Raw genomic sequence first — 230,686 nt, 5'->3', positions numbered from 1 at the left:
TCTGCTCGGCGGCTGGTCGTTCGGGGCGATGGTGGCCCACGAGATGACGCGTCAACTCCTCGACGAAGGGGAGGAGGTGAGGCTGCTGCTGGCGATCGACGGCTATCTGCCGGACACCGGCGGCCGCCCGGTCGCCACCCGCCCCCGCTGGCTGGGACAGGCGCTGTCCTTCCAGGCCGAGGCGCTGCTCAAGCGCGGCCGTTCGAAGCTGATCGGCGCCGGTCCCGGCCGCGGCGCCGGGGCGCAGGGCGGACTGAACCGGATCGGCGACCTCGCCGGGGCCGCCGGCGCGACCGACTTCGTCCGGGTGCACAACGCGAACCTCACCGCGATGCTGCGGCACCGTCCGCGGCCGGCGCCCTGCGACCTGGTGCTGTTCAAGGCGGCGGCCGACGAGACCCGGTGCGCCGAGCTCGCCCGGCACCTGGCCCCGCTCTACCGGGGCGAGGTGCGGGTCGAGCCGGTGCCGGGCGACCACTGGTCGGCCCTGGGCCCGGAGCACGCCGCCACCCTCGCCGGCCGGCTGCGGCCGTACCTCGAACCGCTGGACTGACCGCCCTCCCATCCGCACGACGGATCCCGGCGCACACCCGCGCGGCCGGGCTCCGGGCGCAGCCCTGCCTGCGGGCCCGGCCGCGCGCACCCCAGCTCTCCCCCTGCCGCTCCTGCGCGCCGAAGCGCCGAGCGGGGCCGGCCGAGAGCGGCCGAGACCGAGCGAGACCGACCGAACCCCACCGTGCCATGTCCGGACCGACCGTCCGGCGGACAAAGGATTCCCGTGCCAGAGACCGACCAGGCGAGCTGCCCGTACCTCGCGGGCGCAGCCGACACCGTCCACCACCTCGACGCCGAGTTCACCCAGAACCCCTTCCCCGACCTGGAGCGCCTGCGCGAGGCCGGCCCGGTCCACCGGGTGCGGCTGCCGAACGGCACCGAGCGGTGGCTGATCACCCGTTACGACGAGGTGATGGCGGCGCTGGCCGACCCTCGGTTGAGCAACGAACTGGCCCGCGGCCTGCAGAAGGTGCTGCCGCCCGAGCCGCTTCCGCCGAGCTGGCAGGTGGCGCTGCGGACCAGCAGCCTGCTCGGCCGGGCGATGGCCAACCTCGACCCGCCGGACCACGACCGGCTGCGCAAGCTGGTCGTCAGGACCTTCAGTGCCAAGCGGATCGAGGGTATGCGCCCGCGGATCCAGGAGATCACCGACGAACTCTTCGACGCGCTCGCCGGGCGCACGGAGTTCGACCTGGTGGAGGCCGTCTCCAACCAGCTGCCGATCACGGTCATCTGCGAGCTGCTGGGGGTGCCGTCCTCGGACGCGGACCTGTTCCGTACCGCGGCCAGTGTCCTCGGCGGCTTCGTGCCGGACGACGAGGCCGCCCGCCGGACGATCGCGGCCCTGGACGCCTTCGACACCTATGTGCGCTCCCTCGTCACGGCGCGGCGCGCCGAGCCCGGCCCCGACCTGTTCAGCGAGCTGACCAGGGTCACCACCGGTGGCCAGGGCCTGACCGACGACGAACTGGTCAGCATGGCCGGCCTGTTGCTGTTCGGCGGCTACGAGACCTCGGCGCAGCTGATCAGCAGCGCGGTGCTCTCCCTGCTCCAGCACCCCGAGCAGCTGGCCGCGGTGCGGGCCGAGCCCGGCCTGCTGCCGGGTGTCGTCGACGAGGTGCTGCGCTTCGAGGGCCCGGTCAACCCGGGTCTGAACCGGTACGCGCTGGAGGACGTCGAGATCGGCGGGGTGACGATCCCGCAGGGCTCCTACGTGGTTCTCGGCGTGGCCGCCGCCAACCGCGATCCCCGTCACTGGGCGGAGCCCGACCGCTTCGACGTCACCCGGACCGCCACCGCCAAGCAGCTCGGCTTCGGCTACGGCCTGCACTACTGCATCGGCGCCCGGCTGGCCCAGCTGGAGGTGGAGATCACCCTCGGCACCGCGCTGCGCCGCTACCCGAACCTGCGGCTCGCGGTGCCCGCCGACCGGCTTCGCTGGCGGGCCGGTTCGGTCCGCGGGGTGCGCGAACTGCCGCTGCTCGTCGACTGACGCGGCCGCCCGCGCCCACCGGCGCCCGCCTTCCACTCCTTCCTTCCTCCGAGAGGTACTGCTATGTCCGGGATCGCCGGCTGGGTCGACCGTGGCCGCGACCTGACCCGTGAGGGTCTGGCCGCGGCCGTGATGACGGCCCGGCTCGCCGCACGCGGCCGCCACGGCGAGCGGCTGTGGTCCAGCCGCTCCGCCGTCCTCGGCCATCGCGCCGACGCCCTGGACACGGTGGGCGCGCAGCCCGCCGTGGTCCGGGAGCACGGTGGCCCGATCGCCGTGATCACCTTCGACGGGGTGCTGTACAACGCCTCCGAGCTCCGCTCGCAGCTGGCCTCGGACGGCCGCCGGGGCCCGCTGGCGACCGATGCCGACGTGGTGCTGCGCGGGTACCTGCGCTGGGGTTGCGCGGTCGCCGAGAAGCTGGAGGGACTGTTCGCGTTCGCCGTCTGGGACGTCCGGAGCTCCGAACTGCTGCTCTGCCGTGACCGGTTCGGGGTCAAGCCGCTGAGCTACCTGCCGCTGCCCGACGGGGTGCTGTTCGCCTCCGAGGTGGCGGCGCTGGCCGCGCACCCGCTGGTGGGCACCGAACTGGACGCCGAGGGCCTGTGCTCGGTGCTGGCCCAGGTCCGCAGGCCCGGGCACGCGGTGCTGCGCGGTCTGCGCGAGGTCAGGCCCGCCCACCTGGTGCGGTTCCGCGCCGACGGGGTCGTCGAGCAGCGTTACTGGTCGCTGGAGGCCCGTCCGCACACCCAGGACCTCGCGCAGACCGTCGAGACCGCCCGCGGGCTGCTCGACGAGGCGATCTCGCGGGAGGCGGGGGCCGGGACACCGTCGGTGCTGCTGTCCGGCGGCCTGGACTCCAGCGCCCTGACCGGCCTGGTCTCCGAGGTCGCCGGCGGCGCGCCGCGCACCTTCACGGTCTCCTTCGGGGACAGCGCCGCCGCGGTGCCCGACCGGCCGTTCGCCCAGGCCGTGGTGGACCGGCTGGGCTGCGACCACCGGGAGGTCCTGGTCGATCCGGCGCGGTTGACCGATCCGCTGGCCCTGGAGGCCGTCCTCGCGGCCAAGGACTTCCCCTCGCCGTTCGGCGACAAGAACCTCACCCCCTACCTGTTCTACCGTCAGGTCGCGGAGCACACGCCGACGGCGCTCAGCGGCGAGGCCGCCGACGCGGTGTTCGGCGGCCTGATCAGCGGGCAGGAACGGGCCTCCTCCGAGCACCGCACCTTCCCGTGGATCGAACGGGCCCGCACCTTCGGCATGATGCACGGCATCGGCAACGGCCTCTTCGACGAGGAGCTGCTGCACGAGCTGGACTACCCCGCCTTCTGCGCCGAGCGCTACCAGGAGGCGAGGGAGGAGGTACCGCACCTGGACGGTGCGCAGGGCGACGACCGGCGGGCCCGCGAGATCGACTACCTGCACATGACCAGGCTGTACGAGCAGGCGGTCAACCACTCGGAGCGGCTGGGCGCCGCGGCCGGGCTCCAGGTCCGCTTCCCGTTCTCCGACCACCGGTTGTTCGGCTACCTCTACAACGTCCCCTGGCGGATGAAGTCCTTCGACGGCCGGGACAAGAGCCTGCTGCGGACGATCGCCAGGGACCTGCTGCCCGCCTCGGTGCTGGACCGGCCGAAGGTGCCGTTCCCGATCACCTACCACGCCGGGTACAAGCAGTCGCTGGCCACCAGGCTGCGTCAGGTGCTGGAGGACCCGGGCGCGCCGGTGCTGCCGCTGCTGGACCTGCCGGCCGCCTGGAAGGTGGTGGACGACCCCAGGCTCCTGGACCGCGGCGGCTGGCTGGGGCGGGCCGACACCGAGATGGTGCTCCAGCTGGACGGCTGGCTGCGCGGCCGCCGGATCAGGTTGGCGCTGTGAACGCCGTCGGCGCGACCCCGGCACCCGCGAATCCCGCCACCTCAGCGAAGGCCCCGTCCATGACCGACCTCCTCCGCACCGACCTCCTCCGCTCCGACCTCCCGGCCGACTCCCCGGCCGGCCCGCTGCTCCACGAGCTCTTCCGCGAGCAGGCCGCCCGCCACCCCGACCGGATCGCGGTGCGCGACACCCGCCAGTCGCTCACCTACGCCCAGGTCGACCGCCGTTCGGACTGGCTGGCGGCCCAGTTGCACAGCCGCTGCCCGCAGCCCGGGGTGCTGGTGGGGCTGCACCTGGAGCGCGGGGCCGACGTGGTCGTGGCCATGCTCGCGGTGCTCAAGAGCGGGCACACGTACGTGCCGCTCGACCCCGGCTACCCGGTGGAGCGCCTGCTGTTCACCGCGCGGGACGCCCGCCTCGGCCTGGTCCTCTCCGACCAGGCCGTGCCGGCCGGGCTCGCGGAGCTGCCGGTCCTGCGGCTCGACGAGCTCACCCAGCCCGACGGCGCGGTACCGGCTCCCCCGGTGCCCGGCACGGCCGACGCGCCCGCGTACGTCATCTACACCTCGGGCTCCACCGGACGCCCCAAGGGCGTCCGGGTGCCGCACCGCAACGTGGCGGCCCTGGTCCGCGCCTGCGGCCGCCGCTACGAGCTGCGCCACGACGACGTCTGGACCCTCTTCCACTCGTACTCCTTCGACTTCTCGGTCTGGGAGATCTGGGGCGCGCTGCTCAGCGGCGGCACGCTGATCGTGGTGCCGCACCCGACCGCGGCCTCCGCGCAGGCGACGCTGCGGCTGCTGACCGACGAGGGGGTCACGGTCTTCAACGTGGTGCCGTCGGTCTTCCGCCATCTGACGCGGGCGGCCCGGCGCACCGGTCTGGTGCCGTCGGCCCTGCGGTACGTGATCTTCGGCGGCGAGTCGGTGGACATCCGCGACGTACGGGCGTGGCGGGCGGTGGCGGGCCGGGAGACCCGGTTCGTCAACACCTACGGCATCACCGAGACCACCGTCTTCGTCACCTACCGGCTCTTCACGGACGAGGAGCTGGACCGGGAGCCGGACGCCCCCGACGGCTCCGCGTTCGCGCTGGACATCGGCGAGCCGCTGGACGGCTGGGAGCTGCGGGTGGTCGGCGAGGACGGTGCACCCGTCGCCCCCGGCGAGACCGGCGAGATCCTGGTCGCGGGCTCCGGCGTCGCGCTGGGATACCTGCACCGGCCCGAGCTGACCGCGGAGCGCTTCCCGCTGCTGCCCGTCCCCGGAGGCGGGACCCGGCGGCACTACCGCAGCGGCGACCTGGCCCGGCTGCTGCCGGACGGCATGTTCTGCTACGCCGGACGGGCCGACGACCAGGTGAAGGTCAACGGCTTCCGGATCGAGCTCGGTGAGGTCGAGGCCCGGCTCCAGGACGCGCCGGGCGTCCGCGAGCTGGTGGTGGTCAGGACGGTCAGCCGGATCGGCGAGCCGATGCTCACCGCCTTCTACACGACACCCGACACCGCACCGCCGACAGCCGGCCTCCAGGGGGAGCGGGAACACCAGGAGCGCCTGACCGCCCACGCGCGCAGGGCCCTGCCCGCGCACATGGTCCCCGGGCTGTGGGTGCACCTGGCCGGGCTGCCGGTCAACCCGTCCGGCAAGACCGACCGCAAGGCGCTCTCCGCATGGCCCGGGCAGCCGCCCCGGCCGCCGTCCGCCGGCTGACCCCCCGCCAGCTGACCCTCCGCCGGCGCACACGTTCCGTTACCCCGAAGGACTGTGATGGCTCCACGCACCCGTAACCTCGCCAGCGACCCGGACCGGCCCAGCTTCCTGGAGGAGCTGTACCAGGGCCGGTTCCGCTGGGATCTGATCCACCCGTTCCCCGAGCAGCGGCCCGAGGACCACGAGCGCGGCGACGCCGCGGTGGCCGCCGTCGGCGCGTTCCTGCGCGAGCGGATCGACCCCACCGAGGTCGACGTCCGGGGCAGCCTGCCCGACGGCTTCCTGGCGGAGCTGGGCGGCCACGGCTACCTCAGGCTGCAGGCCGGCCCCGAGGTCGGCGGGCACGGCCTGTCCTCGTTCAACACCTTCCGGGTGATCGAGGAGGCCGCGTCCTGGTGCCTGCCGGTGGCGGTGCTGCTGGGCATCGAGAACGCCCTGGGGGCCGGCGCCTTCCTGCCGGTGCTGCCGCCCGGCCCGCTGGCCGACCGGGTCAGGGACCACGTGCGGGCGGGAGGGCTGTCCGGCAGCGCCGACACGGAGCCCGAGGGCGCCGCCAACCAGGGACGCACCACCACCGCCGAGCCGGTCGAGGACGGCGCCGCCTACCTGCTCAACGGGCGGAAGGTCCAGGTCGTCAACGCGCCGGGCGGAGGCCTGTTCAGCGTCACCGCCTCGGTACGGGCAGCGGACGGCACCGAGCGCAACCGGCTCTTCTTCGTCGACGCCGACACCCCGGGGGTCCGGCGCAGCGGCGCGCAGGAGCTGATGGGCATGCGCGGTCTGCCGTTCGGCGGGCTCGACCTGGAGAACGTCCGGGTCCCCGCGGAGCTGGCACTGGCCGAACCGGACCCCGAGCACACCTCCCGGCTCACCCCGGCGGTCTCGCTGCTGGTGGTCCGCGGCCGGCTCTACATCATCGCCGCGCCCTCGCTGGCCACCGCGAAGCACTGCCTGGCCTGGGCGCACGACTTCGTGGCGCGCCGCTCGGTGGACGGCCGGGGCCTCGGGGAGTACGAGGAGATCCGGCGCCGGCTGGCCGAGTCGAAGGCCGACGCCTTCGCGCTGGAGAGCACGGCCCGGTGGAGTCTGCTCGGCGAGGACCACGGCACGGCCGTCAACCTCAAGTTCGAGCAGAACGCCTCGAAGAACATCTGCTCGGTGCTCGGCTGGCGGATCGCCGAACGGACCCTGTCGATGCTGGGCGGCGAGGGCTACGAGACGGCGCAGAGCAAGCACCGGCGGCAGGTGCCCGCACTTCCGCTGGAGCGGGCCTTCCGTGACGTCCGCGGTCTGCGGATCACCGGCGGGGTCGACTTCCTCCTCGACAACTGGAGCGCCGGCCGGACGCTGCTGTCCTACTACTACCCCGAGCCCGACCACGCGGCCGAGCTCGCGCAGGAGCAGGCCCCGCCGGCGGAGTTCGGCGACGACCACGCGCTCTCGGCCGACAACCTCGCGCACCTGCACTTCGTCCGCGAGCAGGTGCACCGCTTCGGGCGCGACTGCCTCCGACTCACCCGCAGGTACCCGGAGCGCGCCGAACTCGCCTCCAGGCAGCGCCTGTTGATTCTGCTCAACCGCACCGCGACGGAACTGCTGACGATGTCGCTCACGCTGGCCCGGGCCGCGAGCGCGACCACCGCCGGGCAGCTGGACGTGCAGGACCTCGCGGACGTGTACTGCACCACCGCCCGGGCCCGGCTGGCCTCGCTGCTCCACCGGCGCGCCCAGGAGGAGGGCCTCGGCTCCGCCGGCGCCGCCGCAGCACGGCTGGGCACCGTCCCGCCGCCGGCCGCGGTTCCACCGACCCACGACGTGACCTTCGCCGACGCCTCCGGGGCCGGCCGATGAGTGAGGAACCGACGATGACCGACACCCCCGAGCCGACCGGGCCGCGCGCCGTGCCGGCCCACCCCGGCGTCCCCGCGGGGACGGGCGCCGCGACGGTCCGCGAACTCCCCCTGTCGGTCGGCCAGGAGGCCATGTGGATCTCCTGGCGGCTCGACCCCGGACAGTGGACACACATCATCCCGACGCCGTACCGGATCGAGGGCACGCTCGACCCCGACCGGCTGCGACAGGCCGTCGCCGCCCTCGGCGCCGCCTACCCGCAGCTGCGCGCCCGGGTACTGGACGGGCCGGCGGGCCTGCGGCTCGGCTGGGCCGACGCGCCGCCGATCCCGGTGGCCGAGCACACCGTGACGGGCGACCTCGCGGAGGCGGTCCGGCGGACCTGGCAGCGGCCGTTCGACCTGACCGCGGGTCCGCTGGCCCGGGTCGACGTCCTGCACGGCGACGAGGGCAGCGTCCTGCTGATCGCCGTACACCACCTCGTCCATGACGGAGCGTCGATCCTGCTGCTGCTGGACGCGCTGCGCAGCGCCTACGCCGGGCGGCCGCTGACCCCCGCCGACCACATCGGGCCGCTGACCGCCTTCGCCCGGCGCTCACGCGAACTGACCGACACGCCCGCCGGTGACGCCCAACGTGCCCACTGGCGCGGCGCCCTGGGCACCGGCACGACCTTCGAGCTGCCCGCCACGGTGGACGAGCCCGGCTACACGGTCCTCAGCACCGAGGTGCCCACCGCGCTGGTGCCGCGACTGCGGGAGCGGGCCGACGAACTCGGCGTGTCCTACTTCACCCTGCTCCTCGGCGCGTACTTCGCCCTGCTGCGGCGCTTCGCCGGCGAGGACGACCTGCTGGCCTCGATCCCGTTCCACGGTCGCTCCGCGGAGGAACTCCGCGACAAGGTCGGCTACTTCGTCAACGCCCTGCCGATCCGCCGGCAGGTCCGGGGGACGGACAGCTACGCGGACCTGATCCGGGCCCTGCGGGGTGAGCTGCGGGCCGCGATGACGCACGGCGACCTGCCGCTGCCGGCGATCCTGCGCGAGGTCGGCCTCACCGGGTGGCAGGCGCACGCGCGCAGCCACCAGACGGTCTTCCAGTACTGGCACGCCGGGCTGCGCCAGGACGTCGACGTGCAGCGGCTCGAACTACGCGCGGACGGGGCCCCGGGCGGGTCCTCGTGCGTGCTGAGCCTGCTCGACATGGAGAGCAGCGCCGACTACACCCTCGCGGTGATGGTCCGGGAGGACAGCGGCGGCACCCACGTGCTGTGGAAGGACCCCGCCGGCGCGGTCGGCCGCACGCTGCTGGCGGTGATGGCGGAGCACTACACCGAGGTGCTCACCGCCGTGGCGAAGGACCCGTACGCCCTGGTGGGCGTGCTCGGCGAGCGGGTCGGCACACCCGCGGGCACCGTGAACGCCCGCGAGGTGGCCAGGCTGATCGAGAGCCACCCGGCCGTCCGGCAGGCCCTGGTGACGCCGACCGGCGGTGACGCCGACCTCGCGGCCCGGCTGACCCTCGACCCGGCCGTGGACGCCCCCGGCCTGCCCGCCTCGGCTCTGGCCCTGGTACGCGAGCGGCTCGGCGACCGGACACCCCGGATCCGCTTCACCACGCACGGCGCCGACGGAACCGACGGAACCGGCCCCGACCGGACGTCCCCGACGGACACCGCGACCACCGCCGTCCTGATCGAACTGTGGCAGGACGTCCTCGGCATCGACACCGTCACCCCCGACGACTCCTTCTTCGAACTCGGCGGCCACTCCCTGCTCGCCGCCGAACTCGCCGACACCATCTCCCGACGCCTCCACCTCGACACCCCCGTACGCGCCCTCTTCGAACACCCCCGCCTCAACGACCTCGCCACCCACCTCGACCGACTCCGCACACCCACACCCACACCCACACCCACCAGCGCCGACACCGCGACCACCGCCGTCCTGATCGAGCTCTGGCAGGACGTCCTCGGCATCGACACCGTCACCCCCGACGACTCCTTCTTCGAACTCGGCGGCCACTCCCTGCTCGCCGCCGAACTCGCCGACACCATCTCCCGACGCCTCCACCTCGACACCCCCGTACGCGCCCTCTTCGAACACCCCCGCCTCAACGACCTCGCCACCCACCTCGACCGACTCCGCACACCCACACCCACACCCACCAGCGCCGACGACGGGCCCGAGGCGGAGCCCCGGTCGTTCCCCGCCTCCGGCTTCCAGGACCGGATCTGGCTGGCCGAACGGCTGGAGCCGGGCACCGGGGCCTACAACGTGCCGCTCGCCTGGCGGATACCCGGCGGGCTGGAGGCCGGGGCACTCGGGCGCGCGCTGGCCCTGCTGGTGTCCCGGCACGAGATCCTGCGTACCTCCTTCGTCGAGCGCGACGGGCGGCTGCGGCAGGTGGTCGGCGAACCCTGGTTCCCGCAGCCGGACTTCCTCGACCTGCGCGACCGTGACGACCGGGACGAGGTGCTGCAGGAGCGGCTGAACCGACTCGCGCACCACGAGTTCGACCCCGCGTCCGGGCGGCTGCTGACGGCGGCCCTGTTCCAGCTGGGGGAGGACGACCAGGTGCTCTTCGTCTGCCTGCACCACCTGGTGTGGGACGGCGAGTCGGCCGGGGTGTTCCTGCGGGAACTCGCCGACTGCCATGCCTCCGTGAGCCCGCCCGACCCGGCCCTGCCGGCCCCGCAGGCCATACCGGCCGGGGACGGCGTGCCCGCCGCGGAGCCGGTCCACCCGGCCTCCGCGCACCAGGGACGGATGGGCTTCATCGACCACTTCGAGCGCGGGGTGGTCTACGAGGGAGCGCCGGTCTACCACAACCTGCCGCTGTACCTCAGGCTCGACCGGGCACCCGACCCCGCACTGCTGCGCGAGGCCGTGACCCGGGTGGAGCTGGCCCACGAGGCGCTGCGGACCAACCTGGTCCTCGTCGACGGCCGGATCGCCCAGCGCGTCACCGCCGGGGCCCGGATGGCGCCCCGGTGGTTCGAACCCGTCCCCTGCCGCGGTGACTCGGTGCCCCCGAGCCTGGGCGAGTGGGCGGCCGAGCCCTTCGACCTGGCCGGCGGGCCGCTGCTGCGCCTGGCCGTCCAGCCGTCCGCCGACGGTGGGGCGTGGCTCGCGCTGGTCGGCCACCAGGCGGTGGTCGACCGGATCTCACTGACGGTCGTCGCCGAACAGCTGCTGGCCGCGCCCGACACCGCCCCCACCGTGCCCCGCAGCTACCGGGAGTGGCTGGACGCCGTTCCGCAGGAGCGCAAGCAGCTCGACCTCGCGGTGCGCGCCCGGGAGCTGAGCGGTGAGATCGATCCGCTGCGGCTGCCCGAGCGCCGCCCCCGCGAGGCCGTGCACGTCTACCAGGAGCAGTCCGTACCCCTGCGGCTGCCGGCCGCCCTGCCACTCGCCCGGTTCGCCCGGGAGCGGGGCCTGAGCCAGGAGGACGTGCTGCTGGCCGCCTTCACCGTCCTGCTGGGCTGGTACTCCGGCCAGGAGGAGATGGTGCTCGGCGTCGCCGACACCGGGCGCCGGGACGCGGACCGGGACGGCGACGGCGACGCCACGATCGTCGGGCCGCTGGCGAACCTGCTGCCGCTGCGCCTGAGCGCCGCGGTCTCGGCCTCCTTCCACGCGGTGGCCGCCGAGACCGGCCGGGCGCTCGGTCTCGCCCGCCGCCACCCGCTGGCACCCTTCGACGAGCTCGTGGCGCTGGTCGACCCCGACAAGGACATGAGCCGGACCGCCCTGTTCGACGTGTTCTTCTGCTATGCGGCCGGACCGCGCACGCTGACCTGCGCCGACGGTGGCCACGCGGTGCTGGTCGAGGAGGGCGGCGGCTACGGGAAGTACGACCTGACGCTCTTCCTGCGTCCGGACGGAGCCGCACTGGACGGGCGGCTGGTCTTCAACGGCCTGTACTTCGACGAGTCGCAGATCCGGCTGATGGCCGAGCACTACGTGCGGCTGCTGGAGCAGCTGCTGGCCGCGCCGGACCGGCCGGTCGGGGAGGCCGATCCGCTGACCGAGCAGGAGACGCACACCCAGCTGGCGGTCTGGAACGCCACCGAGGCCGACTATCCCCGGACCACGCTGCACGCCCTGGTCCGCGAGCAGGCCGAGGCACGGCCGCGGGCGGTGGCCCTGTCCTGCGCGGGGGAGCGCCGCAGCTACGCCGAACTGCAGGCGGGCGCCGAGCTGTCGGCCCGCGCCCTGGTGGCGCGCGGGGTGCGGCCGGGCGAGCTGGTGGCCCTGTCGCTGCCGCGGGGGCCGGCACAGGCCGAGGCGATGCTGGCGGTGCTGCTGGCCGGGGCCGCGTACCTGCCGATCGACCCGGCGACGCCGCCCGAGCGCCAGGCGTTCATCCTCGCCGACTCGCGCACCCGCTGGGTGGTGACCGACGACGCGCAGGCGGTGGGCCGGCTCGGCTTCGAGGGCTGCGCGGTGACACCCGAGCAGCTCGCCGCCTCCCCCGGGGCCGAGGGCACGGTGCTACCGGAGACCGGCCCCGACTCTCCCGCCTACTGCATCTACACCTCCGGCACCACCGGCCGGCCCAAGGGCGTCGTGGTCAGCCACCGCAACGCCGTACGGCTGATCCGAAACGACCGCTTCCCGTTCGCCTTCGGCCCCGCCGACGTCTGGACGATGTTCCACTCGTACGCCTTCGACTTCTCGGTCTGGGAGCTGTTCTGCGGGCTGGCCCACGGTGGCCGGGTCGTCATCGTCCCCGAGGACGAGGCCCGCGACGCCCGGCAGTTCTGGCAGCTGCTCCAGCGCGAGCGGGTCACCGTGCTCAACCAGACCCCCAGCGCCTTCCGGCAGCTGCTCGCGGCGGAGGAGGAGGCCCCCGCCCCGCTGGACCACCTGCGCTACGTGATCTTCGGCGGGGAGCAGCTCCAGCCGGCCATGCTCGACGGATGGCTGGAGCGCCGCCCGCAGGTCCGCCTGGTCAACATGTACGGGATCACCGAGACCACCGTGCACGTGACCGTACGGACCGTCACCCGGGCGGACGCCGACGCCGACCGCAGCGTGATCGGCACGCCGATCCCGACCAGCACCGTCCACCTGGTCGACCCGCGCACCGGCGGGCGGCTACTGCCGGTGGGGGCGGTCGGCGAGATCATGGTCGGCGGCGCGGGCGTCACCGACGGCTATCTGGAGCGCCCCGGGCTGACCGCCGAACGCTTCGTCCCCAACCCGTTCGGCGAGGGCACCCTGTTCCGCAGCGGCGACCTGGCCCGCTACCGCGTCGACGGCTCCCTGGAGTACCTGGGCCGCAGCGACTCCCAGGTGCAGCTGCGCGGGTACCGGATCGAGCTCGGCGAGATCCAGTCCTGTCTGCGCGAGCACCCGGCGGTCGCGGACGCCACGGTCCTGGTCGAGGACGACCGGCTGGTCGCCTACCTGCAGCCCGTGGGCGAGCCGCCGACCGGGGCGCAGCTTCGGCTGCACCTGGGCGCCAAGCTGCCCCAGTACATGATCCCCGCCGGCTTCCGCACGGTGGCGGCGATCCGGCTGACCGCCAACGGCAAGCTGGACACGGCGGCCCTGCGGGCGGCCGGGGTGCCGCTGGAGAACACCGCTACCGGCGAGCCGCGGACACCGACCGCACGGGCCCTGGCCGCGGTGTGGGCCGAGCTGCTGGCCGTCCCGTCGGTCGGCGCGGAGGACTCCTTCTTCGCCCTCGGCGGGCACTCGTTGCTGGCCGTGCGCCTGCTGAGCCGGGTCGCCCGTGAGTTCGGCCCGACCCTGCCGCTGCGCACCCTCTTCGAGTGCCCCCGTCTGCAGGACTTCGCCGATCTGGTCGACACCCGGGGCGGGCGGGCCCCGGAGTCCGCCGATGCCGGCGCGACCGCCGGCGCCGACGGGCCGGCCGGCGACCTGCTGCCGGCCTCCGGCTTCCAGGAGCGCATCTGGCTGGCGGAGCGCGCCGCGCCCGACGACGCCCGCTACAACGTGGTACTCGCCTGGCGCGCCCGCGACGGTCTCGACGCCGGGCTGCTCCGCAGGGCGCTGGACGATCTGATCCGACGTCAGGAGATCCTGCGCACGCGCTTCGTGGAGCGCGAGGACCGGCTGTGCCAGCTGGTCGGCGAGGCGTGGAGCCCCGAGATCGAGCCGCTCGACCTGCGCGCCGCAGCCGCGCCCGACGCCGGGCTGCGGAGCTGGCTCGACCGGGCGGCGCGCCGGCCGTTCGACCCGGCTTCGGGCCGGCTGCTGCGGGTGGCGCTGGCCGACACCGGCGGTACCGAGCGCGTCCTGCTGCTCTGCCTGCACCACCTGGTGGTCGACGGCGAGTCGGTGCCGGTGCTGCTGCGCGAGCTGGAGCGCTCCTGGAACGCGGCGGCGCGGGGCGGGGAGGCCGAGCCGGCCGCCGTCCAGTACCGCGACTTCGTGGCGGACCAGGAGGCCGCGCGCGGCAGCGCCCGACGGGCCGCCGACCTCGCCCGCGGGACGGACCGGCTCGCCGGCGCCCCCGCCTACGCGCGGCTCCCCGAGCCCGCCGCGGCCGGGCCCGACGGCGCGGTGGCCGTCCCGCTGCCCGCCGACACGATGGCCCGGCTGCGCAGGCTGCAGGCCGAGCAGGGCGTGTCCTGGTTCATGGCGGCCTCGACGGCGCTGGCCGCCCTCCTGCACCGCTGGACGGGCGACCCGGACGTCACCTTCGGCGTGCCCGTCTCCACCCGCGACCGCGGCCGCTTCACCGACCTGCTCGGCCCGTGCCTGGACCTGACCGTGCTGCGCTCGCGGCCCGCCCGGGACGCCACCGTGCGAGACCTGTTGCAGGCGATGCGGACCGAGGTGCTGGACGCCTTCGAGCACCGCGGTGCCCCGTTCGACGAGCTGGTCGAGCGGCTGCAGCCCGAGCGCCGCCCGGGCCGTACGCCCTACGCGGACGTCGCCCTCAACATGAACCTGCTGAACGGTCGTCGAACCGCGCTCGGCGGCAGCGAGTTGAGCCCCCTGTTCTTCGACTCCTTCTGGGAGCGGGAGACCAAGTTCGCCCTGACCGTGACCCTGTCCGAGCAGGACGGCCTGCTCTCCGGCGCGTTCTCCTACCGGGGAGAACGGCTCGCGGCCGAGGACGTCCACGCGCTGGCCGAGGCGTTCGGCCGGCTGCTCGCCGGCCTGCCGGAGCTGCTGGACCGGCCGCTGGACGGCCTCGGGCTGCCGGCCCCTGCCGACAGCGAGGCGGTCCGGCCCCGGCCGGCGGCCGCTGCCGACCTGCCACTGCCCGCTGCGGACGCCACGGCCGGGCGGATCCAGTACCGGCACTTCGTCGCGGCCCAGGAGGCCCGGCGGGACAGTGCCGACCGGGCGGCCGACCTCGACTACTGGGCCGACCACCTGGCCGGGGCCCCGCCCTACCTGGACTTCCCCGCCCCCCGGGAGAGCGGGCCCAACGGCGCCGTGGCGATCCCGCTGGCCGACGGTCTGCTGGAGCGCTGGCGCCCGCTGCAGCAGGAGCACGGCTTCACCCCGTACCTGACGGCCGCCACCGCGCTGGCCGCCCTGCTGCACCGCTGGACGGGCCAGGACGACGTGGTGTTCGCGGGGCCGCTCGCCCACCGGGACGACCCGGAGTTCGCCGACCTGCTGGGCCCGTGCCTGGACACCGTGGCACTGCGCTCGCGTCCCGCCGAGGACGCGACCGTGCTCGACCTGCTGCACGCGATGCGCACCGAGCTGCTGGGTGCCTTCGAGCACCGCGGCGCGCCCTTCGAGGACATCGTCGACCGGCTCAACCCGGTCCGCCGGCCGGGCCGGACCCCCTTCGCCGACGTCCAGTTGAGCCTGGAGACGGCGCCGGGCCGGCCGCCCACCCTCGCGGGCCGGCCGCTGACCCCGTTCGCCTTCGACCGGCAGGGCGCGGGCTTCCTCGGCAAGCTCGGTCTGACGGTGGTCCTGACCGTTCGCCACGGCGCGATGAGCGGGGTGCTGACCTACCGCGGCGACCGCTACCGCCCGGCCGACGTGGCCCGGTTCGCCACGCTGCTCGGACGCGTGATGAGCACGCTGCCCGATCGGCTGCACGTCCCGGTCGGCGAGCTGGACCTGGTCGGCTCCGATCTCGCGGACCTGCGCGAGGCCGAGCGCGGCCCGGCCGCGGCCCCCGCCACCACGGTGCCCGAGCTGGTGGCCCGCTGGTGCGAGGAGCACCCCGACGCGCCCGCGGTGGAGACGGCCGGCGGCGTGACCAGCTACCGCCGGCTGGCGCAGCGGGCCACCGCGCTCGCCGAGCGGATCCGCCCGCACCTGCGCGGCGCCGATCCGGTGGTCGCGCTGGTGCTGGGACGCGGCGCGGACCTGCCCGTCGCGATGCTGGCCTCCTGGCAGGCGGGGGCCGCGTTCTGCCCGATCGAGCCGGGGCACCCGTCGGCCCGCGTCGACTTCGTCCTGGACGACCTGGACGCCTGCGCCGTCCTGACCGACGACCCGTCACTGCGCGAGCGGCTCGGCGGTACGGGCCGGGCGGTCCTCGACGTCACCGCGGACGAAGCCGGGGACCCGGCCGCCCCGGTGCCGCCGCTGCGCGTCCCGGCGCCCGGCTCCACGGCCTACGTCATCCACACCTCCGGCACCACCGGCGAGCCCAAGGGGGTGGCGGTCCGCCACGGCGGCCTCGGCCAACTTGTGCTGTGGGGACGCGAGTCCTTCGACCTGCGGCCGGGCGACCGGATCGCCCAGGTCCTCAGCCCCGGCTTCGACGCCTCGCAGTGGGACATCTGGTCGGCGCTCGGTTCGGGAGCCTGCCTGGTACCGCTGGAGGGCCCGATGGTCGTCCCCGGGCTTGCGGGCTGGCTGGACGAACGGCGGATCTCGCACTGCCTGGTGATGACCCCGCTCGCCGAGGCGATGTGGAGTGCCGGCACCCCCGCTCCCCGTCACCTGCGGCACCTGCTCGTGGGCGGAGCGGCCTTCACCCAGTGGCCGCCGGACGGGCTCCCGTACCGGGTGCGCAACGTCTACGGCCCGACCGAGAACACCGTGTTCGCGCTGCACCACGAACTCGACGGCGAGGGCCCGCTGAACCGGCTGGGCCGCCCGCTCACGGGCGTCGAGGCCCTGGTGCTGGATGCCGGGGGCCGGCGCTGCCCGGCCGGCGTGGTGGGCGAGATCTGCCTCGGCGGCGCCCTGGTGGCCGCGGGCTACTGGCGCCGGCCCGAGCTCACCGCCGAGCGGTTCGCCGCCGGACCGGACGGCGGCGCCGGGACGGTCTACCGCACCGGCGACCTCGGCCGGCGGCTGGCCGACGGGACGCTGGAGTACCTCGGCCGCGCCGACCGGCAGGTGAAGATCCGCGGCTACCGGATCGAGCCGGGCGAGATCGAGGCCGCCCTGCTGGCGCAGCCCGAGGTCGCCCAGGCCCTGGTCCGGGCGGACCCGCGGCGCTCCCCCGCGCTGGCGGCCTATCTGGTGGCGCACGCCGAACCGCGCCCGTCCACCGCGGAGCTGGCCCGGCGGCTGCGGTCCGTGCTGCCCGCCTTCATGCTCCCCGAGGCCGTGGTGTGGCTCGACGCGCTGCCGCTGAAGCCCAACGGCAAGGTCGACGAGGCCCGGCTGCCCCGGCCCCGGCGGGATGACCTGGCCGCTCCCGCGGCCTGGGTCGCGCCGGGCGCGGGTCTGGCGCAGCGGATCGCCGGGGTGTGGTCGGAGGTGCTCGGCCTGGCCGAGGTCGGCGCCCACGACAACTTCTACGACCTCGGCGGCAACTCGCTGCTGCTGGCCAGGCTGCACAGCCGACTGACCGCCGCACTGGACCTGGACCTGCCGATCTCCCGGCTGTTCGAGCACCCGACGGTCGCGGCGCTGGCGGACGCCCTCGCCGACGGCCGGCCGACCGGCGCCCGGGTGGGGCCGGACGGTTCCGGCGGCGGTACCCGGGTCGACCTGCGCGACCGGGCGGCCCGCTCCAGGACCGCCGCCCTCCAGGCTCGGCGTCCCCGGCGATGACGGCCGCCCCGCCCGGCCCGTGCCACGCCCCGGCGCCCGTCGGGCCGAACGGCACGGGCCGGGCGGGGCCCCGGCATCGGCACTCCACCAACCGAAAGGGATGACATGGGATCGACGACTCCCGCCGCTCCACCGGCCGGGGCGACCGAAGCCCGCCGCCCGGGCACGCTACGAATCCTGCTGTGCGCGGAAGTCCTGTCGATGACGGGGTCCCAGCTGAGCGCCGTCGCGCTGCCGTGGTTCGCCCTGCAGAGCACCGGATCGCCGGCCGCGATGAGCAGGGTGATGGCGGCTCAGATGGTGGCCGTCGCGGTGTTCGGGCTGCTGGGCGCGAGCCTGGCGGGCCGGCTCGGTCCGCGCAAGGTGCTGCTGTTCTCCGACGCGGCCCGCGCACCGCTGATCGCCCTGGTGCCCCTGCTGCACGCGGCCGGGCTGCTCGGCATGCCGGTGTTCATGGTGCTGCTCTTCGCGGTCGGCTCGTTCTTCGCCCCCTACGTGGCCAGTCAGCAGGCCATCCTGCCCGCTCTGGTCGGGGACGACCAGACGCTGCTCAGCAAGGCCAACGCCCGTCTGCAGGGCGCCACCCGCCTCACCATCCTGCTCGGGCCGCCGACCGCCGGACTGCTGATCGCGGTGATGGGAGCCCCGGCCGTGCTGTTCCTGGACGCGCTCAGCTTCCTCGCCTCCGCACTCCTCATCCGCTGGGGGCTGCCGCGCGACCTCGCCGTCCCGGTGGCACCGCGGCACGGCCGGCTCCGCGACAGCCTGGCCGTCCTGGTCAGGGACAGGATGCTCGGCCGCTGGACGCTGGCCCAGATCCTCGGCGAGGGTGCCTGGCAGGCCCTGTTCGCCCTGATCCCGGTCTTCGTGCTGCTCCGGCACGGTTCGTCGGCGCTGTCCGGTGTCCTGCTGGGCGCCTTCGGCGGCGGTGCGCTGCTGGGCACCTTCCTGGTCGGTCCCGCCCTGCGCAGGCTGTCCAACCTGCGGCTGGCCGTCCTCGGCCGGGTCGGTCAGGGCGTCGTCTTCCTGGCTCTGCTGTTCCCGCTCGGGCCGCTCTCGCTGGCGGTCTTCCTGGCCGTGGTGGGGCTGTTGAACGGCCTGTCGAACGCGCCGATGGTCGCGGTGCGCACCGCCGCGATCCCGGCGCCGCTGCGCTCCGCCACCCTCACCGTGATCGCCGCCGCCGCGCTCTCCGGCGGCACGCTGGGGCTCGCGGCGGTCGGCACCGTCGTGGAGTCCGCGGGCATCTCGCGGACGTTCACGGCACTGGCGGTCGTCCAGGCCTGCGGCGCGGCGCTCTTCCTGCTGGGGGCCTCGGTGGCGTCCCGGCCGAGCAGGGCGACCGGCTGACCCGGCCGCGGGCGGGCGCCGCGACGACCGCCCCGACGCTCCCGCCCGCGGCGTGGTGAGGCCCCGTCAGCGCTCCTGGTCCAGACCGACGGGTTGCCAGCGGTAGGCCTCGTCCTCCTGCCAGCACTGCAGCTCGTCCTCGACCACGGCGGCCAGCGACAGCCGCCAGTCCTCGCCGACGGACAGCGCGACCCGGGTGGCGGGACGCAGTGTCGGGCGCCACCAGCGGGCGCGGCGGGCTCCCCCGGCGGCGGGCAGCCGGACGCGGACGCCGCCCGCGCCGGCCAGCGCGATGGTCGGGCCGCCGCGGTGGCCGGCCATGGCCACGCCGAGGACGGACTCCGCCTCGCCGATCTCGCTCGGGCCGGCGGCCGCCTCCGCGAGCCGGTGCAGCTGGACGGAGCTGTCCGGCCGCAGGACGGCGGCCTGCGGCCCCGCCGAGGAGCGGGCCAGCGCCGCCCCGCGGACGGCACCGGGGGCGCCCAGCTGCTCGGGATGGTCCTGGGCGCCCACCCGCCAGCACAGCAGCCGGCCGCGCTGCTCCACCAGCACCGACCACGTCCCGGCCCGTTCCTCGACGGCCGCGAGCACCCGTTCGGCCGGGCAGCGGGGCAGTTCCTGGCCGGTGAGGGTGACGCCCGGGGCCCAGCGGAACGAGTGCAGCGCGCCGGCCCGGGCCGTCCACACGACGAGCTCGCCCGAGCCGTTCACGGCCCCGGCCACGCCGCTGACCCCGCGGGCCGCCTCCCACCAGCCGGAGGCGTTGCCGACCCAGAGCGTGCCCGCGCGGTCCTCGGCGAACACCGCGAGCTCGGCCCGCCGGCCGGCCCGGCCCGCCACCAGGTCGGCGACGGCGTCCGGCCCCCGGTCGGAGGGGAGTTCGTGGGCGGCCCGGCCGGGGCCGGCGAAGGCCACCCCGGCCGCGCCGCCGGAGACCACCAGGGGCCGGCCGGCGGTGTCGGACAGCACCGTCAGGCAGGAGGTGCGCGGCAGGGCCCGGTGGGCACGCAGCAGTTCGCGTCCGCGGGCCGCCCAGGGGCCGAGCGGCGCGGGCCGCCGGGCCGGGTCGTGGTGCAGCGGCTCGCAGGCCCACTGCGCCAGTTCCTCCCCGAAGCCGGCCGCCGTCAGCTCGCGCCGGGCCTGGTCGGCGGCCGGCCGGTGGTCCAGGCGTCCGTGCTCGGGCAGCAGCAGGCTGCGGGCGAGGGTGCCGACGGCGAAGAGGTCCTTGGCGACGGCCGGGAAGCCGCCGACCTGCTCGGCCTCGGGCGGCACGTGGCCGGGGGTGAAGACGGCGACGGTCAGGGTGTGGTCGAGCGGGGCGAGGAAGGTCAGGTCGATCAGCTTGACCCGGCCCTCGGCGTCCACCAGGACGTTGGCCGGGGAGATGTCCCGGTGCACCCAGCGTCTGCGGTGCAGCTCGTCGACGATGCGGCAGAGCCGGACCAGCACCTCGGCGGCGGCCGGGAGCCCGCCGCGGTTGGCCCGGGCCCAGGTGTGCAGCGGCACGCCCTCGACCCAGGGGGAGATCTGGTAGCCGAGCAGTCCGGTGCCCGGCGGGCTGCCCGGCCGGTGTGGCGAGGGCCCGAGCAGGAAGGAGGGCACCACCAGGTCGGTGATGCCGAGGCGGTGGGCGTTGTGCGAGACGTCGTCCCAGCGGCCGAGCCAGCGGCGGACCTCGGACGGATCGCGCTCCAGCATGATCTTCGCGGCGACCAGTTCCTTGAGCCCGCTGTGGCCGGTGCGTACCGCCCGCCACACCTCGGCCTCGCCGCCGCGGTGGTGGAACTCCAGCAGTTCGTACTGCTCGGGGTCGAACTCCGGCCCGAACCGGAGCCCGGGCACCCAACGCGACTCGGACACTCCACCCCCGACTGAAACGACCCGGCCCCAGCGTTCCGCAGCCTCAGGATAGTGCTCTTTTCCGTCCCGACGCCCCCCGAAAGCCCTATCCTGAGCCTACTGGGGAAAATCTTGACGAGGCGTCAATCTCCTTGATCGACATCATGGTTGGGTGGCGCCGGCGGATCCGAAACTGCAGGGGGACGGGGCATGGCGCTGCTCGCGCTGGTGCTTGTGCTGGCGGCACTGGTCGGTTGGGGCGGATTCGCGCTGGTCCGGCGCGGACGGGCGCTCGACCCCGAGTCGGTGGCCAGGGCGCTGACCGCCGCGGCGGCCAAGGCCACGGCCGGACAGCAGGAGCAGGCCCGCCGCCGGTACGCCGCGCTGGCCGGCCGGCTGGCGGCCGCGCCCGAGGCGCTGCGGCCGCACCGCGGCCTCGCCCTGCTCGGCCAGGCCGGGGCGACCGCCGCGCTGGGCAACGCCCCCGGCGCGCTCCCGCTCTACCGCGAGGCCTTCCCGCTGCTGGCCGAGCCGGCCAGGCAGCTGCCCCGCTGGAGTCTGCGCCAGCTCGCCGAGGAGCGGATGCAGGCCCCGGACGGCGACCTCGCGCCGGTCCTCGCCTTCCTGCGGGCGACGGCCCCGGGCGCGGAGCCCGGTGTCGAGGCCGAGTCGGCCTCCCGATCCCTGGACTGGCTGCAGCGTCTGTGCCGGGAGGGCGCCACCGACCGGCGGGAGAGCGTGACGGCGGCGGCCCGCGCCACGCTGCCGGAGCGGGACTGGCCGGTCCTGGCCCGGGTGGCACTGCTGCGCGAGAGCGGGCGGGCGGCCGAGGCCGAGGCGCTGCTGGCCACCGCGGCGCCCGCGGGCGGCAGCGAGCTCTGGTTCCGCCTGGGCGCGCTGCTCAGCACGCCGGGCCGGCACGCCCAGGCGGTGGAGGCCTTCGACGAGGCGCTGCGGCGGGGCCCGGGCGAGGCGTCCCCGTGGGCCCGGGGCCCGGCCCTGCGGGCGGAGTCGCTGCTCTTCCGGGGGCTGGCCCGGCAGTTCCTGCTGGACATCGAGGGGGCGGCGGCCGATCTCCGGGCGGCGGCCGCCGAGGCCCCGGCGGACCCTCGCCCCCGCTATGCGCTCGGGCGGCTCGCCCTGCTGCGCAGCGCGGACGAGGAGGCCACCGGGCAGTTCACCGCGGCCCTGGCCGCGGCACCCTCGTACGCACCCGCCCGGCTGGGCCTGGCCCTGCTGCACGAGCGCGCCGGGCGGCCGGCCGAGGCGGCGGCGCAGTACCGGGCCGGGCTGGAGGGGCTGCCGCAGTGGCGCCCGGCCCGGGTCAGGCTGGGCGCGGCGCTGCTGGCGGCCGGCTGGCCCGAGGAGGCGGAGCCGCTGCTGCGCGCGCAGGCCGGTACCGGCTCGCACTGGGAGCGCAGCGCCGCCTTCCACCACGGCCTGGCCCTGGCCCGGGCGGACGACCCGGCGGGCGCGCTGGAGCGGTGGGAGCCGCTGCGCGACGCGGACCTGACGGGCCGGCTGGCCCTGCTGCGGGACCGGCTGGCCCGGCGCCGGCTGGCGGCCGACCCGGCGGCGGCCCGCGCACTGTGGCAGCAGGCCGTCACCGACGCGCCGGACGCGCCGGGCTACCGCCTGGCCCTGCGCGAGGCGGCGCTGCGCGAGGCCGCGCACCTGCTGATCACCGCCCGCGACCTCCCGGACGGCCGGGCCGCAGCCGCCGAGGCGCTCGCGCTGGCCGGCTCGGCCGCCGGCTCGCCGGACGGGTCGGAGCCCGCAGGACCGCCGCTGCGGGAGCGGCGGCTGCGGGCCGGGATCGCCCTGGCGGCCGGCTCGGCCGAGGGCCTGGGCGGCCTGCTGGACCAGGCCGACGGCCCGCGGGACCGCTACCACCTGGCGGCCGGTGCGCTGCTGACCGGCCGTGCGGTGCAGACCGTGACCCTGCTCGCGCCGGTGGAACCGGATCCGGCGGGCGACCCGGCGGTGTCCCGGCTCCGGGCGCTGCTCGCCGAACGGGCCGGGAACTGGCCGGCGGCGCTGGAGTGGCACCGGAGCTTCCTCGACGCGCCCGGCGCCGGGCGAGCGGTCACCGACGGCGCACGGTGCGGGGCCGAAGCCGGCGTCGCCTGTGCCGAGCCGGCCGTCGACGCCTGCGCCGGCTGCGGCCGGGAGGGCTGCGCCGCGCACCTGTACCGGCCGGCGACCGCCGGCTCCGCCCGCTGCGCCGGCTGCGCCGGGCCCGCCCTGCGGGCCGTCCTGGGCTGCGCCCGCCGGGCCGGGCTTGTCCCGGAGGCCGAGCGGATCCTCACCGCGTGGGCCGACGTCCTCGGTGACGGCGCCGCTTCCGTGCCCGTCCGGCGCGACCTCGCACTGCTGCGGGCCGAGGCGGGTGAGCTGGACGCCGCGCTGGCCCTGCTGCCCACCGCGGCCCCCCGGGCCCGCATCGCCGTCCTGATCCGCCGCGCGGCGGCCGCCCTGGACGCGCAGGACGCCGTCCGGGCCGCCGCCGACCTGCGCGAGGCCGTACGGCTGGCACCGGACCACCCGCACGCCGGCCCCGCACTCGGCACGCTGGCGGAGCACGAGGCCCTGCACCACGCCGGCGAGGGCCGGCACCGGGAGGCCTGGGACGGCTACCACGCGCTGCTGCTCACGGATCCGGGCCACCCCCGGCTGCTGCACTCGCTCGGCCTGGTCAGCTACCGCCTGGCCGTCGCCTGCGAGGCGGCGGGTCCGGCGGGGGCCGAGGACGCCGCGCGGTACTGGCCGTGGGCGATCGGCTGTCTGATGTCCGCGCTGCACCTGCCCGACCTGTGGTCCCGGACGGCGAGCGTGACCGGACGCCCGACCGAACCGCAGCGGATCGCCGCCGCCCGGACGGCACTCACCGACCGGCTCCGCGGGGACCTGCGCGAGCTGGACCAGGCACGCGGACTCAGCGCGGACGACGTCGACGCCTGGACCGTCCGGCTCGGGATGGAGGCCCGCAGCGCCGAGGCCTTCGCGCAGGAGGAGCTGCACGTCGCCCCGGACGGCGGCGTCGGCCGCCGGCTCGTCCTCGGCCCGGCGCTCGGCCGGCTGCTGCACGAGGAGTCGCAGGCGGGCGCGCTCGTCGCCTGGGCGGGTCAATTCGACTACGCGGTCCGCCCGTGGCGCCGGTCCGGGCCGTTCGGTGTCCATCCGCTGACCGAGGCGCTCGGCCTGTTCGACGCGCTCGGGCCGCACCGCTACCTGCTGCTGCAGGGCCGCCACGCGGCGGCGGTCGCCGCGCTGGACGCGATCCCCGCGGCCGAGCGCGACGAGGCCTGGCAGGCCCTCCTGCGGGAGGCCCTGACCAGCCAGGCCAGGGAGCGCCACCGGCACCAGGACTGGCGCGAGGCGCTGGCCGGCCTGGACCGTCTCCGGGCGCTGCCGGGTGGGGAGATACCGGCCGAACTGGCCGCGCTCGCCGCCGACTCCGGGCTGCGGGCCGCCCGCGCGCTGCTCAAGGAGAGCGACGACGACCAGTCGGGCGCGGTGGAACTGCTGGAGCAGGCGCTGGCCATGGCCCCGGACCACACCGAGGTGCGCAGCAACCTCGGGGCCGCCTACGCCCAACTGGCCCGGAAGATCAACAACGAGAGCACGGACTACTCCAGCGCGCTGGTCCTGCTGCGCAAGGCGCTCACGCTGGCACCCGACGACCCGACGGCCCGCCACTTCCTGCAGGCCGCCCTGGGCAACCGCGCCAACGAGCTCACCCGGCCGGGCCCGGAGAAGGACCTCTGGGAGGCGGCGGGTCTCTGGCAGGAGCTCATCGACCTCGACGCCGACCCGGACAACCGGCTCGGCCTCGCCTACGCGATGCGCCTGCTGGCGCGCTCCGCCGCGCTGGCCGACCACCGCACCGAGGCGGTCGACCGGATGACCGCAGCCCTGCGGGCCGATCCCGAGTGGACCGGCGACACCGCCCGGGAGGCGCCGCGCCGGGTCTCGGTCCTGCTGGCCAACCACGTGCTCGACGAGCTCCAGGACCGCCCCTTCGCCGAGCGCGCCGCACTGCTCCGGCAGGCCCAGACCTACGACGACTCCGGCGACCTGCGCCGGGTGATGGTCAGCGTCTGGCGCAGCGAGGCGGCGCGCGACTACAACGAGCGCCGCTACGACGACTCCGTCTCGCTGCTGGAGCAGGCGCTGCGGATGTGCGACACCGCGGAGGACACCGCCGCGGTCCGCAACGAGCTGGGCATCGTGCACAGCTCGCAGGCCGTGGCCCATGCGAACGCGCGCCAGTTCCGACAGGCCCGGGAGCTGATCGCCAAGGCCGTCGAGTACAGCCCGGGCGACCAGGAGCTGCGCGCGCTCCAACGGCGGATCAACAGCCTGCGCTGACCGCACCGCAACCGGAACGCACCGCGCCACACCGCCCAACCAGACACTGCCGAGGGAGAGGAGACCGCCGTCGTGCCGCTGCACGAACCGTCGCCGTACGAGGTCCTGGGCATTCCGCTCACGGCCGGGGTGCGCGAGATCAACCTCGCCGTGGGCCCGGCGATGCGAGCGGGCCGCCACAGCCGTCAGCAGATCCAGGAGGCCGCGGCGCTGCTGCGCAACCCGGACCGGCGGCTGGAGCTGGACGTCCAGCAGCAGTTGCCGCCGGACCCGGTGGAGGGGGTGGCGGAGCTGCTGGCCCCGGCCCTGGCCGAGCCGCTGCTGGTGGTCGGACCGTCCGAACCGCCGTCCGCCGAGCGGCTTCTGGTGCTGCACCGCGGGGAGTTGGCGGCGGACTTCGCCGACCCGGCGCCGGCGGGTGTGGACCCCGAGCCGCCCGTCCCCGAGCGCTTCGCCGCCGACCTGTCCGTGCTGCCGCCGATCGAGATCCCGGAGTGAGCGCCATGACCACGCAGGAGTTGGGCGAACCGCTGGAGGTGCCGCAGCGGGCCCTGGAGGTCGATCTGGCCCAGGCGTTCAGCCAGCTGCTCTACCGGGCCTCGCTGCTGCAGCGGCTCAGGGGCGAGGAGGCGCGGTCGGCCGCGGCCGCCCAGCGGGAGCTGCTCGGGCTGCTGGTGGAGGTGGACGACGCGCTCGCCGCGCTCGGCCTGGACCCGGAGTTGGTCCTGCTGGGCCGGGGGGCGGGGATCGAGGCCACCCGCCGCCGGCTGCTGGGCAAGCTGGCCAAGGCGGGGGTACGGCCGATGCGGCTGGAGGGGCTGGCGGCGGATCCGGCGCTGTCCGAGATCGTCGGCGGCGAGGTGCGGCCCGGTCTGGAGCCGGAGACGGTCGTGCAGACCGTGGTCACCGGCTTCTTCTGGAACGACGAGGTGCTGCGCCGGGCCCAGGTCGTGGTCGCCACCGCGCCGCCGCCCGAAGCGGCGGGGGCGGAGCCCACGCCACCCGAGCCCACGTCACCGGAGCCCACGTCACCGGAGCCCGCCGAGACCAGTGAGCCCAGCGAGCCCGGTGAGCCCGCCGAGCCCGCCGAGCCGCCGGCGCCGGCATCCGCGCCGGCATCCGGTGGCCCCCGGAAGGCCGCGGCGTGGAACGGCCGGCGCAGGCGACGGAAGCGTTAGGAACAGAGGGGAAGACATGTACCGCACACTCGGTATCGATCTGGGCACCACCAACTCCGTCGTGGCGCACCTTCGCCGGGGCGAACCGGAGATCATCTTCAACCGGCAGAACCAGGAGGCCACGCCCTCGGTCGTCGGCCGGGGCCGGCGCGGCGAGCTGCTGGTCGGCTCCACCGCGCGGGGCCGCCTGGCCCTCGACGGCGAGAACGTGATCCGCTCGGTGAAGCGCTTCGTGGGCCGCAGGTTCCGCGACCCCCAGGTGCAGGCCGCCCTCGACGAGCTGGACTACAAGGTCACCGCGGGCACCGACGGCGACGTCAACGTCTGGTTCGACGGACGCTCCTACACGCCGGTCGAGATCTCCGCGATCATCCTGCACCGGCTCAAGGAGGACGCCGAGCAGCGCTTCGGCGAGCCCTTCCAGCGGGCCGTCATCACCGTCCCCGCCTACTTCGGTGAACGCCAGGTCGCGGCCACCCAGGAGGCCGGCCGGATGGCGGGCCTGCACGTGCTGCGGGTGATCAACGAGCCGACCGCGGCGGCCCTCGCGTACGGGATGACCAACGAGGCCGGGGACGAGGGCCGTACCGTCCTGGTCTACGACCTCGGCGGCGGCACCTTCGACATCTCGATCCTGCTGCTGGTGCCCGGCTCGGTCTCGGTGCTCGGCATCGAGGGCGACAACCTGCTCGGCGGCGACGACTTCGACCGGGCCATCACCACCGCGCTGCTGGAGGACATCCGCGAGGAGTACGGCTCGGACTACCAGCCCGACCGCCGCGACCGGCCCCGGATCGCCTCCGCCGCCGAGGTCGTCAAGATCGAGCTGTCCAACCAGGAGGCCTCGGACGTCGTCCTGGCCGGGCTCGGCGCCGGCCAGCTGGTGCTGGAGACGGTCTTCGAGCGGCCCCGCTTCGAGGAGCTGATCGAGGCCCGGATCGAGCGCACCATCGAGCTCACCCACAAGGCCATCATGCAGGCCAACCTCACCGTCGGGGACATCGACGAGGTGCTGCTGGTCGGCGGCTCCACCTCGATCCCGCTGGTGGCACGGCGGTTGGGCGAGGTGTTCGGGCCCAAGCGGATCCGCCGCGGCGTCAACCCGATGCAGTGCGTGGCGCTGGGCGCGGCCGTGCAGTCCGCGCTGGTCTCCGAGGTGGAGTGCCCGGAGTGCCGGGCGCCCGGCGACCTCGCCGCCTCGGCCTGCTCGAACTGCGCCGCCTCCCTGCTGGGCGGCCCGCGGGTGTCCTGCCCGGGCTGCCACCTGCCGGTCGACCCGGCCGCGGACGCCTGCCCCAAGTGCGAGCACGTCCTGGAGGCCGCCGGGGCCGCCCCGGTCGCGGCCGCCCAGGCCGCCCCCGCCGCACAGACCCGCGGCTGCCCTCGGTGCGGCACCCCGGCCGCCGCCGGCGCCACCGCCTGCGAGCTCTGCGGGGAGACCCTCGGCGGCCAGGCCGGCGCGGCGGCCGGGGCCACCTCGACCGCGGCCGAGGACGTGGGTCTGCGCTGCGCCGGCTGCGGCGTGGTCAACCCGCCCGGCACCGAGGTCTGTGCCTCGTGCGGTGAGCTGATGCAGGTGACCAACCCGTTCGACATCACCCCGAAGAACCTGGGCATCGAGCTCAACGACGGCCGGCTGGCCGTCATCATCCCCAAGAACACCAGCTATCCGACCTCCGCGCCGGTCAGCCGGGAGTTCGTGGTCTCGGGCAGCGGGCGCCAGCGGCTGGAGGTCGCGGTCTACGAGGGCGAGCACGAGATCGCCCAGCAGAACGAGCTGATCGGCCACCTCACCCTGCGGCTGCCGGCCGGGCTCGGTGGCCGCACCCCGGTGGACGTCTCCTTCGGCCTCGACCGGGACCGCACCATCACCCTCTCGGTGCGGATCCAGGGCGGCGACGAGAAGACCGTCAAGCTGGAGCGGGTCACCCTCGATCCGGAACTCAAGGTCCAGGTGGAGGACCAGCAGCGGCAGATCGAGAGCTTCACCGACCGCTGGGGCGCCGAGCTCACCGAGGCCGAGCTGCGCGAGGCGCAGCAGCTGATGGACACCCTGGACGACATGGCCGCCGGCCAGACCAAGGGGCAGTCGGTGGACGCGGCCCTGGAGCGAGCCCAGTTCCAGCTGAAGGCACAGCGCTGGGTGCGCGGCTCGGAGGCGTACCTGAGCCTGTTCCTCCACTACTGCGAGAAGCACCTCGACCCGAGCGACCTGCGCCGCCTGCGTGCGGTGGCGTCGGAGCTCCGGCTGCGCCGGGAGGCGGCGGACTGGGAGGGCGCGATGGCCGCCGCGGCCCACGCGGACGAGCTGTGCGACTCGCTGGGGCACACCTTCCGGATGCTGACGATGTGCAACGTCTACGTCAACCAGAGCCTGGTCTCCCCCGCGCTGGCCCAGCGGATCATGGCGGAGCTGCGCGGGCTGGACAGGGCCGTGGAGTCGGCCAACATGGAGGCCGCCAACCGGCACAACTCGGCGCTGCTGCTGCTGTACGCGGAGGCGCAGCGGGAGCTCGGCGACGATCCGCTGCCGGAGCAGGTCGGCCCGGTGCGCCCGGAGGAGGCTGGTCCCCGATGAGCGAGGTGCCCCCGATCGAGGTGCCGTGCCCGCAGTGCGGGGTGCCGGCGGAGCCGGAGAGCCTGCGCTGCCCGTCCTGCCGGGAGGATCTGGCGGCGCTGGTCCGGCTGCGGTACGCCGGGCGGATCGACTACAACGAGGCGCTCGCCCGGGCCCGCGCCGGTGACGACGCGTCGGCGCTGGTGCTGCTTCGGCGTGCGGTGGCGGCGGAGCCGGAGCTGCGCCCGGCGTGGGCGCTGCTCGCGGACGTGTCCGCGCGGGTGGGCGCGGAGGAGGAGGCCAGCGCCGCGGCGGCGGTGCTGCGGATCTGAGGCGGTGGGCCGGGCCGCCGCACGGGCGGCCCGGCCGGCTCCGCCGGGGGCGGGGCGCTGCGGGGGGCCGACTCGGCGCCGGCGTGGAAAGCTGGAACGAAAGGCCGCCGGTCGGCCGGGGGCCGGCCCGGTGGCTTCGTCGGCCAAGGAGGCCCGAGATGGCCAGTAACGTCAACGATCCGCGAGCGGGAAGTGCGGCTTCCACGAACTCGGGGCATCCCTTCCGGTCCGGCTGGACCGTGCTCGCCGCAGTACTGATGATCTTCGGTGGGGCGATGGCGATCTTCCAGGGCATCGCCGCCATCGCCAAGGACGACCTGATCGTGAAGACCCCGAACTACGCGTTCCAGTTCAGCGTGAACGGCTGGGGCTGGGTCCATCTGATCCTGGGCATCGTCATCGTCCTGGCCGGCTGCGCGCTGTTCACCGGGGCGGTGTGGGCCCGCGCGGTCGGCGTCGGACTCGCGGGCCTGTCGGCGATCGCCAACTTCCTGTGGTTGCCGTACTACCCGTTCTGGGCTGTCATCCTGATCGCCATCGACATCTTCATCATCTGGGCGCTCTGCGCGGGTTCGCTGCGGGAGAAGGTCTAGCCCGCCGTCCCCCAGGCCTGCAGCCCCCAGCGGAGGGTGTGCCGGGCGCCGGGGGCGAGCTCCACCAGGGCGGTGCCACTGCGGAAGGCGTCCGGCGGGCAGCTCATCGGCTCGACCGCGACGCCCCGGCGGCGGGCCGCCTCGGGGAGGGTGTCACCCGTGTACACCTGGACGTAGTCGACGCCCTCGCCCAGCCGCAGGTCGACCCCGTGCGAGCCCGACGGGTGGGCGAGGCGCACCACGGCCAGGCCGGCGGAGTCCCGTTCCAGCTCGGTGAACGCGGTGTCCAGGCGCTGGGTGCCGATGGTGCGCGGGGCGCGGAAGTCGTACGGCGTGCCGGCCACCGGTTCGGTGCCGGTGGGCATGCCCTGCGCGTCGGTCGGCAGCCAGCGCCGGGCCGGCAGGCCGAGCACCGCCTCGTCCACCAGGTCGGTGCCCACCGTCAGGTAGGGGTGCTGGCCGGTGCCGTAGGGCGCGGTCTCCTCGCCGAGGTTGTGGGCCGTGACGGCGACCTCCAGCCCGTCCGCGCCGAGCACGTACTCGGCGCGGACGTCGAGGTGGAACGGGTAACCGGGCTGCGGCCAGACGGTGGCGGCGAGCAGGATCCGGTGCGGATCGCGTTCCAGCACCTGCCAGGAGGTCCAGCGGAGCAGGCCGTGGATGGCGTTTCCGTGCTCCGGCTCGGTGAGCGGCAGCTGGAGGTCCTGCCCCCGCCAGTGGTAGCGGCCGCCGCCGATCCGGTTGGGCCACGGCACCAGCAGCTGTCCGCGGGCGCCGGCGATCCGCCGGTCGGCGGCGAAGCCGTCCAGTACCGGCCGCCCGCCGACGGTGTACTCACGCAGCGCGCCGCCGAGCTCGACCACGGTGGCGGTCTGCTCGTCGTGGCGCAGCGTCAGCTGCTGCCCGGTCGGGCTGTCGGACATGGCGGACCTCCTAGGCGGGTTCGGCGGCCGGTACGGGTTCGGCGGCCGGGACGGGGGTGAGGCGCAGGGACACCACGTACGCCACCACGACCGCGACGATCACCAGCGGCATGACGGTGAGGCCGTCGGCGCCCAGCAGCAGGGTGGCCAGCAGCACCGCCGTCATGGGGAGTCCGAGCATGGCCACGCACATCGCGCCGATGCCCATGGCGAAGGCGGCCGCGGTCGGCAGCCCGGGGAGGTGGGAGAGCGCGAGCCCGCCCGCCGCGCCCACGAACATCGACGGGAAGATCGGTCCGCCGCGGAAGCAGCTGAGCGAGACGCCGTACGCCAGCGACTTGCAGACGACGAGCACCACCAGCGCGCCCACGGAGTACTGCGCCCGGTCGTCGAGCAGGGGGCTCAGCGCGTCCTGGCCGGAGTAGAGGATCTCGGAGGCGGACTTCCCGGTGAGCTCGGCGTAGGCCAGGGCCAACAGGCCGACCACGACGCCGGCCAGCACGGTGGCGGGGATCATGCGCCGTTCCACCCGTGGCTGCAGGAACAGCGCGGACCGCCGGATCCCCACCCCGACGACGCCGGCGGCCACCCCGATGACGAGGGCCCAGCCGAACCCGGCGATGTCGGGCGCGGAGGCGTGCGGGATGCCCTGCAGGGTGAGTGAGTACGTCCCGAGGCCGGTCCAGGAGCCCAGCCCGGTGAAGATCAGCGAGCCGATGCCGGCCGCGAGCAGTCCCGGCACCAGGACCATCCCGAGCCTCGCCCCGGCGAGACCGGAGGCCTCCATCAGCAGGAACGCCCCGAGCAGTGGCGAGCCGAGCAGCGTGCTGATGGCGGCGAAGCTCCCCGAGACGCCCACCACGGCGGCCGCGTCCGGGGCGAGGTCCCGCTTCGCCAGGCGGGCGGCGGCCACGGCCAGCCCGCCGCCGAGCGCGATCAGCGGCGCCTCGGGGCCGAGGACGGCGCCGAGCCCGAGGGTGGCCAGGGCGGCGATCAGGACGCCCGGCAGCTCGACCGCCGACGGCACCCCTGAGGTGTTCAGCCCCTCGGCCGGCTTGTGACCGCCGATGCCGGGCAGGTAGCGGATGGTCAGCGCGACCAGCAGGCCGCACAGGGCGAGCAGCGGAAGCGGCCACCAGTCGGGCGTGCCGTCGAACCCGAGCGCCTCGGGCAGGTCGGTGTAGGTCAGCGACTGGAGTTCGGAGACCAGGGCGAGGAAGCCGAACGCCATCGCCGAGATCGGGACGCCGAGCACGGCGGTCATCGCCAGCAGGACGAGATAGCCGCGGGTGCGCACCAGGGCGAACGGGTCGGCCGGGGCCGTCGCGGGTGCTCCGGCGGGCCTGGCCGACATGGTCACCGTCTCCTCAGCGCCGGAAGTCCTCGGGGGTCCGCCCTCCCCGGGGCGTCCATGCCGTGATACCACGCCGCGGCGGCCGCCCCGGGCAGGGCCGACCGCCGCGGCGCCGAGGCCGCACGACTGTCATTCCCCCGGCCCAACGGCGGGCCGTCGGGGTCAGGACGAGGGCGTCACCTCCTCGGCGGCGACCCGGCTGGTGCGGACGGCGTCCACCAGGGCCTGGTGGTCGCGTTCGTTCTGGTCGGCGTAGAGCTCGGCGAAGGTGGCCACCGCCAGGTCGAAGCTGTCGCCGCCGCCCAGGTACGCCGCGATGGCGATCCGGTCTCCGGAACGGGCGTGGGCACGGGCCAGGATGCCGCCGCAGAGTTCACCGAAGGCCCGCAATCCGCTCGGCACCATCAGCTCGGGCTCGGCGATGCCCTTCCAGTCGCGCAGTTGGCGGATGTAGAAGTCGCGCCGACGGCCGTCGATCCCGTCGACCCGCTCCCAGCCGAGGAAGATGTCGCTGGCGGCCTGCATCAGCCGCTGGCCGGCGACCGCCCGCTCGCCCTGGTTCTGGTACTCGCTCGCACCGGCGAAGGGGGCCAGTACCGAGGTGTCGGCCTCCTTGGCCTGGAGGAACAGCGGGTCCCGGCCGTCCCGGCCGAGCAGCAGGAAGATCCAGCAGCGGGTGCCGACGCTGCCGACGCCGACCACCTTGCGGGCGATGTCCACCAGTCTGAACTGGCCGAGCAGGTGGCGGCGGTCGGCGGCGAGGGTGCTCCCGTAGCGCCGGACCAGCTCGTGGAACTGGCCCATCAGGGCGTCCCGTTCAACGTCCGGGAGCAGATCGGCGAGCGGGACGAGCAGGGGCGGGTCGGCCGCGATCCTGGGCCGGCCGTCCACCGTCTCGGTCAGCTTGTCGAAGGCCTGAAGGCTGTCGCGGCCGCGGGCCTTGGCCGCCTCCTTGGCCAGCCTCTTGCGGCCGCGCTTCTCCAGCCGGCCCTCGGCCAGCTGCTGGACGAGGGCCAGGTCCGCCTGGGCGTACCAGACGTCCAGCGTCCGCATCTCCGCGAACCGCCGCATGGCCTCGCGGTACGAGCGCACGGTGGCCAGCACGATGTCGGCCCGTTCCGCGTCGTCGTAGCCGTTGGCCCGGCTCGCGATGACCATGCTGGTGGCGAGCCGTTTGACGTCCCACTCCCACGGGCCGGGCAGTGTCTCGTCGAAGTCGTTGAGGTCGAACAGCAGGTGCCGTTCCGGCGAGGCCAGCATCCGGAAGTTCAACAGGTGGGCGTCGCCGCACAGTTGGGTCCTGATTCCGGACTTCGGGGTGTCGGCGAGGTCGCTGGCCATGATCGCGGCGGCGCCCCGGTAGAACCGGAACGGCGACTCGATCATCCGGCCGTAGCGGACGGGCACGAGCTCCGGCAGCCTGGCCGCGGACTGGGCCTCCAGCAGGTCCACCGGGTCCGGCCGCTTCTTCTTCGGCTCGTACTCGGCGTGGCTCGAACGCGGTACGCGGCGGCGGGCGGCCTTGCCGCGGTCGGCCCGTTCCTCGGGCGTCCGGTACGCGGCGCCGTCGGCCGCCGTGGTCTGCTTCTTCGGCATGCGGGCCTCCTGGCTCGTGGGCGGCTGCCGGGGTCCCGGCGGCCGGACCTGGTCCCAGCCCCGACTTCCAGTGTCGGCGGTGCCGCGGCGGCTGTCGCCCGGACGCCGCGGGCAGGCCAGCCGGGCCGACCGCGCCGGGCAAGCGGCTACGGCTTCTGCGCCGGGCCGTTGCGCAGCCCGATCCGCCGCCAGATCGCTCGTTGGGCGCGGAGGGTGAGCGTGCCGACCACGACCAGGACCACGATGTTGACCAGCAGCTGGACGAGCGACCCGCCGGCCTCGTTCCAGCTGCCGAACGCGATCGAGACGCTGATGTCCGCGGCCGCCGGGATGGTGGTGACCGAGATGAACACCCCGAGCAGGGCGCTGGTCCTCGCCTCCGTCAGCGAGACGATCCCGACGATCCCCGCCAGGGCCGCCACCGCGAAGGAGAAGAAGTTGGGCGAGTTGATCAGGTTGGACACCGGCCGCAGCCCGAGCCGGAACGCCTCCGACTCCAGTTCGAACCCGCGGATCATCAGGGCGAACAGCAGGGTGACGGCGATGGCCAGCAGGAATCCGAGGACCAGGGCCCGCAGCCCCCGCCGGACCCGCAGCCGGTCGCGCCGGTCGACGCCCAGCGCGATGCCGACGATGGCACCGTACTCGGGGCCGACGACCATGGCCGCGACGATCAGGATCTGGGAGTTGGTGACGATCCCCACCGCGCCGATCATCCCGGCGATGACGAGGTAGAGGAAGAAGCTCGGCGCGTACCGGCCCTCGGCCCGGATCCGGGCCTCGACCTGCTCCCAGACGGGTGCGCCGCCGGCCGAACCCAGGTGGCGCGCCCCGGCCTCGGCGGCCGGGCCGGAGAAGTGGACGTCCACGGGTTCGATGGCGATCGAACCACGGCGGTCGATCGCCAGGTCGCGCAGGCCGCGCAGGACCTCGTTGGCCGCCCCGGTCAGGACGTCGAAGGCGATGGCGTCGCCCTGCGGATGGCGGACGACGCCGGGCTGCACGACCAGGTTGAGGACGCACGGGTCGGCGGTCAGGATGCCGACGGCCCGCTCGGTGAGGTCCGGCGGGCTCACCACCCGGATGTGCAGCAGGTCCACCATCTGCGAACCTCCGTGGCTGCGGTGGCCGATACCCACCTCAAGTAACGCCGTGGACAAGGGGTTCGGCAATCCCGCGCCGTCCGGGCACGCCACCACGGGAGGCGCAGGTGTCCAGGCTGTCGGATAGTGGCCGTGTAGGGATCAGTCTGAGATTGGACGGCCCCATGGACCGCTATCCCCCCATCGCCGACCACGGTCTGGTGGGCGATCTGCAGACCGCCGCCCTGGTCTCGTCCCAGGGCGCCGTCGACTGGTTCTGCTCGCCCCGCTTCGACTCCCCCAGCATCTTCGCCGCGCTGCTCGACCACGACCGCGGCGGCTACTTCCTGCTGGCGCCCGACAGCTCCGACTCGACCTGCAAACAGCTCTACTACCCGGACACCGGCGTGCTGGTCACCCGCTTCATGTCGCCGGAAGGGGTCGGCGAGGTCGTCGACTGGATGACCGCGAACACCAGCCACACCCCCACCGACCGGCACACCCTGTTACGGGTCGTCCGGGCCGTGCGCGGCACCGTACGGTTCGTCCTGGAGTGCCGGCCGCGGTTCGACTACGGCCGCGCCGCGCACGAGCTCGATCTGCGGCCCGAAGGCGCCGTCTTCCGCGGCCCGGGGATCACCGGCCACCTCCAGGCCAGCTTCCCGCTGGAGCGGGACGGCGACGACGTCCGGGGGACGGTCACGCTCGGTGTCGGCGAGTCCGCGATGGCGGCGTTCACCGCCTGCGACGCCGACGGGCCCGCACCGGCGCCGCGCACCGTCGAGGAGACCACCGCCCAGCTCTGGGAGGCCGTCGACTTCTGGCAGCAATGGCTGCACACCTCCCGCTACCGCGGCCGCTGGGCCGAGATGGTGAACCGCTCCGCGATCACCCTCAAACTCCTCACCTTCGCGCCCACCGGCGCACCGGTCGCCGCCGCCACCATGGGCCTGCCCGAACAGGTCGGCGGCGAGCGCAACTGGGACTACCGGTACACCTGGGTCCGGGACGGCTCGCTGTCCGTGCGCGCCCTGCTCGACCTCGGATTCATCGAGGAGGCCACGCAGTTCACCCACTGGCTCGGCGACCGGATGCGCGACCGGGCGGAGATCCCCGGCGAGCGGCTCCAGATCATGTACCGGGTCGACGGCGACCCGTATCTCACCGAGGAGATCCTGGAGCACCTGGAGGGCTACCGGGGCTCCCGCCCGGTCCGGGCCGGCAACGCCGCCGCCGACCAACTCCAGCTCGACATCTACGGCGAGGCCATGTACGCCCTCACCGAGAGCCTCGAAGTCGGGGTGCAGACCGGCTACCACGGCTGGAAGGGCCTCGCCCGCGCCATGGACTGGCTGGCCGACAACTGGGACCGGCCGGACGAGGGGATCTGGGAGACCCGCGGCGGACGCAAGGACTTCACCTACAGCCGGGTGATGTGCTGGGTCGCGTTCGACCGCGCCCTGCGGCTGGCCTTCGACCTGAGCCGGCCCGCCAACACCGAGCTCTGGACCACCGCCCGGGACACCATTCTCGACGAGGTCATGGACAAGGGCTGGAGCCAGCGCGAACAGGCCCTGGTGCAGCACTACGGCGGCGACGTGCTGGACGCCTCGCTGCTGCTGATCCCCCGGGTCAGGTTCCTGTCGCCGAAGAGCCCGGGCTGGCTGTCCACCCTGGACGCGATGGAGCGCAAGCTGGTCTCGGACAGCCTCGTCTACCGGTACGACCCCGCGGCCTCGCCGGACGGACTGCGCGGCTCGGAGGGCACCTTCAGCCTCTGCACCTACCTCTACGTCGACGCCCTGGCCCGCGCCGGGCGGCTGCGCACGGCGCGCTACACCTTCGAGAAGATGCACACCTACGCCAACCACGTCGGCCTGTTCGCCGAGGAGATCGGCCCGAGCGGTGAGCAACTGGGCAACTTCCCACAGGCGTTCACCCACCTGTCGCTGATCATGGCGGCCAGCACCCTGGACGAGGCGCTGGAGAAGCAGCGCGGTTGACCCCCCGTGAGGACTGCCACCCCATGACCGCACAGACCGCGGCCGGCCGTGCGCCGCGCCAGAGCCGGGACGAGTTCCGCGCGCTGTACCGGAGCCTGCGTGAGTCGGCCGCGGGCCGCACCGGCGGCCGGGGCGCCCTGGAGACCATCACCGCCGCCACCGTCCGGGCCGCGGCGGGCGAAGTCCGGCTGGGCCGCACCGTGACCATGGCCGCGCCGGTCGAGACCCGGCCCGGCCCCGACAACCCGCAGCCCGCCGGCCACCGGCTCACCGGCCCGCCCGAGGACGAGGCCCACGCGCACGGACTGCACTTCGCCACCGACCACTTCGGCATGAACGTGCACGGCGACGCCGACAGCCACCTGGACGCGCTGTGCCACGTCGTCTACGACGGCACGCTGCACGGCGGCGTCCCCGCCACCACCGTGACCCCGACGGGGGCCACCGCACTCTCCGTCGAACTGGCCCGCGACGGGATCGTCGGACGCGGCGTCCTGCTCGACATCCCCCGGCTGCGGGGCGTGCCCTGGCTCGAACCGGGCGACCACGTCACCGCGGACGAGCTGCGCGCCGCCGAACGCGCCCAGCAGGTCCGGGTCGGCGAGGGCGACCTGCTGTTCGTCCGGGTCGGCCACCGGCGCCGGCGCACCGAGTCCGGCCCGTGGGACGCCGCCCACGCCAGGGCCGGGCTGCACCCCGACGCCGTGCGGTTCGCCGCCGAGCGGCGCATCGCGGCCCTCGGCGGCGACGGCAACAACGACACCGCGCCCAGCCCGACCGAGGGCGTCGCCTTCCCGGTCCACGTGCTCGCGGTGCACGCCCTCGGGCTGCACCTGCTCGACTACCTCCAGTTCGAGGATCTGGTACCGATCTGCGCACAGCACGGCCGCTGGTCCTTCCTCTGCGTGGTCGCCCCGCTGCGGCTGCCCCAGGCCACCGGCTCCCCCGTCAACCCGATCGCGATCCTGTGATCACGGCACCGACACGTACGCCGTCCGACCCCGGCCGGCGACCCGAAGGACGGTGGTCCGCATGACCGACAGCCAGCACTACGACGTCATCGTGATCGGCACCGGCGCGGGCGGCGGCACCCTCGCCCACCGCCTCGCCCCCTCGGGCCGACGCGTGCTGATCCTGGAACGCGGCGACTACCTCCCCCGGGAGCGCGACAACTGGGAGTCCACCGCGGTCTTCGTCAAGGGCAAGTACCGCGCCCCCGAGTTCTGGTACGACAAGCACGGCGAGCAGTTCCCGCCGGAGGTCAACTACTACGTCGGCGGCAACACCAAGTTCTACGGCGCCGCGCTGTTCCGGCTGCGCCCGGAGGACTTCGGCGAGCTGCGCCACCACGGCGGTGTCTCGCCCGCCTGGCCGATCCGCTACGAGGACCTGGAGCCCTACTACACCCAGGCCGAGCACCTGTACCTGGTGCACGGCCGGCACGGCGAGGACCCGGGCGAGGGCCCGGTCAGCGCCCAGTACGCGCACCCGCCGGTGCGGCACGAGCCGCGGATCCAGCAGCTCAGCGACGACCTGGAGAAGCAGGGCCTGCACCCCTTCCACCTGCCGATCGGGGTCAACCTCACCCAGGACGCCGAGGGCGGCGCGACCCACGGGAGTGTGTGCATCCGCTGCAACCGGGTCGACGGCTTCCCCTGCCTGGTCCGGGGAAAGGCCGATGCCGAGGTGATCTGCGTCGAGCCGGCGCTGGAGCACGACAACGTCACGATGGTCACCGGCGCCAACGTCCGGAAGCTGGAGACGGACGACAGCGGACGCACCGTCACCGCCGTGGTCGCGGAGCTGGCGGACGGCTCCACGGCCCGCTTCCGGGGCGACCTCGTGGTGGTCGCCTGCGGGGCCGTCAACTCCGCCGCCCTGCTGCTGCGTTCGGCGAACGAACGCCATCCGCGCGGCCTGGCCAACAGCTCCGACACCGTCGGCCGCCACTACATGCGGCACAACAACCTCGCCCTGATGGCGGTCTCCCGGGAGCCGAACGACACCCGGTTCCAGAAGACCCTCGCCCTGAACGACTGGTACCTGGGCGCGGACGACTGGGACTACCCGCTCGGCGGCGTGCAGATGCTCGGCAAGTCGGACGCCGACCAGATCAAGGGCGAGGCGCCGCGCTGGGCCGGGATGGCCTCACCGGACATGCCGTTCGAGGTGCTGGCCCACCACGCGGTGGACTTCTGGCTGTGCGGCGAGGATCTCCCGCACCCGGACAACCGGGTCACCCTGGACGACGACGGCGACATCCACCTCGCGCTGGACGAGAAGAACAACATCGAGGGGCTGAAGCGGCTGCGGCACAAGCTGCACGGCATGCTGGAGCACCTGGGCATGCACCCGCACCACCTGCTCCCGCACAGCCTCTACCTGCACAAGGGGATGCCGATCGGGGCCACCGCACACCAGGCGGGCACCGTCCGCTTCGGCGCCGACCCGGCGAGCTCCGCCCTCGACGTCACCTGCAAGGCGCACGACCTCGACAACCTCTACGTGGTGGACACCAGCTTCTTCCCGAGCATCGGCGCGGTGAACCCGTCGCTGACCGCCATCGCCAACGCCCTGCGGGTGGGCGACCACCTCACGGAGCGGCTGGGCTGACGTCCCCGGCCGGCGTGGGGCCGAGCAGGACGGCGATGTCCCCGGGGCTCGGCTCGGGCTTCTGCGACTCGGTGACCGCCACCAGCCGCCCGTCCGGGCGCACCAGGAACAGCATCTGGTGCCCGTCCGGGAGCGTGCCGTCGACGCGGTGCGTCACGATCCGGGCGCCTTCCCGGTAGCGCCGGGTCACCTCCGGCCGGTTGAGCCCGGCGGGGAACAGCGCCTCGCCGCCGGCGTACGGGGCGACCACGCCGTGGCTGTCGGTGGGCGGCCCGAGGCGGTGGACGCGGCCCTCGACGACCTCCTGGAGGGTCGTCGAGGCGAGCGCGTTGAAGTCGTCCTCGTCGGTGAGCAGCAGCACGCCGGTGATGCCCTCCAACTCGGCGCCGGCGCCGGTGGCCGACGCGAGCAGTTCGCCGGGGGCCAGCTCCAGGCCGGCCGCCCGGATGCTGCGGCGCTCCGGTTCGAGACCGGCCCACATCAGCACGTCCAGCCCGGCCGTGCGCAGGGCCAGGCCGAGGTCGATCACCCAGGGGGCGCCGCCGACCAGCAGCGGCCGCGAGCGCGCGGAGCGCAGGGCGCCCAGCCGGCGGGCCACCGGGAGGGCGGTCAGACCGTAGACCGTGACGGTGGCCACGATCACCACGAAGGTGGCGGGGAGGATCTTCTGCGCGCCGGCGACGCCCGCCTGGACCAGCGGGGCCGAGAAGGTGGAGACGGTGGCCGCGGCGACGATGCCCCGGGGGGCCATCCAGCCGATGAACCACCGCTCCCCGCGCGGCACGTCGGTACGGGCGGTGGCGAGCAGCGCCACCAGCGGCCGGACCACCAGGACGAGCAGGGCGACCAGGCCGAGGGCGGGCAGCGCCACGTGCACCAGCGAGTGCGGGGTGACGGTGGCCGAGATGGAGACGAAGAGCAGGCCGATGGTCAGCGAGACCAGGGTCTCCAGGAACGGACGCCGGACCGGGATGTCCAGCCCCGGCAGGTTGGCCAGCGCCATCCCCATCACGACGGCGGAGATCAGGCCGGTGTCGTCCCGGACGACGTCGCAGGCGGCGGACACCCCGACCACGGCGGCCAGCTGCACGGTGGTGCCGAGGACCTCCCCGAGCGCCAGGTGCCGCAGGAGCAGCCAGAGCACGGCCGCACCGGCCGCACCGGCCGCCAGTCCGACCGCCGCGCTGCCGAAGAACCTGATGAGCTGCTCGACCCGGCCGTCCTCCCCGCTGGCGAGGACGCCGTGGAAGACCAGCGCGCCCAGGATTCCGCCGAGCGGGTCGATCAGGGCGCCCTCCCAGACCAGGATCCGCTGCAGCCGCTCGGTCGGCCGGACGTACGCGAGCAGCGGTCCGACGACGGTGGGGCCGCTGACGACGAGGATGGCCCCGAGCATCACCGCGGCGGTCATCGACATGGCGATCAGCGGCACCGCGAGCAGCGCGGCCGACACCCAGGTGACGAGCGCGCCGAGCCAGAGCAGCCGGACCACCACCCGGCGGGTGTGGCCCCTGAGCCGGAACAGGTCGAGCCCGAGGCCGGCGTCGTAGAGGATCACCGCGACCGCCAGCGACACCAGCGGGGAGAAGGCGTCGCCCAGCAGACGCTCGGGGTTGACGTCGTCCGTCAGCGCGCCGGCGGTGAAGCCGACCGGCAGCAGCACGAGGATCGCGGGGATGCGCAGCAGGCTCGCCAGCAGCTGGGAGCCGACGGCCAGCACCGTGATCAGGCCGAGACCGATCGTGATCTCGTCCGTGGTCACGGTGCCCCTCCGCGGGGTCCGTCGGTGGCCGCTGCGGCCGGCCGGAGGTCAGACACCGTCCGTGGGCCCGTCCCCGGCGAGGTCCTCGTCGGTCAGGGGCTGCAGGACCCCGTGCGTGTCGAGGCGGTAGAGCACGACGAGGGCCGGTCCGATCAGGACCAGCGCGATCAGCGTGACGAACATCAGCCACCGCAGCGGCTCGGTCGCGCCGGCCGCCTGCTGCACGGTGAGGGAGGTCGGGATGAGGTAGGGCCGCTGGGCCACGCCCCAGGCGGCGACCACCAGCGCCACGCAGCCGACGGAGGAGTACCGGGCCCAGCCCAGCGCCGGTCCGGCGACCAGCCAGGCGGTGACGGCGGCGGCAGCCGCGGCGACGATCACCAGGAGGAGCCCGAGGCCGTGGGTGAGGCCGTGGTAGACGTACGAGGTGTGCTGGTGGGTGACCGCGAGGCCGATCAGCGCCAGGACGGCGAGGACGCCGACGCTGATCCAGACCCGCAGCCGGAAGTACCGGACCAGGTCGGGGGCCGCGAACCGGCGGGCGTCCGCGGTGAGGAACACCGCCCCCAGGAAGGCGGTCGCGGCGACGGTGAGCAGTCCGGCCATGATGGAGGTGGTGTTGGCCCAGGCGTCGGCCGAGGCGGTGGTCCCGGGGGCGACCCGGCCGGAGGCGACCCCGCCGACGGCGGCACCCAGGAAGAACGGGGTGAGCACCGAGGAGACGGCGAACAGGGCGCCGTAGACGCGGCGTTCGGCCAGCCGCCGGGTGGGCTTGCGCAGCGCGAACCCGGCGCCGCGCAGCACCATGCCGACGGCCGCCAGGGCCAGTGGCAGCCACATGGCGCTGAAGACCGTCTGGAAGAAGACCGGGAAGCCGGTCCACATGATGATCAGGATGAAGATCAGCCAGACGTTGTTGACCTCCCAGACCGGCGCCATGGCGTGGTCGATCAGCCACCGCGGCCGCTTCCCGCGCTCCGCGCCGCCGGCCAGCAGGTCCCAGAACCCGGCGCCGTAGTCGACGCCGCCGCCGCAGGCGTAGGCGGCCACGGCCGCGAGCAGGATCCAGGCGACGACGTCCGCGGTCATCCGGTGCTCCCGGGCGATCGTCCGGCGCCCGGGCCGGCGGGGGCCGGCTCGGGGCGCGGTCCGTACGGGGTGTCGGTCTCCGGATCGTCGGCGCCCGCGCCGGTGCCGGTGAGCCGCCAGCGGTCGCGCATCTTCAGCAGGACCACGAGGAAGGCGCCGAACAGCAGCACGTAGACCGTGGCGACGATGCCGAACATGGTCCACAGCGAGGGCGCGCCGGTCGGGGTGACGGCCTCCGAGACCCGCATGTTCTGGTAGACGATCCAGGGTTGGCGCCCGACCTCGGTGGTGATCCAGCCGCACTCCACGGTCACCACGCTGGCGACCCCCGCGACGGCGGCGCACCGGAAGAACCACTTCGACCTGGGCAGGTCCCGGCGGCGCCACCAGCACCAGGCGTACCAGAGGGCGAGCAGGATCAGCACGCTGCCGATGGTCGCCATGATGTCGAAGGCCCAGTGCACGATGGTCGCCTGGGTGGCGGTGGGGCGGTCGGATGCGGGCACCGAGCTCAGCCCGGTCACCTGGGTGTCCGGGCTGAACCCGGCCAGGATGGAGTCCAGTTGGGGGATCTTCAGGCCGCCCTTGACGCTGCCGTCGGACTGCAGCCGGCCGAACAGGTACTCGGGGACGTGGGTGTCGGTGTCCCAGACCAGTTCGGCGGCGGCGAACTTGATCGGCTGCTTGTGGTAGATCTGCCGGGCGATGTTGTCCCCGAGGAAGAACTGCACGGGGGTGAGGATCGCCGCGACGGTGAACGGCACGGTGAAGCCGAGCCGGTGGTAGCGGTCCCGCCGGCCGCGCAGCCAGCCCACCGCGTAGACGCCGGCCACCACGTAGCCGGCGGTGAGGAACATCGCGACCACGAAGTGCCAGTACTGCGGGCCGAACATCGGCGTGAAGACGGCCTGTTGGACGCTGACGTCCACCGGGTTGCCGGCGGAGTCGAGGGTGAAGCCCTGCGGGGTGTTCATCCACGAGTTCGCCGCGATGATGCCGAACGCACCCATCATCGCCGCCAGCGGCAGCGGCACGCCGAGCCAGAAGTGCGTCCACGGCTTCAGCCGGCGCCAGCCGTACAGGTAGATCGCGATCAGGATGGCCTCGAGGAAGAACGCCCAGGCCTCCACGCCGAAGCCGAGGCCGAAGACGTCGCCCCAGCGGCCCATCATGCCCGGCCACAGCAGGCCGAACTCGAACGACAGGACCGTCCCGGTGACGATGCCGACGGCGAACTGGACGGCCATCACGGCGGACCAGCGCCGGGCCAGCAGCAGGGCGACCGGGTCGGACCTCCGCAGCCCCCGGTGGTGCATCAGCAGGGTGACGAACGGCAGCGCCACCCCCAGCGGCACCAGGATGATGTGCGAGGCCAGGGTGAACGCCATCATCTCCCGGGCGGGCAGCAGTTGGGCGGGGGTGCTCGCCAGCAGGTCGGTCGCGGTGGTCACCGGCGGATCAGCCTCCGGTGGCGAAGCCGGGGAAGAGGGTCATCCCGCCGTCGACGTAGATCGTGGCACCGACGACGTAGTCCATCAGGTCGGAGGCGAGGGTGGTGACGGCGTCGGCGATGTCCTCCGGGTCGCCCACCCGGCGGTACGGGACCAGCTTGAGCAGCTCCGCCTCGGCCTCGGGGGTGGCCCAGGCGTCGTGGTTGATGGGGGTGCGGATGGCGCCGGGGGCGACCGCGTTCACCCGGATCCCCTGCGGGGCGAGCTCCTGGGCGAGGGTCTGCATCAGCATCAGCACGCCGCCCTTGGAGGCGGCGTAGTTGGCGTGGCCCGCCCAGGGGATGATCTGGTGGACCGAGCTCATACAGATGATCTTCCCCGCCGCGCGGGACACCTCCGGGACCACGCCCCGGCGGACGAACTCCTTGGCCGCCTCCCGGGCGCACAGGAACTGGCCGGTGAGGTTGACGTCCAGCACCTTCTGCCACTGCGCCAGCGTCATGTCGACGCTGGCGGCGTCCCGCTGCAGGCCCGCGTTGGCGACCAGGATGTCGATCGTGCCGAACCGCTCGACCATGTCGGCGAACATCCCGACCACCTGGTCCTCGTTGGAGACGTCCGCCTCGTACGCGTACGCCCGCACGCCGAAGGACTCGATCTCCTGGACCACCTCGTCGGCCGCCTCCTTGCCGGCGACGTAGTTGACCACCACGTCGGCGCCGGCCCTGCCTAGGCCGATCGCGGTCGCCTTGCCGATGCCGGAGTTCGCCCCCGTCACCAGGGCCTTCTGGCCCCGCAGCAGCGGCAGCGCCGCCGGCCGCCGGTTCTCGTCCACTGGTGAGGTCACCGCTGTTCTCCCGTCGTCGGCCGCATGTCGTCACCGAGGCACCACCATTCCCGGCGGCGGCCCACCGGTCCGGGACGGCTCGCGCCGCTCGCCCGTTGGGCGCAGCGATGTCCCCCCGACGGAGCAGTGGGCCGCGGGCCGTTCAGGCGCCGGGCGCGACGACCACGTTGTCCAGCCGCTCGCCGGCGAGCCAGTGGCCCAGCTGGGTCCGGATCAGGCGGTGGGCGCGGGGCAGGAAGGCCGAGCTGTTGCCGCCCGCGTGCGGGGTGATCAGCGTGTTCGGTGCGTGCCAGAGCGGATGTCCGGGTGGCAGCGGCTCCGGGTCGGTGACGTCGAGGGCGGCGGCCAGCCGCCCGCGGTCCAGCTCGACCAGCAGGGCCGCGGTGTCGACGACGGCGCCGCGTGCCACGTTCACCAGCAGGGCGCCGTCCTTCATGGCGGCCAGGAAGCCCTCGTCGACGAGGCCGCGGGTCGCCTCGGTGAGCGGCACCGTCAGCACCACCACGTCGGCCCGGGGCAGCAGCCCCGGCAGGTCCGCCAGGGCGTGCACCGGCCCGCGCGGCCCGGTCCTGGCGGTGCGGGCCACCCGCCGGACGGTGCACTCGAAGGCCGTCAGGCGGTCCTCGACGGCCGCGCCGATCGCGCCGTAACCGACGACCAGGACCGTGCGGTCGGCGAGCGAGTGGACCGGCCGGCCCTGCCAGCTCCCGGCGTCCTGCGCCCGGACGAAGCCGGGCAGACCGCGCAGCGAGGCGAGGACCAGCGCCACCGCCAGCTCGGCGGTGCTCGCGTCGTGGACGCCCCGCGCGTTGCACAGGGTCACCCCCGGCGGCAGGAACGGCAGGACGCTCTCGACGCCCGCCGACAGGCTCTGCACCACCCGCAGCCGCGCCATCCGGGCGAGCAGCGGCAGCGCCGCCGAGGTGTGCAGGTACGGGAGGACGAAGAACTCCACCTCGTCCAGCACCCGCTGGGGCGGCGGCTCGCCGCCGCCGTCCCACAGCTCGGCCGCCGTCTGCGGCGGGCCGCCGAGCTGCTCGACCGGGTACGGGAGCAGGATCCGGCCCGGCGGGCGGCCGGGTGCGGCGTCGGTAGGGCTCATGGGGGGATCTCAGCAGCCCCCGGCCGGGTCGGCATCCCGGACCGCGCGGCCGTGCGTCAGGATCGGCCGCGAGGGGCGACCCGTGCGAGACCCCGGGAGTGGCATGGCGAGTGAAGCGGCACCGACGGTCGTGATGGTCATGGGTGTGTCCGGGTCGGGCAAGACCACCGTGGGGACGGCGCTGGCCCGGCGCCGGGGCGTGCCGTTCGTCGAGGGCGACAGCCTGCACCCGCCCGCGAACATCGCCAAGATGAGCTCGGGCCGGCCGCTCGACGACCGGGACCGCGCGCCGTGGCTGCGCAGCGTGGCCGGCCTGATCCGGGCGGCCACCCGGACCGGCACGGGTGCCGTGATCTCCTGCTCGGCGCTGAAGCGCGAGTACCGGGACCTGTTCCTGGCGGCCGGCCCGGGGGTCTGGTTCCTGTACCTCGCGCTGGACCGGGAGGTCGCGCACGAGCGGGTGGCGCACCGGGTCGGCCACTTCATGCCCGCGCAGCTGATCGGTTCCCAGTACGCCACGCTGGAGCCGCTGGCACCGGACGAGCCCGGGCTGACCGTCGACGCCCGCGCCGAGCCGCGGGCCCTGCTCGCGCTGGCGCAGGCGGCGATCGCCCGGTCCGAGGCCGCGCGCGGGGTCTGACCGGCCGGCGACCGAGATGCGCCCCGATCCGCCCGCTGCTGGAATGGCTGAGGCGGCTGCCCGCCGCCGCCGTGACCCGGTCGGACGCACGGCCGACCGGACTCACCGGCCCGATCAGACGAGGAGCTGACGTGAGCGACGATCCGAACGAGATGGGGCCGATCGACTACCTGGTGGTCGAGTTCCCCGGCAGCCGGATGACCGGTGAAGGGCTGCCCCTGCTCGTCGACCTGGTCGACCGGGGCATCATCCGGATCCTGGACCTGGTGTTCGTCAAGAAGGAGGACGACGGCTCGGTCTCGGGCGTCGAACTCGCCGACCTGACCGGGGACGGCAGGCTCGATCTCACCGTCTTCGAGGGCGTCTCCTCCGGCCTGCTCGGCCAGGACGACATCGACGAGGCGAGCGCCGTGCTCGAACCCGGCAGTTCCGCGGGCATCCTGGTCTACGAGAACACCTGGGCCGGACCGTTCGCGGCGGCCCTGCGACGCGGCGGGGGCCGGCTCGTCGCCGGCGGGCGCATCCCGGTCCAGGCGCTCCTGGACTCGCTGGAGGCCGCCGAGGCCGAGGCCGGGGCCTGAGCCGCTCGGCCGCCCGCCGTACTCGCCGACTCGCCCCTACCCGCCGCACCCGCCACACCAGCAAGGAGAGAGACCATGCCAGGCCTACTTCGCGGGGTCGCCCGCACCGCCGTCGTCGCCGGGACGGCCACCGCCGTCTCCAACCGGGTCTCCCGGCGCCAGGCCGGCCGCTGGGCCCAGCAGGAGCCCGCCTACGCCGAGCCCGCCGCGCCCCCGCCCGCCGCGCCCGCGCCCCCGCCGGCCGCGCCGGAGGACGACATGAGCGCCCGGATCGCCCAGCTCAAGGAACTCGGCGAGCTGAAGACCCAAGGGGTGCTCAGCGAGGCCGAGTTCGAGACCCAGAAGGCCCGGATCCTCAGTTCCTGACCGGCCCGCGTCGCCGGGCGGCGTCACCGGCTGGGGACGCCGCCGAGGACGTCCTTGAGGCGGTCCCAGACCGTGCGCCGGCCCGGCGGGAAGCGGCGCAGGGCCTTGCGGCGCTTGGCCGAGTCCTCCGGGTAGCGCCACCGGGCCCAGGGCGAGTCCGGTTTGGCGACCCGGCAGGCGGCGACCACCGCGATCAGCGGGACCAGCACGCCGAACAGGCCCATGGCGATCTTGCCCTTGAGCAGCGCCCAGACCGAGAAGGCCAGGTTGACCACCAGGACGGCGGCGACCACCGGGGCGCTGTCGCCGCTGCCGGTGTCGAACGGGTTCGCGCCGAGCAGGACCAGCAGACCCATGGTGGCGGCGATCAGTACGGCGTCCACCGACTTGCGGCCCTCGGCGGCCCAGTACACGTCGTCCAGGTGGAACCAGAGGGCGAACTCGTCGAGGGTGAGGGCCGCGCCGGCGCCGAACAGCGCCGCGAGGACGGCCCGCCAGACCGAGCCGGGCTGGTAGGCGAACTCGGCGGCGCCCGCGAGCAGCATCAGGAAGATGCCGTAGACCTGGTGGTGGATGTGCAGGCCGCCGACCGAGACGTCCCCGAAGGGTCCCCTGCCGGCCCGGATCATCCTGGTGATCATGCGGGTGAGCAGGAAGGTCAGCACGAAGGCGCCGACCATCCAGCCGATGCCGTTGCGCAGCGGGGCGCTGGTGGTGTCGACGGTGGTCCCGGCCAGCCGGGCCCAGCCGCCCGCGCGGTCAGCCATCGGACGCCGCCGGGGTGGCCGGGCCGGGCAGATGGCGCCGGTTGAGGAGGGCGGGCAGGCTGGGGGTCTCCAGGAACCCCTCCGCGCGGGCCGAGGCCAGGCCGATCCGCGGCAGCTCGCTGCCCTTGCGGAAGCACAGGTAGCGCGGCTCCCAGATCGGCCGGTACTTGGCGTTGGCCCGGTACAGCGACTCGATCTGCCACCAGCGGGAGAAGAACGACAGCACCGCCTTCCACAGCCGCAGCACCGGCCCCGCTCCGAGTCTGGAGCCGCGCTCGAAGACCGCGCGGAACATCGCGAAGTTCAGCGAGATCCGGACGATGCCGAGCCCGTCCGCGCCCTCGATCAGGTCGAGGACCATGAACTCCAGCAGGCCGTTGTCGGCGTCGCGGTCACGCCGCATCAGGTCCAGCGACAGCCCGTCCCGGCCCCAGGGGGCGAAGCTGAGCAGCGCCCGGAGGGTGCCGTCGCCGTCCGTGCACTCGATCATGAGGCACTGGCCGTCGTCCGGGTCGCCGAGCCGCCCGAGCGCCATCGAGAACCCGCGCTCGGTCGCCCCGTCACGCCAGTGGTCGGCCAGCCGGACCAGGGCGACCATCTCCTCGTCGGGGATGTCCGCGTGGCGCCGGATCCGGGTGGCGTAGCCGGCCCGCTTGACGCGGTTGTACGCCTGGCGCAGCCCGCGCATCGCGCGGCCCTCCAGGCTGAACTCGGCCACTTCGACGATCGCCTCGTCGCCCAGCTCCAGGGCGTCCAGGCCGTGCCGGGCGTAGACCGTGCCGGCCTCCTGGCTCGCGCCGATGACGGCGGGGACCCAGGCGTTGGCGCGGGCCTGCTCCAGCCACGGCTCGATCGCGCCGGGCCACGCCTCCGGGTCGCCGATCGGATCGCCGGAGGCCAGTGAGACCCCGCCGACCACGCGGTAGGCGATCGCCGCCTTGCCGGACGGGGACCACGCCACGGACTTGTCCCGGCGCAGCGCGAAGTAGCCCAGCGAGTCGCGCTCGCCCCACCGGGCGAGCAGCTCGCGCAGCCGGCTCTCGTCCTCGGCGGTCAGCCGTTCGCGGTTCCTGGGCGCGCGGAAGAGGACGTACAGGACGAGCAGGAACAGCAGCACGCCGGCCACGTTGACGACCACGTCCACCCAGCGCGGCACGGAGACGCCCGCCACGTCGACGTCGCCGGACAGGGTGAGCACGCGGGCGACGGCGTAGACCAGGTTCTCGCCCCAGCCGGCGCTCGGGTCCTCGTCGGTCGCCTCGACCAGCACGGCGCCGCCCGCGACCACGACCAGCAGGCCGGCCACCGCGGTGGCGGCGGCGAGGCGGGCGTTGCCCCGCTCGCCCCGGCCCTGGAACTCGGACCGGCCCAGGAAGAGCGCCACCGTCACCGCGCAGGTGATGGCGGTGGAGAACCAGTTGAGGACCCGCGAGCGGAACTCCGGGTCGGTCAGTGCCGCGACGAACACGATCGAGACCAGCACGAACAGGATGACGGCGAACCACCAGGCGGCCCGCTTGCCCCGGCCGAGCATCACGGCGAGGAAGGTCGCCAGCGCGAGCGAGGTGAAGCCGGTGGTCAGCGGGAACGGCGGGTAGAGGTTGCCGGTGTTGACCCGGTCGAACTGCGCCCGCAGCGGTGCCAGCACCACGGCGAGCAGGATGAGCAGGGCGACGACCCGCAGGTACCAGACGACGAAGCGCGCCGCGATCCGGGCGACCCTGCTGTCGCGGGCCCGGTCCTCCGCCTGTGACATGCGCAGCGCACCGCCCTCTCGGCTCTCCGGCGCCCTGGCGGATGGTCACGGGGTGTCCACGGGGACTGGGCAGATCCCTGATCCAGGATCGGATCCGCGAACCGCCGCGGCGACCGCTGTGGCCCGGACGGGCGAGCGGCGGCCGCCGGAAAACCGGATGCCCCGCGGCAGCCGAACCGCCACCATGCCTCCTGGCACACCCGCCGCCACCGAAACCCAGGAGGTACCCCCATCGGAACCGCCCAGCAGCGCCCCGGGCACGCGAACACCGCCGCGGACGGGCTCAAACTGCACCGCAGGGTGATGCGGCTCGACGGGCGCCCGTACACCGTGCTGGGGCTGCGGCCCGGGACGGCGGCCGGCTTCGCCACCAACCACTACCACCAGACCTGGCACATCCTGTCCGACCGCCACGGGGCGCAGGTGCTGGCGCGGCTGCTGTGGGGGCTGTCGTACGAGCGGCATCCCGGCACCCTGATCGTCGTCGACCGGCCGTTCCTCGACCCGACGCCGTTCGAGGGCGAGGCGAGCGACCCGATCGTGCTGGTGCCGCGCGACCTGACGCCGTTGGGCGAGCGGGCCGCCCGCGCGCTGCGCCGGGCGCTGCCGCTGGGCTCGCCGCCGGACGGGACGGTGCGGTGGCGCACCACCGGGCTGGACCGGGCACTCGCCGACCCCGACGGCTGGCGCGAGGCCGTCCGGGGCGAGCACCGGCGCGGCGGTGACTTCCGGAGCCTGGTGACCCGCCGGGGCGGGCTGATCGTCGTGTCCGCCGCGCCGTGGGAGCTGCGCGCGTGGGCGGTGGAGTCGGCCCGGCTGGGCGAGCGCGGCCCGTACGAGTCGGACCACATGTTCCTCGGCGACGGGTGTTTCGCCCCCGGCGAGGTGCAGACGTTCCGGCGCTACCGGGCGATGGTGTCCAGCGCGGTCGTCGCCCGCCGGGAGGTGCTGGCCGAGGACACCTCGGGCCGGCCGCCGCAGGCCGTGCACGAGCGGATCTGGCGCCGGTCGGCCGCGGTGCGGCGCCGGACCGCCCCCGCACCGGGGGCGCGGGGGCGGGGGCGGCGTACGGGTGTCGGTCAGCCGGCGAGGCGGTACTTGGTGGACGGCACGCCGGAGGGGTAGCTGCAGTCGAAGGTGCTGGTCGTCGCGGTGTAGCTCCAGCCGGACGGCGCCCAGCAGGCCCAGAGGCCGTTCACCGGCTGCTTGATGCGGTAGCTCGTGGCCGGGACGCCGGGGTTCTGGCTGCAGGCGCTGCCGTAGGTGATCAGGTCGTAGGTCCAGCCCGGCTTCACTGTGCAGGCGGTCATGCCGTCGACCGCGGTGCGCAGGCGGTAGCTCGCGGCCTGCGGCGCCACCTGGGCGCAGGCGCTGCCCAGTTGGACGTAGTCGTGGACGAAGCCGTCGACGGGCGTACAGGACATCACGCCGTCGGCGGGCGTCCGCAGGTGGAAGACGGTGGAGTTCCAGCTGGAGCCGCCGCTGCAGGTGCGGTTCTGCTGGACCTGGTCGTAGGTGTAGCCGGCCGGGACGCTGCACGCCCAGGTCCCGTCGAGGCCGGCGGCGCGGGCCGAATCGGCGGGCGCGACGGCGAGGTTGGCGAGGAGCAGGGCGGCGGCCGCCGCGAGTGCGAAGGTGACGCGCGCGGCGAGACGGCCGATCCGGCGGAGCGGGCTCATGGCAGACATGGGTGTCCCCCCAGAGGACGCGATCGGTGTGGTGGCGATCGCGGGGATCGATCATGCGGTCACATGATCGCCGCAGTTATAGCACGAACCCTTCACCTGCTGACAGATCGTCATGAACGGTCGATCGCACGCCTGTCCGGATTCAGTCGGTGCGCCGCCGCGGCCGGGCGGGGTTGCCACAAGGGGCTCCTGACCGGCGGGCCGTCACCGGATCTGGCCGAAACCCGACCGGCCCGGCGCGAGCGGGTCGGCCACCCGGGGCCGGCTGCCCGGGATCAGATACCCAGGATGCGGGCCTTGGCGGCGGCGAGTTCCTGGTCGGAGAGGATGCCCTGTTCGTGCAGTTTGGCCAGGCGCTCCAGGCTGCTGACGTCCTCGTCGGTGAGACCGCCGGCCGCGGGTGGCGCGGCGGCGGGCGGAGGCGGTGGCGGGGCCTGCTGCGCCGCCGCGCGCTCCTCCTGGCGGCGGCCGACCCGTCCGGAGACGGCGGTCGCGGTGCCCGCGACCACGGCGGTACGGGCCGCCACGCCGAGCACACCCGGCCGGCCCGCACGGCGTACGGAACGTCCCAACATCGTGGTTCTCCTCTCGATCGGTCCGGATCCGGGAGCGGTCGGGTCAGTCGGCGGCCGCCAGGGCCTGTTCGACGACGGCCGCGGGGATCCGCTCGTGCTCGACGAGCTGTCCGCCGGCCCGCCGGATGGCCCCGGCGATGGTGGCGGCCCAGGTGTTCTCCCAGATGAGCAGGGCGGCCGAGGAGTCGGGGACGAGTTCCTCGGCGATCTGGGCGAGGTCCTCCTCGTTGAACAGGCCGCCGACCTCGCCGTCGACGTCCCGGAAGACCAGCGCCTCCTCGGGGTCCAGGGCTTCCAACTCCAGGTAGCTGACGGCGCCGTCGGCGTCCTTCTTGATGAAGGTGAGGTCGAGGATCCGGACCGTGCCGTTCTGGACCAGCCGTTGCAGCTCGGGGGCGATCTCGCCGTTGAAGTGGTTGCCGGGGAAGGCGATCACGACGTACTCCACCGGTCCCATGTCCATGGTGCTGTGCTCCTCTCGGCCGCTCAGGCCAGGACCTTGGCCTTGGCCTGCTGGTACTCCTCCTCCGTGATGTCGCCACGCTTCCTCAGGTCGGCGAGTTTGGCGAGTTCGTCGGCGTGGCTGCCCGAGTCGCCGCCGCCGGTGGCGGTCTCCCGGACGTACTTCTGGAAGTCCTGCTCGTTCTTCTGGGCCCGCTTGAGGCTGCGCTCGCCCATGCCGCTGCCGCGGGCGATCAGGTAGACGAACACGCCGAGGAACGGGATCAGGACGACCGTGATCGCCCAGGCCGACTTGGCGCCGCCGCCCATCGAGTCGTCGTGGAAGACGTCGTCGAGGACACGGATCAGCAGGAAGATCCACAGGACCCAGAGGAAGATCTCAGCGATGGTCCAGAACAGGTTGAGCAGCGGGTAGTCGCCTGCCAGTGACGTAGCGAGCATGGTGTTCCTCCTTCGGGCGGCGGTGGGCCATCGGTTGCCTTCGCTCCGCCCCGCGGCTCTGCGCGGGTGGGCCGTCGGGCGCGGATCACCGCCCTGGCTCCACCGTGCGGCACCCGGCCCACTGCCGCGTCACCCGGAGCGGGTGACCGCGACTGGCGGGGGCACCCCGTCGGCGGTTCAGTGGTAGGTGGCGCCCGACCGCTCGCCGTACCCTCGTCGATCCCGGTGACCCCATGCAGAACCCCGCCCGCACCGGCTCGTCCGCCGCCGGCCCCGGCCCCGCGCGGACAGCCGCCCGGGCGCCCTCCGGCGACCCGATCCTCGCGGCCAGGTTCGCCGTCCCCACCCTGCCGGGCAGCCTGGTCCGCCGGCCGGGCCTGCTGGCCCGGCTGACGGCCGGCGTCCAGGGGCCGCTGACCTTCGTCAACGGCCCGGCCGGGGCCGGCAAGACCCTGCTCGCCGCCCACTGGCTGGCCGAGGGCGAGCGGCCGCCGGCCACCGCCTGGCTGACCGTCGAACCCGGCGACGCACCCGGCACCTTCTGGGCGTACCTGCTGGCGGCACTGCACGGTCACGGCATCCGGCTGCCGGACGGACCGGGCACCCCGGTGCCGGCCGACGGCGCGGACCGGCTGCTGCTAGCCCGGCTGGCCGAGGGGCTCGCGCAGGCGCCCGAGCCGGTGGTGCTGGTACTGGACCAGTTCGACGCGATCCCGTCGCGTGCGGTGGCGGACGGGCTGGCCTTCGTCCTGCGGCACTCCGCCGGAGGCCTGCGGCTGGTCCTGCTCGGCCGCAGCGAACCGCTGCTCCCCCTGCACCGTTACCGGGCGGCCGGCGAGATCACCGAGATCCGCAACGCCGACCTGCGGTTCTCCCCCTCGGACGCGCGGGCGCTGCTGCGCGACCACGGCCTGGCGGTGTCCGCGGCGGCCGTGCGGACCCTGACCGGGCGCACCGACGGCTGGGCCGCGGGCATCCGCCTGTGCGCCCTGGCCATGCAGCGGGCCGGTGACCCGGAGGCGTTCGTCCGCGAGTTCGCCGCCGACCGGGCCGCCGTCGCCGACTACCTGCTCGCCGAGGTCCTGGAGGCCCAGCCGCCCGCCACCCAGGACCTGCTGCTGCGGGTCAGCGTCGCCGGGCTGGTCCACCCCGACCTGGCGGACGCCCTGACCGGCCGTCGGGACGGCGAGTGGACGCTCGCCCGACTCGCCCGCTGCAACGCCTTCGTGGAACCGGTGGACGGCTCCGCCTGGTACCGGATGCACCCGCTGTTCGCCGAGGTCCTGCGGGCCCATCTGCGGCACCGGCACCCGGGGTTGGAGCCCCGGCTGCACCACCGCGCGGCCCGCTGGCTGGCTGCGGAGGGACGGTTCACCGAGGCCGTGGCGCAGGCCGCGGGTGCCGGCGACTGGCGGTTCGCGGCGGAGCAGCTGGTCGCCAACCTGGCGGTCGGACGGCTGGTCACCGGACCCGACGCGGAGCCGCTCGGCCGGCTGCTCGCCGCCATGCCGGCCGGCCTGGACGGCCCGGCCCCGGCGCTGGTCGAGGCCGCCCGCCGGCTCGCCGCACACGACCTGGACGGCTTCGCCGCCCACCTGCGGCACGCCGACGAGCAGCTCGCGACGGCGGGCCCGGCCGCCCGGCTCGGCGCGGCCGTGCTCGCCGTCCTGGGCGGACGGGCCGCCGGCGATCCGCAGGCCACGGCACGGGCGGTGGCGGACGCCGACCGGCTGATGCGCGAGGTGCCGCCGCCGCTCCTGGAACGCCATCCGGAGATCCCGGCGACCGTCCTGACCGGCCACGGCACGGCCGAGCTCGACGCCGGCCACCTGGCGGCCGCCGCCGCCCGGCTCACCGCCGCCCTGGAGGCCTGCGGACCGGCCGGGACCCAGGCGCCGCACTGCGAGTGCCTGGGCGCGCTGGCCCTGGTCGAGCTGCTGCGCGGACGGCTGCGGCAGGCCGGGGCGCACGCGCGGGACTCGTTGGCCGTGGCCGAGCGGTCCCTGCTGTCACCGCGGGGCCTGGCCGGGGTCGGCCACCTGGTGCTCGCGGGCGTCGCGACCGAGCACGACGACCTCGCCACCGCACGGAGCCGGCTCGACCTGGTCGCCGACCCGCTCGCGGAGCCCGTCGCCGCGGTGCAGGCCGCCGTGATCGGCGCCAGGCTGGCGACGGCCGCCGGCGACCCCGACGGCGCCCTCGTCGCGTTGCGGGCGGCCGGAGCCCGCCTACGGGCCCGGGGGCTGCCCGCCTGGACGGCGGACGAGCTGACCGTCGCCGAGTCCGCCGTGCACCTGGCCCGGCGCGACCCCGCCGCGGCCCTGGCCGTCCTGGACACCGCCGACCGGGACCGACCCGCGGTCGCGGTGGCCCGGGCCCGCTCGCTGCTGGCCGCGGGGCGCCCCGACGCGGCGCTGGCGGCGCTCGCCGAGCTGCCGCCCGACGGGCCCGACGGCGCGGCGGACCAGGTGCAGGTGTGCCTGCTCCGGGCCCAGGCCGCGGAGCGGGCCGGCGACCTCGACGGCGCCCGCCGCCAGCTGGGCCGGGCGCTCGCACTGGCCCGGCCCGAGGAGCTGCGGCGCCGCTTCGTCGAGGCCGGCCCCTGGGTGGGGCGGGTGCTCGGCCGCCACCCTCAGCTGGCCCGGGAGCACGGCTGGCTGCCCGCGCGCCTGCTCCGGCCCCCGTCCGCCGCCGCGGCCGGCTCCGCGCCCGCCGTGGTCGAGGCGCTCAGCGCCCGGGAGCTGGAGGTGCTGGGCCAGGCCGCGCAACTGCTCTCCACCGAGGAGATCGCGGCCGAGCTGTACGTGTCCGTCAACACCGTCAAGACGCACCTGAAGAGCATCTACCGCAAGCTCGGCGCCGCCCGCCGCAGCGAGGCCGTGCACCGGGCCCGGGAGCTCGGGCTGCTGTGAGCCCCGCCGGGCCGGATCGCCCGGTTCGGGCGATGCCCCCGGCGTCCGGGGCGCCGAGCATGGTGGGGAACCACCGGACCCAGGCTTCGAGGGAAGGCCCGCATGCGCTACGAATTCCGCGTCGCCGGCATCGTCTCCCCGGCCCTGGCCGAGGCCTTCCCCGAGCTGGAGCACGCCCCCGTGCCCGACCAGACCCTGTTCCTCGGGCCGGTCACCGACGAGGCCCACCTGTACGGGCTGCTGATGCGCTTCCAGTCCGTGGGCCTGCAGGTGGTGGAGATGCGGCAGCTGCCCGAGCGGGGCACCGGGCTCACCCGCGAGGGGTGAGCCCGCCGAAAACCGGGTGGCGGGGCCACCGTCCGTACCGGGATGATTCGGGGCATGGCGCGGACGTTCGAGGATCTGGTGGCGGAGGCCGACTCCGTGTCGGTGGAGGGCTGGGACTTCTCCTGGCTGGCGGGTCGGGCGACCGAGCAGCGGCCGTCCTGGGGATACCAGCGGATGATCGGCGAGCGGCTGGCGCAGGTGTCGGCCGCGCTGGACGTCCAGACCGGTGGCGGGGAGGTGCTGGCCGGGGCGGCCACGCCGCTGCCGAAGGTGATGGCGGCCACCGAGTCCTGGCCGCCGAACGTCGCCAAGGCCACCGCGCTGCTGCACCCGCTCGGGGCCGTGGTGGTCGCCGACCCGGACGAGCCGCCGCTGCCCTTCGCCGACCGGGCCTTCGACCTGGTGACCAGCCGTCATCCGGTGACCGTCTGGTGGGAGGAGATCGCCCGGGTGCTGCGCCCCGGCGGCAGCTACCTGGCCCAGCACGTCGGCCCCGCCAGCGTCTTCGAGCTGGTCGAGTACTTCCTCGGCCCGCAGCCCGAGGAGGTCCGCCGCGGCCGCCACCCCGACGACGCCCGCCGGGGCGCCGAGGCCGCCGGACTGGACGTGGTCGACCTGCGGTTCGAGTCGCTGCGCACCGAGTTCCTGGACATCGGCGCGGTGGTCTACTTCCTGCGCAAGGTCATCTGGATGGTCCCGGGCTTCACCGTCGACGCGTACCGCGACCGGCTGGCGGAGCTGCACCGGCAGATCGAGCGCGAGGGCCCGTTCGTCGCGCACTCGACCCGCTACCTGATCGAGGCCCGCAGACCGGCCTGACGGCCGGCGCCTCCCGCTCCTCCACCGGCGACTTCGGCCGACGCCGAGCGGGCCCGGCCGGGCGGTGACCGCGCGGGCGTTCTACCATCGGGCCACGGCCGGTCCACGGACGGCCGGCCCGCTGTCGATCGGTCAGGAGTGCTTCGGATGAACCCCGGTGACTCGCCGCTGTCCCTGTGGTCCAAGGACTCCGTGCTGTCGATCGGCTCGGTCGGGTCGGTGCTGTCCGTCGGGTCGGTCGGCTCGGTGCTGTCGATCGGGTCGGTGGGCAGCGCCCTGTCGCTCGGCTCGATCGGCTCCGCGCTGTCGCTGATCTCGGCCGGGTCCTGGCTGAGCACCGGCTCGCTGCTGTCCGCACAGTCGCGCTGGTCGGTGCTGTCCTGGCGCTCCGACCGCGGCTTCCTGGCGGCCGGGGCGGCGGTCGCGGCGGCGACCGCCGGTGTCGTCCTGCTCTCCGACCGGCGGCGCCGGACCCGGTAGCCCGGCGCGGCGGCGGGGGCCCCCGCAGTCGCGGTCGTACGCTGCGCACAAGCGTCCGCACCCGACAGGGAGGCACTCCGCATGGCCGACGAGCAGATCCCGGGGATCGACCCGACGGTGGCACCGAGCGGGGAGGGGTGCGTGGAGTGCCTGGCGGGCGAGGGGCCCGGCTGGTGGCTGCACCTGCGCCGCTGCGCGGCCTGCGGACACATCGGCTGCTGCGACTCCTCGCCCTCGCAGCACGGCACGCGGCACGCCAGGGCGGCCGGCCACCCCTTCCTGGCCAGCTTCGAGCCGGGCGAGAGCTGGCTGTGGAACATCGAGACCGAGCAGTACTACGAGGGGCCGGAGCTGGCCGGTCCTCCCTGCCACCCGGCGGCCCAGCCGACCCCGGGTCCGCAGGGGAGGGTGCCCGCGGACTGGCGGCAGCACCTGCACTGAGCACCGCGGCTGCGGCGGTGGGTGCGCGAGCCGGTGGGTGCGCGAGCCTTGTGCGTCGGCCGGGTGCGTCGGCCGGGTGCGTCGGCCGGGTGGCGCCGGATTTCGTGGCATGAACATTGCACAACACAGGGATGGGACACCCCCCGCCGGGACAGGGATCAGACCTGTCGTCCGACAGGTACCCGTCACAGCGACCCCGGAGGACCCCTTGCGCACGAGGCTGACCGTCTCTGCCACCGCCGCTGCCGCCGCCCTCTTCCTCGCCGTCCCCGCCTCCGCCGCCCCGATCGGGCAGCCCGGCGCGCCCGGCATCGGAGACCGCTACTACCCGACCTACGGGAACGGCGGCTACGACGTCTCGCACTACGACATCCGGCTCAAGTACGACCCGGCCACCGACCGCCTGGAGGGCACCGCGACCCTGCTCGCCACCGCCACCCAGAACCTCTCCCGGTTCGACCTCGACTTCGCCCTCGACGTCGGCGAGGTGCTCGTCAACGGGCGGCCGGCCGCGTTCGCCGCCACCGGCGAGCAGGAACTGGAGATCACCCCGGCCGTGCCGCTCGCCAAGGGCGCCCCCGCCACCGTGGTGGTGCGCTACTCCGGCACCCCGTCCAAGGTCTCCCGGTACGGCTTCACCGGCTGGCTGCGCACCCCGGACGGCGGCATCGCCGCCAACGAGCCGGAGTCGGCCTGGTGGTGGTTCCCCAGCAACGACCACCCCTCGGACAAGGCCACCTTCGACGTCTCCGTCCTGGTGCCCGACGGCACCCAGGCGATCAGCAACGGCGTGCTCACCTCGCAGGTGTCCCGGCTCGGCTGGACCAGGTACAGCTACCGGGAGAACAAGCCCCAGGCCACCTACCTGGCCACCCTCGCCGTCGGCCGCTTCGACGTGGTCTCCGACACCACCGCCGGCGGTCTGCCCGTCCTCACCGCGTACAGCAGGGACCTCGGCGACAACGCCGGCGCCGCCCGCGCCAGCGTCGAGCGCACCGGCGAACTCGTCGACTGGCTGAGCGGCTACTTCGGGCCCTACCCGTTCAGCTCCGTCGGCGGCTACGTGCCCAACGTGACCACCGGCTACGCGCTGGAGACCCAGAGCCAGATCTTCTACAGCCCACGGCAGTTCGCCCGCGGCGCCAACACCGGCGTCGTCGTCCACGAACTCGCCCACCAGTGGTACGGCGACAGCGTCTCGCTCACCCGCTGGAGCGACATCTGGCTCAACGAGGGCTTCGCCCGCTACGCGCAGTGGCTCTGGTCCGAGCACGAGGGCGAGGGCACCGCGCAGGAACTGGCCGACTACACCTACGCCGCCTACCCCGCCGACGACCCCTTCTGGACGGTGCGGCCCGGCGACCCGGGCCCGGACCGGCAGTTCGACACCGCCGTGTACGAGCGCGGCGCACTCACCGTCCAGGCGCTGCGCAACACCGTCGGCGACGAGGCGTTCTTCCGGATCCTCAAGGGCTGGCCCACCGAGCACCGGTACGGCAACGCCACCATCGGGCAGTTCCAGGCCTACGCCGAACGGGTCTCCGGCAAGCCGCTCGGCGCCCTGCTGGACACCTGGCTGTTCACCCCGGCCAAGCCGGCCGCCCCCACCCTCCCGGCGGCTGCCGCCGGGGTGCGGCCCGCCGCCCCGGCCGCAGCCGGGGAACTCCGGGAGCCGCGCTCCTGGAAGAAGCTCCAGGAGAGCAACTCCGTGCACGAGCACCGGCCTTCGGCCGGCTGACCCGGACACCGGGGCGGGACGTCCGGCCGGACACCCCGCCCCGGGCACCGCCGGCACCGTCCCCGGCGGGGAGGGCGCGCCGACGCCCCGGCGGTCCGGGCCCGGGACCGGCACGGCACAATCGCTGCCATGCAGCACATCCTCGTCATCGGCATCGGGGCGGGCGACCCCGACCACCTGACCCTGCAGGCGGCCAAGGCCCTCGCCCGCACCGACGTCTTCTTCATCCTCGACAAGAACGAGGAACGGCAGGACATGATCCGGCTGCGCCGGCAGATCCTCACCGAGCACGGGCGGCCCGGCCACCGCGTCGTCGGCGTCCCGGACGCCGAACGGGACCGCACCACCCCCGCGTACGCCGCGGCCGTCGACGACTGGCGCAGCCGCCGGGCCGACCTGGTCGAGCAGCTGATCGCCGAGCACCTCGGCCCGGACGAGACCGGCGCCTTCCTGGTCTGGGGCGACCCGAGCCTGTACGACAGTGTGATCGCCGTCGTGGACGAGGTGCTGGCGCGCGGCGCCGCCGCGTTCGCGTACGAGGTGATCCCGGGCATCAGCAGCATCTCGGCGCTCGCCGCCCGGCACCGCACCACGCTGACCCGGGTCGGGCGCCCGGTCCAGGTCACCACCGGCCGCCGGCTCGCCCGGGGCTTCCCCGAGGACGTGGACGACGTGGTGGTGATGCTGGACGGGCGCGCCGCCTTCACCGAGATCGACCCCGAGGGGCTGGAGATCTTCTACGGCGCGTACCTCGGCACGCCCGACGAGATCCTGGCCGCCGGGCCGCTAGAGGAGACCGCGCCGCGGATCCGTGAACTGCGGGAGGAGGCGCGGGCGCGGAAGGGCTGGATCATGGACAGTTATCTGCTGCGGCGCTCGGAGAGCGGGAGCACCGAGCACTGAGCACCGAGCACCGAGCACCGAGGCGGCCTTCACATCGTCCCGCCGAGCTCCGCGCCGGGTTCAGGACCGTGTGAAGGCCGCTCCGGCAGCGCTCAGGTGACGCCGAGCGGGAACCAGCCCGACCAGCCGCCGGAGGCGTCCCACCAGGCGCTGGTGACGACCCCGTCCGCGCCGACCGCGAACAGGTCCAGGTGCTCGGTGACCCTGGTCAGGGCGGCGATCTGGCTGCCGGGCCTGGCCACTCCGCCGGACACGTTGAACCAGGCCGCCCAGCCGGTGGTGTCGTGCCACCAGGTCGAGTAGATCCGGTTGTCGGTGCCGACGACGAACAGGTCCAGGTGATTGGTGTAGCGCACCACTGCGGTGATCGGTGAGCCGGGCGAGGCCGTGCCCCCGGAGACCTGGAACCAGCCCGCCCAGCCGGTGCGGGCGTCCCACCAGGTCGACATGGTCCGGCCGTCGGAGGCGGTGGTGAACAGATCGAGGTGGTCCCGGTGGCGGGCCACCGCGGTCACCGTCGAGTCCGGCCGGCAGGTGATGCCCGGCAGCGGGAACCAGCCGGCCCAGCCGCTGCGCTCGTCCCACCAGCAGCTGTAGACCCGGTTGTCCGTCCCCACGGTGAAGACGTCGAGGTGGAACGGGTAGCGGGCCACGGCGGTGACGGTGGCACCTGCGGCCGCGACCCCGCCGCCCAGGTGGAACCAGTCCGCCGCCCAGCCGGTGCGGGCGTCCCACCAGGTCGACATGGTCCGGCCGTCGGAGGCGGTGGTGAAGAGGTCCAGGTGGTCGGTGTAGCGGCTGACGACGTTGACGGTGGAACCCGGGCGGGCCACCAGGCCGCCCACCCGGAACCACCCGGCCCAGCCGCTCGACTGGTCCCACCAGGTGCTGTAGACCCGGCCGTCGGTGCCCACCGTGAACAGGTCCAGGTGTCCGGCGTACCGGGCGATCGAGGTGATCGGCGATCCCGGGCCGCCGGGCGAGGCCACGCCCCCGGAGACCTGGAACCAGCCGGCCCAGCCACTCGACTGGTCCCACCAGTTCGACATGGTCCGGCCGTCCGCCGCGACCGCGAAGACGTCCAGGTGCTCGGGGTAGCGGGCGACCACGCTGATCGGGGTGCGGTCACGGGCGGGCAGGGTGGCCAGCGGCCCGATCCGGTTCCAGATCACCTGCCGGCACACCCGGCAGAATGGGACGCCGAGTTCACGCATCTTGCAGGTGTACTCCGGCCGGAACGCGCCGCAGTGGTAGTAGTGCGCTCCCTCGAAGCAGCCGACCGTGCCGGCCGGTACGGTGCTGGCCCGGCCGTCCACCGCCGAGCAGTCGGGGTTGCTCATCGTCGGCAGCGCGGTGGCCGCGGCGACCGCCCAGCCCCACTTGAGGGTGGCACGGGCGGTGTTGAGCGTGACGTTCGGCTCGGACGGCTCGCCCGCCGGGTGGTGGTCGTGGCCGGTCTCGTTGCCGCCCGCGTAGTACGGGTACTCGTCCGCCAGCCCGTACGCCGTGTGCCCGATCTCGTGGACGGCGATCTCGGTCGCGCCGCCCGCGAGGGAGTAGGTGCCGACCGAACCGCCGCTGCCGCCGTAGACCGTGGAGTTCACCACGACGATCGCGACACTGAACTCCGGCACCTGCGCCGCGGCCGTGCTGAGCACCGTGGTGTTGTTGCAGACCAGCAGCCGCCGGATGCCGTTCGCGCCGAAGGTCGAGTCGAAGTACGTGCGGGCCGTCGCCCCCGTGCCGCCACCGCTGACCGGGTCGTCGGCACCCGTGTCGGTGGAGGCGACGTTGACCCGCCAGACGTTGATGGCGGGCGAGAGCTCGTCGTACGGCGGGGTGGCGCGCAGCGCGGTCACGAAGGCCGCGCAGGCGGTGTTGAAGTCGGCCTGCTGCGCGGCGGTGAACCCGTCGCCGAGCAGCACGATGGTGAAGGCCCGGCTGCGCGGTGCGGAGCCGAAGATCTGGGTGCGGCCCTGGACGGTGCCGTCGGAGGTGGTCATCAGCGCCGCCTACCGGGCTTCGAGGGGGAAGGTGCCGAGGTCGACCCGCGGTGCCGCTCCCGGCAGAGGGCCCGTGACACCGCCGTCGAGGGCGGGCTCCGCTCCGGGGGCGGGTGGCGCCACCCGGACGACGGCGACCTGGGTGGCGGCGGCCGGCGTCGGCACGATCACGGTGAACGCACCGCGCGCCTCGACGTCGACCCTGGTGATCGGCTCCGCGTGGTCCTCCGGGAAGACCTCGGCGCTCTCCAGGAAGGCGCCCCGCGCGGGCACCCGGACAAGGCTCTTCCCGCCGCTGTCCCGGGCCTCCACGAAGTGGCCGGGCCGTACCTCGGGCGGGGTGTCGAAACCGGTGACGACCGTGTCGACCGGCTGCTGGGACACGAGACGCACCGAGTCGCCCTCGTACTCGAAGATCAGGCGAACTGCGCGCGTGGTGGGTGGCTGCTGGGGATCGGACATGTCGAATCCTCCTGCTGAGACTCGGCCTGCCTGGGATGCTCCTCCCCCGCCCGTGCGCCTGGCAATGCCCGCGGACGCGGAGCGGCGGCAAACCACTCGCCCGGGTGGTTCCTGCCCGAACGATTCTCCAGGCCCCGCCGCCGCCAGGGCGGTCACGGCTCACCCCATTCGGCCCCGACCGGCTCGCGCCCGTCGCCCGGACACCGTGTCGTTGTGCACACGGACGTGTTCCGGTGCGCGCGGAATCGGCTGCACCGGACACTCAACTGCGAGGAGGAAGACGGAGTATGTCGATACGCGGATTCGCAGCGGACCGCCGACACCGTGCGGCGGCTCTCGCCGCAGCGGTGATCTGCTCGACCTTGGTGACGGCGCCGGGGCTCGCCCGGGCCGACGGTATGGCGTCACCGTCGGTTCCCGTCCCGCGGCTGGACTGGAGTCCCTGCATACCCGGCAGTCCGTTCGACTGCGCCACCGCCAAGGTACCGCTGGACTACGGCAACCCCGGTGGCCGCACCGTCGACCTGGCGGTCGTCCGGCGGGTGGCGACCGACCCCGGGCGGCGCGTCGGCACCCTGTTCGTGAACCCCGGCGGCCCCGGCGGGCCCGGGACGGTGCAGGTGCCACAGAACTACGAGGACCTCCCGCAGGAGGTGCGGGAACGGTTCGACATCGTCAGCTGGGACCCCCGCGGCATCGGCAACAGCACTGCGGTCAACTGCTTCGGCAGTCCCGAGGAGGCCGCCGCGTGGGCGGCGACCAAACCGGCCGGGTTCCCGGTGGGCGAGCAGGAGCGGGCGAGCTGGATCGCCGCGTTCAAGAAGCTGGGCGAGGGCTGTCAGCAGCGTGACCCCGAGCTGCTGCGGCACGTGTCGACCGCCGACACCGCCCACGACCTCGACCTGCTCCGCCAGGCGGTGGGCGAGCCGCAGCTCAACTACCTCGGGGTCTCCTACGGCACGATCCTCGGTGCGACCTACGCGAACCTCTACCCCGACAAGGTCCGCGCCATGATCCTGGACAGCAATATCGACCCGCAGGCCTGGACGGACCACGGCGCGCAGGGCGACCCCCGGCTCTCGACGTTCCTGCGGATGGGTTCGGACGTCACCGCCGCGGCCACCCTGGACCGGTTCCTCACCCTGTGCGGGTCCACCACCACCGCGCACTGTGCCTTCTCCGCCGGCAGCCCGGAAGCGACCCGCGACAAGTTCGACCAGCTGATGCAGCGGCTCCGGAAACAGCCGGTGGGCGCGTGGACCTATGCCGCCACGGTCGCCGACGCGGTGAACAGCCTCTACATCGCCAACCCCGGCTGGGCCGACCTCGCCGGCCGGCTCCAGGAGCTGTGGGACGGCCGCACCCCGGAGCCGTCCACCCCTCCGCCCCCGCCGCCGGTCGCCCAGCCGAGCCCGTACACGGGTGACGAACAGGGGGGTGCCGTGCTCTGCGGCGACAGCCCCAACCCGCGTGACCCCGCCGTCTACCACGCACTGGAGGAGGCCGCCGCCGCGCGTGCGGGCGACGCCGGACGCTTCTGGACCTGGGCGGCGGAGCCGTGCTCCACCTGGCCGGCCCAGGCCGCCAACCGGTACGACGGCCCGTGGAACAACCCGACGGCCAACACCGTCCTGGTGATCGGCACCGTCTACGACCCCTCCACGCCCTACACCAACGCGCAGGCCATGGCCAAGGAACTGGCCAGCGCCCGCCTGCTGACCAACAACGGGTACGGGCACACCGCGCTGTTCAACCCCAACAGCTGCATCCAGGCGCACGAGAGCCGGTACCTCCTCGACGGCACCCTCCCGGCGGCCGGGACGGTGTGCGAGGTGGACACCCCGCCGTTTTCCTCGGCCAAGCCGCACGGCGGCGTCGCCACCGGCGGGGGCGGGACGGCGGACACCGTCTCCTGAACCGACGCCGACACCGCCTCCCGCCGGTCCCCGACCGGCGGGAGGCGGCCCCGCGTCAGGAGGGGGTGCCGGCGGGGATCCGGGGCGGGCCGGGTTCGGTGGCGTGGCGGGTGTGGGCGAGGAGGCGGTCGGCCTCGGCCTGGATGGTGTCCTTGTCGCCGATCTCGGGCTCGGGGACGGCGTCCGGGAGGAGGTCCTCGATCAGGCGCAGCGGGCGGTAGGCGAGGCCGAGCAGGCCCCAGCCGGCGAGGGCGAGGCCGACCAGGACGAGCAGCAGGCCGGCGCCCCGGCCCGGGCCGGCGCCGAGGAGGAGGCCGAGGGAGTCCGCGAGGGCGCCACCGGGCCGCATGAGGGGCTCGAAGACGTGGTCCGACAGCGGGCCCGCGGTGAGGAAGCCGAGCGGCATCATCGACATCGCGAGCATCTGGTTGGTCGCCAGGACGCGGCCCTGGAGCTCCATGCCGACCTTGGTCTGGATCAGCGCCATCCAGTGCGAGTTGAGGATCATCAGCGATCCCCAGAGCACGAACAGCCCGCAGGCCACGAAGACCGGCTGCGGCCGGATGCCGGCCAGCACCGCGGCCGCGCCGACCACCGAGGTGAAGCCGATCATGCCGACGGAGCGGCGCCGGGTGCCGCCCCACAGGGCCATCACCAGGGCGCCGGTCATCGCGCCGACGCCGCCGACGGCGGTGACGACGCCGAGTTCGACCGCCGAGCCGGCGGCCAGCACCATCGGGGTGACCAGCACGGTGACGACCGCGAAGAGGTAGTTGAAGACCACGAAGAAGACCACCATCGCGACCAGGCTGTGCCGCCGGACGATGTACCGCCAGCCGGTGACCACCTCGCGCAGCAGGGGCTCCTCCCGCTTCTCGAACATGGTGTCGGGGAAGCGGACCATCAGCAGCGCGCTCACGCCGACCAGGAAGGTGGCCATGTCGAACAGCACCACCCCGTGCAGTCCGATCAGCGAGACCAGCACGCCGCCGGCCAGCACCGCCATCATGTCGCCCGCGCCGGCGCCGAGTTGCGCCAGTCCGTTGGCCTGGCCGAGGTAGCGCTTGGGGACGAGCTGGGTGATGGCCGCCAGGTAGGCGGGGCGTTGGAAGGCGGTGCAGGTCGAGCCGATGCAGGCGACCAGGTAGACGTGCCAGAGCTGGAGCAGGTCGGTCCAGAGCAGCAGGCCCAGGGAGAGCATGCCGAGGGCGGCGACGGTGTCCGTGACAATCATGATCTTGCGCCGGTCGGTCCGGTCCGCCACGGCGCCGGCGATCGGCAGCAGCAGGACGGCGGGCAGCACCGCCACCACCGAGATCATCGCGAAGTCGAAGGCCGATCCGGTCCGCAGGTAGACCCAGACGCCGAGCGCGAAGGTGGACAGCCCGGTGCCGATCATCGAGACGAACTGGCCAATCGCGACCTTGGCGAAGGTGCCGAGGTCGGGGCGGGCCGACCGGGTGGCCGGGGCCTCGGCCGCGGGCGGCGGCGCGGCCGTCCACCCGGTCAGCACCCGGGCGAGTTCGGCCGCCTGGTGCTTGAGGAAGTAGTGCCCGGCCCGGGGGATCACGGCGAGCGAGACCCGCTCGCCGAAGTGCTCCCACTCGGCGTACCGCTCCTCGTACAGCAGGGTCGCGCGGTCCTTCTCCCCCACCACGCACAGGATCGGGGCCGTGATCGGCGCCGGGCGCCCGTCCCCGTAGGCGCGGGTGTAGAAGTCCTCGGCCTGCCGGACGTCGTGGCGCAGCGCGCGGACCAGGAAGTCCTGCTCGTCCGCGTCGTAGACGTCGGTGAAGCCGCCCATCGCCCGCAGGTAGTCGAGGTAGGAGCGGTTGGAGAGCATCCGGTCCCCGGGCAGCCGCTTGGCCAGCCACTCGGCGAAGCGGCCGGGCAGGCGGGCGGCCGGGAAGGTGCCGCCGAGCACCAGGCCGCGCAGGTCGCCGCCGGCGGCCTCCAGCCGGGAGGCCAGGGCGGTGGCGAGCGCGCCGCCGAGGCAGTGGCCGTAGAGCACCACCGGGCCGTCGATCCGCTCGGTGATCTGCTCGACCAGCAGGTCGGCGAGGCGGTCGAGGTCGGCGAGGTCGTCGTCGGGCCGGCTCGGGTCGTGGCCGGGCAGTTCGACGGCGTACAGCCGGTGGCCGGCCGGCAGTGCGTCCGCCAGGGGCTGGAAGGTGACCGGGCTGCCGCCGCCGTACGGGACGCAGACCACGGTCAGGGCGGCGGGCGCGGTGGAGCGGGTGAGCCGGTGCAGGAGCCGGCGGGGGCCCTCCTGGCCGGTGCCGGTGGCGCGGTCGTCCAGCAGGGCGGCGAGTTCGCGGACGGTGGGCTGCTGGAACAGGTCGATCACCGACAGGCCCCGGGCGAGCAGGCGGACGGTGTGCACGGCGGTGAACGAGTCGCCGCCGAGGGCGAAGAAGTCGTCCTCGGCACCGATCTCCTCGGTCTGCAGGACCTGCCGGAAGGCGTCCGCGACCTGGTGTTCGGTGGGCGTCGCCAGGGCCGCGCCGGCGCCGGCCGGCCGCTGCGGGGCGGCCGGTTCGGGCAGGGCGGCGCGGTCGACCTTGCCGTTGCCGGTGAGCGGCAGGGCGTCCAGCACCACCAGCGCGGCGGGCACCATGTAGTCGGGCAGCCGGGCGCGCAGGGCGGCGCGCAGGGCGGCGGCGTCGACCGGGCCGGCGGCCGGAACGACGTAGCCGACGAGCGCGCGGGCGGCGCCCTCGCCGCGGGTGACGACCACGGCCTCGCGGACCTCCGGGCGGGCCGTCAGTTCCGCCTCGACCTCGCCGATCTCGACCCGGAAGCCGCGGATCTTGACCTGGTGGTCGGCCCGGCCGAGGAACTCGACCGCGCCGTCCGGCCGTCGGCGGACCAGGTCGCCGGTGCGGTAGGCGCGGCCCTGCGGCAGCTCCAGGAACCGTTCGGCGGTCAGGTCGTCGCGGCCGAGGTAGCCGCGGGCCACACCGCCGCCGGAGACGTACAGCTCGCCCGGCACCCCGACCGGGACGGGCCGGCGGCGGCCGTCCAGGACGTGGGCGCCGACGTTGCCGAAGGGGCGGCCGAGTGGCGCGGTGACGGCGTCGCCGAGCTCGGCGGGGACGGCGTCACCGAGCATCGAGACGGTGGTCTCGGTCGGGCCGTAGTGGTTGTGCAGGGTCAGCCCGGGCGCGGCGGCGCGGATCCGGGCCACCAGATCGGGGCGCAGCGGTTCGCCGGCGCAGATCAGCAGCCGGCCGGGCAGCACCTCGGCGAGCCGGTCGCCGTGCGCGGCCAGGCCCTCCAGGTGGCTGGGGACCAGCTTCATCGCGTCGATCCGGTGGGCGGCCAGGTAGCCGGCGAAGGCGTCCGGGTCGGTGGCCTGGTCGCGGGTCAGCAGGTGCAGGCAGCCGCCGCCGGTGAGGGCACCGAAGACGTTGGTGGTGCCGAGGTCGGCGGCGAAGGTGGAGACCAGCGCCCAGTTCCACGGTTCGGCGGGGGTGACCGCGCCGCTGGGGGCGGCGAGCCGCTCGCGCAGTCCGTGCAGGTAGTTGCGGTAGTTGCGGTGCTCGACGGCGACCGCCTTGGGCGCACCGGTGGAGCCGGAGGTGAAGAGCAGGTAGCAGAGGTGCTCGGGGCGGACCTCGACCGCGGGCGGGCCGACGGGCGGACCGGTCGGGACGTCGAGGCCGGGGAGCAGGGCGGTGGGCGCCGCGTCGGCGGTCCTGGGGGCGAGGTCGGCGGTGGTCACCACGGCGGCGGCCGAGGCGGTGGTGAGCAGCGCCCGGATCCGCTCGTCCGGGTAGACCGGGTCGAGCGGGAGGTAGGCGCCGCCGGCCTTGAGGATGCCGAGCATGCCGACCACCAGGGCGGCCGAGCGCTCGACGAACAGGCCGACCGGGCGGTCCGGGCCGACCCCGAGGGCGACCAGCCGGTGCGCCAGCTCGTTCGCCCGGTGGTCGAGTTCGGCGTAGCTGAGCCGGCCGTCGGCGCCGAGCACGGCGGGTGCGTGCGGGGTGCGGCGGGCCTGCTCCTCGATCAGTCCGTGCAGGGTGCCGGTCAGGTCCCAGGTGCGGGCGGTGTCGTCCCAGGCGGCGAGTTGCCGTTCCTCGGCGGCGGTGAGCAGCGGCAGGTCGGCCAGCGGGCGGTCCGGGTCGGCCGCCATGGCGTCGAGCACGGTGGTGAGGTGTCCGAGGGTGCGGCGGACGGTCGGCTCGTCGTAGAGCTCGGTGCGCCAGATCAGGTCGCCGGTGAGCTCGCCGCCGCCGTCCACCACGGCGATCGACAGGTCGAACTTGGCGGTGCCGGTGCCGACGTCCAGCCAGTCGACCTCGACGCCGGGCAGCGCGGGCCGCTCGGCCGCGTCGTTCTGGACGTTCAGCATCACCTGGAAGAGCGGGGTGTGGGCGAGCTCGCGCTCCAGGCCGAGTGCGTCGATCAGCCGCTCGAACGGCAGGTCCTGGTGGGCGAAGGCGCCGAGGGTGCCCTCGCGGACGCGCTCCAGCAGGCCGCGGACGGTGGGGTCGCCGGAGAGGTCGGTGCGCATCGCCAGGGTGTTGACGAAGCAGCCGATCAGCGGCTCGGTCTCGCTGCGGTTCCGCCCGGCGACCGGGCTGCCGACCACCACGTCCTCGGCGCCGGTGTAGCGGGACAGCACGGTCTGCAGGGCGGCGAGCAGCACCATGTAGACCGTCGAGCCGGTCTGCTCGGCGAGGGCCCTGATCCGGCGGGAGCGCTCGATGCCCAGGGCGAGGGCGATCCGCTCGCCGCGGCTGCCGGCCACGGCCGGCCGGGGCCGGTCGGCCGGCACCGTGACGGTGGCGGTGGCGCCGCGCAGCCGCTCCTGCCACCAGGACTGCTGACGGGTCAGCTCCTCGGCGAGGACGGTCTGCTGCCAGTGCGCGACGTCGGCGTACTGGACGGGCAGCGGCGCGGCCTCGGGGGCCTGGCCGGCGAGGCGGGCGGTGTAGGCCTCGGCGAGGTCGCGCCAGAGCACGCCGATCGACCAGCCGTCGGCGGCTATGTGGTGCAGCACCAGGCTGAGCACGCTGCCGCCGTCGCCGGTGCGCAGCAGTGCGGCCCGGACCGGGAGGTCTGCGGCGAGGTCGAAGGGCCGCCGGGCCTCGTCCGCGAGCCAGGCGTCGGCCTCGGCGGCGGGGAGGTCGAGGGTGGTCAGCGCGAACCGCTCGGCGCCGTGCAGCTCGGGCCGGACGCGGCCGTCCGCGGACGGGTACACGGTGCGCAGCACCTCGTGCCGCCGGACCAGGTCGGTCAGCGCGGCGGCGAGGGCGGCGGTGTCCGGCTCGCCGGAGATCCGCAGCGCGAGCGGGATGTTGTACGCGCCGCTGTCCGGCTCGTACTGCGCCAGGAACCACATCCGGCGCTGGGCGAAGGACAGCGTGGCGGCGGCGCCGTCCGGCCGGGGCGTGATGCCGCGGTGGGCGGCCTTGGCCGCCCGGGCCCTGGCGAGGCGCTGCCGGAGCAGTTCCTGCCGGCCGGCGGCGGCGGGGACGGCGGTGCTCTCGTCGACGGTCATCGGGTCTCCCCCGCGGTCTGCAGGTCGGCGTCGAGCTCGCCGAGCAGGAGGTCCTCGATCCGGCGGGCCATCGCGGCCAGCGTCCTGGACTCGAAGACCGCGCGCAGCGGCAGCTCGGTCTCGAAGGTGTCGCGGACCCGGGCGACCAGGCGGATCGCGGGCAGCGAGTGCCCGCCGAGCGCGAAGAAGTCGTCGGACCGGGCGATCTCGGTCAGGCCTAGGACCTCCTGCCAGAGCTCGGCGAGCAGCTCCTCGCAGTCGCCCTCGGGCGGTGCGCCGGCGCCGCCGAACCGCGGTTCCGGCAGGGCCGCGTAGTCCACCTTGCCGGCCGGGGTGAGCGGGAGCGCCTCCAGCGGCATCACGACGGCGGGTACCAGGTGGTCGGGCAGGTGCGCGGCGAGCGCGGTGCGCAGCTCCTCGCCGGTTCTGCCGTCCGTGACCACGTGGGCGGCCAGGACGGGCCCGGCCGGCCCGTTGCGCAGGCCCACGGCCGCGGCGGTGACGCCGGGGAGCCCGGTCAGCGCGGCCTCGACCTCGCCCGGCTCGATCCGGAAGCCGCGCAGCTTGACCTGGCGGTCGGCGCGGCCGAGGTAGTCCAGGCGGCCGTCGCGCCGCCGGCTGGCGAGGTCGCCGGTGCGGTACATCGGCGCGCCGTCCGGCCCGCCGGGCTCGGGGACGAACCGCTCGGCGGTCAGCTCGGGACGGCCGTGGTAGCCGAGGGCCACGCCGGCGCCGGCGATGCACAGTTCGCCCACGCCGTTGGGAGGTACGGGGTGCCCGGCCGGGTCCAGCAGGTGCAGGCGGGTGTGCGCGATCGGGGCGCCGAGCGGCACCACGGCGTCGCGGGCGGCCAGGTGGGCGTCCACCCGCTGGGCCGTCGACCAGACGGTGGTCTCGGTCGGGCCGTACAGGTTCCACAGTTCGCGGCAGCGGCGGAGCAGGGAGCGGGCGAGGTCGCCGGTGAGGGCCTCGCCGCCGCACAGGGCCAGCAGGCCGGCGCGGCCGGGCCAGTCGGCCTCCAACAGGAGCCGCCAGGTGGCCGGGGTGGCCTGCAGCACCGTCACCCCGCGTCGCTCCAGCCAGTCGGCGAGGGCGCGGCCGTCGGTGGCGGTGGCCCGGTCGGCGATCTCGACCCGGGCGCCGAGCAGCAGGGGCAGCCACAGCTCCAGGCCGGCGATGTCGAAGGTGACGGTGGTGACGGCGGCGACCACGTCCCGGTCGGTGATCCCGGGCTCGCGGGCCATCGACCGCAGGAAGTTGACGATCGCGCGGTGCGGGACCGAGACGCCCTTGGGCCGGCCGGTGGAGCCCGAGGTGTAGAGCAGGTAGGCCGGGTCCTCCGGTCCTGCCACGGCCCCCGGGTCAGCGGCCGGGGGAGCGTCCTGCGGGTCGTCCACCAGGACCACGGGCCGGCCGTCGAACAGCTCGTCGGCGGCGGTCTCCACCTCGCCGACCAGCAGACCGGCACCGGCGTCGGCGAGCACCGCCCGGTTGCGGGCGACCGGCTGGTCGGGGTCGAGCGGCAGGTAGGCGGCGCCGCTGCGCAGCACGCCGAGCAGCGCGGCGGGCAGCAGTCGCCCGCGCCGCACGGCGACCGCGACCAGGGTGCCGGGGGCGGCTCCCCCGACCCGCAGCCGGCGGGCCAACCGGTCGGCCGCAGCGTCGAGTTCGGCGTAGCTCAGGGTGCCGTCGGCGGCCGCGACGGCGATCGCGTCCGGGGTCCGGGCGGCCTGGGCCGCGACCAGCTCGGGCAGGGTCGGCTCCGGCGCGGGGGGCTCGCCCGGTTCGGGGACGGCGGCCCGCCGTTCGGCCTCGGAGAGCATCGCGAGTTCGGCGATCGGGCGGTCGGGCTCGGCCACCGCGTGCGCGACCAGGGTCAGCAGGTGGTCGACGGCCGCCAGGACGGAGGGCTCGTCGTACCGGCTCGTGCGGTACTCGGCGGACAGCAGCGGCCCGTCGGCCGGGAACTCCAGGAACAGCGAGAGGTCGGTCTTGGCCGTGCCGTTGCAGACCTCCGCCACGAAGTCCAGCTTCAGGTCGCCGAGTTCGGCGCCGGCGGCGGGGTGGTTCTGGACCGCCAGCATGATCTGGGCGAACGGGGTGGCGGTGAGCCCCCGCGCGGCGTCGGCGTAGTGGACCTGCTCGCCGGCGGGGTGTCCGCAGTGGTCGGCGGCGTCGAGCACCACCGGCCGTACCCGGCGGACGAGTTGCCGGAACGACTCGGTGCCGCGGACGTCGAGGCGCAGCGCCACGGTGTTGGTGAGCGGGCCGAGCACCTGTTCCAGCTCGGGCAGCGGGCGGACCGCGAACGGCGTCAGCACGGCGACGTCGGTGCGCCCGGTGTAGCGGTGCACGACGGCGCCGAGCGCCGCCAGCAGCGTCATGTACAGGCTGGCGCCCTCCTCGGCGCCCCAGCGTTCGACCGTCTTCAGCAGCTCGGGATCGAGCCGACGGGCCGTCCGGACGCCGGTCGCGTCGTGCGGGTCGGGGTGCGGGCGGTCGCCGGGCAGGTGCTGGTCGGCGTCGAGTCCGGCGAGGCGGCCGGCCCAGCGCCGGGCCTCGGGGCGGCCGGCGGTGACGACCCGCTCCTCCCAGTGGGCGACGTCGGAGAACTGGAGCTCCGGGTCGCGGGCCAGGCCCTGGTAGGCGCGGCCGAGTTCGGCCAGCAGGACGCCGTTGGACCAGCCGTCCACGGCCGCGTGGTGCACGGTGAGCAGCAGTTCGTGGTGGTGCTCGCCGATCCGCAGGGCCAGGGCGCGCAGCAGCCTGCCCTGGGCCAGGTCGATCGGGCGGGCGGCCTCGGCGCGCAGCGCGGTCTCGATCCGGGCCTCGTCCGCGCCGGGCAGGTCGAGCACCGGGACGTCGACCCGGTAGGCCGGGCGGATCTCGACGGAGAGCTCGCCGTCGCGGCCGGCCAGGGCGGTGCGCAGCACCTCGTGCCGGCTCACCAGGTCGGTGAGTGCGCGGGCGAGACGTTCCGGGTCCAGCGGGCCGGTGGCGCGGATCCGCAGCGGCACGTTGTAGAGGGCGGTGCCGCTCAGCACCGACTCGTGCAGCCAGAGCTCGCGTTGGAAGGAGGTGGCGCGGGCGGGCCGGCCGCTCTCGCGGCGCGGCGGCTCGGCGGGCGGCTGCCCGCCGGCGCCGTTGGCGACCCGGACGGCGAGGGCCGCGACGGTGGGGGCGGCGAAGAACTCGCCGAGCGGGACGCGGACCTGGAACTCGCGCTCGATCCGGGCCAGGACGGACAGCGCGAGCAGCGAGTGGCCGCCCAGGTCGAGGAAGACGTCGTGCACCCCGACCTGCGGGACGCCGAGCACCGACCGCCACAGCTCGGCGATCCGGGTCTCGGTCGGTGTGCGGGGGGCGACGTAGTGCTCCTGGGCGGTGCGGGCGCGGGCGGCGACGGGCATGGCCCGGCGGTCGGCCTTGCCGTTGGGGGTGAGCGGGAAGCGTTCGAGCAGTTCGATGGCGGCGGGCACCATGTAGCCGGGCAGCGCGGCGGCGCAGCGCTCGCGCAGGGCGGCGACGGCGGGTTCGGCGCCCTGGTCCGGCTGGACGAACGCGGCGAGGTAGTCGCCGGCCTCGTCCCGCTGGACGACGGCCACGGCCGCCTGGACGCCGGGGTGGCCGGAGAGCACGGCCTCGATCTCGGCGAGTTCGACCCGGAAGCCGCGGACCTTGACCTGGTGGTCGGTACGGCCGTGGGACTCCAGGTTGCCGTCGGGGCGCAGCCGGACCAGGTCGCCGGTGCGGTAGCAGCGCCGCCCGTCGATCGTGACGAAGCTCTGCTCGGTGAGGTCGGGGCGGCCGTGGTAGCCGCGGGCCAGCCCGTCACCGGCCAGGTAGAGCTCGCCGATACCGCCGGGTGCGACGGGCCGGCGGTGCTCGTCCAGGATGAGGCCGGTGGTGCCGGGCAGGAAGTGGCCGAGCAGCGGTTCGAAGGTCTGGTCGCGGCCGACCGGCCACCAGGTGGAGTAGACGGTGTCCTCGGTGGGTCCGTACAGGTTGTACAGGCGCTGGACCTGAGGTTGGGCGTAGACCTGGTCCGCGAGGCGGCGGGACATCGGCTCGCCGGCGGTGTTCACCACCCGGACGTTGGGGGGCAGGCCGCGGCCGCCGCGCAGCAGGGCGCCCATCGCGCTGGGCACGGTGTTGACCAGGGTGACCTCGTCCCGGGCGGGCAGGTCGGGCAGGGCCAGGACGTTCTGGGCCAGCACCACCGTGCCGCCGACCGAGAGCGGCAGGAAGATCTCGTACACGGAGAGGTCGAAGCAGATCGAGGTGCCGAACAGCACCCCGGCGACGTCCTGCGGGCCGAGCAGCCCGGCGGCCCAGCGGAGCAGCGCGTTGACGCCGTGCTGGGTGACCGCGACGCCCTTGGGGCGGCCGGTGGAGCCGGAGGTGTACAGCACGTTGGCCAGTGCGTCGGGGCCCGGGTCGGGGAACTCGGTGACGGCGGGGGCGTGCCGGGCCCCGTCGATGTGGAGCAGCTTGGCTCCGGCCGTGGCGAGCAGGTGTTCACGGGCGCTGTCGGTGATCACCACCGGGGCCTCGGCGTCGCCGATCACCAGTTCCAGCCGGTCCCGCGGGTAGGCCGGGTCCAGCGGTACGTACGCTCCGCCCGCCCGGAGCACCGCCAGGACGGCGACCACCAGGTCGGACGTTCGGGGCAGACAGACTCCCACCAGGGTCTCGGCCCGTACGCCGGCGTCGGCCAAGGCGGACGCCAGCTGCTGCACGGCCGACCAGAGCTCGCGGTAGGTCAGGCGGCTCCCGCCGTCGATCAGCGCGGTGCGGTCGGGTGTGCGACGGACCTGCGCCTCGACCAGGTCGGCCAGCGGTGCGGCCGGGTCGAGCGGAGGAAGTCCGATGGAACTCATCAACTCTCCTGAGGTGTGGCCCTGTTCCGGCTTGTGGCCGAGGAATCGGGGCGGTGCGCCATGGGAGATGGTGGGGGAAAGTCCTGGAGATGACCAGTACATTGCCGACACACGTTCGATATGCCGGAAAGGTCACTCCCCTGAGCGGGTCATTGTGACGTGTCCACGGTCATTTTTGACGATTCATCAGCACCTCCCGCGACCGCCGCCCGGTCCGCCGCCAACGAGGCATTGAGCCGCGCGATCAGGGTCTGGAAGTTGACCGCGTCATGGTCGGTGAGCTGTTCGCGCGCAGGCTGGGAATGAGGCATGGCGAGGAGACTAGGGCGGCGCCGTCAACACCCGATAAACGAAAGCGTTCCACTAAATGGCATGGCCGCAACAAGCAGACGGAACCATGACGGTCCGTCCATTCTCTTGAATGGCAGCGGAGTTACCGGGTCACGATCGTTGACAGTCACCGCGGTTGCCGATCTAATGCGGTCGGGCCTCCGCCCGGGGCCGAACACAGCGAGAGCGCAGGTGGCCATGAGCACGGACAGCGATCCGCTCGCCCTGAGCATCTCCCGGGCCAAGGCCCTGTACGACCGGGATCCGACCTGCCGGTCCCTGGGGATCTCGCTCGGCGCCGTCGGACCCGGCCGGGCCGTGGTCCGGCTCCGGCTGACCGACACCATGGTCAACGGACACGGGATCGCGCACGGCGGCTTCGTCTTCCTGCTGGCCGACGCCGCGTTCTCGTTCGCCTGCAACACCCACGGGCCGGTCACCGTCGCCCAGGGCGCGCAGGTCAGCTTCCTGCGGCCGGCCGCCGTCGGGGACGAGCTGACGGCCGAGGCGGTCGAGCGCACCCGGGCCGGCCGGCACGGGGTCTACGACGTCACCGTCCGGCAGGCCGACGGCACGGTGGTCGCGGAGTTCCGCGGCCAGAGCGTGATGCTCTCCGGAGAGTTCCGCTCCGGCTGACCCGGCCGCGCCCGCCCCGCCCGGCCGCGCCCACTCAGCCGGACCGCCGCGGCCAGCGGGGCGAACGCCCGAGCGCCGCCAGCAGCCGGTCCAGCTCCGTCGCGCCCACCGGCACCGCGGCCGGCGGGCGGAACCCCGCCCCCGGCCGCAGCCGCCGCGGCCCGTCCGGCACCTCCCGCTCCGCGATCACGGCGACCTCCCGCACCAGTTCGGGTTCGAAGTCGACCGGGTGCCCGAGCGCCGCGGCGACGTCCCAGCTGTGCACCAGGTAGTCCAGCAGGTGGAAGGAGACCGCCTGCCGGGCCGGGAAGGTCACCGTGTCCTTGATCCGGGGCAGCCAGAACTCCCCTTCCAGCACCCCGGGTTCACCGAAGGCGGCGACCACGCGCGCCGCGGACGCCCGGTAGTCGGCCCGCAGGCCCGCCCCGGAGGCCCGGAACTCCCACGGGGTGCGGTCCTCCCGCTCCCCCTCCGCCGCCGCCGCGAACCCGAGGTTCTCGGCGGTCATGTGCTCCACCAGCTGCCGCAGGTCCCACTGGGCACAGGGGGTCGGCAGCTCCCACTGGTCGTCCCGGACCAGGTCGACGGCGCGGACGCTGTGCCGCAGCGCCAGCCGGTGGAGTTCGAGCATCGCTCAGGCCTTTCTGCCGTACCGGTCCGCCCACCAGCGGCGGCCGGACTCGGGGAGGGTGGAGATCGGGTCGTAGCTCGGGTACCGGCGCTCCAGCGCGTCGTCCGCGCCGGTGGCGGCCCGGGCCTCGGGCTCGGTCCGGTAGTTCTTGGTCCAGTACGAGATGCCGCGCTCGCGGTCGTAGTCCACCACCTGGTGCACCCAGCGCTTGCCCACGTCGGGCACGTCGTTGACGATCCGGGGAGTGGCGTAGCCGGGCAGGTAGCCCATGATCCCCTCCTGCAGCCGCTGCGCCTCGTGGACGGCGACCCGCCAGTGCTCGGCGTTGGGGATCATGTCGCACAGGTAGAAGTAGTACGGCAGGATGCCGGCCTCGCCCTGGAGCGCGAAGCAGAGGTCGAGCAGGTCCCCCACCGAGGCGTTCACCCCGCGCATCAGCACGCCCTGGTTGCGGACGTCACGCACCCCGGCGTCGAGCATCGCCCGGGCCGCCTCGGCGACCAGCGGGGTCACCGACTGGACGTGGTTGGCGTGGGTGTGCACCGCCAGGTTGACACCCCGGCGGGCCGCGACCGAGGCCACCCGGGCCATCCCCCCGACCACCTCGGGCTGCAGCCAGTGCTGCGGCAGGCCGACCAGCGCCTTGGTGGCGAGCCGGATGTCGCGGACCGAGGAGAGTTCCAGCAGCCGCATCAGGAAGCTCTCCAGCTGCCGCCAGGGCACGTTGGCGACGTCGCCTCCGGAGACCACCACGTCCCGCACGTGCGGCATCCGCTTGAGGTAGTCCAGCATCTGCTCCCGGCGGTCGGCCGGCCGCAGGATCAGCCGGGCCTTGGCGACCTGCGGGGTCGAGTTGCCGACCAGGTCCATCCGGGTGCAGTGCCCGCAGTACTGCGGGCAGGTGGAGACCAGCTCGGCGAGCACCTTGGTGGGGTAGCGGTGGGTGAGGCCCTCCACCACCCACATGTCGGCCTCGTGCAGCGAGTCCCGCTCGGCCAGCGGGTGGCTGGGCCAGTCCGGGTCGCGGTCGGCCCGGACCGGCAGCAGGTAGCGCCGGACGGGGTCGGCCAGGAACGCCTCGGTGTAGGCCCGCGGTTCGGTCCGGGCGGCGGGTGCCACGGTGTTCAGCATCTGCGGCGGGACCAGCATCGACATGGTGGCGAACCGGCGCCGGTCCGCGGCCAGTTCCTCGTAGAACGGGTCGGTCAGCAGATCGCCGACGACGGCCCGCAGCTGCGCGGGGTTCTTGACGCAGTGCGCCCGCTGCCACTGGGCGTCGCGCCACTGGGCCACGGTGACGTCGCGCCAGCCCGGCAGCCGGCGCCAGTCCGGTTCGGCCAGAGGGGTCCGGACGTACTGGTACGGCTGCCGGGCGGTGTGGTCGGTCATCGGTCCGGGCTGTCCGGACCGCCGGCGAACAGGGTGGCGAAGCGGGTACGCAGCTCGCGCTTGAGCACCTTGCCGGTGGGCCCGAGCGGGAAGTCGGCGGGCTCGCGGGCGATGCTCACCGCGGCGAGGCCGGGCAGGCCGGCCGCGCCGAGCGCCTTGCCGGCCGCAGCCCGGACGGTCTCCGCGTCGGCGCCCTCCGCGTCGGCCTGCAACCGGACCACGGCGATGGGAAGTTGGCCCGATCCGTCCGGGCCGGGGACACCGACCACCGAGCAGTCCTGCACCAGGTCGGCGCAGTCGGCGAGCAGCACCTCCTCGACCGGCAGGCTGTACAGCGGGCCGTCCACGGTGTCGATCACGTCGACGGTCCGGTCCAGGTGGTAGAACCGGCCCTCGGCGTCCCGGCGGGCCACGTCCCCGGTGAGCCAGTAGCCGGCCAGCTCGAAGCTGCTGGTCAGACGGGGATTGTTCCAGTACCCGGGGGTACGGGAGGGGGTGACGACACCGAGCAGGCCGACCTCGCCGTCCGGCAGCTCGGTGCCGTCCTCGGCCAGGACGGCGGCCTTCCGCACCACCTCCAGCGGCTTGCCGACACAGCGGTCGTTGCGCTCGGTCTCCGGTGAGGTGACCTGGCCGAACAGCGCCATGCCCATCTCGGAGGAGCCCAGCCCGTCGACGAACTGCGAGCCGGGCAGGGCCGGTTGCTCGGCCCGCTCCTGCGGCAGCAGCCAGGGCCTGATCAGTCCGGCCGGCCGCTCGCCGAGCTGGACGAGCCGCCGGATGTGCCCGTGGTGCGCGGAGTCCCCGGTGTTGAACCAGGAGTGCACCCTGGCCGCTCCGGCGACCGGGAGTTCACCGGTCGCCAGCTCGACGAAGGTCCGCGGGAAGGACGCCACCATGGTCGGCCGGAACGCCTCCATCACCGGCTCCACCACGGCCCGCCGCCAGTCGCCCATCACCACGGTCGGCAGGCCGAGCAGCGTGGCGGTGAGGAAGTAGCTCAGGCCGCCCGCGTGGGTGTGCGGCATCAGCGACATCAGCCGGTCGTACGGCTCCGCCGGGAAGCGCACCATCCGGGGCTGCTTCCCGTCCCAGAACTGGCGGTGCGCGAGCATCGTCGACTTCGGGGTGCCGGTGGTGCCGGAGGAGTGGATCAGCGCCACCACGTCGTCGGCGGCGTGCCGGTACGGGTACTCCTCGGGCAGTGCGACGGACTCCGCGTCGAACGCCTGGACCTCGGCGGCGAGCGCGACGAACCGGGGGCGGCGCTGCGGGTCGGCCCGGTAGGCGGCGGCGAGCCGGGTCGGGTCGTCGGCGACGATGCCGACCACACCGACGTGGTCGAGGTAGCGGACCATGACGTCCGGCCGCATCGCGTCGTTGACCAGGGCCGGCACCGCGCCGAGCGCGGTGAGCGCGAGGAAGTGCAGCAGCGGTTCGAGGCCCTCGGCGACGACGATGCCCACCGGTTCGCCGGGCCTGACCCCGTTCGCCCGGTACCACTTGGCGTACCTGTCCCGCAGCGCGGCCAGGTCGAGCAGGCTGTGGCCGCGCAGCACCACCTGGCCGCGGTGGTCGGTGTGGTGGCCGAAGGCGAACGGGACGGCCCGGTTCGGGTTCACCGCGAGGGCGTGGTCCAGGAAGTTGCCGGCGCCCAGGCCGGGTTCGTCCATCAGCTGCCGTCGGGCGGCGAGCGGGGCTATCGAGCTGGCTTCGTGCATCGTGATCTCCCAACAGTACGGAAGCTGGACGGAGTTCAGAGCAGGTACGGTTTCAGGGCCGGGCCCGGGGCGGCGCGAGGAGCTCGGCCGCCACCCGGTGGCCGGAGCGGACGGCGCCCTCCATCAGGCCGAAGAACTCGGTGCCGGTCTCGGTGCCGGCCCAGTGCACCCGGCCGTGCGGGGCCGCCAGCCCCGGGCCGAGTGCCGTCCAGTCGCCCGGGCCGAGCAGCGCCGCGTAACAGCCGCGGCTGTACTCCTCGTTGACCCAGTCGGTGACGTGACAGGCGAGCGGCGGCGGCAGCTGCGGGAACAGCCGGCCCGCCTGGGCGACGGCCTCCGCGCGCTGCCGGTCGAGGGTGAGCGCGGCGAAGCGGTGGGCCTCGGCCCCGGTGACGAAGCCGGTGAGCACGCCCGCACCGCCGTCCGGCGGCGAGTCGTCGACGGTCGACAGCAGCGGGCCCTCGGCGTTGACCGACCAGCCGGACAGGCCGTGCGCCCGCCAGTAGGGCTCCGGGTACACCAGTTGCACCTTGACCGCGCAGCCGCGGGCCGTCCGTTCGCTGCTGCGGCGGGCCGCGAGCGCCGGCCGGTGCTCGATCGCGTCGGCGAGCAGCGGCGGCAGCGCCACCACGGCCACGTCGGCGCGGGTGGCCCCGCTCGCGGAGTGCACGGTGACGCCCGCCGGATCCTGGTGGACGGCCCGGACGGGCTCGGACAGCCGCACCCGGTCGCCCAGCCGCTCGGCGATCCGCTCGCAGAGCAGGTGCGCCCCGCCGGCCACCCGGTCCTGCTGGGCACCGCCCTCGAAGGCGTTGAGATAGCGGACACCGCCGCCGGAGCGGAGGTAGAAGGCCATGTGCAGGACGGACACCTCGGCCGGGTCGGCCGCCATCATCTCGCCGAGGAACAGTGGGAAGAACAGCCGGGCGTCCGGGTGGGTGAGGTGCTGCGCGGCCCAGTCGGCGGCCGTGAGGGTGTCCAGCCGGGCGGCGTCCGGGGTGAGCCAGGGGGCGTCCACCCGGACGGCGGCGGTGAGTTCGTCGAGCAGGTCGAACATCCCGCCCAGGGCGACGGCGCTCAGCGGCGGGAAGCGCCCGGCCCGGGTGCCGTCGGCCTCGGCGCCGAGCGCGAAGCGGCTGTCCCCGACCAGCTCGGTCGGGGCGGTCTTCAGCCCGTACTCCTCGATCAGCGCGAGCAGCCCGGTGTGCCGCTCCCCCAGGTACGCGGCGCCGGCGTCCACCCAGCTGCCGGGCGCGACCTCGACCCCCCGGATCCGGCCGCCGACCCGGTCGCGGGCCTCCAGGACGGTGACCTCCGCACCGCCGGCCGCCAGGTCGGCGGCGGCGGTGAGCCCGGCCAGGCCGGCCCCGACCACGACCACGCGCATCAGGCGGTACCTGCGACCCTCTTGACCAGCGCCTCGGGAGTCGGGGCGGCCAGGAAGTCCTCGAAGGACAGCTCCGCACCGGACTCCCGGGCGACCGCGCTGAGCACCCGGGTGGCGATCAGCGAGTCGCCGCCGAGCGCGAAGAAGTCCGAGTCCGCGGTGATCCCGTCGGTCTCCAGGACGCGGGAGAAGATCGCGATTACCGTGTCAACACTCATCGAAGCCCTCCTTGACCTCGTGCCCGGTCCGGGCGCGGGTGTCGTCCTGCGGCTGCCGTCGCTGCCGCTCCTGCTCGTACCGGCGGTGCGAGCCCGCCCGGTCGATCTTTCCGCTGGCGGTGTACGCGAGCCGGGGAACGACCGTGATCCGCCCGGGCACCAGGTGGGCCGGCACCCGGTCCGCCAGGTGGCCGCGGAGGGCGGCGGACAGGGCGGCCGGGTCGGTGCGCGGGGCCGGGACGACGTAGGCGACCAGCGTGGTGCGGCCGGCCAGCGTGACTCCGGCGACCGCCGCGGCCTCGACCCCGGTGTGTCCGAGCAGGTGGGCCTCGACCTCGGCCGGGTCCACCCGGATGCCGCGCACCTTCAGCTCGTCGTCGAGCCGGCCGTGGTGCAGGAGCATCCCGTCCGGCGCGCGCTCGACCCGGTCGCCGGTCCGGAACCAGCGCTCCTCGCCGGTGCCGAACCTGGCCTCGGTGGCCTCCGGCAGACCGCGGTAGCCCAGCGCGAGCGCCGGGCCGCCGATCATCAACTCGCCGTCCTCACCGATGCGTTCGAGGACGTGCGGGAGCGGCAGGCCGATCGGCACCCGGGCGCTCTCGCGCCAGGGCCGCTCGAACCGGGCGGCGCGCGGGCCGTGCAGGTCGACGGCGTGCGTGATGAGGGTGGTCTCGGTGCTGCCGTACGTGTTGACCAGCCGGATGTCGGCGGTGGCCAGCTCGCACCAGTCGGCCAGCCGGGCGGGGCTCGCCGCCTCGCCGCCGATGACCACCAGGCGGACGCCGGGCGGCAGCGCGAGGCCGTCCTCCGTCAGGTGGCGGACCAGTTCGTGCCAGTAGGCGGTCGGGAGGTCCAGGACGGTGATCCGCTCGCGCTCCACCATCCGCAGGAAGCGCGGGAAGGAGCCCGTGTAGGCCTCGTCGTCGAAGACCAGCGAGGCGCCTGCGGTGAGGGCGGGCAGGATCTCTTCGAAACAGGTGTCCCAGTTCAGCGAGGCGAACTGCAGCACCCGGTCGGTCGGGCGCAGGTCGAACAGCTCGCGGAGCGCGTGGACCACGGTGGCGATCGCCCGGCGCGGGGTGACCACCGGCTTCGGGCCGCCGGTGGAGCCGGAGGTGAAGAGCAGGTAGGCCGGGCTCTCGGCGACGACCGGATCCGCCGGACCGGCGGGGCTCAGCAGGTCGGTGAAGTCGACCGGCACGACGCCCGGTTTCGCGGGCAGGATCGATTCTGCGTCGACCACGCTCCGGCAGCCCGCCGCGGCGACCATCGCCCGCTGCCGTTCGGCCGGAAAGGCCGGATCGATCGGGCAGTACGTCCCGCCCGCCGCCAGCACACCGAGCAGCTCCGCCACCACGCCGGGAGAGCGGGAAGTTCGGACACCAACCACTCCCGGCCGGCACCCCAGCCGCAATGCCGACTCCCCGACCAGCTCGTTGAGCCGCCGATAGCTCAGCGGGCGCCCATTGTGGACCACCGCCGTCCGCCCGGAATGGCTCTCGGCAATTTGCGTGAACGCGTCAATCAGGTCCAAGGCGACCGGACCGACACCACGAGTCCCTAAAATGACCGCTCCCCTACCGATCCGTACCGCGCCCCATTGCGCCCCGGCAATTCATGGACTGTACCGGCGGGATGGGGCGCCCACAACGGTTTGCAAGTTGCCAATCCACACGTGAATTCACCTGCGGCGCAAGGGTCCTGAGCGAATTGGCGAACGGTGCGACGCCACTCTCTGACGCTACGTCACATCCGCAGGTCCGGCGCTCCGGCGGGCGTGATCCCGGCAAACTCCCCGGGTAAAGACGGCGCTACCGGATACACCCGGCAACTCGCCTTACCGCCGTCGCGGTTCGGCGCACCGCCGCGCCCTGCGCCGGAGGCGGTACGACAGGGGAGACGCGCCCCGCGGGGCCGGACCGGGCCCGGACAGCGAAGCGCCCCGCCCCCGGGGCCGGGGACGGGGCGCTCGCACGGGCGGTCGGGTCAGGCGGCGGCCGACTCGACCGGCGCGGCCGGGCGCGGCCCGGTGCTGCCGGCCGGCCACAGGAAGAGGAACAGGGTGGGCACCAGGTACGCCACCCAGACCACCACCTGGAACACCGAGGGGTCGGGCTGGAAGTTGAGGACGCCCTTGAGCAGCGTGCCGTACCAGCTGTCCTTGGGGATGGTGGAGCTGATGTCGAAGGCCAGGCTGTGCAGCCCCGGCAGCCAGCCGGCCTCCTGCAGGTCGTGGACGCCGTAGGCCAGCACGCCGGCCGCGACGACGACCAGCATCGCGCCCGTCCAGGTGAAGAACCTGGCCAGGTTGATCTTCAGCGCACCGCGGTAGAACAGCCAGCCCAGCACCACCGAGGTGAGCAGGCCCAGCAGCGCGCCGACCAGCGGGCGGACGCCGTCGCTGGTGGCCTGGACGGCCGTCCAGATGAACAGCGCGGTCTCCAGGCCCTCCCGGCCGACCGCCAGGAACGCGGTGGTCACCAGGGCGAAGGTGCCCATGGCGAGGGCCGCGTCCAGCTTGCCGTGCAGCTCGCTCTTCAGGTGCCGGGCGGTACGGCGCATCCAGAAGACCATCCAGGTGACCAGCCCGACCGCGATGATCGACAGCGAGCCGCCGAGGGCCTCCTGGGCCTCGAAGGTCATCTGGGTCGAGCCGTACTGCAGCACCGCGCCGAACGCCATGCTCAGCAGCACGGCCGCGGCGATGCCGGTCCAGACCGGGGTGAGCCGGTCGCGGCGGCCGGTCTTGACCAGGTAGGCGATCAGGATGCAGACGACGAGGCTGGCTTCGAGGCCCTCGCGCAGGCCGATCAGGTAGTTGCCGAACACGGCGCTCTCCTCGGGGGGTTGTACGGGGCGGGGGTCAGCCGAACAGGGCCTGGCCCCACCACTCGCCGGGCTTGCGGATTCCGGGCGGGCAGGCGAAGTGCGCCGAACCGACGTGCTGGATGTACTCGTTCAGCGCGTCGGACGCGGCCAGCCGCTGCTGCAGCGGCACGAACGCCTTGCGGGTGTCACGCTGGTACGCGAGGAAGAACAGGCCCGCCTCCAGCCGGCCCAGACCGTCCGTGCCGTCCGTGAACGAGAAACCGCGGCGCAGGATCATCAGGCCGTCGTTGCTGTCCGGGTGGGCGAGGCGCACGTGGGAGTCCTCGGGCATCGCCTTCAGGTCCGGGGTGTCCCGCTCCTGCTGCTTCCCGAACGGGGCACCCTCGCGCTTGGTGCGCCCGAAGATGTCCTCCTGCTCCTTGAGCGGCGTGCGGTCCCAGGTCTCGATGTGCATCCGGATGCGGCGCGCCACCAGGTACGAGCCCCCGGTCATCCACTCCGGGCCCTCGCCGCCGGCGACCCAGACGTGCTTGCCCAGCGCGTCGGCGTCCGTCCCGGAGATGTTGTGGGTGCCGTCCTTGAAGCCCATCAGGTTGCGCGGGGTCTGCGCGTCCGGGGTGGTCGAGGAGGTCTTGCCGAAACCGAGCTGGGACCAGCGGACGTTGACCACGCCCATGCCGATCCGGGCCAGGTTGCGGATCGCGTGCACCGCGACCTGCGGGTCGTCCGCGCAGGCCTGGACGCAGATGTCACCGCCGCTGCGGTTCGGGTCCAGGTTGTCGTGCGGGAACTTCGGCAGGTCGATCAGGGCCTCCGGGCGCCTGGCCTTCAGGCCGAACCGGTCCACGCCGTCCTTCTCGAACAGGCTGGGGCCGAAGCCGATGGTCAGGGTCAGCCGGGAGGACGGCAGGCCGAGCGCCTCGCCGGTGTCGTCCGGCGGCGCCTCGGCCAGACCGGTCGCCCCGGTGCCGACCTCACGCCCGCCGGTCATCGCGGCGGCCGCCTTGGTCCACTCCTTGAGCATCTTCACCAGCGCGTCGCGGTTGCCCGTGACGACGTCGAACGCCGCGAAGTGCAGCCGGTCCTGGACGGCCGTGGCGATACCGGCCTGGTGCTCGCCGAAGAACGGGATGTCGGCGGTCGGCGCGGCCGCCGGGGCCGCCTCGCCGCCCGCACCGGCGGCGACGGCCACCGAGCCGGCGGCCGCGGCGCCCAGCGCCACTCCGGCGCCGGCCCAGCCGATGACGGCGCGTCGGCTCACCGACCCACGCGGCTCACCGCTCGGCGCGGTGGGCTGCCCGGGCTCGAAGTCGCCGGTGGTCTCGGTGTTCATCAGGGGTCCTTCGCGACGAGGGGGTGGGGGCACGGCTGCCGTGACGGCCCGAGGGCCGCCACGGCAGGGTGGCTGGCGGGGTCGGGTCAGCTGACGACGACTGCGGCGGCGAGCTTGGAGAGCGGCTCGGCCAGCGCGTTCACCGAGTCGGCGAAGGTCTTGCGCTCGGCCTCGGTGACCTTGTCGTACGAGGTGTAGATCTCACCCTGCTTGTACTTGGCGAGCAGGGTCTGGATCGCGGCGAACTCGGTGTCCAGGGTCTTCGCGAGCTCGGCGTCCTTCTCCGCGGCCACCGGCTTCAGCAGGTCGTACGCCTTCTTGGCGCCCTCGACGTTGGCGGCGAAGTCCGACAGGTCGGTGTGGCTGTAGCGGTCCTCCTCGCCGGTGACCTTGCCGGTGGCGACCTCGTCCAGCAGCTCCTTGGCGCCGTTGGCCATGCTGGTGGCGGTGATCTCCGCCGTCGGGATCTTCTTCTGCCAGTCCTTCAGGTCGGCGACCAGCTGGTCGGCGAGCTTCTTGTCGGCGTCGGTGATCGCGTTGTCCGCCCAGAGGGACTTCTCCAGCTTGTGCCAGCCCGTCCACTCCTGGCCGGGCTCCAGGCCGTCCTCACGGGTGTCGGTCTTCGGGTCGACGTCGCCGAAGCTCTCGGCGACCGGCTCGGTGCGCTCCCAGCCGACCCGCGAGGCGGCGAACAGGCCCTTGGCCTTCTCGATGTCACCGGCGTTGATCGCGGCGGCGAACTGCTCGACCACCGGGATCGTCGCGTCGGCCTGCTCCTGCGCGTACTTGTGGTACGCCGCGACGGCGTCCTGCAGACGGCTGTCGGCCTTGGCGGTGGCACCGCCGTCACCGGTCACGGTGATCTTCTGGCGGATGCCGTCACCGGTCATGCCCGGCTTGCAGGCGACCTCGTAGCTGCCCGCCTTGATCTCGGCCGCGATGTCGACGTGGGTGCCCGGGCCGATGTTCTCCCGCTCGGTGACGATCTTGTCGCCGGCGGCGTAGACGTAGACCTCGGTCGGCTTGGAGCCCTTGTTGTGCACGGACAGCTTGACCTGGCCGCTCGGGAAGGTGGTCTTCGACAGCTCGCAGGCCGTGTCGGAGGCGTTCACCTGGATCGCGTCCGAGGAGGCCGCGTCGTCCTTCTTCGAGCAGCCGGCGAGGGCGGCGCCGACCACGGCGATGGAGAGCAGCGTGACTGCGGCGGAACGGCGACGGGCGGACATGAGAACTCCACTGACGAGGGTCGACAGGCTTGGCATGTACAGGGCAGCAAAAAGGACGGCCGGGCAGGTGCTCGACCCCCCGGCCGTCCAGTTAGCTGAGGCATACCTTAGAAGCAGCTCAACGCGCCGTCCACACCGCCCCCGACCTCCGGCCGGGGTTTTACCAATTCGTGGCCGGGCGGGACGCGGCCCGGCGGGGCGCGGAGCACGGGGGCCGAAGTGCCCTGCCGCGCCCAACGGTTGTGCCGCCTGGGCGCCATGACGGTGCGCCACCGCACGGGACGGGCAGATCGGGCAGGTCCACCGCCGCACCGGCACGCTGCGACCGGCGTCACAGCCCGGTTCGCGCCGCCACCCCTAGGGTTGGGCGCGGTGTTCGGGTTCGGGCTCGACGGAGGAGGCACGGTGGCAGCGCGTGAGCTGATCGGGCGGATCGTGGACGCGGGCAGCTTCGTCTGCTGGGACGAGCCGCTCGGCGCGCCACCCGAGGACCCCGGCTACCGGGCGGCGCTCGCCCGGGCCCGGGAACGGGCCGGCGGGCTGGACGAGGCCGTCACCACCGGCCGGGCCCTGTTGGCGGGGCGTCCGGTGGCGCTGGTGGCCTCGGAGTTCGCCTTCCTGGGCGGCTCGATCGGGGTCGCCACGGCGGAGCGGATCACCCGCGCCGTCGAGCGGGCCACCTCCGAACGGCTGCCGCTGATCGCCCTGCCGGTCTCCGGCGGGACGCGGATGCAGGAGGGCGCCGCGGCGTTCCTGTGCATGGTGCGGGTCACCGCCGCCGTGCAGGCCCACCAGGCCGCCGGCCTGCCGTACCTCAGCTACCTGCGCAACCCCACGATGGGCGGGGTCTTCGCCTCCTGGGGCACGCTGGGCCACCTGGTGCTCGCCGAACCGGGCGCCCGGCTCGGCTTCCTCGGCCCCCGCGTGTACGAGCAGCTGCGCGGCGAACCGCTCCCCCCGGACGTCCAGCTGGCCGAGACGCTGGCCGCCCGCGGGCTGCTGGACGCCGTGGTGCCGCAGGAGCACCTGCGCGAGGTGCTGCGGCGGGCCCTGGACGTGCTGGCGCAACCGCCGGCCGCCGAAGCGGTACCGCCGGGTCCGGCGCCCCGGGCCCAGGCGCCGGACCCGTGGGACGCCGTCCGCCGCACCCGCCGCCCGGACCGCCCCGGCGCCCGGCAGCTGCTGGACCGCGCCGCCGAGGGCCTGCTCTCGCTGGACGGTGAGGGCGCGCTCGTCCGGGCCCTGGTCAGGTTCGACGGCCGGCCCGCCGTGGTGGTCGGTCAGCAGCGCCAGGAAGGCACCGGCGCGCGGCCGTTCACGGCGGCCGACCTCCGGCTGGTGCGGCGCTCCGCGCGGATGGCCGAGCAGCTCGGACTTCCACTGGTGACGCTGGTGGACACCGCGGGCGCCGAACTCTCCGCCGAGGCCGAGCTGGACGGCATCGCGATCGAGATCGCCCGCTGCCTGACCACCCTGGTCGCCCTGCGCACGCCCGTCCTCGCCGTCCTGCTGGGCCAGGGTTCCGGCGGCGGCGCGCTCGCGCTGCTGCCCGCCGACCGGGTGCTGGCCGCCGAGCACGCCTGGCTCGCCCCGCTGCCGCCCGAGGGCGCGTCCGCGATCGTCCACCGCGACGGCGACCACGCCGCCGAGCTGGCCCGCTCCCAGGGCATCGGCGCCGCCGACCTCGCCGCCGTCGGCCTGGTCGACGAGGTGGTCGCCGAACTGCCGGACGCCGCCGAGGAGCCCGCCGCCTTCTGCGCCCGCGTCGGCCACGCCGTCGCCGCCGCCCTCACCGACCTGACCGCCGTCCCCGCCCCCGAGCGCCTCGCGGCCCGCGCCCTGCGCCACCGCCGGCTCGGCTCCCCGCGGTAGCCGTGTCAGTGGAGCGTCGGGTCACCCGAACCGTCACGGGCGGCGCCCCGTGGCGGCGTCTGCGGTACCGCCGTCCGGCTCCGCCACTGCACGTAGTCGGCGAGGGCGAGGTTGACCGCGTCGCTCGTCGAGGCCGTTCCCATCCTCCGCATCACCTCGGCCAGGACCTCGTCGTCGGCCTCGATGCCGATCGTGCTCACTGCGGCGCCCCCGGTTGGCGAGATGGCCGATGGATCCGGATGTCCCCACCGTACCGGGGTGCGCTCGCCCTGATCGGCAGCAACGGCCTGGGCGGGCGGTCAGACCGAGGCGTAGGCGACGCAGATCACCAGCCAGAGGCCGAGCCCGCCGGTCACTCCCGCCGCGATCCGGCTGCGGCGGGTCCTCGGCCGCTCCGGGCGCAGGAGTTGGCGGCCGCCGTAGAGCAGGCCCGGCAGGGTGAGCCCGGCGGCGGTCAGGGTGGCCGGGGGGCTGTGCCGGTACGCGAGCTGCACACCGACGAGGACGGCCGCCAGGGAGGCCGTGGCGAGGACGCCGAGCACCGCGCCGCCCACCAGCTCGACGGCCGTCTCCCCCACGAGCCTGCCGAGCCCGCGCGCGAGCCCGGCCGCACAGCCGATCTGGCCGCCCGGGACGGGTGTCGGCTCGCCCGGGCCCGGCGGGCGGTCCTGTTCCAAGGTCATGGCGCACCCCCTTTCCAGCCGTTCACCGTACTCAGCCGTGGGATCACGCCTGGTCGGCGGCCCCGGGGCGCAGTTCGGCGGGCTCGCCGCTGAAGGCGACCCGGCCGCGGCGCAGCAGGTGGAGCACGGTCCCCGGGCGGTCGAGGGCGCGGGGCAGGGTCTGTTCGGCGAGGACCACCGTCCGGCCCTCGGCGGCGAGGTCGAGCAGGGTGCCGTGCAGGCGGCGGAGGACGGCCGGGGCCAGGCCGCGGCCGGGTTCGTCCAGCAGCAGGAGGCGGGGGCGGGTGAGCAGGGCCCGGCCGAGGGCGACCAGTTGCCGTTGGCCGCCGGACAGGTCGCCGGCGCGCCGGTGGAGCAGGGGGGCCAGCTCGGGGAAGCCCGCGTCGGCGGGCCCGGGGCCGCCGAGGGAGAGCTGTTCGGCGACCGTGAGGGACTCGAAGACGGCCTGTTCGGAGGGGACCAGGGCGGTGCCCAGCCGCGCCCTGCGGTGGGGGTCCAGGCCGGTGACGTCCCGGCCCTGGCAGAACACCCGGCCGGCCGCCGGGCGGACCGAGCCGGCCAGGGTGTGCAGCACGGTGCTCCGGCCCGAGCCGTTGCGGCCGAGCAGCACGGTGACCCGCCCGGCCGGGCAGGCCAGGTCGATCCCGTGCAGTGCCTCCAGCAGGCCGTACCGGACCCGCACGCCGCGCAGCTCGGCCGCGGCGCTCACGCCGTGCCCCACAGGCCGGTGACCCGCGGGTCGGCGAGCACCGTCCGGGGCGGGCCCGCGAGGACGACCCGGCCGGCGGCCAGCACATAGACGGTGTCGGCGAGTTCGGCGACCAGTTCGGCGTCGTGCTCGACCAGCAGGACGGCCAGGCCGTCGGCCGCGAGGGCGCGCAGGACGAGGGCGAGGTGGCCGGTCTGGTCGGTGTCCAGCCCGGCGGTCGGTTCGTCGAGCAGCAGGACGCGGGGGTCGGCGGCCAGGGCCCGGGCGAGTTCGAGCAGGCGCAGCACGCCGGCGGGGAGGTCGGCGGCGGGCCGGTCGGCGACGGCGTCGAGGCCGAGCAGGCGAAGGGCCCGCCGGGTGGCGGTGCGGGCGGCGGTCCGGCCGGGCGCGGGGAGGCCGAGCAGTCCGCGGACGCTGCCGCCGGCGCGCTGCTCGGCGCCGACCCGGACGTTCTCGGCGACCGTCAGGCCGGGGAAGACGGCGGGCTGTTGGAAGGTGCGGGCGAGGCCGAGCCGGGCCCGGGCGTGGTCGGGCAGGCGGGTGATGTCGCGGCCGTCGAGCAGGACCCGTCCCTCGTCGGCCCGGGTGGCGCCGCCGAGGCAGTCGAAGAGGGTGCTCTTGCCGGCGCCGTTGGGTCCGACGACGGCGGTGATCCGGCCGGGCGGCACGTCGAGGCCGACCCCGTCGACGGCGGTCGCGCCGCCGAACCGCCGTACCAGGCCGGAGGCCGTCAGGCCGGCGGTCATCGGGGGCCGCCGTCCGGCAGGCGGGCGCGGATCCGCCGGCCGAGCGGGGTGAGGGCCCGCGGGGGCGCGGCGCGGCGCGCGCGGGCGAGGCCGGCCAGGCCGCCGGGCAGGCGGCCGATCGCGACCGCCCCGGCGCCGACCACCACGGCGGAGACGCCGACGCCGGCCAGGGTGTCCAGTGCGGTGAGCGCGGCGGCCGCGGCGACCGCGCCGGCCGCGCTGTCCACCCCGGCGACCACGGCGGCGGCGAACCACAGCAGCCCGCGGACGGGGTCGTAGGCGTTCGGGTCGAAGGACTGGCCGGCCAGGGTGGTCAGGGCGCCGCCGAGGGCCGCGACGCCGGCGCCGGCCATGAAGAGCAGCAGCTTGAGCCTGGGTACGTCGACCCCGGCGGCGGCGGCGGCCGCCTGGTGGTCGCCGAGCGCCGTCAGGGCACGGCCGAGCCGCCCCCGGTGCAGGTTGCGGACGAGCAGCAGGGCGGCGCCGAGCAGCGCCAGCTCCAGCACGTACAGGGTCCGGTCGCCGCCGGGCAGCACGGCCCCGCCGGCGAGGTCCAGGCCGCTGGTGGCGTACGGCTGCTCGAACACCAGGCGGCTGAGCGCGGTGCCGACGGCGAGGGTGGTCAGGGCGAGCGCCAGGCCGCGCCGGCGGATCGCGGGCCAGCCGGTGAGCAGGCCGAACGGGACGGCGGCGGCCACCGCGAGCAGCAGCGCGGGCACCGCGGGCAGGGCCGGCAGGCCGGGCACCCGGCCGGAGAGCAGCAGGGCGGTGCCGAGGCCGCCGATGCCCGCGTACCCGGCCTGGCCGAGCGAGACCTGGCCGCCGTAGCCGGTGACCACGACGGTGGAGAGCAGCACCAGGGCGAGCGCGGGCACCGCGAGGGCGTGCCGCAGGTCGTCGGCGCGGAACCAGAGCGGCAGCAGCAGCAGGAGCAGACAGGCGGCCTTCGCGCCCGCGGGCGCGCTGCCGCGGTGCGGGACGGGAATGCCGCGGTCGGCGCCGAGGGCGCCGCGCCACGGCAGCAGGGCGGCGACCAGCAGCGCCACCACGAACAGGTTGGCCTGCATCGCCTGGGCCAGCGGGAGGAGCTGGCCGGGCGGGCGCCAGCGGGTGAACTCGCTCTGCATGACGCCGAGGACGAGACCGGTGGCGACCGCGACGGGCAGGCTGCGCAGCCGGGCGGCGACGGCCACGGCCATGGTCTCCAGGACGAGCAGCGGCAGCCCGTACGGGTCGAGCAGCAGGTACGGGGCGAGCAGGACCCCGACCAGCCCGGCGGTGAAGGAGCCGAAGGCCCAGCCGCCGGCCGAGACCCGGTCGGCGTCGATGCCGGCGAGGCCTGCCAGGCGCCGGTTGTCGACCACGGCGCGCAGCCGGACGCCGAGGCCGGTGTGCCGGGTGACGAGGGCGACGGTGCCGGTGAGCAGCAGGACGCCGGCGAGTTGGGCCAGGGTGTCCAGGCGCAGCGGGTGTCCGCCGGGGCGGGCGAGCACGGTGGCGGGGGCGAGGGCCGGCGCGTCGCCGAACGGGGTGGTGCCCCAGATCAGCACGGCGGCGCCGATCAGCAGGACGAACACGCCGACGGCGGCGACCAGGGTCTCGGCGGGGCCGGCGCCGCGCCGTTGCAGGGGGCGGAAGACGGCCAGTTCCAGCAGCACGCCGAGGGCGGGCGCGGCCACCAGCAGGCAGCAGACGGCGGCGAGGGCGAGCGGCCAGTGCCGGACCACGACGAGTTCCCGCAGCAGGTAGGCGATGAGCATCGCCTGGGCGCCCTGGGCGAGGTTGAGCACGCCGGTGGCCCGGTAGGTGACGATCAGTCCGACGCCGCTGAGCGCGGCGGCGCTGCCGACGGAGAGTCCGGCGAGCAGGAGGTCGAGGCTGAGTCCGAGGGCGTCGGCCACCGGGTCAGCCGTCCGTCGCCGGCGGCCCGGGGTCGCAGACCGGGCAGGGGGTGAGGGCGCGCTCGTGCACGGTGGCCGGGTCGACCGGGGCGGCCTGCGGTTTGCCTGCCACGAGCGGGCAGCCGGGGCGGTGGTAGAGCGTGCCCTGCGGGACGGCGAGCGGTGGGCCGTCGGCCGGTGTCGCGGCCTCGGCGGCCTCGGCGGTGAGCAGGGCGTAGAGCTGGTCCACCCGGTGGTCGGTCGGGCCGCCGGGCGGCGGCTCGGCTCGGCGGCCGCCGAGCAGGACCGCGCCGGCCGCGAGGAGCGCGGTACCGGGGGCGGTGCCGGAGGCAAGGTAGGGCAGCTGACGGGCGGTGAGGTTCTCACCGGACACGCCGTACCAGCCGAGCAGGCAGAGCAGGAGTCCGGCGACGAGGAGCGGCCAGCCGGGGCGGTCGCGCAGCGTCCGGGCGGCGGTCCGCAGGTGCAAGCGCGTCATGGGACCTTTCCCCGGCGGCACTGGATATCCGATTTGCGGTTTCTGACCGTCATATTGCGAGTTGTCCACGGATCGTCCCTCATAGTGTCCCGTGCGGCACATCACGCCGCAGTCCGGACCGATCGGCCGGGCAGCCAACCGAGCGACCGGGGCCGGCGGGGTGGACGGGCCGTCAGGTCGGGAAGAACGCGGTGAGAGAGCAATGCGCACCAGGCACACGGACCACCGGCCCGCCGTCGCCACCGGCCCGCGGCCCCACCCGGACGGCGGCGGGCCGAACGCCCGGACGCCACGGACGGGTGCGGCCGTCCGGCTGACCGGCGCCGCGCTGGCCGTCCTGCTCGCGGCGGGCTGCAGCAGCAGCAGTTCGAGCGGCGGCTCCAGCGGCAGCCCGGAGGTGTCCGTCTCGATCTCGGCGTCCGGCTCCGCCTCCGTGTCCGTCGAGGTGTCGCCGTCCGCCTCGGGCAGCGCGCCCGCCGACGTGGCCGGGGCCACCACCCAGGTGACGGCCACCTGGGAGAAGTTCTTCGACCCGGCGACGGCGCTCGCCGACAAGGCCACGCTGCTGCAGAACGGCGAGCAGCTCGTCCCGGTGCTCCAGGGCTTCGCCGCCGACCCCCGGGTCGGCCAGGTGAAGGCGACGGTGAGCAAGGTGGAGTTCACCTCGCCGACCACGGCCACGGTGACGTACTCGCTGTCCCTGGACGGCGCGGTCGTCCAGCCGGACGCCACCGGCCAGGCCGTCCTGGAGAACGGCACCTGGAAGGTGTCCACCTCCACCCTGTGCGGCCTGGTCAGCCTCTCCGGGAACACCTCCCCGGTGCCCGGGTGCAGCTGAGCCGTACCGGTCGGGCGGCGGTGGTCGGGCGGCGCCCGGCCGCCGCCGCCCTCGCGCTGCTGCTGTTGCTGACGGCGGCCTGCGGCAGCCGGCTGCCGGAGAGTGCGTTCGGCTCCGGGGGGAGCGCGCCGGACCTCGCCACCGACACCGGGGTGACGGCGCAGGAGATCCGGGTCGGCATCATCACCTCCCTGACCAGCCCGGTCGGCGGCGAGACCTTCGCCGGCCCGCACTTCGGCGCCCTCGCCTTCTTCCGCGCCCTCGCCGACCGGGGCGGTCTGCACGGGCGTACGGTGCGGCTGCTGACCTGCGACGACGGCGGCAGCGGCCTCGGCAACCGGGACTGCGTCCACCGGCTGGTCGACCAGGAGAAGGTGTTCGCGCTGGTCGCGGGGAGCGTCCTGGACTACGCGGGCGCCCCGTACGTCGACGCGCACCAGGTCCCCGACGTTGGCGGCCAGCCGATCGGCACGGCGTACGACCGCTGGCCGCACCTGTTCAGCATCTACGGCTCGGCCTCGCCGCGGGACGGCCGTACGGTCGGCTGGGACGGCGTGCTGTACCAGAGCACCGAGATCTACCGCTTCTTCAAGGAGCGGCTGGGGGCCCGCAGCGCCGCGGTGGTCTCGTACAACCAGGCCGACTCCGCCCGCTACGCCCGGCAGTTGGAGGAGGGGCTGCGGGCCGAGGGGTACCGGGTGCTGAGCCTGAGCGTGGACCTCGCGCTGCCGGGCTTCCAGACGGTGGCCGCCGCCCTGAAGGCCGACGGCACCGAGCTGCTCTTCGACGCCATGGACAGCCGGGGCAACGCCGCGCTGTGCCAGGCGCTGGACGCGGCGGGGGTCCGGCTGTCCGCCAAGGTCACCAACGTGCAGAACTGGTCCGAGGCGGTGCGCACCGACTACCGGGACTCCCCGAACTGCCGCAACAACCTGTGGGCGACGTCCGAGTCCCGCAACTACGAGGACACCGGACACCCCTCGGTGGCCGAGTTCCGCGCGGGGATGGCCCGCTACTACCCGGAGCGCGAGGACCAGCTCTCCGCGTGGGAGCTGGAGGGCTGGGCGGCGGCCCGCTGGCTGACCGACGCGATGGACTCCTGCGGCACCGCACTCACCCGGGCCTGCGTCGAGCGGTTCATGAACCGCACCGAACCGTACGACGCGCACGGGCTGCTGGTCCCCACCGACTTCACCCCGCAGCCCCGGCCCACCGGCCCGACCCTCGCCTGCCTGAACGCCGCCCGCTGGCAGGACGGCGCCTTCGGCGGCCGGGGCGGCTGGGTGACCCAGGTCCCCGACCTGGCGAGCGCCTGCTACGACGTCCCGCAGCTCCCCTACCGACCGTGACGGAACGGTATCGGTTTGCCAACGTATGGGAGTTCCGTGCCGGAAGCGTGAACACGGCGGCACGGCTCTGGTTGACTCACCGGCCTGCCCACCCCTGCCGGAACGGAGCCTTCCACACCCATGCCCTCACCCATCCGCGCGGGCCACCGACGTCTCGCCGCCCTCTCGGGCCTCGTCCTGGCCGCCGCCTTCGCCCTGACCGGCTGCGACCCGGCCCCCGGCGACACCGGCGGCACCCCGGCCGCCGCCGTCTCCTCCAGCGCCGCGCCCTCCCCCTCGGCCTCCCCCTCGCCGTCGCCGTCGCCTTCGCCCTCGCCCTCGCCCTCGGCGAGCCCCACCCCGACGCCGTCGCCGACCGCCGCCGAGGTCACCCCGCCGGCCGCGGTCACCACGCCGGCCGCCCGGCCCACCACCAAGGCCCCGACGCCGAAGGTCACCACCCAGACCGCCGAACCGCCCCGCACCGGCGACCCCGCCCCGGCCGGCGGCTGCGAGATCGTCTCCAACGCGGGCAACTGCTACCAGGCCGGACAGTTCTGCCGCAACGCCGACCTCGGACGCAGCACCCACGACGCCAGCGGACGGATGCTCACCTGCCGCATGGTCAGCGGCAAGCCGCACTGGCAGGCCTGACCGACAGGCGACCACCGGCCCCGGGCACCCGCGCACACGCTCTAGCATGTCGCCGGACTCGATCGGCGGCAGGCGGACACCGGCCGCCTCGGAAACGGGGGCACGGATGCGGTTCGGCCTGCTCGGAGCTCTGACGGTGCACGATGCGGCCGGGCGCGAACTCGCGCTCGGCGCACCGAAGAACCGCGCGCTGCTGGCGGTGCTGCTGCTCCGGGCCAACCGCGCGGTGTCACTGGACGCCGTGAAGTCCGCGCTCTGGGGCGAGCACCCGCCCGCGAGCGCGACCGCCTCCGTCCACAACCATGTGACCCGGCTGCGCCGCGCCCTCGGCGAGGAGGGCGCGGCCCGGCTGCGCGCGGACCCGCCCGGCTACCGGATCGAGGCCGGGGAGCAGGAGGTGGACGCGCTGGTCTTCGCCGGCCTGGTCGGCGCGGCGGACGCCGCCCGCCGCCGGGGCGACTGGGCGACCGTCGGCAGCCGCGCCCGCGCCGCCCTCGCCCTGTGGCGCGGCGATCCGCTGACCGGCGTCGCGCTGGCCGAACCCGCGGCGGCCCGGCTGGAACCGGAGCTGGAGCAGTGGCGGCAGTCGCGGCTCCAGGTCCTGGAGTGGCGGCTGGAGGCCGATCTGCGCGACGGCGGGCACAGCGCCCTGGTCGGCGAGCTGACCGCGCTGGTCGCCGAACACCCGCTGCGGGAGGGCTTCCACCGGCAGCTGATGCTGGCGCTGCACCGATCCGGGCGCCAGGCCGAGGCGCTCGCGGTGTTCCAGCGGCTGCGCAGGCGGCTGGTGGCGGAGCTGGGCGTCGAGCCCGGCGCCGACGCCCGGGCCGCCCACCGGGAGATCCTCGCCCCGCCCGAGGAGGATCCGGCCGCCGGTCCCGGCCCCGGCACACCGGCCCAACTCCCCCGGGACGTCGCCGACTTCACCGGCCGGAGGGACCAACTGGAGCGGCTGGCCGCACTGTTGTCCCCCGGCAGCGCCCCCGGGCCGGGTGCGCTGCGGGTGGTGGCCGTCAGCGGCCCCGGCGGCATCGGCAAGACCACCCTGGCCGTCCGCACCGCGCACCGGGTCGCCGACGGCTTCCCGGACGGGCAGCTCTACGTCGACCTGCGCGGCGTCCACCACGCGCCCGCCGACCCCGGCGAGGTACTGGCCGGCTTCCTGCGCGACCTGGGCACGCCCGAGCACGCCATCCCGGTGACCGAGGACGCCCGCGCCGCCCGCTACCGCAGCCTGCTCGCCGACCGCCGGATCCTGGTCGTCCTGGACAACGCCCGGGACGCCGCCCAGGTCCGTCCGCTGCTGCCGGGCTCGGCGGGCTGCGCCGCCCTGGTGACCGCACGGCGCAGGCTCCCGGGCCTGGCGGGCGCCGTCCACCTCGACCTGACCACCCTCGGCGACCAGGACGCGCACGAGCTCTTCGTCACCATCGCCGGGCCCGAGCGGGCGGCCGCCGAGCCGGCGGCCACCGCCGAGGTGGTGCGCCACTGCGCGGGCCTCCCGCTGGCCCTGCGGATCGCCGCCGCCCGCCTGGCCGGGCGCCCCTCCTGGCAGGTGACGACCCTCGCCGACCGGCTCGCCGACCACACCCGCCGGCTGGACGAACTGCGGGTCGAGGACCTCGCCGTACGCGCCAGCTTCCTGATGAGCTACGCCCAACTCCCGCCCCCCGACAACCCGGACGGCCTCGCCCCCGCCCGCGCCTTCCGGCTGCTCGGGCTGGCGCCCGGCACGGACATCGGCCTGCGGGCCGCCGCCGCACTGCTGGACCACCCGCTCGACCGCACCGAACAGGTGCTGGAACACCTGGTGGACGCCTGCCTGCTCGACAGCACCGGCCCGGACCGCTACCGACTGCACGACCTGCTCCGGGACTTCGCCGCCGAGCGGGCCGAGGCCGAGGAGAGCGCGGACGTCCGCCGGGAGGCCGTCGGCCGGATCGTCCGCTGGTACCTCGACAGCCTGGTCGAGGCCGACGCCGCCCTCTTCCCCGGCCGCGGCCGGCCGGAGCGCCTGCCGGACGACCCCGGGTACCGGCCGCACGGCTTCACCGGTCTCACGGACGCGCTGCGCTGGTGCGACACCGAGCGGGTCAACCTGGTGCGCGCCACCGAGGCGGCCGCGACGTACGGGTTCCACCCGGTCGCCTGGCGGATCCCCGGGCACGGCTGGTCGTACTTCAACCACCGGAGTCTGTGGCAGGACTGGCTGACCACGACCGAGGTCGGGCTGGTCAGCGCCCGCAGCGCCGGCGACCCGGCCGGCGAGTCGACCATGCTCACCTGCCGGGGCGCCGCGTACATGCAGCTCGGGCACTGGGCGCAGGCGCAGGAGCACATGGAGGCCTCGCTCGCGATCCGGGAGGCCAACGGCGAGATCGCCGGACAGATGGCCACCACCAACACCCTCGGCATCGTCCTGCAGATCCAGAAGCGGCACACGGAGGCACGGGAGTTCTTCCTGCGGGCGCTGCGCTTCGCCGGGCCGCCGGAGCTGCGCAAGCACGAGACGACCGTCCTGAACAACCTCGGCCGCGCCGAGCTGGAACTCGGCAACCACGCCGAGGCCCTGCGGTGCCTGGAGCGGTCGCTGGAGCTCAGCAGGGAGTTCGGTGACATCTCCGCCGACGCCGAGACGATGGTCTCGGTCGGCGTGGCCCACGTCCGGATGGGCAACCCCGCGCAGGCCGTGCCCCTGCTCAGATCCGCCCTCGAACTCGCCGCGGCCGTCGGCAACGTGTTCACCGGAGTCGTCGGCCAGGCCCACCTGGCGATCGCCCTCGCCGCGGCCGGGCAGACCGAGGCCGCCGAGCAGGCGTTCGACCTGGCCCGGGCCGCGGCGGCCGACCTGAGCGGGGCACAGGTGTTCACCGCCGGCGAGGTGGTGGACGCCGCCGCGGCCGCGCTGGGCCGGGCGCCGGACCCGAGCGCGGGCCCTAGCGCCGGCCGAGGCGCGGGCTGAGCCGCGGCCCAAAGCCTGGAGCCGGAGCGCACCCGCGCCGAGACCCCCGTCCCCTGCGCGGACGCCGCCCACGTCCCCTCGGCCGTCCCCCGGCCGTCCCCCGGCCCTGCGCTCAGGTCCAGATCGAGTCCCGCCGCACCGCGGCCGGCGCCGCCGTGCGCTCAGGCCCGCCGCCGGTCCCACCGATGCCACCGGTCCCACGTGTCGCCGCCACCGCACCCGTCCCTCGTCCGTTCGCCCGTCGGCCCGCGTCGGGCCCGGGGTGAAGTCTGCGATCGGCCACCAACGAAGCACCAACGGAACACCGTTCGCCCCGGGTGGCCGAGCTCACGGCCGGGGTGCCCCCGCGGCCCGGTAGGCTGCCGCTGCCGCCCGCCCACCTGCGAGGAGTCCCGTTGACCACCGTCCCTGCGCCCGAACCGGCGATCACCGTGGTCGGGATCGGGGCCGACGGCTGGACCGGCCTGGCGCCGGCCGGCCGACAGGCGCTGCACGACGCCGGGGTGGTGCTCGGCGGCCCGCGCCAGCTCGATCTGCTGCCCGCCGAGGTGACGGCCGAGCGCCTCGCCTGGCCCTCGCCGCTGCGCCCGGCCGTCCCCGGCCTGCTGGCCGCCCACCGCGGCCGCCGGCTCGCGGTGCTGGCCAGCGGCGACCCGATGTTCTTCGGCATCGGCCGCACGCTGGCCGAGATCGCCGGGCCGCAGGCGCTGCGGGTGCTGCCGCACCCCTCCTCGGTCTCGTACGCCTGCGCCCGGCTGGGCCGCCCGGTCGAGGAGACCGAGGTGGTCAGCCTGGTCGGCCGCCCGCTGGACTCGCTCACCGCCGCGCTCTTCCCGGGCCGCGGCGTGCTGGTGCTGAGCGCCGGCGCGCACACCCCCGGGCAGGTGGCCGCGCTGCTGACCGGGCGCGGCTACGGTCCGAGCCGGCTGCGGGTGCTGGAACAGCTCGGCACTCCGGCCGAACGGCTGCTGGAGGGCACCGCCGACGGCTGGCCGCACCCGCCCGGCGACCCGCTCAACGTGATCGCGGTGGAGTGCGCGGCGGAGCCCGGCACGCTCCGGGCCCAGCTGGTGCCCGGGCTGCCCGACGCCGCGTTCGAGAGCGACGGGCAGCTGACCAAGCGGCACGTGCGCGCCGCCACCCTGGCCACCCTCGCCCCCGCCCCCGGCGAACTGCTGTGGGACGTCGGCGGCGGCTCGGGGTCGATCGGGATCGAGTGGCTGCGCGCCCACCGCAGCTGCCGGGCCGTCAGTGTGGAGCGCGACCCGGTGCGGGCCGCGCGGATCACCCGCAACGCCGCCGCGCTCGGGGTACCCCGGCTCCGGGTGGTGACCGGGCCGGCGCCCGCCGCGCTGACCGGACTGCCCACCCCGGACGCGGTGTTCGTCGGCGGCGGGCTGACCGCGCCCGGTCTGCTCGACGCCTGCTGGGCCGCGCTGCCCGCGGGCGGCCGACTGGTCGCCAACACGGTGACGCTGGAGTCCGAGGCGCTGCTGACCGAGTGGTACCGGCGGCACGGCGGCGAGCTGCTACGGCTCGCGGTGGCGCACGCCGTGCCGGTCGGCGGGTTCACCGGCTGGCGGCAGGCGATGCCGGTCACCCAGTGGTCGGTGGTCAAGGGAACGCAACAGGGAGAGCAGCAGTGACCGTCTACTTCATCGGGGCCGGCCCCGGCGCCGCCGACCTGATCACCGTGCGCGGCCAGCGCACCCTGGCGGCCTGCGGGGTGTGCCTGTACGCGGGCAGCCTGGTGCCGCGCGAGCTGCTGGCCGAGTGCCCGCCGGACGCCCGGCTGGTCGACACCGCCAACCTGAACCTCGACCAGATCGTCGGGGAGATCACCGCGGCCCACGCCGAGGGCCTGGACGTGGCCCGGCTGCACTCCGGCGACCCGTCGGTGTTCAGTGCCGTCGCCGAGCAGATGCGGCGCCTGGACGCGGCCGGCATCCCGTACGAGGTGGTGCCGGGCGTGCCCGCGTTCGCCGCCGCCGCGGCCGCGCTGAAGCGGGAGCTGACCGTGCCGACGGTGGGCCAGACCGTGATCCTCACCCGGGTCGCCCGGCAGGCCACCCCGATGCCGGAGGGCGAGGACCTGGCGACCCTGGGCCGCAGCGGGGCGCTGCTGGTGCTGCACCTGGCGACCCGGTACGTGGACAGCGTGGTCGAGGAGCTGCTGCCGCACTACGGCGCCGACTGCCCCGCCGCCGTGGTGGCGATGGCCAGCCGCCCGGACGAGCTGGTGCTGCGCGGCACCCTCGGCGACATCGCCGGTCAGGTCAGGGAGTCGGGGGTGCTGCGTACCGCCGTCATCCTGGTCGGCCGGACCCTGGGCGCCGAGCAGTTCCGCGACAGCCACCTGTACTCGACGGAGCGGGAGCGCCCGCACGAGCCGTGCGCCTGACCCCGGTGGCCCGCCATGTGCTGATCCTGGGCGGCACCACCGAGGCCCGGCAGCTGGCCGCCGAGCTGGCCGCAGATGCGTCGGCCGGGGCGTCGGCGGATGCCGGACCGCGGGTGACCAGTTCGCTCGCGGGCCGGGTGGCGGAGCCCCGGCTGCCCGCCGGGGAGGTCCGGATCGGCGGTTTCGGCGGCCCGGCCGGGCTGGCCGCCTGGCTGCGGGAGCACCGGGTGGACGCGCTGGTGGACGCCACCCACCCGTTCGCGGCCGGGATCAGCCGCAACGCGGTCGAGGCCGCCGCCGCGGCCGGTGTCCCGCTGCTGGCGCTGCGGCGCCCCGGCTGGGCACCGCGGGCCGGGGACGACTGGCACCCGGTCGGCTCGCTCGCCGAGGCGGCGGACGTGCTGCCCGCGCTCGGCCGGCGGGTCTTCCTGACCACCGGCCGCCAGGGGCTCGGCTGCTTCGCGCACCTCAACGGGCTGTTCTTCCTGGCCCGTTCGGTGGACGCGCCGGCCCCGCCGCTGCCGGCGGACCTCGAAGTCCTGCTGGACCGGGGGCCGTTCACGCTGGCGGGCGAGCGCGCCGTACTGCGCGAGCACCGGATCGACGTCCTGGTCACCAAGGACAGCGGCGGCGCGGCCACCGCTCCGAAGCTCACCGCCGCCCGCGAACTGGGCCTGCCCGTGGTGGTCGTCCGCCGCCCCGAGCCCCCGGCGGGCGTGCCGACGGCCCCGGACGTGGCGGGCGCGGTGGCCTGGCTGGCGCGGCCGCACCGCTGACCGGCGGCCGCACCCCGCACGGAGTGTGACACCAACCACAGGTGTGATGATCACTCAAATTCGTCTCCCGCAGACGGCACCGGGTAGGTTCCCGAACGTTCGACCGAAACGTGTCGAGCGCGAGAGGGGGAACGCCTACCATGATCCGCAACGCTGAGCCGATATCCGACGAGCAGTCCGAAACGGGCCCGCAGCCCGTACCGGGCGGACGGAAGGCCGCACGGCAGCAGGGCGCACAGCAGCAGGCCGGGCGCAGCAGCCGCCGCAAGCAGAAGAGCGGCGCGCGGCGCTGGCTCAAACCGCTGGGGATCACGGTGGCCCTGACCGTGCTCGCGGGTTGCGGGAGCGCGTACCTCTACTACCAGCACCTGAACGGCAACTTCCACGCCGGCACCAACAACCTCAGTGACGCGCAGGGCGCCAGGACCGCGCCGAACGCGGCCGGGCAGACCCCGCTGAACATCCTGATGATCGGCACCGACAGCCGCGGCTCGGCGGCCAACGTCGCCCTCGGCGGCGGCGCCGAGGAGGCCGACCGGGCGGGCCTGGCCGACGTCCAGATGCTGCTGCACATCTCCGCCGACCGCAGCAACGCCTCGATGATCAGCATCCCCCGGGACACCATGGTCGACATGCCGTCCTGCCGCAGCGAGGACGGGAAGAAGACCTACCCCGCCGAGAAGCACGTCCAGATCAACGAGGCGCTCCTGCGCGGCGGCCCGGGCTGCGTGGTCGGCACCTGGATCTCCCTGACCGGCCTGAACATCGACCACTACATGATGGTCGACTTCGCCGGCGTGGTGCGGATGGCGGACGCCGTCGGCGGTGTCCCGGTCTGCGTCAACATGAACATGTACGACCGCCAGATCCCGGGCATCGGCGGCACCGGCCTCAAGCGGCCCGCCGGGACGTCGATCGTCAAGGGCGAGGAGGCGCTGCAGTGGCTGCGGGTCCGGGACGCCTGGGGCTCGGACCTCGGCCGCGCCCAGGCCCAGCACATGTACCTCGGTGCGCTCATGCGCCAGCTCAAGAGCAGCGGGTCGCTCACCGACCCCGGAAAGCTGATGGGCCTGGCCGAGGCCGCCACCAAGTCGCTCAGCGTCGACAAACCGCTCGCCGACATCAAGAAGCTCTACGACCTCGGTGACGACCTCAAGGCCGTGCCGCCGGAGCGCACCAGCACCCTGACCGTGCCCGTGCTGGAGGACCCGAGGGACCACAACCGGCTGATCCTGACACAGCCCGACACCTCCCGGATCTGGAAGATGCTGCTCAGCGACACCCCGCTGGACGGCCAGGGCAAGCCGGACGCCGCCGCGACCGCCGCCCCCGCCGCCCCGAGCCCGGCGGCCCCGGCCGCCGAGGCGCCGCAGGGACCGGCCAGGGACACCGTGGCGGTCACCGTCCAGAACGGCACCAAGACCCCCGACCGGGCCGCCTCCGTCAAGAACGCCCTGGTCGAGGCCGGCTTCACCAAGGCGGCCACCGCCCCGGGCGGCGGCAGCCGTGCGACCACCCAGCTCACCTACGGCAGCGGCCGGCTCGCCGACGCCCAGGTGCTGGCCGCCGCGCTCCACCTGCCCGACAGTGCGCTGAAGGAGTCCGGGAGCAGTCGGACACTGGCACTGGTGATCGGCGCGGACTGGACCGCGGGGACCACCTTCACCGGGTCCGCGGCCGCCCCGGAGCCCGCCCCGACCGCGCTCCCGTCCTCCGTCGAGGCCGACAGCGCGAACAACGACAAGAGCTGCATGAAGGTCGTCCCGCAGGGCGGGCGCTACACCTACTGAGCCGGTCCCCGGGGCACCGTCCGCAGGAATACGCCACACAGGTGTGACACGGACGGCGGCCACGACGCTGAACGACACGGGACGAGCAGTCCCAGGACGCCGGACGGCCGGTGGGCTCCCCTGTGCCCACCGGCCGGCCGGCTCCTCGAGCGTCCGGCAGCGCGCCGGTTTCCGGAGAGGCCGCCCAGCGATGCAGAACCACCAGGGACCCGGGCACCCGACCGCGGCGCCGGACCGCCCGGCCGCGGCCTTCGCCGCCCACCGGCCGCCGAGCCCGGTGTTCGTGGACTCCTCCGGCCGGCGCCAGCGGCTGGTCCGCCGACTGGGCCGTCTGCTGGTCATACCCGCCGCCGGGTACGTCGTGCTGCTGGTGAGCACGCTGCTCGGCGGACCGACCGTGCACTCGCCCCTGCTGCCCGCCGCGCAGGCGCCCCACCCCGTACCGGCCCCGCCCGCCGCGCCGCAGTCGGCCGGCCCCACCGCCGAGGTGTCCGGCACACCGGCGCCGCCGCGGACCCCCGCCCCTGCGGCGAACGGCGGCGGCGCCTCCGTCAGGGCGACGGCGAGCCGCGGGGGAACCTCCGACGCCTCACCCGTGCCGTCCGCGTCCGCCACGACGAGCGCCGAACCGTCGCCCTCGGCCGATCCGGGCGGCCACGGACGCTCCTCGTCCGCCCCGGGGAAGACCGGCAAGCCCAGCACGCACCCGTGACCCGTCGTCCCCACCGCAGCAGGCAGGAAGCACCTCCGTTGTCGAAGAACCGCCGCCGCGCGCCAGGTCGCCACAGCTCGGCGCGCACCGTCCCGTTGCGCACGCACTGGCTGCTGCTCACCACCCTCGTCCTGACCCTGTCCGCCGCGCTGCTGCTCCAGGGCTACACCCGGCACATGTTCGACGGCACCGCCGACGGCGCCCGGACGGCCGGGGGCCCGGCGCTCACGGTGCCGTCGCAGGTCACGTCCGGCGGTCCGGTGATCGAGGGCGCCGCCGGCCGGACCGCCGGGCCCTCGCCCAGGACGGTCGCGCTGACCTTCGACGACGGGCCGGACCCGGTCTGGACCCCGAAAATCCTCGACGTCCTTCGCGCCAACGACGTGCACGCCACCTTCTTCACCGTGGGCACGCAGGTCTCCGAGCACCCCGAGCTGGCTCGGCGGATCGTCGCGGAGGGCCACCAGATCGGCGTCCACACCTTCACCCACACCGACCTCGGCGCGGCGGCCGCCTGGCGACGCTCCCTGGAGCTGCGGGAGAGCCAGCTCGCCCTGGCGGGCGCGGCCGGTGTCACCACCTCGCTGCTGCGACCGCCGTACTCCTCGACCAGCGACGCCCTCACCGACCGTGACTGGGACGCCGTCGTCCAGGCCGGACAGGAGGGCTACCTCACCGTCCTCACCACCCTGGACAGCGAGGACTGGCGCCGGCCCGGCGTCGACAGCATCGTCGCGAACGCCACCCCGCAGAACACCGACGGCCAGATCGTGCTGATGCACGACGCCGGCGGTGACCGCGCGCAGACGGTCGCCGCCCTGGAGCAGCTGATCCCCCGGCTCAAGGCCGCGGGCTTCAGCTTCACCACGGTCAGTGCCGCCGTGCGGCTCCCCGACCCGGTCAGGCCGTCCGCGGCCGCGGACCACTGGCAGGGCCTCGCCCTCGTCACGGCGCTGCGCGCCAGTGACGAGGTCCTCGCCGTGCTGTCCTGGCTGCTGTGGGCGGCCGGCGCCGTGAGCGTGCTGCGGGCCGTCGCGGTGCTGGTCGCCGCCCGCCGGCACGTCCGCATGCGCCGCCGGCCGTGGGGCGCGCCGGTGACCGAACCGGTCAGCGTCATCGTCCCCGCCTACAACGAGAGTGCGGGTATCGAGGCGGCGGTGCGCTCGCTGCTGGCCTCCGACCACCCGGTCGAGATCATCGTGGTGGACGACGGATCCACCGACGGGACCGCCGACATCGTCGAGGCGCTGCGGCTGCCGGGCGTCCGGGTGATCCGGCAGCAGAACGCGGGCAAGCCCGCCGCCCTCAACACCGGTATCGCGGCGGCCTCCCACGAGCTGCTGGTGATGGTCGACGGTGACACGGTGTTCGAGACCGATGCGGTCCGCATGATCGTCCAGCCGTTCGCCAACCGCAGGGTCGGCGCGGTCTCCGGCAACGCCAAGGTGGTCAACCGCGGCGGTCTGCTCGGGCGGTGGCAGCACATCGAGTACGTGGTCGGCTTCAACCTCGACCGCCGTCTGTTCGACCTCGCCGAGTGCATGCCCACCGTCCCGGGCGCGGTCGGCGCCTTCCGCCGCGGCGCGCTGCTGCGGGTCGGCGGCGTCAGCGACACCACCCTGGCCGAGGACACCGACCTGACCATGGCGCTGTGCCGGGACGGCTGGCGCGTCGTCTACGAGGAGCGGGCGAAGGCCTGGACGGAGGCCCCGGCCTCGCTCGGCGCGCTGTGGAAGCAGCGCTACCGCTGGTGCTACGGCACCCTGCAGGCCATGTGGAAGCACCGCGGCGCCCTGGTGCAGCGGGGGCAGGCCGGGAAGCTCGGCCGGCGCGGACTGCTCTACCTGCTGACCTTCCAGGTCCTGCTCCCGCTGCTGGCCCCGGTCGTGGACGTCTTCGCGGTCTACGGCCTGGTCTTCCTGGACCCAGTCCGCATCCTCGGCCTGTGGAGTGCGTTCCTTCTGCTCCAGGTGCTCATGGGCGTCTACGCGTTCCGGCTGGACGGGGAACGGACCGGTCCGCTCTGGAGCCTGCCGCTGCAGCAGTTCGTCTACCGGCAGCTGATGTACCTGGTGGTGGTCCAGTCGGTGTTCACCGCCGTCGCGGGATCACGCCTGCGCTGGCAGCGGATGGAGCGCTACGGCAGCCTGCCGGTCGCGCGCGAGAGCGCGCCAGCGGGTCCGGCCACCCGGCCGGTCCCGGCCGGGCTCGAACTGGCCGAGTCCTGGATCGAGGAGGCCCAGGCCGCCGCCTCGGCCACACCGGGCGGCGGCCTGCGCACCGGGCCGGGCGGCGCCTCGCCGTGGGCCGCCGCCCAGGGTCACGGCCCGGGCTCCGAACCGCCGGCGCGGCGTCGTCGGGGCTGACGACGGCGGGGTGCCGCACGTACCCGGTGCCGGGTACGCGTACCGGGTGCCGGGTGCCGGGAGCCGGGAGCCGGCCTAGCGGGCCCGGGCGAGGTGGGCGAGCGCCGCGTCGAGGGCGGTGTCGGCGGGGACGGCGATCTCCGGGACGACTCCGACGCCCTCCCAGTTGGTGCCGGTCACCGGGTTGATCGAGCGGGAGGTCGGCACGGTGACGGAGATGTGCGGGGTGACGGGGTACCAGTCGGTGGGGTGGGCACCGCCCTTGGTGGTCTCCCCCACCAGGGTGGCCCGGCGCTGGGCCTGGAGGTTGTACGCGATCTCCTCGCCGCCCGAGAAGGTGGTGGCGCTGGTCAGCACGTACACCGGACGGTCGAGGTAGCGCGGGGCGGGCAGGTGGGTGGAGGTCCAGAACTGCTGGGTGCGCCCGCTGCGGCGGTCGTAGATGTCGTTGAGGTGCACCGAGCCGTCGGCGAAGAAGTAGCTGCACCAGAGCGCGACGCCCTCCGGCGAGCCGCCCCGGCAGTTGCGCAGGTCGAGGACGAACGCCTCGGTGTGGGTGAGGAGTTGCATGGCTGCGGCGAAGATCTCGGCGGCGACGGCGGGGGTGGCGACCAGCCGCAGGTCGAGGTAGCCGATGTTGCCGTCGAGGCGCTCGACCCGGCGGACGCCGTAGTTCTCCGCACGGCACATCTCGGTGAAGCGGGCCTCGTCGAGCTCCGCGGTGTCGCCCTCGACCGGCTGCGGCTCGTCGTCCCAGAGCAGGCGCAGGTGCTTGTCGGGACAGACCTCCTGCAGGTGGCCGGTGACCGCGGCACACAGGTCGGCGCCGGCCAGGCCTTCGTACTCCCCGGCGGCGAGGCGGCGGCGGATCGCGGCGTCGACCTCGGCTGCACGGTCGGGGAACACATAACCGGCGGTGATCCGGCCGAGTGCGTCCTCAAGAATGGCGTGATGGGTTGTCATACGACCGGATGGTAGTGCGAAGGCCCGGCCCCGTCAGATCAATTCGGGGCCGGGCCTCAGCGGGCGAGGAGCGGTCAGCGCGCCGCGTCGACGGCCGCCAGGCCGTTCGCCCAGAGCGAGTTGACCCGGTTCTTCTCGGTGGAGTTCGGGTAGGCGTTGGTGCAGGACGTGCCGGGGCCGCCACCGGACATCAGCTCGCTGCACGGACCGGAGTAGTGGTCCGGGAGGCCGAGCACGTGGCCGGTCTCGTGCGCGACCACGCGCAGCGAGGCGTACTGCTGGTTCTGCCGGTAGTCGAGGAAGACGTAGCCCCGGCCGTGGCCGTCGGTGCTCGCGTACGAGCCGCGCGAGTCGTTGCCCTCGTAGTACCGGAAGTCGGCGTTGGTGCCGCTGCGGAGCTGCACGTTGCGCACGGAGCCGTTCCAGATCGACGCGCTGCTGGCGATCGTGTTGCGGAACGTGGGCGCGCTGCTGGCGTCGTAGGTCACGTAGACGACCTTGACGAAGGGGTTGGCCGCCTGCTTGGCCAGCGCGGACTTCATCACGGCGTCGTAGAACGCCTTGTTGTTCGCCGCCTCCTCGGACGAACCGGCGTACGAGGACGCCACGTAGCCCTGCTGGGGAGCAGAGTCGACGGTCGCCGCGGACGCGGGCACGGCGGCGATGCCGGCCGCCAGGGCCAGGCCGACGGCAGCCGTGAGCGAAAGAACGGAACGCTTCATGTGGGGGTACTCCATTCGCGAGTCCCAGGGCAGTTGGGGGTGCCGTGGAACACCGGATGAACTGGTGATGCACAGAGCTTCGGCCAGACCGGGGAGCCTGCGGAGGATGTCAACCGGCGATAGCCCGCCGCAATGCCCCTACTCGCCATGTGCGTTCCAATATCTGACATGGCCCTGGCAAAGAAATGTCCGCTTCGTTATGCTCCGGCTGTGGAGCTCGACGTGAGACACCTGCGCGTGCTGTGCGCCATCGCGGACACCGGCAGCGTGCGCAAGGCGGCGCAGCAGCTCGGCATGACCCAACCCGCCCTCTCCACCCAGCTGCACCGCATCGAACGGACCATCGGCGGACGGCTGTTCCACCGGCACCAGACCGGCAGCCACCCCACCGCCCTCGGCCACTCGGTGCTCTCCCGCGCCCGGCCGATCATCACCGAGATGGCCACCCTGGTCGCCGCCGCCCGCGAGGAGGCCGCCGGCGCCGAACAGCGCCGGCTGCGGCTCGGCAGCGTCGGCAGCCGCGCCGTACCGGCCTGGCTGCGCAAGGTCCACGACCGGCTCCCCGACACGGACACCACGATCCACGTCGACATCTCCGCCATCGCCCTGCTGCGCATGATCGCCACCGACCAGCTCGACATCGCCTTCGTCCACGAGAGCGAGGGCTTCCCGCTGCGCGTGCCGTCCGACGCCGGACACCGCGTCCTGATGGCCCGCGAACCGCAGTTCGTCGCCCTGTCGGCCCGTCACCCGGCCGCCGCCCAGCCGGTGGTACGGCTCACCGACCTCGCCGACGACACCTGGATGGTGGACCCGACCGCCGACCACGAGTACGCGGCGATGCGGCGCGTCTTCAGCGTGGCCGGCCTCGACCCCCGGGTGCTGCAGGTCCGCGACAACGCCACCGCCGCCGAACTGGTCGCCTCCGGCGAGGCCGTCCGCCCCTGCCAGCCGACCTCCGTCGCCGGGCCGGGCACGGTCGTCCGCCCGGTCCAGGGCGACCCGCTCGGCGTCCGGCTGCTACTCACCTGGCGGTCACGGGCCCTCAGCGCACCGGCTCTGGACGCCCTGTTCGGCGACCTGCGCGCCGCCTACCTCGACCTGGCCCGGGTCAACCCCACCTACGTCGCCTGGCTGCTGCGGCACAACCGCTCGCTGCCGCACCTGCTGGACCCCGCGCAGGCCCGGCCGGTGGCGGCCCGGTTCCCGCCGTAGCGCCGGCACGACGCCGGCGTGATGCCGGCGTGATGCCGGCGCAACGCACGCCGCGGCACGGGCCGTTCAGCGGATCCCGGAGTCGGGGTGCTCGGCGTCCCACTCCCGGCGAGCCCGCGCGATCGGGTCGCGGTGCGCCGCGGACCAGTCCGCGAGGGCCTTCACCAGATGCGTCAGGCTGTGGCCCATCTCCGTCAGCCGGTACTCGACCTGCGGTGGGACCGTCGGGTACACCGTGCGGGCGACCAGTCCGTCCCGCTCCAGCCGGCGCACCGTGAGCGTCAGCATCCGCTGCGAGATGCCCGGGACGGCGCGCTGCAGCTGCCGGAACCGACGTATGCCCTGGGCCAGTTCGACCACCACCAGGACCGACCACTTGTCCCCGATCCGGTCGAGCACCTCGCGGATCCCGCAGTCCTCGTGCTCGTCCCCGCACCTGACGACGGGTCCGGCGGACGGTACGACGGGTTCGACGGTTACCTCCGTGTGCCCCACCGACATCGAAGTGCCTCCTTACGCGCCCCGGTACGAAACCGCAGGATGGTGACGGTTACCGAACAGAACCTACCCGAACAGGGAGACCCCGATGATCCTGGTCACCGGCGCCGCAGGCGACCTGGGCACGCTCGTCGCCGAGCGGTTGGCCGACCGCGACGACACCGCCTTCGGAACGCGCGACCCCCGGCAGGCGCCGGCCCCGTCCCCCGCCCGCCGCATCGACTTCGACGACCCCGACACCCTCGCCCGGGGCTTCGAAAGGGTGGACGTACTGCTGATGATCTCCGCGGGCCACGGCGAGGACGACACCGTCATCGCCCGGCACGGCGCCGCCGTCGACGCCGCGGAGAAGGCGGGCGTGGGCCACGTCGTCTACACCAGCCTGACCGCCGCCGGCGACCACCTCCCCTACGCCCTGCCCCACCGCTGGACCGAGCGCCGGCTGCGGGCGAGCACCCTGGAGTGGACGATCCTGCGCAACGGCCTGTACGCGGAGCTGCTGGGCCAGATCGCGGCGCCCTCCGCGGACGGGCGGATCACAGCCCCCCTCGGCGACGGACGGCTGGCCGCCGTCGCCCGCGCGGATCTCGCCGACGCCGCGGTCCGCGTGGCCCTGGAAGCCCCCGCCCACGCCGGACGCAGCTACGAACTCGTCGGTGAACAGGCCGTCGGCGGCGCCGACCTGGCCCGGGCGCACGGGCCCCGGTTCACCTACCGGCCGGAGACGCTCGCCCGGGCCCGCGCACGCATCGCCGGCTTCGGCGTCGAGCCGTTCCAGGTGCCGATGCTGGTCGGCACCTGCTCCGCCATCGCCGCCGGATTCATGGACCGCACCGGTGGCGACCTGCGCCGACTGCTGGGCCGCGCACCCCGTTCCCCGCTGGCGGCGGCCGTCGGCCGGCCCGCCTGGTAGGTCCGGGCCGCGGGTCCGGGCCGTCGGGGCTGGGCCGTCGGGCCGGGCCGTCGGGCGGGGGCCGAAGTGATACGGCCGAGGCACCGAAAGATCCGTTCGTGGGCGCGGTACTTCGCTGTCGAGCGGCGGCTTCTCCTGGTCGTATGAGGCTGTGCGTGCCGTCCGGGGGGCCGGCGCCCGGACCCGGACCGGCGGCGCCGTGACGGGTACTCAGGTACCGCCTCCGACGGGTGGGTGCGGCCCCGCGGGCGCCGCCCGCGCACCTCTGCCCTCGGCTCGAACAGGAATCACCGTGACATCTCCGCGTCCCACCCGCCCCCGCCTGCTCCTGGCGTCACTCGCCGCCGGCGCGCTTCTGCTCGCCACCGGCTGCGACGACCCGTCCGCAGCGTCCACGGACCACGCCACGGCCGCCACCACCCTGTCGGGCAGGCCCGCCGGAGCGGACGACCCGGCGCTCGCGTCCTTCTACGGCCAGCAGATCACCTGGAGCGCCTGCCCGGCCGACCCGAACGCCGGCGACGCCGACCCCACGGGGATGCAGTGCGGCAAGCTGCACGTCCCGCTCGACTACACCAAGCCCGCCGCCGACGCCCTCGACCTCGCCCTGATCAGGCTGCCCGCCGCGCAGTCCGGTCAGCGGGTCGGCTCCCTCGTCGTCAACCCCGGCGGGCCCGGCGCCTCCGGCGTCGACATGGTCCGGTCCGGCGCGAAGCGGTTCGGCGGGGCCCTGCACGACCGCCTCGACGTGGTCGGCTTCGACCCGCGCGGCACGGGCGCCAGCTCCCCGGTGCTGTGCCTGGACGACAAGCAGCGCGACGACCTGTCCCAGCAGGACCGCCCCCTCGACCCGGCGAAGCGCAAGGCGGCGGTCGAGGCGACCGACCGGGCCATCTCCGCCGCCTGCCAGGCGAAGTCCGGCCGGATCCTCCCGTTCGTCGGCACCCGCAACACCGCCCGGGACCTCGACGTCCTGCGGCAGGCCCTCGGCGACCCGAAGCTCAACTACCTCGGCATCTCCTACGGCACCTACCTCGGCGCCCTGTACGCCGAGGAGTTCCCCGGGAAGACCGGGCGGCTGGTCCTGGACGGCGCGGTCGACCCCGCCGCCGACCAGCTGGACTTCGCGATCGGCTCGGTCATCGGCATGGAGTCCTCGTTCCGGCGCTTCGCCGAGGACTGCGTCCGCACCCACGCCGCCGAATGCCCGCTCGGCACCGACCCGGCCGCCGCCCCGCAGAAGCTGGCGGACTACCTCGAAGGCCTCCACGACCACCCGCTGGACACCCCGGACGGCCGCCGGCTCAACAGCGACCTGGGCTGGACCGGCACGAGCGCCTTCCTCTACGGCAGCGAGAAGACGGCCTGGCCGAGGCTGCGCGAGGCCCTGACCGCGGCCATCACCCAGCACCGTGGCGACCTGCTGCTCGCCGCGGCCGACAGCTACAACGGCCGGGACGAGCAGGGTCACTACGACCCGATGGACGCCGCGAACCGCGCGATCAAGTGCGCCGACGGCGGCGCCGCCACCCCGTCCCCCGAGAAGCTGAAGCAGCAGGTCGCCAGGCTCGACGCCGAGGCCCCGCTGGTCGCCAAGGGCACCACCCCGGAGGAACTGCTCACCTCCACCTGCGCGAACTGGCCGTTCAAGTCCCCGGAGAAGCCCCACACCGTCCGCGCCGAGGGCAGCGCCCCGATCCTCGTGGTCGGCACCACCGGCGACCCGGCCACCCCGTACGCCGCCGCCGAGAGCCTCGCCAAGGGCTTCGCCAACGCCACCCTGCTCACCCGCGAGGGCGAGGGCCACGGCGCCTTCGGCAAGGGCAACGCCTGCATCGACGCGGCCCTGACGGCCTACCTGGTCTCGGGCACCGTGCCGGCGGCGGGCACCCGCTGCGCGGGGTAGCGCGGATCGCCGCGCCGGCTGCCGAACGGCCCGGGCAGGCCGTCCGCCTGCCCGGGCTCCCCCGCGGCGAAAACCCGGATGCGGGTGCCGCACAGCCGCTCTAGGCTGCGCTCGCTCGCGCGAGCGAGCAAGGCGCCGGATCGACCGGCGGCGGAACGGAGATGCACGGGATGACCAGTCAGCTGTCCGCGATCTGCTTCAACTCGCCTTCGCCGTCGGCCCTGGCGCGGTTCTGGGCCGCCCTCCTGGGCTGGGAGGTGGCCGACGCCGCTCACGACAGCGCGGCGATCCTGCCTCCCGGCCCCGCCGGGTTCCGCATCCGCTTCCTGCCGAGCCAGGAGCCGAAGACCGGCCAGAACCGGGCCCACTTCGACCTGACGAGCACCTCCCCGGAGGACCAGCGGCAGACGGTGGCCCGGGCCCTGGAACTCGGCGGGACCCACATCGACGTGGGCCAACTCCCGGAAGAGGGGCACGTGGTGCTCGCCGATCCGGACGGCAACGAGTTCTGCGTCATCGAGGCCGGCAACAAGTTCCTCGCCGACACCGGCTTCATCGGAGCGCTGGCCTGCGACGGCACCCAGGAGGTCGGCTACTTCTGGAGCGAGGCGCTGCGGTGGCCGCTGGTCTGGGACCAGGACCAGGAGACCGCGATCCAGTCGCCGAACGGCGGTACGAAGATCACGTGGGGCGGCCCTCCGGTGGCACCGAAGACCGGCCCGAACAGGCTCTTCTTCGAACTGGCGCTCCCCGCCGACGCCGACTGGGTAGCGGAACTCGACCGCCTGGTCTCGCTCGGCGCGACGCGCAGCGACGTCGGCGGCGACGACGACAGCGGCCGGGCGCTGATGCTCGACCCCGACGGCAACGAGTTCTCGGTACGGCGGCACCGGTAGCGCCACCCGAGCTGAGTAGCAATCAGGGCCTGTCAAACGTCCAGGAGTTTCCGTACTCGCCCAGCCAGAGGGTGTGCTTCCCGCCCGTCGCGTGGCTCGACAGTGCGAGGTGACACGTCTTGGGCTGCGCGAAGCTGATCCACACCTGGTGTCCGGCATCCGTCTCGTAGCCGGCTTCCCAGGTACCGTCCCTCACCTCCCACAGGTCGTCCGTCGCCGGGGATTGCTCGGATTCACGGCAGGCGGCGGCCGGTATCGCCGACGGGCCGAGCCGGCCACCCTCCAGCAGGGCCAACCTGGCCCCGGTCGTCCCCTCGGCCGTCCACTGTCCGACCGGACTCGGGTGCGGGGCGGTGCTCGCGCAGGACCGGAGCACGAAGAGGGCGGAGTACGCAAGCACGAACCCCAACAGGAGGCCGGAATGGCCAACTGGGTGGACCTTGTCATACCAGGACGCTAGCAGCGCCGGCCGAAGTCGAGGTCGAGGTCGAGGTCGTGCAGCATCCGGTCTCGGGCGCCACGCCACCGGCATCCGCAGCAACTCGACCGCCACCGCGGCGGTTCAGTCGATTCCCAGCGGACCGACGCCCAGGTCCTGGCGCATGAGTTCGCGCATCCGCGCCATGGCCGCGCGGCGGGCGGCGATCAGGGGGGCGTCCGTCGGGGAGCCGACCGGCGCTCCGGCAGCGTAGGCGTCGCGGAGGTGGCGCAGGGAGTGGAAGGCCTCATTGGCGGCCGCCACCACAGCGGGTGGACCGACCAGCCACAGGCGTTCGCTCGCGGTGTAGAGGCCAGTGGCGCGGAACACCTCGCGGACGGCGGTGCCCCGCGCCGCGTCGGATAGATGGTCACCGAGGGCCACCGCCCGGATCTCCTCACCCGCCGTCTTGAGGGCGGAGACGTACGCGGTGTACACCTCGCGCCGCACCTCCAGGGTGTGCCGCGCCTCCTCGCGGCGCCAACGGTTGCGGTCGGCGAAGAGGGTGGCGGCGATGCCGATCGCGGCGCCGGCCAGTGTGGAGAGCAGGGGCATCCAGTCCATGCCGTGCAGCCTGACCCAAGCGGCGGCGCCACGCCAGGAGTTGGCTCAACTCCGCGCCTCGGCGGCGCGCAGGTAGGCGGTGGTGAGGTTGCGCAAACGGGCTCGGCCGAAGGACGGCCCGGGCGAGGCAGCCAGGCGTGTGGCCCGGAAGGTGACGGCCCACCAGAGTCCCGCCGCCGTGGTCGATGCGGCAAATGCCCGGGGCATAGCCGGGGTGCGGAGCGGAGTCGGAAGCGCGGTGCCGCAGGGCGTGCCGACGCACGCGGCGCGAGCGCCGGATTCCCGGCGATGTGTCTGGAAGACGACCTGGCATGCCACACCCGAACCCCCTGAACCATCTACAAGACAAGGGAGCCCTCGATCGGACGGCCAGGCGCCCCTATCGGACCTCAGCTGCGGACTCGCGCAAACGCTTCATTCCAGGGCGATCCGTATTGACGCACAAGACATAATCGCCCCCCTTCTTACCGAACTCCAGGAATTCTTTACAGGACCTCTCCCCGTTGATTCACTGAAGAGATCGACATATATTCCATCCCCTGCGGAATCAGAGCTTCCGACCATTCAGGTTCCGGAATGCCGTCGCGCATCATCGAGGGTGGCCTTTCCGGGTACCTGGTCCGGTCGCTGACCTGGAGCCGGGGCGCGGCGATGGCCGCGCCCCGCTCGTTCATGTCGCCGCTGGCGTCCCAGTCTACTTCTGCACCCCGGCAGCCTCCGGCAGCGCGGCTCCAACGAGAACGGCCTGCTGCGGCAGATTTCCGAAGGGAGCCAGCCCGTCCGTCCACGGTCCCGAGCACCTGGCCGGCGTCGCCGCCAAACTCAACGGGCGCCCCGCAAAACGCTCGGCTGGGAAACCCCAACCCCAGCCGAGCGCACATAAATTTATCACAGCCTGATCAAGTTGCATCGGCCCTAGAAACCGCCTTGTTTCGACGGGACTTCTCAACTCGGGAGATTTCTCGCGCCGTAATCGTTATGCCAATCGACCGAGTTGACGTCAGATCAGCTCCTCATAATGATCGATAGCATACTTGATGTGGCTCGGAATTGCATCAAGTCCATGCGCAGTGAAGCCGCGCGACATTAGGGAGCCGAATGATATTCCGATCTCAAGGCCGGTAACATCTGCAAGTTCTTCATCTCTTGCTGCGCCCATCAGCGCGTTAAACGCCCTGACATCTACCCAGTTTGCGAGATCGACGATCGCCTCACAGCGAAAGTGAAGGTCTTGCTCGGGATCCCGAAGGATTTTTGAGAGAATTTCTGCACGCCAGTCCCATTCGAGTTCATCCAGGCCAGCGAGGGAGTTTACGAACTGCGCCGGAGGGCAGTACTGGTGATCCTCGATGTAGTGGGTAATCATCATTGGCGCGGCGAATACTTCTCCACCTTGGGCGTAGTATCTATATTCACCATTTCCCGTGAATTCGTGACCATCCGGGCAGAACTCGCAAAGATGCATGCCAAGCGTGAGTGATCCGAGGCGGCGCGAGGAAGTTTTCACTCTGGTCAACGATGTAGCAGTGGATGGGTCTGATCCGAGCCGTTGAATCCCGTGCTCGCGCCCCAGCCAGCCGATCGAAAGCATTGGGATCGGAAATTCCGAGTACTCGTATGGAGCGAGGTCGAGGTACTCCACTGATTCTCCTTGGGGCTCGGTGTTAAGGGTTCGTGAGTCAGAAGGGGGCGGGGCCATTGTAACGTGCTGACTGGGCGTTGGCGTCGGAGTTTCGTTAATTTCGAGACTTCGCCACCGGGTCGATGAGCGGATCATCTCGGAATCTAGCGGTCTCGGCCTCCAGTGTCGTCTATTCGAGGCCACCAAAAAGGTGTTCTCCTCAGTGCTGGAATCGATTGACGGTCGCGAAGACCTCCGAGCGTGAACCGAAGGGAGACAGTCACTCTGCCGTCCCTGGCATCGGAGGTCTTCGCTGCGATCTGATGACTGCCATCGTCGGAGGTGCTGTCCGCGTTTCCAGCCGCCGAGGAGGCTCTCATTTGCAGCCAACAAAGCAACTAGCCTGTGCAGACTCCGCAGTGGAAATTATCCGAACGTCTAGGGTTGTAGCTTTTCAACTTTTCGACATGCAGCCCAATGGCAATCGCCTGAAGCCTTCTTCAATAGTTCACTCAGGAGCGTGGGCTCGTCGACTACCTCGGTTCCAATGCGGTATTGAAAACGCTTCCCAAGAGGGTGCAGGGTATAGTCGGGCACCTCGTCGCCTGGAAAGAATATCTCGTCAGGCTTCTTCAGGTGGCCATTTTGTCCAGATATTGTAAGGCCCTTTGCCTGAATTAGTACCTTTCCGTGGTCCGTATAGAAGCTGAGGGATTTGATATGGTCCGGTATGATCGTGGTGCCGTTCCGTTCATTCCAAGTCCCATGCCCGTGGAATACTTTGTTGCCATCCGGCCTGTATGGGCCGAAGCTAAACGGGATTGCGCCGCCGGACTTCCCGACTCCCGACAGGGGACGTAGTGCCTTTGAAATCCCAGCGGCGGCGTTCTTGAATCCGCTGGCTAGATTCCGAACCCCCTGGAGCATTCCCTTTATTGCCTTGAGGGATCGAAATCCGTACTTGGCCAGTGCGGCGATGCCGACTGCGGCGAATGCTGCTCCTGTCGTGTCGTTTGCGACGTGGTAGGCATCCGATTCGGTGTCAACCCCCAGGCCCTTGACTATTTTGTCGTATTTATGTCCCACGGCGTCGTGGTCGCAGGTCTGGCCTGCGGGGAGGTGAATGCAGCCGGTGGGTGTGTCAATGACCGCTCGGCCGATGCCTGCGAGTGCGTCGCCGAAGCTTCCGCTGAGTTCGACCCCCTGGCTGTACGGGCATTTGTAGCCGTACCAGTGACGCTCGCAGGTATTTCCCAGGGTGGGTGTCGAGCCACCGCTCGTGAGACCGCTGGGGTCGCTGAGGTTGACAGGATTGTTGTTGCTGTAGGCGTAGCCGTTCCATTGCTGGGGGTCACCGGGGTCGAGGATGGGGTCGGGGTTGAGGAAGCGTCCGGTGGTGGGTTGGTATTGGCGGGCGCCGAGGTTGGTGAGTTCGGTGGTGTCGTCCTTGGTGCCTCCGATGAAGCCCTTGTCGCCAGCCCAGGTGCCGGGTGCGGGCTGCGTGCCGCGGGGGTTGCCGAAGGGGTCTGTGGGGCGGCGGGTTTCGGCGAGGGTGGTGGCGTCGAGGGCGAGGCCCGCGGTGCCGTGGTGGTCGTTGACCTGGTAGGTCGACTTCCCCCCTTGGCGGACGAAGGTGAGGCCGGCGGGGATCTGGTAGGTGCGGGTGCCGGTGAGGGTCTTGGTGGTGGTGTCGTAGGTGAGTTCGTCGCCGCCGAGGTTGATGGTGGTCTTGCCGGGGTTGCGGCGGATGAGTTGGTTGCCGTCGGCGTCGTAGAGGTACGTGGTGGTTCCGGTAGTGCCGGTCTTGGTGTAAGAGGCGAGTTTGTCCTCGCCGTCCCAGGTGAGGGTGGCGGTGCCGGAGGTGTCGGTGACGGCGGTGGTGTTGCCCATCGCGTCGTACTGGGCGCTGGCGCCGGTGGTTCCGGTGGGGCCGGTGGTGGTGGAGCTGGTCAGGGCGTGGGGGCCGCCGGTGCCGCCGCCGGTGTTGGGGGCGTTGGTGGGAGTGTTCTTGCTTCCCGCTGTCGGGAAGGTCTGGGTGGTGGTGGTGTCCTTGGTGGTGTCGCCGCCGGTGTCGTGCTGGACGAGTGACGTGCGGTTGCCGGTGGGGTCGTAGGTGTAGGTCTGCCAGTAGGGGGCGGGGCCGCCGACGGTGGTCTTCTTCGGGGCCTGGGCGCCGCTGGTGGGGCTGGTGTTGGCGCAGGTGCCGCGGCCGCCGACGGCGGGCTGGGCGGTCATGGTCAGGGCGCCGGTGTCGCTCCAGGCGTCGGTGAGGCGGCCGAGGTGGTCGTAGCCGAAGCACTGGAGGTCGGTGTTGGCGGGTGTGTTGTTGGGGATGTCGCGGATCGCGGTGAGGCGTCCGGAGGGGTCGTAGGCGTAGGTGGTCTGCTGGACGGTGCCGGTGGCGGCGGTCTGCTTGTCGACGTACTGGGAGAGCTGGCGGCCGGTGGAATCGTCGTAGGTATTGGTGACGACGATCTGGGTGCCCCACGGGTTGGCGGTGGAGCGGATCGGCCGGCCGAAGGCGTCGTAGTCGTTGGAGAGGGAGTAGGTCGATCCGCCGAGCGCCCCGAAGCCCTGGAGTGTTCCGTACTTCTCGTAGCTGTAGAGGACGATCTCGGAGGCGATGTCGCCGATGGCGGAGCGGCTGTCCTTGACGAGCAGGCCGGTGTTCTGGTCGTAGTTCGTCTGGTAGGTATAGGTGAACGGGCTGGCGGAGCCCACCTCAACACCGGGGATGGTAAGGGTGGCCTTGGTGGGGTGGTAGGAGGTGTCGTAGGCGAGGACCGCGCTGGTGTAGGCGGTGCCGCTCGCTCCGCCGACGTAGCGGGTGGAGGTGGAGGGCTGGCCCTTGACGACGGTGTCGTAGGTCGCGGCGGTCAGCTGCTTGGCCGGGTCGACCACGGTGCCCGTGTATGTGGCGGTGGTGCGGCCTAGGAGGTCGAAGGCGCGGGTGATGCTCTGCCCGCGGGCGTCGGTGGTAGTGGCCGGCCGACCGGCGGTGTCGTAGGCAGTGGTGCTGGTCCCGGTGTCGGGGTCGGTCGCGGTGGTCTGGCGGCCGCGCAGGTCGTAGCCGTAGGTCCAGCTGTTGCCGGCCGCGTCAGTGCGCGAGGCGGACTGTCCGGACGGGGTGTAGGCGTAGGACGTGACGTCGGCGTCGGCGGGATTGCCGGTGGCGGTGGCGGTCCTGTACTGCCACAGCTGGGTGGTGCGGCCGCGCGCGTCGGTAACCGCGCTGGTCGGGATCGTGCCAGCGGGCTGGGTGACGTCGGTGCGGTCGATGCCGGGGTAGGCGGTGGTCGTGCTGGTCTGCACGACGCCGTAGGCGACGAACTCGCCGGTCACAGGTCGGCCGAGGCCGTCGTAGACGGTGTGCGTCTGGGCGGGGACCTGGTTGGTGGTGGTCTGGAAGAGGGTGGTGCCAGGTCCGGCGGCGTTGTTGAACCAGGAGTCGTTGCTCCTGGTGACGCGGCCCTGGGAGTCGTAGGCGGTGTCGGTGATGATCCGCCCGGGCTGGTACGCCGAGGTCGCGGGGGCGGACTGTGTCTGGATGGTCCGGCCGAGGCCGTCCATGATCTGGACCGCCGGCAGGGTGGCGTAGTTGCCGCCCGCGTCCGGCACACCGACGAGGGACGTCGCCGTCGTTGTGGGGGGTACTGCGTTGTTGTTGACGACACCGGGGACGGTGTACGCGAACGCCTTGTTCGCGGGCTTGCCGGTGTCACGTCCCGGGAGCCAGACACCGGCCAGGCGGCCAAGCGCGTCATAGGTCTCGGTGGTGGACCTGCCGTTGTAGTCGGTACTGATTTTCGGAAGACCGCGGGCGGTGTCGAACACGGTCGAGGCGACCCGGCCAGTGGCTGCGTCGACCGCGCCAGCAGGTGCTGGTGTTGTCACGGTCACGGTGCCGGGCAGCTCACCGGGTTTGGCAGGCGAGAACGTGACCGTCGTCGCGGCGCCGGCCGGGTGGGCGGGATCGGTGGAGGAAGGATCGGTGGAGGTGAGAACCCGGCCGTAACTGTCGAAGGTCTGCGTACTCTCGGCGGCGAACGCCGGTGTGGCACCGCCGAAGTGGTCGATCGTGTCGGCGGAAGTAGGCTCGGCCTTGGCCGCGGCCTGCCCGAGCGGAAGCCCGTCGTAGTACTGGCGCGACCAGGAGACAAGGTTGGCCGTGGACGGGGTCGCGGTGCAGGCTCCCGGTCCGCTGACGCCGATGGTCTCTGCCACCAGACCTGAGACCTGTGGGTCGGGCCCGGAGGCGTAGCTTGTGCGGACGCAGGCGTCGGGAAGGCCGTCGGCCGTGTCGAGGGTGGACAGCACGCGGTTGGCGTGGGCAGGGTCGCGAGTAGTGGTCGTGCCCGTGGTCCGCCAGGAGCCGTCGGCCTTGAGGGCCTTCGAGAGCGAAATCGCCGTGCTGGGCGCGTAGCGGGCGATCAGGGCCGGCAGGCCCGGCCGGGTGTGGGTGGCGGTGACGGTGGTGTCCGTACCGGTTGCGACGCTGTAGGCAGTGATGGTGCCGTCGGCCTGGGTATAGGTGTCGGTCTCCAGCCTCTGACCGGAGAGCCAGTCGGAGTCCGTGACTGTACCGCTCTTGGCGCCGGAGATCTGGACGCTGCGGGTGCCGGAGGTGGTGGCATCGCCGTCCATGCCCTGGTGGAACGTCGAGGTGCTCTGGGCCTTGGGGCCGTCCTGGCCGCTACCGGACACCGTGGTGACGGTGGCGTAGCCGCGGAACTGGTCCCAGGTACGGTCCTTGGTCTCGGTGAAGGGGGAGTCGTTGCGGTGCCAGGCGGCCTTGCCATAGCTGTACGCGGTGGCCATCGGCACTGCGCCCGGGGTGTTCGGGTTCACGGTGACGGTGGCGACGGGGTAGCGCTGGAACCAGTCGTCGATGGGGTCGGCGCCCGGCTGCTCCGTGGTGGGGTGCCACTTGACGTTGTAGCAGGACCGGGTGTCGGTGTCGGCCGAGTTGGGCATGTCGGCGCGGTCGCGGGAGCAGTCGGCGCTCTTGTAGTCGACGCCGATGGTGGCGCCGGTCTCGGTGGTGATGAGCTGGATGCGGGGCCGGTTGTACGCGGGCCGGGAGGGCACGAGGTTGGTGCCGTCGACCCGGTTCGGCAGGAGCATCTCGGTGAACGTGACCGGAGGCAGGGCGATCGGTGTGGCGGACGCCTGGGTGTCCTTGCCGGTGTGAGTGACCGAGCCGAGCCAGGGAACCTGGGTGTTCTCGGTGGTGTTCTGGACGTTGACGAACCGGTGGCCGAGCTCGTACAGGTCGACGTCCTGCCACGCGCCGTTGGTGCGGACCCGGGTGGTGACGGAGGTCAGCCACTTGGTGGTCCAGAACGACGGGCCGTAGTTGGTGCAGGTGCCGCTCTGGCCGCAGTCCTGGTCGAGGGGGACGTCGGGCCAGTCACCCGCGTGGGCGCTGGTGCGCTGGGCGGGGTCGCAGGCGGCGGGGGAGGTGACGCAGCGTTCGTCGGACTTGAACTCGATCTGCGCGGCGCTCTGCCAGGTGCCGTTCGCGCTGATCTGGTCGCTCAGCAGCTGGCCGTAGTTGACGGCTTTGAGAACACCGCCGCGGGTGTACGAGTGCATCTCGCCGGAACCGTGGCTCTGGCCGCCGCCCATGGCGTACCAGTTGGCCTCCGGGTTGTACGTGTAGGTGGTGAGGTTGCCGTGCGGATCGACGACGTAGTCGAGGTTCCACCGCCAGGCGCTCTGGCACCACGAGGTTTTGCCCTTGGCGCTGTCGTAGCAGGGATCGCCTGCGCTCGGGGAGTAGACGGGGACGGTCCATGCGGAGCCACTGTCCGAGCCCGCTGTGCTCGGGCTGCCGTCGGCCTTCGGAAGGTGGTTCAGCCCGAAGTAGTAGACCGTGCCGTCGGTGCCAGTGACCTTGATGTAAGAGCCGTTCCAGGTGCCGTTCGTGGCGCCGGTCATGAACTGGATCTTCGTGCCGTCGTCCACCCTCAGTCGCCAGGTGCAGTCCGACTGCTCGGTGGTTCCGGGGGCGTTCTGCTGGCAGGACGCGTCGTCCGGGACGAGTTCGCCGGAGTGACCGCTGAGGGAGATGGTGGCGTTCGCGCCGCCCCAGCAAAGGTCGCCGGAGCCGGCTATGCCCGCCTTCGAGCACGGCTTGTACGAACGCTCGACGAAGCCCGCACTGTAGTCCCAGCCGTCACCGATCCACGACGCCTGGGCGTTGGTCGAGGACGTCTTGCCATCTACCGACGCCGAGTTGTAAGAGAGCGCGACCGCAGGCACCGATCCGCCAAGGGAAGGCGGGGCCTGGATGGGGTAGGAGTAGTCGAACGCTCCCGACGGGCTTCCCGCCTCCCAGGCCTGGGAGGGGTTCAGCGGCGTCGCGGCGTAGGTGCCGGCTCCGCCGGACGACCCGGAGACCGCGGCGAGGACCATCGCCCCGCCGGAGGCGCCGGCCGCAGCGGGTGCCGCGGCCGACAGGGACTGGATGCTCGTGCGCGGCGTGGTGTCCGTGCCGGGCAGGGTCACGTCGGCGACGAGCTTCCTGGAGGCGGCGTCGTAGTGCGAGGCCACGGGCGTGCGCTCCAGGCAGCCCTTCACCTCAGGGCTCGTCAAGGAGCAGGCCGGGAGCGCTACCAGCTGTGCGCGCGCCGCCCAGTCCGCGCCGAATCGGCCGCCGAGACGGTCGGCGTTGATCGCGACCCGCACAGGACGGGCCTCCGTCTTTCCACCACGGGCCAGAGTGACCGCGAGACCGGCGACGCCTGCCGCAGCCGCCGTCTTCTCGTCGGCGACCTCGACCTGCACCGTCTGCCCCGGCACGTCTCCGGCGCCGGGCAGCGGCGCCAGCGACACCGGCAGGGACCCGGCGACCGCCTCCGCACCGGAGGTCGGTGCGCCGGTCGACGGCGCCTGCAAGCCCTGAGCCTTCGCGGCCCCGGCCGCTGCGCCGAGATCCACGTCGGCACGGCCGTGAGGTGCGGCCGCGGGCTTGGCGTCCTTCGGGGGTGTCCAGGTAGGCGGAACGTCGTGTGTGGGCTTGGCGACCGGGACGGCGGGCGCCTTTTGGCCCTTCACCGACGCCGTCTTGCCCACCGGTGTGTTCGGCGGCGTCCAGATCTTCGAGTAGTCCGGCCCCGCCGCCGCGGCGGCGGCCGTGGGAACGAGCAGAGAACCGGCGAGAGCGGCTGCGGTGACCACCGCGAGCCGTCGCCGGAGCCAGGACGCCTGCGAGCGTTCTGGCTGATGGTCAGCACTCCGTAGGAGTAGCACAAAACCTCCATGAATCGTCCGGTGCGCCAGCCGGAGAAAAACTCGGCGCAAAGCCCCGAACCTACCGGCGGAAAAAGACCGCTGGTCAATGCCCGGAGGACTCCGGGCCGCGTGATCCATCTCACTTGCCATCACAAAACGGTCCGATCTGACACGTTTTCGGACAGTGGCCCGGCAACCCGTTTGCCCGCTGGGTGCCGTGCGCGAAAAAGTGGCGCTGACCTGCGTCTTCGCACCGCACTGGCTGTCGCTAGCCCAAGGAAGTCCCACTTTGAAAAAAACGCGTTTCCCACGGGGATCCTCGCCCCGGGTGCTGGCGGCCGCCGCGGCACTGGCCATATCGGCATCACTTTCCGCAGTGCCCACAGCACGGGCTGACACCACTTCAGCGGGCCTTTCCCGCGCACAGGTCCAGGCCGCCGACGCCGAGCATGCGAAGCTGCGGCCGCCAGCCGGTGAGGCCGACGCGGCGCTCGCGCAGGCGAAGGCGACGGGAAAGCCTGTCCCGGTTCCGTCGTTGACGACGGAGTTCGCCGAGACCTCGGCGACGCCCGAGGGACATCTGGCGCTCGCTCAGCACCCGGAGCAGCAGCGGGTCAGGCGTGGCGGGTCCTGGGTCTCCCTCGACGCCACGCTTGTCGCGAACACCGACGGGACGTTCTCGCCGAAGGCTTCGGCGGCTGCTCTGGTGCTGTCGAAGGGCGGCAACGGCCCGTTGGCGACGATGACGAGCCCGGACGGGAAGAAGCTGGCGTTGAGCGCGCCGTTCGCGCTGCCTGCGCCGAGGGTGGAGGGCGACAGCCTGGTCTACGCGGCGGTCGCCCCCGACACCGACCTTGAGGTCACCGCGACCAAGGCCGGCGGGGTGACCACCGTCGTGGTCCTCAAGACCCAGGCCGCCGCTGACAATCCGGCGATCCGCAACCTGCACTTCGCGACGACGACCGACGGCGTCACCGTCGGCTCGGACGCGGCGGGCAACCTGACCGCGAAGACCGCGGACGGTTCGATGCGCTGGATCGCGACCACCCCGCAGATGTGGGACAGCACCACCACCTCGACGCCGTCGGCTCCTGGTGCACCGGCCTCCATGACCATGGCGGCGTCTAGGAGTGCCCAGTCCCGAGCCGCTCTGGAAGCCCCCGCCGAGGATCCGGCGGACGGCAAGGGATCGGTGGTCAGCACGTCGGACGGGCCCGGTGCGGGGGCGAAGGTCACCGTGATGCCGGTCACGGCGGACGCCAAGGGCGTCGATCTGAAGCCCGACCAGGAGCTGCTGGCCCACGGCACCGCCCCGTACTTCATCGACCCGGCGTGGATCCCGTGGGCCCCGTCGGCGAACGCCTGGACCCAGGTCCAGTCCGCCTACCCCGGCACCTCCTACTGGGACATGAACGGCAGCGGCGAGACCAGCTACCCCGGCGTCGGCCGGTGCGGCTACTACGCGGCCGGCGGCAGCTGCTCGCCCGCCTCCACGTACCGCACCTTCTACCAGTTCGACCTCGGCGGCCTGCGCGGCGCCGTCGTCCACCGGGCGTACATGGACCTGCAGGAGTACGTCTCCGCGGACTGGTCCTGCACCACCAAGTACCCCGTCGACCTCTATCACGTCGGCGCGATCAGCGGCTCCACCACCTGGAACAACCAGCCCGGTCAGATCGGCGGATCCCTCGGCCAGAGCCTGGTCCCCGGCTCGGGCCACGGCGCCTGCCACGACAACGTCGGTTTCAACTACGACATCACCGGCACCGTCCAGCAGTACGGCACCAACACCGACACCCTCACGTTCGGTGTGTACGGCAACGAGAGCAACGTCAACGCGTTCAAGCGCCTGACTCGCCAGCCCTCCCTGTGGATCGAGTACGACCGCTACCCGAACACCCCGGCGAACCCGAAGGTCCTGCCCGAGCCGACAACCGTCGGCGGTGGGGCGAACCAGGCCTGCGGCGTCGACGACTCCACCACCTGGGCCTGGCTCGGCGCGGGCACCGACCAGAATGGCGCAACCACCCTCAACGCCACTGTCACCAGCCCCGTGCAGGCGCAGCTGTACGCCTGGTCCCACATGTGGGACTACAACCTTCCCGGCGTCCCCGACGTCGCGGCCGGCAACTCGCCCGACGTCGCCAGCGGAAGCAACGCCCCCTTCACCGTCCCCGCCGGGGTCATCAAGGACGGCCACGCCTACGGCTTCAGCATCCTCGCCAGCGACCACTACCTGAGCTCCAGCTCCACCCCGACCTGCCACTTCAAGGCGGACCTCACCCCGCCCACCGTCACCTTCCCGACCACGGTGAGCGACCCGAATACGCAGTTCCCGCCCTCCGGCAACGGCCAGACGACCACGCTGACGGCAGGCAACGACGGCGGCATCCCGTTCACCGCCGCCGACAACCCCGGTACAGGGGCGCCCAGCGCCTCCGGGCTCGCCTGCCTGCGCTGGTCCTGGGAGCCTCAGTTCAGCATTCCCCTCTCCAACCCCGGTGACGGCTGGCGCTGCGGCCCCACGATCCCTTCGGGCCAGCTCACCGTGAAGCCGGGCCACTGGGGCACCAACATCCTCTACATCCAGGCCAAGGACCAGGCCGGAAACCTCTCGCCCGTCGCCCAGTACGCCTTCTACGCACCCTGGGACCCCAACGCGCCCGCCCCGCGCTTCGGCGACGTCACCGGCGACAGCGTCCCCGACATCCTCACCTACGACGGGGCCGGAAACCTGCGCGCCTACACAGTCCCGGGAAACCCCAACGCCGCTGCGCCGATCATGACCATGGCTGCCGACGCCCACCACTCCCCGGACGCAACCCTTACTCAGGGTGACCCGTGGGACAGTCGTTTCCAGATCACCCACCGCGGCAGCTTGCGCGACGGCGTGAACGTCGACGACGTCATCGTGCACAAGAAGGACGCCGCCGGACTGCAGGCCTACAGGAACCCTGGCAGCCTGGCTGTCCCGGGTGCCCTCGACGTCTTCATCCTGCTCGCCAAGCCCGCCTGCGCGGTCTCCGCCGCCAACCCCGACTGCACTGGCTACGCCGCCGACTGGTCGACCACCACCAGCATCGCCGCCGTCGGCGACCCGGTCAGCACCACCAAGCAGTCGCCCAACCGCACCGGCCTGCTCACCGTCGAGGCCACTCCCGCCGGTGACGGCGCCCTCTGGTTCTACCCGTCCATGGCGGACAACACCTTCGGGTCCCCGATCAGGCTCGCCGCCGTCGGATGGAAGAACCACGACCTCATCCCGGTCGGCGACTGGGTCGGCGACCCGGCCGGCCAGAGCCACCCCGGCCTGTGGGCGCGCAACCGCGATACCGGCGACGTCAAGGCCTGCACCTTCACCACCGGCACAGCCTCGACCGACGTCATCGACCCCGACTTCGGGGAGGTCACCACCGTGACCTACCCCGCCATCACCGCCATCGCCGCCACCACCACGATCAAAACCGGCATCACCGCCACCACCTGGGACCGCATCGGCTCCGACGGCGACCTCACCGGCAACGGCAACCCCACCCTGTGGGGCATCACCGCCAGCGGTGACATCCAGATCTGGACCGGCCACCGCACCGGCACCACCGACGCCCCCGGGTACACCTTCGACTCCGGCCCCACCACCGTCCTGAACACCAAGGCGACCCCGGACCGGTGGCTCCTGAACAAGGCCACCTACACCTACGCCAACTCCACGGCTGCCGACACCGCGGGCACCAACCCCGCGACCTCGACCGGCACCGTCACCTGGACCACCGACCACAAGAACACCGCCGACGCTGCGACCAACCTCAACGGCACCTACTTCAAGACCGCCGCCCCCACGGTGGACACCAGCGGCAGCTACACGGTCGCCGCCTGGGTCAAGGCCGGCTCGATCACACCCGGCCAGTACCAGACGTTCGTCACCCAGAACGGCAGCGAACGCGGCGCCTACTACCTCCAGTACTCCGACGCCTACAAGGCCTGGACCTTCGTGGCCCCCGGTGACGACCACCTGTGGACCGGCTCCTACTACGCCGCACACGCCACCGGCGCACCGCAGACCGGCGTCTGGACGCACCTGGTCGGCACCTTCGACGCCACCACCCACACCATGACGCTGTACGTCAACGGCCAGTACGCCGGCTCCGGCACCAACCCCACCCCCTGGAACGCCACCGGCCCCACCACCATCGGCATCGCCGACACCACCACCTACGACCCCGACAGCGCCGCCAGCGGAGCCGTCAGCGACGTCCGCACCTACCCCTACGCCCTCACCGCCCAGCAGGTGACCACCCTCTACACCAGCTGACGCGCCTGACAGCGACAAGGGCCGGCAGTGGAGACTCTCCACTGCCGGCCCTTCTACGTCGAGCGGAACGCGACGCCCAGGTCGGCGATCACCGGATAGATACCGGTGGCGGGGAAGGCCTCGCCTACCGCCTTGAGGGCGGACACGTACGCGGTGTTCGCCTCGCGCCGCACCTCGAGGGTGTGCCGCGCCTCCTCGCGGCGCCAACGGTTGCGGTCGGCGAAGAGGGGGGCGGCGATGCCGACCGCGGCGCCGGCCAGTGTGGAGAGCAGGAGCATCCAGTCCATGGCCGTGCAGCCTGTCCCCAGCGGCGGCGCCACGCCAGGAGTTCGCCTACCCTGCACCTCGGCTGCACGCAGGACGGCGAATTGAGCGCACGCGCTTCCTGCGTGGTGCTGCAGCCGTGGGTGCTACGCGACCGCTGCTGTCGGGGACTGACTGGCCATCGGGTGAGTGGGACAGACAATTCGTGCGCTCAGGGTGGTCTTGCGGGGTGGGGCCTCGCCGACTCCGTCTGAACCTCCGGTGCGAGTGAGGTTGAAGGCGAGTCCGCGAATCGTGTAGATATCCCCGTCGACGACCAGAGTGAGCTGAGATGGCACGGCATCACCCATCCATGCGTCAACACCGTTGCTTCCGCCATATTGGACGAACGCCCGCTCGGTTCCGGCATTGCTGATGGTCAGGTGAGCCCAGGGCTGCCCGGGCTGCGGCGTGAGCGTGGTAACGGCCTTGATGGCTGAAAGACCGGTCAGCTGACTGGGGTTGCAGTTGACGACTCCGAGCGCATACGTCCGACCTGGCTCGTCGGCCAGGACCAGTGTGTTGTCGGCCTGCTTCGAGATCGCCGCTGCAGTTACCCCTGCCTCGGATGCGTCTCCTGAGGGCGCGGAAGAGGGCCCGCTGCACCCGCAGGCCAACAGGAGCGCGGCGGCGGCCGAGGCGGCTCCCCCGATTCGGGTGATCGATCGCATGGCCGAACAGTAGTCCCTCGGGCGGTTCATAAGGGCAGCCGCCGTCGCTTCTGCGGCTGTTCCAAGCCTCGCGATCAGCAGTCACTCAAGCGCAGGTAGGCGGCGGCCAGTTCGCGCAGGCGGGCCCGGTCGAAGGACGGGCCGTGGCCCGGGTGGACGGTGGTGACGTCGAGGTCGGCGAGTAACTGCATGGTGCGGCGGTAGGCGGCCCGGTCGGAGTCGGGGAGGTCGTCGATGAGTTGGCCGTCGTAGACGATGTCGCCGGAGTAGAGGGTGCCGGTGCGCTCCTCCAGGAGGGCGAGGCAGCCGGGTGTGTGGCCGGGGAGGTGAAGCACCGTCAGGGTGCGGCCGCCGAGGTCGATGCGGTCGCCGTCGGTGAGCGTACGCGTCACGGTGACGGGTTCGACGCGGTAGGTGCGCGGGTCGTACCCGGGGTGCGGGAGGGACTTCAGCAGGAGGTCGGGGACGGCCTCGCCCGCCGTGTCGATGCCCAGCAGTGCGACCAGCTCCGGGCCGTTCAGGCTGGCCGGAACACCGGCTGCGAGGGCCGGCGCGGCGGCGGTGTGGGCGGCCGTCTCGCGGAACTCGTGGGCGCCGCCGACGTGGTCGAGGTGGGCGTGGGTGAGGACGGCCAGCGGGTCGCGTTCGAAGAGTTCGGGGACCGCCTGCCGCAGGGCGACCACGCCGAGCCCGGTGTCGACCACCAGGTCACGGTCGGTGCCGCGCAGCCACCACAGGTTGGCCGACAGGAGCGCCCGCACCCGGGGCTCCGAGATCCGCACCACCCCGCCGCCCAGCGGCCGTTGTTCGTACCACTCGTATCGGGTGTCCATGGAGGCCGATCCTGCCAGGAGTTGACGCGACGCCAGCGACTGGGCGGCCCGAATGGGCTGGTGCTCGCCGGCCGCCGGCCTGCCGGGCGGCTCTTGTCACAGGTGTTGCCGACGGCGTCCGTCCTGGTGCCCGGTGCGGTGCGCCAGGAAGGCATGCCGTCCTACAGGCAGACCCAGCAGTAGAGCTGTTGGTCGGCCTCGCGGGCCCGTCGGGCGAGCTGGATCAGCTGCTCGGCCAGCGGTCGGAGGGCTTCGGCGGGTGCTCCGTGGAACTCCTCCGCCTGCGCCCAGCGGGTGACGATCGCCGGCACGTCCGCTTCGTGGACCGCCGCGAGGATGTCCCGTACCGGTGTGTCGAGTTCGAGCACCCACGGGCCCGTCGCCCAGGGGCCGTCCTCGTCCTCGGGACCGTGCGGGCCGGGGGGCGGGGTGGTCGGCCAGACCGCCGTGTCGTCCACCAGGTCCACGTCCCACGGAACCTCCTTGATCGCGGCGACGAGCCTGCCCAGGAGGACCGTCGGATCGACGCCCTTGGCCTCGACCCCGTCGAAGGCGGCGTCCCGGACACCGACCAGCGGGCCGCCGTCGTTGCCTTCGATCGCCCGGACGACCGATGCCGCGTCGGCGGCGCGGAAGTAGTCGGTCAGTACGCCCATGGACGCCTCCTGTTTCGCCGTTCGGTCGGAGGTAGTGGAGCACACGCCACCGACAGCCGGCAGAAACCGTAGCCCTCCTGCGTACCCCTACGGATGCCCGGGTGCGGGGCCGGGCGCGAGACGCTCACCGTGTTCACCGCGCTCACCGTGGCGCCCGCCCTCGTCGTCCCGCAGGCCGCGTTCGCCGGTGGCTGTCACACCTCGTGCGACCCCCTGGGACCACGACTACACCCCGTTCCCGGACGACGAGGTGATCCAGGTCGTCGGCGTGGCCGTGCCGGACCCGCTGCCCGCGCCGCCGGAGGTCGGGGTCCACCCGGCGGTCTCGGACCGGTGGCTGCGCGAACGCGTCGCCGCCGGAGTGCTCACCGCCCATCCGCGTCATCGGCGGTAGCGGCGGGGCCCTTGACGAGGGTGGGCAGGTGCGGAAGGCCGCGCCGTCGACCACCTGCGGCCCGTCGGTCGCCTCCACACCTCCTCCCCCGGTCTTGCGCATCCGACAAGTGCTCGACATAGTTGCTCCACATCCCGTCGGCATATTCCGCGGAGCCAACCAGCAACTTGCTTGACATGCACATGCCTTAGATCGGGTTCCAGGCGCCGCAGTCGGCGGGTTCGTGGCGCATCGACGGCAGGTTGATTGACATAGACCTGACACTCAATCCAACGAAGGAGTGTTTTCGCATGACACGATCCAAGCGAGCCTCTCGCCGCCCGCTCCGCCTCCGGGGTGGCCTCGCCGCGACCGGCCTCGCCGCGGCCCTCCTCACCGCGCTGCCCGCGGCCCCCGCCTCGGCCTCCCAGCAGGCCGTGCCCGGGGCCGTGTTGATCCAGAACGCCGGCTTCCGCGGCTACGTGCTGTGCGCCAACGCCGACAACGAATCGGTCTACGTGAAGCCCATCGACACCAGGGACCGCTTCTGCACGTGGGTGCAGATCAGTTCCGGCCCCGCACAAATCATGTACAACGTGGGCAAGGACCAGGTGATGGCCTACACCGGCGGCAACGAGGGCGCCGTGGTGATGGAGGACGAGAAGCGGACGCCCTCGGGCCAGACCCCGAACACCCAGCTGTGGTCCTGGGGAGGCGAGGAGGGCTGGGGAGGCCTCGCGCTGCAGTCCTACTCGGACAGCGGCCAGAACGTCGACGCCAAGGCCACCGACGGCGACTACCCCCGCACCGACGCGGTCCGCACCCGCGGCTGGCGCCACGGCCACCAGCGCGAACTGACCTGGAACCCGATCCCCCTGCGCTGACGCCACCCGCCCCGGGCAGGACGGCCCGGCCACGTGAACACCCACCTGCGACGGGCCGTCACCAGCACGCGGTGACGGCCCGTCGGCAAGGACTGCCGCACGCCCCTGCCGCCGACCACCAGATACAGAAGGGCGATTGACAGTCCGTCAGACAGTCGGGAGTCTCGTCGTACGGGGGTGCCGCCTGCGGCATGCCCGGCCCAGGAACGGAGCGAGGCGGACGGCCCACCCGTCGTCCGCGCGCCCGCCGACATGCGAAGCGAGTTGGTGCACATGACGTCCGCCGTCCCGACCTGGCCCGGCGAGTGGCAGCACGAGATCACGTCGATCACCCAGGCGAACAACGTCCTCGGCCCGACGAACGCCCTGTTCAAGAAGGTCACCGCCGATCCGGCCATCGCGGGACAGGTCGCCAACCTGGTGGCCAGCCTGCTCGACCCCGCCGCCGGGCCGCACGCCGCCAAGGCCATCCTGATCGCCATGAACGACGCCCTCCCCAACGTGGCGGCGGTAGGCGGGCTGCCGCCCGGCACGGCGGCGAACGGCGGATTCCGCCTCCCGAGCCGGTTCCCGCTGCCGAGCTACACCGTCGTGCTGGAACTGATCGCCGCCAAGGCGCTGTGGCTCAACGGCCACACGGAGTTCCTGCCCTGGCCCTTCGACGAGGCCAAACTGAAGCCCGACTTCGCCGTCCGTGGCCACTGCCCGAACCCGGCCAGCCACACCGCCGTGACCTTCTACGACGCCTGCACCGAGGTCGGCGACAGCCTCAAGGTCGGCGGCACCAAGACCGGCGCCGAGCTGCTCACGAACCTCTACAGCGGCATCACCGGCAAGCTCGGGGCGTACCCGAAGAAGCAGGTCACCGTCTTCATGGACGCGTGTGACAACCCGTCCCTGTACAACGGTGCCAACCTCAACTTCCACGGCCCCACCATCGCCGGCCAGCTGCAGGCCAAGATCGCGACGGAGCTGAACCCGGAACTGAAGGAGTGCCTGGTCTCGGTCTTCGTCCTCTTCCCCGACTGGACGCTGGCGCGGCTGGACTCCAGCGCCTGGCGCTGACGGCCTGCCGCCGCCCCTCCCCCGGCATCGGGAGAGGGGCGACGGAGTCGGGTCTGCTACTCGTGGAACTCGAACATCCACGCCTGGCCGATGTTCGTCGGCTCCAGCGGACGCAGTGCCGTCATCGGCGGGAAGATCCGCAGCAGGCTGAGGTCAACCGTCAGCTCGACGCCGTCGACCGGGCCGCCGGGGACCACGATGTGGAACATGCGCGGCTCCGCCGACTGCCGGAGCTGCCACTCGGTGGCCTGCGAGGAGCCGCGGAGCATCTTGTTGACCTCGGGCACGCCGTCGAAGCTGAGGAAGGTCTCCTGCCGCAGGTTCCTGATGGTGACGTTGCCGTTGGGGAGCCCCTCCACATGCCACTCCTGCTCACCGGGCTGACCGGTCGGCGGCAGGACGACTGCGGGGGCCTTCTCCTCCTGGAGTGTCAGGAACTGCTCGTTCCGCTTGGCGATGCCGTACGGGCCGTTGGGGATGGGTGCCATGCCGTCTGTCTCCTCAGCAAGGGAAAGGTATCGGTGCACAGCTCGACCGAGCGCACACACACGATTCCTCTTCTCCCCCTACGGCCCGTCCGGCGAACCTGGCGTACGGTCGCTCGTTCGAGTGAATCGACCTCAGCAATCGGGGAAGTCCCCGGCTCGGACACCGGCCAGGAACGAGCGCCAGGCGGCCGCCGGGAAGACCAGCTTCGGACCGTCGGGATCCTTGGAGTCGCGGACGGGCATGAGGCCCTCGAAGCCGTCGGCGACCTCGATGCAGTTGCCGCCGTCGCCGGTGCTGTAGGTGCTCTTTCGCCACGAGGCGGCATCCAAGTTGGGTACGGAATTCATGGTGCGCAGTCCCTCCATCGCCGAACGGATCCTGGCCAGCGAAGCACCTTCTGACAGTGAATCACCTAGCAACAAATCATAGGCGTAGGCCCAGTCGCGGAACCGAACAGGATCGTCAACCACCTGACCCCGGTGAATACCGTCGACGTAGATGACGTCAGGTTCGTCGGGCAAGGTCAACAGCGTGAAGCTGTGATCGAAGGCTGCAACCGCCCCCAGGGAGAGTGGCGCCACGCGGAGCACGATGTTCGACGCCTCCGCCATGGAAAGCAGATGCGCCAGCTGTGCACGCATCACCACCTCACCGCCGTAGTTGCGCAGCAGCACTCCCTCATCGAGGACGATCAGCAGGCGTGGCGGGTCACCGGCGGTCAAGATGCGCTGGCGATCGAGCCGAGCTGCCACGAGTTCCTCGATGCGGTCCGGCGACGCCAACGGCTCCTTCGCGCGAAAGAGCGTTCGAGCGTAGTCCGGCGTCTGCAGCAGGCCGGGCACCAGCTGCACCTGGAACTGCCGAATGATCGTCGCCTCCGCCTCCAGCCCCGCGTAGCGGCGGAACCAGTCCGGATGCCCGACCGCGCCGTCCCAGTCCACCCGGGACCAGATCCGCGCCAGCAGCTGCCCCGTCCCCAGGGCCCGGTCGCAGAGCTCCGCGAACTCGCGGGTGGGTTTGCGGGTGGCGCCCTCGATGCGGCTGATCTGGCCGGGGGTGCAGTGGACCCGGGCGCCGAGGTCGTGCTGGCTCAGGCCGGCAGCCTCGCGGGCGAACAGCAGCTCGGAGCCGAACATCGCCGGGGAACAGGTGATCGGGCTGGTCAGGCCCTTGCGACGGTTGATGGCAACCCCCGGTTGTGTCAGCGCATTTGGAAAGTTCGATCGCTCGCCACGGTACTCGCGAGCCGCGATGCTTTGTAGCGGAACGGAGCAATCAGCTCACCTTGCGTCACCATCCCGAAAGGGCCGCTGCACCATGCCCGAAATGCTCGACAGACCTTCCGACACGGCGGGCGGGCAGGCCTTCTGGCTTCCGCGTCACCGGCGTTCGGCCGCCGCGGCCCGCAGACTGCTGCGGGCCTTCCTCGCGGCCGTCCCGGACGGCGGGGGCTTCGGCTGGGAGGCGGAGCTGCTGCTGTCCGAGCTGGTCGCGAACGCGGTGACCCATGCCCGGGTGCCGCCCGGGCGGCTGGTCCGGGTCCGGTTCGGGCTGGAGTTCGAGCGGCTGCGGATCGAGGTGCACGACGCGAGTGCGGTGGTGCCGCAGGCCCGGTCAGCGGCCGAACTCGACGAGTCGGGGCGGGGGATGCGCCTGGTCGAGGTGCTGGCGGAGGCCTGGGGCGTCGGGCCGCGTGCGGACGGGCCGGGGAAGGTGGTCTGGGCGACGCTCGCGCCGAAGAGCGGCCGCGATGGGTAGCCCCACGCCGTACGCCGAGGCGTTCGCGCTGGCCGTCCGGCTGACCGGCGCCACCGGCACCCGGGCCCGGGTCACCCTGGGCGCGGCCGGGGGCTTCCGGGTGGAGGCCCCGCTCCCGCCCGGTATGGGCGGCGAGGCCCAGGCCGGGGTGGTGGCGCTGCTGCGTCAGGCGGACCGGTTCGGCCACCGGTACCGGGCGCGGACCCAGTCGGTGTGGGCCGAACTCGACTGATCCGCCGCCAGCCTAGGAGGGGCGCTGGTCGGCCACGCCCGCCCAGCGGCGGATCGTCGCGGTGGCGGCGGCCCGCTCGGCGTCCGGCAGCATCGCGATCCGGACCGAGTGGGCGGCCTCCGGCGCCCAGTGGACGGAGGAGTCCCGGCTGCCCCGGCCGAGGCGGAACGGCTCGGCGGCGGCCGGGTCGGTGCCGCCGTAGACGAAGAGCAGCCGGGTGCCGTCCTGCCGGACCCAGCGGTCGATGTCGCGCATCGCCCCGGGCTGGTGCCGCATCGGGATCTCCCGGGGCACGAAGGTCCGGGGGTCGGTCGCTCCGGGGTAGCGGAGCAGCCCGGCCAGGTGGGCGGTCTCCACGGTGAAGTAGTTGAGCTGGGTGCCCAGTTGGTAGAAGTACGGGACGAAGTCGGCGGCCACGGTGTCGGTGTACAGGGCGAACGGGGAGACCGTGTCGATCCAGGAGTACAGGGCGTCGGTGGAGGCGTCCGGGCGGGGGATGTCGGCGCAGCGCGGGGCGCCGCCGCCCTGCCAGAACATGAAGGGGGCGCGGAGTACCGCGATTTCGAAGGCCTTGTCGGCGCTGCCGACGATCCGGAAGGTCCGGCCCTGCTGCGCGGCCCAGTCGGCGTAGCGGGCGACCAGGGCGTCGCGGCGGACCAGTGCCTCGCGCTGGACGGCCCGCAGTGCGGCACGGCACTCGGGGGTGCCGACCGTGGCGAGGAAGTCGAGGTAGGCAGAGTCGTCGCGGTCGTCGACGTTGTCGGGCGCCGAGTAGGCGATGGTGCCGTCGACGTCGTCCGGGTGGAAGCGGCGGTGGTAGACCGAGGCCATTCCGCCCTTGCTGCTGCCGGTCGAGAGCCACTTCCCCCGGTAGACGGCCTTGAACACCTCGACCACGTGGTGGTGGTCGTCGGCGGCCTGCCGGACGGTGAGGGTGGAGAAGTCCGCCGGGTCCGGCCTGGACGTGCCGAAGAACCGCTGCTCGGTGGTGAGCTGGTTGCCGTCGACGAGTGCGGTCGGCTCCGAGCGGGACTGGCCGGTCGTGCTGACGCCGTAGCCGCTGGTGCTCAGCACCGTCGGGCGGTCCACGGCCCGGTGCAGCAGGGTCATCCGCTGCTCGAAGGTGGCGCCTTCGGGGTGCCGGTGGTCGACCGGCTGGCGCAGGCTCAGCGCGAAGAACCGGTATCCGGGTGCGGCCGGCCTCTCCTCCAGCACCGTCAGCCCCGGGACCGCCTCGATCACGGTGCGGATGTCCGGGGCCGGTTCGGCGGCTGCCGCCGGCAGTACGGCCGTCGGGGCCAGCGCACCCATCGCGGCCATCGGAACCAGCAACCGCCTGAACCACCTGCGCATGACGTCCTCCTCGGGGCTCTCGCTCGACGGTTCGAGTCAACCGGAGCCGGCCCGCCGCGTGATCCCTCCCGCGCGTGGTCCGCCTCCCTCCCGGGAGGGACCGCGCCCCGGGGGGCACGGCAGGTGCCGTGCCCCCCGGGGCCGGGGACGGTGGGTCAGCCCTCGCTGCCGTCCAGGTCGCTGTCCGGGATCCAGGAGCCGTGGAGTCCGGAGCTGACCCGCTGGGGCAGGTGGACGGTGGCGATCCGGTCCAGGCCGGAGGCGTCCAGGACCAGCAGCTGCGAGGCGTCCTGCTTGAGGTCGGAGACGACGGTGAGCAGGTAGCCCTCGTCCTCTCCGGTTGCTCCGGCAGCGGGGACGAACACGGCCTCGCTGGGCATCCGGGCGTCGCCGACCTGGTGGATCCGGCGGGCGCCGGAGGTGCGGTCGTACTTGACGACGCCGTAGCCGCCGAAGCCCTTCTCGTCGGGGAAGGAGATGGCGTACTGGTAGCGGTTCTCGGCGCCCAGGAACTCCTCGTTGAGCGTCGGGAACTCCACCGGCAGGTCGTCGATGATCTGCTCGTCGACGGAACCGTCGGCCAGGTCGACCACCCAACGGCGGGTGTAGGAGCGCGCGACGGGCTCGGTACCGCGGCCGGGCGCGCCGGTCCACCAGTTCCAGGAGAGCCGGAAGCCCTCGCGGTCCACGGTGGGGCCCTCCAGGACGATCCGGCCCCGGCCGTCCTCGTAGGCGTTGGAGACGTGCAGCATGTTGCCCGGCTCGATGGAGAACCAGCGGACCTGCCCGGCCCCGTCGGTCCCGCGCGGCATGATGCCGATGCGGGCGGGCAGCTGGTCGCTCCAGCCGTACGGGATGCCGGAGTGCTCGGTCGGGTCGAAGGTGACGTTGCCCTCGACGAAGACCACGTGGCGACGGGTGATGGCGAAGTCGTGCTTGAGCGAGGCGGTCGCTCCCGGGACCTCGGCGCTGTGGACGATCTCGCCCTTGGCGTCCGCGACGTAGTAGGTCAGGAACGGCGGGAACGGCGCGGACCCGAAGAAGTGGAGCTCCCCCGTCACCGGGTCCTCCTTCGGGTGCGCGGTCATCGCGGTGCGCACCTTGCCGTTGAAGTCGTACGCGCCGACCGTCTCCAGCTCCCGGGTGAGCTCGAAGGGCAGGTTGGCCTCGCAGAGGGCGAGCAGCCGTCCGGCGTGCTCGATGACGTGGGTGCCGGCGGCGCTGGCGGTCAGGTCGGGTCCGTGCTCGGTCATGTACGGCGCGCCGTCCAGGGCCGGGGTGTGCACCCAGCGGTTGCGGTACCACTCGGCGCGGCCCTCGCGCAGGTAGATCCCGTGCACCATGCCGCTGCCCTTGAACCAGTGGGTGGGGGTGACGCCGGGCTTCGGGTTGTGGCCGTTGCGCAGCAGTCGGCCGGTCAGCTCGGGGGGCAGGGTGCCCTCGACGGTGAGTTCGGTGGCGGTGACCTCGTCGACGACGGGGGTGAAGTGGCCGGTCAGGTAGGGCTTGCTGGTCATGTCGGGTCCTTGGTTCTCGTCGGTCGTGGTGGTGCGGGGAGGTGTCAGGTACAGGGGTGTCAGGTGGTGGGTGCGCAGTCGGCCGCCCGGCCCCGCAGGGGCGGGGTCGCGGCAGCGGCCGGGCTCTGCGGGAGGGCCTGGCGGGTCCGGCGGGTGAGCGCGAGGGCCAGGAGTGCGGTGGCGGCCAGGACCACGGCCGAGACCGTGAAGGCCGCCCGGTAGCCGGCGGTGAGGGCCTCCAGCCGGGGCTGGTGGGTGGAGGCGTGGGCGGTGACGGAGCCGGCCAGGGTGGCCAGGGCGGCGAGGCCGATCGCACCGCCGACCTGGCGGGTGGTGTTCACCAGTCCGCCGGCCAGGCCCGCGTCCTGCGGCGGGACGCCGTCCACGGAGAGTGCGGTGAGCTGGACGAAGGCGACGCTCAGGCCGAGGCCGATCAGGACGCTCGGGCCGAGGATGTCGGCGAGGTAGCTCCCGTCGGCGCTGATCCGGGACAGCCACACCAGTCCCGCAGCCTCGGTGAGCAGGGCCGCGGTCACCGTCGCGGTGCCGCCGAGGCGCCGGGCGATGCGGGGCGCCAGGGCGGCGCCGAGCATATTGGCTCCGGCCAGCGGGAGTTGACCCGCTCCGGTGGCCAGCGGGCTGGAGCCGAGGACCTGTTGCTGGTAGAGCGGCAGGAAGAAGAACAGGGCGATCCAGACGGACCCCAGCAGCGCCATCAGCAGGTTGCCCGCGGCGACCCGGCCGGTGCCGAACAGCCGCGGCGGTATCAGCGCGTTCGGCCGGCGACGCTCGATCACGGCGAAGGCCGCGAGCAGGACGGCGGCGCCGAGCAGGGCGCCGAGCACCCGGGTGTCCGTCCAGCCGGCGCCGCGCGCGGTGGTCAGCCCCCAGACCAGGCAGGTCAGGGCGAGGGTGACGGTGGCGGTGCCCAGCAGGTCGAACCGCCCGGCCCGGCGGCCGGCCGCCCGCGGCACGAGGGCCGCCACGGCGGCCAGGACCAGCGCCGCCCCGAGCGCGACGGCGTGGAAGATCCAGGGCCAGCCCCACGCCTGGGTGAGCACACCGCCCAGCAGGACGCCGCCCGCCCCGCCCGCGCCGGAGACCGCGCCCCACACCCCCAGTGCCCTGCCCCGCCCGGCACCGGACGGGAACTGTTCCATCGCCAGGGCGAGCGCGGCCGGGGCGATGGCGGCGGCGCCGAGTCCCTGGGCGGCGCGGGCGGCGATCAGCACTCCCGAGGAGGCGGCCAGTCCCGCCGCCACCGAGGCCGCCGCGAACAGTGCGAGGCCGGCGATCAGCACCCGGCGGCGGCCGAGCAGGTCGGCCGCCCGCCCGCCGGCCAGGAGCAGCGCGCCGAACGCCAGGCCGTAGGCGTTGACCACCCAGGTGGTGCCGCCGTCCGACAGGCCCACCCCGGCGCGGATCTGCGGCAGCGCCACGTTCACGATCGAGGTGGCGAGCATGACGGTGAACTGGGCTGCGGCGAGCGCCGCGAGCGCGGCCCCCGGCCGGGGGGTGCGGGGCGCCGGGTCCGGCTGTGTGCGTCGGAGGTTCATGACGTGCAGCCTCGTACCGGGCGGTGTCCACTTTCCAGGCCCGGCAGGGGCGGTGACTGTCCACTCCTGTCCGCAGCTGTCCACCCGGACCGGTCGGGGCCCGCTCGGCCCCCGTTAGTGGTGGGGGCCGTACAGCTCCCGCTGCCACAGGGCCTCGCACAGCTGGTCCAGGCCCTGGCGCAGGTGACGCCGGTAGGTGCCGTACGGAAGGCCGAGGCGGCGGGCGGCCGCCTCCTGGGTGGGCGCACCGGAGAAGTAGCCCGCCGTCAGGGCGTCCCGGGCCCGCACTCCGCGCGGGTCACGGGCGAGGTCGTCGACGGCCTGGCGCAGCAGGGCGCGCAGCTCCTCGGCGGGGTCGGTGGAGTCGGCCACCATGCGGGAGCGCATCAGGGCACAGGTGGCGAAGGCCCCGGGGTCGCGCCAGTACGGCAGGGCTTCGCGCACGGCCTGGTCGAACGCGGTGCGCGAGACGCCCGTGGGCCCCGGCCGGGCAGGTACCTCGGTGGCCGATATGAAGAGGCGGAGCCAGTCCTCCACGGGCACCCTGCGCCAGTCGACGGCGAACACCCCGTAGGTGTGCTCACCGACCCGGGGTCGCGCGCCGGTGTCACCGAGGGTGCCCTTGACGCGCGCGGCCCAGGCTTCGGCGTCCTGGTAGACGGCGAAGCCGTACGCGCGACCGCGGGCGCGGGCGGACTCCGCCTGGGCCCGGGAACTGCTCAGGTCGATGACGCGCGAGGGGACCTGGTACCGCTCGGGGTAGACCGAGAAGCGGCTGACGCCGATGTGCTCGCCGGGGCTCACCGGTGCGGTGGCATCGGTGTGCTCCCAGGCTGCCGCGACGACGGGATCGGTGGCCAGGTCCTGCGGGTCGGCGGGGGCCGGCAGGACGAGTCGGGCCGTGAACGCCACCGTCCGGCCCGTGCTCACGAGGCGGTAGACGCTGAACGCCTCCGGCTGGCGCTGCGCCCAGTAGCGGACCAGGTCCGCGGAGGCGGGGCCCTCGGTCTCCTCGGCCATCCGCAGCACGACGTCGAGGTCGTCCGGGCGCAGGGGGCTGTCGTGCACCTCGTCCTCGCGGGACCAGGTGCGCAGGCGGGCCAGGGTCTCCACCTCCCGGAAGAGGTAGAAGAGCTCGTCGGTGACGGTCCAGACCCGCTCCTCGGGTGCCTCGCGCAGCAGGCGCAGGTACTCCTCCATCAGACGCTGACGCATCGCCACGAAGGCGTTGGGGGCCCGCCAGCGCAGGTCGGCGGCCAGTGTCTCGCGGGCGGCGTCGTGCGGGTGGAGCCCCCGGTGCGTGGACTCCATGAAGGGCAGGTCCCTCAGCCAGTCGAAGAGCAGGTGGGCGTCCTCCTCGGGCAGCACCGCGGTGAGCAGTTCCTCGGACGTCGAGTGGGCCTGCGCCACCAGCTCCAGGGCGCGGCGGTGGGCCGCCGTCGGGACCTCACCGATCAACCCCGCCAACAGGGTCCGCAGGACGTCGGCCGAGGGCGACCAGATCTCCTCCCTGCTCCAGCCCGTCGATCCCGCGGCGGCGGCGAGGGACAGGGCCAGCGGGTTGCCTCCGGCGAAACGCAGTACCCGGTCCCGCAGTTCGGGCATGAGCTGCGCCGCGGCCAGCAGGCTCCGGGCCTGCTCCTCGGAGAACGGGCCCAGTTCGCCGACGTGCAGGACCCCGGCCCAGGCGGGATCGGCGGTCCACTGCGGCTGCGGCGCGAGCCGGCCGGCGAGGACGACCAGGGCGCCGTCCGCGGCGCGGGGCAGGAACCGCTGCCACAGCCAGCTCTCCAGCCACTGGCAGTGCTCGAAGGAGTCCACGAACAGGACCGTGCCGGGGACTTCAAGGAAGGGGCCGGCCGTGCGCTCGAAGTCGGCCGGGTCCCGGCCGACGAAACGGCCGTCGACTTCGAGGAGCGGCCGGCCCGCGGCGCGGGCCCGGTCCGCCAGGCACCGCAGCAGCGCCGACTTCCCGATGCCGCCCGGCCCGAACAGGTAGAACGCGAACGGCGCGTGCGGATCCCCGGCCAAGGCCTCATCGAAGCGGCCGACTTCCTCCTCCCGGCCGATGAAGGCGCGCGCTCTCGCGCTGCTCAGTCTCTCTCCCACGGACGCCATGACGGCTCCCATCCCCAAGTTCCCGCACCGGACACCGCTGCCCGGAGGTCCCCCCTCCGCGCCTCTCCACCGATCGAACCGATCGAACCGATTGAAGCACCGGACGGCGGCACTCTCCGAACCGGGAATTCACCCGTCGTGCCGCCACCTCGGCGGCGAGACCCGTCACCGGGACCAATGGTCCACGTCTGAACGGACGGTGATGGAGCGTCAGTTGAGGCCGGGCGCCGATCCCGGGAAGGGACGAGGCGCCCGGCGTGTCGTCAGACCGGCGGGTAGCGGCGGGGGGTCCAGACCACCTCGGTGCCGTTGTCGCGGGCGACGGCCTGGGTCTGCGAGGAGCCGATCAGCAGGATCGTCCGCATGTCGACCTGGGTGGGGTCGAGGTCGGCCAGGCGGACGGTGCGGACCCGCTCGGTCGGGCCGCCGACGTCCCGGGCCATCACGACCGGGGTGTCGGGGGCGCGGTGTTCGAGCAGCAGGTCGCGGGCCAGGCCGACCTGGGTGGTGCGGCTCTGCGAGCCGGGGTTGTACAGCGCCAGGACGAGGTCCGCTGCGGCCGCGGCGCGCAGCCGCTGGGCGACCACCTCCCACGGCTTGAGCCGGTCGGAGAGCGAGACCACCGCGTAGTCGTGGCCGAGCGGCGCGCCCGCACGGGACGCGGCGGCGTGCGCGGCGGTCATGCCGGGCAGCACCCGGACCGGCACCGAGCGGTACGGGTCGGCGCAGGCGGCCTCCAGGACGGCGGTCGCCATCGCGAAGACACCGGGGTCGCCGGAGGAGACCACGGCGACCTTGCGGCCGCGCCGGGCCAGGTCGAGCGCGAACTCGGCGCGCTCGGCCTCGACCTTGTTGTCCGAGCCGTGCCGCAGCTGGCCGGCCCGGACCGGGACGCGGTCCAGGTAGGTGGTGTAGCCGACGAGGTCGGTGGCGCCGGCGAGGACGCCGCGCGCCTCCGGGGTGAGCCACAGCGGCCCGGCCGGGCCGGTGCCGACCACGACCACCTCGCCCTCGCCCCGGCCCTCGCCGTCGGCGTGTTCGGCCACGGTCCGGTCGATCCGGCTGGGCAGCACGGCGACCGAGAAGTACGGCACCGAGTCCGGGTCGACCTCGGCCAGCGGCGCGGTGCGCTCGCCGGGCATGGTGGCCCGCTCGACGTACTGCGCCTCCGCCAGCCGCCCGGACCGCTCCAGCGCCCGCCGGACGGTCGGGAAGGTGCGGCCGAGCTTCATCACCACGGCGGAGTCGGTGGCGGCCAGGCGGGCCGTCAGCTCCTCCTCGGGCAGGGTGCCCGGGATGATGGTGAGCACCTCCTCGGCCTCCACCAGCGGCTTGCCGAGGCGGGCGGCGGCGGCGCTGACCGAGGTCACGCCGGGCACCACCTCGGTCGGGTAGCGGTCCGCGAGGCGCTTGTGCATGTGCTGGTACGAGCCGTAGAACAGCGGGTCGCCCTCGGCGAGCACCACCACGTCGCGCCCGGCGTCGAGGTGGGCGGCCAGCCGGGCGGCGGCCTGCTCGTAGAACTCGTCCAGCGCGCCCCGGTAGCCGCCGGGGTGGTCGGTGGTCTCCACCGTCAGCGGGTAGACCAGCTTCTCCTCGATCTGGTCGCCGCGCAGGTAGGGCTCGGCGATCGAGCGGGCGATCGACCGGCCGTGCCGGGCGCTGTGGTACGCGACCACGTCGGCCTTTCCGATCAGCCCGGCGGCCCGGACGGTGACCAGCTCGGGGTCGCCGGGGCCGAGCCCGACACCGTACAGCCGGCCTGACTGACGCTCCGTCATTCCACTTCGCTCGCAATCGCGTTGATGGCGGCGGCGGCCATCGCACTGCCGCCGCGCCGGCCCCGGACCACCAGGTGTTCCAGGCCGGCCGGGTGTTCGGCCAGGGCCTGCTTGGACTCGGCCGCGCCGATGAAGCCGACCGGGACGCCGATCACGGCCGCCGGGCGCGGGGCGCCCGCCTCGACCATCTCCAGCAGCCGGAAGAGCGAGGTCGGCGCGTTGCCGACGGCGACCACCGCACCCTCCAGGCGGGGCAGCCACAGCTCCATCGCGGCGGCGCTGCGGGTGTTGCCCAGCTTCGCGGCCAGCTCCGGCACCGAGGGGTCGGTCAGCGTGCAGATCACCTCGTTGCCGGCGGGCAGCCGCTTGCGGGTGACGCCGCTGGCCACCATGTTCACGTCGCACAGGATCGGCGCACCGGCGCGCAGCGCCTCGCGGGCCCGCGCCACCACGCCCGGCGAGTACACGAGGTCCTCGACCAGGTCGGTCATGCCGCAGGCGTGGATCATCCGCACCGCGACCTGGGCGACGTCGGCGGGCAGCGCGGCCAGCTCGGCCTCGGCCCGGATGGTGGCAAAGGACTGCCGGTAGATCTCGGCGCCGTCCTTCTCGTACTCGATCACGTGGTCCTCCGGGCCTCGGCGACCGCCTCGGCCATCTCTTCCGTCGTCACTTCCACCGAGGCCTCGCCTCGGGTCACCCGGTAGCCCTGCCCCGTGGCGAGCACATCCACCCAGTCCCCGCCCGGATGTCCACACCGCCGCTCGCAGCCCGACCAGTGCACCGGCAGGCCGGGGCGGCCGGCGGCGTCGAGCGCCGGCGCGGCGTCCGCCCGGACGTCGGCGAGCGACCTGGCGCAGCCGGGCGTCCCGGTGCAGGCGGTGGCCCGGTCCCAGGGGGTGCCGGGCTCGGTCCTGAACCCGGCCGCGGCCAGCCGGGGCAGCCGGTCGGCGGCCGCCCCAGGCAGCACCGCGCCGCGCCACGGGGTCAGCCGCAGGCCGTCCACCGCCGTCTCGGCGAGCAGCCGCCAGCCGGCGGCGGACGCCCGGCCGAAGCGCAGGCCGACCGACAGGCCGCCGGGCAGGGCGCCCAGCGGCGGGTGCGGGTCGGTGAAGGCGGGCAGCGGCAGCGGCCCGGGGTCGAGCAGGTCGGGGGCCTCGCGCAGGTGCCAGGCCTGGGTGCCGGTGGCGCGCAGCGCGGCCAGGAAGTCGCGGGCGGCGGCGAGTGCCGCGTCCACCGCCTCCCCGGCGGGGACCGGGCGGGCGGTGGCGGCCCGTCCGAGGCGCAGCAGTGCGGTGCCGGCCGGCCTTGCGATCAATGTCACATCGGCGTCCAGCGAGGCGGCGTCGCCGCGGCCGTCGTCGAGCGCGAAGAGGAACTTGCCGGACAGGCCGACGGCCCAGTCGCCCGCGCACAGCTTCGCGTCGAGCTCGCGCACCCAGGCCTGGACGTCGGCGTGGCCGCGGCCGTCGAGGCCGGCGAGCGGCGAGGCGACGATGTTGCGGACCCGCTCGTGCGCGTCGGAGGGCAGCAGGCCGGCGGCGCGCAGCCGGGCGCCCAGCTCGGCGCCGGCGTCCGAACCCAGGCCGCGGAGCTGGACGTTGCCCCGTGAGGTGGTCTCCAGTTCGCCGTCGCCCAGGTCCTCGGCGGCCTCGGCCAGCGCGACGGCCTGACGGGCGGTCAGCAGTCCCCCGGGCACCCTGACCCGGGCGAGGGCGCCGTCGTCGGCCCGGTGCAGGCGCAGCGCGCCGGGGCAGGCGTCGGCCTGCCCCCGGTCGGGCACGGCGGGGCCCGGCGCTGGGGCGGCGGGTGTGGGTGGCATGGCGGCGAGCATACAGATGGTCCGAACGGGTGCCCCGGGCTCATCGGCCCTGTCCGGCCGATCCTGCCGGGCCCGCGCCGCCGGGCATCCCGCCTGGACGCACGCCCGAATCGCCCAAGTACGACCCAGTACGAGGACGATCCGGGCGCACGCCCAACCGGGCGCCCGACGCCGCGGGCTGATCCGACAAGATCGCCGGACAGGACCTAGATCACAGTCCCGGACCAGCTCCGCAGCCGGTCGGCACCCCGTACGATGCTGCGCGGGTGGCCCTGCGGGCCGCCCGTGCCAGCGACGGCGCAAGGGGAGGAAACCGGTGCAAACCCGGTGCGGTCCCGCCACTGTGACCACGGTTCACCACCGTGGGAGCCAGGAACTCCTGCCGTCTCTCAGACCAGCCCCTCGGCCCGTGGCCGGGGGGAACCCCCACGGGGCGCGGACCCCGAGGAAGGCTTGACCTGTGCGCTGCCGCATGTCCTGGGCCGCCCGCCCGTTCTCCGACGAGGCCGGGAGGCCCCTCGCATGATCCTGCTGCTGTCGACCTCCGACACCGACCTGCTCAGCGCCCGCGCCTCCGAGGGCCCGGTGCCGTACCGCCTGGGCAACCCGGCCCGGCTGACCGTCGAGGACCTTCCCGCGCTGACCGAGGGCACCGACCTGGTGGTCGTCCGGCTGCTCGGCGGCCGCCGCGCCTGGCAGGAGGGCCTGGACGCGCTGCTGGCCGGCCCGCGCCCGGTGATCGTGCTGACCGGTGAGCAGGCGCCGGACGCCCAGCTGATGGAGCTGTCCACCGTCCCGGCCGGCATCGCCGCCGAGGCGCACGCCTACCTGGCGCACGGCGGCCCGGCGAACCTGGCCGAGCTGGGCGCCTTCCTCTCCGACACCGTGCTGCTGACCGGCCACGGCTTCGCGCCGCCGGCCTCCGCGCCCGAGTGGGGCCCGCTGGAGCGCACCGCCCGTACCACCGAGGGCCCGGTGATCGCGGTGCTGTACTACCGCGCGCACCACATGAGCGGCAACACCGGCTTCGTCGAGACGCTCTGCCGGGCGATCGAGGACCGGGGCGCCCGGGCGCTGCCGCTGTTCTGCTCCTCGCTGCGCGGCGCCGAGCCGGAGCTGCTGGCGCGGCTGGGCACCGCCGACGCGATCGTCACCACCGTGCTCGCGGCCGGCGGCACCCGCCCGGCGGACGCGCAGGCCGGCGGCGACGAGGAGGCCTGGGACGCGGGCGCGCTGGCCGCGCTGGACCGGCCGATCCTGCAGGCGCTGTGCCTGACCTGGTCGCGGGCCGCCTGGGAGGCCAGCGACGACGGCCTGTCCCCGCTGGACACCGCCACCCAGGTCGCCGTGCCGGAGTTCGACGGCCGTCTGATCACCGTGCCGTTCTCCTTCAAGGAGCTGGACGAGGACGGTCTGACGGTCTACGCCGCCGACCCGGAGCGGGCGGCCCGGGTGGCCGGCATCGCGGTGCGGCACGCCCGGCTGCGGCACATCCCGGCCGCCGAGCGCCGCCTGGCGCTGGTGCTGTCGGCGTACCCGACCAAGCACGCCCGGGTCGGCAACGCCGTCGGCCTGGACACCCCCGCCTCGGCGATCCGGCTGCTCACCCGGCTGCGCGAGGAGGGCATGGACCTCGGCCCGCTGGACGGCCCCGACGCGCTGCCGGGCCTGACCCAGACCGAGGACGACGGCAGCCACGAGGGCGACGCGCTGATCCACGCCCTGATCGCGGCCGGCGGCTACGACCAGGACTGGCTGACCGAGGACCAGCTCGCCCGCAACCCGGTCCGGATCCCGGCGGCCGACTACCGCCGCTGGTACGCCACCCTGCCGGAGGGCCTGCGCGGCCGGGTCGAGGAGCACTGGGGCCCGCCGCCCGGCGAGCTGTACGTGGACCGCTCGCAGAACCCGGACGGCGACATCGTGCTGGCCGCGATCCGCTCCGGGAACCTGCTGGTGCTGATCCAGCCGCCGCGCGGCTTCGGCGCCAACCCGGTCGCCATCTACCACGACCCGGACCTGCCGCCCAGTCACCACTACCTGGCCGCCTACCGCTGGATCGCCGCCGCGCAGTCGGACGGCGGCTTCGGCGCCGACGCCGTGGTGCACCTCGGCAAGCACGGCAACCTGGAGTGGCTGCCCGGCAAGACCGCCGCGCTGTCGGCGGACTGCGGCCCGGACGCCGTGATCGGTGACCTGCCGCTGGTCTACCCGTTCCTGGTCAACGACCCGGGCGAGGGCACCCAGGCCAAGCGCCGGGCGCACGCCACCCTGGTCGACCACCTGGTGCCGCCAATGGCCCGCGCCGACTCGTACGGCGACATCGCCCGTCTGGAGCAGCTGCTGGACGAGCACTCCAACATCGCGGCGATGGACCCGGCCAAGCTGCCGGCGATCCGCGCCCAGATCTGGACGCTGATCCAGGCCGCCCGCCTCGACCACGACCTGGGCCTGGACGAGCGGCCCGAGGACGACGGCTTCGACGACTTCCTGCTGCACGTCGACGGCTGGCTGTGCGAGGTCAAGGACGCCCAGATCCGCGACGGCCTGCACGTGCTCGGCCAGGCCCCGGCCGGCACCGACCGGGTCAACATCGTGCTGGCCATCCTGCGGGCCCGGCAGATCTGGGGCGGGGTCAGCGCGCTGCCCGGCCTGCGCGAGGCGCTCGGCCTGGACGAGGCCGCGCTGACGCTCGGCGCCACCGACGCCGCCGAGGCGCAGGCCCGCGCCCTGGTCGAGGCGATGGAGGCCGAGGACTGGTCCCCCGAGGCGGTGGAGAAGGTCGCCGCCGGGCACCCGGACGCCGTCCGCGAGGTGCTGGACTTCGCCGCCCGTCAGGTGGTCCCCCGGCTGTCGGCCACCACCGACGAGCTGGACGCGGTGCTGCACGCGCTGAACGGCGGCTTCGTCCCGGCCGGGCCGTCCGGTTCGCCGCTGCGCGGCCTGGTCAACGTCCTGCCGACCGGCCGCAACTTCTACTCCGTCGACCCGAAGGCCGTCCCGAGCCGGCTGGCCTGGGAGACCGGCCAGGCGCTGGCCGGCTCGCTGATCGAGCGCTACCGGGCGGACAACGACGGCGCCTACCCGCCGTCGGTCGGCCTGTCCCTGTGGGGCACCAGCGCGATGCGCACCGCCGGCGACGACATCGCCGAGGCCTTCGCCCTGCTGGGCGTGCGCCCGGTCTGGGACGACGCCTCGCGCCGGGTCACCGGCCTGGAGACGATCTCCCTGGAGGAGCTCGGCCGCCCCCGGATCGACGTGACGCTGCGGATCTCCGGCTTCTTCCGGGACGCCTTCCCGCACGTGGTCGCCCTGCTGGACGACGCGGTGCGCCTCGCCGCCCGGCAGGAGGAGGCCGAGGCGGACAACTTCGTGCGCGCCCACGTCCAGGCCGACCTGGCCGTGCACGGCGACGAGCGCAAGGCCACCGTCCGGGTGTTCGGCTCCCGCCCGGGCACCTACGGCGCCGGTCTGCTCCAGCTGATCGACAGCCGGGACTGGCGCACCGACGCCGACCTGGCCGAGGTCTACACGGTCTGGGGCGGCTACGCCTACGGCCGCGAGCTGAACGGCCGCCCGGCCCGCGAGGAGATGGAGACGGCGTACAAGCGGATCACCGTCGCCGCCAAGAACACCGACACCCGCGAGCACGACATCGCGGACTCCGACGACTACTTCCAGTACCACGGCGGCATGGTCGCCACCGTCCGCGCGCTCACCGGCAGGAACCCGGCGGCGTACATCGGCGACTCCACCCGCCCGGAGACCGTCCGCACCCGCACCCTCACCGAGGAGGCGGCCCGGGTCTTCCGCGCCCGGGTGGTCAACCCGCGCTGGCTGGAGGCGATGCGCCGGCACGGCTACAAGGGCGCCTTCGAGATGGCGGCCACCGTGGACTACCTGTTCGGCTACGACGCCACCACCGGCGTGGTCGCCGACTGGATGTACGAGAAGCTCACCCAGGAGTACGTCCTCGACCCGGTCAACCGGGACTTCCTGACCGGCGCCAACCCCTGGGCGCTGCACGGCATCAGCGAGCGTCTGCTGGAGGCGGCCGAGCGCGGTCTGTGGGCCGAGCCCGACCCGGAGCTGATCGACGCCCTGCGCACCGCCTTCCTGGAGACCGAGGGCGATCTGGAGGGCGAGGGCTGAGGATGCGGGGCCGGACCGGAGGTGCACGAGATCTTCACCTCCGGTCCGCCACCCGGGTGACCCGCAGATGAGGTGACACGGCCTCAATGAGCGGAGAATCGCCGCATGACCCTTCGCGCAGGCCTGACCCAGCCCGCCCGTTACGGCGCCCTCGCCGCCGGGGCCCTGCCCGTACTGGCGTTTCCCGGGCTCGGGCTGGCCGCCCTGGCCTGGGTCGCCCTGGTACCGGGGCTGCTGGCGATGCAGCGGGCGCCCGGCGCGCGGGAGGCGATGGTCCGCGGCTGGTGGTTCGGTGCGGGGTTCATCCTGGTCGCGATGTACTGGCTGATCCCGTCGATCGGGCCGGGGCTGATCCTGCTCGCGCTGCTGTTCGGCGCGCTGCAGGCGGCGCTCGGCCTGGCGGTCTGGCGCACGCTCCACCCGCCGCTCACCCCCGCCCGCGCGGCGGTCGCCCTGGTGGTCGTCCCGGCGGTGTGGGTGAGTACCGAGTTCGCCAGGTCCTGGCACGCGCTCGGCGGGCCGTGGGCACTGCTCGGGGCGAGCCAGTGGCAGCACCCGGCGATCCTGGCGCTGGCCTCGGTCGGCGGGGTCTGGCTGGTCAGCGCGGCCGTGGTGGCCGCCAACACCGGAGTGCTGATCCTGCTCACCGCCCACCGCCTGCCGGCCCGCGCGCTGGCGGCCGGGGTCGTGGTGGCCGCCCTGGTCGCCGGCCCGCTGCTGTTCGCCGCGCAGCGCCAGGACGCCCCGGACGGCTTCGCCACGGTGGCCCTGGTGCAGCCGGGCCAGACCCCGAACGAGGCCGCCCGGCTCGACACCAACGTGAGGATCAGCCGCGGCCTGGTCGGGCAGCCGCTCGACCTGGTGGTCTGGGGCGAGAGCAGCACCACCGCCGACCTGGACCGCGACCCGGCCGCGCTGAGCGACGTCCGGGCGCTGTCCGCGCTGATCGGCGCCCAGCTGCTGGTCGGCGAGGACGCCCGCAAGGCCGACGGCCGGATCTCCAAGGACGCCGTGCTGGTCGGCCCGGACGGGGTGCGCGACCGCTACCGCAAGATCCGGCTGGTCCCGTTCGGCGAGTACATCCCGCTGCGTCCGGTGCTCGGCTGGATCGCCGGGGTGAGCGCCGCGGCCGGCGAGAACCGCGCCCCCGGCACCGCCTTCCACCTGCTGCCGACCACGGACCGCGAGGGCGACCCGATGCCGGTCGGCGCGCTGATCTGTTTCGAGTCGGCCTTCCCCGACATGTCCCGGGCGGCCGCCGAGCAGGGCGCCCGGATGATCGTCTACCAGTCGGCGACCTCGACCTTCCAGGACACCTGGGCCCCGGCGCAGCACGCCTCGCTGGGCGCGATCCGGGCCGCCGAGACCGGCCGCGCGGTCGTCCAGGCGGCGCTGACCGGCGAGACGGTCGCCTACGACCGCCAGGGCCGCCGGCTGGTCCACCTGGACACCGGCGCCACCGGTTCCGTCACCGTCCGGCTGCCGCTGGCCGCGCCCGCCTCGCTCACCTGGTACGACCGCCTGGGCGACTGGCTCCCGCCGACCGCCGTGGTGATCACCCTGGCGGCCGCCGCCGTCGCCTTCCGCCCCAACCGCCGCGCCGCCGCCCCGACGGCGGCGCCCGCCCCCACCGAGGAGGAGCAGGCCAACGCGTGACCGGCCGGGGCCGCACCCAGGCCTAGGCGCCCGCGATGTGCACGCCGAACACCGCCCCCTGCTGGTCCCGCAGGACGGCCAGCCGCGGCCCGTCCGGGACGTCGGTGGGGGGCAGCAGCACGGTCGCGCCGAGTGCCGCGGCCCGCTCCGCCGTCCGGTCCACGTCCGCCACCGCGAAGTACGGCATCCAGTACGGCGGGGTGTCGGCGGGGAACTGGTCGGCCATGTCGGCCATCCCGCCGAAGTCCTTCCCCGCGATGCCCCACTGGGTGTACATCTCCCCCACCGTCACACTCCAGCCGAAGACCCGCGGGTAGAACTCCTTGGACTTGTGGACCTCCCGGGTGGTCAGCTCGACCCAGCCCAGCGAGCCCGCCTCGTTCATGACGGCCGCGCCGTTGAAGGACCGGGCCTGCCAGATCGAGAAGGCCGCACCGCCGGGGTCCACCGCGATCGCGAACCGGCCGAGGTCGAGGACCTCGGAGGGTTCCAGCAGCAGCCGGCCGCCGGCCGCGACCACGGCGGCCGCGGTCGCGTCGGCGTCGGCGGTGGCGAAGGAGACCGACCAGGCGGTCGGCTGCTCGGGCTGCTGGAGCGGGGTCAGCCCGGCCACCGCCGCGTCGCCCAGCGACAGGACCGTGTAACCGCCGGCCTCCGGATTCGGGTCCTCCTCGGCGCGCCAGCCGAACAGCTCGGCGTAGAAGGACTTGGCGGCGGCGGGGTCGACGGTGGACAGCTCGACCCAGCAGGGCGCGCCGACGGTCGGGGTGGTGATCTTCACGGTTCAGCTCACTTCCAGGATCAGCTTGCCGCGGGCGTGGCCGGACTCGACCTCGGCGAGTGCCTCGGCGGCCCTGGCGAGCGGGTAGGTGGCGGTGATGTGCGGATCCAGCCGGCCGTCGGCGACCAGTTCGGCGAGGACCGCCAGGGTGGCGCCGGTGCCGCTGCGGCGGACGAAGGAGCCGCCGAGCTCGGCGGCGGTGCCCGGGTCGGAGGTGGCGATCAGGCGGCTGCGGTCGGCCAGTGTCTCGGCCGCCGCCCGGACGTCCGCACCGCCGACCAGGTCGAGGATGCCGTCCACCCCCTGCGGCGCGGCCAGCAGGATCCGGTCGACCACCCCGTCGCCGTACCGGATCTGGGTGGCGCCGAGCGACTCGACGAACGGCCGGTTGGCGTTGCTCGCGGTGCCCAGCACCCTGATGCCGCGCTCCCGGGCGATCTGCGCGGCCACACTGCCCACCCCGCCGGCGATCCCGAGGATCAGCAGGGTCTGGCCCGCCTTGAGGCCGACGTGCTCCACACCGTCGTACCCGGTGGCGGCGGCCACCGGCAGCGCGGCGGCCTGGGCGAAGCTCACCCCGGCCGGCTTGCGGGCGGTGCTCCCGGCGACCAGCAGGGTGTGCTCCGCGTAGCCGCCGGTCGCGGCGGTGCCGAAGACCTGGTCGCCGACGGCGAAGCCGGTCACACCGTCCCCGACCGCCTCCACCACGCCGGCCGCCTCCACCCCGAGGACGGCGGGCAGCTCCAGGCCCTTGCCGGTCAGACCGCGGCGGATCTTCCAGTCGACGGGGTTGACTCCGGCGGCGCGGACGGAGATCTGCAGCCGGCCGGGACCGGGCGCCGGGACGGGCCGGTCCAGGAAGGTCTGGTGCTGCGGGCCGCCGTACTCGGTGAATCCGAATGCCTTGGACATGGGTGATCCCTCGTCGGAGTTGGCTGCGCCCCCTGCCCACTCTGCGCGGTGCCCGTCCGTGGCGGCTGAGGATGGTGGGCCGAAAGTGGTCTCCCGTGAAGTCTGTTGTTCAAATTAGAACCAAGGTGTACGGTCAGCACCGGAAGACCCAGTTCGAATTTGAACCAATCGCCGGAGGCCGGGCATGACGCAGACCGAGACCGACCAGCAGCCGCCCGCGACCGTACGCTCCCGGGTCCGCATCCCGCTCACCTTCCCCGACGGCTTCCGGGTCGAGGCGGAGGTCTTCACCTTCCACGGGCTGACGGACGGCGCCGAACACCTGGCCCTCGCGCTCGGCGACACCGACGGCGCCGGCATCCCGCTGGTCCGGCTGCACTCCGAGTGCCTCACCGGCGACGTCTTCGGCTCCGACCGCTGCGACTGCGGCCCGCAGCTGCGGGAGTCGGTCGAGCGGATCGCCGAGGCCGGCGGCTACCTGGTCTACCTCCGCCAGGAGGGCCGCGGCATCGGTCTCTACAACAAGCTCGACGCCTACGCCCTTCAGGACACCGGCCTCGACACCTACCAGGCCAACACCGCGCTCGGCCTGCCCGAGGACGGCCGCGACTACACCGCCGCCGCCCAGATGCTCGCCGGGCTCGGCGCCACCACCGTGGCGCTGCTCAGCAACAACCCCGACAAGGCCGAGCAGCTGGCCCGGCTGGGCATCGAGGTCGCCGAGCGCGTCCCGACCGGCGTGCACGTCTCGGCGAGCAACGTCCGCTACCTGCGGGCGAAGGTCGAGCACACCGGGCACTCCATCCCGCTGGCCCGCCTGGTCGGCTGACCCGGGCGGGCGTGCCGCGCCCGGAGCCACGGTGCACTCTGGGAGTTGGGGACTCCCCCACCCAAGGAGGTGGCCCGATGACGCCGCACCGCACACCCCGCCCCGACGACCGGCGCACAGCGTCCCCCCGGAGGCGGCCGTGAAGACCGACGCATCCGTCCCGGTCACGGTCATCGGCGCAGGGCCGTACGGCCTCGCCGTCGCGGCACACCTCAAGGGCCACCGGGTCCCGCTGCGGATCCTGGGCGAACCGATGGACAGCTGGCGCTCCCGGATGCCGATCGGGATGTTCCTGAAGTCCACCCCGCGGGCCTCCTCCATCTCCGACCCCGCCGGCCGCCACCGCCTGGAGGGCTTCCGGGCGGCCACCGGCCGGCCCCAGGGTGGCGACCAGCACCCGATCCCGATCGACGAGTTCATCGCCTACGGCGAGTGGTTCGAGCGCACCTGCGTGCCCGAGGTCGAGCGGGCGAGGGTGCTCGGCGTCCGGTACGAGGGCGGGCTGTTCCACCTGCTGCTGGACACCGGCGAGTCGTTCACCAGCGGCGCGGTCGTGCTGGCCGTCGGGCTGCAGCCGTTCGCCTCGGTGCCGTCCGTCCTGGACGGGCTGGTGGACGCGGGCCTCGCCTCGCACACCGCCGCCCACGTGGATCTCGGCAAGTTCGCCGGGCAGCGGGTCGCGGTGGTCGGCGCGGGTCAGTCGGCGCTGGAGAGCGCCGCCCTGCTGCACGAGGCCGACGCCATGCCGACCGTGGTCGCCCGAACGGGTGAACTGCTGTTCGGCGTCCCGCCCGAGACCGACCGGACCCAGGACCGCTCGCTGCCCGCCCGCCTCGCCAGCCCGGGCTCCACGCTCGGGCCGGGCTGGGGGCTGCTCGCGTACAGCCGGATCCCGGCGGCCTTCCGCTACCTGCCCGACGGCAAGCGGGCCCGCTCGGTGCGTACGGTGCTCGGTCCGGCCGGCGCCTGGTGGCTCAAGGACCGGGTGGACGGCCGGTTCCCGGTGCTGACCGGGCACAGCCTGGAGGCGGCCGAGGAGCGGCAGGGCAGCGCACTGCTGCAGCTCAGGGGCTCGACCAGGTCACTGGAGGCCGACCACGTCCTGGCCGCCACCGGGTACCAGGTCGACGTGGAGCGGATCGGGCTGCTGGACGAGCGGGTGCGGATGGCCGTACGGCGCACCCCGCACGGGGCGCCGCGGCTGTCGGCCACCTTCGAGTCCTCCGTCCCGGGCCTGTACTTCTCCGGGCTGTCCGCCGCCGACAGCTTCGGTCCGCTGCTGCGGTTCGTCGCCGGCACCGGCTTCACGGCCCGGCGGATCAGCGGCGCCCTGGCCTCCGCGAACCGCTGAGCGCCCGGCGGGTCACCCCCACCGCCACCCGTCCGCCGAACCGGACCGCCTCGGCGAGCGCCGGCACCGGGTCGTCCTGGCAGAGCCAGGCGCGCTCGGTGCCGCGGTGCGGCCCGATCCCCTGCGGCGGGCGGCGCTCCTGCCAGGCCGTCACGGCGGCCGACATCAGATCCACCTGCCCGACCCCGAAGGAGCGGGCGAGCTGCGGGCCCTGCGGCACCGACCGCCCGGTGAGCGACAGGTGCAGCGCCCGCACCACGTCCACGCCGTCCGCGGTCTCGAAGAGCCGGAACTGCGCGCCCGTCCGGGGGTTGAAGTCCACCAGCTTGTACCGGCCGTCGCGGCGGTCCAGCCGCCAGTCGAGGTCCGCCACGCCGCTGTAGCCGATCTGCCGGCACAGCCGGGCGGCCAGGGCGGCCAGCGGCGGATTGGCCACGGCGCGGGCGCGGGTGGTGACGCCGGCCCCCGGCGGCCAGGACCTCAGCTTCAGCCCGGTGAACACCGCGAGCGGCTCGCCGCCGGGCCCGCAGCACAGATGGGTGAACCAGTCCTCGGCGTGCTCCGGCGGCAGGTACTCCTGGACCAGCACGGACGGCACGCTGTCCGCCGGGCAGGCCGTCAGCAGCTCGCGCTCGTCGGACACCACCGTGGTGGAACCGACCGCCGGGCGGCGCAGCCGGCTGAACGACCCGACGTTCTTCAGCACCACCGGATACCCCCAGTCGCGGGCCGCCGCCCGCAGCTCGCCCAGGTCGCGGGGGGCCAGCGCACGCGGCGTCGGGATGTCGTTGGCCGTGCAGAGCCCGGCCAGCTCACCCTTGTCCGCCAGCCGGCGCGGCAGCGCGGGCGGCACCGGGGGCAGCAGCAGGAAGGGGGACAGCTCCTCGGCGTGCTCGGCGAGCAGGACGGCCGCCTCGTCGTCGGTCGCCACCGCGACACTGCGGCGCCCGATCGCCCGGCCGGCCTCCCGGATCGCCGCGACCAGCCGCTCCGGCGGCTCGCACCCGCTGGTGGGCGCCACGAGCGCCCGCGTCAGGTAGCGGGAGACGGCGGTCGGCGTCAGCCGGTCCTCGACCATCGCGTGGACCGGGACGCCGAGCCGGCCGAACGAGCGGGCCACCCCGACCGTGCTGTGCGACTGCGGGTAGCGCCCCACCTTCACCAGCAGGACGGGGACCTCGCGGTCCATTTCGGGCCCGGCTCGTTCCATGTCGACACCAGTTCCTCGGGAGTTCAGTGCTGCCAGACCGACACCCAGTCGACCCGCAGCTGCGCGGAGTCGACGGACGACGGGGGCGGGCCCGGATAGCCCACCGCGAGATTGAGGATCAGTTCCATCGCGACGTTCGGGACGATCGACGGGTCGGTGACCTTGAACTGCTCCACCCCGTCCACGTACCAGGTCACGCCGTCCGGCTCCCAGTCCACCGCGAACACCCGCGGCCCGGCGGCGAAACCGCCGACCGGGTGATACCGGTGGCCGACCCGGTCGTCGCCGCCGGAGGGCGTGCCCCAGTGCAGGTTCATGTCGACGAACCGGTTGGTGCCGGGGAACTCGGCCACGTCCAGTTCGGGCGGTGTGCCGCGGGTCTCGGCCGGGATCAGCCAGAACGCCGGGAAGAAACCCTCGGCGGCCTGCAGCGGCTGGATGGCGGCCGCGAAGTAGCCGTAGGTGAAGGTGTGCAGCGGCGTGCCGTTCCACGAGGCGCGGCCGGTGCTGACCATGCCGGAGGTCCATGGGTACGCCTTTCCGTCGGTGCCCGCGGTGGCCCGGCGCTCGGCGGTGAGGACGAGCGACCCGCCCGCGGGCGAAGCCTGGCCGGGCAGGTACCACTGCTCCTCCCGGTTGCCCGCGTTGGTGCATCCGGCGCGGTTCCAGTCGTAGCAGGTCACCCAGTTGGACCGGTCCAGGGTCTGCCCGTTGAAGTCGTCCCGGAAGACCTGGTGCCAGGGCCCGGGGGCGACCGGCTGGTCCGAGGCGGCCGGGACGGACGGCCCGGCCGCCTCCGCCTGCTGCGGCACGACCGTGAAGCCCGGCACGGCGGACGGGCTGCCGCACGCGGCGGTGAGCAGCAGCCCGCAGGAGCCGGCGACGACCGCCGCCCGGGGGCCGAGCCCGCGACGGCGGGGGTCCGTGGCGCGGTCCGCCCCCGGGCCGTCCGGTCCGGCGCGGTGACCGCCGGGAGCGGACGGGCGGCGGCCGACCGGCAGCAGCGCCAGGAGGGAGGTGAGCAGCGCCAGGGCGGCCAGCGCCCGGCCGAGCGTGAACGCGTGCGCGAGGAACAGGGCCACGACCGTCACCGTGGCGATCGCCAGGCTGAGCGCCACGGCGAAGGCCGCGATCGCCAGCCGGTCGGGCCAGTCGGCGGCGGAGCGGACCCGGGGCGGGGCCGCGAGCAGGGTGGCCGCGCCGGGACACACCAGCAGGAAGGCCGCGGTCACCGCGACCCGGACCGGGTCGGCGGGCGGGAGGAGGGTGGTGAACAGGGCGAGCCAGCCGGAGAGGCCGAGCAGCAGCCGCACCGGACTCGCACGCCTGGGCCCGCTCACGGCTGGAGGTCCTGTCTGGTCGGCTGCGGGCCGTGCACCGTCGGGATGTACCGGTAGACGACCGCGTCGTGATCGGCGAAGACGGCCTCGAACGCCGGGGAGGTCGCCACCACGTCGTTCAGCCGTTCGACGGTGCCGGCGGGGAACAGCCCGGTCAGGTCGGAGTCGACCGACTGGGACCGGGTGAGGACCAGGTAGGACGGCCCGGTCACCTTGGGGTTGCTCATGGTGTCCTCCAGCGCCGTGAGCGGGTCGCTCAGCAGCAGTCGCCGGTCGGGCAGGCTGCCCTGGGACAACACGATCCGCTCAAGCTCGTCGTAGCGCATCTCCCCGCCGGGCAGGTCGCCGGTGGCCGAGACGATCAGCGATCCGGGCGGGGTGTCCTCGGTGGCGAACCGGGTCGCGGCGACCTCCTGCCGGGTGAAGTAGTTCATCGACTCCTTGCCGAAGTAGCCGACGAACAGGCCGGCCAGCAGGGCGAACATCACGGCGGTGGAGATCCACACCCGCACCCCGCGCCGCGGCGGGCTCTGCACCAGCAGGGTGGCCAGCAGGAAGGCGGCCGCCGGGAGCGCGAAGAGGTAGGCCCGGAAGATCATCTCCCCGCCGTAGTTGTTGGCCAGCAGCAGCGGCAGCGGGGCCACCAGCAGCCAGGGCAGCGGGCTGCTGCGCGTCCAGCGGTGGCACAGCAGCGCCACCACGGCCAGCAGGAGCACGGTGCCGGTCAGCCCGCGGTCCGCCCAGGAGGCGATGACCTGTTCGGGGGCGGTCGTCCCGAGCCGGGACAGGTTGGGCAGCGCGTTGCGGTCGGGCGAGCTGAGGGCCGAGATCAGGCTGTTCAGGTTGGCCGAGATGTAGGGCCGGGCGACCGTCGCGTTCCACAGGAAGGTCAGCGCGACGGCGACGGCCAGGACCGGCAGCACCACCCGGCGGTTGCGGCGCGGCAGCGACAGCATCGCCAGGAAGCTGATCAGCATCAGCGGGGTCAGCTGGTGGGAGCAGACGATGGCGGCGATCAGGAGCGTCACCAGGACGAACGGGACCGGCCGCCAGCCCGCCCGGCCCGGTTCCTCCGCGGGCCGGGAGAGCGCCAGGGCACTGCCCGGCGGCATCGCGGCGGGATCGGCCGTGCGCCGGTCGGCGAGCCGTCGCAGCACCAGGGCCAGCACGGTGAGGAACAGGAAGTACGCGAAGGCCTGCGGCGAGAAGTAGTCCTGCCCGACCCAGGCGGTCGAGAAGTAGAGCCAGACGCCGCCCCACACCAGCCGGGGGTCCTTGGTGAAGGTCCGGTAGATCATCAGGAGCGGGCCGAGCAGCAGCAGGTTGGCCAGCACCGGGTACCAGGAGGCGTAGCCGAGCGCCGAGTGGAGTCCGGTGGCGCGCAGGAACAGGACGTTGAGCTGGAAGAAGCCGGGCCACTGGTCGTAGACGTCCATGTCGGCGGAGCCGGGCACGGAGCCGTCGTGGCGCGTCATCGCGTCGATGATCGCGACGTGCTTCCAGGCCCAGGCGTAGCGCAGCGCGGGGTACAGGATGCTGGGCGTCGCGTGGATGACCGCGATCAGGCCCACCACGTACCCGGCCGCCCAGCGCTGCGGGAGGCGCGGAGCCCGGAGCACGGCGACGAAGCCGAGCGTGAGGACGGCGACGGCGGCCCAGTAGAGCGGCGGCACGGCCTGGATCAGGCCGAGGGCGCCCATCCGTTCGATCCGTACGCCGGCGAGCGAGACCACCCACAGGGCCAGCCCGAGCGGCAGCAGGACGCGGATCACCCAGGTGGACCGGCCGGCGGTGCCGGGGATCCGGACGCGCAGCCGCCGGATCCGCCAGGCCGGGCGCTCGGTGGGCGCCGTCGCGGGAACGGGAGCCGTCGCGGGAACGGGAAGGGGCGCGACGGGATCCGGGGCGCCGGTGGTACGGCGGCCGGTCGCCTCGGTGTCCGCGGGGTCGGCTCCGCTCAGCGGTTCGATCATGATCTGGCCTCCTGGGGCGGGCCGCCCACGGGGCTGCCGACGGCGGCCCGCAGCCGCCGGTAGGCGCGCCAGCCGCGGGTGTAGATGCTCTCCGGGACCGGTCCGGTCACGGGCCCCCGGCCCATGGTCCAGTCCTGGAAGACGTGTTGCGGGGTGTCGTTGCGGACCATCAGCCGGCAGATCCGCATCGGGTCGTCGGCCGCCGAGCTGAACTTGTTCTCCACCGCGGTCGCCGAGGTCCAGCCGGCCTGCCGGACCCGCCGGCGGACGGCCGGGCTGGAGTAGCCGTGCGGGTAGGCGAAGGCCGTGACCTCGTGGCCGAGCACGTCCTCCAGCAGACGCTTGGAGCCGACGACCTCGTCCGCGCACTTCTGGGCGGAGACGGTGTCGAGCTGGGCGTGGGTCTGCGAGTGGCCGCCGATCTCGACACCGAGCGCGTCGAGCGTGTTGACCTGGCGCCAGTTCAGCATCTGTGCGGGCGGCAGCACGCTCCCGGTGCTCGTGCCGCCCGGCGGGTGGAGGGCCCCCACCGTGACGTAGAGCGTGGCGGAGAGTCCGAGGTCCGAGAGGATCGGGGCGACCGTCCAGTAGAAGTCCGCGAAGCCGTCGTCGAAGGTGAGCACCGCGACCCTGGCCGGGAGCGGCGGTCCGCCGTGGATGGCCGCGACCAGCCGGCGCAGCGGCACCACCGACAGCCCGCTGTCCATGATCCGTTCGAGCTGCTCGCGGAACACCCTCGGGGTGACCGTGTAGGGGGCGATCCACGACGGCGGGTCGTCCGAGACCGAGTGGTAGAGGAAGACGGGTACCGGGATCATGCCGGGCTCCTCACCGATCGCCTTGCGGATGCGGTGGATCCGGCAAGGAAGCTGCGCGCCCGGCCCGAGGTGTAGCCGAACATCGTGATACCGACACCCGCGCACAGGGTGGCCGCGGTGCGGAACTCGGCGTGCAGGACGCTCCGGACGACGGCGGCGGGTACGGTGCGCCGCAGGTAGCGGCGCTCGTCGGCCAGCGCCGGCCGACTGCCCGCGTGCCGCGCGACCACGGCCTTGGAACAGCCCTCGGCGTAGCAGCGGGCGCGGAAGTAGGACCAGGTGGTGCGGGTCGGCGGGACGTGGTGCCGGACGACGGCGGCCGGCTCGAAGCGCAGTTCGGCGCGCGGGTTGAGGGCGGCCAGCCGCAGGCAGAGCTCGGTCTCCTCGCAGCCGAGGGGCTTGGTGCCGACCCGGCCGAGGTCCTGGCGGAAGCCGCCGGCGGCGACCATGTCCGCGCGCCGGAAGGACATGTTGGCGCCGGTGAAGTTGCGGACCGCGGCGGGCGTCCGCGGCGAGCCGTGGTACGAGCAGCCGACCACCCAGTCGAACTCGGGCGGGAACCACTGCGGGCGGCCGGTCTCCCACCAGGCGCGGACCAGGCCGCCCACCCCCAGCACGGCGGGATCCCGGTAGCCGGCCAGCAGCCGCACGGTCCACTGCGGGTCGGCCACCGCGTCGTCGTCGAGGAAGGCGACCACCTCGCCGGTGGCGGCGGCGACCCCGGTGTTGCGGGCGCCGGACAGGCCGCGCGTCCGGGAGTTGGTGACCACCCGCGCGTCGCGCAGCTGCGCGGCCGCGCGCCGTTCGAGCTCGGGGCAGTGGTCGATCACCAGCAGCAGCTCGGTGGGCCGCAGGTGCTGGTCGCGCACCGAGGAGACCGCCGCGCAGATGTCGGCCCATCGGTCCAGGGTGTACGCGCAGATGACGACCGAGAGGGTCGGGCCGTCGTTCCGTCGGGTGGTCATCTCGGCCTCCGGTCGGGTGAGGGCAGCCAGCGCGGAAGTGCGACCAGCAGCGGCAGTGCGATCGCAGAGCCGGCGATCAGCCAGGCGAGGCCGACACCGGTCAGTCCGAACGCGGGGAGCAGGATGCCGACCATCGTGATCACCAGGACGGCGAAGGTGAACTGCAGGGCGATCAGCCAGGGCAGTGCCCGGCGTACCCGGCACACGTCGATCGCCACACTCAGCACGACGTTGGGCAGGGCGGAGAGCACCATCAGCCGCAGCACGGTGGTGCCGTTCTCCGAGTAGCCGGGACCGAACAGCTTGAGGATCCACGGCGCCGCCACGATGACCACCGCGGTCCCGCCGAGCAGCAGCAGACCGGTGTGGCGCAGCATCCGCCGGGCGTGCTCGGCCAGCCGCTCGGGCGCCCGGGCGGCCTCGACGACCAGGGAGCTGCCCATGCTGAACGCCGCGACGTAGAGCGTGTCGGCGATGATCCAGGACAGCGAGTAGAAGGCGTTCTGCTCGGCGCCGAGCTGGTTGAGCACCATCAGCGGGACGATGCTGTAGGCGGCGATGCTGGAGAGGTTGCCCAGGTAGTCGGCCATCGCGTAGCGCATCACCCGCTTCGGCGCGGGCGCACCGGTGCGGTCCGCGCGGTGCTGGGCGGGCACGGCCCGGCGGAACAGCACCACGTTGGTCACCACGATGGCGACGACCAGGCCGGCGGACCAGGAGACCAGGATGCCGGTGCCGATCGCCATGAGCGCGCACACCGCCAGCATCCCGGTCTTCGCCACCGCGAACAGCGCGTTCTCGCCGAGCACCCAGCCGGTGCGGCGCAGCCCGGTGAGCGCGCCGTCCTGCAGGACGAAGACGGAGTAGCCGGCCGTGGCGGCGACGAACGCCCCGGCCAGGATCGGCTCCCGCAGGTAGCCCAGCCCGGGCGCGATCACCGGGATCAGCAGCAGGAACACGCCGGCGGCCAGGGCGCTCGCCCCGGCGCTGACGGCGTAGCACCGCAGGACCAGCCGCCGGGTGTGCCGCCCGGCCGCCGGTACGAACCGCACCAGGACGTTGCCCAGGTTGAAGCTCCCGAGCGCGGAGAGCAGGGTGGCCGCGGAGAGCGCAGCGTAGCTGCGGCCGACCACGTCCGGGCTGTACCACCGGGTGGCACAGATCCAGAAGAGCGATCCCAGCGCCGCGGCCAGCACCGTGCTGGCCACCAGGATGTGCCCGTTGCGCAGCAGCGGCTCGCGCACCGGGACCACCCTGGCCGCCCGCACCCGGGCCCGGAGCAGGGTGAGGTACGAGCACTGGCAGGGCAGCGGCTCGGGGCAGGAGCACGGCCGCGCGGTCTGGCGGGTCGAACCCGTGCGGGCGCTGAGACCGGCGGTCACGACTGCTCGCCGATCCGGGTGCCGCGCTGCTGCCAGCGGCTGAGCAGGTAGGTGTGCGGTCCGCAGACCATCCCGCGGAGCTCGAGCCGCCCGAGCGGCGCGGATGTCCGGCCGCCGTTGCGGGCGGCCCGGGTACGGCGCCGGCGGACCACCTCCCCGGCGCACCGGGGCGCGTGGCGGACCAGGGTGGCCAGCAGGGCGGGGCGGCGGGCGAGGGCGGCGGTCACGTAGGCGCCGAAGCCGACGCCGAAGCCGTAGATCTGGGCGGCCAGGCCGTCCATGGTGCGGCGGTGGCGGTGCCAGACGATGGCGTCCGGCTGGTAGGCGACGGTGTGCCCGCCCTCCAGGACGGCGAAGAAGGCCAGCAGGTCCTCCCCGCCGCGGGTCCGGGTGCCGGCGCCGGTGGCGGTGTCGAAGCCGCCGAGCCGGCGCAGCAGACCGGTGCGGAACGCCATGTTCGCGCCGGTGCCGAAGCCGCCGACCCGGAACGGCAGGAGCGGGTCGTGGGGGTGGTCGCGCAGCGACCAGCTGCGGGCGGTGAAGCCCCTGGTGTAGCCGCCGTACCGCTCGAACGCGGCCTGCGCCTCGGTGTCGAGCTCGGCGGGCAGGACCAGGCCGGTGACGCAGCCGATCCGGTCGTCCGAGCGGAAGGCCGCCACCATCGCCGGCACCCAGCCGGGGTCGGCCAGGACGTCGTCGTCGGTGAAGGCGCAGAGCTCGCCGTGGGCGGCGGCCAGACCGGTGTTGCGGGCCCGGGCCAGACCGGCCACCGGCTCGCGCAGGTAGCGGACCCGGCCCCCGTAGCGGGAGCGGACGAGGCGCTCGGTGGCGTCGTCGGCCGGCGCGTTGTCCACGACGATCAGCTCGGTCTGCGGGTGGGTCGTGCGCAGGAGTGCGTCGAGGCAGGGCGCCAGCAGGTCCTCGCGGTTGCGGGTGCAGACGATGACGCTCACCGAGGCCCGCGCGGCCCTGGGCACGGGGGCGGCGTCGGCGCGTGGGGCGGCGCCCAGGTCGCGCCGGGCGGCCTCGGCGACCGCCCGGGGCAGCCCGGCCGGGTCGCCGACCGCGCCGGTCGCGGTGACCAGCCCGAGCGGGTGCCCGTGCCGGCGGACCAGGGCCAGCACCCGGCCGGTCGGCGCGGTGCGCAGCCCGCCCGGGGTGCGGATCTCGTCCGGCCGCGCGAGGTCGAGTTCGACGACCTGGGTGGGTGCGGCGACCGGAACGACGGGGGGAGGGGAGGTCATCAGGGACTACTCTCCGGTCCGGACACCGCGTTGGTGCCAGACGCTCAACAGGTAGCTGAAGGGGCCGTACATCAGGCCGCCGAACTCCAGCCGGCCGAGGCCGGCCAGCGCGTCGCGGGCGACGGGCGCGTCCTGGGCCCGCTGCCGGCGGGCGGCCAGCCACCGCCAGACGCCCCGCGGAAGGAGGCGGACCAGGCCGGCGAGGACCCGGGGCTGGTGGGAGACCGCGGCGGCCAGGTAGGCGCCGAAGCCGACGCCGTAGTTGAAGACCTGCCTGGTCAGGGCCTCCATGCTGCGCGGGTGGGGGTGCCAGACGATGGCGTCCGGCTGGTAGGCGACGGTGTGCCCGCCGTTGAAGACCCGGAAGAAGACCAGCAGCTCCTCGCCGCCCCGGGCGGCCGTGCCGGCCCCGGTCGCGGTGTCGAAACCGCCGAGCCGGCGCAGCAGGCCGGTGCGGAAGGCCATGTTGGCGCCCGAGCCGAACCGGCCCACCGAGAACCGTAGGAGCGGGTCCTCGGAGTGGTCGCGCAGCGACCAGCTGCGGGCGGTGAAGCCCCTGGCGTAGCCGCCGTACTCCTCCAGCGCGATCTGTGCCTCGGTGTCGAGCTCGGCGGGCATCACCAGGCCGGTGACGCAGCCGATCCGGTCGTCCGACCGGAACGCCTCCACCATCGCGGACACCCAGCCGGAGTCGACCACGAGATCGTCGTCGGCGAAGGCGCAGAGCTCTCCGCGGGCCGCGGCCAGGCCGCGGTTGCGGGCCCTGGCGAGGCCGGGTACCGGCTCGCGCAGGTAGCGGACCCGGCTCCCGTAGCAGGAGCGGACCAGTTGCTCGGTGGCGTCGTCGGCCGGCGCGTTGTCGACCACGATCACCTCGACGCGGGGGTGGTCCGTGCGCAGCAGCGAGTCCAGGGAACGGGGCAGCAGCTGCGGCCGGTTACGGGTGCAGACGATCACGCTGATCAGCGGCGCGGCGGCGGCCCGGGCCCGGCCGGTGCGGTCGGGGAGGGTGCCAGCGGTCGCGGTGGAGAGGGAGGGCACCTGGAGTTCGCGATGAGCGGCATCGACCAGCGCCCGGCACAGCGCGGCGGACCTGCCCGCTGTTCCGGTGGCGGTGACCAGGCCGAGCGGGTGTCCGTGCAGTCGCACCAACGCCAACACGCGGCCGTCCGGGTCTGCCGGTCCGAGACCGCCGGGCGAGTGCAGCTCGCCCGGCTCGTCCAGGTCCAGTTCGACTACTCGGACGGGGGTGTAGAGCGAGTCGCGGGCGGCTGGGCAGGGGCAGGCAGCTGCGGTGCGCCGGTCGGAGCCATTCATCATCGCTCCCCTGCGGCAGCAGGCGTCGCCGCCCTGGCGCCGGGACGTTCGGCGATCAGGGTGCGCAGCACCCGCTTGCCGTCGGAGACGGCGTGCAGGTGCGAGCGCCCGTTGCGGCGGGGGAGTTCGAGGCTCGGTACCTCGGCGAGGCGGAGGCCCGAGCGGAGGGCGTGCGCGACCATCTCGGCTTCGATCTCGAAGCCGGAGGAGCGCAGGTCCAGTTCGTCCAGGAAGCTGCGCCGGAACGCGCAGAACCCGTAGCAGAGGTCGGTCAGGTGGGCACCGTAGAGCCGGTTGACCACGGCCAGCAGCGCCCGGTTGCCGAGCGACCTGACCCGGGTGAAGTCCAGCGAGCCGCCGCCGGCGATGCAGCGGGAGCCCTTGACGAAGTCGTAGCCGTTGGAGAGGAAGTGCAGGTAGTGCGGGATCTCGCCGGGCCACATCGAGCCGTCGGCGTCCATCATGACGATGAACTCGCCCGTGGCGGCCGCGAATCCGGTGCGCAGCGCGTTGCCCTTGCCGGGGCCGTCCTGATCGACGTGGCGGACGGTGGGCAGGCAGTGCTTGGCCATCGAGACGGTGGCGTCGTTGGAGTCGCCGTCGACCAGGATGACCTCGTCGACGCAGCGCGGGATCTGCTCGAACACCCAGGGGATGTTGCGGGCCTCGTTGTGCGCGGGGACGACCAGGCTGACGCTGTGCGTGGTGGAGAAGTCGGTGGCCCGGCGCATCGGTGGCCGGGCGGTGGCCCGGTCCCCGGCGCGGCGCATCGGGCGGCCGTCACGGTCGGGGTACGGGAGGACGTTGTCAGGAGGCAGCGTGGTGCTCATCGCGGGCAGTCCCTAAGAAGGCACCGGGCACTCAGAGGCCCGGCACACGGGTACCTGTAACGGGGCGGGCAGGGGGCCCCGGATGGAAGGGAGACACGGACCACGGCGCTGCGGGCTTCTTGTACCGAAATCCCCCGAAGCCCCTCACTCACGCGCCGGTCGGTCTCGGGCGCCGAAGCGCCGACTCGAACAGCAACTGGCAAAATGTACGTCCGCCGTAAGGCGGTGCCAGAGCCCCATCACATCAGCACGGACGCGGCACGTCAAGGGCATTTGTCCGATTTTTCTTACTTTGCGCTACGGACGCCGCGCCGGGGCCGCCCGGGCCGGGGCCCGGGTGGCCGCTAGTTCTCGCGGGCGAGGTCCGGCTCGGGGAGGTCCGCCTCGGCGATCCGGCGGGCGATCTCGCCGGGCCGCACCGGCCTGCCGAAGTGCCAGCCCTGCGCCCAGTCGCAGCCCATCAGCCGCAGCCGCTCGGCGTCCGCCCGGCTCTCCACGCCCTCGGCGGTGACGGTCAGGCCGAGGGTGTGGGCGAGCGAGACCAGTCCGCTGACGATCCGCCAGCCCAGGTGGGTGTCCTTCGCGGGGTCGTGCAGGTCACCGACGAAGGAGCCGGCGATCTTCAGCCCGGAGACCGGGAGGTCGCGCAGGTAGGCCAGGTTGGACCAGCCGGTGCCGAAGTCGTCCACCGCCAGCGAGACGCCCATGTCGACCAGGGCGTGCAGGGCCTTGAGCGCCTCGTCCTCCGGGCCGACCACGGTCGACTCGGTGATCTCCAGCTGGAGCATCGCCGGGTCCAGGCCGGTGCTGCGCAGGATCCGGTCGATGTCCCCGACCAGGCCGGCGTTGCGGGCCTGACGGACCGCCAGGTTGACGCTCAGTTTGGGCGCCCGGTCGCCGAACCGGGCGACCCAGTCCGCGGCCTGACCGCACGCCTGCTCCAGGACCCAGCGGCCGAGCGGCATGATCAGCCCGGTCTCCTCGGCCACCCCGACGAACTCCTCCGGGCCGAGCACGCCGAGCTGCGGGTGGCGCCACCGCACCAGCGCCTCGACCGCGACCAGCGAGCCGCCGGCGAGGTCGACCATCGGCTGGTAGTCGATGAAGAACTCGCCCCGGTCCAGCGCGGAGGGCATCCGCACCGACACCGCGTAGCGGCTGACCGCCCGGGCGTTCTCCTTCGGGTCGAACAGGGTCCACCGGCCGCGGCCGGCCTCCTTCGCCCGGTAGAGCGTGAGGTCGGCGGCGCGCACCGCGGCCCCCGGCGTGGTGGTGGCGATCCGCCGCTCCAGCACGCCGACGCTGGCGCCGACGGCCAGCTTGTGATCGCCGATCAGCACCGGCTTGGCCAGCGCCGCGAGCACCGTCTTGGCGGCGGCGACCGCCTCCTGCTCGCCGCGGCAGTTCTCCAGCAGCACCACGAACTCGTCCCCGCCGAGCCGCGCGACCATGTGGCCGAGCGGGGTCAGCGCGGCGTCCAGACGCCCGGCCACGGCGGCCAGCAGCTGGTCACCCATGTCATGGCCGAGGCTGTCGTTGACGACCTTGAACCCGTCCAGGTCGACGTAGCACAGGCCGAACCGGGCACCCGGCTCCGGCTCCTCGAACAACCGTTCAAGGCGTTCGAAGAAGGCCGCCCGGTTGGGCAGCCCGGTCAGCGGGTCGTGGGTGGCCTGGTGGCGCAGCCGTTCCTGCAGCCGGTAGCGGTCGGTGATGTCCTCCAGCATCGCCACCTGGTACTGCGGCACGCCGTCGTCGTCACGGATCAGCGAGACGGTCAGGTGCGTCCAGACCACCTCGCCGTCGTGGCGGTAGTACGGCTTGTCGAACTGGAAGTAGTCCCGCTTGCCGCTGATCAGCTCCTCGTACGTCTCCCAGACGCCCGGGGTGTCCTCCGGGTGCACCAGGTCGTTGACCCGGCGCCCGCGCATGTCCTCGGGGCTGGCGCCGAAGATCTCCTGCAGGGCGCGGTTCACCGCGAGGATGTTGCCGTCGGTGTCGCCGAGGCCGATCCCGATCGCGGCGCTCTCGAACAGCGCCCGGAACCGCGCCTCGGACGAGCGCAGCGCCCGCTCGACCTCCTGCCGGGCGGTGTCGGCGGCCAGCCGGATGGCCTCCTGCTCACGCAGCGTGCGCTCGCGCAGCGCCGCCGCCCAGCCCGCCGCGAAGGCCCCGCAGAGCGCCGGACCGCGGCCGCCCCGGACCGGGTGCTGCTGCAGCAGCTCCACGGCGTGGGCGAGCACCACCGGGTCGGTGAAATGGGCGTCGACCAGCATGGCTCCGGCCTGCTCGGCGAGCCGCGCGTCGAAGGGGTCGTCCTGGCGGGCCCGGTGCAGCAGGTCCGCGCTGCGGCCGACCAGCCGGCTGAGCGTGCCGGGGTGCACGGCGCTGCCGTGTCCGCCGCGCAGCAGCCCGGCCCAGGCGTCGTGAAAGGCGGATCCGCTGTCGGCGCCCGCCTCCGACAGCTCCCCGGTCACGGCAGTCGTCCGACGCCGGCCACACCGGTCATCCGCTCGGGGTGGGCGCCGACGGCCTCGGGCCGGTCCGGGCGCCACTCGGGAAGGTAGACCACACCCGGTTCGAGCACCTCGAAGCCCTCGAAGAAGCCGGTGATCCGCTCCAGCGGCCGCATGGTCAGCGGGGTCGGGGTCCGCTTGTAGAGGTCCTGGTGCGCGCCCGCCTGGTCCGGCCGGCCCTCCAGCGACGCGTGCGAGAGCACCATGGCGCTCCCGGGCGGGAGCGCGTCCCGGAGCCGGCCGATCAGCTTCTCGGGCTCGTCCTCGTCCTTGATGAAGTGCAGGACCGCGACCAGCAGCAGCACCACCGGCTCGCCCGGCGCCAGCAGCTCGATCACCTCGGGCCGGGAGAGCAGGTCGGGGACGTCCCGCAGGTCGGCCTCGACGACCGAGCTGAGCTCGTCGTCCTTGAGGATCAGCCGGCTGTGCGCCACCGCGACCGGGTCCAGGTCGACGTACACCACCCGGGCGTCGGGCCGGACCGCGCGGGCGGCCTCGTGCACCGGGCCGAAGGTCGGGATGCCGGAGCCGATGTCCAGGAACCGGGTGTAACCCTGCTCGGCGAGGACGTGGACCGAGCGGCGCAGGAAGGCCCGGTTGGCCCGCATGATCTGCGGCAGGTCGGGCCAGAGTTCCACGGCCTTGCGGGCCATCTCGCGGTCGGCCTCGAAGTTGTGCGAGCCGCCCAGGTAGTAGTCGTACACCCGGGCCGCGTTGGGCTTGTCGAGATCCGTTCCGGCGGGCACCCAGTTCGGTTGCCGCATCACGGCACCCCTTCCGGTCAGGAAAAGACAATAGGCCATAAAGATCTTCCTATCTTCAGATCTTCTTGGCAAGTCGGGTCCGCCGGTCGACACGCCCGGGACTCCGCACGTCAGGCGCATGTCACAGGTCGGCGCTGCCGTCGCGCCGTCCCCGACGGACAATGGATCCGCGATGGCCGGACAGATCGAGGACTACGCCCTCATCGGTGACCTCCAGACCGCCGCCCTGGTCGGCAGGGACGGTTCGGTCGACTGGCTCTGCCTGCCCCGCTTCGACTCCCCCGCCTGCTTCGCCGGACTGCTGGGCGACACCCGGCACGGCGCCTGGCGGCTCTCCCCGGTCGGCGGCGGCCAATGCACCGCCCGCCGCTACCGACCGGACACCCTGATCCTGGAGAGCGACTGGGAGACCCCCCATGGAGCCCTGCGGGTCACCGACTTCATGCCGCACCGCGACCGCGTCCCCCAGCTCATCCGGATCGTCGAGGGACTGCGCGGCACCGTCCCCGTCCGGGCCGACCTGCGCCTGCGGTTCAACCACGGCCGGGTCGCCCCCTGGGTGCGGCGCACCGAACACCACCGGGTCGCCGTGGCCGGCCCCGACTCCGCCTGGCTGCGGGTGCCGCCCGGCGTCCACACCTTCGGCCACAACGGCGCCACCATCTCCGAGTTCACCGTCCGGGAGGGCCAGCAGGTGCCGTTCGTCCTCACCTGGCAGCCCTCCCACCTGCACAACGCCCCCCGCACCGACCCCCTGCGGGCGCTCGACCGGACGGTCACCGGCTGGCGCGAGTGGGCGTCCAACTGCCGCTACAAGGGCGAGTGGCCGGAGGCCGTCCTGCGCTCCCTGATCACCCTCAAGGCCCTCGCGTACGAGCCCACCGGCGGCATCGTCGCGGCACCCACCGCGTCCCTGCCCGAGGAGATCGGCGGCGAACGCAACTGGGACTACCGGTTCTGCTGGCTGCGGGACTCCAGCATGACCCTGTCGGCCCTGCTCCGCAGCGGCTTCCGCGAGGAGGCGGCCGCCTGGCGCAAGTGGCTGCTGCGCGCGATCGCCGGCGACCCCGGCGACCTGCAGACCGTGTACGGCGTCGCCGGTGAGCGCGGCCTGCCGGAGACGGTGGCGAGCTGGCTGCCCGGGTACCGGGACTCCACCCCGGTGCGGTTCGGCAACGCCGCCGTGCACCAGCTCCAACTCGACGTCTACGGCGAGGTGGTGGACACCCTGCACCTCGCCCTGCTGGCCGGCATCCCGATGGAGCGCCAGGTCTGGAGCCTGCTGCGCAGCCTGATGAGCTACCTGGAACGGCACTGGTCCGACCCGGACGAGGGGCTCTGGGAGGTCCGCGGCGAGCGAAGGCACTTCGTCCACTCCAAGGTGATGTCCTGGGTCGCCGCCGACCGCGCCGTCCGGATGGCCGAGATCACCGGCCTGCCGGCCCCGGTCGACCGCTGGCGGACGATGCGCGACCAGGTGCACGCGGACGTCTGCGCCAACGGCTACCACCGCGGGCGCGGGGTCTTCGTCCAGTACTACGGCGGCAAGCAGTTGGATGCCGCCACCCTGTTCATCGTGAAGACCGGCTTCCTCCCCCCGGACGACCCCCGGGTCGCCCGCACCGTCGAGGCCGTACGCACCGAGCTCGACCACGGCGGATTCGTCCGCCGCTACTCCACCGACCACGGCACCGACGGCATGCCCGGCACCGAGGGCGCCTTCCTGGCCTGCTCGTTCTGGCTGGCCGACGCGCTGACGGCGATCGGCCGGCGGGACGAGGCCCGGGAGCTGTTCACCCGGGTGGTGGCCCTCGGCAACGACCTGGGGCTGCTCTCCGAGCAGTGGGACCCGGCCGCAGGACGCCAACTGGGCAACACCCCACAGGCGTTCACCCACGTGGCGCTGGTCAACTCCGCCTTCACGCTGGCCGAACCGTGACACCGGCGGCGCGGGCCGGGCCGGCCGGCCGGCCCCGGATGTCAGTGGGGCGGCGGACAATGGCCCGGCCGCAGAGAGCGGCCCCAGGCCCGCCCGGAGGACCGGATGACCGCCCGCCCGCACATCGACGACGCCCAGCGCCGCGCCCGCCTCGGCGTACGCCAGCTACTGGCCCCGCAGCACCGGGCCGCCACGCCCGAGCAGGTCACCCGGGCGGTCGTCGCGCTGCACGCGTCCGACCCGGCCTCGGTCTTCCTGTCCACCGCCGCCCGCCTCGCCGACCCGGCTCCCGTGGCGGCCGTCGAGAAGGCGCTGTACGAGGACGCCACGCTGGTCCGGATGCACGGCATGCGGCGCACCCTGTTCGTCGTCCCGGCCGGGCTGGCATCCACCGTCCAGGCGTCCACCACCGTCAAGGTCGCCGCCAAGGAACGGATCGGGTTCACCGCCTTCGCGGCGACGGGCGGCTTCGACACCGACTGGCTCGCGGAAGCGGAACGCGAGGCGCTCACCGCGCTGGAGCGGGCCGGGCAGGCCACCGGCTCGCAACTCGGCGCGCTGGTGCCCAGGTTGCGCGAGGAGATCACGGTCTCGGCGGGCAAGCCGTACGAGGCGAGGCAGACCATCGGGACGCGGATGCTGCGAGTGCTCGGGATGGAGGGGTCGATCGTCCGCCGCCGCCCGGTGGGCGGGTGGACCAGCGGCCAGCACCACTGGGCCACCCAGCGGCCGTACCCGGACCGGCCCGCCGCCGAGGCCCAGGCGGAACTGGCCCGGCAGTGGCTGGCCGCCTACGGCCCCGCCACCGTCGAGGACCTCCGCTGGTGGACCGGCTGGGGGCTGCGGGAGGTCCGCGCCGCGCTCGCGGCCTGCGCCGCCGTACCGGTCGGCCTCACCGAGGGCGAGGGCTTCGTCCTGCCCGAGGACACCGGGCCGGTCACCGAACCCGCCCCCTGGGTCGCGCTGCTGCCCGCCCTGGACCCGGCCCCGATGGGCACCCGGTACCGGCACTGGTTCCTGCCGGACGAGCACCAGGGCGAACTCTTCGACCGTTCCGGCAACATCGGCCCGACGGTGTGGTCCGACGGCCGGATCGTCGGCGGCTGGGCCCAGCGGCCCGACGGCGAGATCACCTGGCAGCTGCTCGAACCCGTGGGCCGGGAGGCCGAGTCGGCCGTCGGGGCGGAGGCGGCCCGGCTGAGCGCCTGGGTCGGCGCGACCAGGATCACGCCCCGGTTCCGCACACCGCTGGAGCGCCGGCTCTCGGCGTGACACGGGACGGCGGGGGCCCGGTCCCGCCGTCGCGGGACCGGGCCGTCCTGTCGGTGGGCCGGCTGTCGGTGGGCCGGTTGTCGGTGGGCCGGCCGTTTTGCGAGCGGCATCCGGTCGACCGGAAGCCGGCGGGCGGGCCGTCGGTGGGCCGCCGTTCGGTGGATCAGCTCGTCGCCGTGCAGGTGAGCGCCGGGGCGGCGTTGGCGCCGGAGTAGCTCGCCCCGAAGCCGAAGCCGGCCGAGGCGCCCGGTGCGATCGCACCGTTGTACCCGGCATCGACCACGGCGACCGCCTGGCCGCTCTGGCTCAGTCCGCCGTTCCAGAGGTTGGTGACCTGCTGGTTCCCGCTCCAGCTCCAGGTCACCCGCCAGGACTTGGTGGCCGTGGTGCCGGTGTTGGTCACGGTGACGTTCGCGTTGAACCCCGCGCCCCAGTCGCTGCTGACGGCGTAGCTCGCCGAGCAGCCCGCGCTGCCGCCTCCGCCGCCCCCCGCGGAGGTGGTGACGGCGAGAGCCGCCGAGAGGGCCGAGGCGTTGCCCGCGGCGTCCCGTGCCCGGACGGTGTAGCTGTACGCGGTGGCGGCGCTCAGCCCGCTGTCGCTGTACGCCGGGGTCGAGGCCGAGCCCACCAGCACCCCGCCGCGGTAGACGTCGTACGCCGTCACCCCGACGTTGTCCGTCGAGGCCGTCCAGGCCAGCGACACTCCGGAGGCGGTGACCGCCGTCGAGCGCAGCCCGGCCGGGACGCTCGGCGCGGTGCTGTCCGCGCTGCCGCCGCCGAGCGGCGGGTAGGCGTTGCGGACCAGCTCCTGGAACTGGGCGGAGAACCAGTGCCCGGCCAGGGGGGAGTTCGGCAGCGCGCCGGACATCTGGTTCCCGTTGCGGGCGTTGCCGGTGTACGTCGGGTCGCACATCCGGTCGAAGCCCTTGCCCTCGTCGTTGGCGATCCGGGAGCTGGCGCCGTCCGACTCGCCCGGCGGCTTCACCCAGACATAGGCGTCGATCCCGGGCTGCGGGGACGCGGCCGGCCGCTCACCGAGGCCCGCGCCGGACTGGTTGCACCAGTTGCCCGTCTGGAACCGGCGGTCGATCCGCCCGCCCTCGACGTAGCTGTCCACGCTGGTCCTCGGGCCGGGCCCGGCGGGCCGGCCGGCACCGCCCCAGCCGTTGCGCGACGTGTCGATCAGCATGCCGACGCCGGCGTCGAAGCCGGCCGCCACCGCCCGCTGGCGGAAGGCCTGGGCGTAGCCGAGCTCGTCGACGTAGCGGTTCCAGTCGACCCACTTGCTCTGCCGCACCGACGTCCCGTTGACGGAGTCGTCGATGGTGAAGTTCGGCTCCCTGAGCGCCGAGTAGTTGGCGGTGTTGACCACGAAACCCTGGACGTCCGCGACCGTGCTGCCCGCCGAGGTGGCCGCCTGGTGGAGCAGTTGCACCGCCGGATCCAGGTTGGAGTCCCAGCCGAGCCAGCCGTGGTGGCCCGCGTCGATGTAGTTGTACACGTTGGGGACGGCGCCGAGCCTACCGAGCGCGTAGCCGACACCGTTGACGTAGTTGCCGTTCGCCTTCATGGTGTCGCACTGCGGGGTGGCGGTGGCCGTGCCGCCCGCGTTGGTCACCAGGTTGGGCAGCGAGTCGATCTCGATGGTGTTCACGATCCGCAGACCGGCGTAGGCCGGGTCGGCCAGGATCGCCGCGATCGGATCGATGAACTCCGCCTTGTAGCGCGGGAGTTCCGTCGGCCCGAGCTCGCCGTTCGAGGCGAGTGCGGCGCAGTCGCGGCCCGGCAGGTCGTAGATGACCAGCTGCACCACGAACGGCCGGCCGGCCGCCTGGGTGACGGCGGCGTCGAGATGGGCCCGCAGACCCATCGCGCCCGGCCCGCCCTGGATGGCGGCGATCCGGTCCAGCCAGACGGCCGTCGGCTGGTCAGCCACGGCGCTGCCGCCGGGCTCGGCCGCCGCACGGGCGGACCACTCGGGGTTCACGTAGACGCCGGCACCCGTGTACGGGTTGTCGACGCGGGCGGCGAGCTGGGCGGCCTGGGCCGCCGGTGCGGCAGCGGCGGCCGGGGCGAGGCCGGCGGCCGCGAGGGCGGTGACGGCGAGCGCGGAACGGAGACCGCGCAGGAGGTGGGATGGCACGTACGGGATCCTTTCGGGTGGGGGTGGATCCAGGCTGCGCTGAGCTGTGGGGGGCTGGGCCGGGTGGTGCGTGCGGCGCGTCCGCCGTGGGAGCGCTCCCACGACAGGCTGTGCGACCGGGCGTCGACCGGGCGGGGCACGAGCAGGACTGACGCTTCGCCCGGGCCGCGGCGTGACAAGCTTTCCGCAGCCCGGACGGGGTCCTGAGCTCATGGCTTATCAAGCCATGCACGCAGTCAATCGTCAAGCGGTGCAGCAGCGTTCAGAAAGTGAAGCATGCGGAAAGGAGATGGGAGCGCTCCCCTATTGAGAGACCCGAGTCCGGGTCGGGGGCGCACGGGACTCAGGAGTTGCCGGGCCGCGGCCGGCTGCCGTACTCCACGACCCAGCGGGAACCGAGCAGCACGATGTCGGCCGTCTCCACCGGACGGCCGGACGCCCGGTCGTAGTGGGTGCGCTCGACGGCCAGCACCACCGCGCCCGGCTGGACACCCAGCCGCTGGGCCTCCTGACGGGTGGCCTGACGGGCACTCACCCGCTCCACCGGAAGCCCGACCTCGATCCCGATGACGGCCATCCGGTCGGCCACACCGATGCCGCCGTGCGGGCCGGCCTCCGGCAGGACGATCAGACTGTTGCCGGTGACGGCCATCGGCTCCCAGGAGTCCGAGAGTTGCACCGGCACGCCGTCCGCGAGGTGGACGTAGCCGGTGTGCACCACCGGGTCGCCGACCGCGATCCCGAGCCGGGCGGCGATCGCCGCGTCGGCCCTGGCGGTCGCCGACTCGGTCCGCCGAGTGGCCTCCACGCCCTGCTCGGCCAGCATCGCCCTGACGGGCGATCCCCGCCCCGGGCCGACCCGCTGATGCCGCAACAGGACGTTCGGCGCCTCCTGCGACTGGACGAAGTATCCCGCGCCTGGCCGGGCGACCACGAGGTTCTCCTCGATCAGGATGCCGTAGGCACGCTGGGCTACTCCGCCCGAGTAGCCGTACTCCTCGGCCAGTTCACTGATCGACGGGAGTCGCTCGCCCGCGACGACGCCGCCGTCGACGATCCGGGCGCGCAGCTCGTCCGCGATGCGGAGGTACGGCGGGGTCTCCGTCACGGCGTCCTCTCTACTGCATCGGTCTGACCTGGATGACACGGTAGCGCGAGTAGGACTACTCTATCGATACGGTTCAGCCGTACCTATAGGGGAGAGCGGTGGAGATCAGTGTGCGCGCGGCCGCGCTGCGGAGCGCCATCGAGCAGGCCACCGGGGAGCCGGCCGTCGCGCATCCCATCGACACCGGCCTGCGGATCAGCGCTCCCGTCCCCGCCGACTGCGGCCCCGAGCGCTGGGCCGACATCCTCAGCGCCGTCGCCGTCGCCGACCGCTGGGGCGCCACCGGCGCCGCAGGCCTGACCCAGATCTGGGTCGAGATCCAGGAGGACTCATGACCACCCCTCAACTCCGCTCCACCGCCACGGGAACGGCCTCGGAAGGTACGCCATGACGCCACAGCGATGGGAGCCCGGCCGGTACCAGGTGGACCGCTTCCCGCCGGACGAGCTCGGCCGGGTGATGTGGGGCATCCGCGACCTGCACCACGGCGGAGCCTGGGTGGAGACCGCCGGCGAGCTGGAGCGCTACCCGCTCCGCGGCAGCGCCGAGCAGTGGATCCGCGCCCGCCGGTACGTCGACGAGGGGCGGCCCCGTGGCTGACCCGGACACCGCCGCGCCGACCATGGGCTACTGCGTCGACTGCGGGGACTACGTGCTGGGACGCCCGGTCCGGCCGATCAACGACCGGGCGGAGGCCGTCGACCGGCACCGGGGCTGCGGCGGCGGGAACGGGCGCCGGCGACCGACTGTCGGGGCTGTCGGTGCCGGCGGGGCCGGCGGTAGGGGCAGTACGGGCGGTACGGGCGGTACGGGCGGTACGGGCGGTACGGGCGGTACGGGCGGGGCCGTCAGGCCGGGAACAGCCAGCGCCGAAGCAGGCGGGTGACCGCCGGCAGTCCGAGGTAGGTCATCAGGCTGCTGATGACCGGGGCGAGCAGCAACGAGCGCAGCACCACCGGCAGGCCGGCCAGGTGCGGTGTCACGAGCAGGTTCGCGGTGATGGTGAGGGGTGCGATGGCCACGGTGGAGGCCACCGCCATCTTCCAGCGGGCCGGCGGGGTGCGCCGGGCCCCGGTCGCTGTCGTCGCGAACCAGCCCTCCATGCCGTGGAGTTCACGCCTGGCGACCTCGACGTGGTGCCCGTCCACGCGGGCGAAACAGGCCGCGCGGGCGGGCGAGCCCTGCCAGGCGCCGAAGGAGTCGGCGTCCCGGAAGTGGAGCAGCAGGTGCCAGGGGGCGCCGGGCTCCGCCGGCCGGAGCAGACCGGTGCCGAGGTTGCCGGGGTGGTCGGCCGCGGCGCCGAGGATGCCCCGGGCCCACGTCTCGAACGCGTCCTCGTGGCCGGGGTCGACCCGCCGGGCCACGAACAGGGTGACCTCGTCGCCTGCGGCGCTCTCGAGACCTTCCAGCACAGCCATGCCGCTCCCCCGCATCCGCTCGGTCGATCACCTGGCCGGTCGATCACTCGGCCAGTCAGTCGGTCAGTCAGTCGGTCAGTCAGTCGGTCAGTCGCTCGCTCGACCGGGCCGTGGCCCGATCAGGTCGGCAGGGTACGCGCTCGCGCGCCCCGACCTCGTCGGCGTCCGGCAGGCGGCGCGGGCGGTGGCGGCACGGGCGGTGGCGGCGCAGGTGGCGACGGTGGCGCGTGTATCCCTGGTGGCCCGGGTAGGCCCGGGTAGACCCGGGTAGCGTGGGCCCGGCGGGGGCACCGTCCGGAGGGAGCAGCCGTGTTCGAGGCGTTCGACCGCAGCGGGACGGGCAGCAGCAAGTGGGCCCGCGCCGGTGCCGGACGGATCGCGCTCGGTCTCGCGGACATGGACCTGCCCGGCCCACCCGCGATCGGCGCGGCGCTGGCCGCGAGGGCCCGGCACGGCGCGTTCGGGTACACCGTCTGCGACCCGGGCGGCCGGCGGCTGGTGGCCGACTGGTACCGCCGCCGGCACGCCGTCGAGATCGACCCGGACTGGGTGATGCTGCTGCCGTTCGGCCCCCGCACGGCCGTCAGGCTGCTGCTGGAGGCCGCGGCGCCCGGCTCGCCGGTGGTGTTCGGCTCGCCGGAGTGGGGCGGCTTCGGGCAGCTGTGCCGGGCGGCCGGGCTCCCGCACCGCGAGGTGCCGTTCGTCCGGGACGCGGAAGGCTACCGGCTGCCGTTGGCGGAGTTCGCCTGGCCGCGGCCGGGCGTGGTGCTGGTCAGCAGTCCGCACAACCCGTCCGGGCAGCTGTGGCGGCACTCGGAGATCCGGGCGCTGGCCGAACTGGCCGCGGAGTCCGGCGGCCTGCTGGTCTCGGACGAGGTCCACGGCGACCTGACGCACCCCGACGCGGGCACCCGGCATCCGGTCGCCGTCGCGGTGGCCGGCGCGGCGGCCCGGCACACCGTCACCCTGAACTCGGTGGGCAAGACCTTCAACACCTCGGGCATCCCCTCCTGTTTCGCCCTGGTCCCGGACGAGGGCCTGCGCGAGCGGTTGACCGCGGTGATGGCCGGCCACGGTCTCTGGGAGGGCGGCCTGCTGGAACAGCTGGTCCAGCAGGCCGCGTTGGCCGAGGGCGAGGCCTGGCTGGACGGCCTCCTCGACCATCTGACGGCGGCCCGTGAGCTCGCCGTCGCCGCCCTCGGTGGAGCGGTGTCCGTGCGGCCGCAGGCCTCGTACCTGATGTGGCTGGACGGCGCCGCGCTGGGGCGGGCCGCGGGGCTGGAGGCCGGGGTGCCGCCCGAGCGGCTTCGGGAGCGGTTGCTCACCGAACGTGACGTCGAACTGTCGGACGGTTCCGAGTTCGGCCGGGCCGGCCACGGCGGCCTGCGAATGAACTACGCGCTGCCGCTCAACCGGTTGCGGCTCGCGCTCACCCGCCTGACCTGTGCGGAAAGACTCTGAGGGGCGGCGAGGTTTGCCCCGTTGCAGACTGAGCAGGAACAACCGGGCCGCAAACCGCGAACCGAGGATGGTGAGTCCGGTGATACCCGCACGCCCGCACCAGGCAACGGCGCAGCAAGAATCGCCACCCAGCGTGACCCCATTGACCGAGGCGTCGGCCGAAGAACATCTGGCCGGCATCTGTTTCAAGATCGGTCCTCCCCGTCTGATCGGGGTCGAGACCGAGTGGTTCGTCCATGACTCCCGATGTCCGGACGCTCCGATCGACCCCGGCCGGACGGCCGCCGCGCTGGCGGCTCTGCCCGGCACTCCCGACAGCCCGCTGCTGCCCGCGGGTGCCAACCTCACCCACGAACCCGGCGGCCAGGTCGAGCTGAGCTCCCTGCCCGCCGAGGGACCCACCCGCTGCGCGAACGACCTGCTGCGGGACCAGGCCGCCCTCCGCGCCGCCTTCGCCACCCAGGACCTCCGGCTCACCGGGAGCGGCACCGACCCGCTCGCCCGCGAACGGCGGATGCAGCTCGCCCATCCCCGGTACGTGGCGATGGAGAAGTACTTCGACCGGGCCGGTCCGTGGGGCCGGATCATGATGTGCGGCACCGCCTCGGTGCAGGTCAGCGTGGACGCCGGCACCGAGACCGGCCCGCAGGCACTGGCGGACCGCTGGCGGCTGGTGCACCAGTTGGGCCCGCTACTGGTCGCCGCGTTCGCCAACTCGCCGCTGCTGGACGGCCGCCCGACCGGCTACCGGTCGACCCGGCAGATGGTCTGGTCGCGGATGGACCCGAGCCGCACCCTGGCCCCGTCGCCGGACGGCGACCCGCGGGCCGCGTGGGCGCGGTACGTGCTGGACGCCAAGGTGCTCTGCGTCCAGCGGCCGGACGGCCGGCCGTGGACGGCGCCGGCCGGGCTGACCTTCCGGGACTGGCTGCGAGGCGCGGGCGAACGGCCGGCCACGCTGGCCGATCTCGACTACCACCGCACCACGCTCTTCCCGCCGGTCCGACCGCGTGGTCACCTGGAGCTGCGGATGCTCGACGCGCAGCCGGGCGACGGCTGGCTGACGCCGCTGGCGCTGGTCGGCGCACTGCTGGACGATCCGGTGGCGGCCGACGAGGCCTTCGCCGCGCTGGAACGGCTGCATTCGCTCGATGCCGTGACCGCTCGCGGGGCGGTGAACGGTTGCGCCGGCGCGCATGCTCGCGGTGGTGCGAACGGTCTCGGCGGCGTGAACGATCGCGCCGACGTGAACGATCGCGGGAGTGCGAACGATTTCGGGAGTGCGAACGATCGCGGTGGCGTGAACGCCAAGGCGAGCGCGAACGCTCACGACCAGCGCAACGTTCACCACTCCACCAGCATTCACCACTCCGTGAATGGTCACCGCACCACAAACGTGCGCGGTTCAATGAACGCTCGCGTCGGCGCTCATGTCGACTACACCGTGAATGCCCCGCGCAACGCCCTGTGGCAGCGCGCCGCGGTGCTCGGCATGGCCGATCCCGAACTTCGCCGCGCCGCCCTCGCCTGTTTCGGAGCCGCCGAGCGGGCGCTCGCCCGGTCCGAGGGCGCCGAAATGCTGCGCGAGCGGCTGACCGCGTTCGCCGAACGCTACCCGGCCCGCGGCCGCTGCCCCGCCGACGACCAGCTGGACGCCCTGCGAACCGGCGCCCTGCCCGTACCCGAGGAGGCCGCACCGTGCTGAACACCGACCGGCCCGGGCCGACCACCACGGCTTCCGGCACCACCTCCGGCACCACCACCGGCACCACCTCCGGCACCACCACCGGCGCTACCGCAGGCACCACCACCGGCGCCACCCCCGCGACCCCCGGCGCCCTGCGCGACCTGATCGCCGACGAGCTGATCGCCGCCCGCGACCGCACCGCCCGGCTGACCGACTGCGTCGAGGACCACGACCTCACGGCCCAGCACTCCCCCCTGATGTCACCGCTGGTCTGGGACCTCGCCCACATCGGCAACCAGGAGGAGCTGTGGCTGCTGCGCAACGTCGGCGGCCGCGACCCGATGCACCCCGAGATCGACCCCCTGTACGACGCGTTCGAGCACCCGCGCTCCGAGCGCCCGACCCTCCCGCTGCTGCCGCCCGCGGAGGCCCGCGCTTACGCGCACGACGTCCGCGGCCGGGTGCTGGACCTGCTGGCGGCGAGCCCCCTGGAGGGCACCCCGCTGCTCGCCGACGGCTTCGCCTTCGGCCTGATCGCCCAGCACGAGCAGCAGCACGACGAGACCATGCTGATCACCCATCAGCTGCGCCGGGGCCCGGTCGCGCTCACCGCGCCGCCGCCCGCCCCGCCCGCGGACGCCGGCCGGCTGCCGGCCGAGGTGCTCGTTCCGGCCGGGCCGTTCACGATGGGCACCGACACCGAGCCCTGGGCGCTGGACAACGAGCGCCCCGCGCACCGGGTCGACCTGCCGGCCTTCCGCCTCGACACCACCCCCGTCAGCAACGCCGCCTACCAGCGGTTCATCGCCGACGGCGGCTACCGGGAACCGCGCTGGTGGACGCCCGAGGGCTGGCAGCACCGGATGCGGGCCGATCTGGTCGCGCCGCTGTTCTGGACCGAGGAGGGCGGGCAGTGGCTGCGCAGACGATTCGGCGCGGTGGAGCCGGTCCCGCCCGAGGAGCCCGTCCTGCACGTCAGTTGGTACGAGGCGGACGCGTACGCCCGGTGGGCCGGGCGGCGGCTGCCGACCGAGGCGGAGTGGGAGAAGGCCGCCCGGCACGACCCGGCAGCCGACCGTTCCCGCCGCTTCCCGTGGGGTGACGCCGCCCCCGGGCCCGAGCACGCCAACCTGGGCCAGCGCCACCTGCAGCCCGCTCCGGCCGGCAGCTACCCGGCCGGACAGTCCCCTTACGGGGCACGGCAGTTGATCGGCGACGTGTGGGAGTGGACGGCCAGCGACTTCCTGCCGTACCCGGGCTTCCGGGCGTGGCCGTACAAGGAGTACTCGGAGGTCTTCTTCGGGCCCGAGTACAAGGTGCTGCGCGGTGGGTCGTTCGCGGTGGCGCCGGTCGCCTGCCGGGGCACCTTCCGGAACTGGGACTACCCGATCCGCCGCCAGATCTTCGCCGGGTTCCGCACCGCCTGCTCCGTGGACGACGGGTACGGGTACGGGTACGGGTACGGCGCCGAACCCCGGGGCGGCAGCTGATGTGCCGCCACCTCGCCTATCTGGGCGAGCCGGTGCCGATCCGGCAGCTGGTCGTGGATCCGCCGTTCGGGCTGTACCGGCAGTCCTGGGCGCCGCGCTCGCAGCGGTACGGCACGGTCAACGTGGACGGGTTCGGCGTGGGCTGGTACGCCGAGGGCGACGCCGTCCCCGCGCGGTACCGGCGGGCCGGGCCGATCTGGGCCGACCAGTCGTTCGCCGACCTGGCCCGGGTGGTCCGTACCCGGGCGCTGCTGGCCGCCGTCCGCTCGGCCACCGAGGGTTGTGCGGCCGGTGAGAGCGCGGCAGCGCCGTTCGCCGAGGGTCGCTGGCTGTTCAGCCACAACGGCGCGCTGCCCGGCTGGCCCGAGCGGTACGACAAGGCCGCCGCCGCGCTGCCGCCGGCGGAGCTGCTCGCGCTGGAGGCCCGCAGCGACTCGGCCCTGGTGTGGGCCCTGGTGCTGCACCGGCTGCGGGCCGGGGCGAGCCCGGGCGAGGCCCTGGACGACACCGTGCGGGCGCTGGCCCGGTACGGCGAGGCGCGGCTCAACCTGCTGCTGACCGACGGCACCTCGATCGCCGCGACGAGCTGGGGCGACACGCTGTTCCACCGCACCGAGCGCGGCGCGGGCGGCGCGGTCCTGGTCGCCTCCGAGCCCGGCGACGACGGGCCGGGCTGGACGGCGGTGCCGGACGGCTCCCTGCTGACCGCCGACCGGAACGGTGTCGATGTCCGCCCGATCAGACCGAGTTGACGCCCGCCGCACGGATGGGCGAGTTCCGGGCGACGAGTTCCGGGTACCCGGTACCGAGACCGACCGGCACATGAGTGGCGAGAGACGAGTGACGAGTGATGAGTGACAAGTTGAGAGGACGACCCGTCGTGAGCTCCTACGACCTGACCCGTTTCCTGGCCGCCGACCACTTCAGCCATGCGCTACGGCACGACGTGCAGCACGGCCTGACCGCGAGTCCCAAGACCCTGCCGCCCAAGTGGTTCTACGACACCCGGGGCAGCGAGCTCTTCGAGGAGATCACCCGGCTGCCGGAGTACTACCCCACCCGGGCCGAGCGGGGGATCCTGATGAGCAGGGCGCGGGCGATCGCCGCGATCACCCAGGCGAGGACGTTGGTGGAGCTGGGCTCCGGTTCGTCCGAGAAGACCCGGTTGCTGCTGGACGCCCTGCGGGAGCTGGGGACGCTGGAGACCTACGTCCCGGTGGATGTGAGCGAGAGCGCACTGGACGCGGCCGGGAAGGCGCTGGCCGTCGAGTTCCCCTCGCTCGCGGTGCACGCCGTGGTGTCGGACTTCACCCACGGCCTGGACCTGCCGACCGGCCCCGGGCCCAAGATCGTGGCGTTCCTGGGCGGGACGCTGGGCAATCTGCTGCCGGAGGAGCGCGCCGAGTTCCTGTCCGCGCTGCGCGGCATGCTGGATCCCGGCGACTTCCTGCTGCTCGGGACCGACCTGGTCAAGGACCCGAAGGTCCTGGTGGCGGCGTACGACGACACGGCCGGTGTGACGGCCGCGTTCAACAAGAACGTCCTGGCGGTGCTCAACCGGGAGCTGGACGCCGATTTCGACCCCGCACAGTTCGAGCACGTCGCGCTCTGGGACGCCCGGCAGGAGTGGATCGAGATGCGGCTGCGCTCCACCCGCGCGCAGAGCGTGAAGATCCGGGCGCTGGACCTGGCGGTGCACTTCGAGGCGGGCGAGGAGATGCGTACGGAAGTGTCGGCCAAGTTCCGTCGGACCCGGGTGGCGGACGAGCTGTCGGCGGCGGGCCTGCGGCTGTCCGAGTGGTGGACGGACTCGCAGGGACGGTTCGGGCTGTCACTGGCGGTGCCGAGGTGAGCTGAGCCGAGCCGAACCTGGGCGGCCCCGCGCCGGACACCGCGCCGGACACCGCGCCGGACACTGCCGGGGCCGCCTACCCATTCAAGCCTTGAACAATCAGAATGCCGATAGACCCCTAAAATCCCGATCCTGAGTGCATGAGTTGAATTAACACGGGCTACGCTCTCGATGCCAAGCTCAATGTTGAGTACTCAGGAGTCGCATTGTGAGCGTCACCCAACAGTCCGTGAAGGCGGAGGCCCAGCCCTTCGACCGGCTCGGGTTCGTCATCTTCATCACGGCCGCCGCCGCCCTCGGCGGCTTCCTGTTCGGCTACGACAGCTCGGTGATCAACGGTGCCGTCTCCGGCATCCAGGGCCGGTTCGCCGTCGGTGACGGTGTGACCGGCCTGATCGTCTCCTCCGCGCTGCTGGGCTCGGCGGTGGGTGCGGCGCTGGCCGGCCGGTTCGCCGACAAGTACGGGCGGATCCGGGTGATGAAGGTGGCCGCCGTGCTGTTCGGGGTCAGCGCGGTCGGCTCGATGCTGCCGTTCGCCGCCTGGGACCTGGCCTGCTGGCGGGTCCTGGGCGGTGCGGCCATCGGCATCGCGTCGGTGATCGCCCCCACCTACATCGCCGAGGTGGCCCCGACCCGCTACCGGGGGCGGTTGGCCTCCTTCCAGCAGGCCGCGATCGTACTCGGCATCGCCATCTCCCAGCTGGTGAACTGGGTACTGGCGGAGGCCGCCGGCGGTGACACCCGCGGGCGGCTGCTGGGCCTGGAGGCCTGGCAGTGGATGCTCGGCATCTGCGTCCTGCCAGCCGTCGCCTACTTCGTCCTGGCCGCGCTGATCCCCGAGTCCCCGCGCTTCCTGATCTCGGCCGGCAGGCTGGACGAGGCCCGCTCGGTGCTCCGCGAGGTGGAGGGCGGCGCGATCGACACCGAGGCCCGGATCGAGGAGATCCGGACCCTGATCGCCACCGACCACCGGCCGCGACTGCGCGACCTGTTCGGCGGGCGCTTCGGCCTGCTGCCGATCGTCTGGGCCGGCATCGGCCTCTCGGTGTTCCAGCAGCTGGTCGGCATCAATGTGATCTTCTACTACTCGTCGATCCTCTGGCAGTCGGTCGGTGTCGACCAGAGCAGCTCGCTGCTGATCAGCTTCTCCAGCTCGATCATCAACATCGTCGGTACCGTGATCGCGATCCTGCTGGTCGACCGGATCGGCCGCAAGCCGCTGGCCCTGGTCGGTTCGGTCGGTATGGCGGTGTCGCTGTCCACCGCGGCCTGGGCGTTCTCCTACGCCACCGGGAGCGGGGACGACGTCTCCGTCCCGGACCTGCAGGGCACCGTGGCGCTGATCGCCGCCAACGCCTTCGTCCTGTTCTTCGCGCTCTCCTGGGGCGTCGTGGTCTGGGTGATGCTCGGCGAGATGTTCCCCAACCGGATCCGGGCGGCGGCCCTGTCGGTGGCCGCCTCGGCCCAGTGGATCGCCAACTGGGCGATCACCGTCAGCTTCCCGTCGCTGTCGCGGTGGAACCTCTCGGCGACCTACGCGATCTACGCCGCCTTCGCACTCGGCTCGGTCTTCTTCGTCGCCAGGTTCGTGAAGGAGACCAAGGGCGTCCGGCTGGAGGACATGGGCTGACGCCTCCGCCCGTTCCCCCGCCCGGACAGGCCCAGGGCGCTCGCCGGTCGGCGGGCGCCCTTCGGCGTCCGTCCCCGACCGGCCCGAACCGTCCGAACGGCCCGCGCCCGGCGGGACCCCGGGCAGACCCTAGCGCCGCAGGACCACCGGGCGGGCCCGAATCGCTCACTCTCTGCGGCCGGGAACGGACATCCGGTACCCATGTGGTCAGGAGGGATGTGCTCTTGATCTTCAGTCGGCTTCGTACCCGCAAGTCAGCTCCGGGCGGGGTCTGCCCCTACGCCCACTCCCGGCACGACGTCCACGATGTCCGTCCCGGCCCCGACGACATCAGCGGCCCCGGCGGCAACGGTGGCTCCGGCGGCGGCGCAGGCACCGGCAGCGCAGGCACCGGCAGCGCAGGCACCGGCAGCACAGGCACCGGCGGCAGCTCCGGCCTGGGCGGCCCGCGCGGACCCCGGCACGGCGAGGGCCCGGAACTGCCGCCCGGGCCGGGCCGGATGACGGCCCAGGCCGTGGAGTTCGTCCGGCAGTTCCACCGTGAGCGGCCGGCCTCGGGCGACCCGCGGGAGCGGATCCGCCAGGTGCTGGCGGAGATCGACCGCACCGGCAGCTACCGGCACACCGCCGAGGAGCTGGCCTTCGGCGCCCGGGTCGCCTGGCGCAACTCGGCCCGCTGCATCGGCCGGCTCTACTGGCGCAGCCTGCTGGTGCGCGACCTGCGGCACGTCGATTCGCCGGACGGGATCGCCGAGCAGTGTTTCCAGCACCTCAGGGCGGCCGGCAACGGCGGCCGGATCCGGCCGGTGATCTCGGTCTTCGCCCCCGACCGGCCGGGGCACCCGGCGCCACGGATCCTCAACCAGCAGCTGGTGCGCTACGCCGGGCACCGGCAGCCCGACGGCACGGTGGTCGGCGATCCGGCCGGGGCCGAACTCGCCGACCGGGCGAAGCGGTCGCAGTGGAAGAGCGGCGAGGGCCGGTTCGACGTGCTCCCGCTGCTGATCCAGCCGGGCCCGGACGCCGAGCCCCGCTGGTACGAACTGCCGGACGACGCGGTCCGCGAGGTGCGGCTGAGCCACCCCGAGCACGGCTGGTTCACGGAGTTGGGCCTGCGCTGGTACACCGTCCCGGCGATCAGCGACATGACCCTGGAGATCGGCGGCATCCGCTACCCGACCGCGCCGTTCAACGGCTGGTACATGGGCACCGAGATCGGCGCCCGGAACCTGGCCGACGCCGACCGGTACGACATGCTGACCGCGGTGGCCGAACGGCTCGGGCTCGACACCTCCACCGCACGGACGCTCTGGCGGGACCGCGCGCTGGTCGAGCTCAACATCGCGGTGCTGCACTCCTTCCAGGAGGCCGGGGTGACCATGGCGGACCACCACACCGAGTCCGAGCGCTTCCTGAGGCACATCGCCCAGGAGGAGCGGCTCGGCCGGCCGACCCCGGCGGACTGGAGCTGGATCGTGCCACCGGTCTCGGGCGGGCTCACCCCGGTCTACCACCGCTACTACGACCCGGTGGACCCGGACCTGCGGCCGGCCTTTCTGGCGCGAAATCCCTGGTGACCACGGTGGCGGCGCGGCGCGGGCGGCGCCGCGGTAAACCGGTGGCCGTCGCCGCCGGTCCGGCCGAGAATGCCCCGGTGACCGAGACAGCGGGGCGCACCGTCAGGGTGCTGGTGACATGTCGGGGCGAGCGGCTCGGGGAGGTCGGACCCTTTCCGGTGGAATCCGCCCGGTGGCCGGAGGTGGAGGAGGTGACCGCCCGTCTGGAGCGCGCGTTCGGGGTGCCCGTCATGGTGTTGCGGCTGCTCTCGGTGGAGGGCGGCGAGGGGGCCAGCGGCGGGCTGGTCACCTACCACGCCGAGGCTCTGAGCCGCCCGGCGCGGCACCCGGCCCCGCCCTCCACCGAGAGCAGCGGGCCGACGCCCGGGAGGCGGCTGCCCGAGGACCCGCTGCGGGCCGACTGGGCCACCCCGGACGGGCTGCGCTCGGCGCTGGACTGGGCCGGCCGGACGCTGGCCGACCGCGGCCGCCCGGCTACCGGCCCGGTGGCGCAGGTGAAGAGCTGGAACCTCTCCGGCCTGTTCCGGATCCCGACCGCCGCCGGGCCGGCCTGGCTGAAGACCACTCCCCGGTTCGCGGTGGGCGAGGCCGCGGTGATCGCCGCCTTCGGCGCCGTCGACCCGGAGCTGGTCCCGGTGGTGCTGGGCTCGGACGGCTGCCGGATCCTGCTGGAGCACGTCCCCGGCGAGGACTGCTGGGGTGTTCCGGACGACGCGATGCTGGCCGTGGTGGGCCGCTGGGCCGCGGCCCAGGCCGCACTGGCCGGCGCACCCGCGGTCCCCGGTCTGCCCGACCGTTCCCCGCACGCGCTGGTCGGCCGGTTCCGGGAGCTGCTGGCCTGCGGCGCGGTGACCGGGCTGGCCTCCGCGGAGCTCACCGCGGCCCGCCGGCTGGCCGACGAACTACCCTCGCTGGTGCAGCGGTTGGACGCCTGCGGGCTGCCGGTGACGGTGCTGCACGGGGACTTCCACCCCGGCAACTGGCGGTCCGACGGCCGACGGACGGTGGCCGTCGACTTCTCGGACGCGCACCTCGGGCACCCCGCCTTCGACGGGCTGCGCCCCTGCGACTTCCTCGGCCCCGAGCGGTGGGCGGACGTCCGGGACGCCTGGGTGCGCGCCTGGTCCGGGCTGGCTCCGGGCAGTGATCCGCAACGGGCGCTGCGGCTCGCCGAGCCGCTGATGCACGTGTCGTACGCCGTGCGGTACCAGGAGTTCCTGGACGGTATCGAGGCGAGCGAGCGGATCTACCACGAGGACGACCCCGCCGCGGAGATCCGGGCCGCCCTGGTGTCGTTCGCCCGGGTGTAGCGCCGGGCCGCGCCGCTCCTGACGCCCGCGGGCGTCAGCCCGGCGAGCCCGGCGCCTCCGGCGCGGCCTGGCGCCGGAAGCGCAGGTCGAGCCCGTCCAGCAGGGCCTCCAGGCCGGTCTCGAAGGCACCCTCGTCGATCCGCCGCCGGTGCTCCGCCAGCAGGTGGGCCTCGCCGAGGTGCGGGTAGTCGGCGGCGTAGAGCTGGGCGTCCTCGGGAAAGCCCGCGGCGAAGGAGCCGAGCGCCGAGCCGGTGATGAAGTAGCGCATCAGCGCGCCGATCCTGGTGGCCTGGCCGCGCGGCCAGCCGGCGTCGACCAGGCAGCCGAAGACCGCGTCGGCCAGCCGCAGGGCGTTGGGGCGCCGGCCGGGGCCCTGGGCGAGCACCGGGACGACGTTGGGGTGGGCTGCGAGCGCGGCGCGGTAGGAGCGGGCCCAGTCGCGCAGGGCGGTGTGCCAGGGGGCCCCGCCGTCGAACATCGACAGGTCGACCTCGCCCATGACGCTGTCGACCACGGCGTCCAGCAGGTCGTCCTTGGTGGCGAAGTGGTTGTAGAGCGAGGGCCCGCTGACCGAGAGCAGGGTGGCCAGCCGGCGGGTGGAGAGCGCGTCCAGGCCCTCGGCGTCGACCAGGGCGAGCGCGGCGGTGACGATGCGCTCGCGGCTCAGCAGGGGTGTGCGGGGTCGGGCCACGCTCGCCTCCTCCGGTCGGGTGGGTTGATCGACATTCTGGCAGGGGCCCTTTGCAGCACGGGCGGCGCGGGTTAGAGTCCGGATAAAACTTGCAGCGCTAGTTTATCGAGGTGTCCGCCGCCATGAACCTGGAACTCTCCGAGGAACAGGCTGCCGTCCGCGAACTGGCCGCCTCCTTCACCGACCGCGAGATCGCCCCGTACGCGGCCGACTGGGACCGCGCCGAGTCCGTCGACCGCGCGATCGTCGGCAGGCTGGCGAAGCTCGGCTTCCTCGGCCTGACCATCCCGGAGGAGTACGGCGGCAGCGGCGGCGACCACCTCGCGTACTGCCTGGTCCTGGAGGAGCTGGGCCGCGGCGACTCGGCGGTGCGCGGCATCGTCTCGGTCACCCTCGGCCTGGTCGCCAAGTCGGTCAACGCGCACGGCACCGAGGAGCAGAAGCGGCACTGGCTGCCCCGGCTGACCTCCGGCGAGGCGCTCGGCTGCTTCGCCCTCACCGAGCCCGGCACCGGTTCGGATGCCGCCAACCTCACCACCCGCGCGGTCCGGGACGGCGACGGCTGGCTGATCACCGGCGCCAAGATGTTCATCACCAACGGCACCTGGGCCGACGTCGCGCTGGTCTTCGCCCGCACCGGCGAGGCCGGCCACCGGGGCATCACGGCCTTCCTCGTCCCCACCGACCTGCCGGGCTTCGGGCGGACGCCGATCCACGGCAAGCTCGGCCTGCGCGGTCAGGCCACCGCCGAGCTGAACCTGGACGCCGTCCGGGTCCCCGACAGCGCCCGGCTCGGGGCCGAGGGCAAGGGCTTCGGCGTGGCGATGTCCGCGCTGGCCAAGGGCCGGATGTCGGTCGCCGCCGGCTGTGTCGGCATCGCCCAGGCCTGCCTGGACGCGGCGGTCGGATACGCGAAGGAGCGCGAGCAGTTCGGCGCGCCGATCGCCTCGCACCAGCTGGTCCAGGAGCTGATCTCCGACATCGCCGTGGACGTGGCCGCCGCCCGCCTGCTGACCTGGCGGGTCGCGGACCACATCGAGCGCGGGCTGCCGTTCGCCACCGAGTCCTCGGTCGCCAAGCTGTACGCGAGCGAGGCCGCCGTCCGGGCCGCCAACAACGCGCTCCAGGTCTTCGGCGGCTACGGCTTCATCGACGAGTACCCGGTCGGCAAGCTGCTGCGCGACGCCCGGGTGATGACCCTCTACGAGGGCACCAGCCAGATCCACAAGCTGCTGATCGGCCGCGCGCTGACCGGCGTCAGCGCGTTCTGAGAACCATCCCTCCCGGATAAGGAGCCCGAAGAAGTGCGCCCTGTCTACTTCGCCGCCGCCCGCCGCACCCCGATCGGGCGGCTGCGCGGTGCGCTGTCCACCGTCCGCCCCGACGACCTGTCGGCCGCCGTGCTGCGCGGCCTGCTCGACGAGGTCCCCGGCCTCGACCCGGCCAGGATCGACGACGTCTACTGGGGCGCCGCCAACCAGGCCGGCGAGGACAACCGCAACCTGGCCCGGATGGCCGTCCTGCTGGCCGGCCTGCCCGAGTCGGTCCCCGGCGCCACCCTCAACCGGCTGTGCGCCTCCGGCATGGAGGCGGTCACCACCGCCGCCCGGGCGATCGGCTCCGGCGAGGCCGAGATCGTGGTCGCGGGCGGCTGCGAGTCGATGAGCCGGGCGCCGTTCGTGCTGCCCCGCCCGGACGAGGCGCTGCCGCACCGGATCGAGACCTTCGACACCCGGCTCGGCTGGCGGCTCACCAACCCCCGGATGAAGGACCTGCACGGCGTGCTGTCGATGGGCGAGACGGCCGAGGAGGTCGCCGCCCGCCACGGCGTCAGCCGCGAGGACCAGGACGCCTTCGCGCTGCGCAGCCACCGGCGGGCGGCGGCGGCCCGCAAGGACGGGCACTTCGACGCCGAACTGCTGCCGGTCGAGCGCCCGGACGGGGTGACGGTCACCCGGGACGAGTCCATCCGCGAGGACACCACGCTGGAGCGGCTGGCCGGGCTGAAGCCCGCCTTCCGGCCCGGCGGCACCGTCACCGCGGGCAACGCCTCGCCGATGAACGACGGCGCCGCCGCACTCCTGCTGGTGAGCGAGCAGGCGCTGAACGATCTGGGGCTGGAGCCGCTCGGCCGGTACGCGGCGGGCGCCTCGGCGGGCGTCCACCCGGATGTCATGGGCATCGGCCCGGTACCCGCCACCCGCAAGGTGCTGGACCGCCTGGGCTGGTCGGTCGAGGACGTCGAGGAGGCCGAGTTCAACGAGGCCTTCGCCGCCCAGGCGCTCGCCTGCGTCAGGGAGCTGGGCTTCGACCCGGAGCTGGTCAACCCGTCCGGCGGCGCGATCGCGCTCGGCCACCCGCTGGGCGGCTCGGGCGCCCGGATCCTCACCACCCTGCTGCACCGGATGCGCCGCACCGGCGCCCGGCGCGGCCTGGCGACCATGTGCGTCGGGGTCGGCCAGGGCACCGCCGTCCTGGTCGAGAACGCCTGAACACCCCAGATCCAGCCAGATCCAGCAAGGAGATTTCCGTGACTCGTTTCGCAGGCAAGGTCGCCGTGGTCACCGGCGCCGCCCAGGGCATCGGCGCGGCCACCGCGCGACGGCTGGCCGAGGAGGGCGCGGCCGTGGCCGTGCTCGACCTCACCGCCGAGCGGGCGCAGGAGACCGTCGACGCGATCACCGCCAAGGGCGGCACCGCGAAGGCGTACGGCTGCGACGTCGCCGACTACGACGCGGTGGAGGCGGTCTTCGCGGCGGTCGCCGCGGACCTCGGCGGTCTGCACATCCTGGTCAACAACGCCGGGATCACCCGGGACAACCTGTTCTTCAAGATGGCCAAGGGCGACTGGGACGCCGTCCTGACGGTCAACCTGACCAGCGCCTACAACTGCAGCCACGTGGCGCAGAAGTACATGGTGAAGCAGAAGTACGGCAAGATCGTCTCGCTCAGCTCGCGCTCCGCGCTAGGCAACCGCGGCCAGGCCAACTACGCCGCCGCCAAGGCCGGCATCCAGGGGCTGACCGCGACCCTGGCGATCGAGCTCGGGCCGTTCAACATCAACGTCAACGCGGTCGCCCCCGGCTACATCGCCACCTCGATGACGGCCGCCACCGCCGAGCGGGTCGGCGCGTCGGCGGAGGAGCACCAGGCCCAGGTCGCCGAACGCACACCGCTGCGGCGGGTCGGGCAGCCGGAGGAGATCGCCTCGGTGGTCGCCTTCCTGGCCAGCGAGGAGTCCTCGTACGTCAGCGGGCAGACCCTCTACGTGAACGGCGGTGCGCGCTGACTTTTCGTCAGCTGACGGGCTGAGCAGGAGGGTTACCAACAGCGGGGCTGGGCTTTACCCGATCGGGTGGCCTGCAGGGACCATCCGGACGGCCCCGGTCTGACTATGGAACGCCCGCTCCCCTGCCGATGGGATATGGGGGCCGGCCGGCTCGGCCGGCCCCACCCTCCCGAGGAGTCCCATGGGCATCACCCCCGCCACCGCGGGTACCCGACGCTCCGTCACCGCGCGCGCCCTGGCGCTGTTCGCCGTCGGGGCCACCGCCCTCACCGGTGCCACCGCCACCGCGCAGACCGTGACCGCCACGGCGGCCGGTCACCCGGCCGGGCAGGCCGCGGTCCATGTGCGGCCCGCCTCCAGCGGCCACATCAGCCGGGCGGCCCTGGCCGCCCCGATATCGACCTCGGACTGCCTGGCGAAGCTCGCGATCCACTGCTACTCGCCGCTGCAGTACCGGACGGCGTACAACCTCGGGCCGCTCTACCGGGAGGGCGTCACCGGCAAGGGCCGGACCATCGTCATCGTCGACTCCTTCGGCTCCCCGACCATCCAGCACGACCTGGAGGTCTTCGACAAGCAGTGGGGCATCCCGGACACCCAGGTCGAGGTGGTCAGGTGGGGCGACGTCCCGCCCTTCGACCCGACCAACGGGGAGCACACCGGCTGGGCCGGCGAGACCACCCTCGACGTCGAGTACGCGCACGCCGTCGCACCCGACGCCCACATCATCCTGGTGGAGACCGGCGTCGCCGAGACCGAGGGCGTCACCGGCCTGCCCGAGATGATGGACGCCGAGAAGGCCCTGATCAAGTCCGGCCGGGCCGACGTCATCTCGCAGAGCTTCGGCGCCACCGAGAACACCTTCCCCGGCTTCGCCCAGGGGAACTTCACGTCCCTGACCGACCTGCGCTACGCCTTCCAGGCGGCGGCCGCCAAGGACGTCACCGTGCTCGCCGCCTCCGGCGACGCCGGTGCGACCGACGCGATGGAGAACGGCAGCGACCTGTACCCGTACAAGGTCAACTCCTGGCCGTCCTCCGACCCGCTGGTCACCTCGATCGGCGGCACCCAGCTGACCCTGGACAACGACGGCAGGCGCACCGCGCCCGACAAGGTCTGGCACGACGACTACGGCGCGGCCGGCGGCGGCGTCTCGGGCGTCTTCTCCCGCCCCTGGTACCAGCTCGGCGTGGCCAAGGTCACCGGCAACCACCGCGGCACCCCGGACATCAGCATGAGCGCGGCCGTGGACGGCGCCGCCTGGACGTACGAGTCCTACGACCCGCTGCGGGTCGGCTGGCACCTGACCGGCGGTACCAGTGAGGCCACCCCGATCTTCTCCGGGATCGTCGCGCTGGCCGACCAGCTGGCCGGGCACCGCCTCGGGCAGCTCAACTGGCGGCTGTACGGGCTCGCTGCGCTGCCCTCGCAGTGGAGCGGCATCACCGACGTCACCACCGGCGACAACTCCTGGGACGTGGTGACGGGCTACCAGGCCGCCAAGGGCTACGACCTGGCGTCCGGCCTCGGCACCATCGACGGCAACCGCTTCGTGCGCGCGCTCGCCGGGCGCTGAGCCACCCCGCGGGGCGCGGGCCCGGGCCGTCCGGGCCGCGCCCCGCGGGCCCCTCGCGGCAGAACGGCCGCCGCCCGTCAGTCCCCGAAGGCGGAGGCCGGCTCCGCGGCCGCCTCGTCGAGCGCCTCGGCCGCGGCCTTGGCCTCGACCAGCTGGCGCAGATAGCGCTCGGAGGCCCGTAGCTTGCGGCCGTCCGGGCCGGGCAGGTGGGCGCGGAGCTCGATGATGTCCGGCGCGACACCGATGGCCTCGGCCGGGCTCTTGATCGCCCGCCAGCAGGCCTCGGCGTTGGTGGCCGCCTGCTGGGTGTCCGGGTGGTCCGGGCCCTCGGTGCGCAGCAGGGTCAGCGCGACCTCGCGGTACAGGTCGGCGGCCACGGCCGGGCGGCCGGCGAGCCGGGACACGTGGGCACGCACCTGACGCACCTGCAGCACCAGCGGTGCGACCGGCCCGAAGGCCGTCACCGCCCGCTCCTCCAGGTCGCGGGCCAGGCCGCCGGCCGTGGTGTGGTCGCCGTTGTCCGCGAAGCGGACGATCAGGCCGATCTCCTCGCGGTAGACCGCCACCGGGTCGACCGCCGGCTCGTCGGCGGACCGGTCGGCGTCCTGCCCTGCGGCGGAGTCCGCGGACCGGTCCACCGGCGCGGACGGCTTGTCGAGCCGCACCGCGGGCGCCGGGGCGGCCGCGGCCGCCTTCTTGGCGAGCGTGACCGCCGGCTCCGCCGGCCCGCCCTCGGTCTTCTCCAGGGTGACCGGTCGGATCCGCCGGGGCGTCAGCGGGACGTCCGGCTTGAACAGCGAGACCGGCACCCGCGCCCGCCGGGCCTGCTCGGGCGTGGGCTGCGGCGCCGCGACCGGCTCGGGCTGGCGTGCCGTCGGCCGGGCCACCCGGGGCTGGGGCTTGGGCATGACGGCCGCCGGGCGCGGGCCCTCGTACGGGCGTGGCTCCCCGCCGCCGATCTGCCGGGCGGTGTTGCGGAAGATCGGGCGGTCGGCGGCGTGCGCCGTCACCGTCACCACGTCGGCGCGCAGCACCGAGTGCACCTGCTGGCGCACCTGCTCGGGTGTCAGCACCGCTTCGAGGCCCGGGCGGCCGCCGTGCAGGGCCTCGATCAGGGCCCGGGTGAAGGTGCCGATCTGCTCGGGGTCGACGCTGACGGCGGCCCACAGCGGGACGCCGTCGACCAGCGGGGTGATCGCGCTCTGCACCTGCGGCATGGCCGCCTGGTCGGCGCTCAGGTCGGCGATCACCAGGGTGTCCCACTCCACCGGCCGGTGGCGCAGTTCGGCGGCCAGGGCCTGCCAGGGCAGGCTCTCGCCCGCCTTGGCGTCACGCAGTGTCAGGTGCAGCTGGCCGCTTCGGCGGTCGGCGATCAGGTGCCCGCCGAGGTGCACCAGCAGCGGGCCGGGGTGCCGGGACGCCGCCCGCAGGTGGGCGAGCACGCTCTGCGGGTCGCTCGCGCCGGGCAGGTGGACGGCGTCGACGCCGTCGGCGACGAGCAGCATCTGCGGCGGTACGGCGGCGAGCATCGCCGACAGCACCGGAGCCTGACCCGAGCCGCCGCGGCCCCACGGCCGGCGGCCGGCGCCGCCGTAGCCGCCCTCGACGACCAGGATCCGGCCGCGCGGCCCGCGCCCGCCGGGCTGGTCCGGCGCGGAGGCCGGGCCGGGGACGGACGCGGGGGCGGTCGGCGGTACCGGCGGCGGGAGCTGGACGGCGGGCATCGTCGTCGTCCAGCCGGTGGAGGCCGCCGCGGTGGGCGCCGTCTGCGGCTGCGGCGGGATCTGCGGCGGAGGCAGTGGCAGGGTCCGCTCCGCCAACAGCTCGTCAGGGGCGGGGTTGGGCAAGGCCACGGTCTCGTCGGGGCCGAAGGGCCGCCACTCGCCGCCGCCAGGCGTCGTCGTCACGTCCGCCACTACCGGTCACCGCCCCGCCCGCCGCCGAGCGACGTCCCGCTGTCCACTGTGGCATCCGAGCCACGCCCTGTTCGCCACCATAAGGGGTCGTCCCGGGGCCGAGCCAGGCCGGGTCGGCGATCACCCGGACGAGGCGGCCGGCGCCGCCGCCGGCCCGCCCCCGGATCGCCGTCGCACCAGGGCGAGGTGACGGTCGGTGGGGGCGGACGGACCTCCGGCGGGTCGGGCGTCGCCGTCAGCCGGCGACGGGGTGGACCTCCAGCAGGGTCTTGCCGAGCGTGGCCCGGGACTCGATGGCGGCGTGCGCGTCGGCCGCCCGGGCCAGCGGGAACCGCTGGCCGATCAGCGGGCGCAGCCGGCCCGCGGCCGCCTCACCGAGCGCGAGGCCGGTGGCCCGGCGGACCAGCGCGGGCGACGGCACCGGGCTGATCAGGGTGACCTGGCGGGCCGCCGCGGCGCCCTCCTCGATCCCGGCCCACTCGCCGCTCGCCAGGCCGTAGCTGACCATCCGTCCGCCGGGCCGGAGCAGCTCGAAGGCGGCCCGGCCGACCGTTCCCCCGACCCCGTCGAACACCACGTCGACCGGCGGGACTCGTTCCGCCCAGCCGGTCCGCCGGTAGTCGACGGTCTCGGCCGCGCCCAGGTCCCGGGCCACCGCCAGCTTGTGCTCCCCGCCCGCGGCGGCCACCACGGTGGCGCCGGCGGCGCGGGCCAGCTGCACCAGCAGGCTGCCCACCCCGCCGGCCGCCGCCTCCACCAGCACCCGGTCGCCCGGTTTGACGGCGGCGGCGTCGAGCTGGAGCACGGCCGTCCGGCCGTCGGCGAGCAGCGCGAGGGCCTCGTCCAGCGCGAGCCCCTCGGGCACGGGGTACAGCCCGTCGGCGGGGGCGAGCGCGTACTCGGCGTAGCCGCCGGAGCCCCCGGTGGAGCCGACCACCCGCCGGCCGAGCAGCCCCGGGTCCACCCCTGGTCCGACCTCGGTGACGACCCCGCCGACGCCGTTGCCGGGGACCATCGGCGGCCGGGCCGTGAACGGTCCCCGGCCGGTGGCGCGGAACTGCGTCTCGACGAAGGTGATGTTGGCGTACACCACCTCGACCAGCACCTGCCCCGGCCCGGGCAGCGGCCGCACCGCCTCGCCCTCGGACAGCACCTCGGGCCCGCCGAACTCCTTCAACCACACTGCGCGCATGACGCTCCCGCCCTGATCACTGGCACTCCGGTCCGGCCATCCTCCGACCTGAAGTCCGGTTGAGGTCAAGCGGCCGCTGTCAGTGCCTGCGGCGAGAGTGCCGGTATGACGGACGAGAACGAGTTCTGGACCCTGATCGAGGGAGCCCGGCAGCACAGCCCCGCCGGCTGCCTGCGCGCCGACTGGCTGGCGGCGCGGCTCGCCCGGCGGCCGGTGGAGGAGATCCTCGCCTTCCAGCTCACGCTGGACGAGCTGCGCGTCCCGGCCGGCACCCCGCAGCTGTGGGAGGCGGCAAGCGTGATCCAGGGCGGCCGGTGCTCCGACGACGGGTTCTGGTACTTCCAGGCCTGGCTGATCGGCCTCGGCCGGGAGGCCTTCCGGCGGGCCGTCACCGACCCGGACTCGCTCGCCGACGTCCCCGAGGTGCGGCGGCTGGCGGGGCGCCGCCCCGACACCTGGTCCAACGCCGAGTGGCCCGAGTGGGAGGTGCTCGACTACGCGGCGGCCGAGGCCTACGAGCAGTCCACCGGCGGGGACGGCCTGGAGGACGCCCTCGCCGCCCTGGGCGACGACAGCCCGCTGTGGCCCGAGCCCGAGGACGGGCCGCCCGCGGCCGGGCCGGCCGCACTCCCGCGGCTCACCGCGCTGTTCCCGCCGCGCGCCCGCGAATGAGCCCCCGGCACCCGGTCAGTGCGGGATGCCGCCGATCAGCTCCTGGGCGCCCTGCCGCTTGAGGGCCAGGGCGGTGGCCGTGCCGAGGTCCTCCGGGTCGAGCGCGCCGGCCCACTCGTGCGCGTCCAGGATCCGCTTGCCGTCGGGCGAGAAGACCCGCCCGCGCATGGACAGCCGGCCGTCCGGCTCGGCCTTGGCGTAGCCGGCGATCGGCGAGTTGCAGTGGCCCTGGAGGACGTGCAGGAACATCCGCTCGGCGGTCGCCTCGCGCCAGGTGTCGCGGTGGCCGAGGCCGGCCACCGTCCCGATCGTGGCGGTGTCGTCCTCCCGGCACTGCAGGGCCAGGATCCCGGCGCCGATCGGCGGGCACATCACGTCGACGGAGAGGATCTCGCTGATCCGCCCCGGCAGTTCGATCCGCTCCAGCCCGGAGACGGCGAGCAGCAGCGCGTCGGCCTCGCCGGCGTCCAGCTTGGCCAGCCGGCTGTTGGCGTTGCCGCGCATCGGCACGCACTCCAGGTGCGGGTGGGAGGCGGCGAGCTGGGCGATCCGGCGCACCGAGGAGGTGCCGATCCGGGCACCGGCGGGCAGTTCATCCAGGGTCAGCCCGCCCGGGTGGACCAGGGCGTCGCGGATGTCGTCGCGGCGCAGGTAGGCGGCGAACACCGTGCCGGCCGGCAGCGGGCGGTCGGCGGGCACGTCCTTGAGGCAGTGCACGGCGAGGTCGGCCTCCCCGGCCAGCAGCGCGGCGTCCACCTCCTTGGTGAACGCGCCCTTGCCGCCGAGGGCCGCGAGATCCCCCATCCAGCGGTCGCCCGAGGTGGTGACGGGCACCACCTCGGTGACGATCCCGGGGAACAGCGCGGCCAGTTCGGCCCGCACCCGCTCCACCTGGGCCAGCGCCATCGGGGAGGAGCGGGACACGATCCGGATCAGTTCAGCGGATGCCATGGCGCGATGATAGACCGTCAGATCCCGTGCGGATGAACCCGCCGGTCGGCGGCGGGTCCGTCCGGCCCACCACCCGTCGGCCCGCCCGTCAGCCGCCCGAGAGCAGGTCGCGCAGGAGTGCGACGGTGTCCGGGTCGAGTTGGCGCCCGGTCCGGCGGCTGAGGGCGTCGAGGCGGTTGACCGCGCGTACCAGCTGGTCGCGGGCGCCGGCCGAGGCATAGGCGTAGAAGAGGTCGCGGTGCAGGAGCTCGACCTCGGGGGCGACCGCCAGGGCCCGGAAGATGGCGGCCTCGGCGGTGCGGTGGTCCCCGTACTGGAGACGGCGGGCGGCGAGTTCGTGCGCGGTGTCGACGATCGCGGCGAGCATGTCCTGGCGTTCGGCCTCGGCCCAGCCGTACGCGCCGGACGCGGCCTCGGCGAACGGCGCGCCGCGGACCAGCGCGAGGGCGTGGGCCAGGGCGGCGTCGGCGGTGCTGCTGGTGCTGCGCATACCGCGCCGGTAGAGGCTGCGGAACTCGTCCCAGTCGCAGCTGACCGTGGGAGCGAGGGTGTAGCCCTCGGCCTGGTCGGCGGGGAGGAAGGCACGGCCCTCCGCGGAGGCGCCGAGCCAGTCGGCCAGCGCGGTGAGCTTGTTCGGCAGCGGGTTGACGGCGTGGCCGGCCGCGGTGGGGTGCGGGTCCAGGTGGGCGGCGCCCGGGTGCAGGCCGCGGTCGAGCTCGGTGTGGTCCGTCCCCGGGCGCAGGGCCAGGAAGGCGGCCAGCTCGGTGAGGTGCGGGACGGCTCCCGGCTCGGCCGTCCCGACCGCGCCGAGCACGTCCACCGGGCCGAGCAGGCGGATCCGGGGGGCGGTGCGGGGCGTGTGGGCCTCCGGGGAGCGGAGGATGGCCAGCAGGTCCCCGCTGTCGCTCCGGGTGCCGCCGGGTGCGGGCGCCGGGGCCTGCGGGGCGGGCCCGGCGGTCGCCGGCGGCTCCTCCGGTCCGGCGGCCGACCCGGCGTCGTGAACGGACTCGGGCCCGGACCCGGGCCGGGGTGTCGGCTGGAGTGCCGGCGGCGGTGCGGGCTGTGGTGCGGGCGCCGGCTCCGGTGCGGACCCGGGCCCCGCAGCGGGCAGCTCGGGTGCGGCGGCCGGGCCGGACGGCCGGACGGCCTGCAGGCCCCGGCCGTTGACGCCGTGCCGGGACGGCTGCGGCGCCCCGGGGACGGCCGGGGCGACGGGCACCACCGGGGTCACCGCGGCCGGCGTCGGGCTGGTCGGGGCGATGCCCGCGAACGGGCCGGCGCCGGTGCCGACCACCCGGGCGACCAGCCGCGGGCCGGCCTCCCCGGTCGCGCCGCCGTTCCCGACGCCGCCGCCGACCCCGGCCAGGACCGGTACGGGGAGCGGGAGTTGGGCGGGTTCCAGGTCGGCGCCGGGCCCGTCCAGGGTCCAGTCGGGCGCGGGGTGCTGGCGGGTGTCCCCCGAGCTGCGGACCAGCTCGCCGAGGTGGCCGAGCTCCTCGCCGCTGAGCCGCTGGAGCTCCACCGACAGGTGCAGGCCGGGCAGGGTGGCCTGGCCGGTGCTCGGCAGCGTCCAGCGGGCGACCGGCCCGGCGCCGCGCTCGGGCGCCCTGGTGATCACGGCGAGGCAGGTCCGCGGGCGGCCGTCGAGCAGCCGGCCCAGCTCGGTGGGGACGGTGCCGGCGGGCGGCTGCGCCGACAGGACGATCTCCGGCACCCAGCTCTCGTCGGCGTGGCCGCGGCTGCGGGCCTCCCGCGGGCTGGCGGCGTCGGCGGCGATCAGGGTCGCCCGCGCCTTGGCCGTCCGGGGGCCGAGCACGGCGAGCGCGGCCTCGATGGTCTCGTGGTGGTGCACCCGCTCGACGGCCGGCCCGGCGATCGGCAGCTCGCCGTCGAAGCCGACCAGGTGCAGGTGGAGCCGGTCGGCCAGTGGGCTGTGGGCGAGCTCGACGGCCAGGGTGCGCAGCACGTCCCCGGCGTCGTCGGGGTGGCCGGACAGGTGCACCAGCCGGACGGTCTCCAGGTCGGCGAGGACCACCGACCCGTCCGGCGAGCTGCCGAGGGTGACCAGGGCCGGATACGGCGAGGAGGCCTTGGCGGCCTGGCCGGCGGAGAGCAGTTCGGAGGAGTCCTCCGGGCACCACCACACGTTCGGGGCGTGTGCGGCGCGGAACGGGGCGATCGGCACCGCCGGCGCGGCGAGGTGGAGTTCGACGGTACGGCCGGGGGTGACCCGGGCGGCGACCAGGGCGGGCAGCCGCTTGTCGCCGCGCACGGTGTTGCGGGACAGGGTCCGCAGGGCCCGGTTGAGCAGGTCCAGGGCCGGGCTGCTCTGGCGGGCCTTCAGCTCGGCCTCGAAGGCCGCGGCGGGCGCGGCGGGCAGCGCGATCCGGTGCCGGGGGCGGCGGGCGCGCTGCTGGTCGGCGCGGCGGCGGGCCACCGAGCCGATCAGGACGGCGGCCAGCAGCACGCTGATCCCGGAGGCGGCGAGGGCCACCGAGTAGTCGTCGCTGGGCTTGGCCCGGTGCTGGTCGGCGACCGGGACCGGGGCGGTGTCGGCGGGGGCCGGCGAGGCGGGAGCCGTCGAGGCGGGGGCCGAGCTCTCCGCGGGGGCCGGCGAGGCCGGTGCGGGGGCCGGGGCGGGCGTCGATTCGGGAGCGGGGGCCGGTGCGGGCGCGGGTGCCTCGGCCGTCGGCGGCGTGGACTGCGCGGGGGCCGCGGGGGCGCCCGGGATCGCCAGGACCATGCCGGGCACCACGACGTCCGGATCGGTGAGCCGTTCGCCGTCCGGCGACCGGGCACCCCTGTTGGCGTCGAACAGCTGCGGCCAGGCCTCGGCGGAGCCCAACTCCCGCTGGGCGATGGCGGACAGCGTGTCGCCCTCGTGGACGGTCACCGAACCGCCGGCGTGCGGCACGGCGGGGGCGGGCTGTGCGGCGGACGCCCCGGCGGCCGGGGCGCCCTGCGCGTCGTCGGCCCTGGCGTCGGCCGGCATCAGCAGCTTCCAGCCCGGCTGGATCGGCCGGTCGGCGTCGAAGCGAAGGCCGGAATCGTCCATCACCCGGCCGTTGTTGAGCTTGGCGATCTCCTGCCAGCGTTCACCGGAGCCGAGTTGGCGTTCGGCGATCGACCAGAGGCTGTCGGCGGGCCGCGAGTCGCGGACGGTGTAGCCGGCCTGCGGCTCGGCGGCGGGCGCGGCCGCCGGTACGGCGGTGAGCTGCGCGTACTGCGGCGCCGCCGCCAACTGCGCGGGGGCGACGGCCTGGACGTGGGCCGGCGCGGCGGCGAAGGCCGAGCCGGCCACCGGGAGCAGGGCCAGCACCGAGCCGACCAGTCCGGCGGCGAGCCGCTGGCTCCAGCCGAGCGCCGGGATCCGGCGGGCCACCCGGCCGCGCAGCTGGGCGGGGATCTCCAGCAGCACCGAGCCGGCGAAGCAGAGCCAGGCCACCCAGCCCACCGCGACCAGCACCCACAGGAACAGGCGGCCGTCGTCCGGGCTGGTCAGTACGGTGCCGAGACCGCCCTCGACCGGATCCCCCATGCCGATCACCGCGAGGGTGCCGTAGAGCAGGACGGCCGGAACGGCGCCGAGCAGCCCGAGCAGGGCGATCAGGGCGCCGGACGCGCCGAGCACCGACCCGGCGGTGCGGCGGCGGGCCGGCCGGATCCGCACCGGACGGCGCCCACCTGGGCCTGCCGGTGCCGAACCGGCGGTGCGGGCATGGTGGTTGGCTCGTCGCGCGGCCATCAGCCGTTCTCCGCTTCCGTGACGCCGTGCACCAGGACGGCCTTGCCGGTCCCGTGCACCGGGAGGGTGTCGATTTTGACCAGGCTGAGCAGCTTGGTGTCGTACGTGGAGTCGATGCGCACCGCGACGGTGCGGGGGTCGGGGAATTCGACGTGCGCCGTCAGGTGGTGGCCCGCCAGGTAGGCGTTGGCCGCCGCCTCGGCCTCGGCCTGGAGCACCTGGTAGCCGCGGCCCTCCAGCAGGGCGCGGCGGTCCAGCTGCTGGCCGGCCGCGCGGGCGGCCTCCTGCGCGAGCGCGTCGGTCTGCTCCATGGTGCGCAGCCGGCCGCCGAGGTCCAGCACGATGCCGAGCAGCACGACCAGACTGGCGGCGGTGATCGCCACGAACGTGGAGATCGCGCCCCGGTCCTCGCCGTCGCCACGTATCGTCCGGATGGTCCGGACCCTCATCGAAATCTCCCCCCACCCCGCTCAGTTGCCGCGGTACCGGTCGATCACCGAGGTGAACGTTCCGGTGACAGTCGTCTTCCCCGGCAGGCTGCCGACATACATCAGGTCACCGAGCGCCACGTCGCAGCTGAGCGTCGCGGTCACCGTGCCGACCTCCCCGGTCGGGGTGCTGATCGTGCCGTACGTGAGCATCCTGTCCGGATCCACGGTGCATCTCACCTGCCGCTCGTCCAACATCGCGGCCGCCGCTTCCGCGGCGGCCACTCCGGCGCCTTCCCGGTCCCGCGAGAGCGAGGCCGCCCGGGCGCCCGCCCGGGCGGCCGCGTCGATCACGCCCGCGGTGGTCTGCACCCGGCCGGCGGCCACCACGATCAGCACGAACGCCACCAGCACCGGTGCCAGCAGGGCGACTTCGACCGCCACGCTGCCCCGATCGCTACCCCGGCCGGGCCACCCGGTCACGGAGTGACTCCCGGCGCAGTGAAGCGCTCGCGGGGCGCACGGGCCGTACGGGTGATCGTCCGGCCGTCGACGAAGGGCAGCACCGACTGGGTCCGGACCTCCACCACGACCTCCATGTTCTCGGCATCGGAGCGGTCGTGCGAGACCTGTTCCAGCCGAGCCAGATTGTCGAAACGGCCGAGGAACTCCCGTACCCGCGCGTCCGCGTCCGCGGGCGCGGCACCCCGGACCCGGCCGGCCTCGACCCCCTCGCGCGCGGCGGCGACGGCGGCCTGGCTGGCGTACCACCAGAGCGACGCCTGGACCACCATCAGCACGATGAACATCACGGTGGGGAAGAGGATCGCCAGGCTCAGGGCGACCGCGCCCCGCTCGGGCGAACGGAGCACGCGTGGGCGGTGGATCATCCCGCTCTGTCCGGGAGCGGAAGGTCCTTCGGGATGTTGTCCGTAGCTTTGTCGGCCAGCGCCTTGACCGCCAGGAGCACGGCGCCGGCGATCGCCACCATGACGATCACGGCGAGGGCCAGTTCGATGCTGATCGCACCCCGGTCGCCGGCGGCCCGGGCGGTGCGCAGCCGTCCGAGCCGGTACCGCAGGACCGGGCCGCCGTGCCGGACGGGCAGCAGGACCGGTAGCAGGAGGACGGTCAGGAGGAGTCTGATCCGGGTCATGGTGTGGTCTCCAGGACGGGGGCTGGGGCGGGGGACGGAGCGTCAGTTCGCTTGCAGCATCTGGTACAGCGCGGGGAAGACGATCAGGACGGTCATCAGCAGGGTGAGCGCGGTGCCTGGGGCCACCATCCGTTCGCTGTCGGTGTTGGCCCGGGCCAGTTCCGCGGCGAGGAGTTCGCTGCGCAGCCCTTCGGCGCGGGCGCGCAGGGTGTCGTACACGGCCGCGCCGTCGGTGCCGGAGATCCGCATGATGTCGGCGACGTCCTGGAGGGGGGTCAGGCCGAGCTCGACGGAGAGCGCGTCCAGGCCGTCCCAGGGCGGCAGCCGGTCGGTGGCGGCGCGCTCCAGGGCGTCCCGCAGCCGGCGGAACACCGCGCCCCGGCCGACGGCCGCGGCCCGGCGCAGCGCCTCGGCGGGGCCGCTGTCGGCGGCCCGCTCCAGGGCGACGAGCTCCAGGAAGGCCGCGATCCCGTGCAGGTACTCGGTCCTGGCCTCCTTGGCCTCGCCGCCGACGATGCCGTCCGGGACGAACCAGAGCAGCACGGCCAGCAGCGGGCCGACCACCAGCGGTACGGCGAGCGGCAGTTGGAGGTCCGCGAGCGCGGCCATCGCCGAGAGGTAACCGGGCAGCAGCAGGCCGAGCAGCGCGAACAGCAGCTTGTGCGCCATGAACCGGGCGGGGGTGCGGCCGATCAACGAGAGCTGCTGGTACGGGATGCGGACCCAGGACAGGCCGAGCGAACCCGCGCCGATCCGGTCGTACCAGACGGCGCGCGGGGGCGCGCTCTCCGGCCGGGGGTCGGGGGTGCGGTGCAGCCGGTCCAGGGCCTGACCGAGGTCGGGCGGGGCGGGGCGCAGTTCGGCGGCGAGCAGGGCGAGGCCGCCCGCCGCCGCCGCGCCGGCCAGGACGGCCCAGGGCGAGATCACCGGAACTCCTTGGGCTGTGGATCGGCCGCCTGCTCCGGCTCGGCGGCGGCCGGGCGGCCGTCGAGGGGGCGGCCGGCCTTGCTGCGGCGGTCGGGTTCGAGGATCCGGGGCAGCGGCGCGTGGGCGGCCAGCGAGCGCATCCAGGCGATCACGGCGACGAAGGCCAGGGCGACCACGGCCAGCACGACCTGGCCGAGCGCGGTGCCGTAGGGCCTGGTGTACGAGGTGTTGAAGCTGCCCGCCACGATGACGAACAGGATGATGCCCACCAGCCAGCGGATGGTGGTCCGGTGCTTGGCCCGGTCGGCCTCGATGGCCCGGCGCTGGCGGACCTCCTCGCGGACCGAACCGGCCAGGTCGGCCAGCGCCCTGGCCAGGCCGGGCCCGCTGTCCCCGGCGCGCAGCAGCAGGGCGGCGAGCACCTTGTCGGCGGTGGCGTCGGCGAGTTGGTCGCCGAAGGCGCGCAGGGCGTCCTCGGGGCGCCAGCGGGCCTGCAGCCGGGCCGACAGGTCGGAGATCTCCGTCTCCAGGGCGGCGGGTGCCGTCCGGCGGCTGGTCAGGATGGCCTGGTTGAGACCGACCCCGAGCAGCAGCACGTCGGCGAGCCGCTGGGTCCACTCGGCCAGCGCCTCCAGCCGCTCGATCCGGCGGGTGTCGGAGCGGGTGGCGCCGAACAGCCAGGGCAGCCCGAAGGCGGCGGCCACCACCAGCACCGCGACCAGCGGGATGCCGGTGTACAGCCAGCCCAGCGGCGCCGCGGCCAGCGCCACCGCGACCTGGACCCGCCGCAGCCGGGCGAGCCCCGGCGAGGCGGCGCCGGGCGCGCCGTACCACAGGACGTGGGCGCGGCTCGCCAGCGGATTGCGCTCGACCGGTTCCGCCGCGCTGCCGCGCAGCCCGACCACCAGGGTCACCAGGCCGGCGGTCGCCAGCAGCCCGCACAGGACGTACAGCAGCATCAGCGCGGCCCTCCGATCCGCAGGTTCAGCGGGCTGCCCCAACTGCCGTACGCGGACTGGAGCAGTCCGGCGTCGAAGCCCACCCGGCGCAGGTCGTCCAGGCAGTTCGGCGGGGTGTGCGGGACGGCCCGGGGCTCGCCGAGGTCGGGGCGCGGGCCGAAGACCGTGTTCATCGCGGGCCGGCCGGACTCGCCGAGGCCGGTGACCTCCAGGACGTGCGAGACGAAGCGGTGCCGGCGCCCGCCGACCGCCGTCTCGTCGACCATCGTGACGTGCACGATGAAGTCGACGGCGTTGGCGGTGAGCCGGTACGCCAGGGTGTCCGTCATGTGCGCGCCGTACTCCAGGCAGAGTTCGGCGATCCGGTCGACGACCATCTGCGGGCCGCGGGCGTGCAGGGTGCACATCGAGCCGCCCTCGCCGTTGGTCATCACCCGCAGCATCGGGACCACCTCGGCGGAGCGGACCTCGCCGACGATGATCCGGGAGAGCGTCATCCGCAGCGCGGCCGGAATCAGCTCACCGATCGTCAGCTCGCCGGCCGCCCGGCCGTCGACCCGCTCGCCGTTGCCCTCGCGGGCCTCCATCGGCACCACCTGGCGCAGGTGGCCGAGAGTGTGCAGCCACAGCTCGAACTCGGACTCCAGGGTGCCGACCCGTTCGTCCGGCGGGATCTCGGCCGCCATCGCGCGCAGCAGACTGGTCTTGCCGACGCCCTGGGTGCCGGTGATCACGACGTTCTTCCGGGCCCGGATCGCGGCGGCCAGGAAGGCCGCCAGGGTCGGGTCGACCGTCCCGAGCCCGACCAGGTCGGCGAGGCTCGCGGAGGCCACCCGGTGCCGGCGGATCGCCACGTACGGCCGGGGGGTGACCTCGGTGAGCGCCTGCAGGCGCATCCCGCCCTCCAGGCGCAGGGCCAGCGTCGGGCTCGCCGTGGACAGCGAGCGCTCGCCGCCGCCGTGCTGCCGGGCCAGGTCCTGGAGCAGCTCGACCAGTTCCTCGTCGGTGTCGGCCACCGGCGGGACCTGCCGCAGCGGCTGGTGCACCTTGGAGATCCACACGTCGTCGCAGCCGTTGATCAGGATGTTCTCGATCTCCGGGTCGTCCAGGTACGGCTGGAGCCGCCCGGCCCGGAACAGCAGGTCGAAGACGGCCTCGGCGAGCGCCCGGTCCTGCTCCCGGGTGGGCGGGATGCCGTGGGTCTGCGCGTACGCGTCGGACCAGCGGGCGACCGCCTCCTCGATCAGGGCCCGGCCGCGCTGGCGCCGCCCGGCCCGGTCGGCCTCGGTGTCCGTCGAGCCGTCGTTCAACCGGGAGAGCTGCTGGTGCAGTTCGGCCGCGACCTGGCGCTTCAGCTCGCGGGCCACCTGCGGGTCGACGGCGGGCCGGACGCCGACCGGCTGGAGCGCGGCCACGGCGTGCGCCGCGGGGCGTACCGGACCGGTGGGCGTCTGCTGCGGCCGCGGCGGCTGGGGGGTGCCCCAGGGCAGCCCTGCGGGGTCGGTGCCCACGCCGCTGGTCGCACCGGTGTTCAGCGGGCTAGCGCGCACGGAGCACCTCCCCGTACGGCCCGGGCTGCTGCGGGGTCGGGAACGGCGCGGGGGCCGGCGGCTGCGGCACCGCGGGCGGCGCTATGTGCGGCCCGGCCGGCTGCGGATACGCGAGCGGATGCGGGTCGGGCGCCTGCGGGTACCCGGGCTGCGGGTACGGCGGCTGGCCGTACGGGGGTTGGCCGTAGGGCGGCTGGCCGTACGGGTTCTGGCCGTACCCGGGCTGCTGCGGCCAGGCCTGCGCCGGCGCCGGGGCGGGTACCGGCCCGGGCAGCGCGCCGTCGGCCGGGGCGGCGGCGTGGCCGAGCCGTGCGCGGCGACGGGCCGTCAGGTCCTGGATCCGGTCGACGGCGCTGCGCGCGGTGCGCATCAGCTCCGAGCGGATGAACCGCCGGTCCGCGGTGTCCCCGCCGTCGGAGAGCACCCGCGCGGTACGCGGGGCGTGCGGCAGCAGCCCGAGCGCCGGTACACCCAGCTCGCGCGCGATGTCCGCGACCGGGTACGGGCCCTCGGCGATCAGCAGGAGCCCCAGCGCGTCCGCACCGGACCCGGCCGCCGCCAGGTCCTCCTGCAGGGCGGCCAGCCGGGGCCGGACGGCGCTCAGCCCCCGCAGCGTGGTCCGCGCGGTGACGGCCACCACGTCGGCCCGCCGGGCCAGCACCGCGCTGGACCCGGTGGCGCCGGAACGGCCGAGGTCCAGGATCACGTCGTACCCGTGCGGCTCCAGCGCGTGCAGCGCCTCGACCAGCGGCTCCCAGGTGTACGCGAGCCCGGGGGCCTGGGCCGGGTCGGTCAGGCCGGGCAGCAGCAGCCGGTCGCCGGTGCCGTCCGGCGACAGATCGATCAGCTGGTCCCAGATGGACTGGACGAGCAGCCCCCGCCGGTCCGCGACGGCCAGGTTGCGCAGCCCGTACACCGCCTCGACCCGGCCCTCCAGGGCGCCGGCCAGGACCGCGCCGCCGTCCGGGTCGCACTCGGCGAGCAGCACCCGCCGGCCGTGCTGCAGCGGCCACGCGAGCAGCAGCGCGAGGGCCGTGCTGGTGGCGCCCGGGGCGCCGGTGCCGCCGACGACGGCGATCACTGCCATCAGGCGCCACTCCCCTTGCTGGGGCTCGGGCTCGGGCTGGGGCTCGGGCTCGTGGCGCCCTGGGGCTGGGCGGGAGCGGCGCCCTGGCCGCCGCGCGGCGCCAGGATCACCTGGAAGTCCCCGGTCGCCACCCAGGCCGCCAGCCGCGGGCCGTCCGCGGGCCCCACCGCGACGTCGACCACCTGGGAGCCGTCGGTGTCCGGCTTGCCCACCGCGGCGACCACCGCGGGCAGCGTGTCCGGGGTGCGGACACCCGCCTGGTCGGACTTGGCGGGGGTGAAGACGATCATCACCTGGAGGCCCGGCTGCAGCCTGCTGGCCGGCAGCTGGGTGCGTTTGGCCGCGACACCGACGATCTGCTGACCGGGCTGGACGGCCGGATCGGCCGTCAGGTCGGCCGGCAGCACCAGCGCCCCGCGCCGGAGGTCCGTGGTGGCGCGCAGGCCGACCACCCGGGAGCCGTCCCGGGCGTCCAGCGACTTGACCACCGGGTCACTGGCGATGTGCGCCACCACCAGGTCCTCCGCGGTGATGGTCTGCCCCATCGGGATGTCCCGGGCCGCCACCAGCACGGCGATCCGCTGGCCGCTGCTGTTGTAGAGCACGGCCCCGCCCAGCCCGCCGGCCGCGATCAGCGCCACGGCCATCGCCAGCACGGCGGGCCGCCGCCGCCGGGCGCCCAGGTTGCGCGACGGCGTGCGGGGCGCCGGGCGCGCGGGCTCCGGCACGAACGCGGCGGTGCCGGGGCTCGGCGTCGGGATGGTGCGGTTCTCCACCGGGCTTCGGCCTTTCATACGGAGGCTGGACTGGACTGTGCCGAGGTTCAGTTGAGGACCTGGACCTCGCCGACCCGGAGCGGCAGCGGGACGTCGGTGGGGCGCTCGTAGTCGAAGGCGTTGATCCGGCCGCCGGTGTCGGAGCGGGTGATCTCGACCCGCCAGACCAGGGTGGCCGTCAGGGCGTAGGAGTGGTCGGACTTCCGGGCCGAGCCGGTCGTGTAGACGTGGCCGCAGGACGGCTGCAGGTTCGGGTCGCCGCCCGCCTGGTACGGCGTACCGGGGTCCTTGCAGACCGTCGTGGCGGCGCCGTCGTCGGTGTCCCACCGGACTTCCTTGAGGGTGGCGGTCGCGGTCGCGGTGAGGGTCGGCCCCTTCGCGGTGGCGCTCTGCGGGCCCCGGGTGGTCGCCGTCGGGGTGTACCAGAGCCAGACCGGCAGGCCCACCACGGCGGTGCCGGCGGGCGCCGCGTGCAGTTCGGGCGCATCGAAGTGGATCTTCGCGAAGGCCCGGGCGCCGAGCTGGGCCGGGGTCTCCGGCGGCGCCCCGCCGGGGGCCTGCGGGAAGAAGGTCAGCGGCTTGGTCGACAGCTGGCCCCCGACGCCGCGGCAGTTCACCTCGTAGACGGCGCCGTCGGCCGGGTCGTGACCGGCCCAGGACGGGTCACCGGCGGGCGGCTGCGGCTGGGAGCGGCGGTAGTAGCAGCCGTCCGAGGAGCTGAACCAGCCGAGGTCGTCGTCCCAGCACGGCCACTGCTGGCCGTTCCAGCTGCAGGTCTGAACCCCGCCCCCGCCGCCCCCTGAGCCGCCGCCGGTGGGCCCGGGGCCGGGGGTCGAGCCCGGCTCGGTGACCACCACACAGATATCCCGCACCGTGCAGGGGTTCACCTCGCCGGAGGGGTCGTCGGCCATGGCCGGGGTCAGCCCGGCGGTCAGCAATCCGACAGCGGCGACAAGGCAGACGACCGGTCGCCAGAACGACTTCAACATGTCCGACCCACTTCGCGTTGGAAGTCCACAATCAGCCAGCGGCCGTCGGCCTTCCGTAGACCGACGGTCGCGACATATCGGGAGAGCCGCTCCCGGGGATCCCTGGTCGCCCCGGTGGTGGGATCCGCCTGGTGCCAGCCGGTCACATCCAGGCAATCCTCGATCACCGCGGTCTGCGGATCCTTCGTCAGATCAAGGCTCTTGAGAACCGGAGAGTTCCGGGGCGCACCGATCATCACAAGTTTCGCCTCGTGCAGCTGGTGAAGGCTGGCCACGGCCTGACTCAACGCCTGGCCCGACGAGTAGACCTGTAGCTGGGAACTGTCCGAATCAGTGCGCCCGAACGTCTCGGTCTGAGCCTCCCACCAGCTCTGATACGCCCTCAGCACGACCCGGCCGATCGCCCCTTCCGGTCCGTCCGTCGGCGCCGCCGACTCCGCACCCGAACCACCCGAAGGGGTTACCCCTTTCACGGTGGGAACAGTCGCCACAGGAGTACCGAGGCGTTCCGCGGAACCAGCAGATCCACTACTGCCGCACCCGCTCAGCAGCAACAGCAGAGCCATCCCACCAACCCCAACCACCCCAGGGCGCAACACATTTCCGCGCTGCCGCATCGCCCCACCTCGCCGCGGCCGCCACATCCGTGACCATGGCCGCAGAACTCGTCCGCCGTCCCGCTGTGTTGCTGCGGGGCCATCGATTCTTCGCCAGCCCACCCCGGCACGGCAACACCCCGGGCCCTCTGACCTTACGCGGAAGGCGGATCCGTTGGGGCACTTTCCCGCCACAGAACTGCCAACAGTTCTTCAGAAAGCGACAATCCGGCCAACGCACCCCGCACGGCCGCCCGATTACGCATCAGCAGCCGTCCGCCCTCCCCCGGTGTCAGCAGCCGGGCCGCCGCGGCGCCGCCCGCCATCTCGCCCCACGCCAACTGCGCCTCCACCGGGCCCTGCAGCTCCTGCGGCCCGACCGCGGCCGCCGCTCCGGGCACCCCGTGCTCCAGTACCCGGCCGAGCGCCCAGCTGAACGAGCCCTCGCCGCCGGGCAGGACGGCCTCGCGCCCGCGTCTGCCGCCCACCCACCGGCCGACCCGGCCCCACAGCGGTACCCGCGAGTGGCTCAGCAGCTCCCCCGCGCCGTCCTCGCGTCCGAGCGCGGCCCAGGTGTCCTTGTCCGCCACCGCGTCGACCAGCAGCAGGGTCTCCTCCTGGTCCCCGTGCACCATCGCGCTGGTGACCCAGTCCCAGGCGAGCCCGCGCCGGTACGCGTTGTCCGGTGTGGACCCGGCGGTGACCAGGGCGATCCGGCGCCCGTGCCGGTCGGCCACCAGCTGGCCGAGCAGGCAGACCACCAGCCAGCGGGCCGGCCGCTGGGAGGCCTGCCGCAGCGCGGTGAGCATGCCGTTGGCGTCGGCGTCCGGCGGCAGGTGGCTGACCAGGCAGCCCCGGGTGCCGGCGTCGAAGGTCCGGCCGGGCAGGACCTGCGCCAGCTGCTCCGCGCCCTGCGCCGCGCGCGCGGATCCGGCGTAGCCGCGGTCGGGCCCGCCGTCCGCGCCGATCACCACCAGTTCGATGCCGCCGCCGGTCATCCGTACCGCCCCCATCCGTGCCCCTTGCCCGAGCCTGTGCGCCCGGTGGTGCCCTGCTCGTGCCCGGGCCGCGGGCCGGGTGCCCGTCCGCCGCACAAGCTACCGCCGCCGTGACCTCGGCGGGCCCGCATCCACCGCATCGGGTGAGGGGCCGGCCGCGGACCGGGCGGGACCATCGGACGACGGCCGCGGGACCATGGGCCCTGTCGCGGACCACCGGCACGCTGCACCATCGGACCATGGACCGTGACGACCGTGACGACCGGGTGGAGGCACTGGGCGAGGCCGAGTGCCGCCGCCTGCTGAGCACCGTGCCCGTGGGACGCGTGGTGTACACCGAGCACGCGTTGCCGGCCGTTCTCCCGGTGACCTTCGAGGTCGCCGCGGACGGGCGGCTGCTCCTGTCCCTGCGGGAGTGCGACGCCGTCACCCGGGCGCTCGACGGCACGGTGGCCGCCTTCCAGGCCGAGTTGCTGGACCCGGACACCGGGCGGGGCTGGAGCGTCCTGGTGCACGGCCGGGCCGAGCTGGTCCGCGCCCCGGCCCGGGCGGCCGGCGGCGCGCCGGACTGTGTGGTGATCACACCGGAGCTGGTCCGCGGCCGTCGGCTGAACCACGTCGGCCGCGCCCTGCAACCGGGCCGGGGACCCCGCTGACAGGTGACCGGCGAGTAGGCATACTCTCCGGAGCCGGTGGTCGGCAGCCCGCCCGGGCGGCCCCGCCGGCGCCCGGAGCCCCTCTCCCCACTGGAGCGCACCTTGACCAGCTTCGCCTCCCTCACCGACCTCGCCGCCGCGGTCGGCACCGAGCTCGGCACCAGCGCGTGGCACACCATCGACCAGCAGCGGGTGGACCTGTTCGCCGAGGCGACCGGCGACCACCAGTGGATCCACGTGGACCCGGCGCGCGCCAAGGAGAGCCCGTTCGGGGGCACCATCGCGCACGGCTACCTGACGGTCTCGCTGATCCCGGTGCTGGCGAAGGAGTGCTACCAGGTCGAGGGCGTCCGGATGGCGCTGAACTACGGCTCGGACAAGGTCCGCTTCCCGGCCCCGGTGCCCGTCGGCAGCGCCGTGCGGGCGACCGCGCTGCTGCTGTCGGTGGAGGACGTGCCCGGCGGCGTCCAGGCCGTGGTCCGCTTCACCATCACCAGCGAGGGCAGCCCCAAGCCGCACTGCGTGGCCGAGACCATCACCCGCTTCTACGCGGCCTGAACCGCGGCCCGAAGATCGGCCCGAACATAGGCCTGGACATCGGCCTGAACCGCCGTCGGACCGGCCCCGGACCGGGGCCGGCGACCGCCCTGTACGCCGAACGGATCGGCGAGCCCGTTTCCACCGCGTGAGCCGGGCATCCGGCCGGTAGTGTCCGCAGAGACGGCTCCCGCACGGCCCCCGGCCTGCCCGGCGGCCGCCCGCGCCTCGGCATGCCGACCCCGGCCGGACCGTCCGGCGGTGCGGCCGTACGGATGTCCCGACCGTGGAGGTGCCGTGCCCAGCTCCGTCCCCTGGATCTCCCGCGCCGCCGGCCGGGCCGCCGGCCGGACCGTCGACCTGGCCCTTCAGCTCGGCGCCGAACTCGCCAACCCCAAGCGGCTGAAGGCGCTGCCCCGGGAGACCTGGCACCGGATCCGCACCGAGGCCTTCGGCGCCGATCCGACGGGCTACCGCCTGTGGCGGATCCAGAACTCACCGAACTACGCGGACGGCGCGTTCCGCAACCCCGTCCCCACCAGACGCCTGGTGTACGAGCGTTCGCCGCTGGAGGCGACCCGGGCACAGTTCACCGGCGACAAGACCCGCCGGGCCCCGGCGGCGGCGGTGCCGGTGCACCGGCTGCTGCCCGCGGAGCTGGCCGCCCCGCCGGCCTCGGGCCTGCGGCTGACCTGGCTGGGCCACGCCTCCGTACTGGCCGAACTGGACGGCCGCCGGGTGCTGTTCGACCCGGTCTGGGGCGAGCGGTGTTCCCCGTTCCTGGGGATCGGCCCCAAGCGGCTGCACCCGGTGCCGCTGCCGCTGCGCGAACTCGGGCCGGTGGACGTGGTGGTGATCTCGCACGACCACTACGACCATCTGGACATGCCGACCGTGAAGTGGCTCGCCCGCACCGGCACCGTCTTCGCGGTCCCGCTCGGGGTCGGCGCGCATCTGGAGCACTGGGGGGTGCCGACCCGGCGGATCGTCGAGCTGGACTGGTGGCAGTCGGCCGAGGTGGCCGGGCTGACGCTGACCGCCGCCCCGGCCCGGCACTACTGCAGCCGGGGCCCGCGCACCAGCTCCCACTACCTGTGGGCGTCCTGGGTGGTGGCCGGGCCGGAGCACCGGATCTTCCACAGCGGGGACTCCGGGTACTTCCCCGGCTTCGCCGAGATCGGCAGCCGGCTCGGCCCGTTCGACGCGACCATGATGCAGATCGGTGCCTACAGCGACTACTGGCCCGAGGTGCACATGACCCCGGAGGAGGGCGTCCGCGCCCATCTCGACCTGGGCGGGGCGGTCATGCTGCCGGTCCACTGGGCCACCTTCAACCTGGCCCCGCACCCGTGGGACGAGCCGGCCGAACGCACCGTCGCGGCGGCCATCGCCCTCGGGGCGGTGCTCGCCGCTCCCCGTCCCGGCAAGCCCTTCGAACCGGCCGATCCGCCGCCGCTCACGCTCTGGTGGCGCGCCGTGGCGGCGGACGCGGCGCAGGAGATCGGGGTGCAGGTGCCCGAGCGCGTCGCCGTTGCCCAGCTGGAGAACCCGGCCACGGTGGAGGACGACGGCGTCACGGTCTGACGGCCCGCGGTGCCCGGCCGGTGCTCAGCGCCGGCCGAGCACCAGCCGCCACGCCCCCTGCTGCACCAGCAGAGTGAGCACCCCGGCCACCACGATGCCCGCCAGGTTGAGGGCGAGCTGCAGGGCCGAGCCCCAGGCCTGGCCGAAGTCGCCGTAGGAGAGCGCGACGGCGGCGTTCGCGGCGGCGGGCACCGTGGTGACCGAGATCGCGACCCCGACCAGCGCGCCCGCCCTGGCGGAGGTCAGTGAGAGCAGGCCGGCCACGCCCGCCAGGAAGGCGACCACGAAGGACATCGCGTCGGGCTTCCAGATGAACGAGGTGTTGGGGCGCGCCGCGTCGAAGGCCTCCCGGCTGAACAGTCCCAGCCCGTCCATCAACAGGCTGAAGCCGACGGTCAGCACCATCGCGACCGTGAAGCCGACGACCAGGGCCGCCAGGGAGCGCAGCGCCGGCCGGGCCCGGCGCTGGACCACCGCCACGCACAGCCCGGCCAGCGGACCGAACTCCGGGCCGACCGCCATGGCGCCGACCACCAGGATCGCGCTGTCCAGCACCGCACCGCAGGCGGCGAGCATGGTGGCCACCGCCAGCAGGGCGAGGAAGACCCCGGTCAGGGTGGACTCCTCGTTGGCGAGGTCCGAGACGGCCTCCCAGACCAGCGCGTCCGCGCCCTCCCCCGGCGCCAGCCGCTCCGCCTCGTCCGCCGCGGCGGAGATGCTCAGCTCCACCTCCTCGACGTCGATCGCCCCGCGCTCGGCCAGGCCCAGCGCGCGCAGGCCCTTGAGCAGCTCGTCGGCGGCCTCGCGGGCGACGTCGCAGAGCACCACGTCCCCGGCGGGCCGTACCGCGCTGCCCGGCAGCACGATCACGTGGGTGACCCCCACCTCGCCGTCCAGACACCCGAGGACGGCGTCCCGCAGGTCGGTGGGGACGATCAGACGCAGGTGCAGCACGGCGTGCTCCGGGCGGTGACGGAGGGACAGGAGATCCGCTCACCCTAGACCGCCCGGCCGACGGGCCCGCGGCGTCAGTGCGCCGCGAGGACGTCGCGCAGCGCCCGGGCCTCCTTGACCAGTCGGCTGGAGCCGCCGCCGGCGGCCAGCCCGGTCACCTCGGCGATCGGCCCGCGGGCCGCGCAGCGCCGGGCGCAGTCCGCGCCGAGCGCCAGCAGCTCACCTGCGGCGTGCACCGGCCGATCGGCCAGCAGGCCGGGCAGGGCCGGCGCCAGGACCGACCACACGGTGCGGTAGGCGCCCGTGTCGGCGGCGGAGCGCAGCGCGGCCGCCGCCCGGTTGGCCTTCACCACGCCCCGGCGCACCAGGGCGGCCAGGCCGGAGCCGAGCAGCTGCCCGTCCAGGTCACCGCGGGCCGCGAGGACCAGCAGGGCGTCCACCGCCGCGGTCCGGGCCGCCCCGGCCGGGGCGCCGAGGCCGTGGGCGAGGGCCGCGTGCACCGCCCGGCCGGCCGGGCCGCCGCTCCCGGCGAGCAGCGGCAGGATCTGCGCCGGACCGCGCTGGTCGTACTCGGCGACATCGGCGAAGGCCCACTGGAAGCGGGCCGCGAGCTCCTCACGGTGCCCGGGCAGCACGGCAACCCAGTGGGCGGCGCACCGTTCGAACCAGAAGCCCTCCGCCCGGTCGGAGCGGCCGTCGACCGGCCCGACCAGCCGCGCCGCGTCCGCGGGCAGCGGCTCGTCGGTCCGCGCGCCGGGCAGGGTGAGGGCGGGCCGCCGTACCCGCTCCGGCCACCGGCTCCTGCGCCGGGCGCCGTCGGGCGCCGGCGGGACGGCCTCCTGCCGGGGCAGGCCGCCCGCCCGCAGCCAGCGGGCCAGCCGCTGTCCGGCCGGGGAGCCCAGCCGTTCGGCCGCCGGCGCGCACGCCGGGTCGGGGACCACCCGCAGCAGGGCCTGGCCGAGGTCCACCTCGCCCGGGGTCGCGCCGACGGCCTCGTACGCCGCCAGCCGGCCGATCAGGACCGACGGGTCCAGGGTGCCGGTGCCGTCGGTCGGGACGGCGAGCAGGAACGGCGGCGGCCCGGCGCAGATCTGCCAGGCGGCCTCCTCCAGACGGGCCGCCAGCTGGGCGCCGAAGGGGGAGGTCCGGTTGCCGCGCAGTGGTGAGCGTCCCGGGGTCCGGGCGGACCAGGCCTGGTTGAGCGTCAGTTCGCCCGCGGCGGCGGCCGCGACGTACAGGAGGTCACGGGGCGTCCAGTCGGCCCAGCGGTCGGCGGCCCACGGGCGGGCCCGCAGCACCGGCCTCAGGGCTTCGGCGAGGGCGGGCCCGTCCAGGTGGGCGTGGCGGACCAGCCCGTCCAGGGTGCGTTCGAAGGCCGGTACGTCCGGGTCGCCGTGCAGGAGGGCCCCGAGCTCCTCGGCGACCTCGGCCGGGCTGCCGAGCGGCCCCGGCAGCGGACGCGGGCCGGGGACCGGCGGCAGGTACTCCCGGTACGGCTCCACCCGGGCGGCGAGGTCGACCCCGAGCAGCTCGGCGGCCCGGGCGTGGTGGGCCGGGTCGAGCGCCTCGGCGGCCGTGCGCAGCTCCGGCAGGACGGCGCCGCCCGCTGCCGGCAGGTGCCGGGCGACGAGCTTCAGGGCGCCTTCCTGGGCCGCCGGATCCGGGTGTCCGAGCGCGGGCGCCAGCGCGAGCAGGACGGCTCCGGCCTGGGTCCGGTCCTGCCGGGCCACCCGGTCGAGCCAGCTCAGCTGGGCTCTGACCAGCTTCTTCTCGGTGCGGAAGAACACCGTGGCGGATGCCTCGGCGAGCAGGTCGGCGACGGGCGAGCCGGCGGCGAGGGCGTCGGCGGTGTGCAGCTCGGCGAGGACCTGCTGGGCGTGGGCGGCGACGGTCGACAGGCCGTCCAGCAGGGCCAGGTAGGTGCGCAGGTGGGCGGTGTTCTCGGCCGGGGTCGGCGCGAGCTCCCGCAGGATCTGCAGGAATCCCCGCTGGTCGTTGGCCGGGCCGCCGCGCAGCAGCCGGGCCAGGCACCGGTCGATCAGGGTGGCGCGGTCGACCACGCCGACGTCGGCGAGCCGGACCAGGCAGCCCGGCCAGCGGTCGGCGGTCTGCAGCCGGTCGGCGCCGAGCAGGGGGCCCGTCCCGGGCACCTCGAACAGCCGGGGCACCAGGACCGGCGCGAACGGATCGTGCTCCAGCCGCCCCCACAGCGTCCCCGGCGCGGTGCCGAACCGCTGGGCGCTGCGGTGGCTCAGCCACTCCGACACGAAGGCGTCCGAGGACGGCACGGGCATACCGGTGGCCAGCACCAGCCGCTCCAGCAGCGGATAGTCGTCCCAGTTCCAGCTGCGGGCCGGCCGCCGGGCCAGCCGGGTCGCCACCGCGATCTGCCACTCCACCGGCCGGGAGCGCAGGACCGTCCACAGTTCGGGCCGGTCCCAGCTGCCCGACGAACGGAAGTCCTGGCCGCCGATCCAGGCCGCGGCCGCGGACGGCGCGCTGTGGCAGCCCGCCCCGGCGATCAGCAGTGCGGCGCGGACCTCCACCGGCACCCGCCACCACTCGCCGCGCTGCTCCCTGCGGAGCGCCGTCAGCCTGGTCAGCTCCGCCCGCCGCTGATCCGTGGTCAGCTCGCCGAGTGCGGCGACGGTACCGGCGACGTCGCCGCGTCCGACCCGTTCGATCAGGCTCATCGGGCCGTCCCCGTCCCCGTCGCGCCGGCGTCGGCGCCGGCCAGCCGGACGGCCAGCGCGTGCGTGCACGGGCCGCGTCCGCCGCGGTACTTGGCCCACCACAGGCAGGTGCAGCCGAGGCTGCCGTCGGCCGCCGTGCGGACCCGCTGGACGTGGTCGCCGACCGTCACGGTGGTGACCCGGCCGTCCGCCTCCGGCCGCACCGCACCGGCCGCGACCAGGGCGCGGGCCACCCGCAGCCGGGGGTTGCGGGCCTCGGCCCGGCCCGAGTCGTACGGCAGCTGCCGGTGGAAGTACGCGGCCTCGGCGGTGTCGTAGCCGATCTGTCCGGCGGTGCCGAGGACGGTCAGCGCCGCCCGGACCCGGTCGGGGCTCAGCCCGGCCTGCTCGGCCAGCTCGGCCACCTCGATCCGGGGCTCCCAGGCGAGCAGCACCGAGACCAGCTCGGCGTCCCGGGCCGCGTCCGCGCTCGCCAGCGCGGTGAGCACCCCGCCCTCGCCGGAGAATCCGCGCGAGGTGTCCGGGGAGAGGGTGAGTGTCAGCCGCATGCCGGGCAGCACGATCTCCCAGGCCGAGGCGGCCGCCCGGGGGCCGGCCGGCGGCCCGTACAGGCGCAGCGCCACCGCGTGCCGCAGCACCCGCTGGAGCGCCGCGAGCCGCGCGGGGCCGGGCAGGCAGACCGCGCCCGGGACGGGCCGGGTGACGGGGCGCAGGGTCCGCCCGGCCAGGACCACCCAGTGCACCGTGCGGTCGGCGGCGCCGCGGGGCAGCGAGCGCAGGAAGCGGACGGCCTCGGCGGCCGGGACCTCGGCCCGCAGGTCGAAGCCGGCGGCGAGCACCTGGGTCTCGGCGAAGCCGCGCAGCCAGCGGTCGGGCAGCGGCACCTTCTTCTCCACCAGCGTGCCGTCGAAGGTGGTGACCTCCAGCGCGTCGGGGCCGACCGCGAGGTGCAGCGGGTCCGCCCCGCCGAGCCGGCCGAGCGACTCCCGCAGCGGGTTGTTGACGTCGACGTTGGTGGTGCCGTGACCGATCGGGCCGCCGTCCAGACCGTCGGCGAGGACGTCGAGGCGGGCGTGCACGCCGCAGCAGCCGGAGAAGGACTCGAAGCGCAGCCGGTCGCCGCCGGCGGTGACCACCGGGTCGAGCGAGGCGCGCAGCAGTGGCTGGTAGTAGCGGGCGGCCGCCACGTCCGCGACCGCGAGCAGGGCGGCGGCGGCAGGGGCCGGGGCGGTGAGGAACCCGTCGAAGAACCGGGGGTTGGCCACCTCGCCGACGGGCGTGCAGCCGCCCGAGGTGGCCAGGGCGAGGGCCGGCCCGGCGGGCCGCGCGGTCAGCGCCGAGGGCCGGAGGTAGGCGTACGTCTGTACGGCTTGCGTCATGGTCAGGACGCTAGGGCGCAGCACCGACAGCGCCCGGGTTCTGGAACGCGTTGCAGATTCGCTCCTGTCGCACAGGTCACACCGCCGCCCGCGCCGATCTGCCAGGATGAGCCCGTGACGGATGCCATGAACCAGGAGGACGTCGGCGCGGGCGTGGTCCGCCCGTTCGCCGATCTGCTGCGGATCGAGGAGCTGGACGAGAACCTGTTCCGGGGCCGCTGCCACGCCGGGGCGCCGATGCGCGCCTTCGGCGGGCAGGTCGCGGCGCAGGCGCTCACGGCGGCCGGCCGGACCATCGACCCGGGCCGCCGGGTGCACTCGCTGCACGGGTACTTCCTGCGGCCGGGCGACCCGCAGCGGCCGATCGTCTACCAGGTCGACCAGGTCCGGGACGGCATGTCCTACGCCACCCGACGGGTGACGGCCGTCCAGCGCGGCGAGGCCATCTTCACGCTCTCCGCCTCCTTCAAGGTGCCCGAGGAGTCCGGCGGGCGGCAGCGCACCATGCCCCCGGTACCGGGGCCGGACGAGCTGCCCGATCCGTTCCTCGCCTGGGAGCAGGCCGATCCCGAGGACTTCGCCCGGGCCACCGACTTCCGCACCCTGGAGCTGCGCTTCATCCCCGCCGGAACGCCCGGCCTGCCACCGGAACTACCGGGCGTGCCACAGCAGTTCGTCTGGCTGCGGACCGGCACTCCACTGCCGGCCGACGACCCGCTGCTGCAGGTCTGCGCACTGACCTACCTCTCCGACCTCACGCTGGCCTCGACCACCGCCCTGCACCTGCAGCCGCACCGGTTCCAGCGCACCGAGCCGCCGCTGATCACGCTCGCCTCGCTGGACCACGCGATGTGGTTCCACCGGCCGTTCCGCGCCGACGACTGGCTGCTGTTCGCCCAGCGCAGCCCGTCCGTCTCGGACGGCCGCGGCCTGGCACTCGGCGAGTTCTACGACCGGGACGGGCTGCTGGTCGCCTCCGCCGTCCAGGAGACCCTCGTGCGCGAACGACGTGGCGTTCCCCGGTAGGCTCGGCCGGTGACTCAGACGTCTGCCGCCCCCGGCTGGTACCAGGACCCCTACGACGCACGGGCGTTGCGCTGGTGGGACGGCGCGCGCTGGACCGGGCACGCGCAGCCGGCGCCCGCGGCCGCACCCGCGCCGACACCGGTGCCGGCGCCCGTGCCGGTTCAGGCGGCGGTCACCGCACCCCCGCAGTCCGCGGCGGCGCCGCAGCCGGGCTTCCCCGCCCAGCCGTTCCCACCGCAACAGCCCTTCCCCCAGCAACAGTTCGCACCGCAGCCGGCGCACCAGCAGCACCCGCCCGCCCCGCACCAGCACCAGCAGCCCGGCGGGCAGCCGCTCCCGGCCGGCGCCCACGGCCCCGAGGGGCTGCTCTCCGCACCGCTGCTGATGGTCGAACAGAACTTCCGCTGGGTGGACGTCACCACCAGCTACACCGTGCTCGACGGCAGCGGCACGCAGATCGGCTCGGTCGCCGAGACCGGCCAGAACGCCGCCCGGAAGGCGCTGCGCTTCATGAGCAGCGTGGACAAGTTCCTGTCCCGCTCCTTCGAGATCCGGGACGCCGCCGGGGTGCCCTTCCTGGTGCTCAGCCGCGGCGCCAAGGTGGTCAAGGCCAAGGTGCAGGTGGCCCGTCCGGACGGCAGCCCGGTCGGCGAGATCGTCCAGGACTCCGTGGTCGGCCACATCAGCTTCGATCTGGTGGCCGGCGGACACCAGGTCGGCAAGCTGGTCGCGGAGAACTGGTTCGCCTTCACCTTCCGGCTCAACGACCACACCGGCAACCAGGTCGGCCGGATCACCCGGGACACGGTCGGGCTGGCGATCAGCGCGCTCGGCGGCGGCGACTACTACTACGCGGACTTCCGCCACCCGCTGCCCGAGCCGCTGCGCACCCTGGCGGTGGCCGCCATGCTGACCGCGAACACCCTGCTCAACCCGGACGCCAACGGCGACCAGTGATCCGGCCCTGCGCTGATCAGGCCGCATACCGGCCCGGCCACCCGCCCCGTATCATGGGCGGGTGACCAAGGTTGACCTGTCACCACGGCCGGTGGAGGCGATGTCGCCCCGTCAGCTCGAACGGCGCCGGAGTCTGATCCAGGCCGCCCTCGCCCTGGTGACCGAGATCGGCGTCGAGCGGCTCCAGATGAAGCAGGTGTCGGAGCGCTCCGGGGTGGCCCTCGGCACCGCCTACCGGTACTTCTCCTCCAAGGACCACCTGCTGGCCGCCGCGATCGCGGACTGGCACCGGCTCCTGCTCGCCGACCTGGTGGCCGAGCAGAGAGGTCCGCGCTCGGGGGCCTCCGGCACCGACCGGACGGTCCGGTTCGTCCGGCACGGCATGCGGGCCTACCAGCGCCAGCCGGAGCTGGCCCGGCTACGGGTGGCGGTCGCCACCTCCACCGACCCGTTCGCCAGCGAGGCGCTCCAGGGCATGGCCAGGGCCGACCGGGCCGCCCTGGACGAGGTGATGTCCGAAGTCCCGGCCTCCGCGGGCGAACTGGTCCGGCACATCGTCGGGCACGCCTGGCAGGGCGAACTGACGGCCTGGGTGACCGGCCGCACCACGCTGGACGACGCCCGGCGCCGGCTGGAGGACGTGGTGCGGCTGGTGCTCGCCCCGTACGAGCCGCGCTGACCCGGGGTCAGGCCACCGTCACCGGGTGCGCCACCACCGCGCCGAACAGGTAGCCCTCCCGGTTGAAGGTCGCGACCCGGGGCTGGGTGTTGCCCCGCCGGTCGACGGCCCGGGCGCGCAGCTCGTACGGGCCCGGGGCCTCGGGCGCCCAGTCCAGGCTCCAGCGGGTCCAGCCGCCGGACCGCGGGCGGTCGTGCAGCCGGGCCCGGTGCCAGCAGGTGCCACCGTCCCAGCTGACCTCGACCTCGCGGACGGCCGCCGCCCCCGACCAGGAGCGGCCGTGCAGCCGCGTCCGCCGCCCGGCCGGCAGGACGGCGCCCCGGGCCAGCTCGAAGGCGCTCTTGACCACCTGCCCGGTGAGCGGCGCGCTGCCGCCCGCCGGGTGGTCGGGGCCGAACAGCCGGTAGAAGTCGGTGTTCCACGGCGAGTAGAGCGGCTCGGCGGCCACCTCGATCGAACCCAGCCACTTGATCGAGGCGATCCCCACCCATCCGGGCACCACCAGCCGGGCGGGTGCCCCGTGGTCCGCGGGCAGCGGGTGGCCGTTCATCTCGTACGCGACGAGCACGTCGTCGAGCGCCTTGGCGATCGGCAGCGGACGGCGGACCCGGCCGAGATCGGTGCCGTCGGCCGCGTGGTACTCCGGGTCCAGCCCGACCGGCAGCACGTCGACGGCGGCCCCGGTCAGACCGGCCCGGCGCAGCAGGTCACCGAGCCGCACACCGCGCCAGGCCGCCGAGCCGACGCCGCCGAGCTGCCAGGGCGTACCGGGGACGGCCTGGCCCTGCTGGGTGGCGTAGAAGCTGCGGCCGTTGCCCGCGCACTCGATCAGCGCGTCGATCCGGGTGCCGGGCAGCCGCTTGAGGTCGGCCAGGGTGAACTCGGCGCCGCCCCCGCGCAGTCCGCTGCCGTGCAGCGTGAGCCGCCAGGTCGCCGGGTCGATCAGCGGGGTGCTGGTGTGGTTGCGGACGAAGAAGCGTTCGACCGGGGTGTGGAAGCCGGTCCCGTCACCCGCCTCGCCGGTGCCGGTGCCGGTGCCGGTGCCGGTGCCGCGCAGGGTGTCCCAGCGCATCTCGGCATTGGTGCCCCGGGGGATGAACCACTCGGGCGGCAGCGGCTTGACGATCCCGGGCACCGGCCCGGCGGCGGGCGCGGGCGCGGCAGGTCCGGCAGGTGCAGGTCCGGCGGGCGCGGGCGCGGCGGCCGCCCGGTCGGCGGCCGCCAGCTCCGGTCCGGCCAGGACGCCGGCGGCGGCCAGCATCCGCAGCAGGGTCCGGCGGTCGACGCCCGCCGACCGGGCCCGGCCGGCCAGCCACTCGCGGCGGCGCGTGCGGTCGTACTCGTACTCGTCCATGGGTGCGGTTCCACTCCTCGGGAAGGGGGCGCGCACGCGGGCAGGCGGGGCCTCGGCGTGCGAGGGGACCGGCCGGGACCTGCGCCGACGGCGAGCCCGCGGCAGGGGTCAGCGGCAGCAGGGCCGGCAACACCGGGGCACGGCGGCCGAGCCGGGGCGTCGGGCGCCCGGCTGGGTGGCTCTGCTCCGCCCGGTCATGACCGGATCGTAGGCGGCCAGCGGACGCCCCGTCAGCAGGGCGCCCGCCGGGACTGCCCAGATCGGCCCGCCCGGCTGCCCTCCGGTACCCGCCGCCGGCCGGCGCGGATGCTCCCCTCAGGCTGCGGTCACCCGTTCGGGTGAACCGGAATCCCCCTCACCACCTGCGCGGACGTCCCGTCGTCCAGCCCCTGTCCAGACTTAACCCGGACGTATCGGCCGTTAACACCGCACTGGCATGCTCACCGTCATGAACGCCCAGTCGTCCCCCGCCCCACGGGCCCCACGGGACACCGCCTTCCCGCTGCCCCAGCGGCACCGCCGCCTGCTGGCCTGCACCGCGGTGGCCGCCTCCCTCCTGCTCGGCGGTCTCGGGGTGGGCGCCACCGTGGAGACCTTCCGGCCCGCCGCCCCCGCGGCCAGCGCCGCCGCCCGCTGAGTGGTGGGGCCCGGGCCGCGAGCGGATACTGCAGGTGACCATAGGTCGTCGGCCCGAGGAGGCACCATGGCTACCGGCACCGTGCGGACGTACTACCCCGAACACGGACACGGCTACATCGTCCCGGACGACGGCGGCCCCGAGCTGACCGTCTACTACGACTCGATCATGGGGATCGAGGACCACCACCTGGAGACCGGCCAGCCGGTCGAGTACGAGGCCACCATGCAGGAGTACCGCCCGGTCGCGGAGCGCGTCCGACCGAAGTAGCGGCGCCCGCAGGACCAGCCCCGGCCCCCGGGCTCAGCCCGGCCGGCCGGGGCCTTCCACGTCCGGGGCCCGGCGGTCCGGCGGTCGGGAGTGCCGGCCCGGGCCCGTCACCGGCTCCGGGTCGGCCTCCGGGGCGTACCGCGCGGCGGGAGCCCGCAGCAGCCAGGCGCGCCCGGCCGGGGCGATCAGCCCCATCCGCTCCAGCAGCGCCAGCACGTCGCGGCGGAAGGCCGGGCGGTCCGCCAGGTACTCGGGGCTCCACCCGGCCCGCAGGCCGTGGTCGTCGGTGACGTCGCCGAGCGCGCCGTCTATCAGGGCGTCCGGTATCAGCACGGCCGGCGGCGCCGTGTCCTCGGGCAGCGGGCGCAGCTCCTCCACCAGCTGCCGCACCAGCAGCAGGGCGGCCTGCGCCAGGGTGTCGGTGCCGGGCAGGGCGAGGTCGGTGAGCTCGTCCGCCGGGTCCAAGAGGGCCACCCCCTCCGCCCGGACCTCGGTCTGCAGGCCGAGGAACTCGGCGAACAGCGCGGCCTCGGCCGCCCTGCCGCGCAGCAGCCAGTCCCGCTCGGCCGGGGAGAGTTCGTCCAGCAGCACCACCGGTGTCTCCACGAGGAGCCGGCGGACCGTCAACTCCGGTCCGGCGGCGGGCAGCGCGGACGCCGGGGCGAGCGCGGCGGCCAGCTCCCGGTCGACCGTCGGGGCGCCGTCCCGGTCCCGGTCGACCACCTGCCAGTCCCGCAGCACCGCGAGCGCCTGCGGCTGGTCGAGGTCGGGTGCCCGGCCGTCGGCCAGCGCACCGAGCGCCAGCACCAGGCAGGCGTACGAGGCGGGGGTGAAGCCCTCCAGGGCGCGGCCGGGCATCGGGGCCTTGCGCAGCCGGGCGTGCCGGGCGGCGACCGTCAGGCGGTAGCCGAGGACCCGCTGGAAGCGTTCGGCGAGCCAGTCCGCGTGGCGGTGGATCAGCGGGAAGCCCGCGGCGTGCGGTCCGGTGTCGGTGACCAGCGGGTGCGCCAGCAGCAGGCGGGCGGCGGTGCGGCGCTCGACGGCCACGGCCGGTTCGGCCGAGCCGGGCGGGCGCTCCGGCTTGCGGTGGCGGCCGGCCGTGCCGAGCGGGCCGTTCGCGCCCTGGCCGGCGGCGTCGCGCCGGCCCCGGCGGTAGTGCAGCGGGCGGGTGCGCAGCGCGGCGGAGTGGTGCGCGGTCGGGCCGTGCCACCAGCTGGTGCCGGCCGGGGTGGGGTCGTCCGGGTCGAGCGCGCCGCCGAAGTGCCGCGCGCCGTAGAGGCCGAAGGCGGCGGTGAACAGGTCGTGGGCGGCCTCCGGCGAGGCCTCGGCCAGCCGGGCCGCGAGCGCCTGGGCGGCCGGGTACAGGTCGGCCGACGGCTGGGCCGTGAGCTGCCCCGCCCCGCCCGCGCGCCCGGTCCCCGTGCGACCCCGCGCCTCCCCGGCGCCGGTCGCGTGCTCGTGCTGCTCCATGTCGCCCACCAGAGTAGACGGTGGCCCCCGCCCACCGCAGGCTCGCCCGCCTGCTCGGCCCGGTCCCCGGCCCGGCCGCTACGCGCGGGTAACAACCTCTTCCGCAGGTCCGCCGCCGTCGCCTATCGTCTCGGGCATGCCGAACCTGCCCGACGTCGTGCTGTGGTCGATACCCGCCTTCGTGCTGCTCACCGTCGTGGAGATGGTCTCCTACCGGTTCCGTCCGGACGAGGAGGAGCAGGGCTACACGGCCAGGGACACCGGCACCAGCCTCGGCATGGGACTGGGCAGCCTGCTGTTCGACGCGGGCTGGAGGATCCCGATCCTGGCGGTCTACTCGGCGCTGTACGAGCTGACCCCGCTGCGGGTGCCGGTGCTGTGGTGGACGGTGCCGCTGATGCTGCTGGCGCAGGACCTCTGCTACTACTGGTCGCACCGCGGCCACCATGTGATCCGGATCCTGTGGGCCTGCCACGTGGTGCACCACTCCAGCCGGCACTACAACCTCTCCACGGCCCTGCGCCAGCCGTGGACCGGCGCCACCAGCTGGGTCTTCTACCTGCCGATGATCCTGGCGGGCGTGCACCCGGCCGCGCTGGCCTTCTGCTCCTCGGCCAACCTGGTCTACCAGTTCTGGATCCACACCGAGCGGATCGACCGGCTGCCCCGGCCGTTCGAGTTCGTCCTCAACACCCCCTCGCACCACCGGGTGCACCACGCGTCCCAGGGCGGCTACCTGGACCGCAACTTCGGCGGCATCCTGATCGTCTTCGACCGGATGTTCGGCAGCTTCGCCGCGGAGACCACGAAGCCGGTGTACGGCCTGACGAAGAATCTGGACAGTTTCAACCCGCTTCGGGTGGCGACCCACGAGTACGTGTCGATCGCCAGGGACGTCGCCCGGGCCACCGGCTGGGGCGACCGGGTCCGCCACCTCATCAACGGCCCGGGCTGGCAGCCCGGCACCATCGACCGCCCGGAGGGCACCGCCGCATGACCATCACCCGACGCCTGCGCACCGCCCGCGGACTGCTGGCCGGCTTCGCCGCCACCTCGGCCGCCCACCTGGGCGCGATCGCGACCGGCGCCACCGTGCTGCAGCACGCCACCAAGCCGGCCCTGATGCCGCTGCTCGCCGCGCACACCCTGGCGCGCAGCCCCCGGGCGCCGAAGCTGCTGACGCCGGCCCTGCTGCTGAGCGCGGGCGGGGACGTGGCGCTCCAGCTCGACGGGGACACCGCGTTCCTGGCGGGGATGGGCTCCTTCGCGGCCGCGCACGTCTGCTACGTGACGATGTTCGTTCGCCAGGGCGCGCTCACCGACCGGCGCCGGAGCCTGCTCGTCGGGGCGGCGTACGCGACGGCCTGTGCGACGATGATCGGTCAGCTCTGGCCGGACCTGGGCGACCTGCAGATCCCGGTGGCCGCGTACAGTCTGCTGCTCGCCTCCACGGCGGTCACCTCGGCCGGGCGCGGCTGGCGCACCGGGCTCGGCGGCGCGCTGTTCCTGCTGTCGGACTCCCTGATCGCCACCCGGATCGCGGGCTGGAAGGAGCTCCCGGGCCACGGGCTGCTGATCATGTCCACCTACATCGCGGCGCAGTACCTGCTGGCCTCCGGCGCCCTCGCGGCGCCGGAGCCGGACGAGGACCCGGCGCAGAAGCCTGCCGACGGGTACACCGCGGCCGCGGCACGGCTCAGCGCCCCGGCGTGACCACGGGGCGCTGAGCGCAGGGGGAGATCCGGGGCATCAGGACTGCTGCCCGTCGCCGGTGCGGCGGCGCAGCAGCCAGAACCCGGCGATACCGGCCGCGACCAGCACACCACCGGCCGCCAGCTGACGGCCGTCGGTGTCGATGGAGCCACCGAGGCCGGTGCCCACCGAGCCGTGCGGGCCGCTCGGCTCGCCCGACCAGGCGGGCTCGGCGGGCTGGGCGGACGGCTCGGCGGGCCGGGTGGACGGCTTGGCGCCACCGGTGGCACCGCCACTGGCCCAGGAAGCCGATCCGGTGACGCCGACCGCGCCGGTGAACGTGTCGCCGTTGGGGCACTTGCCGTCGATCCCCCAGGAGTTGCCCTGGAGCGCCTTCTTGACGGTGCCGGTCAGATCCTGCTGGGCGACCAGCTTGGCCGGGCCGCTGTACTTGCCGTCGGGGCCGACGGTGAGGGTGGCCGAGCCGCCGACGAAGGCCTGGGAGTTGGCGGTGACGGTCTTCACGGAGCTGGTGTCGCAGGTGACGCTGACGGTGACGGTCTGGCCGGAGGCCGCCTCCGCCGGGCTGACCCATGCGGGTGCGACGTCCTTGGCATGGGCCACCGGCCCGGCGAGACCGAGCAGGGTGGTCGCGCCAAGCAGGGCTGCGGCGGCCGTACGCGTGCGACGCATGCCGTACCTCCAAGGTTCTCGGGTGTAGCGGGCGGACGCCGACGTCCACGTGATCGAACAGCTACACCCGGTTACCCGCGACGCTAGGCAGCGCCACGCCGGGCGGCCACCCGGCGGAGCCCGTTCGGGTCCATCCGGCTACCCCGCGTCACCGGCCCTGCGGATGCGAACGGCCGCTCAGAGGTCGAGATCGACCACGACCGGCGCGTGGTCCGAGGTGCCCTTGCCCTTCCGGGCCTCGCGGTCGACGTAGCTGTCCGTCACCGCGTCGGCGAAGGGCTTGTTGGCGAACGTGAGGTCGATCCGCATGCCCCGGTTCTTCGGGAAGGCCAGCTGGCGGTAGTCCCAGTAGGTGTACGGGCGGTCGTACTTGAGCGGGCGGGGCACGACGTCCTGCAGGCCGGCCTCGGCCAGGGCGGCGAGGGCGGCCCGCTCGGGCTCGGTGACGTGCGTCAGGCCGGCGAAGGCGGCGGGGTCGAAGACGTCCTCGTCGGTGGGGGCCACGTTGTAGTCGCCGAGCACGGCGAACGGGCGGGGGCCCGCCGCGTCCTCCAGGACGGCCTTGCGCAGGGCCTCGAACCACTCCAGCTTGTACTGGTAGTGCGCGTGGCCGACCTCGCGGCCGTTGGGCACGTACACCGACCAGACCCGGACGGGGCCGCAGGTCGCGGCGACGGCCCGGGGCTCGATCTCGGGCAGCAGCGCGCCGTCGGCGAGGTAGCCGGGCTGCTCGGGCAGGCCGCGCACGACGTCCTCCAGGCCGAGCCTGGAGAGCACCGCGACGCCGTTCCAGCGGCCGACGCCGTGGGCGGCCGTCTCGTAGCCGAGCTCCTTGACCTCGTCGTACGGGAAGGCGTCGGCGGAGCACTTCAGCTCCTGCAGACAGAGCACGTCCGGCCGGGCGCTCTCCAGCCACTCCAGGAGCTTGGGCAGCCGGGCGGTGACGGAGTTGATGTTCCAGGTGGCGATGCGGACTGTCACGGCTGGCGGCCTTCCCGGGTGCTGCGGACGAGGGGTGGGCGCCCCGGGACGCACGAACGCACCTGGACACCCACCCCGAACATACCGCCCGGCACCGACAACCCCGGCAGGGCTCAGCGACCGGGCCCGGCGGCCGGGCTCACCGGCCGGGCACCACCACCGCCGCCGAGCCGCCGCCGCGCCGGACCGGCTCGGCCGCCGCGCGCCAGCGGCCGTCCGGCAGCCGCTCGACCCCGGTGGCCGCGCCGATCTCGCCGCCGTCCACGAAGACATGGCCGAGCGCCTCCAGCCGGGCCCGCTCGGGCAGCGCGAGGAAGGCCGGTTCGGCGCTGGTGGCGGCGGTGTTGCGCTGGCTGGCGCGCGGGGCGGCGATGGCCTGCTCCAGCGTCAGCCCGCGGTCGATCCGGCCGAGCACCACCTGGAGCGCGGTGGTGATGATGGTCGAGCCGCCGGGCGAGCCGGTGGCGAACAGCGGCCGGCCGTCCTTGAGCACGATGGTCGGCGAGATCGAGGACCTCGGCCGCTTGCCCGGGCCCGGCAGGTTGGGGTCGGGCACGCCCGGGGTGGCCGGGGCGAAGGAGAAGTCGGTCAGCTCGTTGTTGAGCAGGAAGCCGCGGCCGGGGACGGTGATGCCGCTGCCGCCGGTCTGCTCGATCGTCAGGGTGTAGGAGACCACGCTGCCCCAGCGGTCGGCGACGGTCAGGTGCGTGGTGCTCGGCCCCTCGTAGGTCTCGGCGACGGCCGGGCCGCTGCTCGCGCAGGCGGCCGGGTGGTAGGGGTCGCCGGGGGCGAGCGGGCTGGTGAGCGCACGGCCCGGGTCCACCAGGCAGGCCCGGGCGGCCGCGAAGGCCGGCGAGAGCAGCTGTGCGGTGGGCACCTGGACGAAGCGCGGG

At 74.1% G+C, this 230,686-nt stretch carries 177 protein-coding genes, 1 pseudogene and 1 riboswitch (2 of these 179 running past the window's edge); of the genes and pseudogenes, 82 read left to right on the top strand and 96 right to left on the bottom strand.

Going from position 1 to position 230,686, the window contains the following annotated elements; genetic code table 11:
- From OG871_RS30550 to OG871_RS30520, 7 genes are all read left to right on the top strand, one after another.
- Window positions 1-553 carry the 3' portion of a type I polyketide synthase gene (locus OG871_RS30550; RefSeq protein ID WP_371501220.1) on the top strand. Its footprint begins 3,275 nt before the window's first position, so only the last 553 of its 3,828 coding nucleotides appear in the window; its start codon lies off the left edge, out of view; it ends in the stop codon at window positions 551-553.
- Window positions 554-778: 225 nt separating this feature from the next.
- A complete protein-coding gene (locus tag OG871_RS30545; protein WP_371501219.1) occupies window positions 779-2,047 on the top strand; it encodes a cytochrome P450 in 1,269 nt (422 codons plus the stop codon).
- 63 nt (window positions 2,048-2,110) lie between these two features.
- Window positions 2,111-3,925 carry an asparagine synthase (glutamine-hydrolyzing) gene (asnB, locus tag OG871_RS30540; RefSeq protein WP_371501218.1) on the top strand — a complete coding sequence of 605 codons (1,815 nt, stop codon included), beginning with the start codon at window positions 2,111-2,113 and terminating at the stop codon, window positions 3,923-3,925.
- A gap of 59 nt (window positions 3,926-3,984) precedes the next feature.
- Window positions 3,985-5,634 carry an amino acid adenylation domain-containing protein gene (locus tag OG871_RS30535; RefSeq protein ID WP_371501217.1) on the top strand — a complete coding sequence of 550 codons (1,650 nt, stop codon included), beginning with the start codon at window positions 3,985-3,987 and terminating at the stop codon, window positions 5,632-5,634.
- A 57-nt stretch (window positions 5,635-5,691) separates the two neighbouring features.
- Entirely contained in the window at window positions 5,692-7,485 is a 1,794-nt protein-coding gene (locus tag OG871_RS30530; RefSeq protein WP_371501216.1) for an acyl-CoA dehydrogenase family protein, read from the top strand.
- A 14-nt stretch (window positions 7,486-7,499) separates the two neighbouring features.
- Window positions 7,500-17,450: an amino acid adenylation domain-containing protein gene (locus tag OG871_RS30525; protein WP_371501215.1), complete on the top strand. Its 9,951-nt coding sequence runs from the start codon at window positions 7,500-7,502 to the stop codon at window positions 17,448-17,450.
- A gap of 105 nt (window positions 17,451-17,555) precedes the next feature.
- Complete coding sequence (locus tag OG871_RS30520) at window positions 17,556-18,800, top strand: MFS transporter (protein ID WP_371501214.1); 1,245 nt, start codon at window positions 17,556-17,558, stop codon at window positions 18,798-18,800.
- 66 nt (window positions 18,801-18,866) lie between these two features.
- Here OG871_RS30520 and OG871_RS30515 read toward each other — a convergent pair whose 3' ends face one another.
- A complete protein-coding gene (locus tag OG871_RS30515; protein ID WP_371501213.1) occupies window positions 18,867-20,660 on the bottom strand; it encodes a hypothetical protein in 1,794 nt (597 codons plus the stop codon).
- A gap of 189 nt (window positions 20,661-20,849) precedes the next feature.
- Between OG871_RS30515 and OG871_RS30510 the strand changes: the two genes are divergently transcribed.
- From OG871_RS30510 to OG871_RS30485, 6 genes are all read left to right on the top strand, one after another.
- Complete coding sequence (locus OG871_RS30510; RefSeq protein WP_371501212.1) at window positions 20,850-25,010, top strand: hypothetical protein; 4,161 nt, start codon at window positions 20,850-20,852, stop codon at window positions 25,008-25,010.
- 72 nt (window positions 25,011-25,082) lie between these two features.
- Entirely contained in the window at window positions 25,083-25,508 is a 426-nt protein-coding gene (locus OG871_RS30505) for a hypothetical protein (RefSeq protein WP_371501211.1), read from the top strand.
- 5 nt (window positions 25,509-25,513) lie between these two features.
- Window positions 25,514-26,188, top strand: coding sequence for a nucleotide exchange factor GrpE (locus OG871_RS30500; RefSeq protein WP_371501210.1), 675 nt, complete (start codon window positions 25,514-25,516; stop codon window positions 26,186-26,188).
- A 16-nt stretch (window positions 26,189-26,204) separates the two neighbouring features.
- Window positions 26,205-28,766, top strand: coding sequence for an Hsp70 family protein (locus OG871_RS30495; RefSeq protein ID WP_371501209.1), 2,562 nt, complete (start codon window positions 26,205-26,207; stop codon window positions 28,764-28,766).
- The gene (locus tag OG871_RS30490; RefSeq protein WP_371501208.1) at window positions 28,763-29,077 is read left to right on the top strand and encodes a hypothetical protein; all 315 of its coding nucleotides are present in this window, start codon (window positions 28,763-28,765) and stop codon (window positions 29,075-29,077) included. The genes OG871_RS30495 and OG871_RS30490 overlap by 4 nt, the downstream gene beginning before the upstream one ends.
- 158 nt (window positions 29,078-29,235) lie before the next feature.
- Window positions 29,236-29,670: a hypothetical protein gene (locus tag OG871_RS30485; protein ID WP_371501207.1), complete on the top strand. Its 435-nt coding sequence runs from the start codon at window positions 29,236-29,238 to the stop codon at window positions 29,668-29,670.
- On the opposite strand, the gene OG871_RS30480 is transcribed toward OG871_RS30485, so the two are convergent.
- The 4 genes from OG871_RS30480 to OG871_RS30465 form a co-directional block, all read right to left on the bottom strand.
- Window positions 29,667-30,593, bottom strand: a complete 927-nt coding sequence (locus OG871_RS30480) for an aldose 1-epimerase family protein (protein ID WP_371501206.1) — start codon at window positions 30,591-30,593, stop codon at window positions 29,667-29,669. The two genes, OG871_RS30485 and OG871_RS30480, sit on opposite strands and share 4 nt — an antisense overlap.
- Before the next feature lie 10 nt (window positions 30,594-30,603).
- Window positions 30,604-31,947 (bottom strand): chloride channel protein, encoded by a 1,344-nt coding sequence (locus OG871_RS30475; RefSeq protein WP_371501205.1) that lies wholly within the window; start codon window positions 31,945-31,947, stop codon window positions 30,604-30,606.
- Window positions 31,948-32,109: 162 nt separating this feature from the next.
- The gene (locus tag OG871_RS30470; RefSeq protein ID WP_371501204.1) at window positions 32,110-33,543 is read right to left on the bottom strand and encodes a DUF2252 domain-containing protein; all 1,434 of its coding nucleotides are present in this window, start codon (window positions 33,541-33,543) and stop codon (window positions 32,110-32,112) included.
- Between the two features lie 146 nt (window positions 33,544-33,689).
- On the bottom strand, window positions 33,690-34,643 hold the full coding sequence (locus OG871_RS30465; RefSeq protein WP_371503473.1) for a DUF389 domain-containing protein: 954 nt from the start codon (window positions 34,641-34,643) through the stop codon (window positions 33,690-33,692).
- A gap of 167 nt (window positions 34,644-34,810) precedes the next feature.
- Between OG871_RS30465 and OG871_RS30460 the strand changes: the two genes are divergently transcribed.
- The 3 genes from OG871_RS30460 (at window position 34,811) to OG871_RS30450 (ending at window position 39,241) form a co-directional block, all read left to right on the top strand.
- Window positions 34,811-36,628 (top strand): glycoside hydrolase family 15 protein, encoded by a 1,818-nt coding sequence (locus tag OG871_RS30460; RefSeq protein ID WP_371501203.1) that lies wholly within the window; start codon window positions 34,811-34,813, stop codon window positions 36,626-36,628.
- A gap of 23 nt (window positions 36,629-36,651) precedes the next feature.
- Window positions 36,652-37,599 carry a cyclase family protein gene (locus tag OG871_RS30455; protein ID WP_371501202.1) on the top strand — a complete coding sequence of 316 codons (948 nt, stop codon included), beginning with the start codon at window positions 36,652-36,654 and terminating at the stop codon, window positions 37,597-37,599.
- Between the two features lie 61 nt (window positions 37,600-37,660).
- Window positions 37,661-39,241, top strand: a complete 1,581-nt coding sequence (locus OG871_RS30450) for a GMC oxidoreductase (RefSeq protein ID WP_371501201.1) — start codon at window positions 37,661-37,663, stop codon at window positions 39,239-39,241.
- Here OG871_RS30450 and OG871_RS30445 read toward each other — a convergent pair.
- From OG871_RS30445 to OG871_RS30425, 5 genes are all read right to left on the bottom strand, one after another.
- Entirely contained in the window at window positions 39,222-41,003 is a 1,782-nt protein-coding gene (locus tag OG871_RS30445) for a cation:proton antiporter (protein WP_371501200.1), read from the bottom strand. The two genes, OG871_RS30450 and OG871_RS30445, sit on opposite strands and share 20 nt — an antisense overlap.
- A 48-nt stretch (window positions 41,004-41,051) precedes the next feature.
- Window positions 41,052-42,092, bottom strand: coding sequence for a cytochrome d ubiquinol oxidase subunit II (locus OG871_RS30440; RefSeq protein ID WP_371501199.1), 1,041 nt, complete (start codon window positions 42,090-42,092; stop codon window positions 41,052-41,054).
- The gene (locus OG871_RS30435; RefSeq protein WP_371503472.1) at window positions 42,089-43,483 is read right to left on the bottom strand and encodes a cytochrome ubiquinol oxidase subunit I; all 1,395 of its coding nucleotides are present in this window, start codon (window positions 43,481-43,483) and stop codon (window positions 42,089-42,091) included. Before OG871_RS30435 ends, OG871_RS30440 begins: the two co-directional genes overlap by 4 nt.
- A 67-nt stretch (window positions 43,484-43,550) precedes the next feature.
- Entirely contained in the window at window positions 43,551-44,390 is an 840-nt protein-coding gene (locus OG871_RS30430) for an SDR family oxidoreductase (protein WP_371501198.1), read from the bottom strand.
- A gap of 142 nt (window positions 44,391-44,532) precedes the next feature.
- Entirely contained in the window at window positions 44,533-45,492 is a 960-nt protein-coding gene (locus OG871_RS30425; RefSeq protein ID WP_371501197.1) for a 2-hydroxyacid dehydrogenase, read from the bottom strand.
- 103 nt (window positions 45,493-45,595) lie between these two features.
- Between OG871_RS30425 and OG871_RS30420 the strand changes: the two genes are divergently transcribed.
- The 3 genes from OG871_RS30420 to OG871_RS30410 all read left to right on the top strand — a co-directional run bounded on the left by OG871_RS30420 (window position 45,596) and on the right by OG871_RS30410 (window position 47,079).
- Entirely contained in the window at window positions 45,596-46,132 is a 537-nt protein-coding gene (locus OG871_RS30420) for a gluconokinase (protein ID WP_371501196.1), read from the top strand.
- A 152-nt stretch (window positions 46,133-46,284) separates the two neighbouring features.
- Entirely contained in the window at window positions 46,285-46,713 is a 429-nt protein-coding gene (locus OG871_RS30415) for a DUF6325 family protein (protein ID WP_371503471.1), read from the top strand.
- 75 nt (window positions 46,714-46,788) lie between these two features.
- Window positions 46,789-47,079, top strand: coding sequence for an SHOCT domain-containing protein (locus OG871_RS30410; protein ID WP_371501195.1), 291 nt, complete (start codon window positions 46,789-46,791; stop codon window positions 47,077-47,079).
- A 23-nt stretch (window positions 47,080-47,102) separates the two neighbouring features.
- Here the strand turns inward: OG871_RS30410 and OG871_RS30405 are convergent, their stop codons facing one another.
- Both OG871_RS30405 and OG871_RS30400 read right to left on the bottom strand, forming a co-directional pair.
- Window positions 47,103-47,846 (bottom strand): hypothetical protein, encoded by a 744-nt coding sequence (locus tag OG871_RS30405; RefSeq protein WP_371501194.1) that lies wholly within the window; start codon window positions 47,844-47,846, stop codon window positions 47,103-47,105.
- On the bottom strand, window positions 47,839-49,602 hold the full coding sequence (locus OG871_RS30400; RefSeq protein ID WP_371501193.1) for a phosphatidylglycerol lysyltransferase domain-containing protein: 1,764 nt from the start codon (window positions 49,600-49,602) through the stop codon (window positions 47,839-47,841). The genes OG871_RS30405 and OG871_RS30400 overlap by 8 nt, the downstream gene beginning before the upstream one ends.
- Window positions 49,603-49,905: 303 nt before the next feature.
- Here OG871_RS30400 and OG871_RS30395 point away from each other — a divergent pair, with 303 nt between their 5' ends.
- Entirely contained in the window at window positions 49,906-50,727 is an 822-nt protein-coding gene (locus OG871_RS30395; RefSeq protein WP_371501192.1) for a hypothetical protein, read from the top strand.
- Here OG871_RS30395 and OG871_RS30390 read toward each other — a convergent pair.
- From OG871_RS30390 to OG871_RS30375, 4 genes are all read right to left on the bottom strand, one after another.
- The gene (locus OG871_RS30390; RefSeq protein WP_371501191.1) at window positions 50,682-51,281 is read right to left on the bottom strand and encodes a hypothetical protein; all 600 of its coding nucleotides are present in this window, start codon (window positions 51,279-51,281) and stop codon (window positions 50,682-50,684) included. The genes OG871_RS30395 and OG871_RS30390 overlap by 46 nt on opposite strands.
- 284 nt (window positions 51,282-51,565) lie before the next feature.
- Entirely contained in the window at window positions 51,566-51,865 is a 300-nt protein-coding gene (locus OG871_RS30385; protein ID WP_371501190.1) for an SHOCT domain-containing protein, read from the bottom strand.
- Window positions 51,866-51,908: 43 nt separating this feature from the next.
- Window positions 51,909-52,328, bottom strand: a complete 420-nt coding sequence (locus OG871_RS30380) for a DUF6325 family protein (protein WP_371501189.1) — start codon at window positions 52,326-52,328, stop codon at window positions 51,909-51,911.
- Window positions 52,329-52,351: 23 nt separating this feature from the next.
- Complete coding sequence (locus OG871_RS30375; RefSeq protein ID WP_371501188.1) at window positions 52,352-52,768, bottom strand: SHOCT domain-containing protein; 417 nt, start codon at window positions 52,766-52,768, stop codon at window positions 52,352-52,354.
- Between the two features lie 233 nt (window positions 52,769-53,001).
- Between OG871_RS30375 and OG871_RS30370 the strand changes: the two genes are divergently transcribed.
- The 7 genes from OG871_RS30370 (at window position 53,002) to cobF (ending at window position 60,388) form a co-directional block, all read left to right on the top strand.
- Window positions 53,002-55,680, top strand: a complete 2,679-nt coding sequence (locus OG871_RS30370; protein ID WP_371501187.1) for a LuxR C-terminal-related transcriptional regulator — start codon at window positions 53,002-53,004, stop codon at window positions 55,678-55,680.
- Between the two features lie 102 nt (window positions 55,681-55,782).
- On the top strand, window positions 55,783-56,007 hold the full coding sequence (locus OG871_RS30365) for a hypothetical protein (RefSeq protein WP_371501186.1): 225 nt from the start codon (window positions 55,783-55,785) through the stop codon (window positions 56,005-56,007).
- 54 nt (window positions 56,008-56,061) lie between these two features.
- Entirely contained in the window at window positions 56,062-56,826 is a 765-nt protein-coding gene (locus tag OG871_RS30360) for a class I SAM-dependent methyltransferase (protein WP_371501185.1), read from the top strand.
- 147 nt (window positions 56,827-56,973) lie between these two features.
- Window positions 56,974-57,306: a hypothetical protein gene (locus tag OG871_RS30355; RefSeq protein WP_371501184.1), complete on the top strand. Its 333-nt coding sequence runs from the start codon at window positions 56,974-56,976 to the stop codon at window positions 57,304-57,306.
- 81 nt (window positions 57,307-57,387) lie between these two features.
- A complete protein-coding gene (locus OG871_RS30350; RefSeq protein ID WP_371501183.1) occupies window positions 57,388-57,747 on the top strand; it encodes a UBP-type zinc finger domain-containing protein in 360 nt (119 codons plus the stop codon).
- A 208-nt stretch (window positions 57,748-57,955) separates the two neighbouring features.
- Complete coding sequence (locus OG871_RS30345; RefSeq protein ID WP_371501182.1) at window positions 57,956-59,485, top strand: M1 family metallopeptidase; 1,530 nt, start codon at window positions 57,956-57,958, stop codon at window positions 59,483-59,485.
- Between the two features lie 129 nt (window positions 59,486-59,614).
- Entirely contained in the window at window positions 59,615-60,388 is a 774-nt protein-coding gene (gene cobF, locus OG871_RS30340) for a precorrin-6A synthase (deacetylating) (RefSeq protein ID WP_371501181.1), read from the top strand.
- 92 nt (window positions 60,389-60,480) lie between these two features.
- On the opposite strand, the gene OG871_RS30335 is transcribed toward cobF, so the two are convergent.
- Both OG871_RS30335 and OG871_RS30330 read right to left on the bottom strand, forming a co-directional pair.
- Window positions 60,481-62,391 (bottom strand): M64 family metallopeptidase, encoded by a 1,911-nt coding sequence (locus OG871_RS30335; RefSeq protein ID WP_371501180.1) that lies wholly within the window; start codon window positions 62,389-62,391, stop codon window positions 60,481-60,483.
- 9 nt (window positions 62,392-62,400) lie between these two features.
- Window positions 62,401-62,853 (bottom strand): hypothetical protein, encoded by a 453-nt coding sequence (locus tag OG871_RS30330; RefSeq protein ID WP_371501179.1) that lies wholly within the window; start codon window positions 62,851-62,853, stop codon window positions 62,401-62,403.
- Between the two features lie 287 nt (window positions 62,854-63,140).
- Between OG871_RS30330 and OG871_RS30325 the strand changes: the two genes are divergently transcribed.
- Window positions 63,141-64,769, top strand: a complete 1,629-nt coding sequence (locus OG871_RS30325) for an alpha/beta hydrolase (protein WP_371501178.1) — start codon at window positions 63,141-63,143, stop codon at window positions 64,767-64,769.
- Between the two features lie 55 nt (window positions 64,770-64,824).
- On the opposite strand, the gene OG871_RS30320 is transcribed toward OG871_RS30325, so the two are convergent.
- The 3 genes from OG871_RS30320 to OG871_RS30310 form a co-directional block, all read right to left on the bottom strand.
- Entirely contained in the window at window positions 64,825-70,278 is a 5,454-nt protein-coding gene (locus OG871_RS30320; protein ID WP_371501177.1) for an amino acid adenylation domain-containing protein, read from the bottom strand.
- Window positions 70,275-75,158, bottom strand: a complete 4,884-nt coding sequence (locus OG871_RS30315) for an amino acid adenylation domain-containing protein (protein ID WP_371501176.1) — start codon at window positions 75,156-75,158, stop codon at window positions 70,275-70,277. Before OG871_RS30315 ends, OG871_RS30320 begins: the two co-directional genes overlap by 4 nt.
- 149 nt (window positions 75,159-75,307) lie before the next feature.
- On the bottom strand, window positions 75,308-75,469 hold the full coding sequence (locus tag OG871_RS30310; RefSeq protein WP_371501175.1) for a hypothetical protein: 162 nt from the start codon (window positions 75,467-75,469) through the stop codon (window positions 75,308-75,310).
- A gap of 217 nt (window positions 75,470-75,686) precedes the next feature.
- On the opposite strand from OG871_RS30310, the gene paaI reads away from it, so the two are divergent.
- Entirely contained in the window at window positions 75,687-76,124 is a 438-nt protein-coding gene (gene paaI, locus OG871_RS30305; protein WP_371501174.1) for a hydroxyphenylacetyl-CoA thioesterase PaaI, read from the top strand.
- 34 nt (window positions 76,125-76,158) lie between these two features.
- Here the strand turns inward: paaI and OG871_RS30300 are convergent, their stop codons facing one another.
- The 9 genes from OG871_RS30300 to efeO all read right to left on the bottom strand — a co-directional run bounded on the left by OG871_RS30300 (window position 76,159) and on the right by efeO (window position 86,858).
- On the bottom strand, window positions 76,159-76,755 hold the full coding sequence (locus OG871_RS30300; RefSeq protein WP_371501173.1) for a TIGR03086 family metal-binding protein: 597 nt from the start codon (window positions 76,753-76,755) through the stop codon (window positions 76,159-76,161).
- A gap of 3 nt (window positions 76,756-76,758) precedes the next feature.
- On the bottom strand, window positions 76,759-78,144 hold the full coding sequence (locus OG871_RS30295; protein ID WP_371501172.1) for a KamA family radical SAM protein: 1,386 nt from the start codon (window positions 78,142-78,144) through the stop codon (window positions 76,759-76,761).
- Window positions 78,141-79,865, bottom strand: coding sequence for a class I adenylate-forming enzyme family protein (locus OG871_RS30290; RefSeq protein WP_371501171.1), 1,725 nt, complete (start codon window positions 79,863-79,865; stop codon window positions 78,141-78,143). Before OG871_RS30290 ends, OG871_RS30295 begins: the two co-directional genes overlap by 4 nt.
- 52 nt (window positions 79,866-79,917) lie before the next feature.
- On the bottom strand, window positions 79,918-81,252 hold the full coding sequence (locus OG871_RS30285) for a flavin monoamine oxidase family protein (RefSeq protein WP_371501170.1): 1,335 nt from the start codon (window positions 81,250-81,252) through the stop codon (window positions 79,918-79,920).
- A complete protein-coding gene (locus OG871_RS30280) occupies window positions 81,252-81,470 on the bottom strand; it encodes a phosphopantetheine-binding protein (RefSeq protein ID WP_371501169.1) in 219 nt (72 codons plus the stop codon). The genes OG871_RS30285 and OG871_RS30280 overlap by 1 nt, the downstream gene beginning before the upstream one ends.
- Window positions 81,460-83,004 (bottom strand): amino acid adenylation domain-containing protein, encoded by a 1,545-nt coding sequence (locus OG871_RS30275; RefSeq protein ID WP_371501168.1) that lies wholly within the window; start codon window positions 83,002-83,004, stop codon window positions 81,460-81,462. The genes OG871_RS30280 and OG871_RS30275 overlap by 11 nt, the downstream gene beginning before the upstream one ends.
- A gap of 452 nt (window positions 83,005-83,456) precedes the next feature.
- Window positions 83,457-84,299, bottom strand: coding sequence for an iron uptake transporter permease EfeU (gene efeU, locus OG871_RS30270; RefSeq protein ID WP_371501167.1), 843 nt, complete (start codon window positions 84,297-84,299; stop codon window positions 83,457-83,459).
- Window positions 84,300-84,333: 34 nt separating this feature from the next.
- Entirely contained in the window at window positions 84,334-85,632 is a 1,299-nt protein-coding gene (gene efeB / locus OG871_RS30265; protein ID WP_371501166.1) for an iron uptake transporter deferrochelatase/peroxidase subunit, read from the bottom strand.
- Between the two features lie 86 nt (window positions 85,633-85,718).
- Entirely contained in the window at window positions 85,719-86,858 is a 1,140-nt protein-coding gene (gene efeO, locus OG871_RS30260) for an iron uptake system protein EfeO (protein ID WP_371501165.1), read from the bottom strand.
- A 405-nt stretch (window positions 86,859-87,263) separates the two neighbouring features.
- Between efeO and OG871_RS30255 the strand changes: the two genes are divergently transcribed.
- On the top strand, window positions 87,264-88,730 hold the full coding sequence (locus OG871_RS30255) for a carboxyl transferase domain-containing protein (protein ID WP_371501164.1): 1,467 nt from the start codon (window positions 87,264-87,266) through the stop codon (window positions 88,728-88,730).
- A gap of 5 nt (window positions 88,731-88,735) precedes the next feature.
- Here the strand turns inward: OG871_RS30255 and OG871_RS30250 are convergent, their stop codons facing one another.
- The 6 genes from OG871_RS30250 to OG871_RS30225 all read right to left on the bottom strand — a co-directional run bounded on the left by OG871_RS30250 (window position 88,736) and on the right by OG871_RS30225 (window position 93,247).
- Window positions 88,736-88,930, bottom strand: coding sequence for a type II toxin-antitoxin system VapB family antitoxin (locus OG871_RS30250; protein WP_371501163.1), 195 nt, complete (start codon window positions 88,928-88,930; stop codon window positions 88,736-88,738).
- Window positions 88,931-89,029: 99 nt separating this feature from the next.
- Window positions 89,030-89,413 (bottom strand): hypothetical protein, encoded by a 384-nt coding sequence (locus tag OG871_RS30245; protein ID WP_371501162.1) that lies wholly within the window; start codon window positions 89,411-89,413, stop codon window positions 89,030-89,032.
- A gap of 43 nt (window positions 89,414-89,456) precedes the next feature.
- A complete protein-coding gene (locus OG871_RS30240; RefSeq protein WP_371501161.1) occupies window positions 89,457-90,122 on the bottom strand; it encodes an ATP-binding cassette domain-containing protein in 666 nt (221 codons plus the stop codon).
- The gene (locus tag OG871_RS30235) at window positions 90,119-90,868 is read right to left on the bottom strand and encodes an ABC transporter ATP-binding protein (RefSeq protein ID WP_371501160.1); all 750 of its coding nucleotides are present in this window, start codon (window positions 90,866-90,868) and stop codon (window positions 90,119-90,121) included. Before OG871_RS30235 ends, OG871_RS30240 begins: the two co-directional genes overlap by 4 nt.
- Window positions 90,865-92,769 carry an ABC transporter permease gene (locus OG871_RS30230; RefSeq protein ID WP_371501159.1) on the bottom strand — a complete coding sequence of 635 codons (1,905 nt, stop codon included), beginning with the start codon at window positions 92,767-92,769 and terminating at the stop codon, window positions 90,865-90,867. Before OG871_RS30230 ends, OG871_RS30235 begins: the two co-directional genes overlap by 4 nt.
- A gap of 4 nt (window positions 92,770-92,773) precedes the next feature.
- A complete protein-coding gene (locus tag OG871_RS30225; protein WP_371501158.1) occupies window positions 92,774-93,247 on the bottom strand; it encodes a hypothetical protein in 474 nt (157 codons plus the stop codon).
- Window positions 93,248-93,449: 202 nt separating this feature from the next.
- Between OG871_RS30225 and OG871_RS30220 the strand changes: the two genes are divergently transcribed.
- The 10 genes from OG871_RS30220 to OG871_RS30175 all read left to right on the top strand — a co-directional run bounded on the left by OG871_RS30220 (window position 93,450) and on the right by OG871_RS30175 (window position 107,074).
- The gene (locus tag OG871_RS30220; protein ID WP_371501157.1) at window positions 93,450-94,085 is read left to right on the top strand and encodes a hypothetical protein; all 636 of its coding nucleotides are present in this window, start codon (window positions 93,450-93,452) and stop codon (window positions 94,083-94,085) included.
- Window positions 94,082-95,434 carry an ABC transporter substrate-binding protein gene (locus OG871_RS30215; RefSeq protein ID WP_371503470.1) on the top strand — a complete coding sequence of 451 codons (1,353 nt, stop codon included), beginning with the start codon at window positions 94,082-94,084 and terminating at the stop codon, window positions 95,432-95,434. Before OG871_RS30220 ends, OG871_RS30215 begins: the two co-directional genes overlap by 4 nt.
- A gap of 120 nt (window positions 95,435-95,554) precedes the next feature.
- On the top strand, window positions 95,555-96,067 hold the full coding sequence (locus OG871_RS30210; RefSeq protein ID WP_371501156.1) for a hypothetical protein: 513 nt from the start codon (window positions 95,555-95,557) through the stop codon (window positions 96,065-96,067).
- 46 nt (window positions 96,068-96,113) lie between these two features.
- Window positions 96,114-99,029 (top strand): BTAD domain-containing putative transcriptional regulator, encoded by a 2,916-nt coding sequence (locus OG871_RS30205; protein ID WP_371501155.1) that lies wholly within the window; start codon window positions 96,114-96,116, stop codon window positions 99,027-99,029.
- A 395-nt stretch (window positions 99,030-99,424) separates the two neighbouring features.
- Window positions 99,425-100,675 (top strand): precorrin-6y C5,15-methyltransferase (decarboxylating) subunit CbiE, encoded by a 1,251-nt coding sequence (cbiE, locus tag OG871_RS30200; protein WP_371501154.1) that lies wholly within the window; start codon window positions 99,425-99,427, stop codon window positions 100,673-100,675.
- Window positions 100,672-101,430 (top strand): precorrin-4 C(11)-methyltransferase, encoded by a 759-nt coding sequence (gene cobM, locus OG871_RS30195; RefSeq protein WP_371501153.1) that lies wholly within the window; start codon window positions 100,672-100,674, stop codon window positions 101,428-101,430. The genes cbiE and cobM overlap by 4 nt, the downstream gene beginning before the upstream one ends.
- Entirely contained in the window at window positions 101,421-102,206 is a 786-nt protein-coding gene (locus tag OG871_RS30190; protein ID WP_371501152.1) for a cobalt-precorrin-6A reductase, read from the top strand. Before cobM ends, OG871_RS30190 begins: the two co-directional genes overlap by 10 nt.
- A 140-nt stretch (window positions 102,207-102,346) precedes the next feature.
- Window positions 102,347-103,996: an LCP family protein gene (locus OG871_RS30185; RefSeq protein WP_371501151.1), complete on the top strand. Its 1,650-nt coding sequence runs from the start codon at window positions 102,347-102,349 to the stop codon at window positions 103,994-103,996.
- A gap of 190 nt (window positions 103,997-104,186) precedes the next feature.
- Complete coding sequence (locus tag OG871_RS30180) at window positions 104,187-104,708, top strand: hypothetical protein (protein ID WP_371501150.1); 522 nt, start codon at window positions 104,187-104,189, stop codon at window positions 104,706-104,708.
- Window positions 104,709-104,746: 38 nt separating this feature from the next.
- Complete coding sequence (locus OG871_RS30175; protein WP_371501149.1) at window positions 104,747-107,074, top strand: bifunctional polysaccharide deacetylase/glycosyltransferase family 2 protein; 2,328 nt, start codon at window positions 104,747-104,749, stop codon at window positions 107,072-107,074.
- A gap of 75 nt (window positions 107,075-107,149) precedes the next feature.
- Here the strand turns inward: OG871_RS30175 and OG871_RS30170 are convergent, their stop codons facing one another.
- Together OG871_RS30170 and snpA are read right to left on the bottom strand one after the other, a co-directional pair.
- Complete coding sequence (locus OG871_RS30170) at window positions 107,150-108,037, bottom strand: S41 family peptidase (protein WP_371501148.1); 888 nt, start codon at window positions 108,035-108,037, stop codon at window positions 107,150-107,152.
- A 74-nt stretch (window positions 108,038-108,111) separates the two neighbouring features.
- The gene (snpA, locus tag OG871_RS30165; RefSeq protein WP_371501147.1) at window positions 108,112-108,759 is read right to left on the bottom strand and encodes a snapalysin; all 648 of its coding nucleotides are present in this window, start codon (window positions 108,757-108,759) and stop codon (window positions 108,112-108,114) included.
- A gap of 210 nt (window positions 108,760-108,969) precedes the next feature.
- Here snpA and OG871_RS30160 point away from each other — a divergent pair, with 210 nt between their 5' ends.
- Window positions 108,970-109,974 carry a LysR family transcriptional regulator gene (locus OG871_RS30160; RefSeq protein ID WP_371501146.1) on the top strand — a complete coding sequence of 335 codons (1,005 nt, stop codon included), beginning with the start codon at window positions 108,970-108,972 and terminating at the stop codon, window positions 109,972-109,974.
- A gap of 66 nt (window positions 109,975-110,040) precedes the next feature.
- On the opposite strand, the gene OG871_RS30155 is transcribed toward OG871_RS30160, so the two are convergent.
- Window positions 110,041-110,475: a winged helix-turn-helix transcriptional regulator gene (locus tag OG871_RS30155; RefSeq protein ID WP_371501145.1), complete on the bottom strand. Its 435-nt coding sequence runs from the start codon at window positions 110,473-110,475 to the stop codon at window positions 110,041-110,043.
- 85 nt (window positions 110,476-110,560) lie between these two features.
- On the opposite strand from OG871_RS30155, the gene OG871_RS30150 reads away from it, so the two are divergent.
- From OG871_RS30150 to OG871_RS30140, 3 genes are all read left to right on the top strand, one after another.
- The gene (locus OG871_RS30150) at window positions 110,561-111,385 is read left to right on the top strand and encodes an NAD(P)H-binding protein (RefSeq protein ID WP_371501144.1); all 825 of its coding nucleotides are present in this window, start codon (window positions 110,561-110,563) and stop codon (window positions 111,383-111,385) included.
- 292 nt (window positions 111,386-111,677) lie between these two features.
- A complete protein-coding gene (locus OG871_RS30145; RefSeq protein ID WP_371501143.1) occupies window positions 111,678-113,291 on the top strand; it encodes an alpha/beta hydrolase in 1,614 nt (537 codons plus the stop codon).
- A gap of 170 nt (window positions 113,292-113,461) precedes the next feature.
- A complete protein-coding gene (locus OG871_RS30140) occupies window positions 113,462-114,187 on the top strand; it encodes a VOC family protein (protein ID WP_371501142.1) in 726 nt (241 codons plus the stop codon).
- A gap of 562 nt (window positions 114,188-114,749) precedes the next feature.
- Here OG871_RS30140 and OG871_RS30135 read toward each other — a convergent pair.
- Window positions 114,750-115,229, bottom strand: coding sequence for a hypothetical protein (locus tag OG871_RS30135; protein ID WP_371501141.1), 480 nt, complete (start codon window positions 115,227-115,229; stop codon window positions 114,750-114,752).
- Between the two features lie 615 nt (window positions 115,230-115,844).
- On the opposite strand from OG871_RS30135, the pseudogene OG871_RS30130 reads away from it, so the two are divergent.
- A pseudogene (locus OG871_RS30130) lies at window positions 115,845-115,989 on the top strand (IS30 family transposase); the annotation flags it as partial.
- A 240-nt stretch (window positions 115,990-116,229) separates the two neighbouring features.
- On the opposite strand, the gene OG871_RS30125 reads toward OG871_RS30130, so the two are convergent.
- On the bottom strand, window positions 116,230-116,871 hold the full coding sequence (locus OG871_RS30125) for a hypothetical protein (protein WP_371501140.1): 642 nt from the start codon (window positions 116,869-116,871) through the stop codon (window positions 116,230-116,232).
- Between the two features lie 417 nt (window positions 116,872-117,288).
- Window positions 117,289-123,750, bottom strand: coding sequence for an RHS repeat domain-containing protein (locus tag OG871_RS30120; protein WP_371501139.1), 6,462 nt, complete (start codon window positions 123,748-123,750; stop codon window positions 117,289-117,291).
- An 871-nt stretch (window positions 123,751-124,621) separates the two neighbouring features.
- On the opposite strand from OG871_RS30120, the gene OG871_RS30115 reads away from it, so the two are divergent.
- A complete protein-coding gene (locus tag OG871_RS30115; protein ID WP_371501138.1) occupies window positions 124,622-128,395 on the top strand; it encodes a LamG-like jellyroll fold domain-containing protein in 3,774 nt (1,257 codons plus the stop codon).
- Window positions 128,396-128,448: 53 nt separating this feature from the next.
- Here OG871_RS30115 and OG871_RS30110 read toward each other — a convergent pair whose 3' ends face one another.
- From OG871_RS30110 to OG871_RS30095, 4 genes are all read right to left on the bottom strand, one after another.
- Window positions 128,449-128,682: a hypothetical protein gene (locus OG871_RS30110; RefSeq protein ID WP_371501137.1), complete on the bottom strand. Its 234-nt coding sequence runs from the start codon at window positions 128,680-128,682 to the stop codon at window positions 128,449-128,451.
- A 123-nt stretch (window positions 128,683-128,805) separates the two neighbouring features.
- Window positions 128,806-129,369 (bottom strand): hypothetical protein, encoded by a 564-nt coding sequence (locus OG871_RS30105; protein WP_371501136.1) that lies wholly within the window; start codon window positions 129,367-129,369, stop codon window positions 128,806-128,808.
- Between the two features lie 74 nt (window positions 129,370-129,443).
- Window positions 129,444-130,202 (bottom strand): MBL fold metallo-hydrolase, encoded by a 759-nt coding sequence (locus OG871_RS30100; RefSeq protein WP_371501135.1) that lies wholly within the window; start codon window positions 130,200-130,202, stop codon window positions 129,444-129,446.
- Between the two features lie 161 nt (window positions 130,203-130,363).
- Window positions 130,364-130,858 carry a hypothetical protein gene (locus tag OG871_RS30095; RefSeq protein WP_371501134.1) on the bottom strand — a complete coding sequence of 165 codons (495 nt, stop codon included), beginning with the start codon at window positions 130,856-130,858 and terminating at the stop codon, window positions 130,364-130,366.
- 187 nt (window positions 130,859-131,045) lie between these two features.
- On the opposite strand from OG871_RS30095, the gene OG871_RS30090 reads away from it, so the two are divergent.
- From OG871_RS30090 to OG871_RS30080, 3 genes are all read left to right on the top strand, one after another.
- On the top strand, window positions 131,046-131,252 hold the full coding sequence (locus OG871_RS30090; protein ID WP_371501133.1) for a hypothetical protein: 207 nt from the start codon (window positions 131,046-131,048) through the stop codon (window positions 131,250-131,252).
- 290 nt (window positions 131,253-131,542) lie between these two features.
- Complete coding sequence (locus tag OG871_RS30085; RefSeq protein WP_371501132.1) at window positions 131,543-132,115, top strand: hypothetical protein; 573 nt, start codon at window positions 131,543-131,545, stop codon at window positions 132,113-132,115.
- A 273-nt stretch (window positions 132,116-132,388) separates the two neighbouring features.
- A complete protein-coding gene (locus OG871_RS30080) occupies window positions 132,389-133,180 on the top strand; it encodes a hypothetical protein (protein ID WP_371501131.1) in 792 nt (263 codons plus the stop codon).
- 56 nt (window positions 133,181-133,236) lie between these two features.
- Here the strand turns inward: OG871_RS30080 and OG871_RS30075 are convergent, their stop codons facing one another.
- Both OG871_RS30075 and OG871_RS30070 read right to left on the bottom strand, forming a co-directional pair.
- A complete protein-coding gene (locus tag OG871_RS30075) occupies window positions 133,237-133,668 on the bottom strand; it encodes a hypothetical protein (RefSeq protein WP_371501130.1) in 432 nt (143 codons plus the stop codon).
- A 132-nt stretch (window positions 133,669-133,800) separates the two neighbouring features.
- On the bottom strand, window positions 133,801-134,805 hold the full coding sequence (locus tag OG871_RS30070; protein ID WP_371501129.1) for a Scr1 family TA system antitoxin-like transcriptional regulator: 1,005 nt from the start codon (window positions 134,803-134,805) through the stop codon (window positions 133,801-133,803).
- A gap of 190 nt (window positions 134,806-134,995) precedes the next feature.
- On the opposite strand from OG871_RS30070, the gene OG871_RS30065 reads away from it, so the two are divergent.
- Window positions 134,996-135,427 (top strand): ATP-binding protein, encoded by a 432-nt coding sequence (locus tag OG871_RS30065; RefSeq protein WP_371501128.1) that lies wholly within the window; start codon window positions 134,996-134,998, stop codon window positions 135,425-135,427.
- The gene (locus OG871_RS30060) at window positions 135,420-135,659 is read left to right on the top strand and encodes a hypothetical protein (protein WP_371501127.1); all 240 of its coding nucleotides are present in this window, start codon (window positions 135,420-135,422) and stop codon (window positions 135,657-135,659) included. Before OG871_RS30065 ends, OG871_RS30060 begins: the two co-directional genes overlap by 8 nt.
- 12 nt (window positions 135,660-135,671) lie before the next feature.
- Here the strand turns inward: OG871_RS30060 and OG871_RS30055 are convergent, their stop codons facing one another.
- The 7 genes from OG871_RS30055 to OG871_RS30025 all read right to left on the bottom strand — a co-directional run bounded on the left by OG871_RS30055 (window position 135,672) and on the right by OG871_RS30025 (window position 145,818).
- A complete protein-coding gene (locus tag OG871_RS30055) occupies window positions 135,672-137,012 on the bottom strand; it encodes a S28 family serine protease (RefSeq protein WP_371501126.1) in 1,341 nt (446 codons plus the stop codon).
- 155 nt (window positions 137,013-137,167) lie between these two features.
- On the bottom strand, window positions 137,168-138,529 hold the full coding sequence (locus OG871_RS30050; RefSeq protein WP_371501125.1) for a carotenoid oxygenase family protein: 1,362 nt from the start codon (window positions 138,527-138,529) through the stop codon (window positions 137,168-137,170).
- Between the two features lie 59 nt (window positions 138,530-138,588).
- Window positions 138,589-140,085: an MFS transporter gene (locus OG871_RS30045; protein WP_371501124.1), complete on the bottom strand. Its 1,497-nt coding sequence runs from the start codon at window positions 140,083-140,085 to the stop codon at window positions 138,589-138,591.
- 114 nt (window positions 140,086-140,199) lie between these two features.
- Window positions 140,200-142,203 carry an ATP-binding protein gene (locus OG871_RS30040; protein ID WP_371501123.1) on the bottom strand — a complete coding sequence of 668 codons (2,004 nt, stop codon included), beginning with the start codon at window positions 142,201-142,203 and terminating at the stop codon, window positions 140,200-140,202.
- Between the two features lie 263 nt (window positions 142,204-142,466).
- Window positions 142,467-143,984, bottom strand: coding sequence for a precorrin-2 C(20)-methyltransferase (locus tag OG871_RS30035; protein ID WP_371501122.1), 1,518 nt, complete (start codon window positions 143,982-143,984; stop codon window positions 142,467-142,469).
- On the bottom strand, window positions 143,981-144,607 hold the full coding sequence (locus OG871_RS30030; RefSeq protein ID WP_371501121.1) for a precorrin-8X methylmutase: 627 nt from the start codon (window positions 144,605-144,607) through the stop codon (window positions 143,981-143,983). The genes OG871_RS30035 and OG871_RS30030 overlap by 4 nt, the downstream gene beginning before the upstream one ends.
- A complete protein-coding gene (locus OG871_RS30025; RefSeq protein ID WP_371501119.1) occupies window positions 144,604-145,818 on the bottom strand; it encodes a cobalamin biosynthesis protein CobG in 1,215 nt (404 codons plus the stop codon). The genes OG871_RS30030 and OG871_RS30025 overlap by 4 nt, the downstream gene beginning before the upstream one ends.
- Window positions 145,819-146,065: 247 nt before the next feature.
- Window positions 146,066-146,208, top strand: a riboswitch (cobalamin riboswitch).
- Between the two features lie 120 nt (window positions 146,209-146,328).
- Here OG871_RS30025 and cobN point away from each other — a divergent pair.
- On the top strand, window positions 146,329-149,958 hold the full coding sequence (cobN, locus tag OG871_RS30020) for a cobaltochelatase subunit CobN (protein WP_371501117.1): 3,630 nt from the start codon (window positions 146,329-146,331) through the stop codon (window positions 149,956-149,958).
- Window positions 149,959-150,063: 105 nt separating this feature from the next.
- Complete coding sequence (lnt, locus tag OG871_RS30015; RefSeq protein ID WP_371501115.1) at window positions 150,064-151,614, top strand: apolipoprotein N-acyltransferase; 1,551 nt, start codon at window positions 150,064-150,066, stop codon at window positions 151,612-151,614.
- 22 nt (window positions 151,615-151,636) lie between these two features.
- Here the strand turns inward: lnt and OG871_RS30010 are convergent, their stop codons facing one another.
- Entirely contained in the window at window positions 151,637-152,395 is a 759-nt protein-coding gene (locus OG871_RS30010; protein ID WP_371501113.1) for a VOC family protein, read from the bottom strand.
- Between the two features lie 3 nt (window positions 152,396-152,398).
- On the bottom strand, window positions 152,399-153,307 hold the full coding sequence (locus tag OG871_RS30005; RefSeq protein WP_371501111.1) for an NADP-dependent oxidoreductase: 909 nt from the start codon (window positions 153,305-153,307) through the stop codon (window positions 152,399-152,401).
- Window positions 153,308-153,491: 184 nt separating this feature from the next.
- Here OG871_RS30005 and ribA point away from each other — a divergent pair, with 184 nt between their 5' ends.
- Both ribA and OG871_RS29995 read left to right on the top strand, forming a co-directional pair.
- A complete protein-coding gene (gene ribA / locus OG871_RS30000) occupies window positions 153,492-154,136 on the top strand; it encodes a GTP cyclohydrolase II (protein WP_371501109.1) in 645 nt (214 codons plus the stop codon).
- Between the two features lie 139 nt (window positions 154,137-154,275).
- A complete protein-coding gene (locus OG871_RS29995; RefSeq protein WP_371501107.1) occupies window positions 154,276-155,487 on the top strand; it encodes an FAD-dependent oxidoreductase in 1,212 nt (403 codons plus the stop codon).
- Here OG871_RS29995 and OG871_RS29990 read toward each other — a convergent pair.
- From OG871_RS29990 to OG871_RS29940, 11 genes are all read right to left on the bottom strand, one after another.
- Window positions 155,456-156,697, bottom strand: a complete 1,242-nt coding sequence (locus tag OG871_RS29990) for an ATP-grasp domain-containing protein (protein ID WP_371501105.1) — start codon at window positions 156,695-156,697, stop codon at window positions 155,456-155,458. The two genes, OG871_RS29995 and OG871_RS29990, sit on opposite strands and share 32 nt — an antisense overlap.
- 23 nt (window positions 156,698-156,720) lie before the next feature.
- Window positions 156,721-158,037, bottom strand: coding sequence for a family 16 glycosylhydrolase (locus OG871_RS29985; protein ID WP_371501103.1), 1,317 nt, complete (start codon window positions 158,035-158,037; stop codon window positions 156,721-156,723).
- Window positions 158,034-160,010: a glycosyltransferase gene (locus tag OG871_RS29980; protein WP_371501101.1), complete on the bottom strand. Its 1,977-nt coding sequence runs from the start codon at window positions 160,008-160,010 to the stop codon at window positions 158,034-158,036. Before OG871_RS29980 ends, OG871_RS29985 begins: the two co-directional genes overlap by 4 nt.
- Window positions 160,007-160,828, bottom strand: coding sequence for a polysaccharide deacetylase family protein (locus tag OG871_RS29975; RefSeq protein ID WP_371501099.1), 822 nt, complete (start codon window positions 160,826-160,828; stop codon window positions 160,007-160,009). The genes OG871_RS29980 and OG871_RS29975 overlap by 4 nt, the downstream gene beginning before the upstream one ends.
- Window positions 160,825-161,793, bottom strand: coding sequence for a glycosyltransferase family 2 protein (locus tag OG871_RS29970; RefSeq protein WP_371501097.1), 969 nt, complete (start codon window positions 161,791-161,793; stop codon window positions 160,825-160,827). Before OG871_RS29970 ends, OG871_RS29975 begins: the two co-directional genes overlap by 4 nt.
- Entirely contained in the window at window positions 161,790-163,175 is a 1,386-nt protein-coding gene (locus tag OG871_RS29965; RefSeq protein WP_371501095.1) for a lipopolysaccharide biosynthesis protein, read from the bottom strand. Before OG871_RS29965 ends, OG871_RS29970 begins: the two co-directional genes overlap by 4 nt.
- The gene (locus OG871_RS29960; RefSeq protein WP_371501093.1) at window positions 163,172-164,419 is read right to left on the bottom strand and encodes a glycosyltransferase family 2 protein; all 1,248 of its coding nucleotides are present in this window, start codon (window positions 164,417-164,419) and stop codon (window positions 163,172-163,174) included. The genes OG871_RS29965 and OG871_RS29960 overlap by 4 nt, the downstream gene beginning before the upstream one ends.
- 6 nt (window positions 164,420-164,425) lie before the next feature.
- The gene (locus tag OG871_RS29955) at window positions 164,426-165,736 is read right to left on the bottom strand and encodes a glycosyltransferase family 2 protein (RefSeq protein ID WP_371501092.1); all 1,311 of its coding nucleotides are present in this window, start codon (window positions 165,734-165,736) and stop codon (window positions 164,426-164,428) included.
- Complete coding sequence (locus OG871_RS29950) at window positions 165,736-166,566, bottom strand: glycosyltransferase family 2 protein (protein ID WP_371501090.1); 831 nt, start codon at window positions 166,564-166,566, stop codon at window positions 165,736-165,738. The genes OG871_RS29955 and OG871_RS29950 overlap by 1 nt, the downstream gene beginning before the upstream one ends.
- Before the next feature lie 344 nt (window positions 166,567-166,910).
- Complete coding sequence (locus OG871_RS29945; protein ID WP_371501088.1) at window positions 166,911-169,043, bottom strand: putative bifunctional diguanylate cyclase/phosphodiesterase; 2,133 nt, start codon at window positions 169,041-169,043, stop codon at window positions 166,911-166,913.
- On the bottom strand, window positions 169,040-169,846 hold the full coding sequence (locus tag OG871_RS29940; RefSeq protein ID WP_371501086.1) for an SAM-dependent methyltransferase: 807 nt from the start codon (window positions 169,844-169,846) through the stop codon (window positions 169,040-169,042). The genes OG871_RS29945 and OG871_RS29940 overlap by 4 nt, the downstream gene beginning before the upstream one ends.
- Window positions 169,847-170,018: 172 nt before the next feature.
- Between OG871_RS29940 and OG871_RS29935 the strand changes: the two genes are divergently transcribed.
- Window positions 170,019-171,785, top strand: a complete 1,767-nt coding sequence (locus OG871_RS29935) for a glycoside hydrolase family 15 protein (protein WP_371501084.1) — start codon at window positions 170,019-170,021, stop codon at window positions 171,783-171,785.
- 105 nt (window positions 171,786-171,890) lie between these two features.
- Window positions 171,891-173,057: a winged helix DNA-binding domain-containing protein gene (locus tag OG871_RS29930; protein WP_371501082.1), complete on the top strand. Its 1,167-nt coding sequence runs from the start codon at window positions 171,891-171,893 to the stop codon at window positions 173,055-173,057.
- Window positions 173,058-173,220: 163 nt separating this feature from the next.
- Here OG871_RS29930 and OG871_RS29925 read toward each other — a convergent pair whose 3' ends face one another.
- The gene (locus OG871_RS29925; protein WP_371501080.1) at window positions 173,221-175,200 is read right to left on the bottom strand and encodes a glycoside hydrolase family 6 protein; all 1,980 of its coding nucleotides are present in this window, start codon (window positions 175,198-175,200) and stop codon (window positions 173,221-173,223) included.
- A 343-nt stretch (window positions 175,201-175,543) separates the two neighbouring features.
- Window positions 175,544-176,308 (bottom strand): GntR family transcriptional regulator, encoded by a 765-nt coding sequence (locus OG871_RS29920; RefSeq protein WP_371501079.1) that lies wholly within the window; start codon window positions 176,306-176,308, stop codon window positions 175,544-175,546.
- Window positions 176,309-176,406: 98 nt separating this feature from the next.
- On the opposite strand from OG871_RS29920, the gene OG871_RS29915 reads away from it, so the two are divergent.
- Together OG871_RS29915 and OG871_RS29910 are read left to right on the top strand one after the other, a co-directional pair.
- Window positions 176,407-176,643: a hypothetical protein gene (locus OG871_RS29915; RefSeq protein ID WP_371501077.1), complete on the top strand. Its 237-nt coding sequence runs from the start codon at window positions 176,407-176,409 to the stop codon at window positions 176,641-176,643.
- Window positions 176,644-176,695: 52 nt separating this feature from the next.
- Window positions 176,696-176,908, top strand: coding sequence for a hypothetical protein (locus tag OG871_RS29910; protein ID WP_371501075.1), 213 nt, complete (start codon window positions 176,696-176,698; stop codon window positions 176,906-176,908).
- Window positions 176,909-177,156: 248 nt separating this feature from the next.
- Here OG871_RS29910 and OG871_RS29905 read toward each other — a convergent pair whose 3' ends face one another.
- Window positions 177,157-177,726: an antibiotic biosynthesis monooxygenase gene (locus OG871_RS29905; protein ID WP_371501073.1), complete on the bottom strand. Its 570-nt coding sequence runs from the start codon at window positions 177,724-177,726 to the stop codon at window positions 177,157-177,159.
- A gap of 309 nt (window positions 177,727-178,035) precedes the next feature.
- On the opposite strand from OG871_RS29905, the gene OG871_RS29900 reads away from it, so the two are divergent.
- The 8 genes from OG871_RS29900 (at window position 178,036) to OG871_RS29865 (ending at window position 188,733) form a co-directional block, all read left to right on the top strand.
- Window positions 178,036-179,187 carry an aminotransferase class I/II-fold pyridoxal phosphate-dependent enzyme gene (locus OG871_RS29900; RefSeq protein WP_371501071.1) on the top strand — a complete coding sequence of 384 codons (1,152 nt, stop codon included), beginning with the start codon at window positions 178,036-178,038 and terminating at the stop codon, window positions 179,185-179,187.
- A gap of 67 nt (window positions 179,188-179,254) precedes the next feature.
- Window positions 179,255-180,892, top strand: a complete 1,638-nt coding sequence (gene egtA, locus OG871_RS29895) for an ergothioneine biosynthesis glutamate--cysteine ligase EgtA (RefSeq protein WP_371501070.1) — start codon at window positions 179,255-179,257, stop codon at window positions 180,890-180,892.
- A gap of 134 nt (window positions 180,893-181,026) precedes the next feature.
- Window positions 181,027-182,364, top strand: coding sequence for an ergothioneine biosynthesis protein EgtB (gene egtB / locus OG871_RS29890; protein WP_371503469.1), 1,338 nt, complete (start codon window positions 181,027-181,029; stop codon window positions 182,362-182,364).
- Entirely contained in the window at window positions 182,364-183,116 is a 753-nt protein-coding gene (gene egtC, locus OG871_RS29885) for an ergothioneine biosynthesis protein EgtC (RefSeq protein ID WP_371501068.1), read from the top strand. Before egtB ends, egtC begins: the two co-directional genes overlap by 1 nt.
- 128 nt (window positions 183,117-183,244) lie before the next feature.
- Window positions 183,245-184,216 carry an L-histidine N(alpha)-methyltransferase gene (egtD, locus tag OG871_RS29880; RefSeq protein WP_371501066.1) on the top strand — a complete coding sequence of 324 codons (972 nt, stop codon included), beginning with the start codon at window positions 183,245-183,247 and terminating at the stop codon, window positions 184,214-184,216.
- A gap of 208 nt (window positions 184,217-184,424) precedes the next feature.
- Window positions 184,425-185,846, top strand: coding sequence for a sugar porter family MFS transporter (locus OG871_RS29875; protein ID WP_371501064.1), 1,422 nt, complete (start codon window positions 184,425-184,427; stop codon window positions 185,844-185,846).
- A 500-nt stretch (window positions 185,847-186,346) separates the two neighbouring features.
- Window positions 186,347-187,423 (top strand): nitric oxide synthase oxygenase, encoded by a 1,077-nt coding sequence (locus OG871_RS29870; protein WP_371503468.1) that lies wholly within the window; start codon window positions 186,347-186,349, stop codon window positions 187,421-187,423.
- A 77-nt stretch (window positions 187,424-187,500) separates the two neighbouring features.
- Window positions 187,501-188,733: an aminoglycoside phosphotransferase family protein gene (locus OG871_RS29865; RefSeq protein ID WP_371501062.1), complete on the top strand. Its 1,233-nt coding sequence runs from the start codon at window positions 187,501-187,503 to the stop codon at window positions 188,731-188,733.
- A 34-nt stretch (window positions 188,734-188,767) separates the two neighbouring features.
- Here the strand turns inward: OG871_RS29865 and OG871_RS29860 are convergent, their stop codons facing one another.
- A complete protein-coding gene (locus tag OG871_RS29860; protein WP_371501060.1) occupies window positions 188,768-189,424 on the bottom strand; it encodes a TetR/AcrR family transcriptional regulator in 657 nt (218 codons plus the stop codon).
- A 122-nt stretch (window positions 189,425-189,546) separates the two neighbouring features.
- Between OG871_RS29860 and OG871_RS29855 the strand changes: the two genes are divergently transcribed.
- The 4 genes from OG871_RS29855 (at window position 189,547) to OG871_RS29840 (ending at window position 194,289) form a co-directional block, all read left to right on the top strand.
- Window positions 189,547-190,695, top strand: coding sequence for an acyl-CoA dehydrogenase family protein (locus tag OG871_RS29855; RefSeq protein ID WP_371501058.1), 1,149 nt, complete (start codon window positions 189,547-189,549; stop codon window positions 190,693-190,695).
- Window positions 190,696-190,728: 33 nt separating this feature from the next.
- Window positions 190,729-191,916: an acetyl-CoA C-acyltransferase gene (locus OG871_RS29850; protein WP_371501056.1), complete on the top strand. Its 1,188-nt coding sequence runs from the start codon at window positions 190,729-190,731 to the stop codon at window positions 191,914-191,916.
- Window positions 191,917-191,954: 38 nt separating this feature from the next.
- Window positions 191,955-192,713: a 3-oxoacyl-ACP reductase FabG gene (gene fabG / locus OG871_RS29845; RefSeq protein WP_371501054.1), complete on the top strand. Its 759-nt coding sequence runs from the start codon at window positions 191,955-191,957 to the stop codon at window positions 192,711-192,713.
- Between the two features lie 181 nt (window positions 192,714-192,894).
- Complete coding sequence (locus OG871_RS29840) at window positions 192,895-194,289, top strand: S8 family serine peptidase (protein ID WP_371501052.1); 1,395 nt, start codon at window positions 192,895-192,897, stop codon at window positions 194,287-194,289.
- A 77-nt stretch (window positions 194,290-194,366) separates the two neighbouring features.
- Here OG871_RS29840 and OG871_RS29835 read toward each other — a convergent pair whose 3' ends face one another.
- Together OG871_RS29835 and OG871_RS29830 are read right to left on the bottom strand one after the other, a co-directional pair.
- Window positions 194,367-196,196, bottom strand: coding sequence for a hypothetical protein (locus tag OG871_RS29835; RefSeq protein ID WP_371501050.1), 1,830 nt, complete (start codon window positions 196,194-196,196; stop codon window positions 194,367-194,369).
- Window positions 196,197-196,440: 244 nt separating this feature from the next.
- Window positions 196,441-197,397 carry a zinc-binding dehydrogenase gene (locus tag OG871_RS29830; RefSeq protein WP_371501049.1) on the bottom strand — a complete coding sequence of 319 codons (957 nt, stop codon included), beginning with the start codon at window positions 197,395-197,397 and terminating at the stop codon, window positions 196,441-196,443.
- A gap of 105 nt (window positions 197,398-197,502) precedes the next feature.
- Here OG871_RS29830 and OG871_RS29825 point away from each other — a divergent pair, with 105 nt between their 5' ends.
- Window positions 197,503-198,069, top strand: coding sequence for a DUF4240 domain-containing protein (locus tag OG871_RS29825; RefSeq protein WP_371501047.1), 567 nt, complete (start codon window positions 197,503-197,505; stop codon window positions 198,067-198,069).
- A 15-nt stretch (window positions 198,070-198,084) separates the two neighbouring features.
- On the opposite strand, the gene hemC is transcribed toward OG871_RS29825, so the two are convergent.
- From hemC to OG871_RS29755, 14 genes are all read right to left on the bottom strand, one after another.
- Window positions 198,085-199,020, bottom strand: a complete 936-nt coding sequence (hemC, locus tag OG871_RS29820; RefSeq protein WP_371501045.1) for a hydroxymethylbilane synthase — start codon at window positions 199,018-199,020, stop codon at window positions 198,085-198,087.
- An 88-nt stretch (window positions 199,021-199,108) separates the two neighbouring features.
- Window positions 199,109-202,690 (bottom strand): LysM peptidoglycan-binding domain-containing protein, encoded by a 3,582-nt coding sequence (locus OG871_RS29815; protein ID WP_371501043.1) that lies wholly within the window; start codon window positions 202,688-202,690, stop codon window positions 199,109-199,111.
- Between the two features lie 74 nt (window positions 202,691-202,764).
- Complete coding sequence (locus tag OG871_RS29810; protein ID WP_371501041.1) at window positions 202,765-203,214, bottom strand: hypothetical protein; 450 nt, start codon at window positions 203,212-203,214, stop codon at window positions 202,765-202,767.
- Window positions 203,215-203,235: 21 nt separating this feature from the next.
- Complete coding sequence (locus OG871_RS29805; protein WP_371501039.1) at window positions 203,236-203,637, bottom strand: TadE/TadG family type IV pilus assembly protein; 402 nt, start codon at window positions 203,635-203,637, stop codon at window positions 203,236-203,238.
- A gap of 35 nt (window positions 203,638-203,672) precedes the next feature.
- On the bottom strand, window positions 203,673-204,065 hold the full coding sequence (locus OG871_RS29800; protein ID WP_371501038.1) for a TadE/TadG family type IV pilus assembly protein: 393 nt from the start codon (window positions 204,063-204,065) through the stop codon (window positions 203,673-203,675).
- 14 nt (window positions 204,066-204,079) lie between these two features.
- Window positions 204,080-204,349 carry a hypothetical protein gene (locus OG871_RS29795; RefSeq protein ID WP_371501036.1) on the bottom strand — a complete coding sequence of 90 codons (270 nt, stop codon included), beginning with the start codon at window positions 204,347-204,349 and terminating at the stop codon, window positions 204,080-204,082.
- 42 nt (window positions 204,350-204,391) lie between these two features.
- A complete protein-coding gene (locus OG871_RS29790) occupies window positions 204,392-205,276 on the bottom strand; it encodes a hypothetical protein (protein WP_371501034.1) in 885 nt (294 codons plus the stop codon).
- Window positions 205,273-206,235, bottom strand: coding sequence for a type II secretion system F family protein (locus OG871_RS29785; protein ID WP_371501032.1), 963 nt, complete (start codon window positions 206,233-206,235; stop codon window positions 205,273-205,275). Before OG871_RS29785 ends, OG871_RS29790 begins: the two co-directional genes overlap by 4 nt.
- On the bottom strand, window positions 206,235-207,785 hold the full coding sequence (locus OG871_RS29780) for a CpaF family protein (RefSeq protein WP_371501030.1): 1,551 nt from the start codon (window positions 207,783-207,785) through the stop codon (window positions 206,235-206,237). The genes OG871_RS29785 and OG871_RS29780 overlap by 1 nt, the downstream gene beginning before the upstream one ends.
- Entirely contained in the window at window positions 207,775-208,872 is a 1,098-nt protein-coding gene (locus OG871_RS29775) for a hypothetical protein (protein ID WP_371501028.1), read from the bottom strand. Before OG871_RS29775 ends, OG871_RS29780 begins: the two co-directional genes overlap by 11 nt.
- Window positions 208,872-209,648 (bottom strand): SAF domain-containing protein, encoded by a 777-nt coding sequence (locus tag OG871_RS29770; RefSeq protein WP_371501027.1) that lies wholly within the window; start codon window positions 209,646-209,648, stop codon window positions 208,872-208,874. Before OG871_RS29770 ends, OG871_RS29775 begins: the two co-directional genes overlap by 1 nt.
- A 47-nt stretch (window positions 209,649-209,695) precedes the next feature.
- Window positions 209,696-210,637 carry a hypothetical protein gene (locus OG871_RS29765; protein WP_371501025.1) on the bottom strand — a complete coding sequence of 314 codons (942 nt, stop codon included), beginning with the start codon at window positions 210,635-210,637 and terminating at the stop codon, window positions 209,696-209,698.
- Entirely contained in the window at window positions 210,631-211,110 is a 480-nt protein-coding gene (locus OG871_RS29760) for a hypothetical protein (protein WP_371501024.1), read from the bottom strand. The genes OG871_RS29765 and OG871_RS29760 overlap by 7 nt, the downstream gene beginning before the upstream one ends.
- 278 nt (window positions 211,111-211,388) lie before the next feature.
- Window positions 211,389-212,246, bottom strand: coding sequence for a hypothetical protein (locus OG871_RS29755; protein WP_371501022.1), 858 nt, complete (start codon window positions 212,244-212,246; stop codon window positions 211,389-211,391).
- A 224-nt stretch (window positions 212,247-212,470) separates the two neighbouring features.
- Between OG871_RS29755 and OG871_RS29750 the strand changes: the two genes are divergently transcribed.
- The 3 genes from OG871_RS29750 (at window position 212,471) to OG871_RS29740 (ending at window position 215,008) form a co-directional block, all read left to right on the top strand.
- On the top strand, window positions 212,471-212,887 hold the full coding sequence (locus OG871_RS29750) for a pyridoxamine 5'-phosphate oxidase family protein (RefSeq protein WP_371501020.1): 417 nt from the start codon (window positions 212,471-212,473) through the stop codon (window positions 212,885-212,887).
- A 102-nt stretch (window positions 212,888-212,989) separates the two neighbouring features.
- A complete protein-coding gene (locus OG871_RS29745; RefSeq protein ID WP_371501018.1) occupies window positions 212,990-213,445 on the top strand; it encodes a MaoC family dehydratase in 456 nt (151 codons plus the stop codon).
- Window positions 213,446-213,826: 381 nt separating this feature from the next.
- The gene (locus OG871_RS29740; RefSeq protein ID WP_371503467.1) at window positions 213,827-215,008 is read left to right on the top strand and encodes an MBL fold metallo-hydrolase; all 1,182 of its coding nucleotides are present in this window, start codon (window positions 213,827-213,829) and stop codon (window positions 215,006-215,008) included.
- A 24-nt stretch (window positions 215,009-215,032) separates the two neighbouring features.
- Here OG871_RS29740 and OG871_RS29735 read toward each other — a convergent pair whose 3' ends face one another.
- The 3 genes from OG871_RS29735 to OG871_RS29725 all read right to left on the bottom strand — a co-directional run bounded on the left by OG871_RS29735 (window position 215,033) and on the right by OG871_RS29725 (window position 220,034).
- Window positions 215,033-215,962, bottom strand: a complete 930-nt coding sequence (locus OG871_RS29735; protein WP_371501016.1) for a DUF389 domain-containing protein — start codon at window positions 215,960-215,962, stop codon at window positions 215,033-215,035.
- 74 nt (window positions 215,963-216,036) lie between these two features.
- Window positions 216,037-218,655 (bottom strand): DUF6493 family protein, encoded by a 2,619-nt coding sequence (locus tag OG871_RS29730; protein ID WP_371501014.1) that lies wholly within the window; start codon window positions 218,653-218,655, stop codon window positions 216,037-216,039.
- Window positions 218,652-220,034, bottom strand: a complete 1,383-nt coding sequence (locus OG871_RS29725) for an SWIM zinc finger family protein (protein WP_371501013.1) — start codon at window positions 220,032-220,034, stop codon at window positions 218,652-218,654. The genes OG871_RS29730 and OG871_RS29725 overlap by 4 nt, the downstream gene beginning before the upstream one ends.
- 114 nt (window positions 220,035-220,148) lie before the next feature.
- On the opposite strand from OG871_RS29725, the gene OG871_RS29720 reads away from it, so the two are divergent.
- The 3 genes from OG871_RS29720 (at window position 220,149) to OG871_RS29710 (ending at window position 222,696) form a co-directional block, all read left to right on the top strand.
- Window positions 220,149-221,060 (top strand): acyl-CoA thioesterase, encoded by a 912-nt coding sequence (locus tag OG871_RS29720; protein ID WP_371501012.1) that lies wholly within the window; start codon window positions 220,149-220,151, stop codon window positions 221,058-221,060.
- 9 nt (window positions 221,061-221,069) lie between these two features.
- Window positions 221,070-222,017, top strand: a complete 948-nt coding sequence (locus OG871_RS29715) for a phospholipid scramblase-related protein (protein ID WP_371501011.1) — start codon at window positions 221,070-221,072, stop codon at window positions 222,015-222,017.
- A 61-nt stretch (window positions 222,018-222,078) separates the two neighbouring features.
- Complete coding sequence (locus OG871_RS29710) at window positions 222,079-222,696, top strand: TetR/AcrR family transcriptional regulator (RefSeq protein WP_371501009.1); 618 nt, start codon at window positions 222,079-222,081, stop codon at window positions 222,694-222,696.
- Window positions 222,697-222,703: 7 nt separating this feature from the next.
- On the opposite strand, the gene OG871_RS29705 is transcribed toward OG871_RS29710, so the two are convergent.
- Window positions 222,704-224,050: a sulfite oxidase gene (locus OG871_RS29705; protein WP_371501008.1), complete on the bottom strand. Its 1,347-nt coding sequence runs from the start codon at window positions 224,048-224,050 to the stop codon at window positions 222,704-222,706.
- A gap of 448 nt (window positions 224,051-224,498) precedes the next feature.
- Between OG871_RS29705 and OG871_RS29700 the strand changes: the two genes are divergently transcribed.
- Both OG871_RS29700 and OG871_RS29695 read left to right on the top strand, forming a co-directional pair.
- The gene (locus tag OG871_RS29700) at window positions 224,499-224,687 is read left to right on the top strand and encodes a hypothetical protein (RefSeq protein WP_371501006.1); all 189 of its coding nucleotides are present in this window, start codon (window positions 224,499-224,501) and stop codon (window positions 224,685-224,687) included.
- Window positions 224,688-224,753: 66 nt separating this feature from the next.
- Complete coding sequence (locus OG871_RS29695; RefSeq protein WP_371501004.1) at window positions 224,754-224,957, top strand: cold-shock protein; 204 nt, start codon at window positions 224,754-224,756, stop codon at window positions 224,955-224,957.
- Between the two features lie 33 nt (window positions 224,958-224,990).
- Here the strand turns inward: OG871_RS29695 and OG871_RS29690 are convergent, their stop codons facing one another.
- Window positions 224,991-226,427: a DUF2398 family protein gene (locus OG871_RS29690; RefSeq protein WP_371501002.1), complete on the bottom strand. Its 1,437-nt coding sequence runs from the start codon at window positions 226,425-226,427 to the stop codon at window positions 224,991-224,993.
- A gap of 136 nt (window positions 226,428-226,563) precedes the next feature.
- Here OG871_RS29690 and OG871_RS29685 point away from each other — a divergent pair, with 136 nt between their 5' ends.
- A complete protein-coding gene (locus OG871_RS29685; protein WP_371501000.1) occupies window positions 226,564-227,424 on the top strand; it encodes a sterol desaturase family protein in 861 nt (286 codons plus the stop codon).
- Complete coding sequence (locus tag OG871_RS29680) at window positions 227,421-228,140, top strand: lysoplasmalogenase (RefSeq protein WP_371500998.1); 720 nt, start codon at window positions 227,421-227,423, stop codon at window positions 228,138-228,140. The genes OG871_RS29685 and OG871_RS29680 overlap by 4 nt, the downstream gene beginning before the upstream one ends.
- A 36-nt stretch (window positions 228,141-228,176) precedes the next feature.
- Here OG871_RS29680 and OG871_RS29675 read toward each other — a convergent pair whose 3' ends face one another.
- The 3 genes from OG871_RS29675 to ggt form a co-directional block, all read right to left on the bottom strand.
- On the bottom strand, window positions 228,177-228,812 hold the full coding sequence (locus tag OG871_RS29675; protein ID WP_371500996.1) for a hypothetical protein: 636 nt from the start codon (window positions 228,810-228,812) through the stop codon (window positions 228,177-228,179).
- A gap of 177 nt (window positions 228,813-228,989) precedes the next feature.
- Window positions 228,990-229,793 carry an exodeoxyribonuclease III gene (locus OG871_RS29670; RefSeq protein ID WP_371500994.1) on the bottom strand — a complete coding sequence of 268 codons (804 nt, stop codon included), beginning with the start codon at window positions 229,791-229,793 and terminating at the stop codon, window positions 228,990-228,992.
- Between the two features lie 139 nt (window positions 229,794-229,932).
- On the bottom strand, window positions 229,933-230,686 hold the final stretch of the coding sequence (gene ggt, locus OG871_RS29665) for a gamma-glutamyltransferase (RefSeq protein WP_371500992.1). The gene runs 1,034 nt beyond the window's last position; 754 of the gene's 1,788 nt are visible here — the last part of the coding sequence; its start codon lies beyond the right edge, outside the window; its stop codon occupies window positions 229,933-229,935.

It is taken from the genome of Kitasatospora sp. NBC_00374 (genome assembly GCF_041434935.1).
Taxonomy (GTDB): Bacteria; Actinomycetota; Actinomycetes; order Streptomycetales; family Streptomycetaceae; genus Kitasatospora.
This window is presented reverse-complemented; position numbering and strand designations above follow the sequence as displayed.

Excerpts from the sequence above, each read along its gene's own strand:
- asnB (WP_371501218.1), top strand. The coding sequence starts at position 2,111 with ATGTCCGGGATCGCCGGCTGGGTCGACCGTGGCCGCGACCTGACCCGT.
- OG871_RS30535 (WP_371501217.1), top strand. The coding sequence starts at position 3,985 with ATGACCGACCTCCTCCGCACCGACCTCCTCCGCTCCGACCTCCCGGCC.
- OG871_RS30530 (WP_371501216.1), top strand. The coding sequence starts at position 5,692 with ATGGCTCCACGCACCCGTAACCTCGCCAGCGACCCGGACCGGCCCAGC.
- OG871_RS30525 (WP_371501215.1), top strand. The coding sequence starts at position 7,500 with ATGACCGACACCCCCGAGCCGACCGGGCCGCGCGCCGTGCCGGCCCAC.
- OG871_RS30520 (WP_371501214.1), top strand. The coding sequence starts at position 17,556 with ATGGGATCGACGACTCCCGCCGCTCCACCGGCCGGGGCGACCGAAGCC.
- OG871_RS30510 (WP_371501212.1), top strand. The coding sequence starts at position 20,850 with ATGGCGCTGCTCGCGCTGGTGCTTGTGCTGGCGGCACTGGTCGGTTGG.
- OG871_RS30500 (WP_371501210.1), top strand. The coding sequence starts at position 25,514 with ATGACCACGCAGGAGTTGGGCGAACCGCTGGAGGTGCCGCAGCGGGCC.
- OG871_RS30495 (WP_371501209.1), top strand. The coding sequence starts at position 26,205 with ATGTACCGCACACTCGGTATCGATCTGGGCACCACCAACTCCGTCGTG.
- OG871_RS30490 (WP_371501208.1), top strand. The coding sequence starts at position 28,763 with ATGAGCGAGGTGCCCCCGATCGAGGTGCCGTGCCCGCAGTGCGGGGTG.
- OG871_RS30485 (WP_371501207.1), top strand. The coding sequence starts at position 29,236 with ATGGCCAGTAACGTCAACGATCCGCGAGCGGGAAGTGCGGCTTCCACG.
- OG871_RS30480 (WP_371501206.1), bottom strand. The coding sequence starts at position 30,593 with ATGTCCGACAGCCCGACCGGGCAGCAGCTGACGCTGCGCCACGACGAG.
- OG871_RS30475 (WP_371501205.1), bottom strand. The coding sequence starts at position 31,947 with ATGTCGGCCAGGCCCGCCGGAGCACCCGCGACGGCCCCGGCCGACCCG.
- OG871_RS30470 (WP_371501204.1), bottom strand. The coding sequence starts at position 33,543 with ATGCCGAAGAAGCAGACCACGGCGGCCGACGGCGCCGCGTACCGGACG.
- OG871_RS30460 (WP_371501203.1), top strand. The coding sequence starts at position 34,811 with ATGGACCGCTATCCCCCCATCGCCGACCACGGTCTGGTGGGCGATCTG.
- OG871_RS30455 (WP_371501202.1), top strand. The coding sequence starts at position 36,652 with ATGACCGCACAGACCGCGGCCGGCCGTGCGCCGCGCCAGAGCCGGGAC.
- OG871_RS30450 (WP_371501201.1), top strand. The coding sequence starts at position 37,661 with ATGACCGACAGCCAGCACTACGACGTCATCGTGATCGGCACCGGCGCG.
- OG871_RS30440 (WP_371501199.1), bottom strand. The coding sequence starts at position 42,092 with ATGACCGCGGACGTCGTCGCCTGGATCCTGCTCGCGGCCGTGGCCGCC.
- OG871_RS30435 (WP_371503472.1), bottom strand. The coding sequence starts at position 43,483 with ATGATGGCGTTCACCCTGGCCTCGCACATCATCCTGGTGCCGCTGGGG.
- OG871_RS30425 (WP_371501197.1), bottom strand. The coding sequence starts at position 45,492 with ATGAGCCCTACCGACGCCGCACCCGGCCGCCCGCCGGGCCGGATCCTG.
- OG871_RS30420 (WP_371501196.1), top strand. The coding sequence starts at position 45,596 with ATGGCGAGTGAAGCGGCACCGACGGTCGTGATGGTCATGGGTGTGTCC.
- OG871_RS30415 (WP_371503471.1), top strand. The coding sequence starts at position 46,285 with ATGGGGCCGATCGACTACCTGGTGGTCGAGTTCCCCGGCAGCCGGATG.
- OG871_RS30410 (WP_371501195.1), top strand. The coding sequence starts at position 46,789 with ATGCCAGGCCTACTTCGCGGGGTCGCCCGCACCGCCGTCGTCGCCGGG.
- OG871_RS30405 (WP_371501194.1), bottom strand. The coding sequence starts at position 47,846 with ATGGCTGACCGCGCGGGCGGCTGGGCCCGGCTGGCCGGGACCACCGTC.
- OG871_RS30400 (WP_371501193.1), bottom strand. The coding sequence starts at position 49,602 with ATGTCACAGGCGGAGGACCGGGCCCGCGACAGCAGGGTCGCCCGGATC.
- OG871_RS30395 (WP_371501192.1), top strand. The coding sequence starts at position 49,906 with ATGCGGCTCGACGGGCGCCCGTACACCGTGCTGGGGCTGCGGCCCGGG.
- OG871_RS30390 (WP_371501191.1), bottom strand. The coding sequence starts at position 51,281 with ATGAGCCCGCTCCGCCGGATCGGCCGTCTCGCCGCGCGCGTCACCTTC.
- OG871_RS30385 (WP_371501190.1), bottom strand. The coding sequence starts at position 51,865 with ATGTTGGGACGTTCCGTACGCCGTGCGGGCCGGCCGGGTGTGCTCGGC.
- OG871_RS30380 (WP_371501189.1), bottom strand. The coding sequence starts at position 52,328 with ATGGACATGGGACCGGTGGAGTACGTCGTGATCGCCTTCCCCGGCAAC.
- OG871_RS30375 (WP_371501188.1), bottom strand. The coding sequence starts at position 52,768 with ATGCTCGCTACGTCACTGGCAGGCGACTACCCGCTGCTCAACCTGTTC.
- OG871_RS30370 (WP_371501187.1), top strand. The coding sequence starts at position 53,002 with ATGCAGAACCCCGCCCGCACCGGCTCGTCCGCCGCCGGCCCCGGCCCC.
- OG871_RS30365 (WP_371501186.1), top strand. The coding sequence starts at position 55,783 with ATGCGCTACGAATTCCGCGTCGCCGGCATCGTCTCCCCGGCCCTGGCC.
- OG871_RS30360 (WP_371501185.1), top strand. The coding sequence starts at position 56,062 with ATGGCGCGGACGTTCGAGGATCTGGTGGCGGAGGCCGACTCCGTGTCG.
- OG871_RS30355 (WP_371501184.1), top strand. The coding sequence starts at position 56,974 with ATGAACCCCGGTGACTCGCCGCTGTCCCTGTGGTCCAAGGACTCCGTG.
- OG871_RS30350 (WP_371501183.1), top strand. The coding sequence starts at position 57,388 with ATGGCCGACGAGCAGATCCCGGGGATCGACCCGACGGTGGCACCGAGC.
- cobF (WP_371501181.1), top strand. The coding sequence starts at position 59,615 with ATGCAGCACATCCTCGTCATCGGCATCGGGGCGGGCGACCCCGACCAC.
- OG871_RS30335 (WP_371501180.1), bottom strand. The coding sequence starts at position 62,391 with ATGACCACCTCCGACGGCACCGTCCAGGGCCGCACCCAGATCTTCGGC.
- OG871_RS30330 (WP_371501179.1), bottom strand. The coding sequence starts at position 62,853 with ATGTCCGATCCCCAGCAGCCACCCACCACGCGCGCAGTTCGCCTGATC.
- OG871_RS30325 (WP_371501178.1), top strand. The coding sequence starts at position 63,141 with ATGTCGATACGCGGATTCGCAGCGGACCGCCGACACCGTGCGGCGGCT.
- OG871_RS30320 (WP_371501177.1), bottom strand. The coding sequence starts at position 70,278 with ATGACCGTCGACGAGAGCACCGCCGTCCCCGCCGCCGCCGGCCGGCAG.
- OG871_RS30315 (WP_371501176.1), bottom strand. The coding sequence starts at position 75,158 with ATGAGTTCCATCGGACTTCCTCCGCTCGACCCGGCCGCACCGCTGGCC.
- OG871_RS30310 (WP_371501175.1), bottom strand. The coding sequence starts at position 75,469 with ATGCCTCATTCCCAGCCTGCGCGCGAACAGCTCACCGACCATGACGCG.
- paaI (WP_371501174.1), top strand. The coding sequence starts at position 75,687 with ATGAGCACGGACAGCGATCCGCTCGCCCTGAGCATCTCCCGGGCCAAG.
- OG871_RS30300 (WP_371501173.1), bottom strand. The coding sequence starts at position 76,755 with ATGCTCGAACTCCACCGGCTGGCGCTGCGGCACAGCGTCCGCGCCGTC.
- OG871_RS30295 (WP_371501172.1), bottom strand. The coding sequence starts at position 78,144 with ATGACCGACCACACCGCCCGGCAGCCGTACCAGTACGTCCGGACCCCT.
- OG871_RS30290 (WP_371501171.1), bottom strand. The coding sequence starts at position 79,865 with ATGCACGAAGCCAGCTCGATAGCCCCGCTCGCCGCCCGACGGCAGCTG.
- OG871_RS30285 (WP_371501170.1), bottom strand. The coding sequence starts at position 81,252 with ATGCGCGTGGTCGTGGTCGGGGCCGGCCTGGCCGGGCTCACCGCCGCC.
- OG871_RS30280 (WP_371501169.1), bottom strand. The coding sequence starts at position 81,470 with ATGAGTGTTGACACGGTAATCGCGATCTTCTCCCGCGTCCTGGAGACC.
- efeB (WP_371501166.1), bottom strand. The coding sequence starts at position 85,632 with ATGAACACCGAGACCACCGGCGACTTCGAGCCCGGGCAGCCCACCGCG.
- efeO (WP_371501165.1), bottom strand. The coding sequence starts at position 86,858 with ATGTCCGCCCGTCGCCGTTCCGCCGCAGTCACGCTGCTCTCCATCGCC.
- OG871_RS30245 (WP_371501162.1), bottom strand. The coding sequence starts at position 89,413 with ATGACCTTGGAACAGGACCGCCCGCCGGGCCCGGGCGAGCCGACACCC.
- OG871_RS30235 (WP_371501160.1), bottom strand. The coding sequence starts at position 90,868 with ATGACCGCCGGCCTGACGGCCTCCGGCCTGGTACGGCGGTTCGGCGGC.
- OG871_RS30225 (WP_371501158.1), bottom strand. The coding sequence starts at position 93,247 with ATGACGCGCTTGCACCTGCGGACCGCCGCCCGGACGCTGCGCGACCGC.
- OG871_RS30220 (WP_371501157.1), top strand. The coding sequence starts at position 93,450 with ATGCGCACCAGGCACACGGACCACCGGCCCGCCGTCGCCACCGGCCCG.
- OG871_RS30210 (WP_371501156.1), top strand. The coding sequence starts at position 95,555 with ATGCCCTCACCCATCCGCGCGGGCCACCGACGTCTCGCCGCCCTCTCG.
- OG871_RS30205 (WP_371501155.1), top strand. The coding sequence starts at position 96,114 with ATGTCGCCGGACTCGATCGGCGGCAGGCGGACACCGGCCGCCTCGGAA.
- OG871_RS30185 (WP_371501151.1), top strand. The coding sequence starts at position 102,347 with ATGATCCGCAACGCTGAGCCGATATCCGACGAGCAGTCCGAAACGGGC.
- OG871_RS30180 (WP_371501150.1), top strand. The coding sequence starts at position 104,187 with ATGCAGAACCACCAGGGACCCGGGCACCCGACCGCGGCGCCGGACCGC.
- OG871_RS30170 (WP_371501148.1), bottom strand. The coding sequence starts at position 108,037 with ATGACAACCCATCACGCCATTCTTGAGGACGCACTCGGCCGGATCACC.
- snpA (WP_371501147.1), bottom strand. The coding sequence starts at position 108,759 with ATGAAGCGTTCCGTTCTTTCGCTCACGGCTGCCGTCGGCCTGGCCCTG.
- OG871_RS30155 (WP_371501145.1), bottom strand. The coding sequence starts at position 110,475 with ATGTCGGTGGGGCACACGGAGGTAACCGTCGAACCCGTCGTACCGTCC.
- OG871_RS30150 (WP_371501144.1), top strand. The coding sequence starts at position 110,561 with ATGATCCTGGTCACCGGCGCCGCAGGCGACCTGGGCACGCTCGTCGCC.
- OG871_RS30140 (WP_371501142.1), top strand. The coding sequence starts at position 113,462 with ATGACCAGTCAGCTGTCCGCGATCTGCTTCAACTCGCCTTCGCCGTCG.
- OG871_RS30135 (WP_371501141.1), bottom strand. The coding sequence starts at position 115,229 with ATGGACTGGATGCCCCTGCTCTCCACACTGGCCGGCGCCGCGATCGGC.
- OG871_RS30110 (WP_371501137.1), bottom strand. The coding sequence starts at position 128,682 with ATGGACTGGATGCTCCTGCTCTCCACACTGGCCGGCGCCGCGGTCGGC.
- OG871_RS30105 (WP_371501136.1), bottom strand. The coding sequence starts at position 129,369 with ATGCGATCGATCACCCGAATCGGGGGAGCCGCCTCGGCCGCCGCCGCG.
- OG871_RS30100 (WP_371501135.1), bottom strand. The coding sequence starts at position 130,202 with ATGGACACCCGATACGAGTGGTACGAACAACGGCCGCTGGGCGGCGGG.
- OG871_RS30095 (WP_371501134.1), bottom strand. The coding sequence starts at position 130,858 with ATGGGCGTACTGACCGACTACTTCCGCGCCGCCGACGCGGCATCGGTC.
- OG871_RS30085 (WP_371501132.1), top strand. The coding sequence starts at position 131,543 with ATGACACGATCCAAGCGAGCCTCTCGCCGCCCGCTCCGCCTCCGGGGT.
- OG871_RS30080 (WP_371501131.1), top strand. The coding sequence starts at position 132,389 with ATGACGTCCGCCGTCCCGACCTGGCCCGGCGAGTGGCAGCACGAGATC.
- OG871_RS30075 (WP_371501130.1), bottom strand. The coding sequence starts at position 133,668 with ATGGCACCCATCCCCAACGGCCCGTACGGCATCGCCAAGCGGAACGAG.
- OG871_RS30070 (WP_371501129.1), bottom strand. The coding sequence starts at position 134,805 with ATGTTCGGCTCCGAGCTGCTGTTCGCCCGCGAGGCTGCCGGCCTGAGC.
- OG871_RS30065 (WP_371501128.1), top strand. The coding sequence starts at position 134,996 with ATGCTCGACAGACCTTCCGACACGGCGGGCGGGCAGGCCTTCTGGCTT.
- OG871_RS30060 (WP_371501127.1), top strand. The coding sequence starts at position 135,420 with ATGGGTAGCCCCACGCCGTACGCCGAGGCGTTCGCGCTGGCCGTCCGG.
- OG871_RS30055 (WP_371501126.1), bottom strand. The coding sequence starts at position 137,012 with ATGCGCAGGTGGTTCAGGCGGTTGCTGGTTCCGATGGCCGCGATGGGT.
- OG871_RS30050 (WP_371501125.1), bottom strand. The coding sequence starts at position 138,529 with ATGACCAGCAAGCCCTACCTGACCGGCCACTTCACCCCCGTCGTCGAC.
- OG871_RS30045 (WP_371501124.1), bottom strand. The coding sequence starts at position 140,085 with ATGAACCTCCGACGCACACAGCCGGACCCGGCGCCCCGCACCCCCCGG.
- OG871_RS30040 (WP_371501123.1), bottom strand. The coding sequence starts at position 142,203 with ATGGCGTCCGTGGGAGAGAGACTGAGCAGCGCGAGAGCGCGCGCCTTC.
- OG871_RS30035 (WP_371501122.1), bottom strand. The coding sequence starts at position 143,984 with ATGACGGAGCGTCAGTCAGGCCGGCTGTACGGTGTCGGGCTCGGCCCC.
- OG871_RS30025 (WP_371501119.1), bottom strand. The coding sequence starts at position 145,818 with ATGCTCGCCGCCATGCCACCCACACCCGCCGCCCCAGCGCCGGGCCCC.
- cobN (WP_371501117.1), top strand. The coding sequence starts at position 146,329 with ATGATCCTGCTGCTGTCGACCTCCGACACCGACCTGCTCAGCGCCCGC.
- lnt (WP_371501115.1), top strand. The coding sequence starts at position 150,064 with ATGACCCTTCGCGCAGGCCTGACCCAGCCCGCCCGTTACGGCGCCCTC.
- OG871_RS30005 (WP_371501111.1), bottom strand. The coding sequence starts at position 153,307 with ATGTCCAAGGCATTCGGATTCACCGAGTACGGCGGCCCGCAGCACCAG.
- ribA (WP_371501109.1), top strand. The coding sequence starts at position 153,492 with ATGACGCAGACCGAGACCGACCAGCAGCCGCCCGCGACCGTACGCTCC.
- OG871_RS29990 (WP_371501105.1), bottom strand. The coding sequence starts at position 156,697 with ATGGAACGAGCCGGGCCCGAAATGGACCGCGAGGTCCCCGTCCTGCTG.
- OG871_RS29980 (WP_371501101.1), bottom strand. The coding sequence starts at position 160,010 with ATGATCGAACCGCTGAGCGGAGCCGACCCCGCGGACACCGAGGCGACC.
- OG871_RS29975 (WP_371501099.1), bottom strand. The coding sequence starts at position 160,828 with ATGATCCCGGTACCCGTCTTCCTCTACCACTCGGTCTCGGACGACCCG.
- OG871_RS29970 (WP_371501097.1), bottom strand. The coding sequence starts at position 161,793 with ATGACCACCCGACGGAACGACGGCCCGACCCTCTCGGTCGTCATCTGC.
- OG871_RS29960 (WP_371501093.1), bottom strand. The coding sequence starts at position 164,419 with ATGACCTCCCCTCCCCCCGTCGTTCCGGTCGCCGCACCCACCCAGGTC.
- OG871_RS29955 (WP_371501092.1), bottom strand. The coding sequence starts at position 165,736 with ATGAATGGCTCCGACCGGCGCACCGCAGCTGCCTGCCCCTGCCCAGCC.
- OG871_RS29950 (WP_371501090.1), bottom strand. The coding sequence starts at position 166,566 with ATGAGCACCACGCTGCCTCCTGACAACGTCCTCCCGTACCCCGACCGT.
- OG871_RS29940 (WP_371501086.1), bottom strand. The coding sequence starts at position 169,846 with ATGCGGCAACCGAACTGGGTGCCCGCCGGAACGGATCTCGACAAGCCC.
- OG871_RS29935 (WP_371501084.1), top strand. The coding sequence starts at position 170,019 with ATGGCCGGACAGATCGAGGACTACGCCCTCATCGGTGACCTCCAGACC.
- OG871_RS29930 (WP_371501082.1), top strand. The coding sequence starts at position 171,891 with ATGACCGCCCGCCCGCACATCGACGACGCCCAGCGCCGCGCCCGCCTC.
- OG871_RS29910 (WP_371501075.1), top strand. The coding sequence starts at position 176,696 with ATGACGCCACAGCGATGGGAGCCCGGCCGGTACCAGGTGGACCGCTTC.
- OG871_RS29905 (WP_371501073.1), bottom strand. The coding sequence starts at position 177,726 with ATGGCTGTGCTGGAAGGTCTCGAGAGCGCCGCAGGCGACGAGGTCACC.
- egtA (WP_371501070.1), top strand. The coding sequence starts at position 179,255 with ATGGTGAGTCCGGTGATACCCGCACGCCCGCACCAGGCAACGGCGCAG.
- egtC (WP_371501068.1), top strand. The coding sequence starts at position 182,364 with ATGTGCCGCCACCTCGCCTATCTGGGCGAGCCGGTGCCGATCCGGCAG.
- OG871_RS29870 (WP_371503468.1), top strand. The coding sequence starts at position 186,347 with ATGACGGCCCAGGCCGTGGAGTTCGTCCGGCAGTTCCACCGTGAGCGG.
- OG871_RS29855 (WP_371501058.1), top strand. The coding sequence starts at position 189,547 with ATGAACCTGGAACTCTCCGAGGAACAGGCTGCCGTCCGCGAACTGGCC.
- OG871_RS29840 (WP_371501052.1), top strand. The coding sequence starts at position 192,895 with ATGGGCATCACCCCCGCCACCGCGGGTACCCGACGCTCCGTCACCGCG.
- OG871_RS29830 (WP_371501049.1), bottom strand. The coding sequence starts at position 197,397 with ATGCGCGCAGTGTGGTTGAAGGAGTTCGGCGGGCCCGAGGTGCTGTCC.
- OG871_RS29825 (WP_371501047.1), top strand. The coding sequence starts at position 197,503 with ATGACGGACGAGAACGAGTTCTGGACCCTGATCGAGGGAGCCCGGCAG.
- hemC (WP_371501045.1), bottom strand. The coding sequence starts at position 199,020 with ATGGCATCCGCTGAACTGATCCGGATCGTGTCCCGCTCCTCCCCGATG.
- OG871_RS29810 (WP_371501041.1), bottom strand. The coding sequence starts at position 203,214 with ATGAGGGTCCGGACCATCCGGACGATACGTGGCGACGGCGAGGACCGG.
- OG871_RS29795 (WP_371501036.1), bottom strand. The coding sequence starts at position 204,349 with ATGACCCGGATCAGACTCCTCCTGACCGTCCTCCTGCTACCGGTCCTG.
- OG871_RS29785 (WP_371501032.1), bottom strand. The coding sequence starts at position 206,235 with ATGCTGCTGTACGTCCTGTGCGGGCTGCTGGCGACCGCCGGCCTGGTG.
- OG871_RS29775 (WP_371501028.1), bottom strand. The coding sequence starts at position 208,872 with ATGGCAGTGATCGCCGTCGTCGGCGGCACCGGCGCCCCGGGCGCCACC.
- OG871_RS29765 (WP_371501025.1), bottom strand. The coding sequence starts at position 210,637 with ATGTTGAAGTCGTTCTGGCGACCGGTCGTCTGCCTTGTCGCCGCTGTC.
- OG871_RS29755 (WP_371501022.1), bottom strand. The coding sequence starts at position 212,246 with ATGGGGGCGGTACGGATGACCGGCGGCGGCATCGAACTGGTGGTGATC.
- OG871_RS29750 (WP_371501020.1), top strand. The coding sequence starts at position 212,471 with ATGGACCGTGACGACCGTGACGACCGGGTGGAGGCACTGGGCGAGGCC.
- OG871_RS29730 (WP_371501014.1), bottom strand. The coding sequence starts at position 218,655 with ATGAGCCTGATCGAACGGGTCGGACGCGGCGACGTCGCCGGTACCGTC.
- OG871_RS29725 (WP_371501013.1), bottom strand. The coding sequence starts at position 220,034 with ATGACGCAAGCCGTACAGACGTACGCCTACCTCCGGCCCTCGGCGCTG.
- OG871_RS29705 (WP_371501008.1), bottom strand. The coding sequence starts at position 224,050 with ATGGACGAGTACGAGTACGACCGCACGCGCCGCCGCGAGTGGCTGGCC.
- OG871_RS29700 (WP_371501006.1), top strand. The coding sequence starts at position 224,499 with ATGAACGCCCAGTCGTCCCCCGCCCCACGGGCCCCACGGGACACCGCC.
- OG871_RS29695 (WP_371501004.1), top strand. The coding sequence starts at position 224,754 with ATGGCTACCGGCACCGTGCGGACGTACTACCCCGAACACGGACACGGC.
- OG871_RS29690 (WP_371501002.1), bottom strand. The coding sequence starts at position 226,427 with ATGGAGCAGCACGAGCACGCGACCGGCGCCGGGGAGGCGCGGGGTCGC.
- OG871_RS29685 (WP_371501000.1), top strand. The coding sequence starts at position 226,564 with ATGCCGAACCTGCCCGACGTCGTGCTGTGGTCGATACCCGCCTTCGTG.
- OG871_RS29680 (WP_371500998.1), top strand. The coding sequence starts at position 227,421 with ATGACCATCACCCGACGCCTGCGCACCGCCCGCGGACTGCTGGCCGGC.
- OG871_RS29675 (WP_371500996.1), bottom strand. The coding sequence starts at position 228,812 with ATGCGTCGCACGCGTACGGCCGCCGCAGCCCTGCTTGGCGCGACCACC.